Annotated in this window: 163 protein-coding genes, 1 pseudogene and 1 riboswitch; of the genes and pseudogenes, 122 read left to right on the forward strand and 42 right to left on the reverse strand. The window is 59.3% G+C overall.

Going from position 1 to position 171,462, the window contains the following annotated elements; all coding sequences use genetic code 11:
- The 29 genes from BM346_RS16915 to rplQ form a co-directional block, all read left to right on the forward strand.
- Positions 1-93 (forward strand): EF-Tu C-terminal domain-related protein (locus BM346_RS16915; RefSeq protein WP_207545791.1); only part of this gene is annotated, 93 nt, incomplete at its 5' end.
- Between the two features lie 184 nt (positions 94-277).
- Positions 278-589: a 30S ribosomal protein S10 gene (gene rpsJ / locus BM346_RS16920; RefSeq protein ID WP_004580743.1), complete on the forward strand. Its 312-nt coding sequence runs from the start codon at positions 278-280 to the stop codon at positions 587-589.
- Positions 590-665: 76 nt separating this feature from the next.
- Positions 666-1,304, forward strand: coding sequence for a 50S ribosomal protein L3 (rplC, locus tag BM346_RS16925; RefSeq protein WP_092016101.1), 639 nt, complete (start codon positions 666-668; stop codon positions 1,302-1,304).
- An 11-nt stretch (positions 1,305-1,315) separates the two neighbouring features.
- On the forward strand, positions 1,316-1,921 hold the full coding sequence (rplD, locus tag BM346_RS16930; protein WP_092016104.1) for a 50S ribosomal protein L4: 606 nt from the start codon (positions 1,316-1,318) through the stop codon (positions 1,919-1,921).
- Entirely contained in the window at positions 1,918-2,211 is a 294-nt protein-coding gene (gene rplW, locus BM346_RS16935) for a 50S ribosomal protein L23 (RefSeq protein WP_092016107.1), read from the forward strand. The genes rplD and rplW overlap by 4 nt, the downstream gene beginning before the upstream one ends.
- A 17-nt stretch (positions 2,212-2,228) precedes the next feature.
- The gene (gene rplB, locus BM346_RS16940; RefSeq protein WP_092016109.1) at positions 2,229-3,056 is read left to right on the forward strand and encodes a 50S ribosomal protein L2; all 828 of its coding nucleotides are present in this window, start codon (positions 2,229-2,231) and stop codon (positions 3,054-3,056) included.
- A 23-nt stretch (positions 3,057-3,079) separates the two neighbouring features.
- Positions 3,080-3,355, forward strand: coding sequence for a 30S ribosomal protein S19 (rpsS, locus tag BM346_RS16945; protein WP_091854875.1), 276 nt, complete (start codon positions 3,080-3,082; stop codon positions 3,353-3,355).
- A gap of 17 nt (positions 3,356-3,372) precedes the next feature.
- A complete protein-coding gene (gene rplV / locus BM346_RS16950) occupies positions 3,373-3,705 on the forward strand; it encodes a 50S ribosomal protein L22 (protein WP_092016112.1) in 333 nt (110 codons plus the stop codon).
- A gap of 11 nt (positions 3,706-3,716) precedes the next feature.
- Positions 3,717-4,400, forward strand: a complete 684-nt coding sequence (gene rpsC / locus BM346_RS16955; RefSeq protein ID WP_092016115.1) for a 30S ribosomal protein S3 — start codon at positions 3,717-3,719, stop codon at positions 4,398-4,400.
- 12 nt (positions 4,401-4,412) lie between these two features.
- Positions 4,413-4,826: a 50S ribosomal protein L16 gene (rplP, locus tag BM346_RS16960; RefSeq protein ID WP_092016118.1), complete on the forward strand. Its 414-nt coding sequence runs from the start codon at positions 4,413-4,415 to the stop codon at positions 4,824-4,826.
- Positions 4,826-5,017, forward strand: coding sequence for a 50S ribosomal protein L29 (gene rpmC, locus BM346_RS16965; protein WP_092016121.1), 192 nt, complete (start codon positions 4,826-4,828; stop codon positions 5,015-5,017). The genes rplP and rpmC overlap by 1 nt, the downstream gene beginning before the upstream one ends.
- 1 nt (position 5,018) lies before the next feature.
- The gene (gene rpsQ / locus BM346_RS16970; RefSeq protein ID WP_092016123.1) at positions 5,019-5,285 is read left to right on the forward strand and encodes a 30S ribosomal protein S17; all 267 of its coding nucleotides are present in this window, start codon (positions 5,019-5,021) and stop codon (positions 5,283-5,285) included.
- Positions 5,286-5,344: 59 nt separating this feature from the next.
- On the forward strand, positions 5,345-5,713 hold the full coding sequence (rplN, locus tag BM346_RS16975; protein ID WP_092016126.1) for a 50S ribosomal protein L14: 369 nt from the start codon (positions 5,345-5,347) through the stop codon (positions 5,711-5,713).
- Positions 5,714-5,729: 16 nt separating this feature from the next.
- Positions 5,730-6,050, forward strand: a complete 321-nt coding sequence (gene rplX / locus BM346_RS16980) for a 50S ribosomal protein L24 (protein WP_092016129.1) — start codon at positions 5,730-5,732, stop codon at positions 6,048-6,050.
- Positions 6,051-6,064: 14 nt separating this feature from the next.
- Positions 6,065-6,604 (forward strand): 50S ribosomal protein L5, encoded by a 540-nt coding sequence (gene rplE, locus BM346_RS16985; RefSeq protein ID WP_092016132.1) that lies wholly within the window; start codon positions 6,065-6,067, stop codon positions 6,602-6,604.
- A 12-nt stretch (positions 6,605-6,616) separates the two neighbouring features.
- A complete protein-coding gene (gene rpsN, locus BM346_RS16990; RefSeq protein ID WP_092016135.1) occupies positions 6,617-6,922 on the forward strand; it encodes a 30S ribosomal protein S14 in 306 nt (101 codons plus the stop codon).
- Between the two features lie 85 nt (positions 6,923-7,007).
- A complete protein-coding gene (gene rpsH, locus BM346_RS16995) occupies positions 7,008-7,400 on the forward strand; it encodes a 30S ribosomal protein S8 (RefSeq protein WP_092016138.1) in 393 nt (130 codons plus the stop codon).
- 9 nt (positions 7,401-7,409) lie between these two features.
- The gene (gene rplF / locus BM346_RS17000; protein WP_092016141.1) at positions 7,410-7,943 is read left to right on the forward strand and encodes a 50S ribosomal protein L6; all 534 of its coding nucleotides are present in this window, start codon (positions 7,410-7,412) and stop codon (positions 7,941-7,943) included.
- Between the two features lie 9 nt (positions 7,944-7,952).
- A complete protein-coding gene (rplR, locus tag BM346_RS17005) occupies positions 7,953-8,300 on the forward strand; it encodes a 50S ribosomal protein L18 (protein ID WP_092016144.1) in 348 nt (115 codons plus the stop codon).
- A gap of 12 nt (positions 8,301-8,312) precedes the next feature.
- A complete protein-coding gene (rpsE, locus tag BM346_RS17010; RefSeq protein WP_092016147.1) occupies positions 8,313-8,813 on the forward strand; it encodes a 30S ribosomal protein S5 in 501 nt (166 codons plus the stop codon).
- Positions 8,814-8,817: 4 nt separating this feature from the next.
- Positions 8,818-9,003, forward strand: a complete 186-nt coding sequence (rpmD, locus tag BM346_RS17015; RefSeq protein ID WP_092016150.1) for a 50S ribosomal protein L30 — start codon at positions 8,818-8,820, stop codon at positions 9,001-9,003.
- 1 nt (position 9,004) lies between these two features.
- The gene (rplO, locus tag BM346_RS17020; protein WP_092016153.1) at positions 9,005-9,439 is read left to right on the forward strand and encodes a 50S ribosomal protein L15; all 435 of its coding nucleotides are present in this window, start codon (positions 9,005-9,007) and stop codon (positions 9,437-9,439) included.
- 17 nt (positions 9,440-9,456) lie between these two features.
- The gene (gene secY, locus BM346_RS17025) at positions 9,457-10,773 is read left to right on the forward strand and encodes a preprotein translocase subunit SecY (RefSeq protein WP_092016155.1); all 1,317 of its coding nucleotides are present in this window, start codon (positions 9,457-9,459) and stop codon (positions 10,771-10,773) included.
- Between the two features lie 32 nt (positions 10,774-10,805).
- Entirely contained in the window at positions 10,806-10,919 is a 114-nt protein-coding gene (gene rpmJ / locus BM346_RS17030) for a 50S ribosomal protein L36 (RefSeq protein ID WP_008174902.1), read from the forward strand.
- 139 nt (positions 10,920-11,058) lie between these two features.
- Entirely contained in the window at positions 11,059-11,415 is a 357-nt protein-coding gene (gene rpsM, locus BM346_RS17035) for a 30S ribosomal protein S13 (protein WP_092016158.1), read from the forward strand.
- Positions 11,416-11,429: 14 nt separating this feature from the next.
- On the forward strand, positions 11,430-11,819 hold the full coding sequence (rpsK, locus tag BM346_RS17040; RefSeq protein WP_007153992.1) for a 30S ribosomal protein S11: 390 nt from the start codon (positions 11,430-11,432) through the stop codon (positions 11,817-11,819).
- Positions 11,820-11,834: 15 nt separating this feature from the next.
- Positions 11,835-12,455 carry a 30S ribosomal protein S4 gene (gene rpsD / locus BM346_RS17045; RefSeq protein WP_092016161.1) on the forward strand — a complete coding sequence of 207 codons (621 nt, stop codon included), beginning with the start codon at positions 11,835-11,837 and terminating at the stop codon, positions 12,453-12,455.
- A 34-nt stretch (positions 12,456-12,489) separates the two neighbouring features.
- The gene (locus BM346_RS17050) at positions 12,490-13,494 is read left to right on the forward strand and encodes a DNA-directed RNA polymerase subunit alpha (protein ID WP_092016164.1); all 1,005 of its coding nucleotides are present in this window, start codon (positions 12,490-12,492) and stop codon (positions 13,492-13,494) included.
- 33 nt (positions 13,495-13,527) lie between these two features.
- Positions 13,528-13,923 carry a 50S ribosomal protein L17 gene (gene rplQ / locus BM346_RS17055; RefSeq protein ID WP_092016167.1) on the forward strand — a complete coding sequence of 132 codons (396 nt, stop codon included), beginning with the start codon at positions 13,528-13,530 and terminating at the stop codon, positions 13,921-13,923.
- A gap of 462 nt (positions 13,924-14,385) precedes the next feature.
- On the opposite strand, the gene uvrA is transcribed toward rplQ, so the two are convergent.
- Positions 14,386-17,214 (reverse strand): excinuclease ABC subunit UvrA, encoded by a 2,829-nt coding sequence (gene uvrA, locus BM346_RS17060; RefSeq protein ID WP_092016170.1) that lies wholly within the window; start codon positions 17,212-17,214, stop codon positions 14,386-14,388.
- Between the two features lie 375 nt (positions 17,215-17,589).
- Between uvrA and BM346_RS17065 the strand changes: the two genes are divergently transcribed.
- Together BM346_RS17065 and ssb are read left to right on the forward strand one after the other, a co-directional pair.
- A complete protein-coding gene (locus BM346_RS17065) occupies positions 17,590-18,858 on the forward strand; it encodes an MFS transporter (protein ID WP_092016524.1) in 1,269 nt (422 codons plus the stop codon).
- Entirely contained in the window at positions 18,842-19,378 is a 537-nt protein-coding gene (gene ssb / locus BM346_RS17070) for a single-stranded DNA-binding protein (RefSeq protein ID WP_092016173.1), read from the forward strand. Before BM346_RS17065 ends, ssb begins: the two co-directional genes overlap by 17 nt.
- A 95-nt stretch (positions 19,379-19,473) precedes the next feature.
- On the opposite strand, the gene BM346_RS17075 is transcribed toward ssb, so the two are convergent.
- The gene (locus BM346_RS17075; protein ID WP_092016176.1) at positions 19,474-21,039 is read right to left on the reverse strand and encodes a sensor domain-containing diguanylate cyclase; all 1,566 of its coding nucleotides are present in this window, start codon (positions 21,037-21,039) and stop codon (positions 19,474-19,476) included.
- A 252-nt stretch (positions 21,040-21,291) separates the two neighbouring features.
- Here BM346_RS17075 and BM346_RS17080 point away from each other — a divergent pair, with 252 nt between their 5' ends.
- The 18 genes from BM346_RS17080 (at position 21,292) to BM346_RS17165 (ending at position 38,846) form a co-directional block, all read left to right on the forward strand.
- Positions 21,292-22,596 (forward strand): lipopolysaccharide biosynthesis protein, encoded by a 1,305-nt coding sequence (locus BM346_RS17080; protein ID WP_139229953.1) that lies wholly within the window; start codon positions 21,292-21,294, stop codon positions 22,594-22,596.
- Between the two features lie 333 nt (positions 22,597-22,929).
- A complete protein-coding gene (locus BM346_RS17085) occupies positions 22,930-23,850 on the forward strand; it encodes a type IV pilus biogenesis protein PilM (protein WP_227663039.1) in 921 nt (306 codons plus the stop codon).
- Positions 23,847-24,449: a PilN domain-containing protein gene (locus tag BM346_RS17090; RefSeq protein WP_092016185.1), complete on the forward strand. Its 603-nt coding sequence runs from the start codon at positions 23,847-23,849 to the stop codon at positions 24,447-24,449. The genes BM346_RS17085 and BM346_RS17090 overlap by 4 nt, the downstream gene beginning before the upstream one ends.
- Positions 24,446-25,120 carry a type II secretion system protein GspM gene (gspM, locus tag BM346_RS17095; protein WP_092016188.1) on the forward strand — a complete coding sequence of 225 codons (675 nt, stop codon included), beginning with the start codon at positions 24,446-24,448 and terminating at the stop codon, positions 25,118-25,120. The genes BM346_RS17090 and gspM overlap by 4 nt, the downstream gene beginning before the upstream one ends.
- 1 nt (position 25,121) lies before the next feature.
- Positions 25,122-25,451, forward strand: a complete 330-nt coding sequence (locus BM346_RS17100; RefSeq protein WP_092016191.1) for a hypothetical protein — start codon at positions 25,122-25,124, stop codon at positions 25,449-25,451.
- The gene (mshL, locus tag BM346_RS17105; RefSeq protein WP_227663038.1) at positions 25,448-27,193 is read left to right on the forward strand and encodes a pilus (MSHA type) biogenesis protein MshL; all 1,746 of its coding nucleotides are present in this window, start codon (positions 25,448-25,450) and stop codon (positions 27,191-27,193) included. Before BM346_RS17100 ends, mshL begins: the two co-directional genes overlap by 4 nt.
- Position 27,194: 1 nt before the next feature.
- Complete coding sequence (locus BM346_RS17110) at positions 27,195-28,034, forward strand: ExeA family protein (RefSeq protein WP_092016197.1); 840 nt, start codon at positions 27,195-27,197, stop codon at positions 28,032-28,034.
- On the forward strand, positions 28,031-29,221 hold the full coding sequence (locus tag BM346_RS17115; protein ID WP_092016200.1) for a tetratricopeptide repeat protein: 1,191 nt from the start codon (positions 28,031-28,033) through the stop codon (positions 29,219-29,221). Before BM346_RS17110 ends, BM346_RS17115 begins: the two co-directional genes overlap by 4 nt.
- Before the next feature lie 2 nt (positions 29,222-29,223).
- On the forward strand, positions 29,224-31,014 hold the full coding sequence (locus tag BM346_RS17120) for a GspE/PulE family protein (protein WP_092016202.1): 1,791 nt from the start codon (positions 29,224-29,226) through the stop codon (positions 31,012-31,014).
- The gene (locus BM346_RS17125; protein WP_092016205.1) at positions 31,014-32,243 is read left to right on the forward strand and encodes a type II secretion system F family protein; all 1,230 of its coding nucleotides are present in this window, start codon (positions 31,014-31,016) and stop codon (positions 32,241-32,243) included. Before BM346_RS17120 ends, BM346_RS17125 begins: the two co-directional genes overlap by 1 nt.
- Positions 32,244-32,246: 3 nt before the next feature.
- Positions 32,247-32,768, forward strand: a complete 522-nt coding sequence (locus BM346_RS17130; protein WP_092016208.1) for a hypothetical protein — start codon at positions 32,247-32,249, stop codon at positions 32,766-32,768.
- Between the two features lie 60 nt (positions 32,769-32,828).
- Positions 32,829-33,332, forward strand: a complete 504-nt coding sequence (locus BM346_RS17135; RefSeq protein WP_092016211.1) for a prepilin-type N-terminal cleavage/methylation domain-containing protein — start codon at positions 32,829-32,831, stop codon at positions 33,330-33,332.
- 55 nt (positions 33,333-33,387) lie between these two features.
- Positions 33,388-33,885 carry a type II secretion system protein gene (locus BM346_RS18400; RefSeq protein ID WP_092016214.1) on the forward strand — a complete coding sequence of 166 codons (498 nt, stop codon included), beginning with the start codon at positions 33,388-33,390 and terminating at the stop codon, positions 33,883-33,885.
- Between the two features lie 79 nt (positions 33,886-33,964).
- Positions 33,965-34,417 carry a pilus assembly FimT family protein gene (locus BM346_RS17145; protein ID WP_092016217.1) on the forward strand — a complete coding sequence of 151 codons (453 nt, stop codon included), beginning with the start codon at positions 33,965-33,967 and terminating at the stop codon, positions 34,415-34,417.
- A complete protein-coding gene (locus BM346_RS17150) occupies positions 34,414-34,917 on the forward strand; it encodes a type IV pilus modification PilV family protein (protein ID WP_227663037.1) in 504 nt (167 codons plus the stop codon). The genes BM346_RS17145 and BM346_RS17150 overlap by 4 nt, the downstream gene beginning before the upstream one ends.
- Entirely contained in the window at positions 34,917-35,693 is a 777-nt protein-coding gene (locus tag BM346_RS17155) for a PulJ/GspJ family protein (RefSeq protein ID WP_092016220.1), read from the forward strand. Before BM346_RS17150 ends, BM346_RS17155 begins: the two co-directional genes overlap by 1 nt.
- The gene (locus BM346_RS17160; protein ID WP_092016221.1) at positions 35,683-36,093 is read left to right on the forward strand and encodes a hypothetical protein; all 411 of its coding nucleotides are present in this window, start codon (positions 35,683-35,685) and stop codon (positions 36,091-36,093) included. The genes BM346_RS17155 and BM346_RS17160 overlap by 11 nt, the downstream gene beginning before the upstream one ends.
- Positions 36,090-38,846 (forward strand): DUF6701 domain-containing protein, encoded by a 2,757-nt coding sequence (locus tag BM346_RS17165; RefSeq protein ID WP_139229954.1) that lies wholly within the window; start codon positions 36,090-36,092, stop codon positions 38,844-38,846. The genes BM346_RS17160 and BM346_RS17165 overlap by 4 nt, the downstream gene beginning before the upstream one ends.
- A gap of 22 nt (positions 38,847-38,868) precedes the next feature.
- Here BM346_RS17165 and ntrC read toward each other — a convergent pair whose 3' ends face one another.
- The 4 genes from ntrC to glnA form a co-directional block, all read right to left on the reverse strand.
- On the reverse strand, positions 38,869-40,296 hold the full coding sequence (gene ntrC, locus BM346_RS17170) for a nitrogen regulation protein NR(I) (RefSeq protein ID WP_092016225.1): 1,428 nt from the start codon (positions 40,294-40,296) through the stop codon (positions 38,869-38,871).
- A complete protein-coding gene (glnL, locus tag BM346_RS17175) occupies positions 40,293-41,378 on the reverse strand; it encodes a nitrogen regulation protein NR(II) (protein WP_092016227.1) in 1,086 nt (361 codons plus the stop codon). Before glnL ends, ntrC begins: the two co-directional genes overlap by 4 nt.
- A gap of 292 nt (positions 41,379-41,670) precedes the next feature.
- A complete protein-coding gene (locus BM346_RS17180; protein WP_092016231.1) occupies positions 41,671-42,177 on the reverse strand; it encodes a DUF4124 domain-containing protein in 507 nt (168 codons plus the stop codon).
- 187 nt (positions 42,178-42,364) lie between these two features.
- Positions 42,365-43,774: a glutamate--ammonia ligase gene (glnA, locus tag BM346_RS17185; RefSeq protein ID WP_092016234.1), complete on the reverse strand. Its 1,410-nt coding sequence runs from the start codon at positions 43,772-43,774 to the stop codon at positions 42,365-42,367.
- Positions 43,775-44,334: 560 nt separating this feature from the next.
- Here glnA and typA point away from each other — a divergent pair.
- The 5 genes from typA to BM346_RS17210 all read left to right on the forward strand — a co-directional run bounded on the left by typA (position 44,335) and on the right by BM346_RS17210 (position 50,434).
- The gene (gene typA / locus BM346_RS17190) at positions 44,335-46,146 is read left to right on the forward strand and encodes a translational GTPase TypA (protein ID WP_092016237.1); all 1,812 of its coding nucleotides are present in this window, start codon (positions 44,335-44,337) and stop codon (positions 46,144-46,146) included.
- A 275-nt stretch (positions 46,147-46,421) separates the two neighbouring features.
- On the forward strand, positions 46,422-47,384 hold the full coding sequence (pip, locus tag BM346_RS17195) for a prolyl aminopeptidase (protein ID WP_092016240.1): 963 nt from the start codon (positions 46,422-46,424) through the stop codon (positions 47,382-47,384).
- A 117-nt stretch (positions 47,385-47,501) separates the two neighbouring features.
- Positions 47,502-47,945 (forward strand): D-aminoacyl-tRNA deacylase, encoded by a 444-nt coding sequence (gene dtd / locus BM346_RS17200; RefSeq protein ID WP_092016243.1) that lies wholly within the window; start codon positions 47,502-47,504, stop codon positions 47,943-47,945.
- Positions 47,946-48,436: 491 nt separating this feature from the next.
- On the forward strand, positions 48,437-49,468 hold the full coding sequence (locus BM346_RS17205; RefSeq protein ID WP_092016245.1) for a porin: 1,032 nt from the start codon (positions 48,437-48,439) through the stop codon (positions 49,466-49,468).
- A 105-nt stretch (positions 49,469-49,573) separates the two neighbouring features.
- On the forward strand, positions 49,574-50,434 hold the full coding sequence (locus BM346_RS17210) for a CYTH domain-containing protein (protein WP_092016528.1): 861 nt from the start codon (positions 49,574-49,576) through the stop codon (positions 50,432-50,434).
- A gap of 7 nt (positions 50,435-50,441) precedes the next feature.
- Here BM346_RS17210 and mgtE read toward each other — a convergent pair whose 3' ends face one another.
- Both mgtE and BM346_RS17220 read right to left on the reverse strand, forming a co-directional pair.
- Complete coding sequence (gene mgtE, locus BM346_RS17215) at positions 50,442-51,803, reverse strand: magnesium transporter (protein ID WP_227663036.1); 1,362 nt, start codon at positions 51,801-51,803, stop codon at positions 50,442-50,444.
- 30 nt (positions 51,804-51,833) lie between these two features.
- Complete coding sequence (locus tag BM346_RS17220; protein WP_092016248.1) at positions 51,834-53,003, reverse strand: ion channel; 1,170 nt, start codon at positions 53,001-53,003, stop codon at positions 51,834-51,836.
- A 79-nt stretch (positions 53,004-53,082) separates the two neighbouring features.
- Between BM346_RS17220 and glnE the strand changes: the two genes are divergently transcribed.
- The 3 genes from glnE to BM346_RS17235 all read left to right on the forward strand — a co-directional run bounded on the left by glnE (position 53,083) and on the right by BM346_RS17235 (position 57,491).
- Positions 53,083-55,983 (forward strand): bifunctional [glutamate--ammonia ligase]-adenylyl-L-tyrosine phosphorylase/[glutamate--ammonia-ligase] adenylyltransferase, encoded by a 2,901-nt coding sequence (glnE, locus tag BM346_RS17225; RefSeq protein ID WP_092016250.1) that lies wholly within the window; start codon positions 53,083-53,085, stop codon positions 55,981-55,983.
- A 56-nt stretch (positions 55,984-56,039) separates the two neighbouring features.
- A complete protein-coding gene (locus BM346_RS17230) occupies positions 56,040-56,966 on the forward strand; it encodes a branched-chain amino acid transaminase (RefSeq protein ID WP_092016253.1) in 927 nt (308 codons plus the stop codon).
- A gap of 120 nt (positions 56,967-57,086) precedes the next feature.
- On the forward strand, positions 57,087-57,491 hold the full coding sequence (locus BM346_RS17235) for a DUF6165 family protein (RefSeq protein ID WP_092016256.1): 405 nt from the start codon (positions 57,087-57,089) through the stop codon (positions 57,489-57,491).
- A gap of 170 nt (positions 57,492-57,661) precedes the next feature.
- Here the strand turns inward: BM346_RS17235 and BM346_RS17240 are convergent, their stop codons facing one another.
- Entirely contained in the window at positions 57,662-58,741 is a 1,080-nt protein-coding gene (locus BM346_RS17240) for a glycosyltransferase family 9 protein (RefSeq protein WP_092016534.1), read from the reverse strand.
- Between the two features lie 142 nt (positions 58,742-58,883).
- On the opposite strand from BM346_RS17240, the gene BM346_RS17245 reads away from it, so the two are divergent.
- From BM346_RS17245 to pseI, 7 genes are all read left to right on the forward strand, one after another.
- On the forward strand, positions 58,884-59,552 hold the full coding sequence (locus BM346_RS17245) for a 3-deoxy-D-manno-octulosonic acid kinase (RefSeq protein WP_092016259.1): 669 nt from the start codon (positions 58,884-58,886) through the stop codon (positions 59,550-59,552).
- Between the two features lie 340 nt (positions 59,553-59,892).
- Positions 59,893-60,891, forward strand: a complete 999-nt coding sequence (pseB, locus tag BM346_RS17250; protein WP_092016261.1) for a UDP-N-acetylglucosamine 4,6-dehydratase (inverting) — start codon at positions 59,893-59,895, stop codon at positions 60,889-60,891.
- A gap of 2 nt (positions 60,892-60,893) precedes the next feature.
- Positions 60,894-62,054, forward strand: coding sequence for a UDP-4-amino-4,6-dideoxy-N-acetyl-beta-L-altrosamine transaminase (gene pseC, locus BM346_RS17255; RefSeq protein WP_092016264.1), 1,161 nt, complete (start codon positions 60,894-60,896; stop codon positions 62,052-62,054).
- Positions 62,051-62,758 (forward strand): pseudaminic acid cytidylyltransferase, encoded by a 708-nt coding sequence (gene pseF, locus BM346_RS17260; protein WP_092016267.1) that lies wholly within the window; start codon positions 62,051-62,053, stop codon positions 62,756-62,758. The genes pseC and pseF overlap by 4 nt, the downstream gene beginning before the upstream one ends.
- The gene (gene pseG, locus BM346_RS17265) at positions 62,755-63,849 is read left to right on the forward strand and encodes a UDP-2,4-diacetamido-2,4,6-trideoxy-beta-L-altropyranose hydrolase (RefSeq protein ID WP_092016270.1); all 1,095 of its coding nucleotides are present in this window, start codon (positions 62,755-62,757) and stop codon (positions 63,847-63,849) included. The genes pseF and pseG overlap by 4 nt, the downstream gene beginning before the upstream one ends.
- A gap of 1 nt (position 63,850) precedes the next feature.
- Positions 63,851-64,369, forward strand: a complete 519-nt coding sequence (pseH, locus tag BM346_RS17270; RefSeq protein ID WP_227663033.1) for a UDP-4-amino-4,6-dideoxy-N-acetyl-beta-L-altrosamine N-acetyltransferase — start codon at positions 63,851-63,853, stop codon at positions 64,367-64,369.
- Positions 64,366-65,439 carry a pseudaminic acid synthase gene (pseI, locus tag BM346_RS17275; protein ID WP_092016273.1) on the forward strand — a complete coding sequence of 358 codons (1,074 nt, stop codon included), beginning with the start codon at positions 64,366-64,368 and terminating at the stop codon, positions 65,437-65,439. Before pseH ends, pseI begins: the two co-directional genes overlap by 4 nt.
- Positions 65,440-65,515: 76 nt before the next feature.
- On the opposite strand, the gene BM346_RS17280 is transcribed toward pseI, so the two are convergent.
- The 11 genes from BM346_RS17280 to lpxL all read right to left on the reverse strand — a co-directional run bounded on the left by BM346_RS17280 (position 65,516) and on the right by lpxL (position 76,474).
- Positions 65,516-66,250, reverse strand: coding sequence for a lipopolysaccharide core heptose(II) kinase RfaY (locus BM346_RS17280; RefSeq protein ID WP_167812686.1), 735 nt, complete (start codon positions 66,248-66,250; stop codon positions 65,516-65,518).
- 45 nt (positions 66,251-66,295) lie between these two features.
- The gene (locus BM346_RS17285) at positions 66,296-67,207 is read right to left on the reverse strand and encodes a hypothetical protein (protein ID WP_092016279.1); all 912 of its coding nucleotides are present in this window, start codon (positions 67,205-67,207) and stop codon (positions 66,296-66,298) included.
- 12 nt (positions 67,208-67,219) lie between these two features.
- Positions 67,220-68,353, reverse strand: coding sequence for a glycosyltransferase (locus tag BM346_RS17290; RefSeq protein WP_092016282.1), 1,134 nt, complete (start codon positions 68,351-68,353; stop codon positions 67,220-67,222).
- Positions 68,354-68,371: 18 nt separating this feature from the next.
- On the reverse strand, positions 68,372-69,772 hold the full coding sequence (locus tag BM346_RS17295; RefSeq protein WP_139229955.1) for a hypothetical protein: 1,401 nt from the start codon (positions 69,770-69,772) through the stop codon (positions 68,372-68,374).
- Positions 69,773-69,798: 26 nt separating this feature from the next.
- Positions 69,799-70,674, reverse strand: a complete 876-nt coding sequence (locus BM346_RS17300; RefSeq protein WP_092016288.1) for a glycosyltransferase family 2 protein — start codon at positions 70,672-70,674, stop codon at positions 69,799-69,801.
- 100 nt (positions 70,675-70,774) lie between these two features.
- Positions 70,775-71,686, reverse strand: a complete 912-nt coding sequence (locus tag BM346_RS17305) for a lysophospholipid acyltransferase family protein (protein WP_092016290.1) — start codon at positions 71,684-71,686, stop codon at positions 70,775-70,777.
- A gap of 93 nt (positions 71,687-71,779) precedes the next feature.
- On the reverse strand, positions 71,780-72,448 hold the full coding sequence (locus BM346_RS17310) for a YrbL family protein (RefSeq protein ID WP_092016293.1): 669 nt from the start codon (positions 72,446-72,448) through the stop codon (positions 71,780-71,782).
- On the reverse strand, positions 72,445-73,470 hold the full coding sequence (locus BM346_RS17315) for a glycosyltransferase (protein ID WP_139229956.1): 1,026 nt from the start codon (positions 73,468-73,470) through the stop codon (positions 72,445-72,447). The genes BM346_RS17310 and BM346_RS17315 overlap by 4 nt, the downstream gene beginning before the upstream one ends.
- Positions 73,463-74,566 carry a glycosyltransferase family 4 protein gene (locus BM346_RS17320; protein ID WP_092016299.1) on the reverse strand — a complete coding sequence of 368 codons (1,104 nt, stop codon included), beginning with the start codon at positions 74,564-74,566 and terminating at the stop codon, positions 73,463-73,465. Before BM346_RS17320 ends, BM346_RS17315 begins: the two co-directional genes overlap by 8 nt.
- A complete protein-coding gene (locus BM346_RS17325) occupies positions 74,563-75,492 on the reverse strand; it encodes an ELM1/GtrOC1 family putative glycosyltransferase (RefSeq protein WP_092016301.1) in 930 nt (309 codons plus the stop codon). Before BM346_RS17325 ends, BM346_RS17320 begins: the two co-directional genes overlap by 4 nt.
- Positions 75,485-76,474, reverse strand: coding sequence for an LpxL/LpxP family Kdo(2)-lipid IV(A) lauroyl/palmitoleoyl acyltransferase (gene lpxL, locus BM346_RS17330; RefSeq protein ID WP_092016304.1), 990 nt, complete (start codon positions 76,472-76,474; stop codon positions 75,485-75,487). The genes BM346_RS17325 and lpxL overlap by 8 nt, the downstream gene beginning before the upstream one ends.
- A 120-nt stretch (positions 76,475-76,594) precedes the next feature.
- Between lpxL and waaA the strand changes: the two genes are divergently transcribed.
- Positions 76,595-77,881 (forward strand): lipid IV(A) 3-deoxy-D-manno-octulosonic acid transferase, encoded by a 1,287-nt coding sequence (waaA, locus tag BM346_RS17335; RefSeq protein ID WP_092016307.1) that lies wholly within the window; start codon positions 76,595-76,597, stop codon positions 77,879-77,881.
- Here waaA and BM346_RS17340 read toward each other — a convergent pair.
- The gene (locus tag BM346_RS17340; protein WP_092016310.1) at positions 77,878-79,272 is read right to left on the reverse strand and encodes a TolC family outer membrane protein; all 1,395 of its coding nucleotides are present in this window, start codon (positions 79,270-79,272) and stop codon (positions 77,878-77,880) included. The two genes, waaA and BM346_RS17340, sit on opposite strands and share 4 nt — an antisense overlap.
- A gap of 187 nt (positions 79,273-79,459) precedes the next feature.
- A riboswitch (TPP riboswitch) is annotated at positions 79,460-79,575 on the forward strand.
- A gap of 105 nt (positions 79,576-79,680) precedes the next feature.
- Between BM346_RS17340 and thiC the strand changes: the two genes are divergently transcribed.
- From thiC to BM346_RS17375, 7 genes are all read left to right on the forward strand, one after another.
- The gene (gene thiC / locus BM346_RS17345; protein WP_092016313.1) at positions 79,681-81,558 is read left to right on the forward strand and encodes a phosphomethylpyrimidine synthase ThiC; all 1,878 of its coding nucleotides are present in this window, start codon (positions 79,681-79,683) and stop codon (positions 81,556-81,558) included.
- Between the two features lie 338 nt (positions 81,559-81,896).
- The gene (locus tag BM346_RS17350) at positions 81,897-82,526 is read left to right on the forward strand and encodes an NUDIX domain-containing protein (RefSeq protein ID WP_092016316.1); all 630 of its coding nucleotides are present in this window, start codon (positions 81,897-81,899) and stop codon (positions 82,524-82,526) included.
- A gap of 2 nt (positions 82,527-82,528) precedes the next feature.
- Positions 82,529-83,017, forward strand: a complete 489-nt coding sequence (locus tag BM346_RS17355) for a DUF1249 domain-containing protein (protein WP_092016544.1) — start codon at positions 82,529-82,531, stop codon at positions 83,015-83,017.
- A gap of 124 nt (positions 83,018-83,141) precedes the next feature.
- Complete coding sequence (gene cpdA / locus BM346_RS17360) at positions 83,142-83,978, forward strand: 3',5'-cyclic-AMP phosphodiesterase (protein WP_092016319.1); 837 nt, start codon at positions 83,142-83,144, stop codon at positions 83,976-83,978.
- Between the two features lie 17 nt (positions 83,979-83,995).
- Positions 83,996-84,598: a YqiA/YcfP family alpha/beta fold hydrolase gene (locus BM346_RS17365; protein ID WP_092016322.1), complete on the forward strand. Its 603-nt coding sequence runs from the start codon at positions 83,996-83,998 to the stop codon at positions 84,596-84,598.
- A 36-nt stretch (positions 84,599-84,634) separates the two neighbouring features.
- Entirely contained in the window at positions 84,635-85,024 is a 390-nt protein-coding gene (gcvH, locus tag BM346_RS17370; RefSeq protein ID WP_092016548.1) for a glycine cleavage system protein GcvH, read from the forward strand.
- A gap of 12 nt (positions 85,025-85,036) precedes the next feature.
- Positions 85,037-86,233: a class I SAM-dependent rRNA methyltransferase gene (locus tag BM346_RS17375; RefSeq protein WP_092016326.1), complete on the forward strand. Its 1,197-nt coding sequence runs from the start codon at positions 85,037-85,039 to the stop codon at positions 86,231-86,233.
- 3 nt (positions 86,234-86,236) lie between these two features.
- On the opposite strand, the gene BM346_RS17380 is transcribed toward BM346_RS17375, so the two are convergent.
- Entirely contained in the window at positions 86,237-86,893 is a 657-nt protein-coding gene (locus BM346_RS17380; RefSeq protein WP_092016328.1) for a histidinol-phosphatase, read from the reverse strand.
- 165 nt (positions 86,894-87,058) lie between these two features.
- On the opposite strand from BM346_RS17380, the gene BM346_RS17385 reads away from it, so the two are divergent.
- The 3 genes from BM346_RS17385 to BM346_RS17395 all read left to right on the forward strand — a co-directional run bounded on the left by BM346_RS17385 (position 87,059) and on the right by BM346_RS17395 (position 91,270).
- On the forward strand, positions 87,059-87,571 hold the full coding sequence (locus BM346_RS17385; protein WP_092016331.1) for an RNA pyrophosphohydrolase: 513 nt from the start codon (positions 87,059-87,061) through the stop codon (positions 87,569-87,571).
- A 54-nt stretch (positions 87,572-87,625) separates the two neighbouring features.
- Positions 87,626-89,935 (forward strand): phosphoenolpyruvate--protein phosphotransferase, encoded by a 2,310-nt coding sequence (gene ptsP, locus BM346_RS17390; protein ID WP_092016333.1) that lies wholly within the window; start codon positions 87,626-87,628, stop codon positions 89,933-89,935.
- 90 nt (positions 89,936-90,025) lie between these two features.
- Entirely contained in the window at positions 90,026-91,270 is a 1,245-nt protein-coding gene (locus tag BM346_RS17395) for a patatin-like phospholipase family protein (RefSeq protein WP_092016336.1), read from the forward strand.
- 46 nt (positions 91,271-91,316) lie between these two features.
- Here BM346_RS17395 and BM346_RS17400 read toward each other — a convergent pair whose 3' ends face one another.
- The 7 genes from BM346_RS17400 to BM346_RS17430 form a co-directional block, all read right to left on the reverse strand.
- The gene (locus BM346_RS17400; protein WP_092016338.1) at positions 91,317-91,667 is read right to left on the reverse strand and encodes a gamma-butyrobetaine hydroxylase family protein; all 351 of its coding nucleotides are present in this window, start codon (positions 91,665-91,667) and stop codon (positions 91,317-91,319) included.
- Positions 91,668-91,751: 84 nt separating this feature from the next.
- Entirely contained in the window at positions 91,752-93,080 is a 1,329-nt protein-coding gene (hslU, locus tag BM346_RS17405) for an ATP-dependent protease ATPase subunit HslU (protein WP_092016341.1), read from the reverse strand.
- A gap of 13 nt (positions 93,081-93,093) precedes the next feature.
- On the reverse strand, positions 93,094-93,624 hold the full coding sequence (gene hslV, locus BM346_RS17410) for an ATP-dependent protease subunit HslV (RefSeq protein WP_092016344.1): 531 nt from the start codon (positions 93,622-93,624) through the stop codon (positions 93,094-93,096).
- A gap of 90 nt (positions 93,625-93,714) precedes the next feature.
- The gene (locus BM346_RS17415; RefSeq protein ID WP_227663032.1) at positions 93,715-94,230 is read right to left on the reverse strand and encodes an SPOR domain-containing protein; all 516 of its coding nucleotides are present in this window, start codon (positions 94,228-94,230) and stop codon (positions 93,715-93,717) included.
- Between the two features lie 171 nt (positions 94,231-94,401).
- Positions 94,402-96,090, reverse strand: a complete 1,689-nt coding sequence (gene argS, locus BM346_RS17420) for an arginine--tRNA ligase (protein WP_092016349.1) — start codon at positions 96,088-96,090, stop codon at positions 94,402-94,404.
- A 163-nt stretch (positions 96,091-96,253) separates the two neighbouring features.
- Positions 96,254-98,122 carry an Ig-like domain-containing protein gene (locus BM346_RS17425; RefSeq protein WP_092016352.1) on the reverse strand — a complete coding sequence of 623 codons (1,869 nt, stop codon included), beginning with the start codon at positions 98,120-98,122 and terminating at the stop codon, positions 96,254-96,256.
- A gap of 221 nt (positions 98,123-98,343) precedes the next feature.
- Positions 98,344-100,518 carry a primosomal protein N' gene (locus BM346_RS17430; RefSeq protein ID WP_227663031.1) on the reverse strand — a complete coding sequence of 725 codons (2,175 nt, stop codon included), beginning with the start codon at positions 100,516-100,518 and terminating at the stop codon, positions 98,344-98,346.
- 224 nt (positions 100,519-100,742) lie between these two features.
- On the opposite strand from BM346_RS17430, the gene rpmE reads away from it, so the two are divergent.
- Both rpmE and BM346_RS17440 read left to right on the forward strand, forming a co-directional pair.
- Complete coding sequence (gene rpmE / locus BM346_RS17435) at positions 100,743-100,964, forward strand: 50S ribosomal protein L31 (protein WP_092016551.1); 222 nt, start codon at positions 100,743-100,745, stop codon at positions 100,962-100,964.
- Between the two features lie 292 nt (positions 100,965-101,256).
- Positions 101,257-102,522: a malic enzyme-like NAD(P)-binding protein gene (locus BM346_RS17440; protein WP_092016358.1), complete on the forward strand. Its 1,266-nt coding sequence runs from the start codon at positions 101,257-101,259 to the stop codon at positions 102,520-102,522.
- A 105-nt stretch (positions 102,523-102,627) separates the two neighbouring features.
- Here BM346_RS17440 and BM346_RS17445 read toward each other — a convergent pair whose 3' ends face one another.
- Positions 102,628-105,108 carry a penicillin-binding protein 1A gene (locus tag BM346_RS17445; protein WP_406812911.1) on the reverse strand — a complete coding sequence of 827 codons (2,481 nt, stop codon included), beginning with the start codon at positions 105,106-105,108 and terminating at the stop codon, positions 102,628-102,630.
- Between the two features lie 279 nt (positions 105,109-105,387).
- Between BM346_RS17445 and BM346_RS17450 the strand changes: the two genes are divergently transcribed.
- The 12 genes from BM346_RS17450 (at position 105,388) to BM346_RS17510 (ending at position 121,664) form a co-directional block, all read left to right on the forward strand.
- A complete protein-coding gene (locus tag BM346_RS17450; RefSeq protein ID WP_092016366.1) occupies positions 105,388-106,452 on the forward strand; it encodes a pilus assembly protein PilM in 1,065 nt (354 codons plus the stop codon).
- The gene (locus tag BM346_RS17455) at positions 106,452-107,018 is read left to right on the forward strand and encodes a PilN domain-containing protein (protein ID WP_092016369.1); all 567 of its coding nucleotides are present in this window, start codon (positions 106,452-106,454) and stop codon (positions 107,016-107,018) included. The genes BM346_RS17450 and BM346_RS17455 overlap by 1 nt, the downstream gene beginning before the upstream one ends.
- Positions 107,015-107,626, forward strand: a complete 612-nt coding sequence (locus BM346_RS17460) for a type IV pilus inner membrane component PilO (RefSeq protein ID WP_092016372.1) — start codon at positions 107,015-107,017, stop codon at positions 107,624-107,626. Before BM346_RS17455 ends, BM346_RS17460 begins: the two co-directional genes overlap by 4 nt.
- A 2-nt stretch (positions 107,627-107,628) precedes the next feature.
- Positions 107,629-108,174 (forward strand): pilus assembly protein PilP, encoded by a 546-nt coding sequence (locus tag BM346_RS17465; RefSeq protein ID WP_092016375.1) that lies wholly within the window; start codon positions 107,629-107,631, stop codon positions 108,172-108,174.
- A 66-nt stretch (positions 108,175-108,240) separates the two neighbouring features.
- The gene (gene pilQ / locus BM346_RS17470; RefSeq protein ID WP_227663030.1) at positions 108,241-110,331 is read left to right on the forward strand and encodes a type IV pilus secretin PilQ; all 2,091 of its coding nucleotides are present in this window, start codon (positions 108,241-108,243) and stop codon (positions 110,329-110,331) included.
- A gap of 93 nt (positions 110,332-110,424) precedes the next feature.
- Positions 110,425-110,991, forward strand: coding sequence for a shikimate kinase AroK (gene aroK / locus BM346_RS17475; protein ID WP_092016380.1), 567 nt, complete (start codon positions 110,425-110,427; stop codon positions 110,989-110,991).
- Positions 110,984-112,072: a 3-dehydroquinate synthase gene (gene aroB, locus BM346_RS17480; protein WP_092016382.1), complete on the forward strand. Its 1,089-nt coding sequence runs from the start codon at positions 110,984-110,986 to the stop codon at positions 112,070-112,072. The genes aroK and aroB overlap by 8 nt, the downstream gene beginning before the upstream one ends.
- 31 nt (positions 112,073-112,103) lie before the next feature.
- Positions 112,104-113,579: an AAA family ATPase gene (locus BM346_RS17995; RefSeq protein WP_139229957.1), complete on the forward strand. Its 1,476-nt coding sequence runs from the start codon at positions 112,104-112,106 to the stop codon at positions 113,577-113,579.
- Positions 113,580-113,769: 190 nt separating this feature from the next.
- The gene (gene gltB, locus BM346_RS17495; RefSeq protein WP_092016391.1) at positions 113,770-118,221 is read left to right on the forward strand and encodes a glutamate synthase large subunit; all 4,452 of its coding nucleotides are present in this window, start codon (positions 113,770-113,772) and stop codon (positions 118,219-118,221) included.
- An 84-nt stretch (positions 118,222-118,305) separates the two neighbouring features.
- Positions 118,306-119,724, forward strand: a complete 1,419-nt coding sequence (locus tag BM346_RS17500) for an FAD-dependent oxidoreductase (protein WP_092016394.1) — start codon at positions 118,306-118,308, stop codon at positions 119,722-119,724.
- A gap of 175 nt (positions 119,725-119,899) precedes the next feature.
- Positions 119,900-120,955 carry a uroporphyrinogen decarboxylase gene (hemE, locus tag BM346_RS17505; protein WP_092016397.1) on the forward strand — a complete coding sequence of 352 codons (1,056 nt, stop codon included), beginning with the start codon at positions 119,900-119,902 and terminating at the stop codon, positions 120,953-120,955.
- Positions 120,956-121,295: 340 nt separating this feature from the next.
- Positions 121,296-121,664 (forward strand): PilZ domain-containing protein, encoded by a 369-nt coding sequence (locus tag BM346_RS17510; protein ID WP_227663029.1) that lies wholly within the window; start codon positions 121,296-121,298, stop codon positions 121,662-121,664.
- A 164-nt stretch (positions 121,665-121,828) separates the two neighbouring features.
- Here the strand turns inward: BM346_RS17510 and radA are convergent, their stop codons facing one another.
- Both radA and ettA read right to left on the reverse strand, forming a co-directional pair.
- Positions 121,829-123,208 (reverse strand): DNA repair protein RadA, encoded by a 1,380-nt coding sequence (radA, locus tag BM346_RS17515; RefSeq protein WP_092016399.1) that lies wholly within the window; start codon positions 123,206-123,208, stop codon positions 121,829-121,831.
- An 83-nt stretch (positions 123,209-123,291) separates the two neighbouring features.
- On the reverse strand, positions 123,292-124,953 hold the full coding sequence (gene ettA, locus BM346_RS17520) for an energy-dependent translational throttle protein EttA (RefSeq protein WP_092016402.1): 1,662 nt from the start codon (positions 124,951-124,953) through the stop codon (positions 123,292-123,294).
- A 358-nt stretch (positions 124,954-125,311) separates the two neighbouring features.
- Between ettA and glyA the strand changes: the two genes are divergently transcribed.
- The 7 genes from glyA to thiL all read left to right on the forward strand — a co-directional run bounded on the left by glyA (position 125,312) and on the right by thiL (position 131,493).
- Positions 125,312-126,568, forward strand: coding sequence for a serine hydroxymethyltransferase (gene glyA, locus BM346_RS17525; RefSeq protein ID WP_092016405.1), 1,257 nt, complete (start codon positions 125,312-125,314; stop codon positions 126,566-126,568).
- 68 nt (positions 126,569-126,636) lie between these two features.
- Complete coding sequence (nrdR, locus tag BM346_RS17530) at positions 126,637-127,161, forward strand: transcriptional regulator NrdR (RefSeq protein ID WP_092016408.1); 525 nt, start codon at positions 126,637-126,639, stop codon at positions 127,159-127,161.
- A complete protein-coding gene (gene ribD / locus BM346_RS17535) occupies positions 127,158-128,303 on the forward strand; it encodes a bifunctional diaminohydroxyphosphoribosylaminopyrimidine deaminase/5-amino-6-(5-phosphoribosylamino)uracil reductase RibD (RefSeq protein ID WP_092016411.1) in 1,146 nt (381 codons plus the stop codon). Before nrdR ends, ribD begins: the two co-directional genes overlap by 4 nt.
- A 64-nt stretch (positions 128,304-128,367) precedes the next feature.
- Positions 128,368-129,486, forward strand: a complete 1,119-nt coding sequence (gene ribBA / locus BM346_RS17540) for a bifunctional 3,4-dihydroxy-2-butanone-4-phosphate synthase/GTP cyclohydrolase II (protein WP_092016414.1) — start codon at positions 128,368-128,370, stop codon at positions 129,484-129,486.
- 66 nt (positions 129,487-129,552) lie between these two features.
- Positions 129,553-130,029 carry a 6,7-dimethyl-8-ribityllumazine synthase gene (gene ribH / locus BM346_RS17545; RefSeq protein ID WP_092016416.1) on the forward strand — a complete coding sequence of 159 codons (477 nt, stop codon included), beginning with the start codon at positions 129,553-129,555 and terminating at the stop codon, positions 130,027-130,029.
- Complete coding sequence (gene nusB, locus BM346_RS17550) at positions 130,029-130,511, forward strand: transcription antitermination factor NusB (RefSeq protein WP_092016419.1); 483 nt, start codon at positions 130,029-130,031, stop codon at positions 130,509-130,511. The genes ribH and nusB overlap by 1 nt, the downstream gene beginning before the upstream one ends.
- 10 nt (positions 130,512-130,521) lie before the next feature.
- Complete coding sequence (gene thiL, locus BM346_RS17555) at positions 130,522-131,493, forward strand: thiamine-phosphate kinase (RefSeq protein ID WP_092016422.1); 972 nt, start codon at positions 130,522-130,524, stop codon at positions 131,491-131,493.
- Positions 131,494-131,598: 105 nt separating this feature from the next.
- Here thiL and BM346_RS17560 read toward each other — a convergent pair whose 3' ends face one another.
- The gene (locus BM346_RS17560) at positions 131,599-131,811 is read right to left on the reverse strand and encodes a DUF6316 family protein (protein WP_092016425.1); all 213 of its coding nucleotides are present in this window, start codon (positions 131,809-131,811) and stop codon (positions 131,599-131,601) included.
- 297 nt (positions 131,812-132,108) lie between these two features.
- On the opposite strand from BM346_RS17560, the gene BM346_RS17565 reads away from it, so the two are divergent.
- Positions 132,109-132,807 (forward strand): DUF2057 family protein, encoded by a 699-nt coding sequence (locus BM346_RS17565; protein ID WP_092016428.1) that lies wholly within the window; start codon positions 132,109-132,111, stop codon positions 132,805-132,807.
- Here the strand turns inward: BM346_RS17565 and BM346_RS17570 are convergent.
- On the reverse strand, positions 132,804-133,724 hold the full coding sequence (locus BM346_RS17570; RefSeq protein ID WP_092016431.1) for a LysR substrate-binding domain-containing protein: 921 nt from the start codon (positions 133,722-133,724) through the stop codon (positions 132,804-132,806). The genes BM346_RS17565 and BM346_RS17570 overlap by 4 nt on opposite strands.
- 270 nt (positions 133,725-133,994) lie before the next feature.
- Here BM346_RS17570 and BM346_RS17575 point away from each other — a divergent pair, with 270 nt between their 5' ends.
- Positions 133,995-134,981: a glutathione S-transferase family protein gene (locus BM346_RS17575; protein WP_092016434.1), complete on the forward strand. Its 987-nt coding sequence runs from the start codon at positions 133,995-133,997 to the stop codon at positions 134,979-134,981.
- A 69-nt stretch (positions 134,982-135,050) separates the two neighbouring features.
- Here BM346_RS17575 and ispB read toward each other — a convergent pair whose 3' ends face one another.
- Entirely contained in the window at positions 135,051-136,019 is a 969-nt protein-coding gene (ispB, locus tag BM346_RS17580) for an octaprenyl diphosphate synthase (RefSeq protein WP_092016437.1), read from the reverse strand.
- A gap of 233 nt (positions 136,020-136,252) precedes the next feature.
- On the opposite strand from ispB, the gene rplU reads away from it, so the two are divergent.
- The 4 genes from rplU to proB all read left to right on the forward strand — a co-directional run bounded on the left by rplU (position 136,253) and on the right by proB (position 139,383).
- Complete coding sequence (gene rplU, locus BM346_RS17585; protein ID WP_092016440.1) at positions 136,253-136,564, forward strand: 50S ribosomal protein L21; 312 nt, start codon at positions 136,253-136,255, stop codon at positions 136,562-136,564.
- A 36-nt stretch (positions 136,565-136,600) separates the two neighbouring features.
- Positions 136,601-136,861, forward strand: coding sequence for a 50S ribosomal protein L27 (gene rpmA / locus BM346_RS17590; RefSeq protein WP_092016442.1), 261 nt, complete (start codon positions 136,601-136,603; stop codon positions 136,859-136,861).
- Positions 136,862-137,017: 156 nt separating this feature from the next.
- Entirely contained in the window at positions 137,018-138,214 is a 1,197-nt protein-coding gene (gene cgtA / locus BM346_RS17595; RefSeq protein ID WP_092016445.1) for an Obg family GTPase CgtA, read from the forward strand.
- 44 nt (positions 138,215-138,258) lie between these two features.
- Entirely contained in the window at positions 138,259-139,383 is a 1,125-nt protein-coding gene (gene proB / locus BM346_RS17600; RefSeq protein ID WP_092016447.1) for a glutamate 5-kinase, read from the forward strand.
- A gap of 77 nt (positions 139,384-139,460) precedes the next feature.
- On the opposite strand, the gene rpsT is transcribed toward proB, so the two are convergent.
- Positions 139,461-139,727: a 30S ribosomal protein S20 gene (rpsT, locus tag BM346_RS17605; RefSeq protein ID WP_092016450.1), complete on the reverse strand. Its 267-nt coding sequence runs from the start codon at positions 139,725-139,727 to the stop codon at positions 139,461-139,463.
- Between the two features lie 241 nt (positions 139,728-139,968).
- On the opposite strand from rpsT, the gene murJ reads away from it, so the two are divergent.
- The 12 genes from murJ (at position 139,969) to BM346_RS18325 (ending at position 154,553) form a co-directional block, all read left to right on the forward strand.
- A complete protein-coding gene (gene murJ, locus BM346_RS17610) occupies positions 139,969-141,549 on the forward strand; it encodes a murein biosynthesis integral membrane protein MurJ (RefSeq protein WP_092016454.1) in 1,581 nt (526 codons plus the stop codon).
- A 72-nt stretch (positions 141,550-141,621) separates the two neighbouring features.
- Entirely contained in the window at positions 141,622-142,593 is a 972-nt protein-coding gene (gene ribF, locus BM346_RS17615; protein ID WP_092016459.1) for a bifunctional riboflavin kinase/FAD synthetase, read from the forward strand.
- A 10-nt stretch (positions 142,594-142,603) separates the two neighbouring features.
- The gene (gene ileS, locus BM346_RS17620; protein WP_092016461.1) at positions 142,604-145,423 is read left to right on the forward strand and encodes an isoleucine--tRNA ligase; all 2,820 of its coding nucleotides are present in this window, start codon (positions 142,604-142,606) and stop codon (positions 145,421-145,423) included.
- Between the two features lie 13 nt (positions 145,424-145,436).
- Positions 145,437-145,964, forward strand: a complete 528-nt coding sequence (lspA, locus tag BM346_RS17625; protein WP_092016464.1) for a signal peptidase II — start codon at positions 145,437-145,439, stop codon at positions 145,962-145,964.
- Positions 145,961-146,413 (forward strand): FKBP-type peptidyl-prolyl cis-trans isomerase, encoded by a 453-nt coding sequence (gene fkpB, locus BM346_RS17630; RefSeq protein WP_092016467.1) that lies wholly within the window; start codon positions 145,961-145,963, stop codon positions 146,411-146,413. Before lspA ends, fkpB begins: the two co-directional genes overlap by 4 nt.
- Before the next feature lie 178 nt (positions 146,414-146,591).
- Positions 146,592-147,542: a 4-hydroxy-3-methylbut-2-enyl diphosphate reductase gene (gene ispH, locus BM346_RS17635; protein ID WP_092016470.1), complete on the forward strand. Its 951-nt coding sequence runs from the start codon at positions 146,592-146,594 to the stop codon at positions 147,540-147,542.
- Positions 147,543-147,801: 259 nt separating this feature from the next.
- Positions 147,802-148,251, forward strand: coding sequence for a GspH/FimT family pseudopilin (locus BM346_RS17640; RefSeq protein WP_167812689.1), 450 nt, complete (start codon positions 147,802-147,804; stop codon positions 148,249-148,251).
- Between the two features lie 50 nt (positions 148,252-148,301).
- Entirely contained in the window at positions 148,302-148,691 is a 390-nt protein-coding gene (gene pilV, locus BM346_RS17645; RefSeq protein ID WP_167812684.1) for a type IV pilus modification protein PilV, read from the forward strand.
- Positions 148,688-149,755: a PilW family protein gene (locus BM346_RS17650; RefSeq protein WP_092016479.1), complete on the forward strand. Its 1,068-nt coding sequence runs from the start codon at positions 148,688-148,690 to the stop codon at positions 149,753-149,755. The genes pilV and BM346_RS17650 overlap by 4 nt, the downstream gene beginning before the upstream one ends.
- An 11-nt stretch (positions 149,756-149,766) precedes the next feature.
- Positions 149,767-150,294 (forward strand): pilus assembly PilX family protein, encoded by a 528-nt coding sequence (locus tag BM346_RS17655; protein ID WP_092016482.1) that lies wholly within the window; start codon positions 149,767-149,769, stop codon positions 150,292-150,294.
- Between the two features lie 26 nt (positions 150,295-150,320).
- Positions 150,321-154,094 (forward strand): pilus assembly protein, encoded by a 3,774-nt coding sequence (locus tag BM346_RS17660; RefSeq protein WP_167812683.1) that lies wholly within the window; start codon positions 150,321-150,323, stop codon positions 154,092-154,094.
- A 60-nt stretch (positions 154,095-154,154) separates the two neighbouring features.
- The gene (locus BM346_RS18325; protein ID WP_174805188.1) at positions 154,155-154,553 is read left to right on the forward strand and encodes a type IV pilin protein; all 399 of its coding nucleotides are present in this window, start codon (positions 154,155-154,157) and stop codon (positions 154,551-154,553) included.
- Between the two features lie 13 nt (positions 154,554-154,566).
- On the opposite strand, the gene BM346_RS17670 is transcribed toward BM346_RS18325, so the two are convergent.
- From BM346_RS17670 to BM346_RS17680, 3 genes are all read right to left on the reverse strand, one after another.
- Positions 154,567-155,181: a GspH/FimT family pseudopilin gene (locus BM346_RS17670; protein ID WP_092016492.1), complete on the reverse strand. Its 615-nt coding sequence runs from the start codon at positions 155,179-155,181 to the stop codon at positions 154,567-154,569.
- 76 nt (positions 155,182-155,257) lie between these two features.
- Positions 155,258-156,631: a sigma-54-dependent transcriptional regulator gene (locus BM346_RS17675; RefSeq protein WP_092016494.1), complete on the reverse strand. Its 1,374-nt coding sequence runs from the start codon at positions 156,629-156,631 to the stop codon at positions 155,258-155,260.
- Between the two features lie 22 nt (positions 156,632-156,653).
- Complete coding sequence (locus BM346_RS17680; RefSeq protein WP_092016558.1) at positions 156,654-158,261, reverse strand: sensor histidine kinase; 1,608 nt, start codon at positions 158,259-158,261, stop codon at positions 156,654-156,656.
- A gap of 154 nt (positions 158,262-158,415) precedes the next feature.
- Here BM346_RS17680 and BM346_RS17685 point away from each other — a divergent pair.
- Positions 158,416-160,080: pseudogene (locus tag BM346_RS17685) on the forward strand (NAD+ synthase).
- Positions 160,081-160,136: 56 nt separating this feature from the next.
- Here the strand turns inward: BM346_RS17685 and BM346_RS17690 are convergent.
- Positions 160,137-160,970 (reverse strand): outer membrane protein assembly factor BamD, encoded by an 834-nt coding sequence (locus tag BM346_RS17690; RefSeq protein WP_092016497.1) that lies wholly within the window; start codon positions 160,968-160,970, stop codon positions 160,137-160,139.
- A 185-nt stretch (positions 160,971-161,155) separates the two neighbouring features.
- Here BM346_RS17690 and rluD point away from each other — a divergent pair, with 185 nt between their 5' ends.
- The 3 genes from rluD to clpB all read left to right on the forward strand — a co-directional run bounded on the left by rluD (position 161,156) and on the right by clpB (position 165,615).
- Positions 161,156-162,133: a 23S rRNA pseudouridine(1911/1915/1917) synthase RluD gene (rluD, locus tag BM346_RS17695; protein ID WP_092016500.1), complete on the forward strand. Its 978-nt coding sequence runs from the start codon at positions 161,156-161,158 to the stop codon at positions 162,131-162,133.
- Positions 162,123-162,869 carry a peptidoglycan editing factor PgeF gene (gene pgeF / locus BM346_RS17700; RefSeq protein WP_092016503.1) on the forward strand — a complete coding sequence of 249 codons (747 nt, stop codon included), beginning with the start codon at positions 162,123-162,125 and terminating at the stop codon, positions 162,867-162,869. The genes rluD and pgeF overlap by 11 nt, the downstream gene beginning before the upstream one ends.
- Before the next feature lie 169 nt (positions 162,870-163,038).
- Entirely contained in the window at positions 163,039-165,615 is a 2,577-nt protein-coding gene (gene clpB, locus BM346_RS17705) for an ATP-dependent chaperone ClpB (RefSeq protein WP_092016506.1), read from the forward strand.
- Between the two features lie 74 nt (positions 165,616-165,689).
- Here clpB and BM346_RS17710 read toward each other — a convergent pair whose 3' ends face one another.
- Positions 165,690-166,154, reverse strand: a complete 465-nt coding sequence (locus BM346_RS17710; RefSeq protein ID WP_092016509.1) for a DUF4124 domain-containing protein — start codon at positions 166,152-166,154, stop codon at positions 165,690-165,692.
- Between the two features lie 554 nt (positions 166,155-166,708).
- Between BM346_RS17710 and BM346_RS17715 the strand changes: the two genes are divergently transcribed.
- From BM346_RS17715 to pssA, 4 genes are all read left to right on the forward strand, one after another.
- On the forward strand, positions 166,709-168,427 hold the full coding sequence (locus BM346_RS17715; protein WP_092016512.1) for an acetolactate synthase 3 large subunit: 1,719 nt from the start codon (positions 166,709-166,711) through the stop codon (positions 168,425-168,427).
- A 2-nt stretch (positions 168,428-168,429) separates the two neighbouring features.
- A complete protein-coding gene (gene ilvN / locus BM346_RS17720; RefSeq protein ID WP_092016516.1) occupies positions 168,430-168,921 on the forward strand; it encodes an acetolactate synthase small subunit in 492 nt (163 codons plus the stop codon).
- A gap of 60 nt (positions 168,922-168,981) precedes the next feature.
- A complete protein-coding gene (gene ilvC / locus BM346_RS17725) occupies positions 168,982-169,998 on the forward strand; it encodes a ketol-acid reductoisomerase (protein WP_092016519.1) in 1,017 nt (338 codons plus the stop codon).
- A 154-nt stretch (positions 169,999-170,152) separates the two neighbouring features.
- Positions 170,153-170,971: a CDP-diacylglycerol--serine O-phosphatidyltransferase gene (gene pssA / locus BM346_RS17730; protein WP_092016522.1), complete on the forward strand. Its 819-nt coding sequence runs from the start codon at positions 170,153-170,155 to the stop codon at positions 170,969-170,971.
- 300 nt (positions 170,972-171,271) lie between these two features.
- Here pssA and BM346_RS18155 read toward each other — a convergent pair.
- Positions 171,272-171,462 (reverse strand): hypothetical protein (locus tag BM346_RS18155; protein ID WP_217648228.1); only part of this gene is annotated, 191 nt, incomplete at its 5' end.

Genomic DNA, 171,462 nt, shown 5'->3' on the forward strand with positions numbered 1-171,462 from the left:
GCTCCGATCGCCATGGAAGATGGTCTGCGCTTCGCGATTCGCGAAGGCGGCCGTACCGTTGGTGCCGGTGTGGTTTCCAAGATCATCGAGTAATTCGCCGGATGATCCGGAAAAAGGGCTGCTTCGCAGCCCTTTTTTCTGTCCCGCAAGTACGTAACACCAGCAATATCAGTCGGTCAGGCAGCTGCTTGACACTGCTGGGTATTATGCATACAATGCGGCTCCTTTTTTTGAAGGTCGGCTAACAGTAGCTGCTACGAGTGGAGTTTGGTGCATCATGCAAAGCCAAAAGATTCGAATCCGGTTGAAGGCGTTTGATTATCGCCTGATCGACCAGTCCACGCAGGAGATCGTCGATACCGCAAAGCGGACCGGCGCTCAGGTGCGTGGACCAATCCCTCTGCCGACGCGGAAGGAAAAGTACACCGTTCTGATTTCTCCGCACGTCAACAAAGACGCGCGCGATCAGTACGAAATTCGTACGCACAAGCGTCTGCTCGACATTGTTGAGCCGACGGAAAAGACAGTAGATGCTTTGATGAAGCTGGATCTGGCAGCAGGTGTAGACGTTCAGATCAGCCTCGGCTAACACTACCTGGTGTTAGTCAGTGTAACTGTCCTAAGGCCATAGAGGGTGTGAGCCCCGTACACTTAAGAGGTGAAACATGGCAATTGGTGTAGTCGGTCGTAAGGCCGGTATGACCCGTATTTTTACGGAAGACGGGCAGTCTGTGCCCGTAACGGTAATTGAGGTTGAAGCCAACCGCATTACCCAACTGAAAACTCTCGAAAGCGATGGCTACCGTGCGGTCCAGGTGACTGTGGGCAACCGTCGTCCCTCCCGGGTTTCCAAGGCTCAGTCAGGTCACTTCGCAAAGGCTGGTGTTGAGGCTGGTCGCGGTCTGTGGGAATTCCGTCTTGCCGATGGCGAAGGCGATGAGTTCCAGGCTGGCGGCGAGATCACCGTGTCTGTATTCGCGGACGGTCAGGTCGTCGACGCCACTGCCCATTCCAAGGGTAAGGGCTTCCAGGGTGGCGTTAAACGCTGGAACTTCTCCATGCAGGACGCGACTCACGGTAACTCCCTGTCCCATCGTGCGCCGGGTTCCATTGGTCAGAACCAGACCCCGGGCAAGGTGTTCAAGGGCAAGAAGATGGCCGGTCAGATGGGCAACAAACAGGTTACTGTTCAGAACCTGGAAGTTGTTCGTGTTGATGCCGAGCGCAACCTGCTGCTGATCCGTGGCGCTGTTCCCGGTGCTACCGGTGGCAACGTGATCATCAAGCCTGCAGTTAAAGCCTGAGGAGCGGTGCGATGGAATTGACAATTACAGGTAGCGGTCAGGGGATTTCCGTCTCCGACGCCGCGTTCGCCAAAGAGTTTAACGAGTCGCTGGTTCACCAGGTTGTTACCGCCTACATGGCTGGTGGTCGCCAGGGTACCAAGGCTCAGAAGACCCGTTCTGAGGTCAGCGGCGGTGGTAAGAAGCCGTGGCGTCAGAAGGGTACTGGTCGTGCCCGTGCCGGTACTATCCGAAGCCCGATCTGGCGCACTGGTGGCGTTACCTTCGCCGCCAAGCCCCGGAGCTTCGAACAGAAAGTAAACCGGAAGATGTACCGCGCCGCGATGCAGTCCATTTTTTCCGAGCTGGTTCGTCAGGATCGTCTGGTGCTGGTTGATGACATTACCGTCGACAGCCCGAAGACCAAGGCGTTCAGCGAGAAGCTGAAGGGTCTGGGTGTGAGCAACGCCCTGATTCTCGCCGAGAATGTAGAGCAGAACCTTCATCTGGCGTCCCGCAACATTCCGCACGTTGACGTGCGTGACGTTGCGGGCCTTGATCCGGTTAGCCTGGTTGCCTTTGAGAAGGTTGTGATTACCGTTCCGGCTCTTAAGAAGATCGAGGAGATGCTGGGATGAATCAGGAACGTATCTACAAGGTTCTTCTGGGACCGCACGTATCAGAAAAAGCATCTCTGGTAGCGGAGAGCAATCAGGTGGTCTTCCGTGTGGCGCCTGATGCCACCAAGCCGGAGATCAAGAAAGCCGTTGAGCAGCTGTTCAACGTCACCGTCGAAGGTGTTCAGGTTTCGAACCGTAAGGGTAAGCTCAAGCGTACTATCCGCGGGTTCGGCAAGCGTAATGACATTCGCAAGGCTTATGTGAAGCTGGCGGAAGGTCAGGACATCGATTTTCTGGATGTGGAATAAGGTAAAGGGGTCGTAATATGCCGATCGTCAAAACCAAACCAACATCTGCCGGACGCCGTCACGTTGTAAAGCTTTACAACCCGGATCTCCACAAGGGGCGCCCTTACGAGCCGTTGGTAGAAAGTCAAAGCAAGTCGGGTGGTCGTAACCATTTTGGTCGCATCACCACCCGTCACGTTGGTGGTGGCCACAAGCAGCACTACCGCGTAATCGATTTCAAGCGGACCAAGGACGGCATTCCAGCGGTCATTGAGCGCCTGGAATACGATCCGAACCGCTCTGCGCACATCGCACTGCTGAAGTATGCCGATGGCGAGCGTCGCTACATTATCGCTCCCAAAGGTATGCAGGCCGGTGATCCTGTGCGTTCCGGTATCGACGCACCGATCAAGGTGGGTTCCACGCTGCCGCTCCGGAATATTCCGGTCGGTTCCGTAATCCACTGCGTCGAAATCAAGCCTGGCAAAGGTGCACAGCTGGCTCGCTCCGCGGGCGCATCCGTACAGCTGGTAGCAAGGGAAGGGGCATATGCCACCATCCGCCTGCGTTCAGGTGAAATGCGAAAGGTGCTTGTTGACTGTCGCGCGACGTTGGGCGAAGTGTCCAACAGCGAACACAGCCTCAAGCAGCTTGGTAAAGCGGGTGCATCACGTTGGCGCGGCAAACGGCCAACAGTACGTGGTGTTGCTATGAACCCAGTTGACCACCCACATGGTGGTGGTGAAGGGCGTACCTCTGGCGGGCGTCACCCGGTTACTCCGTGGGGTGTTCCGACCAAAGGGCATAAGACTCGTAAGAACAAGCGTACTGACAAGATGATAGTACGTCGTCGTTCGGCCAAGTAAACGACTACATAGAGGTAATTGCTGTGCCACGTTCTTTAAAGAAAGGTCCTTTTATAGACCTGCATCTGTTGAAGAAGGTCGAGACAGCTCTGGAAGCGAACGACAAGCGGCCGATCAAGACCTGGTCCCGTCGTTCCACGATCTTTCCGGAGTTCGTCGGTCTGACCATTGCAGTCCACAACGGCAAGCAACACGTGCCCGTGTACGTGACCGAAGACATGGTCGGTCACAAACTGGGCGAGTTCGCGGCAACGCGGACTTACCGTGGTCATGCAGCCGACAAGAAAGCTAAACGCTGATTGTGAGGGGAAATGAAATGGAAGTAGCAGCCAAGTATAAGGGCGCTCGCCTCTCTGCTCAGAAAGCACGTCTTGTCGCTGACCAGGTTCGTGGCAAGGCGGTTGAGGACGCCCTGAACATTCTGACTTTCAGCCCGAAGAAGGCGGCGGTCGTGATCAAGAAAGCTCTTGAATCCGCCATTGCCAACGCTGAGCACAACGAAGGTCTGGACGTAGATGATCTGCGGGTTTCCACCGTCATGGTGGATGAAGGTCCGACGCTCAAGCGGATCAAAGCTCGAGCCAAGGGGCGCGCTGACCGGATTATGAAGCGCACCTGTCATATCACCGTCAAGGTCGCCGACAAGTAGGAGATGCTCAGATGGGTCAGAAAGTAAATCCGACCGGTATACGGCTGGGTGTGGTCAAAGAGCACAACTCAATCTGGTATGCCGAGAAGAAGGACTACGCGAACAAGCTCCTGAATGATATTCAGGTTCGCGAGTTCCTGGAGAAGCGCCTTGAAAAGGCGTCAGTCAGCAAGATCGTGATCGAGCGCCCGGCTCAGAATGCCCGGATCACGATCCATACCGCCCGTCCCGGTATTGTTATCGGCAAGAAGGGTGAAGATGTTGACCGTCTGCGTCGCGAAGTCAGCGAGAAGATGGGCGTGCCTGTGCACATCAACATCGAGGAAGTCCGCAAGCCGGATCTGGATGCCAAGCTGGTAGCGCAAAACGTTGCCGGTCAGCTCGAGCGTCGTGTAATGTTCCGTCGCGCCATGAAGCGTGCGGTTCAGAATGCCATGCGTCAGGGCGCCAAGGGTATCAAGATCCAGGTTGGCGGTCGTCTCGGGGGCGCCGAAATTGCCCGTTCCGAGTGGTACCGTGAAGGTCGCGTTCCTCTGCACACACTGCGTGCAGACATTGACTACGCCACCTACGAAGCGAAGACCACCTACGGCATCATCGGCGTGAAGGTATGGATCTTCAAGGGTGAGATTCTTGGTGGTATGGATGAGGTCCGTGCTGACAAGAATGCCTCTCGTAAGAAAGGTTCCAAGTAAAGGGGCACTCGTATGCTGCAGCCAAAACGCACCAAATTCCGCAAGGTAATGAAAGGCCGTAACACCGGTCTGGCTCAACGCGCCAACAAGGTGAGCTTCGGTGAATACGGATTGAAGGCGACGACTCGTGGACGTATAACAGCACGCCAGATTGAGGCGGCTCGTCGTACCATGACGCGTCGGATCAAGCGGGGCGGTAAGATCTGGATTCGGATCTTCCCCGACAAGCCGATTACCGGCAAACCGCTTGAAGTACGTATGGGTAAAGGTAAGGGTTCTGTCGAGTACTGGGTAGCCGAAATCCAGCCAGGTCGTATGCTTTACGAGATGGAAGGGGTATCCGAAGAGATTGCACGTGATGCGTTCACTCTTGCGGCGGCCAAACTGCCCGTTCAGACCACCTTTGTAACGAGGACGGTGATGTGATGAAAGCAACAGAGCTGCGTGAGAAGTCAGTCGACGAGCTGAACAAAGAGCTGATCGACCTCCTGAAGGAGCAGTTCAACCTGCGTATGCGCAAGGCGACAGGTCAGCTGAATCAGAGTCACCTTCTCCCGAAGGTGAAGCGCGACATAGCTCGTGTGAAAACAGTAATGAATGAAAAGGCAGGACAGTGACATGACTGAAGCTACCAAAACTGCCAGAACCCTTAACGGCAAGGTCGTGAGCAACAAGATGGAGAAGTCCATTGTTGTTCTGGTCGAGCGCCAGGTGAAACACCCGCTTTACGGTAAGTACGTGAAGCGCTCGACCAAGATTCATGCTCACGACGAACAGAACGAGTGCAACATCGGTGATCTGGTTACGATCAAGGAAACCCGCCCGGTCTCGAAGACCAAAAGCTGGGCCCTGGTTGAAGTCACCGAACGCGCTTCCAAGGTGTAACTCGCCCCGACGGTGAGTCTTGTCGAAACTGCGATAGTGGTTTCTGCTGGAGAATAACCATGATTCAGACTCAAACAATGCTTGAAGTCGCGGACAACAGTGGTGCACGTCAGGTGCAGTGCATCAAGGTCCTGGGCGGTTCACACCGGCGTTATGCCAAGGTGGGAGATATCATCAAGGTGACCGTTAAGGAAGCCATCCCCCGTGGTAAGGTGAAGAAGGGCCAGGTCCTCAATGCTGTTGTCGTGCGTACCCGTAAGGGTGTGCGTCGTCCTGACGGATCACTGATCCGCTTCGACGGCAACGCGGCAGTACTTCTTAACAACCAGAACGCGCCGATCGGCACCCGTATTTTCGGGCCGGTAACCCGCGAGCTGCGTACCGAGAAGTTCATGAAAATTATCTCACTGGCACCCGAAGTACTGTAAGGACTAGAGGCCGGTTATGAAAAAGATCAAACGAGATGACGAAGTAATCGTCACCACGGGTAAAGACAAGGGCAAGCGCGGTAAAGTTCTGAAAGTTCAGGATGACGGCCGGGTTGTGGTTTCTGGCATCAATATGATGAAGAAGCACACCAAGCCGAACCCGATGCTGGGCACCCCAGGTGGCATCGTCGAGAAAGAAGCGCCAATCCAGGCTTCCAACGTGGCAATTTTTAATCCGCAGACCGGCAAGGCCGATCGCGTAGGCTTCCAGATCAAGGAAGACGGCGCAAAAGTGCGGATCTTCAAGTCCACGAACGAAGCTGTCGATAACCAGTAAGGGTGGTGGTTACGATGCTTAATATGAAAGAGCAGTACAGTAAGGAAGTGATTCCCGCCCTGCAGAAAGAGTTCAGCTACAAGAACATAATGCAGGTTCCGCGGATCCAGAAAATCACCCTGAACATGGGTGTCGGCGAAGCGGTTGGCGACAAGAAGCTGATCGAGAACGCTGTTGCGGATCTGGAGCGGCTGGCCGGCCAGAAGGCTGTGGTCACCAAGGCGCGCAGATCCGTTGCCGGCTTCAAGATTCGTGAGGGCTGGCCAATCGGTTGTAAGGTTACCCTGCGCGGCGAGCGCATGTGGGATTTCTTCGACCGGCTGGTACATATTGCCATTCCGCGTGTTCGCGACTTCCGTGGTCTCAACCCGAAGTCCTTCGACGGTCGTGGCAACTACAGCATGGGTGTGCGTGAGCAGATCATTTTTCCGGAGATTGAATACGATCGCGTAGACAAGATCCGTGGTCTGGATATCACCATCACCACCAGTGCTGAAACCGATGACGAAGGCCGCGAACTGCTGAAAGCCTTTGGCTTTCCGTTCAAGAAATAAGGAACGAGTGACATGGCGAAGGTTTCAATGAAGAACCGCGAGCTCAAGCGCGAACAGACGGTTGCGAAATACGCAACCAGACGCGCCGAGCTCAAGGCGATTATCAAGAACCCGAATATCAGCGAAGAGGAACGTTGGGACGCACAGATGAAGCTGCAGAAGCTTCCTCGCGATGCAAGCCCTTCGCGTCTCACCAACCGCTGTCAGATGACTGGCCGTCCCCACGGCGTTCTCCGCAAGTTCAAGCTCTCGCGCATCAAGCTTCGTGAGCAGGGCATGGCGGGTAACGTACCGGGTCTGACCAAGTCAAGCTGGTAAGCGTCACCGCGACTCGTCGCGGTGGCCGTTGGTAAGCGGTGCGGCACGCCGCTGCACAACTAAAAAGATCAGGAGCCTCATACAAATGAGTATGCAAGATACGCTTGCGGATATGTTTACCCGTATCCGTAACGCACAGATGGCACAGAAGGCCGACGTGGTCATGCCGTCTTCCAAAATGAAGATCTCCGTGGCCCAGGTCCTTAAGGACGAAGGTTACGTAGAAGATTTTTCCGTTTCAGCTGACGCCAAGCCGGAACTGACCATTTCCCTCAAGTACTTCGGTGGCAAGCCGGTTATTGAGGAAATCAAACGGGTGAGCCGCCCCAGTCTGCGCCAGTACAAGGGCACAGGCGAACTGCCGAAAGTGGCAGGTGGTCTCGGGGTCGCTATCGTGTCTACGTCCAAGGGCGTTATGACCGACCGCGCTGCACGTGCTGCCGGCGTGGGTGGCGAAGTCATCTGCACCGTATTCTAGGAGAAAGACATGTCCAGGGTTGCCAATAATCCTGTCGTGCTGCCTTCCGGTGTTGAGGTTAAGCTGAACGGACAGGAAATCAATGTGAAGGGCTCCAAGGGAGCGCTTCAGTTCACCATCCACCAGGCGGTTGAAGTCAAGCAGGAAGAAAACGTTCTTCGCTTTGCTCCCCGCGATGGTGCAAAGCAGTCCCGCGCTCTTGCTGGCACCACCCGTGCGCTGGTAAATAACATGGTTACCGGTGTTTCCGCCGGGTTCGAGCGCAGGCTCAACCTGACCGGCGTTGGTTACCGGGCGCAGGCGCAGGGCAAGAAGCTCAACCTGACACTTGGGTTCTCACACCCGGTTGAGTACGAACTGCCCGAGGGGGTCACCGCTGAAACTCCGTCTAATACGGAAGTTGTTATTCGCGGGATCGATAAGCAACAGGTTGGCCAGGTCGCTGCTGAAGTCCGCGCATTCCGTCCGCCAGAGCCTTATAAGGGCAAGGGTGTTCGGTACTCGGATGAGCAGGTCAGACGCAAAGAAGCCAAGAAGAAATAAGGCGGGACTATGAGCGCTAATACAGAAAGATTGCGTCGCGCACGCAAAGTGCGCATGAAGATCCGTAAGCTGGGTACAGACCGCCTGTGCGTTCACCGCACGCCGCGTCATATGTATGCCCAGGTCACCACTGCAGACGGCAGCAAGGTTATCGCTTCTGCCTCCACACTGGACAAGGATCTGCGTCAGGGTGCTACGGGTAACGTGGATGCCGCCAAGAAGGTCGGTCAGCTGATCGCTGAGCGTGCCAAGGCTGCCGGCATTGAGAAAGTGGCGTTTGACCGCTCCGGTTACCGTTATCATGGTCGCGTTCAGGCCCTGGCCGACGCTGCCCGTGAAGCTGGCTTGCAATTCTAAGAGGTGGAGAAGATGAGCGTTAACGAACAGAAGGCGCCTGAGCTCCAGGAAAAGCTGGTTCAGGTAAACCGCGTGGCCAAGGTGGTCAAGGGCGGTCGTATCTTTGCCTTCACCGCACTGACTGTTGTGGGTGATGGCAAGGGCCGTGTTGGTTTTGGTCGTGGTAAGGCCCGGGAAGTACCGGTTGCCATCCAGAAGGCCATGGAAGCCGCACGCAAGAACATGGTGGATGTGCCTCTTGATGGCACCACCCTGCAGTATCCGGTCCGCGCCCAGCATGGCGGCTCCAAGGTCTACATGCAGCCGGCCTCTGAAGGTACCGGTATCATCGCCGGTGGCGCGATGCGTGCGGTACTGGAAGTAGCAGGTGTTCAGAACGTACTTTCCAAGTGTTACGGGTCTACCAACCCGGTCAACGTGGTACGTTCCACCATCAAGGGTCTCCAGGCAATGAAAGCGCCTGAAGATGTTGCAGCCAAGCGCGGCAAGACCGTGGAAGACATTCTGGGTTGAAGTCATGGCGAACAAGACAATCAAGGTTACACTGACCCGCAGCCCAATCAGCTGTCAGCCCAAGCACAAACTGTGCGTGAAGGGCCTGGGTCTTCGCAAAATTGGTCACACCGTGGAAGTGGAAGACACACCTTCCATCCGCGGCATGATCAACCGGGTTAACTACCTGGTAAGGGTTGAGGAGAACTAAGATGCGCCTGAACGAACTGAGTCCGGAACCGGGTTCACGCCCGTCCGCCAAGCGCGTTGGCCGGGGTATCGGCAGCGGCCTGGGCAAGACAGCCGGTCGTGGTCACAAGGGCCTGAAAGCGCGCTCCGGCGGCCGGGTAGCCCCCGGTTTCGAGGGCGGTCAGCAGCCGTTGGCCCGTCGTCTGCCGAAATTCGGTTTCACCTCCCGCCAGCAGCGTTACGTTGCTGAGATCCGGCTGAATGAGCTGGCCAAGGTGGACGGCGACGTCGCTGACCTGGACGCACTGAAAAAAGCGGACATCATTCGTGAGGAAATTCGCGCGGCTCGCGTGATTCTCTCCGGCGAACTGACCCGTCCGGTGACCGTTAAGGGTCTGAAGGTGACCAAGGGCGCCCGTGAGGCAATCTCTGCCGCGGGTGGCAAAGTCGAAGAATAAGGCGAGTCGAGGACTGCATGGCCAAGACATCATCAATGCCCGCGGGCGCAGGAAAAGGACTGGCAGAGCTGCGTTCGCGGCTCTGGTTTGTGGTCCTGGCGCTGCTGATCTACCGGATCGGTGCGCACATTCCTGTTCCCGGGATCAATCCGGATCGCCTGGCGGCACTGTTTGAGCAGAATCAGGGAACCATCCTGAGTCTGTTCAACATGTTCTCCGGTGGTGCGCTTGAGCGGATGAGTATCTTCGCCCTCGGCATCATGCCCTACATCTCGGCGTCCATCATCATGCAGTTGATGACCGCGGTGAGCCCGAAACTTGAGCAGCTCAAGAAGGAAGGCGAGTCCGGACGGCGCAAGATCAGTCAGTACACCCGGTATCTCACGGTTGTGCTGGCCCTGGTCCAGGGCATGGGTATCTCCATGGGACTTGCGTCCCAGGGGGTTACCTTCAACGACAGCTTCAGTTTCCACTTTGTGGCCGTGGTGTCCTTCGTTTCCGGTGCCGTCTTCATGATGTGGCTGGGCGAGCAGATCACCGAGCGAGGTATCGGCAACGGTATTTCACTGCTGATCTTCGCGGGTATCGTCGCGGGACTGCCTGGTGCCATCGGGCAGACTCTTGAGCAGGCCCGTAACGGTGAAATGAGCCTGTTGGTGGTGCTGGGCATTGGTGTGCTGGCGATTGCGGTGGTGGGCTTCGTGGTGTTCATGGAGCGTGGCCAGCGGCGTCTGACCATCAACTATGCCAAGCGGCAGCAGGGCCGACGGGTATTTGCCCAGCAGTCCAGCCATCTGCCCCTGAAAGTGAATATGGCCGGTGTCATCCCGCCCATCTTTGCTTCTTCCATCCTGCTGTTCCCAGCATCACTGGGTCAGTGGTTCGGGCAGGGTGAAGGCATGGAGTGGCTGAGTGACGTGTCCCAGGCACTGGCTCCGAGTCAGCCCCTGTACATCATCCTGTTTGCTGCGGCAGTCGTTTTCTTCTGCTTCTTCTATACGGCGCTGATGTACAACCCGAAGGAAGTCGCGGATAACCTGAAGCGGTCCGGTGCCTTTATCCCCGGCATCCGTCCCGGTGAGCAGACCGCCAAGTATATTGATGGGGTGCTCACCCGGCTGACTCTGTTTGGTGCTATGTACATCGCAGCGGTATCCCTGTTTCCCCAGTTCCTGATGGTGGCAGGTAATGTTCCGTTCTACCTGGGCGGTACGTCGCTGCTGATCGTGGTAGTCGTGGTGATGGATTTCATGGCGCAGGTACAGTCGCACCTGATGTCCCATCAGTACGAATCACTGATGAAAAAGTCCAATCTGAAGGGCTATGGTCGCTGATCCGTCAGCCCCCTTGAAATCTGGAGTCGACAATGAAAGTACGCGCTTCGGTAAAGAAAATTTGCCGTAACTGCAAAGTAATTCGACGCAATGGCTCGGTTCGGGTCATCTGCTCGGAGCCTCGTCACAAGCAGCGCCAGGGCTGATTTCTAACGGAATCGACTCTGGTTACGCCTGGGCCTGATTGATAGCGCTTGACTCCATGCGGGGTCAGGCGCTATTATTTCGCGCCCTTTTCGTGGCGGAAAATTCACACAGCAAAGCTTTGAACGCGGAGTAATCTGAATGGCACGTATAGCCGGTGTCAATATACCCGACAACAAACATGCTGTTATCTCGCTGACCTACATCTTTGGTGTTGGCAAGACGGCAGCCCAGAAGCTTTGCGATGCAGCAGGTGTCCAGCAGGACGCCAAGGTCAAGGACCTGTCTGACGAGCAGCTTGAATCCCTTCGTTCTGAAGTGGGCAAGCTCATCGTTGAAGGTGACCTGCGTCGTGAAGTTCAGATGAACATCAAGCGTTTGAAGGATCTCGGTTGCCACCGTGGTCTGCGTCATCGTCACGGCCTTCCGGTTCGTGGCCAGCGCACCAAGACCAACGCGCGCACCCGTAAAGGTCCTCGCAAACCGATTCGAAAGTAAACAGGTAGGCAAACATGGCAAAGCCAGGTACACGTACCCGTAAAAAGGTGAAAAAGACGGTTGTTGATGGCGTCGCGCATATTCACGCGTCCTTCAACAACACTATCGTGACCATTTCCGACCGTCAGGGCAACGTCCTGTCCTGGGCCACCTCCGGTGGTTCCGGTTTCCGTGGGTCACGCAAGAGCACACCTTTTGCTGCGCAGGTAGCAGCTGAAAGAGCCGGTAATGCGGCTGCTGAATACGGCCTTAAAAACCTGGACGTAGAGGTTAAGGGTCCCGGGCCCGGACGTGAGTCTGCAGTTCGCGCGCTGAACGCGTGTGGCTACAAGATCACCAACATTACTGATGTGACGCCGATTCCCCATAACGGCTGTCGTCCGCCCAAGAAGCGCCGCGTTTAAAGGAGACAGTGAGATATGGCACGTTACATAGGTCCGAAATGTAAGCTGTCTCGCCGTGAGGGGACAGATCTTTTCCTGAAGAGTGGTGTTCGTGCGCTTGATTCCAAGTGCAACATTGAAACACCCCCGGGCATGCACGGCGCGCGTCGTGGTCGTCTGTCCGAGTATGGCGTTCAGCTCCGTGAAAAACAGAAGGTCCGTCGTATTTATGGCGTACTCGAGAAGCAGTTCCGCAATTATTACAAGGAAGCGGCCCGTATCAAGGGCGCGACCGGCGAGAACCTGCTTCAACTGCTGGAAGGGCGTCTGGATAACGTGGTTTACCGCATGGGCTTCGGCTCAACGCGGGCGGAATCACGCCAGCTGGTCTCCCACAAGGCGGTTCTGGTGAACGATAAGCCGGTGAACATCCCGTCCTACCAGGTGCGTCCTGGCGATGTGATCAGTATCCGTGAAAAGGCAAAGAACCAGCTGCGCGTTAAAGGCGCCCTGGAACTCGCTGCCAGCCGTGCCCCGGTAGAGTGGGTTGAGGTTGACGCCAACAAGATGACCGGCACATACAAGTCGGTACCGGAGCGTACCGAGCTGTCGTCGGACATCAACGAGAACCTCATCGTCGAGCTTTACTCCAAGTAAAGTCCATTAGCAACGAGAGCAGATAGGGGCGTCTATGCAGCGTTCAGTACATGAGTTATTGACACCTCGTACCATTGACGTAAAGGAACTGAGCACCACTCGCGCCAGGGTGACTCTTGAGCCGCTCGAGCGTGGCTTTGGTCACACTCTGGGTAGTGCCCTGCGTCGTATCCTTTTGTCCTCAATGCCAGGGTGTGCGATCACCGAAGCGCAGATCGACGGTGTGCTGCACGAATACAGCGCGATTGAGGGTGTCCAGGAAGACGTCATTGAGATTCTCCTGAACCTCAAGGGCGTTGCCCTGAAGATGGGGGGGCGTGACGAAGCCGAGGTCTCCCTCAGCAAGAAAGGCCCGGGTGTCGTAACAGCCGGCGACATCTCGCTTGATCATGATGTCGAGGTCACCAATCCGGATCATGTGATCTGTCACCTGAGTGAAAAGGGTGAAGTGAGCATGCGTCTGAAAGTGGTGCGTGGCCGTGGTTATGAGCCTGCAGATCAGCGTGGTCTTGACGAAGACGAGACCCGCGCGATCGGACGCCTTCAGCTGGACGCGACTTTCAGTCCGGTCCGTCGGGTTGCGTACGCGGTTGAAAGCGCCCGTGTCGAGCAGCGCACTGACCTGGACAAGCTGGTTATTGATCTGGAAACCAATGGCACGATCGATCCGGAAGAAGCAATTCGCCGGGCGGCAACCATTCTCCAGCAGCAGCTGGCGGTATTCGTCGATTTCGATCATGAGAAAGAGCCCGAGCGAGTAGAGGAAGAGGAAGAAATCGATCCGATTCTGCTGCGCCCGGTGGATGATCTGGAACTGACAGTGCGTTCAGCGAACTGCCTCAAAGCAGAGAACATTTACTACATCGGCGATCTTATTCAGCGCACTGAAGTCGAGCTGTTGAAGACGCCTAACCTGGGTAAAAAGTCGCTGACCGAAATCAAGGACGTCCTGGCCTCACGTGGGCTGTCCCTGGGTATGCGTCTTGACAACTGGCCGCCGGCAAGCCTTCGTGGTGATGACCGGGTTCTGGGCGGTTGATCGCCGATTAGTTTGAGTTAAGGAATAAGAGCAATGCGTCATCGTAAGAGTGGTCGTAAGTTCAGCAGGACCAGTGCGCATCGCAAGGCCATGTTTCGTAACATGACTGCGTCACTGGTTGGTCATGAGCTGATCAAAACAACCCTGCCCAAGGCGAAGGAACTTCGCCGGGTAGCGGAGCCGTTGATCACGCTCGCCAAGAATGATTCGGTTGCCAATCGTCGTCTGGCGTTTTCCCGCCTGCGCGACGACGCAGCAGTCGCCAAGCTCTTCGATGAGCTGGGCCCGCGTTACAGCGAGCGCCCGGGTGGCTACCTGCGCATCCTCAAGTGCGGTTTCCGTGCCGGCGACAATGCCCCCATGGCATTCGTCGAGCTGGTCGGCCGTCCGGTGGATCTGGAAGCTGAAGAGATGAGCGACGACGAGTAATACCGTTGGAGTTCACAAAAAGGCCGGGGACTGAGAAGCCCCCGGCCTTTTTGCTTTCAGGCAAAGCCAATTCCGGGCGTAGGAAGCTGTCAGAAGGCGGAGATATAGGCTGGGGAGCCAGGGCAGAGCTAACCGCCCTGTAGGAGCTTGCCAGCAAGCGAAGAGGCAGGCGCTGAAGGTGAAGCCACCCTCCGCCCCAAGTGGACCTCACAACCCTGTAGGAGCTTGCCTGCAAGCGAAGAGGCAGGCGCTGAAGGTGAAGCCTCCTCTCGAGAGCCAATGTCGGCCTCGCAATTCTGTAGGAGCTTGCCTGCAAGCGAAGATGAAAGCTCAGAAACCGAGCGTTTCCTCCTCGCTTGCAGGCAAGCTCCTACAGTGCCCAGCCCCAGCCCCAGCCCCAGTCCCAGGCCCGGCCAGACACCGGTTCCAGTCCGGCCCCAGCCTCCGTCCAGGATCAGCCCGTTACCCTCTGCCCGCGAGCAAAGGCTTCAGGTAACGCCCGGTGTGGGAGTGCTTGCTCTCTGCCACCTCCTCGGGCGTGCCCTCGGCGATGATCATGCCACCCCCCGAACCACCTTCAGGGCCAAGGTCGATGATCCAGTCGGCGGTCTTGATGACGTCCAGATTGTGTTCGATCACCACGATGGTGTTGCCGTGGTCCCGGAGGCGCTGGAGTACGGTCAGCAGTTGCTGGATGTCGTAGAAATGCAGGCCTGTGGTGGGTTCGTCAAGAATGTAGAGGGTCTTGCCCGTATCGCGCTTGGACAGCTCCCGCGCCAGCTTGACCCGCTGGGCTTCACCGCCGGATAGTGTGACAGCGCTCTGGCCCAGGCGGATGTAGGACAGGCCCACGTCCACCAGGGTTTGGAGTTTGCGGGCCAGAAAAGGAACCGCATCAAAGAAAGCGCGCCCTTCCTCCACGGTCATCTGCAGCACTTCATTGATGTTCTTGCCCTTGTAGCGCACTTCCAGGGTTTCCCGGTTGTAGCGTTTGCCCTTGCAGACATCACAGGGGACGTAGATGTCAGGCAGGAAGTGCATCTCCACCTTGATCATCCCGTCCCCCTGGCAGGCCTCGCAGCGGCCGCCCTTGACATTGAAGCTGAAGCGACCGGGCTTGTAACCCCGGCTTCGGGCTTCCTGGGTGCCGGCAAAGAGTTCGCGGATCGGGGTGAAGATCCCGGTGTAGGTAGCCGGGTTCGACCGTGGGGTGCGGCCAATGGGACTCTGGTCGATGTCGATGACCTTGTCCAGATGCTCCAGTCCCTCAAGGCGTTTATAGGGGCCATGGCTGAGGCTGGTCGCCTTGTTCAAACGCGTTGCGGCCACTGGATAGAGCGTGCTGTTGATGAGGGTGGACTTGCCGGACCCGGATACTCCGGTGACACAGGTCATGATGCCCAGCGGCAGCTCCAGGGTGACGTCCCTGAGGTTGTTGCCGCTGGCGCCCTCCAGGACGAGGGTCTTGCCATTGCCGGTATTCCGGACCGCGGGTACTTCGATTCTGCGAGTGCCATTGAGGTACTGACCGGTGAGTGAGTTGTCATTGGTGATAATGTCTTCCGGTGTTCCCTGGGCAACCACATGGCCGCCGTGAACGCCGGCGCCCGGGCCGATATCGAGTACATGATCAGCGGCGCGGATGGCATCCTCATCGTGTTCAACCACAATGACCGTGTTACCTAGATCCCGAAGGTGGGTGAGGGTGGCCAGCAGGCGGTCGTTGTCCCGTTGGTGCAGGCCTATCGAAGGCTCGTCGAGAATGTACATCACCCCCACCAGGCCTGCGCCGATCTGGCTGGCGAGCCGGATACGCTGGGCCTCACCGCCGGAAAGGGTATCGGCACTCCGCTCCAGGGTGAGGTATTCGAGGCCGACATTCACCAGGAACTGGAGCCGCTGCCGGACTTCCTTGAGGATCTTTTCGGCAATCTCCCCTTTCCGTCCCGGCAGGACGAGAGTGTCAAAGTAGCCGTGGGCGTCACCAACCGGCAGGCGGGTAATCTCCGGCAGATTGTGCTCGTCGATGAATACGTGCCGGGCGCTTCGCCGGAGCCGTGAGCCGCCACAGTCCCGGCAGGGTTGCTGGCTCAAGTGACGGGCCAGTTCCTCACGCATGCTCTGGGACTCGGTTTCCCGGTAGCGACGCTCCAGATTGGGCAGCACGCCCTCGAAGGGGTGCTCCTTCTGCATGATGTGGCCCCGGGAGTTAACGTAACGAAAGGCAATGTCTTCATCGCCAGAGCCATGAAGCACCACGTCCTGGAACTCTTTCGGGAGGTCCTCCCATGGAGTGTCCATATCCACGCCATAGTGGTCGGCAACGCTCTTGAGCATCTGGAAGTAGTAGACGGCGCGACGGTCCCAGCCCCTGATGGCGCCTTCAGCGAGGGTGGCGGCGGGGGTGTGGACAACCTTTTCCGGATCGAAGAACTGACGGACGCCAAGTCCGTCGCAGGTGGGGCAGGCGCCGGCGGGGTTGTTGAAGGAGAAGATCCGCGGCTCCAGTTCGCTGAGCGAATACCCGCACTGGGTGCAGGCGTAGCGGGCGGAGAAGGTCTGGTCCTCCTCCTTGCCTTCCATGTCTGCCAACAGGGCGATGCCGTCGGAGAGCTCCAGAGCGGTCTCGAAACTCTCCGCAAGGCGCTGTTCAAGGCCCGGCTTCACTTTGAAACGGTCAACCACCACGTCGATGGCGTGCTTCTTTTTCTTGTCCAGGGGGGGGACGTCGTCGATGTCGTAGACGTAACCGTCCACACGCAAGCGGATGAAGCCCTGGCTGCGCATTGTGTCGATTACCTGCTGGTGCTCTCCCTTGCGATCGCGGATCACCGGCGCGACGATCATCAGCTTGCTGTCCTCCGGCATGGCGAGGACCTGATCCACCATCTGGCTGACGGTCTGGGCCTCCAGCGGCTGGCCGTGGTCGGGACAGCGGGGTTCGCCAGCGCGGGCAAACAGCAGGCGCAGGTAGTCGTAGATCTCGGTGATGGTGCCCACGGTGGAGCGGGGGTTGTGGGACGTGGACTTCTGCTCGATGGAGATGGCCGGGGAAAGTCCCTCGATATGGTCCACATCCGGCTTTTCCATCATCGACAGGAACTGCCGGGCATAGGTGGAGAGGGATTCCACGTACCGTCGTTGTCCCTCGGCATAGAGGGTGTCGAACGCCAGGGAGGATTTGCCTGAGCCGGACAGCCCGGTAATGACAATGAGCTTGTCCCGGGGCAGTTCCACATCGATATTCTTCAGGTTGTGCGTGCGTGCGCCTTTGACCTGGATGGAATCCATAGTGCTCCTCTGGCCGTCAGGGAATAAGAAGGGGAATACGCCAGTATAACCGCTTCAGCCTTGTGGCCAAGTGCTGGAGGCTACCCGCTCAGTGTGCCGCCGGTATTGTTACCAGGGGAACCGGGCTCCGGCAGTATGTCGGGCGGGAGTTCATCCAGTGTGGTAGGGGTTTCCCGAGGGTTGTCGGGCAGGGCCTACGATAGTGCCGTTCATGCCGGGTTGCCGGGGCAATGTCGGCCAGGGGGCTGAGGCGTCCCACTGATCACGCTGTGTCGGACGCGGCCTGGCAAGGTTGTGAAATCCACGGCGAAGATTCCCGGTTGCCTTGCCTCATCTGATAAACTCCCGGCTTTACCCGAGATGCTGCGAATTCTGATGAACGATACTGAACGACGAGCCGTTGCGGCGCTCGCCTCTGTCTACTCAACGCGAATGCTCGGCCTCTTCATGGTCCTGCCGGTATTTGCCCTGCTGGGCCCCGACCTGACCGGCGCGACGCCCGCGCTGATCGGTCTGGCCATCGGGATATACGGCCTGACCCAGGCCTGCCTGCAGGTGCCGTTTGGTTTGCTGTCCGACCGCCTCGGCCGCAAACGGCTCATTTATATCGGTTTGGTGATTTTTGCCGCCGGCAGTGTTCTGGCCGCCGCCTCCGATCATATCTACGGGGTAATTGCGGGCCGGGCCCTGCAGGGGGCCGGTGCCATAGCCAGTGTGCTGATGGCGCTGATCAGCGACCTGACCAGGGCGGAGGAACGCACCAAGGCGATGGCCACCATCGGGATCAGCATAGGCCTGTCGTTTTCCCTGTCGCTTATTCTGGGGCCGCTGCTGGGGGAGATCGCCGGCCTGGCAGGAATTTTTTACCTGACTGCCGTTCTCGCGCTGGTGGCCATGGTCATTGTATGGAGGCTGGTGCCCAACCCCAGTGCCATGATCACCCAGGGTGAGCACCTGCCGGCCCGGTCCATGGTGGGCAAGGTACTTGCCGATCCGCGGCTTCTGCGCCTGGATTTCGGAATCTTCGCTCTGCACCTGGTGCTGACAGCTCTGTTCATCCAGGTGCCCGTCCTGTTATCGGAAACCCTGGCCCTGGCCATTGATTCCCTCTGGTGGTTCTACCTGACTGTGATGGTGACCTCATTTTTTGCCATGGTGCCGTTTATTATCTTCGGAGAGAAAAAACAGCAGATGAAAATCGTGCTGTGCGGCGCGGTCGGCCTCCTGGTGCTGGCCAGTGCCGGGCTGTGGCAGTGGGCAACGTCCCTGACGGCAGCATGGTTTGCGTTGTTTTTCTTTTTCATGGCCTTCAACCTTCTGGAAGCCAGCCTGCCGTCGCTGATCAGCAAGGAGGCCCCGGCCGGCGCCAAGGGCACCGCCATGGGGGTCTATTCCACGGCCCAGTTTTTTGGTGCGTTTCTAGGGGGAGCGGCTGGCGGGGTGCTCTCCGGCTGGGCCGGGGCCGATGGTGTTTATACCTTGATGGTGCTGGTGCTGCTGGTGTGGCTGTTGCTGGCTGTTACCATGCCGTCCCCGAGTTACCGGGATCGATTCGTGATAGAGTTGAATGAAAATGGCGCTGACGAGGGATCGTCCGCAGTGGACAATGAGAGAACAGGGGTGAACCATGGCACGAGGTGTTAACAAAGTCATTCTTATCGGCAACCTGGGGCAGGACCCGGAGACCCGCTACACGCCAAACGGCAACGCGGTGGTCAACCTGAACCTGGCGACCGATGAAAGCTACAAGGACCGCCAGACCGGGCAGCTGGTCCCCAAGACCGAATGGCACCGGATTGTCATGTTCGGCAAGATCGCGGAAGTGGCCGGGCAGTATCTGCGTAAGGGTTCCAAGGTCTATATCGAAGGCAAGCTGCAGACCCGCAAGTGGCAGGGACAGGATGGCCAGGACCGCTACACCACCGAGGTGGTGGTCGATATCAATGGCCAGATGCAGATGCTCGATAGCCGTGGCGAAGGCGGCGGAGCGAGCCAGGGAGCACCCCAGGGGCGCCCCCAGCAATCCTCCCAGCAGGGTAACTACAACGCTCCCGCAGGTCCGCAGGGCGGGCAGCAGGGCGGTTATAGTCAGCCAGCGGGTGGCCAGGGTTCGGGCAGCATGCCGGAGCCGGTGGATGATTTCGATGATGATATTCCGTTCTAGGCTATGGTCTGGAAGCAACTACGCCCAAGTGTGATAAAGGCCCTGCTTACAGGGCCTTTATTATTTCGGATCCTGTCCGCCGCGCTCCGGCAAGTTCATCGAGGCGGGCCCCTTTTTTCAGGGGGATGGGGCTCGTCTGTGTCCTGATTGAAAACATGCACCTTGCTGCGCCCATCCTCCTGCGCAATGTGACGGGCACTGTTGGCGTTGTGTACAGCGTGTTGGGCTGACGGAACGTGGGCATCGACCAGGGCAATCCCGATGCTCATGCCAACCTGATAGGTTTTTCCGTTCCAGGTGAAAGGGGCATTGTATGTGAGGGCCCGCATATCCTCGGCGATGCGGCAGGCGTGTTCTTCCGCGCAGTTCTCCAGAATGGCGGCGAACTCGTGGCCCTCCAGGTGCGCCAGGGTGTCGCGCTGACGTACCTGCACCTGCAGTTTTCCGGCGACCTCCCTGAGCAGTTCGTTGACGGCCGCTGTTCCGCCGGTCTCTTCGACAGGCCGGCATCGGTCCAGGCTCATTAAAAGCAGCGCATGTACCTTTCCGGTTTTCCGGGCACTATCAACAGCCATGGTCAGGCGGTTTTCGAACTCAGTGCGACTGACCAGCCCGGTGAAATCCTTATGGAGAACGCTGGCATACCTGTTGTTTCCTCCCACAGCTGGACTGATGCTGGTTATAAGACCCCGGGAGTCAATGGTGATCGAGGTTTCGACAAGGGGTTTCAGTGTCTTTGGGGACTGGTCCTTCACGGCCTCCGGCGCCCCGGCTCGCTGGGGCATCTGTTTCTCCAGCTTCTCCCGGGCCCACTGTAACGCCCGGGAGGAAGGTCCGTGCCGGGAAATCTTGCGAACGACACCGCACATTGCCTGGTTTTCCCCGGGCTGAACGTCCCATTCGAGCCAGTGATAGCTCCCATCCCGGAGCCTGAACCGGGCATTGGTAGTTACCGGCTGTCCCTGGCTCCGAGCCTTTTTTATATCGTTCTTGAACCTGGTCAGGTCTTTCTGGTGGATCAGATCCAGATAGGGCCGCTCGTAGAGTTCGTCCAGCTTCCAGCCGAAAAGGTCTTCCCAGGCCGGGTTCAGGCGCTGGAAATAACCGTCTGGTGCCATGACAAAAAAAGGTACCGCCGAGAGCTCGAAGAATGCGTCCCGCTCACGGGCGGCGCGCTCCCGCTCCCGCAAATGAGCCTGTGCTTCACGGGTACGCTCTTCCACACTTTGCTCAAGTGACTGAGTCATCCTGCTCAGTTCGTCCTGAGTGTTTTTCAGGCGGGTGATGTCGGTGTAGGTGATTGCCACACCATCAGCCCGCTCTCCCTGGATGCGATAGGGCGCGATCCGGCGTAAATACCAGCTACCGTTGTCTGCAAAGACCTCGCTTTCCGATGGGGCAAGGGTTTTCAGGGACATCGTCACCTCCTTGAGAAGATGGCGGTCGTCGGCCTTCAGGCTGATCTCATTCAGTGTCCGCCCGATATCGGACTCGGCCAGATTGAACAGGCTCTGGCAGCCGGATGTGAAGAGGCGGATACGATGCTCCGGGTCAACAAAGAGCGTTGCCGGAGCGATATCCCATAGCAGCCTGTCCGGATCGCTGCAGGCTCCGGGTGCTGTGCCGGGCTGGGTGTCCTGGTTCCGTTCGGTTTTTCCCATAAGCGACTCGGACCTCCGGAATGCTCCTGGATTGGCGACAAGTTGTTCGCCGTGCCAGCGCCATGCGAAGAAGGCTGGTTAGAACTCCTCCTGCAAGAAAGCATAGCTGAAATATTGCTCCGGGAAGGTCGCGAATGAAGTTCAGGCAGACGAAAAACTGTACTGCTTGCCCACACAAGACAGGAATAAGGGGATCGGAGTACAGTAGCGAAATTCGACCCTTACAGATAAGGACGTCCATTGGAACGGTTGATGAAACTGCGGCGGCGGTTCCTGCCGGCTGACGTAACAGGGAATGTATTCCGCGGCATGGCCACCCTGGCCCTGGGCAGCAGCGTCGGTCGATTTATCGGCATTGCCTCCATGCCGGTACTCACCCGTCTTTATGGGCCGGAGGACTACGGCGTCCTCGCGGTTTTCAGTGCGATGGTGTTCATGCTGGCACCGGTACTGACTCTGCGCTATGTAATGGCTGTTCCTCTGCCCCGTCACGATGGCACAGCCATCAATCTGATGGCGCTTTCCCTGGCTCTCACAGTCGTGATCACCCTGCTGGTAACGGCTCTTCTCTTCGCCTTCGCGGACCCGATCCTGAGCTCCCTGTCCATGACCGAGCTGGCGCCCTGGTGGTGGCTCGTTTTGCTGGCGATGGTGGGTACCAGCGGTTATGAAACCCTCACCGCCTGGGCCACACGCCGCCGGGGCTACCGGACCATTGCCCGGACTCAGGTATCGCAGAATCTGATGGGGGCAGCCATCAAGATTGGTCTGGGCCTGCTTGCCATCAAGCCTGGTGGTCTGCTGATCGGCCAGATGGCCTCCCAGGTGGGAGGCATTGGCACCTATCTCCGGCACTTTCGCCATGATATCCGTGCCAATGCCCGTTTCGTGAGTCTGCGCCGCATGAAACTGGTCGCGGGCCGGTATCGCGGATTCCCAGTGTATCGTCTCCCTTCCAAGTTCCTGCTGGTCTACTCGGTGCAGGCACCGGTGCTCTTTTTTTCGGCCATTTACGGTGCCGGTGCCACCGGGCATCTCGGCCTGGCCCTGGCGGCTATGGCCCTCCCTGTCACTCTGGTCTCCCAGAGCCTCGCGGATGCGTTTTTTGCCGAACTGTCCACTCTTGATCGGCGGGACATTGATACCCAATGGCATATCGTGGTCAGGGTCATCAAGGTGGTGTCCGCCATCTCGGTGCCGGTCTTCCTGTTGCTGTTTTTCTTCGCAAAACCGTTCTCGGTGGTGGTTTTCGGGGAAGACTGGGCCACCACCGGGGTCTTTCTTACCGCCCTTTCGCCCTACATAGTGGTCCAGCTGATCGCCAATCCGGTGACCAAAGTTCTTGCCGTGCACGAAATGCACCGGGTCTTTCTCTGGATCAATATCCAGCGGGCATTATTGATCTCCGCCGTTTTTCTCCTCGCGTTCTGGCTCGACTGGCCCGCAATTATCGCCATTTCGGTCTTTTCGGGCGTCCTCTTTGCCCACTACGTGTTCTGTGTGGTGGTAACCCTGAAACTGCTCAGAAACAAAATGAAAAACAGGTCGACCGGCTAGCCATGGTATGGTTGATACCCGATTGGCCGTGGTGGGGTGAGTCCGGGACGACCGATGCCGCGTATTAGAGGCATGTCCTTCTTCTTCACCACAGCAGCAGCTTTCAGGATCCTCTCGGGCGACGATCTTCCGATGTTAATTCGGATCATTATTCGTCAATAAAATGTCATGCTCAGGGAACCTGTCTATAGAGCCTCCATAAGCGGGGGCTCTTGTGTAACTGGAGTGCAAAAGGATGTGAAATAGTGCGAAAAGTCATATTTTTATGAGTTTTTCTTTAACTAAAATGTAAGATCACGAAGTGTTCAATTCCGATAATCCAGCAGGCTGTGCGTGCCCCTGACCCAGATCTTCCAGAAGTTGCTGAACCGCTCCCGAAGCCACCACCGGATTTCCATGGAAGTCCGTCCGGATGGTATTGCCTGGGCGGTCGGCGGGAACTCTGGTGAGCCGGGTGTCGGGTTCATCGAGTGTACGCCCGCAAAGCGCCTAGGCGCCCTTCAGGACTTTGTGGCACACCGGAAACTGTCCGGGGGGAAGGTGGAACTGGTCCTGCCTCTGGATCAGTACCAGGTTTTCCAGCTGGAGCGCCCCGAGGGGGTGGAAGACACCGAGCTTGCCGATGCCCTCAAGTGGAAGCTCCGGGACGTTCTGGAGTTCAGCCCGTCGGATTCGGTGAGTGATGTGTTTCCCTTTCCCGAGGATGCTGCCCGGGGCCGTGGGGAACTGGTCAACGTAGTGGCGGCCCGCCGCTCGCTGGTGGCCGAACTGGTTGCCCTGGTAACCGATGCCGACCTGGATCTGGTCGGCATCGATATTGCCGAGCTGGCTCTGCGCAACCTCGTGGCCCGGCTCGATGGGTCCGGTCGCGGGGCAGCCCTTGTTCATTTACGGGACCGTTTCGGGCACATGGTGATCTGCAAAGGACCGACGCTCTATCTTTCCCGTCGTCTCGATGTGATTTCCGATGACCTGCGGGACGCGGCCCGGCAGGAGTCGGCAGTGCAGTCTCTGGCGCTGGAGGTGCAGCGTTCACTGGACTACTACGAAAGCCAGCTGGGGCAGGTGCCGCCGCCTGTCGTTAACCTGGTGGCCAGGGACACGCTGCTGCCTTTGACGTCGATGCTGGGAGGGTACCTTGCCGCAACCGCCCGCACCGTGGACTGGTCTGTATTCGGGCTGGACCGTGACCTGGACAGTCGCTGTCTGCTGGCGTGGAGTTCGAGTATCGGGCTGCCGGAGGACCAGCAATGATCCAGCAGGTCAATCTCTACAAGGCCGAGTTTCAGCCGCGGCGGCAAAAGCTGACCGCCTTCACCCTGATATTGCTCTCGGTCGCTGCCCTGGTGGTGGTTCTGGCTGTCGGCGGCTGGTTTCGCTACGAGGCAGGCCATCTTTCGACGCAGGTCGCCGCCGAGCGAGCCGATAACGAAAAGCTGTTGGCAACCATCGACCGATTGGGGCAGGAAGTCCAGGCACGTCGTCCCGACCCCGAACTGGAGGGGGCTCTGGAGCGGGTTACCCAGACCCTGGAGCGACGCCGCCGGTTACTTGAACGGGTCGAGCGGCTCACCGGCGACCGCTCGGATGGGTTTGCCGCGCCCATGGCCGCGCTGGCCAGGCAGGTTCCTGATGAGCTCTGGCTGACCCACGTGCTGTTGAGTGGCAACCGGGTGATGCTGGAGGGGCGTACCCGGGCAGGTCGATTGGTGCCGTTGTATCTCGAGCGACTGGGTGAGGAGCCTGCGTTCACCGGCCAGGGCTTTGGTCGCTTTGAGCTGAGTCGCGGAGAAGATCATCCCTGGATCGATTTCCGGGTGGCCACCCGCCGTGACGGGGAGGATGGTTCATGAGCCCACTGCGTCGCCAACTTGCTCGCGTTACCACCTGGTTCGATGAGCGCCCGATTCGGGAGCGCGGCCTGATCCTGGTGACGGTGCTGGCGCTGATTGCGCTGACGGGCTGGGAGTTGTGGGCAGGGCCAGCCATGGACCGGGTCAGCCGTCTCCAGGGCGAACTGGCCGGTGTCCGTTCGGAACAGGCCAGCCTTCAGTCCCGGGAAGCGGAACTGGAACAGCTATTGCAGCAGGATCCCTCTGCGGAACTCCGGCAGACATTGGCGGCACGACAGCGCCGTCTGGAGCAGCTGGACCGGCAGATTACCGAAACCACCGGCCAACTGATTCCGCCCAGAGCCATGGTGGTAATGCTCCAGGACATGTTGGCCACCGAAGAGGATCTGGAACTGGTGGGTGTCCGGCTGCTGGCGCCGGAGGCCATTTTCGCGGAGGAGGATGACGCCCGCGGTCAGGAAAACCCGGAGGCGCTGATGTATGCCCATGAGGCTGATATTACCGTGCGCGGTGGCTACCTCAAGGTACTGAACTATCTGCAGAGGCTGGAGTCCCTGGATGAGCGCCTGGGATGGGTGCTGCTGGAATACGAGGCCGGGGAATGGCCCAGGGGAACCGCCCGGGTAAGGGTAAGGACCCTGAGCCTGGAACCGGCGTGGTTGGGAGTCTGAAATGCCCCGACTTCAGGTAATCGTGCTGCTCTTTGTCCCCGTCCTGCTGGCGCCACTTCAAGCCCAGGCTCTGCAGGACCCCACCCGGCCGCCGGGGCGGGCGGTGTCCCAGGAGCCCGTGAGGGAGGCGAAAGTGTATGACCTGGCTTCCATCCTGTTCGGTCCTGACAGAAGAGTTGCGGTAATAGACGGCGTGCCCCGGCGCGAAGGGGAGAGCTTCGACGGCGCCCGGGTGCAGCGGATACATCCCGACCGGGTTGAACTGGTGGTTCAGGGCCAGTTACGGCTACTGCGTCTGGCGGCACCGCCCCGGGTGCGGAGTTCCCAATGAACAGACAACGAGCGGCTATGACACCGAAACCACAGCGAGCGGCTATGACGCTGATACGAACAGGCACCCTGGTCTTCCTGACCCTGATACTGGCCGCCTGCGCCAGTAACCCCTCCATGCGGACGGGCAAGGCGACGTCGACGGATGCCGCCGAGGCCATTGATGACAGCCTGGAACAGGCACAGCGGCGGGGGGCGACAGACCCTGTTCCAAGGGACGGCGCCGGCACTGTTCCCGCAGATGTGAGTGCGGCCCTGCTGCCGTCCCTGGAGTCCTCCGCTGAGGCTGAGGACCGTTTTGACGTCAACGCCCGGGATGTGAAGGCCCGGAGTTTCTTTGAGGCCCTGGTGGCGGGTACCGGGTACAACGTGGTTGTGCATCCGGGTGTTGAGGCTACCATAGACCTCCGCCTCACGGATGTGACGGTGCCGGAAGTCATGGACATCGCCCGTGACGTCTATGGTCTGGATATCCAGCGGCAGGGACGCCTGTACCGGGTGGATGCCGACCGGATCCAGACCCGCCTGTTTCCCATCAATTACCTCCACTTCAAGCGCAGCGGCAGTTCCGAGACCCGGGTCAGTTCCGGCCAGGTGAGCAGCACCCGCGGCAATGACAATGGCGGCAGATTCGCTGATGATGCCGGCAATGGCGGCGAAAGCGAGGTCCGTAATGTGATCGGCACCCGTATTTCCACCGATACCGAGTCCGATTTCTGGCAGGACCTCAATCGGGCCCTCTCCATGATCATTGGTGCAGGGGAGGGGCACCAGGTCATCACCAATCCCGGCGCCGGCCTGGTGATGGTTCAGGCCGATGGCCGTACGCTCCGCCTGATCCAGGATTATCTGGAACGCACCGAACTGATCATGCAGCGGCAGGTGGTGCTGGAGGCAAAGGTACTGGAGATTGCCCTCAACCAGCAGTACCAGCAGGGTATCGACTGGTCCGATGTGCAGAGTGCCGCCGGTCGGGCGGATTATTTCACCGCCCAGTCCCTTTCCGGCCAGGTTATCCGGCCCTCTGAAATCGGTGGCCTGTTTTCCGCCACCATCAGTGCCGGGGATTTCACGGCCCTGATCGAGCTGCTGGGCAGGCAGGGCAATGTGCAGACCCTGTCGAGCCCGCGGATCTCCACCGTTAACAACCAGAAAGCGGTCATCAAGGTGGGCACGGATGAGTTCTTCGTCACCGATATCGACTTCAACGATACCGACTCGGCTATCACTCCGACGGAGCGCACCTCCACCTCCGTTGAGCTGACGCCCTTCTTTTCCGGCATCTCCCTGGACGTGACACCGCAGATCGATGAGGACGGCACGGTCATCCTCCATGTCCATCCGTCTGTCAGTGAGGTGAGTGACCAGGAGAAGGTGATTACCGTCGGCAACCAGGACGTGACCCTGCCCCTGGCCCGAAGCACCGTTCGGGAAACCGACAGTGTGATCCGTGCCGAGAGTGGCCAGATCGTAGTCATTGGCGGCCTGATCCAGAACACCAGCGAAGACAATAACGCCGCGGTGCCCTTCTTCAGCGAGATCCCCATTCTGGGCGAGGCGTTCAAGCAGCGCCGGTTCCAGTCCCGCAAGAGTGAGCTGGTGATTCTGTTGCGCCCCGTCGTGGTGGGAGCGGAAAGCATGAATGCGGAGATCGCGGCCAGCCGGGAACGCATGCAGGTCCTCCAACAACTGCTGGAATCCTCCGAGACGGTGAAGCCGGAGCTGGAGCAACCTGCCGACTGACATGTATGAAGCCCACTTCGGACTGCAGGAAGCACCGTTTGCATTGACGCCCAATACCCGCTACTTCCTGCGGGCGCCGAGCCATAACGACGCCCTGGAATTGCTGCTGGTGGCGTTGCGGGAGCGGGAAGGGTTCATCAAGATCACCGGTGAAGTGGGTACCGGCAAGACCCTGCTCTGCCGTTTGCTGCTCAACGCCCTGGACGGTGAGGCGAGCACCGCCTATCTGCCCAACCCCCATCTTTCAGCCGAAGCCCTGTATGAAGCGGTGGCGGAGGAGCTGGGTGTTGAGCCGGTCGCCGGCGCCAACACCCATCAGGTTCTGAAAGCCCTGAATGAGCGCCTGATCTCTCTGGCGATGGACCGGACTCCGGCGGTACTGGTTATCGATGAGGCCCAGGCCATGCCCGAAGCCACCATCGAGGCTCTTCGCCTGTTGACCAATCTGGAGACGGAAAGCACCCGGCTGCTTCAGGTGGTCCTGTTCGGGCAGCCGGAACTGGACGCGCTTCTGAACCGGGACAGCCTGCGTCAGCTCAAGCAACGCATCACCTTCCATTACCGGCTCCTGCCCCTGGACCGGGACTCGGTTGCCCAGTACCTGCGCCATCGGCTGGCCCTTGCCGGCTATAACGGCACGGACCTGTTCCAGCCCACTGCACTCAGGCTGATCACCCGGGCGTCCGGTGGTATTCCCCGCCTGATCAACGTGCTGGCCCACAAGTCCATGCTGGCGGCGTGGGGCCAGGGGGACAGCCGGATTTCCCGGGGTCATGTGCTGCGGGCGGTCCAGGACACGGAAAGCGCACGGGCGCCCGGCCTGTTGGCGAGGTGGCTATGAGCCTGCTGAACGATGCACTCAGGGCGGCGGAAAAACGCCAGGGTCAGTCCCGGGCCCCGGCTGCGTATGTGAGTCAGTCCTCCGGAAAAGTCCGGCGCAGGTCCGTCTGGGTGCCGCTGCTGGTATTGGTGGTGTCGCTGGGGGGCGTTGGTGGTGTCTTTCTGTACCTGAACAAGGGTGACAGGGCACCAGGCCCGTTGCTGGCAGACGGGGAAAAAACCGAGGCGGCCCCGGTTTCCGCCGACGACCATGAGGCCGCGCCGGCCACCACTGAAGAAATCGAGCCACAGGTTGTTGATCAGAATCCGGTAAAGGCGGCGGCAGAGCCTGATGGAGCGGTGCCGGAACCGCCCTCAGCCCAGGCGCAGAAAGCTGCCGTTGCCGCCGTCACCCGGCCTCCGGAGTCAGCGTCGGGTTCCGCTGAATCTCAGGCCCCCGGGCAATCCGAAAGCCCGGGTCGGGCGAGCGCACCAGGGGCGAGTCAGGGCGAGGGTACTTCGGCGACTGCATCCGGGGCGACACCGTCCGCTGCCGATGGGAGCGACTCCCCATCGCGGGTTTCCGGGGAAACCGCTACCGCCCCCGCAACCGATGAAAACATCAAGCGTGCCCGCCAGACCCCGGAGCAGGTGGATCGTGACGCCCGCCGCGATCTGGAGAAACTGCTGTCCCGGGGTGGGATTGAAGAGGCGGAACGTGTCCTGGAGGCGGTAACGGCAAATCAGGACGCGCCCGCCAGCCGCTATGTGGTCGCCCGCTGGTTGCTGGCGAAAGGCAGCGCCGGGCAGGCGCTGGGCTGGGTGCCGGAGGATCTTGCCCGGCGCTATCCGGAACTGCGCCTGATCCGGGCCCGGGCACAACTGGCCAGTGGCGAACTGGACAGGGCCGTGGCAACGCTGGAGACACAGGTTCCGCCAGTGGCCCGGCAGGTGGAATACCGGATAACACTGGCCACCCTGCTCCAGCAGCAGGGGCGCAGTGACAGGGCGGCCCGTCACTGGGCCGAGCTAATCGCCTGGGACGACGGTCAGGCGCCCTGGTGGGTGGGTCTTGCCATCGCCCTGGAGGGGCGCGGCGACCTCCAGGCGGCACGTCGCGCCTACCAGCAGGCCGCGGCACTGCCCGGGTTGGCGCCCTCGCTGGCGGACTATGTTCGCCAGCGCTTACAGTCATTGAGCGCAGGATAGTCATGGCCGAGCCGAAACGAAAAATCCGCATTGGCGACCTGCTGGTCCAGAACGATGTCATCACTGAGGATCAGCTGCAGACCGCCCTGCGGGAACAGAAGAGTACCGGCCGCAAGCTGGGCCGTACCCTGATTGACCTGGGCTACGTGGATGAGGACAGCCTGCTCAATATCCTCTCCCGGCAGCTGGATGTGCCCTTTGTGCAACTGCGCAACTACCAGTTTGACCCTGCCCTGGTAAAGAAACTGCCGGAAGCCATGGCCCGCCGTTTCCGGGCCATTGTGCTGGCGGAGCAGGGCGGCGAGCTGCTGGTGGGCATGGCGGACCCCCTGGACATCTTCGCCTACGACGAGCTGGTGCGGGTGCTAAAGCAGCCTGTGAAGCAGGCCGTGGTGCGGGAGAGCGAGCTGCTCAATACCCTCGACCTAGTCTATCGGCGCACTGAGGAAATCGCGTCGCTGGCGGAAGAGCTGGAAGACGAGCTGGGAGACGATGCCTTCGACCTGGCGGAACTGTCGGCGGAGACCGAGAGCGAAGAGGCACCGGTGGTCAAGCTGCTCAAAACCCTGTTCGAGGATGCCATCCAGGCCCGCAGCTCCGATATCCACATCGAACCGGATGAGACCGTGGTGCGTATCCGCCAGCGGGTGGACGGCGTGCTTCAGGAGCAGGTGATGAAGGAGAAGCGGGTCAACGCCGCCCTGGTTCTCCGCCTCAAGCTGATGGCCGGCCTTAATATCTCAGAGAAACGTCTGCCCCAGGATGGCCGCTTCAACGTGCGGGTCAAGGGTCGCAGCATCGACGTGCGGGTGTCCACCATGCCGGTGCAGTACGGCGAGTCGGTGGTGATGCGTCTGCTGGATCAGAGCGGCGGGACCCTGGAACTGGACAGCACCGGTATGCCGGACAGGCTGTTGCGGAATTTCCGGCGGATGATCAAACGACCCCATGGCATGATTCTCGTCACCGGCCCCACCGGCAGCGGTAAGACCACCACTCTCTATGGCGCCCTCACTGAGCTGAACCAGCCGGAGGTGAAAATCATCACCGCCGAGGACCCGGTGGAATACCGGCTGCCCCGGATCACCCAGGTTCAGGTGAATCCGAAGATCGGTTTGCATTTTGCCAACGTCCTGCGGGCCGCGCTGCGCCAGGACCCGGACATCGTGCTGGTGGGCGAGATGCGGGATGCGGAAACCGTGGAAATCGGGCTCCGCGCCGCCATGACCGGTCACCTGGTGCTCTCGACCCTGCATACAAATGACTCCATCTCCAGCGCTATGCGGCTGATTGACATGGGGGCGGAACCTTTCCTGGTGGCCAGTTCCCTGCTTGGCGTGGTGGCCCAGCGCCTGGTGCGCAAGGTCTGCGATAACTGCCGCCAGCCCTATGAGCCCACCGAGCAGGAACGTGTCTGGCTGAATAATTTCGACCTGGACCCCCTGGACCTGGAAGCCGGATTCGTCCATGGCCGTGGCTGCTACCAGTGCGGCAATACCGGCTACAAGGGGCGTATGGGCGTCTACGAGATGCTGGAGATGAACGAGCCCATGCTCGACGCGCTGCGGCGCCGGGACGTGTCCGGCTTCACCCGGGCGGCACGGGAAAGCTCCCTCTACCGGCCCCTGGGCATGTGCGCCATGGACTACGCCCTGCGTGGCATCACCAGCCTGCAGGAAGTGGCCCGGGTGGCGGCCACGTCGGAAGCGGATGTCTCCCTCGAGGATCAGGAGCCGCCGGTTCTGGCCGAGATGGAAGATGGGCCTGATGGCCAGGATCGGGAGAGCATCTGATGCAGTTCAGCTACCGGGGCAAAGACGGAAAGGGGGGCCTCCAGCAGGGTGTACTGGCGGCACCCACGCCGGATGCCGCCGCCTCGGAACTGCTGCGCCGGGGCATCACGCCCCTGGCCATCGAGGAGAAGCCGGAGACGGTTTCCCTGACGGACCGGTTGAACAATCTTGCCTTGTTCCGTCGCAAGGTCACCCTGGATGAGCTGATCGTCTTCTGCCGCCAGATGCACGCCCTGACCCGGGCGGGGATCCCCCTGATCCGGACCATGCGCGGCCTGGCGGAAACCTCCCGCTCGCCGGTGCTGGCGGAAGTGCTGGACGATGTCACCGACCGGCTGGAAGGCGGCTCCAGCATGGCCACCGCCATGCAGGCCCATCCCTACGTGTTCTCGGATCTGTTCATCGCCATGATCCATGTGGGGGAAAACACCGGCATGCTGGATGACGCCTTCAAGCGATTGTCGGACATTCTTGAACTGGAGCGGGACACCAAGCGGCGTCTCAAGCAGGCGATGCGCTATCCCATGTTCGTGGTGATTGCGCTGTTTGCCGCCCTGATGGTGGTGAACTTCCTGGTGATTCCCAAGTTCGCCTCGGTGTTCAACAAGCTGGGAGCGGACCTGCCGTTCCTGACCCAGGTGCTGGTAGGAACCTCCAACTTCCTGCTGGGCTACTGGTTCGTACTGCTGTTCGGGATTGCGACCGGGGCGGTGCTGGTGCGCCAATGGAAGCAGACCGAGCAGGGCCGGCTGACCTGGGACCGGTACAAGTTAAGGTTGCCGATCATCGGCCCCCTGCTGGAGCTGATTACCCTCAGCCGGTTCTCCCGTAATTTCGCCAGCATGCTGGCGGCAGGCATGCCGGTGACCACGGCCCTGACGGTGTCCGCGGACGCCACCGACAACGCCTGGATCGCCATCCACATCCGGGACATGCGGGCCGGTATCGAGCGGGGGGAGAGCCTGCTTCGCACGGCAGGTAACAGCGGCATGTTCACCCCCCTGATCATCCAGATGATCGCGGTGGGGGAGGAGACCGGTGCCGTGGACGAGATGCTGGTGAACGTCGCTGATTTCTATGACGAGGATGTGGACTACGGCCTCAAGCGGCTGGCGGAATCCATTGAACCCATCCTGATTGTGGCCATGGGGGTACTGGTGCTGATCCTGGCCCTGGGCGTGTTCCTGCCCATCTGGGACCTGGGGGCGGCGGCCATGGGACGTGGCTAGGTCATGGCAGGCCTCGGGCTTATAACCGCCGACAGCCACCGCCGCTTCCGGTGGCTGGTGGTGCTGTGCCTGCTCGGGGTGGCGATGTGGCTGCTGTTGAGCGCGATTGAAGACCAGCTGCACCGGGCGGAAACCATGGCCGCACGCCTGATGCTGAACCAGGTTCGCAGCGCCCTGGTGGTGCGAGGCGCCGAGGCCATGCTGGCCCGGGACGAGACCCTGGAAGAGCTGGCGGGGATGAACCCCTTGCCACTGCTGGATACGAGCTACGCCCCGGGCCTTTGCGGCGAGCAGTCCGGCCCGGAAGAGGGCTGGTGTTTTGATAGCGAGGAGAGCTGGCTTGTGTACGGGCCACGTCAGCCTCTGGCGCTGGAGGGCCGCTACCGGAATACCGGGGAGCCATTCCACTGGCAGGTCAGGGTCGACTACGCCGGAACTGTAAAAAACGGAAAAATCGACGATAAACGGGGTATCGGTCTCAAACTGGTTGAGATTAACCGGTATCAAGTACGCGAAAATGAGTAGAAGGCGCTAGAGTTCAGGCATGAGACAATTACCATCGATTGGCAAATATGAGGAAAGACAATGATCAGCGAACGTAAGAGTATGGGTTTTACCCTTATTGAGCTGGTGGTGGTCATCGCCATCCTGGCGATCCTGGCAGCCTTTGCGTTGCCGAGGTTTGCCCAGCTTTCCGAGCAGGCCCATGAATCCAGCATCCGGGCCACCGCTGGCGCCTTGGCTGCGGGCGTGGCCCTGGCGAAGACCCAATGGGTCTCCAACGGTTTCACCACTGCCACAACCGACGTCATCGGCTTTGGCAACGACAACGTGGATGTCAGTGACGAGGGATGGCCCACGTCCGTAACCTCTGACAATACCTCTCCGAATATGGGGGTGCCGCGCTGCAGGGAAGTCTGGCTGGGCGTTATGCAATCCAATGCCCCCACTGTTACGGGAACCAATCCGGACTACGTAGTAACTGCACCCGGCGGAGATTGCCTCTTTACGTACCAGTTGGACGGCGAAAACAGCACAATCGCCTACGACGCTGACACCGGCTCGGTAACAACCAGCATCAACCCATAGCAAACTAACCAACCTAAAAATCACTGATTAACACAAGCAGTAGCGCGAGGTAGTTATGAACACAATGAACAGCATGGTTGCAGCAAGAAAGCAGGAAGGTTTCACCCTGATCGAACTGGTTATGGTGATTGTGATTCTGGGTATCCTGGCGGCATTTGCTTTGCCGCGGTTTGCGGATCTAGGAGGAGACGCCAGAGAATCTTCCCTGCAAGGCCTGGCCGGTGCAATTAAATCCGCCGCGTCGATTGCGCATTCTGCGCAATTGGCTTCGGGAGCTACTCTTGGGACCTCAGTAACTTTAGAGGGTGATGAGGTTACTATGGTGAATGGATATCCGACCGCAGACGCTGATGGTATCGTCGTGGCCGCAAATATTGATACTGCAAATGATTATACGCCTTCCGGCGGGGGTACAGCGGGCGGTGCTACCATCACCTTCTCGCTACAAACAGATTGCACAGTGCAATATACGGCTGCTACTGCTGAAACCACCGAGAATGTCCCGCCGGTGGCTGATCGCTATTCCGTTACTGTTACAGACAGTGGCTGTTAAGACAGCTTCAGTATAGGTTGTTGATCAATCGCTAAGCTGGATTTTCTTTCACTGGCGGTCGTGTGGTGAGAATGAAGACATGAAGGCACTCTATGCCTCAGAATCGTCTGGCTTCACACTGGTCGAACTGGTAATGGTAATCACGCTGATCGGAGTGCTCTCCGTTCTGGGTATTGGCCTGTTCGCCGGCCACTCGGCCTTCTCCCCCCTGCTGGCCACCCAGCAGTTGTCATCCGCCACGCTGCTTGCCCAACAGGCAGCGCTGGCGGGCAACGAGGCCAGTTCACTGTCGGTCACCCAGGGTACGGATGATTTCGTCTTCACCGTCGGCCCTGGCACGGCCTCCGAGCGGGAATTCCGCATCGGGCGTCACGGCACCGCTTTCTCGGTCAGTGGCGCGACTCTCCCTATTGATTTCGATAACATGGGCCGGCCCGAGACGGGCGGCAATGTACAGTTTGCCTTTTCTGGCGAAAGTACCTTCACGGTGTGCCTGAGCTCCCTCGGCGCCGTCTATGGAGGTGGCTGTTGAGACGGCCAGACGTGGCATCCCAGCAGGGGGCTACCCTGGTGGAGCTGGTGATCACCATTGTGATTATCAGCGTTGCCATCGCCGGGGTGGTAGGGGCTTTCGCCCTCATCAGCGGGCGCAGCGCCGACCCCCTTAACCAGACCCGGGCTGTGGCCTTGTCTCAGCTCTACATGGATGAAATTCTGTCCCGGAGATACGACGAGAGCACGCCCCCAGGCGGTGTCCCGAAGCAGAGCGGCTGCTCGATCACCACGGAAGAGAGCCAGCGGGAAGACTACGACGATGTCGACGATTACAACGCCATCGACAGTGCAGCACCGGCGAATGCGGACGGCGACTCGCTGGGCCCGGCTTATTCCAGCTTTGTGGTCTCGGTGACCGTGACCTGCGCGGGCAGCGAGTTGGGGCTGCCGAATGAGGAGGCCAAGCGCATCGACATCACCATTGTGGATCCGTCCAGTCAGGATTACCTGTTCACCGCCTACCGGGCGAATTTCTGATGCGGCGGGCGGCGGGCTTCACACTGGTGGAACTGGTCATGGTGATCGTGCTGCTGGCCATTGTCGCCACCATCTCGGTGCAGTTCGTCGCCCTTTCTACCCGTGGCGCCATCGACGTGAGCGCTCGCCAACAGCGCGCCTTACAGGGCGTCGTTATCAGCGAGCAGATTACCCGTGAACTGCGGGAGGCGTTTCCGCTCTCCATCCGCACCGCCGGCAACTGCCTGGAGTGGCTGCCCATCCTGGCCGGCACCGCCTACACGAGCCTGCCTCGCGGGGCGAGTTCCGACGAGATCTCCGTTGCTCCGTTCGTGGATGCTCCGCCGGCGGGCACGACGCGAGCCATTGTTTATGGTTACGGTACTTCCACGGATTCGCTTTACGGCGATGCGGACCCGGGCCCGGTGTCACCGCCTATCAGCAGTATCGACAACAGCACCTCACCAGCCGTCATTACCCTGAGCGAGAGTCACCGGTTCCGTGAGCGCTCGCCCCAGCGGCGCCTGTTCGTGGTCGGCCAGCCGGTCAGCCTCTGCCAGAGCGGTCGCTTTCTCTATCGGTACGGTGGTTATGCACCAGGCAGCAGCCAGCCAACGCCCCCAGGCGTTTCCCCCGAGGTGCTGGCGGCGGACCTGACCGGCAATGTCCAGTTCCAGTACACGCCGCCCTCCCTCCGCCGGGCCGCGGTTGTGCAGTTCACCTTTACCCTGAAAGATCCCCAGGGGGATGAGACCACCACGATCAGCCAGGAGGTTCAGATCCGCAATGTACCCTGAGCTTTCTTTACGACACCAGTCCGGCGCCGGCCTGCCCATTGCCCTGTTCATCATCACAGTGCTGGCACTGATCGTGGTGGGCATGGCCCAGCTGCAGGAGGGCAGCGGCCAGGCCGTGAGCCTGCAGATCCAGTCCCAGCGGGCTTTCTTCGCCGCCGAGAGCGGTGCTCAGGTGGCGGTCAGGGATGTGCTGGAGGCGGGAAGCTGCAGCGCTGTGAGCAGTTCGGTCGCTTTCAGTGCATCGGCCCTGCATGGCTGTAACGCGTCGCTGACCTGCGAGTCGGCGGCTGTGAACGTCAGTGTCCCTGGTGGTGACACGATCTTCTCGATCGTCAGTGCAGGGCAGTGTGGTGCCGGGGCCGATCAGGCAACGCGAATGGTTGAGGTGCGTGTCCGATGAAAATTCTCCATAACGCCGCCGGACCGACTACTTTGCGCAAATGGCTCGGGGCGGTCGGTCTTTTTGTCGCTTCGGTTCTGGCGCCTGTCGCCGGTTATGCTGAGTGCTCGGATGACTATCTCGGTCTGGCGACGATCAATGAGGTCTTCAAGCAGTCTGAGGCCGCTGACACATCGATGTTCATCGAAGTCCGTCTACTCAGCCCGCTGCTTGAGGAATCGGACTACAATGGCTGGAAGCTCAGTGCCTGTACGAGTGACGGTTGTACGAGTGATATCAGCCTGGCGGATATGGATGATTCGGGTTCACCCTGGATCATCGCGAATGAGCGTCTCATCGGAAGCCCGGACTACATAGATCTGGGCACTCAGGGAAACCAGCGCGGTAGAGGCATGGATGTCACCCTTGTGGATGCAAAAGGGCACTTGATCGATTATGTGCAGGTTGGTGATTTCCAGCGAAGCGGATTTACGCTCGACTGCACGCTCCCGTATCCGTACCAGGCACCTTCCTCCAACACGAAAAATATCCAGCGGATACCTGATGGCGTAGGGCCCTGGCTACTGGAACCAGGTGGCAGTGGTGGTGAGACTCCGGGGAGCAGCAATGATGGTTTGCCCGCCTTCCCCGGTGCCACACGTCTGGAAATCAGTGCGCCTCCCTCAGCCAGTGTATGTGCTCCCGCAGATGTCACTATCAGTGCCTATGATAGCGATGGCAACCTGGTGACAGATTACGAGGGGCTTATCGATCTATCGACAACGAGCGGACATGGCCTGTGGGAAGTCGGTGACGGCTCCGGCAGTCTGAGTCCTTCCCCGGATAACACCGACGATGGCTCCGCCCAGTACCAGTTTGTCAGTGCTGACGGAGGCGACGTCACGCTGCGGTTTGCTAACGTCCATGCAGACGAACTCTGGATTGAGGTAAGAGACCAGGATACGAACGTCGTGGGTGTGAGCCAGACCGTGGTTTTCCGGGAAAATGTTCTTTTTGTCGAAAACAACGACCCCCTTGGTGATGATCTGATCGCAGGACGTCAGCACCGCTATCAGCTCAGTTTGCTGAAGCGCGATCCGGACGGCGGTGAGTGCGGCGTCGCCCCGGGTTATGAAGGAACCTTCAGTCTCAAGGCCTGGCTGGACCGGGCCGGCGACGATCCGGGCGGCACTGCTCCGGTACTGGCTTCCGGTCAGGGCGCCGTGGCCTTGCCGGACGCCGCGCCAGCAAGCAGCAACCTGGATGTTGCGTTCATCGACGGTCGGGCGGACATTTCTCTGACTCCTTTGGATGTAGGGCGCTATACCCTCAGATTGCTGGACGAAACCAGCGGTTTTGCAACGGACACCGCGGGCTCGCCATTGCCTGTTGTTTCCGCCTCGGCGTCGTCACCCTGGACAGCCCGGCCGTTTGCCATTGCCATCGAGGTGCCCGGTAACCCCGGCAGCGAGGCGGCCGATGGGCCGGTTTTCCAGGCCGCGGGATCGGAATTCTCCCTCCGTGTCGGTGGGGCCCTTTACGAGAGCTCCGACGATGCCGACAGCGACGGCGTTGCAGATGGCGGCGCCAGTCTCATGGACAACGGCTTTGCACCTTCTTTCGGTAACGACGGCGAAACGGTGGATCTTTCCTCAATATTGCGGGCGCCGACCGGCGGTGTTGACCCAGGTCTGGACGGGCCAGCATTGCAGTCCTCCGACTATAGCTCTGGGGTGGCAAACAGGTCCGGCTTTCGGTTTCAGGAAGTGGGAATTATCGACATCGAAGGCGCAGTGACTGACGGCAATTACCTGGGGGCAGGCAGTCTGCGGACAAACAGGCTAACCGGCAACAGTGGACCGGTGGGACGTTTTGTGCCGGATCGTTTCGAGCTTGATGTGGAGGACCAGGGAACCCTGGCGGCATTCTGCAGCGGTCCTGGCGGCTTTACCTACAGTGGCCAGGAGACCGGCTGGATGACCGAGCCTTCCATTGAAGTCACACCCCTGAATACGTCGGGATCGGAGACCCGCAATTATCTGATCGGAGGCTTCATGCGGCTTTTGTCCGGCGGGGTGACCCGGACCTGGCCAGCGGAGGACGACAGTGCTTTGCTGACCGACGACACGCCGTATCCGATAGTGACCGCCAAGCAGATAGGCACCATCGCACCAAGAGTCGATCTGGATCCGGTCGTCTATCGCTATAATGCGAATGACACTGTCACCTATACCAAGTCGCCTGAAGCCGCGGTCGCTCCGTTCACCCCTTCGCTGACCCTGACCATCGACCAGGTTACGGATCAGGACGGCGTTACTGCTGCTGGCAGTGTCCCGCTCTCACTATCACCCACCAGCGATGGAGAGATCTACTACGGCCGGCGGTTTATGGAAAACGTTTATGGTCCGGAAAACGCCAGCCAGTTGACCATGCCGTTTGCCATGGAATACTGGAATGGCTCCGCATTTGTGGTGAACCTGCTGGACAGCTGCACCACCTGGGACGCGGCGGCCAGTCAGCTCAGCGACCCCGAGCAATACCATGAGCTGGTCAGCGAAGGCGATACCGGGGATTTTGCCATGGGTCAGGCAGAGCCGTTAGTGCTTGAGCCCAATGGTACCCGGGGAACCGAAGAGCTCATCTGGTCCGTTCCCGTCTGGCAGCAGGATGATTTTGATGGTGACGGAACCCTGGATCTCCCCTCCGCTTTGGCCACCTTCGGCGTCTACCGCGGCCATGACCGTGTTATTTACTGGCAGGAGGTCCTAAACTGACGGGCCGGAGGTGGGGCGAGCCTCAGGGCTCGTCCACCTCCTCATGATCCATCCCCAGCTCGTTGATCTTTCGGGTCAGGGTGTTGCGGCCCCACCCCAGCAGGACTGACGCGTCCCGGCGCCGGCCACCGGTGTGCTTCAGGGCGGTTTCAATCATGATCTTTTCGAATTCCGGCACCGCGCTTTCCAGAATGCCCTTCTTGCCCCGTCGCAGTTCCTGCTCCGCCCAGTTGCGCAGGCCTTCCTGCCAGGTCTGACCGGTGGCGGGGGTGTCGGCCTGCTGCAGCAGTTCCGGCGGCAGGTCATCGATGTGGATTTCCCGGCCACTGGCCATGACGGTGAGCCAGCGACAGGTGTTCTCCAGCTGGCGTACGTTGCCGGGCCAGGGAAGCGTGGTCAGGTACTCCTCTGCGTCCGGTCGCAGGATCTTGGGCTCGACAGCCAGCTCCTTCGCCGCCCGCTTGAGAAAATGCTGCATCAGGCGGGGGATGTCCTCCCGACGCTCCGCCAGCTTCGGCAGGTGCACGCGAATCACGTTCAGGCGATGGAACAGGTCTTCCCGAAAAGTTCCGGCCTGGACCAGTTTCTCCAGGTCCTGGTGGGTGGCGGCGATGATCCGCACATCGACCCTGATGGAGGTTGTACCTCCCACCCGGTAGAACTCGCCATCGGCCAGCACCCGGAGCAGCCGCGTCTGGGTGTCAGCGGGCATGTCGCCGATCTCGTCCAGGAACAGGGTGCCGCCGTTGGCCTGCTCGAAGCGACCCTGACGGGCCGCCGCCGCGCCAGTGAAGGCGCCCTTTTCATGGCCAAACAGCTCCGACTCGATCAGGTCCTTGGGAATGGCTGCCATGTTCAGGGCAACGAATGGGTGATTCGCCCGTGGGCTGTGATTGTGCAGGGCCTGGGCCACCAGCTCCTTACCGGTACCGCTTTCGCCGTTGATGAGCACGGTGATGTTGGAGTGGGAGAGCCGCCCGATGGCCCGGAAAACCTCCTGCATTGCCGGGGCTTCGCCGATAATCTCGGCACTGCGGTGGGCAGGTTCCGTGACCGGCTCGGACGTGGCTCGGCGCTCATGGCTGTGGGCAACGGCCCGCTTCACCAGGCCGACGGCATCATCCACATCGAAAGGTTTGGGCAGATATTCGAAGGCGCCGGTCTGGTAACTGGTGACCGCGCTTTCCAGGTCGGAATGGGCGGTCATGATGATTACGGGCACATCGGGGTTGCTCTCGACAATGCGGGAAAGCAGGGAAATACCGTCAATACCGGGCATGCGAATGTCACTGATGATCGCATCCGGCTCCTCGTGCTCGAGCCGCACCATGACCCCATCGCCATTCTCGAAAACCCGGGGGCGCATTCCGGCCTGGGTAAGGGCGCGTTCCAGCACCCAGCGAATGCTGCGGTCGTCGTCTATGATCCAGACGTTTGCCGGTTGACTCATTTTGCGGACTCCTCCAGCGGCAGAAAGATTATAAAGTCGGTCTTGCCGGGTTCACTTTCGCATTCCACCAGTCCATGGTGCTGGCCGATGATGCTCTGGGTAATGGACAGCCCCAGACCGGTGCCGTTGGCCCGGCCACTGATCATGGGGTAAAAGATATTCTGAAGCAGGTCCGGGGGGATGCCCGGGCCGTTATCCATGATGTCGACACGGCACACCAGTCGGTGACGCTTCTGGCCAATGGTGAACTGGCGCAGTACCCGCGTACGGAAAACAATGGTTGGCGGTTCCGGGCTGCAGGGCCTGTCCCGATACTCGAAAGCCGCTTCCATGGCGTTCCGGGCGATGTTGAGGAAAGCCTGGATCAGCTGTTCCTTGTCGCCCGGAAACTCCGGCAGGCTGATATCGTAGTCCCTCTGGAACCGGAGCCGGCCCCGGCTCTCGGCTTCCAGCAGGGTGCGTACCCGTTCGAGTACCTCGTGGATATTGGTAGGGGCAAGCCTGAGGGCGCGGTTGGGGCCGAGCATGCGGTCCACGAGGCTGCGCAGTCGGTCCGCCTCGTCAATAATGACCTGGGTGTATTCCTTCTGGCTGTCGTCGGTGAGTTCCCGGTCCAGCAACTGGGCCGCGCCCCGTATTCCCCCGAGGGGGTTCTTGATTTCGTGAGCCATCCCCCGCACCAGGATGCGGGTGGTCTCCTGCTGCACCAGCATGTCTTCCTCGCGGCTGATGCGCATCAGGCGGTCCCGCGGCTGGATTTCCATCATCAGTTCCCCCGAGTCATTCCCGAAAGGGCTTACTGAATAGTCCACCGTAAACCTGTTGCCGGTGGCGAGCAGAAACTCGGCCTCCCGGCGGGTGTAGGCCTGACCGGTTTCAACCGCGGCCCGAAGGGTATCCAGGGACTGATTGGTTTCCAGGAGCAGGCTTGCGAGCCTGACCCTGCGCACCCGCAAAAGGCTGGTTTCCAGCATGCTCTCCGCAGCCGGGTTCAGGTACTGAATCCGCAGACTCCTGTCGACGACCACCACGGCGGTGGTCAGGCTTTCGAGAATACTCTTGTAGTCCGTAACGGCTGCCATGGATCTCCCCCAGTTTCTGCATTGGGAACTGCAAAAAACGATCCAGATTTGAGATGGTGTCGCAGTTTTTGCTTTCGCTGCGCTGTTTGCGGGCAAAGTGGCGAATTTACTGGCAGGGCAGCGATACGCTTTGGTGCGAATCCGATACAAGGGCATTCGATGCCCTGGGGAATGCCCCTTGCCTGAACAGAGTATGGACGTTTTTTGGTGCGAGCGCACCAGAATGGTGCAATGATGGCGGCAGGGCAGGCTGATCGGGGTCTGGCAGGCGTGCCAGACCCCGTGTTTCAGGTCAGTTAAGGACGGAGGGGCGGTGGACGGTGAATTCGATCTGCTGCCCGGTGTAGATGCGCTCACCAGCTTCGTTGATAACATGGACACCGGCACTGTGAGTGCCGCGGAAGACATTCTGGACGCTCACAGAACCGGAGCGGGTCTGACCAACGGGCTGGCCGTCCAGGGTTATCTCGAAACGGTGCCCCTCACGCAGGGCTGGCTCACTGGTCACCCGAAGCTCGATATTGCCACTGCCGCTGTAGAAAGCTTCCTCGTCCACAGGGGACACAAAGGTGGCCGATTCGTAAGCGCTCTGGTCGCCGATTTCCTCGTCTTCCTCCACCTGCCTCAGGACCGTCTCCGGTTTGGGCATGGTAATGGTGGTGACCGGCTTGACCTGAATTCTCTCCGCGCCTTCTGTGGGCTCGTCGGTGAAGGTGACATTGCCATCCTTGTCCACCTGGCGGTATACCTCCGCACTGACCGGAAGGGACAGGAACGCCGTGGCGAGTGAGCAGAGCATTAACCGCGTTATTCTCATAGCCAGAACCTTTTAATGGACCCAGACAGAATTATCGGCAGAGGGCCAGGCCAATGCAATGCGCCACACGTAGCCAGAAGTTACGGTGAGGTAACAGTCACAAAAAAAGCCCCGCCGGGGCGGGGCTTTAGGGAGCGGCCGACAGCACCGCCCCGATTCACTTCCGGAATCAGCAGGAGTAGTACAGCTCGAACTCAACCGGATGGGTGGTCATGTTCAGACGCTGAACTTCCGCACGCTTCAGGTCGAGATAGCCTGCGATCATGTCCTCGGTGAATACGCCACCACGGGTCAGGAACTCGTGGTCCTTCTCCAGGTACTCCAGGGCTTCCTCGAACGTTCCGGCCACGGTCGGAATGTTCAGGGCCTCTTCCTTCGGCAGGTCATACAGGTCCTTGTCCATGGCATCGCCAGGGTGGATCTTGTTCTGGATGCCGTCCAGGCCGGCCATCATCAGGGCGGCGAAGGCCAGGTAGGGGTTGGAGCCCGGGTCAGGGAACCGAACCTCGATACGGCGGGCCTTGGGGCTGCTTACGTACGGGATACGGATGGAAGCGGAGCGGTTACGGGCGGAGTAGGCCAGCATGACCGGCGCTTCGAAGCCAGGTACCAGACGCTTGTAGCTGTTGGTGGTGCTGTTGGTGAAGGCGTTGATGGTCCTTGCGTGCTTGATGATGCCGCCGATGTAGTACAGGGCCATCTCGCTCAGGCCGGCATAGCCGTCACCCGCAAAGAGGTTCTTGCCGTCCTTGTTCAGGGACATGTGAACGTGCATGCCGGAACCGTTGTCACCCACCACCGGCTTGGGCATGAAGGTGGCTGTCTTGCCGTAGGCGTGGGCCACGTTGTGCACGCAGTACTTCAGAATCTGTACTTCGTCCGCCTTGCGGGTCAGGGTATTGGGGCCAACACCGATTTCACACTGGCCGGCAGTCCCCACTTCGTGGTGATGCACTTCGATAACCAGACCCATGGACTCCATGGCGGCACACATCGCGCCACGCAGGTCGTGCAGGCTGTCCACTGGCGGAACCGGGAAGTAGCCACCCTTGACGCCGGGACGGTGACCGATGTTGTTGCGCTCGAAATCTTCGCCGGAGACCCAGGCAGCTTCTTCCGAGTACAGCTCGTACATGGCGCCCTTCATGTCGATGGACCACTTGGCGGAGTCAAAAATGAAGAACTCCGGCTCCGGGCCGAACAGGGCACCGTCAGCAATGCCGGTGGACTTCAGGTACTCTTCGGCACGACGGGCAACGGAGCGGGGATCACGCTCGTAACCCTGCATGGTGGTAGGCTCCACGATGTCGCAGGTGATGTTGACCGTGGTTTCCTCGGTGAACGGGTCCAGCACGGAGGTTTCATCGTCCGGCATCAGGATCATGTCGGACTCGTTGATGCCCTTCCAGCCAGCAATTGAAGAGCCATCGAACATTTTGCCGTCGGTGAAGAAATCCTCGTCCACCTCGGTGGCCGGCAGGGTAACATGCTGCTCTTTGCCACGGCTGTCGGTGAATCGCAGGTCGACCCATTTGACTTCGTGTTCTTTGATCAGATCAATCGTCTTCGTCTTCGACATTGTGCTTTACTCCGTAAGTTAACCCGCAGCGCGGGTGATTTCGGTGTTCGGTGTGCCGGATCGTTCAGCGCCTGGCTGAGCTCCGATCATTCTTCTGGTGCGGGCAGCTTATCAGAAGATTGCCGTCAGTCACCTTGAAAATCGGCTGTAACAGCTGAAGCAATCGGCTTGCCAGTTTTTGATGCATGGCGTGAAATCGCCCAACCATGCGCTTTGCAGGCAATTTTGTCGTTCCCATGTGAACCCGCTCTTCATGTGTGCACCCAAATAGTGCACCATTATCGTGCGCATTACCCTGTTTGTGTTCGGTAATGGTGCATGAGGGTCTTTTGTGCACCGAAACAGAATAGGCGTTTTTCTTCATATTAACGCCATCGGGTTTCCGATATACTTCGCGCGCTTGAATGTCCGGCAGGATTCGCATCTGCCAGGACCCGGGCGCCCGCCCGGACAACGCCATTCATTTATTTCGGATTTGAGACGGCATGTGAACGCCCCGGGAGCAGGGTCTGCGTCCCTGAACCCTCTCAGGTCATCGGGACATGCCGCAGGAACCTCTTGTGATTGATAAGCTTAGAAATGTAGCCATTATTGCCCACGTTGACCATGGAAAGACCACCCTGGTGGACCAGCTGTTGCGCCAGTCCGGCACCCTGGACCGAAAAGAGCTCGAGAGCGAGCGGGTCATGGACTCCAATGACCAGGAAAAGGAGCGTGGTATCACCATTCTGGCCAAGAACACGGCCCTGAAATGGCACGACTACGCCATTAACATTGTGGACACCCCGGGTCACGCCGACTTCGGTGGTGAGGTTGAACGTGTCATGAGCATGGTGGACTGCGTGCTGCTGGTGGTGGATTCCATCGACGGCCCCATGCCGCAAACCCGCTTCGTGACCCAGAAGGCATTCGCTGCCGGCCTCCGTCCCATCGTGGTGGTCAACAAGATTGACCGTCCGGGCGCGCGCCCGGACTGGGTGGTGGATCAGGTTTTTGATCTTTTCGACAACCTCGGCGCCACCGACGAGCAGCTCGATTTCCCCATTGTCTATGCCAGCGCCCTGAACGGTATCGCCGGCATGGATCACGAGGCCATGGACGACAACATGGACGCTGTCTTCCAGGCGATTGTCGACCATGTTCCGGCGCCTGCGGTTGATCCGGACGGGACTTTCCAGATGCAGATTTCCCAGCTGGATTACAGCAGCTTTCTGGGCGTCATCGGCATTGGCCGCATCATGCGGGGCAAGGTGAAGACCAATACACCGGTGGCAGCCATCGGTGCCGACGGCAAAAAGCGCAGCGGTCGTATCCTCAAGATCATGGGGCATTCCGGTCTCCACCGGGTGGAAGTGGAAGAAGCACAGGCCGGTGACATCGTCTGCGTCAGCGGTCTCGACCAGCTGCACATCTCTGACACCCTGTGTGATCCCAATGCCGTGGAGGCACTGCCGCCGCTGACCGTGGACGAGCCCACGGTATCCATGACCTTCCAGGTCAACGACTCGCCGTTCGCCGGCAAGGAAGGCAAGTACGTCACCAGCCGCAACATCAAGGAGCGACTGGAGAAGGAGTTGCTGCACAACGTCGCCCTGCGGGTAGAGGAAGGTGAATCCGCCGACAAGTTCAAGGTTTCCGGACGTGGTGAACTGCACCTGTCGGTGCTGATCGAAAACATGCGCCGTGAAAACTTCGAGCTGGCGGTGGGACGGCCTGAAGTGGTTATCCGCGAGATTGACGGCGTAAAGCAGGAGCCCTACGAGAATGTGATCGTCGACATCGAGGAGCAGCACCAGGGCCCTGTCATGGAACAGATGGGTCTTCGCAAGGGTGACCTGACCAACATGATTCCCGATGGCAAGGGCCGCATGCGGCTGGAATACACGATTCCCGCCCGCGGGCTGATCGGCTTCCGGAATGCGTTCCTGACCATGACCTCCGGTACCGGTATCCTGACCTCTACCTTCAGCCACTACGGGCCGATCAAGGAGGGCGCCATGGGCAGCCGCCAGAACGGTGTGCTGGTCTCCATGGCCAACGGCACCGCGCTGACGTACTCCCTGGAAACACTTCAGAGCCGGGGCAAGCTGTTCCTGGACCCGGGCCAGGAAGTCTACGAGGGTCAGTTGTGCGGTATCCACAGCCGGGATAACGACATTGTGATCAACCCCACCAAGGGCAAAAAGCTGGACAACATGCGTGCCTCCGGTAAGGACGAGGTGATCGGCCTGGTGCCGCCCATCAAGTTCACCCTGGAGCAGGCGCTGGAGTTCATCGACGAAGATGAACTGGTGGAAGTGACTCCCAAGTCGATCCGGCTGCGCAAGAAGCTGCTGACCGAAAACGAGCGCAAGCGCGCCGGCAAGAAGTAAGGACTTTTAGCCACGGAAACCACGGAAGGCACGGAAAGTAAAGACCAAAGATAGCCACGGACAACACGGACACACACGGACGAAAAGATTAGTAAGTTAAAAATCTTTCTGTCTTAGTCCTTGAGTGTCCGTGGCTAAAGATTCTTTTTCCGTGTCCTTCCGTGGTTTCCGTGGCTAATCCTGTTTTTCCGCGTACTTCGCGGATTCCGCGGCAAAACATGATTTCCCCCGCCAATGTCAGCTAGACTCCTGAAATCCCCAAAACGGAGTTTGTGATGCTGAGTCTCTATCCTGAAATCCAGCCCTACGCCCGCCACCGCCTTGCCGTGGATCCTCCCCATGAGCTGTACCTGGAAGAGTCCGGTAACCCTGACGGGATTCCGGTAATCGTCATTCATGGCGGCCCGGGTGGTGGTTGCGAGGAGTGGTATCGGAGATTCTTCGATGCCGAGCGGTTCCGGATCATCCTGCTGGACCAGCGCGGGGCAGGGCGCTCGACCCCCCTGGCCGAGCTCAGGGGTAATACCACGCAGGCGCTGGTGGAGGATCTGGAGCGGGCGCGACAGTTCCTGGGTATTGATCGCTGGATACTCTTTGGTGGCAGCTGGGGCTCGACACTAAGTCTGGCTTACGCCCAGGAATGGCCCGGGCATGTTCTGGGACTGGTGTTAAGAGGGATATTCCTGTGTCGTCCTGAAGATATCCGCTGGTTCTATCAGGATGGCGCCGGTCGCGTTTTTCCGGATTACTGGCAGGACTACCTGGCGCCGATTCCTGCTGTGGAACGTGGAGACATGGTCAGCGCTTACTATCGCCGCCTCACCAGCTCCAACGAGCTCGAGCAGATTCAGGCCGCCAAGGCCTGGTCCATATGGGAGGGGCGGTGCGCCACTTTGCATCCCAATCCCCGGGTAGTGGAGCACTTTGCCCACCCCCATACCGCGATCGCCCTGGCGCGGATCGAATGCCACTACTTCATGAATAATGCTTTCCTGGAACCGGGGCAACTGCTGGCCAACGCAGGACGGCTGGCGGAAATACCCGGCGTCATTGTCCATGGCCGTTACGACATGGTCTGCCCGCTGGATAATGCCTTTGCCCTCAGTGAGGCCTGGCCCCAGGCTGAGCTGCAGATAATCCGCGACGCGGGGCACTCGGCCTCTGAACCCTCGCTGATCGATGCGTTGATGCGTGCTGTGGAGACCGTGGCCCGGGAGTCCGAGCCAAGGCCGGCGTGAAACATTGATCAGCGGGCAGTCTCACGCTGTCCAGCGCCGGCGTGCTCGACTTGCTTTGCGGTTCCGTCGCCGATAGAATCCCATCGCTTTCGAAACCAACTTGGCTTCAGGATTGCCATGAAGGGATTGATCCAGAGGGTGACTCAGGCAAGCGTATCAGTGGATGGCGAGGTGATTGCCAGCATTGACGGGGGCCTGCTTTTGCTGCTGGGAGTGGAGCGCAGGGACAGTGTCGCCCAGGCCGACGCGCTGGTTGGCAAAATTATCCGTTATCGGATTTTTCCCGATGACCAGGGCCGCATGAACCGCAGTGTTGAAGATAGTGGCGGCTCCCTTCTGATCGTACCCCAGTTCACCCTTGCTGCCGATACCGGTTCCGGTACCCGTCCGGGTTTTTCCAATGCCGCTGAGCCGAAAACCGCTCGCGAGCTTGTGGATTACTTTGGTCATGAGGCGAAAAAAGTTCTTGGCGAGGAACGGGTCGAATTCGGAAGATTCGGTGCTGACATGAAAGTGGCATTGGTCAATGACGGGCCGGTGACTTTCCTGTTGAATGCCTGACATTGTTATCGGACAGGACAATAGGTAAAGTTTCGCGACCTGTCGGTTATGGCGCATTTTTGTGCGTCCGCGGTTCTGTCTCTGAGGGAGTGCCCCCGACTGGTGCGAGGCGCGGGCTACCTGAGCTGCGTAGAAGGTGGTATTCATCAATAATATTTTGTTTTTAAAGGTTTTTCAGGGTTCTGGCTCTGTTTTTGAACGCTGACTTAAAGCTTTTGGTTATATTCAGCCCCGAAGCGGGTCGTAATCTGCTAAAAAATTCAGGCGGATTGTTTGCAAAATCGATTGCTGTGTATTAAAAAGGTTTTTCAAGGCGCAGCTTTAACAAAGCTGTGTAAGTGATTGACTGTGAAGGGCTCCGAAAAAAGAAGTCTGACGTCATCACCCCATCAGTCATGGCCTCCAGGCCAGGAGCATGGGCGTATTGAGACTGATAGGCGGGCCAGATCCGTCGCTAAAAAACCTGAGTTAACTCAAAAGGAAGACGCAAAATGAAAAAGACTCTTATCGCATCTGCGATCGCTGCTGTTTCTTTCTCTGGCACTGCTGTCGCGCAGACCGGTTCTGAGACCACTGAACTGACCCCGACCGCTTCCGAGCTGGCTGCCAAGCTGGACTCCATGCCGGAAATTTACGGCAACATCCAGCTGGCCGTGACTCACGACAACTACGACGGCGGTCCGTCCGAAACCAATCATTTTGACAACGGTTCAACCATCGGCGTTCTGCACGATCACGAACTCGCGCCGGGCGTGGAAGGCTTCTTCAAGGCCGAGTTCCACTTCGATGCGGATGATAACAATGGCACGAACGACGGTATCTACGAGATCGACGAAGCCTACGTCGGTGTTCGCGGCGACAATTTCGGTCAGATCTGGGTCGGTAAGGACGACGACACCTATGAGCGCGCCGTTACTGTGGTTTCCGAGTACTACGAGGCAGCTGTTCTGAGCCAGGGCGTTTCCTACACCACTGGTGAGGGCGACCTGATCCAGTACATGTCTCCGTCCTTCGGTGGCCTGTCTATCTTGGGTGCAGTCCAGTACAACGGCGACAGCGACACCAAGGGCAAGGGTGAGAAATCCTACCCGTGGCAGCTGGCTGCTGTCTACGAAATGGGCGGGCTGGAACTGGCTGCAGCTATTGACTCCAACGATGGCGCCGGCAGCAACGAAAACACTTATGGTCTGCGTGCAACCTACAGTCTCGAAAGCCTGGATCTGACCGCTGAGTACCACACTCGCGAAGACGTTCAGGACAACTACGCGGTTCAGGGCGTGTACACTATGGGCGCGAACCGGTTCGCGGCATCATACGAGCGCACAGACCTTGAAGACGGAAGCGATCTGAGCCGTGATGTAATCACCCTGCAGGCCCTGCACAACCTGTCTGACCACATGTACGTTTGGGTCGAAGGCTATCTGGGTGGTGGTGACGATGTTTGGAGCTGGGATGATTCCAATCCCACAGCTGTAACTGACGAGCGCTCTGTCGCCGCAGTTGGCGCAGTTTACTACTTCTGATCAGCTAGCCAGCTGAAACACGAAGCGGTATAGAAACCGGCAGCCTTCGGGCTGCCGGTTTTTTCGTTTATGGTGTCTGAAATCAACAGTCAGAGGGAGGCTTTCATGGCTGAAGAGCTGGAGATCAAGCTCAGCCTGACACCGGGTGCGCTGAGCCAGGCCCGGCAGTGGCTGTCGGCCCGGGAGAACGTAACCGCAGCAGGGGATAAAACCCTGGTGAACCGCTATTACGATACCCCGGATGGCGAGCTGAACCGGCAGAAGGCGGCCCTGCGGGTCCGCCAGGCCGGTGACCGGTATATCCAGACCCTGAAAACCCAGGGAGAGTTCGTGGAAGGAGCCCATCGCCGCGAAGAATGGGAGTGGCCCCTGGCAGGGACTGGGCTGAACATAGGTCTGATTGCCGACACACCGGTGGGAGACAACATCAACCTGGCGGAGCTCGAGCCGGTATTCGAGACCAATTTTGAGCGAACCCTGTTGATGATCAGGACTGAGGACGGGGTCATCGAATGTGCGTTGGATCGGGGCAGTATCAGTGCCGGGGGTCGCGTCCGGGACCTTTGCGAGCTGGAGCTTGAACTTAAAGAGGGCAGTGACGAGGCTCTGTTGCCCTGGGCCCGGCAGCTTTCCGTGCAGGTCCCGGTGTTTCTGAATCTGATCAGCAAGGCGGAACAGGGCTATGAGCTGGCCGGACTCCATGATCCGCAGCCACTTCCGGACCAGGAACCGCTGGTGAACCGGGTGCTGCACGGCCTTTCCCGGGCCTGGCTGTCCGGCACGGCCGACCGGAGTCTGAAGGAGGATCTGGCGCGTCTGAGCGAGCGCCACGACCTGGGCGAAACGCTGGCTGGGGACCTGGCCTGGCTGGAGAAGGAAATGCAGAAGCAGCCGATGGCCGATCTGGCGGCTTCGTCAACACGGCTGGGCCAGTTCCAGCTGGCGCTCCTGGAGCTTGGTCACTGAATGCGTATCAGCCCAGTCCGAGAACCGCAGTTGCTATACTGAAATAGATCAGCACACCGCTGACATCCGCTATGGTGGTGATCAGTGGCGTGCTGGCGGTCGCCGGGTCGAATTTCAGCTTGTCCAGCAGGAAAGGCAGCAGCATGCCTATGACGCTGCCCATCAGCACTACCGTCACCATGGTGATGGACACAACCATTGCGATGGCCGGGCTGGCCCGGAACAGCCCTATGACCATGACAGCCAGGGCCATGGTCAGGCCCAGGCCGGTGGCGACCAGAATGTCCTTGCCCAGCAGCATGCCCCAGTCACGGGTGGTGACATCGCCGGTGGCCATGCCCCGTATCATCAGGGTAGCGGACTGGGCTCCGGCATTGCCCGCGCTTGCCACCAGCAGAGGCATGAAAAAAAGCAGGGCAATGTGTGCCGATATGGTCTGTTCAAAGTAGGCGATACCCGCGCCGGTAAAGATGTTGCCGAACACCAGTATCACCAGCCACTGCACCCTGGACCGGTAGAGGGAGAAGGGAGAGGCGGTCTTGAAGCTGGTGTCCAGGCGGCCTACGGTCGCGCCCTTGTGCATGTCTTCCGTGGCTTCGGCTTCGGCCACGTCCATGGCATCGTCGTAGGTGACGATGCCCACCAGGCGTTCATCGTCGTCGACGATTGGCAGCGCCAGCAGGTCGTAGCGGGAGATCAGCCGGGCCACTTCTTCCTGCTCGGTATCGGTGCGGGTGAAAACGAGGCCTGTGGCCATCAGCGAGTCCACCAGGGCGCCCGGGGCACTGATGATCAGGTTGCGTAGGGAGATGGCCCCCAGCAGCTTGTGGCTTTTGTCCACTACGTAAGCCTGGTAAATGGTCTCCTTGTCCGGGGCGGTGTTGCGCAGTAAGGACAGCGCCGAGGCGACGGTCATGCCAGAGCTGACAACCGCATAGTCCGAGGTCATGATGGCGCCAGCGGTGCCTTCCTCGAAGCTTGCCAGGCGAAGCAGGTCCTCCCGCTCCCGGCTGGCAAGGGACTGGAACAGGGCGTGCTGCTGGTTTTCATCCAGGAGGTTGAAGAAGTCGGCTCGCTCGTCGGCGGACATGTCGGTGACAATACCCGCCAGGGCACCTTTCGGAATCAGCCTGGCCAGGATCTTCTGCATGTCCGGCTCGATGTAGCCAAACACCTTGGCCTGCTGATCGGCGGGCAGGCTCTGCAGAAGCGCCAGTCCCTTGGCGTCATCCTCGGCACCGGTATACTCAATGAAATCCGCCAGGTCCGCTGCATTGTAGGAAGATGCGGCGGTCTGGATTTCGTCCGGATGGCCGGACTCCAGGGCTTCGTAAAGAGGCTGGAAAAACTCTGAATCAAGGAATGACACCAAACTTGCCCCTCGTTACTGTCGCCCCGGCTATCCGCCGGCCGCGCTCAGGTCAGCGTCTTTCTCTGGCGTGCCCTGAATGGAGCGCACCTTTTCCATGAACCGCTGGTGTCGCTCCAGCGCTTCCTCAACCACGGACACTTCTGGTGTTTCGCTGGACTTCACCAGGACGAAAAGGCCTTTTCCTGCCACTTTGACGGCGGGTGCAGGGTGGCAAATGATCTCGTCATCCTTATCGACGTAGGCGAGCGCCGTGCCGATGCCGTGACGGATGAGCGCCGTGACTATATCAGACCAGGTCAGATCATCCAGTGCCAGGTTGTACCTATGTGGATGATCCTGCTCGTAATTGAACATGTCTTCGAGGACCTTTTCGCTCCCGGGAGAGACCACCGCCCGGACCATGATTTCGGGATAGGTGCGCACCGGCCGCAGGATAGAGCGGATTCCAATGGCTTTGAACCGTTGCCTGTTCTTGTCGCTGACACATTCTGCCGTGGTCTTGCCCGCCAGGCTAAGCTCACTGAGGCGGTGGGCCACATCGAAGGTATAGCTGTCAGAGGCGGGGTCCGCTTCGTCCTGGGCCAGCAGCAGGATGTTCCTGGCCTGGCCGACATGGGCGGATTTCAGGTCCTCTTCGTTGGCGCCGGTGCCATGGTAGTGTACCAGGCCTATATCCCGGAGCTCCGGCGGCAGGCCAGAGGGGTACTGTTGCGTGAGCAGCAGGATGGGGACATTTTCGTACCCCGGGACCGCCCTCAACTGAGTGGCGATACGCAGGAAGTACTGTTCGCCCCCCCGGCTTGGCGTGTTGATGATCACGACATGGTTTTTCATCTTGTAGATCCAGCGTCCGGTTATAATTCTTTCCCGGCGATAGAACCGGTACTCGATGTAGTCACTGACGATCAGCGTCAGGAGGGTGATCGCGGTGAGAAACATAACCGCGATGGTACTCAGGCGGCCGATGAGAGTCTGCGGGGCGTAGTCACCGTAACCAACGGTCACCAGCGTGGTCATGGTGAGCCATAATGACTCGAACAGTGACAGCTCTTCGGCCCACCAGATGACGAGTACCTGAAAACACAGCAGGCCGGCGAGAATCAGGAAAAGCCGCTTGACCCGGGTCTTGATGATTCCGGACATCGGCAGGTGGGTCATCTGATGTTCCGGGTTCAGCGGTTTCCGGTATTTTTGCATCGACGGCTCTGAAGGTTCAGTCGGGTCAGGGTTCGGTATACAGTAGTGAAAATATAACAGAGATACAGGGGTTTGTATTATGTCAGAGCCATGGCGCGGGCTGCCGGAGATACTGGCTGAGGATGTTTCACAGGCCTGGCCGGGACTCTTTCCCGAGGGTGTGCCTGGATGGGCAACAGACGATGTCGGTATGGGGCAGGTGGCCATTGCCCAGGCGGTTGCCCGTAGTCTGTTCCTCAGGGAAACCCTTGAGCGTCATCCCGGGCAGGTTCGGGAAATGGCTGAGGTCCGCTCTCTGGCAGAGCCGACAACGCCAGAGTTTCTCCGGCACCGGTGGCAGGACTTCCTGGCAACGGTGACGGATGAAGCATCTCTTCATCGGGCCCTGCGGCGGTTTCGTCGGGAAAGCCAGTTCCGCATGATCTGGCGGGACAGCATGGCGCTGGCCGACTTCCACGAAACCGTGGCCGCCGCCAGCGAGTTTGCCGATACCTGTATCCAGGGCGCGCTGGACTGGCTGTATGAACAGGCCTGCGAGCAATACGGCACCCCCTACGGCCGGGACCCGGTGACCGGGAAGGAGGCCGCCCAGCCCATGATCGTTCTGGGCATGGGCAAACTTGGCGGTCGGGAGCTGAACATCTCCTCGGACATCGACCTGATCTTTGCATTCCCCGGCAAGGGCGAAACCCTCGGCGGGCGTCGTTCCCTGGATAACCAGCAATTCTTTATCCGTCTGGGTCAGAAGCTGATTCAGGCGCTGGACCAGATCACCGCCGACGGCTTTGTTTTCAGGGTGGATATGCGTCTGCGCCCCTATGGCCAGAGCGGCGCCCTGGCTTTGAGCTTTCCCGCGCTGGAAACCTATTACCAGGACCAGGGCCGGGAATGGGAGCGCTATGCCATGGTCAAGGCCCGGGTTGTGGCTGGCGACCAGGAGGCCGGCCGCGTGCTCATGGAAAGCCTGCGTCCCTTTGTCTATCGCAAGTACATTGATTTCAGCGCCTTTGAGTCGCTTCGCTCCATGAAGGCCATGATCAATCGTGAGGTCAGGCGAAAGGGCCTTGAGAACAACATCAAGCTGGGCAGTGGCGGGATCCGCGAGATCGAGTTTGTGGTGCAGGCCTTCCAGTTGATTCGCGGCGGACGTGACCGGGAACTTCAGCAGCGGGAACTTCTGAACATTCTACAGGAGCTGGAAGCGCTGGAACTGCTCCCGCCGGTCGTGGTGAAAGAACTCAGGGAGGCGTACATTTTCCTGCGCAACATGGAGCACGCTCTGCAGGGCATTGAAGACAAGCAGACCCAGTTATTGCCAGACGACGAACCGGGACAGGCCCGGGTGGCCCTGATCATGGGCTATGACAGCTGGCAGGCCTGTATCGGGACGCTCAACGAACATCGGGAAAAGGTCGCCCGGCACTTCGCTGACATTATTACGCTGGAGGATGAAGACGAGGAGTCCACGGACCTGGATGAAGCCTGGCAGGAACTGTGGCTGGCGGAAATGGACGACGAGACCGCGGCTGGCTGGCTCCGGGAACAGGGTTTTGAGGAGCCGGAAGCGAGCCTTGGGCTGCTCAAGGAGCTTCGTGACAGTCGCACCATCCAGGTCATGCAGACCCAGGGCCGACACAGACTGAACCAGTTCATGCCAGTTTTGCTGGAAGCCCTGAGTCATGTCGAGCAACCTTCAGAGACCCTGTCCCGTGTGCTTCAACTGGTGGAGGCGATTCTTCGCCGCACCGCTTACATGGTGCTGCTGCTGGAAAATCCCGGAGCCCGGAGCCAGCTGGTCAGGCTTTGCAATGAAAGCCCCTGGATCGCCCGCCAGCTGGCGGAGACGCCGTTACTGCTGGATGAGCTGCTCAATGCGGAGAGCCTCTACCACCCCCCCGCCAAGGCGGAGCTCCAGGACGATCTGCGCCAGCAGATGCTGCGGATACCCTACGAGGACCTTGAGGAGCAGATGGAATCCCTGCGCCATTTCAAGAAGGCCCATATTCTGCGGGTTGCCGCATCTGAGTTGCGGGGTACGCTTCCATTGATGAAGGTAAGCGACTACCTGACCTGGATTGCCGAGGTGGTGCTGGACCATGTGGTGGATGTGGCGTTTTCCAATCTTGTAAGCCGTCACGGCTACCCCCGGCGCACCGATGGCTCGGCCTGTGATACCGATTTTGCCATCGTGGGCTACGGCAAACTCGGTGGTCTGGAGCTGGGCTACACCTCGGACCTGGACCTGGTGTTCATTCATGATGCGGACCCGGAGCAGTCCACGGACGGGGACAAACCGATCGACAACGCCGTGTTCTACACCCGTCTCGGACAGCGGATCGTGCATATCCTGAGTACCCAGACACCGTCGGGGCAGCTCTACGAGGTGGATATGCGGTTGAGGCCATCCGGAAGCTCCGGCCTGCTTGTCAGCACCCTGCCGGCTTTTGAGAAATACCAGCGTAACGACGCCTGGACCTGGGAGCATCAGGCACTTGCCCGGGCGCGAGGTGTTGCCGGCAGTGAAGCGACCCTGGAAAAGTTCGAGGCCCTGCGCCACGACATCCTCTGCCAGCATCGCGACCCGGCAAAGCTCCGTAAGGAGGTGATGGAAATGCGCGAGAAGATGCGTGACAGTCTCGGTACGCCAGAGGCAAAGCGACAGGAGACGTTCCACGTCAAGCACGACACCGGCGGCCTGATTGATATCGAGTTCCTGGTTCAGTACCTGATGCTGGCCAATTCGGAGAAGCATCCCGAGCTGACCCAGTGGTCCGACAATATCCGCCAGCTCGAGGAACTGGGCCGGGCCGGTGTAATGCCGGTAGAGGACACCGAAAAGCTGCGGGAAACCTATATCACCCTGCGTTCCACCATCCATCGGCGGGCCCTGCAGAACCTCAACAGTCAGGTCAGCGGCGATGCCTTCCCGGAGGAGCGTGAGTATGTCCGGCGGATGTGGAAAAGCGTGATGATTGATTAGCGTTTTTCCTGCTAAACTGCCGGCTTTCCGAAAACCGCTTTCTAGGAGCAGATACGATGTCAATGGCTGATCGCGATGGCCTGATCTGGATGGATGGTGAAATGGTTCCCTGGCGGGAAGCCAAAACCCACGTCCTGACCCATACCCTGCACTACGGCCTGGGATGTTTTGAGGGTGTGCGGGCTTATAACACTGAGAAGGGTCCGGCCATTTTCCGCCTGAAGGAGCATACCGACCGTCTGTTCCGGTCCGCCCATATCCTGAACATGAAGATGCCCTTTACCAAAGAGCAGCTCAACGATGCCCAGTGCCGGTCGGTCCGGGAAAACAACCTGGACGAGGCCTACCTGCGTCCCATGGTATTCCTGGGGTCCGAAGGCATGGGCCTGCGGGCGGATAACCTGAAGGTGCACGTTATGGTTGCCGCCTGGAGCTGGCCTTCCTACATGTCGCCGGAAGCCAAGGAGCTGGGCATCAAGGTTCGCACCTCCTCCTACACCCGGCACCATGTAAACATCACCATGTGCAAGGCGAAGGCCAATGGCAACTACATCAACTCCATGCTGGCTCTGAATGAGGCCATTGCCTGTGGTTGTGAGGAAGCCCTTCTCCTTGACAACGAAGGTTACGTGGCGGAAGGCTCCGGTGAAAACATCTTTATCTTCCGTGACGGCGTTCTGCACACGCCTGAGCTCACCTCCTGCCTGGAGGGAATCACCCGGCAGACCATCATGGATTTCTGTAAGGAAGAGGGTATCCCGGTTCGCGAGCGCCGCATCACACGTGATGAGGTCTACATTGCGGAAGAGGCCTTCTTCACCGGTACCGCCGCCGAGGTGCTTCCCATCCGTGAGCTGGATGGTCGTGTGATCGGTGAAGGCAAGCGGGGCCCGCTGACGGAGAAACTGCAGGCCAAGTACTTTGACGCTGTCAAAGGCAGGTTGGCTAACCGGAGCGAGTGGCTGACCCCGGTCAGCGGCTGATTAACGCTGGTTTCACAGGCCGCCGTGTGCTGTTCGCCAGCGCGGCGGCCTTATCATTTGAGGAGCCGGGTGCCCGTTGGGCTCGCCCGGACACCGTGAATCAACAAGCAGGAAAACATCATGGCAGACGTCATCAGGGTTCCCGTCTCTTTTGGTGAGGTGCTGGACAAGATCACCATCCTGGAAATCAAGTCGGAGCGTATCAAGGACGATGCCAAGCTGAAGAATGTCCGGCTTGAGCTGGACGAACTGACCGCCACCTGGAACGAGGCGGTACCCGACCAGAAACGCATTGCCGACCTGCGCAGTCAGCTCAAGGCGGTGAATGAAGAGCTGTGGGAAATCGAAGACGATATTCGCGACCAGGAAGCGGAGCAGGACTTCGGATCACGGTTTATCGAGCTGGCCCGGTCAGTCTACATCACCAACGACAGGCGTGCGGCGATCAAGAAAGACGTAAACCTGGCGCTGGGATCCCGCTTCGTGGAAGAGAAGTCCTACCAGGATTACACCGCCAAAAAGTGAGCTTTGGCCGCTGAATAACGCGGAAAAAAGAATGATTAGCCACGGAAGACACGGAAAAACACGGAAGAAGAAAAATGGGCCACGGACCCTCACGGACAAAAGATTCGATACTTAAATAAATTTTCTGTCTTTGTCCGTGCAAGTCCGTGAGTGTCCGTGTCTAATCTTCTTTAAGTCTTTTTATTTCCGTGTCCTTCCGTGGATTCCGTGGCCAAATCCCGATCTTTTTCAGCAATCCAGCGGTCCAGCATGTCCGTGGCGTCGTTTACGGTTACCATTTTCATGGCACCCTCGAACTCGGCCTTGGCTCCCCAGCGGGCCTGGTCCAGGGTCTGGCCGGTGAATTTCTCAAGGGCTTCGGGATAACGGTTCACGCACCACTGCAGGGAATTGTAGGGACCTGAGCGATCAGGATTGCTGGCGGCGAACAGGCCCAGGACATCCGTGCCCATGGCGCTGGCGATATGGGCCGGGCCGGTGTCTGGAGCCACAACGAGATCCGTGTGGTAGAGCAGGGCCGCCAGTTGCTTGAGGGTGTCCTTTCCGCAGATGTTGTGGGCCGGCTCCTCCATGACCTCTTCGATCGCTGCGCAGTATTCCACTTCAAATGGAGCCGGACTGCCCACCAGGATTACCTTCATGCCATGCTCACCCGCCGCGTGATCCGCCAATCGGGCATAGCGTTCCGCAGGCCAGTTTCGAAGGGTATGGCTGGCACACGGGCTGATCACCAGGTTTTTTCTGTCTTCGGCCAGCTGCTTCCGGGCGAAGGCATGGTCGCCGTCGCTCAGGGGGATGGTCCAGCGCGGCGGCGCAGGCTCCAGGCCGAGGGGTTCCAGAAAACTGGCGAGACAGTCCCGAACGTGTTGCCGTACAGCCGGCGCAATGCGCCGATTGATGAACAGGCCGTGCAGGTCCTTGCTGCGGTCCCGGTCATAACCGACCTTGATCCTGGCGGGGATCATTGCGGCGGCAAGATTTGCCCTCAAAGCCACCTGCATATGCAGAAGCGCGTCGAACTGACGGTCTCTGAGGATTCTGCGGAGCTCCAGATAACCTTTCCAGCCGGATTTCTTGTCGAAAACGATGAACTCTACCCCGGGCAGGTCGCCAATGAGCTTTGCCTCGATCTTGCCAATCACCCAGGTGATCTTTGCATCGGGGAGCTGTTCCTGAAGGCTCAGGACAACCGGAACGACGTGGGTGACATCGCCGATGGCGGAGAGGCGGAGTATGCAGATGGAGTTGATCAAGGATCTGTCCGTCAATTTCTGAACCATGTTGTAGAGCCACTGGCCCTGCGCTTGCTAAACTGGCGCCATTCTAGCCTACTCTTCGCCCCGTCGTCCTCTCCGGGGCCAGGGTCAGGCGGTCCGACCGAAGGGTGCCTTGATGCTGGTTGTCAGTCCCGGATACGAGCAGGTGACAGAAGCCTGGTTTGAGCCGGAATTCTGGGGAGATCGCGCCAGCGCGGTATCTTCAGGGGGGCGCGGTAGCGCCTGGTTTGTTCATTCGGAAGTGGGAGACCTGGTCCTGCGTCATTATCGGCGCGGCGGGCTCATGGCTCGCATGTCGGACCGGAGTTATGTGTATACCGGAATGGAACGCACCCGCTCTCTACGGGAGTTCCGGCTGCTTTCCACGCTGTATGAGAGAGGGCTCCCCGTTCCCGAGCCCGTTGCGGCCTGGTCCGGCCATTACCATGGACTGTGGTACCATTCCGCAATTCTTCTTGCCCGCATCGCCAATGCCATTACGTTGCCAGAGGTTCCGGATCTTACGGATCGGTCTCTCTGGAGCAACGTGGGAAAAACCATCCGTCGATTTCACGATCAGGGTCTGGATCATGTGGACCTCAACTGCGATAACCTGTTAATTGCGGATGGAAAGGTCTACCTGATTGATTTCGACCGATGCCGGCTGCGCTCCACTTCGGGCGGCCAGAATTGGAAATCCCGCAACCTCAATCGGCTAAAACGCTCGGTCGACAAACGGTGTTCCCGATTACCTGAGCAGCAGCGAGAAAGTCTGTGGCAGGATCTGCTAAAATCCTATGGCTGAATGTATCTGTTTCATAACCGGTCCCGCCCACTACGTTGAGCGGCTCGCCATGTACTTTTGCAGCGGCCCTTTGCCAAACCCATCTGCAAACCTGGTCGCAAAGTGGCAGGTGCGTCCCCCTGCTTAACCTCAGTACATTCCGCAGGCCTGTGTCCAGGGGCGGAACTATGGTGATTGTTACGATCAAATGACCGGGTCCGGGTCCGGGAGCGTTTTTTTCGAAGCGAGCAGGCACCTGGAACCATATTTACAATCCGGGGTTCAGCGACCAGCTTGTTCCCCCCAGGAGGGCCACGAGGCGTCGTGGTCCTCAGAAATAGCTAACGCGGAAGACATCACTATGTTGCAAGGTAAAACAATCCTGGTCACAGGCGGCACCGGATCCTTCGGTCACAAGTTCATTCCCATGACCCTGGAAAAGTACAACCCGAAGAAAATCATCGTTTTTTCCAGGGACGAGATGAAACAGTGGGAAATGGCCAAGCTTTTCCAGGGAGATGACCGCCTGCGGTTCTTCATCGGTGATGTGCGCGATCGGGACAGGCTGTACCGGGCACTGGATGGTGTCGATTATGTTGTCCACGCAGCGGCCACCAAGATTGTTCCCACGGCGGAGTACAATCCGTTCGAGTGCGTGAAGACCAACATCCACGGTGCCATGAACCTTATCGATGCCGCCATCGACAAGGGCGTGAAAGGCGTGGTCGCCCTGTCCACGGACAAGGCCAGCAGCCCGATCAATCTGTACGGTGCCACCAAGCTTGCCTCTGACAAGCTGTTCGTGGCCGGCAACTCCTATTCCGGTGGACATGAGACCCGCTTCTCCGTGGTGCGGTATGGCAACGTCATGGGCTCCCGCGGCTCTGTCATCCCGTTCTTCATGTCTATTCGCGACCGTGGCGTGCTGCCGATCACCGACCCTCGCATGACCCGCTTCATGATTTCACTGGAGCAGGGTGTGGAGCTTGTCTGGCACGCATTCGAGGACATGGAAGGCGGTGAAATCTACGTCAAGAAGATCCCCTCCATGAACGTGACCGACCTGGCCCGGGTAGTGGCACCGGATGCAAAGCAGGAAGTGGTGGGCATCCGCCCGGGCGAAAAACTCCACGAGCAGATGATCGGTGCGGAGGACGCCTATTACACCTACGAGTATCCCGAGCACTACAAGATCCTGCCGGTGATCAACAACTGGGACCAGGACGTCAATCGCATCAAGGACGGCAAAAAGGTGGAAGAGGGCTTTATCTATTCCAGCGACAACAACACCGAGTGGATGGCAGACGAAGAGCTGAAGGCCTGGATTGACACCCACTACAGCGAAATCGGAAAGATCTGATCATGATTCCCTATGGCAAGCAGGACATCAGCCAGGCGGATATAGACGCGGTGGTGGCGGTACTGGAGTCGGATTTCCTGACCCAGGGGCCCATGGTCCCGCGTTTCGAGCAAGTGGTGGCGGACCATGTGGGCGCCCGCCACGCCGTCGCAGTCAACAGTGCCACCTCCGCTCTGCACATTGCCTGTCTTGCCCTGGATCTCGGGCCCGGCGACTGGCTGTGGACGTCACCGGTGACCTTTGTGGCATCCGCCAACTGTGGTCTTTACTGCGGCGCCAGTGTGGACTTCGTGGACATCGATCCTGCCACCTATAACCTGTGCCCGAAGGCCCTCAGGACCAAGCTGGAACAGGCCAGGGTCGAGGGGCGGCTACCCAAGGTGGTGGTCGCGGTACATCTGTGCGGCCAGCCCTGTGACATGGCTGCTATCGGTGAGCTGGCACAGGAGTATGGGTTCAGGGTGATCGAGGATGCCTCCCATGCCATAGGAGGGAAGTATCAGGGCGAATTCATTGGCAACGGACGTCACAGCGACATCACGGTGTTCAGTTTTCATCCGGTGAAAATCGTCACCACCGCCGAAGGCGGAATGGCGCTGACCAATGACGACCAGCTGGCCAACCGCCTGAACCTGCTGCGCAGCCATGGCATCACCCGGGATCCGGCTCTGATGACCCACGAGCCCGATGGTCCCTGGTACTACCAGCAGGTGGACCTGGGCTTCAATTACCGGATGACGGAGCTACAGGGGGCCCTCGGCGTGAGCCAGATGAGCCGGCTTGATCAGTATGTGGCCCGACGCCACGAGCTTGCCCGCCGTTACGATGATTTGTTGGCCCACCTGCCCGTGACCACCCCTTGGCAGCACTCCGACAGCTACTCAGGCCTGCATCTTTACGTCGTTCGGCTGCAGCTCGACAAGATCAGCGCGAGTCACCGGCAGGTGTTTGAGCGGCTTCGAGACGGGGGTATCGGCGTCAACCTCCACTATATTCCGGTCCATCTGCAGCCCTGGTACCGCCAACTGGGGTTCCGGGCGGGGCAGTTCCCCGAGGCGGAGCGTTATTACGCCGAGGCCATCAGCCTGCCTTTGTTCCCCACCATGACCACTGAAGAGCAACACGAAGTGGTGCAGGCCCTGGAAGAGGCCCTGGAACAATGAAGCTGGCCGTCATTCCCGCCCGGGGCGGCAGCAAGCGCATTCCCCGAAAGAACATCAGGGAGTTCTGCGGCCGGCCGATGATTGCCTGGTCAATTCAGGCAGCCCTCGATAGCGGATGTTTTGACCGGGTCATTGTCTCCACGGACGACGAGGAAATTGCCGCCGTAGCCAGGGCCCACGGTGCGGAGGTTCCCTTCCTGCGCCCGCCGGAGTTGTCGGACGACCATACCGGAACGATTCCGGTTATTGCCCACGCCATCGGAGAGCTGTCGAAAAGCCAGCGGCCGGACCTGACCTGCTGCCTCTATGCCACAGCGCCCTTTGTCACGCCGGACGATCTTCGGCGGGGCGAGCAGCTTATGGCAGAGTCGGGCGCGGACTACGCCTTTACGGTGACCAGCTTCGCGTTTCCGATCCAGCGGGCCCTGCGGATAACGGAGAAGGGACGCGTTGAGATGTTCTGGCCGGAGCAGTTTGCCGTCCGTTCCCAGGACCTGGAGGAGGCCTGGCACGATGCCGGCCAGTTCTACTGGGGCCGCTCGGCCGCCTGGCTGGAGGCCCGGCCGCTGTTCGCCGCCGGCTCGATTCCCATCGCGCTGCCCCGTTACCGCGTACAGGATATCGATACGCCGGAGGACTGGGAGCGGGCCGAGTGGCTGTTCCGGGCGATGCTCGAATCCCCCAGGTCCGGGTCGGCTGGATGATTGTTGCATTTCGTGCCGATGCGTCTGTCGATATTGGTTCCGGGCATGTCATGCGATGCCTGACGCTGGCGGACGAGCTGAAGCGTCAGGGGGCCGACTGTCATTTTATCATGCGCCCCCTCCCTGGTGCCCTGACGGCACTGGTGGAGTCCCGTGGCCATCGGGTAGAGCGACTTCCGGAACTGGATGATCGGTTGGCTCCTGAACCCTCGGATGCCGAAGGCCCGGCCCACAGTCATTGGCTTGCCGGAAGCTGGCGGCAGGACGCGGCTGACACCGGCACGGTCGTGGAACGCCTGAAGCCGGACTGGCTGGTGGTGGACCACTATGGCATCGAAGCTCGCTGGGAACGTGTCCTGAAAGCCGGTTGTGCCCGGCTAATGGCTATTGATGACCTGGCGGATCGGGCCCATGACTGCGACCTGTTGCTGGACCAGAATCTGGGACGTGAGCCGGAGGATTATCGGCGGTGGGTGCCCGCCAATTGCCAGCTGATGACGGGCCCCTCCTTCGCCCTGTTAAGACCGGAATTTCGCGCCTGGCGCGACCGCAGTCTGGCTCGCAGGCGAGGATCGTCGGAACCGCTGGAACTGCTGATCAATCTGGGTGGCGTGGACCGGGAAAATCTCACCGGGCATCTCCTGGCCCGACTGTCGACCTGCCCAATTCCGGCGCATACCCGGATTACGGTAGTGATGGGCCAGAGCGCCCCCCGGGTTGATGAGGTGAAAAGCCGTGCACGGCAGATGCCATGGATAACCGACGTCAGGGTCGGCGTGAGCAACATGGCGGAGATCATGGCGCACTCCGACCTTGCCATTGGCGCCGCTGGCGGCACGTCCTGGGAGCGGTGCTGCCTGGGCCTGCCCGCCCTGCTGGTGGTCATGGCGGATAACCAGAGGGCCGGCGCGAATGCCCTGGCAGAGCGGGGGGCGGCCCTCCTTCTGGGTGACTCTTGGGCTGATGCCACGTTACTCTGCAGGGGCCTTGGCCAGGCCCTGGAGCAGGCCGAAACCCTGTCAAGCCGGGCGGCGTCAGTGTGCGACGGTGCTGGCGCCCAACGAGTCGTCAAAAAGATGATGGAGCTTTAAGGTGAGCGGTAGTCTCCGCACCATGACCGAGGACGATCTGGAGAGGGTTCGCCGTTGGCGCAATCATCCGGATGTCCGCCGGTACATGTACACGACCCATGAGATCGACCCGGCGGAGCACAGGGCATGGTTTGAACGCACCCGGGACTCGGACCGATCGGAGCTGATGATCTACGAGGACGAGGGCCTGCCCCTTGGTTTTGTCAACCTCGCCCGGGGGCGGAGTCGCCAGGTGGCGGACTGGGGGTTCTATCTCGCCCCCGAGGCCGCCCGGGGTACCGGCAAGGCGCTCGGCAGGGCCGCACTCCGCCACGCGTTTGAAGGTCTCGAGCTGCATAAAGTATGCGGCCAGGCCCTCGGTTTCAACGACCGGTCCATTAAGTTCCACCGGTCCCTGGGGTTTGTCCAGGAAGGTTGTCTGAGGGATCAGCACTATGATGGCCAGGCCTACCACGATGTGGTTTGCTTTGGCCTGTTACGTCAGGAATGGAAGAACTCACTCGGGAGCGATGAACCATGACCCACCCGGAGATCCTTATTGACGGCCGCCGTATTGCACGGGACGAGCCGCCGTACATCATCGCGGAACTTTCAGCCAACCATAACGGCAGACTCGAGACCGCGATTAAAATTATCGACGAAGCCAAGAAAGCCGGTGCCGATGCGGTCAAACTGCAGACTTACCGACCGGACACCATCACCCTGGATTCCGATGGGGAGGACTTCCGGATAAAAGGCGGGCTTTGGGATGGACGTAGCCTGTATGAGCTCTACCAGGAGGCACACATGCCCTGGGAGTGGCACAAACCGCTGTTTGATCATGCCAGGAAGCTGGGCATCACCATCTTCAGTTCTCCCTTCGACACCACGGCGGTGGACCTGCTGGAGGATCTCAACGCGCCGGCCTACAAGATTGCGTCGTTCGAGGCGGTGGACCTGCCACTGATCGAATATGTGGCCAGTACCGGAAAGCCGATGATCATTTCCACCGGCATGGCCGATGCCGAGGAGATCCAGGAGGCGATCGATGCGGCCCGGAGCGCGGGATGCAAGCAGTTGGCCATACTTCACTGCGTCAGCGGTTACCCGGCCCCTGCGGAAGACTACAACCTGAGGACGGTTCCCGACATGATGGAACGCTTCGGTGTGGTGACCGGCCTTTCCGACCATACCCTGGACAACACCACTGCCATCGCCAGCGTGGTGTTGGGTGCCTCACTGATCGAAAAGCACTTTACACTGGATCGTAAAGGCGGTGGCCCGGATGACAGCTTCTCCCTTGAACCGGCGGATCTGACTGCGCTTTGCCGCGACAGCAAGACGGCCTGGCGGGCTCTGGGCAACGTGGACTACGGTCGGAAATCCAGCGAGCAGGGGAATGCACAGTTCCGGCGGTCGCTGTATTTTGTCGAAAATCTCAACAAGGGCGATATTATTCGTCCCGAATCCATCCGCAGTGTTCGTCCGGGCTTTGGCCTTGCCCCAAAGTACTATCATCGGTTGATTGGCAAGAGGGTGAAAGCCGATGTGGCTAGGCTGACTGCCGTGACGGAAGATGTTGTGGACGGGTTTAGATCTTCGGGCGACTGAAAAGGAAGGCAGCTTTCCGCTTTGTGCTGCGGCTGAATATTCGACCTCCGGTTTCGGTCCTGGTCAGGGCTGCAAGTTACCGCGTAAGCCGCCTTTTCAAGGCTCTTCGTTGCTCGCGGAATTGGTGAATCCGTCTTTCAAGCCATTCAGCCCTTCTGAACGATGCCGAGCGCATTTTTGCTTGGGGGAGATGGTGCCTCGCCGCCGGAAAGACTCTCAGGAACTTCGCCAGCTCCAAGTCTGTCCTGAGCGACCCCAGAATTCTTGGTATTTTTAGCCGGAAGTCGATAAAAATCACCCGATCATCGGAGATCAGAAAATTTGCTGGTTGGGGGTCGGTCCTGATGGCACCCAGGCTGTGTAACTCTCTTAGTGCCTCAAGTACTTGAGGCGCGTCCTCGTCCGCAGCCGGCCGGCCTTCCGCAAACTCGTAGCAAACCAGGCTGTCGGTAACCATGCCGAAGCGTCTTTTTTCCGCCGCCAGCACAGGCGTGGGTGCAAAAAAGCCCAGTTGCCGAATTCGCTTGAGGTTTTGGAACGTCCGTAGCCCCTCACTGCTTCGAAATAGAGTGAGCATCCGTTCCCAGCCCCTTCGGTTACGGGCCCGCGGTACCTTCAGCAGCAAATCTTTTTGGTCGAAGTCTACCCTGACACTGAGTGTACGGGCGTGGTCTTTGAATACCCGTTGGTATTCGATGGTGTTATCGAGGATGTCGTCCAACAGTCTTCGGCCATTGTCCGCCCCGAGTTCCGAGTTGATGCGAAGATGATAACCACGATGGCTGAGATCTATGTCATCTTGACGATTCATGGTCAATGTCAGCTTTCTTTCAGAAGTTTTCGGCATAACGGTGGATTAGGCATAATTCATCACAGAGACGATTCTTTGGTTGTCCTTCCCCTGTGGAAATCCTCGATGGGCGCCCCCCTGGTCCGAAATGACCAGCGACCCCTTGGAGGCAAGAACAGGGATAATGTCGCGAAGCGGGACAACAGGGAACTCCGTTTTATTGGGAAGGTGTCCAGAGAGAACCTTGTTTACGCGCCTGAAGGACGAACCGATGTGGCTCCCGCGCACGTAGGTATAGGGGCCGTCGTCCAGGCAGCTGACGTCAGTGAGATAGATGAAAGATTTCAACTGCTTTTTGTAGGCATCAACGTGGAAGCCACGCGTCTTCTGAACGGCTGAGTTGAGGTAAAGATTCAGGTTTTTGGGGCCAAACTCGGCTGATGTTGGCGACATGAATCTGGCCAACTCTCCACTCTCGTAGGTCGGCCTGATCTGGTCCCGGAATTCCGGGAAAAGGTGATCGATGTTGAAAATATCCACCATTCCCTTGTCCTGCCCCTGGCGTATCTGAATCACTGTCTTCGGGTAGTTGGCCAGGACTTTGTACCCGGCGACCTTGGCTCCACCTTTCTGGATCAGGAATCCATCACTCTCGTACACGCTTTCGCCGGATTCCTGAAAATCCCGGATCATTGTCCTCGCTTCTGTCATGGCAGTCTCAGCTGCCAGAATTTTTTCCGGAGCCAGGAAGTCGGGAATAATCACAATGCCGTGGGTCTCAAGCGTGCGAGTTATAGCCGCGGTGTCTGAGATATAGTGTTGGATAACCGTTGATAGACGTGACTCCAGTTCTGGCTGCGGCAGGTTTCGTATGTAGTCGAGTGCCTCTTCATTGACCGCGTCAATATCCGCCAATTCCAGAGGAATGGCTTCACGTCGCGCCGTAATATTGAGACCCAGCAAGGAAAAATTCGCCACGATGGATAGCCCTTATACCTTAAGTTCCTGATAGAAATCCCGAAGCATTTGATGGTTGACGATATCGGTCGTCTTGAATCTGAACTCCGGGGCGCTGGCCCAGGATATGGATTCATCGAAAAAATGGGCGGGAAGGCGGCGATTAAGGTTATCAGTATTAATAAGATCTCCATCGAAAGTGCTTCCATGGGCTCGGTAAAGCTCCCCAAGGTATTGATGGAGACTCTCGAGACTGGACTCTTCCCCGATCTGGGCCTCTATGGCCGCGTAATCAACGTTGAAATCCTGGTAATTCTCGACCGCTTCGATCAGAGTCTTATAGGCTTCATCGTAAGTTTCGAATAACAATGAGTTGTCACTGTTGAGGTAGTCGCGACCGCCGCCCTGCATGTCGTTCTTTACAACCACGGGGAGACCGCAGAGTTGCGCCTCTTTGATGACCTTACACACGCCTTCCTTCTGGGAGAAAATAGTAAAGACCTTCGACTGATTATACAGGTGTGACAGGAAGGTATAGGAAAACCCCTGAAAGCCGAGATCCGGGTCCGTCTTGATAATAGTGAAGCGCTCTCGCTCCTGTGCCGAAAACATTGAAAAGTAATCATCCAGAATGGATGAGTAATAGGACTTTTCTGGTTCATCCCTGTTGGAGGCTATAACGAATAACACATTGTACTTGTAGCCCTGATCATAGATTTTCCGGATCTGCTGCATAAGTTCGGGATATTTCTTTTTGTGGTCGCTTTTCGCAACGCAGATAATGTCCCAGTACTTTGGAAGGTCCCTGTTTTTCATTACCACAGGGGTGAAACTGGCGGAGCTCAGGGGGATGATGAACGGGGAACCGTCGAAGTTGCAGGTGCCTGGAGATGCCAGGTGGAAGTCCACCCATGGAGGGGTTCTCACATAGTCAAAAAAGAACCCCCAGTGGATACCGATGAAATATTGGCTGCGGACCTTCTCCATCATGCGGGCTGTCTCCCTGGAGCGAACAAGCCATTTCATTTTTGTTTTCAAGGAGCGATGGGCATCTTTCTTGCTGAACTTCGGGAGTCCCATCCGGGAGTTCAGAAAGCCCATTTCTTTATGGGTGAAGGTGATAATGCCCTTTCCCTCTGACGAGGGGTGCTTGAAAATATGAGCCATAAAAATCCTTAAAAACAATCAGTAGTCGGACGCTTGGGACGCTTTAAATTCATTGGGGATGCGTTTTGAGCGTGTGGCCCCAGCCGATAAAAGGCATTCCGCCACAAGCTCACCCTCGCGCCCTTCCCATTCGGTAGCAAATGTCGCGCTGTATTGGCGGACAGCCTCCGGGTCCAGCTCTGGCGGCCGCGGAGAGGTGAGCAATGCGATCAGTTCGGCCTCCGAACTGGCTTGCACTGCGAGACCCTGACGAACATAACCGTAATAGTCCGGTTTGTCAGTTGCAGAAAACTCGTAGTAGAACGGCGTGATACCTTTAATGGCTGCTTCCAGGTGAATGCTGCTATTGCCGGCGATCAGGTATTTGAGCTTTCCCAGAAAGCTGTCAACCGATTCGCTGGCAGGGTCGCTGAAATGGACCTTCTGGCGGCCACCCAGTGTTTTTTTCAGGGTTGCAACATCCCTCCGGCTCTGCCGTGGGTGCCACCGTAAGCTCACGTCCTTTCCTTCACTGGCGATCAGACTGATCAGGGATGCCACAGGCTCGATTCGGTCCAGCTTGTTGATTGCGATACCAATGGTTTCCGAGTCAGGGGCTGCACGACCCGAAAGGTGTTTCTTCTGGCCAGAGTAAATGATGCAAGGGGCGCTCAGGCCCTCAAGCCCCGGCGGACGATTTTCCTCACACTGGCGATAGGTTTCAGCAGCAATGGGTCCGTCCAGAAACGCGAAGTCGAAGGTCAACGCAGGAAATGCCGGACTCACAGAAGCGTGCTGCAAATAGGCGGTTTTGACCCCCAGCTGACGTGCGACTGCCAGCATGCAACGGTTCATGGCGCTATGGTCGTTGCTGGTGATCACACATTCCGGTTCTGTTTTTCGAATGATCCTGTAGAAGTACGCCAGGTAGAGATACACCTTGGCCACTTCAGGTAACAGTGCCGGGCCTGCGGCCGGGTTTCTGCTCCGGAGAGAACCGGACAGTGAGCGGCCAAAATGAACGAACCCCTGACTGGCCCGAAGAATATCCATCAAGCTATACCGGAGGGGTTGGTATCGCTTTCGGTCGGCGGGGTTTCTCAAGCGCTTATGCTTGGCAATTGCCAGGACGCTCTGTTCTCTTGAGCGCAATGCATCGAGTGTGCCCGAAAGAGCTTCCATCTGATTCCTGGACAGAGCCAGGGCGAGGAATCGGACACTACGTTTGTTTCCAGCGGTAAGCGTCTCTTTGGGTGAGATCTTTCCGGCCAAATAAAAAAAGTATGCCAGCGCTCTGAACCAAAATGCGACATGGCTGAGATGGAAGGGGGAGGTGCCCTTCCGTACAGGTGGTCGGTGGAGTCGGGCCCCCGCCTGATAATCGAGCCACGTTTCCGGTTCCTGTTTGAGGATGGCTTCCAGGTGGCGATGCCAGTTCATGGGGGAACTCTCTCTTATCACGGGCGCTATTTACCTGCGCTCGACCAGCCATCGGTGGATGATGCCTTCTTCTCAATCCCGTTTTCCGCCCAGAAGGTCCTGTTTTCCTTCACGGCCTTGCGGATGGCCCGATTCTTCGCCCAGATCTCCGGTTTGGAGTAGCCACGGGCATGATCCAGATGCAGGCACACGGTACTGTAGCGGATCTGCTTGGACTTATGACCAAAGTTCCACAGGCGTTCGCCCAGTTCCCGGTCCAGGCCGCCATACTGCATGTCTTCATTGAAACCATTCACCGCAATCAGGTCCCTGGTCCAGGTGGAGCTGTTCATGCCGTTCCAGCTCGCGGCCGCGGGGGTGACGGCGTTCAGCACCTTCCGGAGCAGGGTCGACCGCGACAGCTTCCAGAGCTTGTGGGATTTGGGCTGCCCATTGGCCACCAGCCACTCGGGATCAAAGATGACGCCGGTGCGGATATCCTCGTCGGATATTTTCTCGGAGACCGGCAGGGTGAGCTTGATGTAGCCACCTGACAGGAAGTATCCCGGCTCGGCCAGATGCCGGTGAGTCGCGATAAAATCCGGCTCGGGAATGCAGTCGCCGTCGGTAAAGATCAGGTAATCACATTCGGTTTGCCGGATGGCCTTGTTGAGTATCTCGCACTTGCGGAAGCCCTTGTCCTCGTGCCATACGTGGTCTAAAGGCACAATGCCCCGCTTCCTGAACTGTTCGATCACTTCACGGGTATCATCGGTGGAGCCATCGTCCGCAACAATAACGCGGAAATCCTTGTCGGTCTGGTTCTCATAGCCCGTCAGCACCTTGTCGAGCCAGGCAGGGGAGTTGTAGGTGGTAATCACCACCCCTATGGACCGGGGCTGCTGGGTATCATTCGAAGGCATAGATTTCCGGACGGGTCTGCGTGACTTGGGACAGGGTCATAGTATACACGTGGGTCCTGTTTGATGCGTGTCAGGGAATTCGCGGAGGGCGGGTCTCACCTTATTTACAGAGTTTGTCCGGATTGTAGGGGTTTACTTCCCCGGGCGAACGATGCCGGAAGCGTTTGTACTCCCACTGGTACTGTTCCGGAATCTCCCGCACACAATTTTCGACCGAAAGGTTCAGGGCGGTCACAGCCTCCACCGGGTCGGCGCTGTCGATTCCCGGCTCGGTGGATCGAATCACGATGCGGAACCCCTCACCGTCTTTCAGCCGCTCGGCAAAGGTGGTGAAGGAAGCCGCCCCCGACTTGGCGATCATTTTCGATGCCAGGGTCATGGTGCGGACATTGATGCCGAAGAAAGGCCCGAAGGCATAGCCGCTCTTCTTGTCCGGGCTCTGGTCCGGAAGGATGCCAGCCACGTGCCCCTCTTTGAGCAGCTTGACCATTCGCGCCAGCCCACGGCGATCCCCCCGGACCAGCACGGAGCCGGCACGTTCCCGTGCCTGGATCATGTAGTCCTCGAAGTCGGGCAGATTCGGTGGGCTGTACAGGGCGGCCATCCGGTAGCGAGAGGAAAAATAGATCCCCGCCAGCTCCCAGTTGCCCAGATGAGGAGCAAGCAGAACGACACCCTTGCCGGCGGCAAGGGCATCATCAATCAACTCCAGACCTTTTACCTCGCGAACGAGGTCGAGACACCGCTCCACAGGCCATTCCCACATCAGGGGGATTTCCAGAAACGTCTGACCGGTATGGCGAAGGCTGGAGCGAATGAGCCTTTGGCGCTGGTCTTCGGTCAGCTCAGGGAAGCACAGGCTGATATTGGCGGTTGTAACCTGTTTGGAGCGGGAAGGGAGCCACCAGCTGAGCGAGCCCAGGATGCGGCCAAGTCGTTGCGCCATATGAAGGGAAAGTTTGCCGGCCCAGCGCAGGGCGAACACGGCGAACGAGGTCTTGGTAAGCGCCATAGGAAATCAGAATCCGATACCGGTAACAGGCTGAGGGGAAACTATCACCAATGCGGAGGGTGGGCAAGTCCCGGAGCGCTCGCTTAGCTGTCATCAAAGGTGTTGCTCTTTTTCCCAGGCGGTTTGGCGTCCCGTCACCTCCCACTGGATGCGCTTGCGAAAACGTCGGATTCTGCGATCAGTGTAACGGTTGCGCCACTGGGGAATGGCCGCGAGCCGACTGGGCACAGCGGGCGCTCCCAACCCATCCACAAGAATCAGCTCCGGAGAACCACCGCGCCGCGTGACGACGAGATTATGGGGCAGCAGATTGCGGGTAAGGATGCCGGTGGTTCTCAGCCAGTCACAGAAACGCTCGATGGCGGGCTGTATCGTCGGAGTGACGCCCTGCATGATCAGCCAGCTTTCAAGGGTCGCTGCTGGCATTCCATCCTCTTCCAGTATCAGCTCGCTTTCGTTGGCAAGGCCAAGCGTCGTGGGAACCTGACCGTAGAACCGGGGCAGATGTTGCCAGGCAAGATCCGCCTGTCCACTTGACAGCAGCCGGCGTATGGCGGTTTGCTGATGAGCCAGGATTTCCTGTCGGTTGTCATCCAGCCGTTGCCTGCCAAGCGCTTTCTTCCAGGCGGGCTGGCGCCGGAACCGTGCCTCGATGTTTTCCGGGCGGATCACCTTCAGGCACCGGTCTGGCTGGTCCGGGTGGCGGTAGCAGTGCCGGTTGGACCCGGAGGCAAATGGCACATGCCCGCGGAGGTCGATCACGACATGAGCTCCCTGTAGAGAGCCAGGCTCTGGTCCGCCATGGCGTCGAGGGTCAGTTGTTCCCTGGCTCGTGCTCGTGGAATCTCCAGTAGATGAAGATTGTCATCCAGCCGGTTCATTGTCATAGCGAGCGCTTCGGGGGCCTCAGTAGGGGCGATCAGTTCAGGGGGAAGAAACTCGTTGGCCACGGGCACATCGGTGGCGACCAACGGGATGCCCGCCAACATCGCTTCGGCAAAGACATAGGAGAATCCCTCCCTGCGGGAGGAGATCACCAGGCGATCACACCGGGCCATCAGGGTAGCTACCTGGTCACTGTGGCCCAGGAGTCGGATCCGTTCCTGCTGACCTGTTTCCTCGATCAGCCGGGTCAGCTGTGGTCGCTGCGGGCCCTCACCGGCAATCCAGAGGGTGCCGGGAACATTCTTGAAGGCTCTGACCAGGATGTCGAAGCCCTTGGCCGGCACCAGCCGACCCACGGCGAGCCAAAGTGGCGGATTTCCAATGGCCGGTAAGCGATCGCCCAGGGCGGGTGTTGGCGCAGGCAGAATGCCGTTATAGATCACCCTGGTATTGACGTAGCCAATATCCCTTGCAAGGGCATGGCTGACGGCAATTACCGTCTTGAAAGGCCCCGGGCCGGGGTATCGTGATTTGAATCCGTGCAGGGTGGCGACATAATGTGGGCGGCGGGCAAAAGGTGCAATCGCAGCGATCAGCTGGGCGGCCTTGGTGCCCTGGGCATGGACGATGTCGTAATCGCGATGGGCAATAAGTCTCAGCAGCCGCCAGAGGAGGCGAGGGCTTCGCCGGGACGCTGCCGCGGGGATGGCTTCCCGGCCAACCTTGTCAGGCAGGTGCGAGTGATAGGCGGGGTCCGATGCCAGGCAGATGTCCAGTCCCCGCTCGGACAGCGCCGACGCCAGTTCCACGGTATGCTTTTCCATGCCACCGAATTCGCCGGTCCCTGTGGCCATCACCATCAGGACCCGCAACCGGTTTTTGGCTGGCGTCCTAGTCACGTTTCAGGACCCACTGGTAGACATTCAGGGTTGCGTCGACCTGAGCCTTCAGATGGAACCGCTCTGGCAGCACGATAGGGTGCTCGGTTTCAGTCAGCAGTTCCATCACTCGTCGGGCGAACTCACTGGTATCGTCGGGAGTCACCAGACCCTTTGGAAAGCATGCCTGCAGGGTCTCGGCGGCTCCGCCCCGGTTGAAGGCCGCCACGGGCGTACCGGACGCCAGCGCTTCGGTTACGGTGCGGCCAAAGGGTTCGGGCTTGGTGGACATGTGGCACACCACGTCAGCGATCAGGTAAAGGTCGGCCATGTCGTTGCGCTGCCCCGCAAAGGTGACGTGATCGTCCAGTCCGAGCCGGTGGCGGTGCTGTTCCAGCTCCCGCAGGAAGTGCTCCTTGCCCGGCTCGGCGCCGCCGACAATCAGGCCGTGACATTCAGGATGGTGGCGGATGATTTCGGCCATCGCCTCCAGGAACAGAGTCTGACCCTTCCACCGGGAAATCCGGCCCGGCATCATGATCAGGCGCTTGCCACGAAGAGCCGGGAAATCATGGTAAAACCCGTTTATCCGGTCTGCGTCGGGTTCGCGCTCCCGGAAGGTATTCACGTCAACCCCACGCTGGATGACCGTCAGGCGCTCCGGCTCCACTGCAAAATTTGCCAGCACATAGTCACGAACGCATTCGGAAATGGCAATGACGTGGTCAGCCCGGGCCATGACGGCACTGTAGGGGTTGACGGAGTACATGCCATGGAAAGTCGAGACCAGGGCAGGCCGCTGATCTTTCGGAAGGCCTTTCCAGGCCAGACGGGTAATCCAGGCGGGCATGCGCGAGCGCACATGGACCACGTCTGGCTCTATCTCCCGAAGCAGGCGGCGCATTGGCAGAATCTGGCCAAAGGAAGCCAGTGATTTCCGGTGTACGGGGAGGGTGACGTGGGTACTGCCCTGGGCTTCCAGCTCGCGAATCTTGGGTCCCCCCTGGGAGACTACAAAGGACTCGTGACCTCGGCGTACCAGTTCCGCGGCAAACTCGACGGTGCCCCGCTCCACGCCCCCGCTGTATAAGGCTGGCAATACCTGGAGGACTCTCATGTCCGGCCTCGCACCAGGCCCCGTTCCATCAACCAGCGGGCCGCCCGGTCGGCTTCCCAGAGTTTTGGCTGTGGCGGATTGGTTTCCGTCATCATGGCGAGCCCTCCCTTGTAGCTGTGAACCAGGTCCTTCTCCAGAAACCGGCGAACTCCCAAGGCGACCCTGCTGCCCTTGTTCGGTGGAAGTTCCAGCAGGGCGGTGGGAACGCCGGCGGTTAGGGTTTCGCTCAGCATTGAGCTGGAATCCGGCGTGACCCAGGCCATGCGTGACGTTGCCAGCTGGTGGCTCAGCCAGTCTTCATGGGTGCGGGTGTGGTCTACCACCTTTATTTTTTGACTCTCAAGCCCTTCCAGTTGCGTCGTCAGACTGGCCGGTGTGCGGCGGGAGTTGCTGATGGTCCAGGACCAGTCCGGATGGCGTGCCACGAGTTGTCTCAGCTGTGACATCACTGCTGCAGCCTGCCAGTCAAAATGAGGAGAAGGGCCGCCGATCAGCACCAGCGCCTCCTTTTTCAGGGTCAACCGGGCCAGTGGCACCATCCGGTTGAGTGTGCCCTCAGTTGCGAGCACCCGTTGGTGCTCCGGCAGTCCATCGTGGATTGGCGCGATCACCGCATCCACAAGAAAGCGTGGAAAATTCGGCCTCATCAGTACAACGGTGCGGCCCCTGCGCCTCAGGGATAAAAGGAGCCTGTGAGTGCGGGAGCCAGCGGCAATAATCAGGTCCGGTTCCGGCAACTGGTTCGTCATGGGAGCAGCCCATCCGAACAGAGACCTGAAAAGCCCCGTTCTCTCAGACCCGGCTTCCACCCAGTGGGTCGAAGCGCCTGCCAATACCCGGAGCCGATTGGCCAGGCCGCGGAGCTGATTGAGATGGCCCGGCTTGTTGTCTGTCAGCAGCCATATAACGGGGCTCTGCTCAGTCATGATGGGTGTGCTTCTTCTGGCTACCGCCGGTTTTGCCGTACTTACCATAGAAATCAGGATCGTCCTGATTGGGACGGGTCTTGAAACGGCGATGCATCCAGAGGTACTGATCGGGGTGGCGTCGGATTTCCTGCTCGATGGTCTGGTTGACCCGGGTTGCATCTTCCAGGTCATCGCCGGTGGGAAAATCGTCCAGAGCAGGGTGAAAGTAAACGTCGTATCCCAAGCTGTTTTCCCGACGGAAGTGGCTAAAAGGCATGACCGCGCACCCACTGCGCTCCGCAATTCGGGACGTCGCAGTGATGCTGCCCGTGGGAATATTGAAGAAAGGAGCAAAAACGATGCCCTTGCGGCCGTAGTCCTGATCGGTGGCATACCAGACGGTGCGATTCATTTTCAGACGCTTCAGCAGGCCCCTGAGGTCCTTCGAATCAAGCACCACACCGTAGTGCCGTTGCCTGGCCCGGGTCATTACCGCGTTCATCAGGGGGTTGTTGTGGTCACGCTGCATGACATCCGCCTCCATGAGTTGCGTTGCCAGACAGCCACCCATGTCCAGGGTGCTGTAGTGGCCGCCGATCAGGAGTATGCCCTTGCCCCTGGCCAGTGCCTGTTCGTGGTGCTCCAGCCCATGAACTGTAGTGATGTCCATCAGGACGCCCGGATCCCGAAACCAGGCCAGGCCGATTTCCATCATGCCAATGCCATTGGCATGGAAACTCTTGCGGACAAGACGCTTCTGTTCCGGCTCCGACAATTCGGGAAAGCAAAGCCGTATATTGACCTCGGTAATGTGCCGGCGCTTGGGGATGCAGCGCCAGGCCATCTCGCCTATCAGTTTACCAAGCCCCCATTGCCAGCGAAGGGGAAGGTGGGCCAACAGCCACATCATGCCGAGCCCCAGCCAGGTGGGCCACCAGCGGGGATGGAGGTAATGGCTGTAATCCAGGTCCCGTTCCTGTTTCCGGTGTTTATGTTTCACTTTGCTGCAGGTCCTGCCAGTATCTGAATCCGCGAGTTTATCAGGGCTTGTTTGGCAGTGTCAGTGGCACTGTCGCTCCTATTGGTTAGAATGGCCGTCGAAATCCATCGCGGAGCCCGCATGCTGCACTTTCTCTATTCACAATGTTTCCGGCTGATCCTGCCCTTTGTCCTGTTGCGGCTCTGGTGGCAATCGCGCCGCAATGGTGGCGCTGCAAACGGCTGGCGACAGCGTCTGGGCTTCGTGCCTGCGATGTCGGAGCCGGTCATCTGGGTTCACGCCGTGTCAGTGGGAGAGACCATAGCAGCGGGGCCCCTGGTCAAGGCCCTGTTGGAACGGCGGCCGGACATTCCCATCCTCATGACCGCCATGACCGCGACCGGCTCGGGCCAGGCCAGGGCGATGTTCGGAGACCGGGTGCTTTATGCGTATTCGCCCTACGACACGCCGGGCTCGGTCAGGCGTTTTGTTCGCCGCGTGCACCCCTGCGCGCTGGCGATCATGGAAACGGAGCTCTGGCCCAATCTGATCCGGGAAGTGAGTCAGCGTCGGTGCCCGGTGTTCCTGGTCAATGCGCGACTGTCCGCGCGCTCAGCGAAGGGATATCGACGGGTCGGGTCCTGGGTCAAGACCATATTGGGACGCCTGGACTGGATTGCGGCACAGGCGGATGAAGACGCACGCCGGTTTCTGACGATCGGTGCCCGGGAAGAGGCGGTATCCGTGACCGGAAGCATAAAGTTTGACGTGGATATCACCCCTGACGTCCGTCGCCGCGCAGCGGATCTTCGCCAGTGGATCGGTGGCCGGCCTGTCTGGATCGCGGCAAGTACCCACGATGGAGAGGATGAGCAGTTACTGGCCGCCCATGCCAGGGTGCTCCAGTCCACCCCTGGGGCCCTGCTGATCATCGTGCCCCGTCACCCGGAGCGGTTTGATGCAGTGGCGGATCTGACCCGGAAGAAGGGATTTACCCTCGCCCGCAGGAGCGCCGATGAGGCGGTGGCGGGAGCCCAGGTTTACCTGGGCGATACCATGGGAGAGCTGCTGGTGATGTACGGGGCGGCGAATGTGGCGTTCGTGGGCGGGTCGTTGATAGAGCGGGGGGGGCATAATCCCCTGGAGCCGGCGGGTTGGGGGATCCCGGTGATTTCCGGCCCCCACGTCTTCAACTTTGAGACGATCTATCGCCAGCTGGACAGGGGCCAGGGCCTGGTTCGAATATCTCAGGAGCAGGAGCTGGCAAACGAGGTTATCCGGTTGCTGGTGAATCCGGAGGAGGCAGAAGCCGTCGGTCGGGCCGCCCTGGCGGTGGTTGAAGCCAATCGCGGCGCCCTTGATCGTGTGGTGGAAGGCATCCTCAGCCGCCTGAAAACGGCTGAGGCTCAAAACGATTTGCGTCGTTAGGGTGTCGTCGGGTCTTCGATGGTGTCGGATTCATTGGCCAGGGCCTCTATGCCCGGCGCACTCTCGCTGAGCCATCTGTTCAGTTCCATCAGATCCTGGGGGCTGAGTGTCCCGGCGGCCTGCTTCAGGCCGAGGGTGTTCACCACATAGTCGTAACGGGCATTGGCGTAATCCCGGAGGGCAACGTAGTAGGCCCGCTGGGCATCCAGCACTTCGACTATGTTACGGGTGCCCACATCGTAGCCGGCAAGGGTTGCATCCAGGGCGCTGCGGCGGGAAACAATGGTCTGATCCAGTGCTGATGCGGCTTCAATATTGGTATTCACTGTCCGGTAAAGGCTGCGGGTGTTCACCCGCACATCCCGCCGCGTGGTGTTGAGGTTCTGCTCCTGAACATCCACCGAGGCCCGTTGCTGGCGCACACCGGCCTGAATGCCTCCCCCGGCATAGAGCGGCACGTTCAGACTCAGTCCGATCCGTCCCTCGGTCGTAGTGCCATCAAACTGGCTCGTGCCGATGGCACCCCCGGGCGCGCGGCTATCCAGACCGTCGATCCGCTGGCGGCCGTAGGATGCGTTCAGGTCAAGGGTCGGGTAGTGGCCTGCCCTGGCCTCGTCGAGATTGGCCTTGCTGGCCTGGAGGCGTTTGATGGCGGTCTGGATCTGCCAGTTCTGGCTGGTTGCTGTCTGCTCCCATTCGTTGGGGTTTGCGGGGACCGGCTGAATAAGCGGAAAGTCCTGCTTCAGGTTCTCCAGTTCTTCCGTGTATTCGCCGGTCAGGCGGGCAAGTCGCTCCCGGGCGATGTCCAGTTCGTTCTCGGCGGCAATGCGTCTGGCTGTGGCGTCATCGTAACTTGCCCGCGCCTCGTACACCTCCGTGATGGCGATCAGGCCCACGTCAAAGCGCTCCTGGGCCTGATCGTACTGGCGCTGGATGGCGTTCTCGGTGGCCCGGGCGGTGGTGAGGGCATCGGCTGCCCGCAATACATCAAAATAAGCGGTGGCAACGTCCAGGATCAGCTGCTGCTGGGCCAGATTGTACTCGGCACGGGCCGCCTCGGTCTGGAGCTGGGCGGCGTCGTAGGCAAACCATGCCTCGGCCCGGAACAGGGGCTGGGTCAACTGGACGCCATAGCCATAGGATTGATAGGAGACATCCTGATTCGGTCCGTCGCTGTCAATATGATTGGCGTCCCCGTAGGCACTTATCTGTGGCAGCAGGGCGCTCCGGCTGATATCGGCCGTGGCTTCCTGGGCTCTGAGAGACGCGCGGGCAGCAGCGATACCGGAGTCGTAGGACAAGGCCTTTTCGTAGGTTTCCATAAGGTCCATGGCCAACGCGCCGTGCGCCGAGAACAGACCGATCAGTCCACACAACAGTTGCTTTTTCATGTTTTCTCCCAGGTTGGCTTACACATCAACCGTGACGGGCCCCGCTTCGCGATGGCAGAAGGCGTGGAGGGCAGAGGCGCCGGACTTGCCAAGCTTGCTAATCTCATCGGTTCGCCATTATGGACAATAAATCATCGGATCTCTAGACTTGCAGGGTGCACGACTTTGTGTGCAAAACCATAGATTACGCGTCTTGACGGGGTGCTGGTTTCAACCTGGCAGGTTGGACAGCTGAGATTGCATTGCAGAACCCGCGAACCTGATCCGGCTAGTACCGGCGTAGGGATCCAGGACAGCTCTGATTCGCTGTAGGCAGCAACCGTGTGTCAATCGGTTCGTCTCCCGGCAGCATGCAGCGCCAACGTCATACGCGGCCCACGCAATACTACGGCTATAGGGGTCCGCACCATGTCCAATGTTCCAACCTATCTGAGTGAATCCGCTCGCGTCGATGTAGCAGCGATAGAACCATTGCCCGCATCACGGAAAATCTACGTGCAGGGGAGTCGTCCAGACCTGCGCGTACCCATGCGGGAGATCGCGCTCACCGACACACCGACAGACCTGGGCGGCGAAAGGAATCCGCCTGTGACAGTCTACGACACCTCCGGGCCCTACACTGACCCGGAAGCCACGATCGACCTGCGCAAGGGCCTGAAGCCGGTGCGTTCTGCCTGGATCTCCGAGCGAGGTGACACCGAGCAGCTGGCGGACTATTCCTCAGAATATACCCGCCGGAGAATGAAGGACCCGCAGCTGGATCCGTTACGGTTCATGGACGAGCGCAGGCCCCTGCGGGCGAAGGCCGGCTGCAACGTGAGCCAGATGCATTATGCCCGCAGGGGCATAATCACTCCTGAGATGGAATTTGTAGCCATCCGGGAGAATATGAAACTCCAGGAAGCGAAAGACCAGGGCCTGGTTGACGGGCAGCATCCCGGGCAGTCGTTCGGAGCCAGCCTGCCGCACGAGATCACGCCGGAATTTGTCCGTGAGGAAGTCGCCCGCGGCCGTGCCATCATTCCCGCCAATATCAACCACCCGGAATCCGAACCGATGATCATCGGACGTAATTTCCTGGTGAAGATCAACGGCAACCTGGGCAACTCCGCGGTCAGTTCATCCATTGAAGAGGAAGTGGAGAAGCTCACCTGGGGCATTCGCTGGGGGTCGGACACGGTCATGGACCTGTCCACTGGCAAGAACATCCATGAAACCCGCGAGTGGATTATCCGCAATTCGCCGGTGCCCATTGGCACCGTGCCCATCTACCAGGCCCTGGAAAAAGTCGGTGGCGTGGCCGAGGACCTGACCTGGGAGATTTTCCGGGACACCCTGATCGAGCAGGCGGAGCAGGGCGTGGATTACTTCACGATTCATGCCGGCGTGAGACTGCATCATGTGCCTCTGACCGCGAAACGGACGACGGGTATCGTGTCACGTGGGGGCTCGATCATGGCCAAGTGGTGTCTGGCTCACCACCGTGAGAGCTTCCTCTACGAGCATTTCGAGGATATCTGCGAAATCATGAAGGCCTACGACGTTGCGTTCAGCCTCGGTGATGGCCTGCGTCCGGGTTCGATTGCCGACGCCAACGACGCGGCCCAGTTCGGTGAGCTGGAAACCCTTGGTGAGCTGACAAAGATTGCCTGGAAACACGACGTGCAGTGCATGATCGAGGGACCAGGTCACGTGCCCATGCACTTGATCAAGGAGAATATGGACAAGCAGCTTGAATGCTGTGACGAGGCGCCCTTCTACACGTTGGGGCCCCTTACCACGGACATCGCACCCGGTTATGACCACATCACCTCCGGCATAGGCGCGGCGATGATCGGCTGGTTCGGCTGCGCCATGCTCTGCTATGTGACCCCGAAGGAGCATCTGGGGCTGCCCAACAAGGATGATGTGAAAACCGGCATCATTACGTATAAGATCGCTGCCCATGCGGCAGACCTGGCGAAAGGTCATCCGGGAGCCCAGATTCGCGACAACGCCCTGTCCAAGGCCCGTTTCGAGTTCCGCTGGGAGGACCAGTTCAACCTCGGCCTCGACCCCGACACGGCCCGCAAATTCCACGACGAGACCCTGCCCAAGGAATCCGCCAAGGTGGCTCACTTCTGCTCAATGTGCGGTCCCAAATTCTGTTCCATGCAGATCTCCCAGGAGGTCCGGGACTATGCCAGGGAACATGGACTGGATGAGGTTCAGGCGGTGGATGCCGGCATGAAGGAGAAGTCGGAGGAGTTTCTGGCGTCTGGTAGCAAGCTTTATGACCGCGTTTGATACTTCAAAAGTAGACTGCTGGTCAGGGCGCCTTGGGTGACAGGACGATAACACTTTTCCGGACACGCCCGGCAGGTATGTCCATGTAGGGCTCGACGAGCGCCATCCCTGGCGCTCGACGGTCCGGAAAAGTGTTCTCAACCTGTCCCCTGTCAGAGTATCCAGGTAACGCTAGAGATAAAAAACGGTGGCGTTAACGGGATACTCGATGGAGGCAGATTGAGAACGTGTTTTCGGAGCGTCTGCAGCCAGGGATCAATAACTGCAACTTGCAATCCCCCAACTCAAACGGCTATCGTTCAGCATCACGCCAAATCACCGGAAAGCCCGAAATCACCATGACCGAGAAGAAGCCGGAACCGTTTCAGTTCAAGGCCAGCGATGTAGATATTCGAGAGCGGGAAACCGTTTTCGATGGCTTCTTTCGCATGGAAAAACTGACGCTGACCCATCCCCGGTTTGACGGCACCTCGATGCCGGAATTCACCCGTGAGCTGTTCGTCAGGGGTGATGCGACCTGCGTATTGCCCTATGATCCCGGGCGGGACGAAGTGGTTCTGCTGGAACAGTTCCGTCCGGGTGCCATCGGTCGGAACCAGTCCCCCTGGCTGCTTGAACTCGTGGCCGGCATGAATGAGGACGGGGAGGACCCGGAAGAAGTGGCCGAGCGCGAAGCGGGTGAAGAGGCCGGGCTCAGCTTCAGCAAGCTGGAGAGAATCTGTGATTACCTGGTTTCCCCCGGGGGCACCACGGAAATGGTTTACCTGTTTGCTGGCCAGATCAGTACGGAGAGTGCCGGCGGCCTTTACGGCCTCGAGCACGAACACGAGGACATCCGGGCCCACGTGTTCAGTGCCGATGAAGCGTTCGCTATGATTCGGGACGGCCGCATCAACAATGCCGCTGCCCTTATCGCCATTCAGTGGCTGCAGTTGAACCGGGACCGCTTGCGGTCGGAATGGCGCTGAAGATGGTCGCATCCACTCTCCGCCAACGGCGCTATGTGCCGGATCTGCAGCGTCTCGGTGCCCTTTGCGAGGGTAATTACCAGCGCCTGCGCCGCCTGCGTCAACTGGAAACCGACGACCAGGACGTACTGCAGTTCGATCTCTATCGCCAGGCCCACTATCTGGGAAGGGTCAGTATTTCCGTGCTACAGCAGACCCGGTATACCGAGACGCTGTTGCTGGAGCAGATACACAACAGTGGTCGCTGGCTCAATAATCCGGAACTGACCGTCCGGGTCTATCACGACGCCAGCATGGCGGAAGTGATCAGTTTCTATGGCAATCGCCAGATTGCCGCCGTCAATGACTACCCCAATCGCTTCATGCATCACCCGGACGAGAAGGTTCAGCTGAACGGCTTTGTCGCGGACTGGCTGGACTACTGTCTCAGGTTCGGCCATGTGACCCCCGAGCGCAGTGCCTGGCGTCACTCCGACGGCGTTGAAGGGTAGCGCCCCCACTGTGAACATTTGTAAAAGGTGCCTCCATCTCGCATCCGACTTGTGACTGATGTTGGAGTTGTACGCGTAAAATCCGTCTAAAATTTGTGTATCAGCCGACGGATGAACCCAAACAATGCCAGTACGTGAGCACAGGTCACCCATCACCCTCAGCCCCGCCAGTGGCCGGGCGGCCCGCTTGCTTCAGATTACCGATCCCCATTTGATGGCGGATGCATCGGGTTCACTGCTGGGCGTGAAAACGCGGGACAGCCTGGATGCCGTGGTGCGGTGCGCCAAGGCGACCGTCGATTCTCCCGACCTGCTGCTGGCGACCGGGGACCTTGCCCAGGACGCATCCGAGGCCGCCTACCATGAGTTCGCCCGCCAGGTATCGGTCTTCGACTGCGCCCAGAGCTGGGTCGCCGGCAACCACGATGACAGCCATACCCTGACGGCGGTCGCTGAAAACTACCAGGCCGCCGGCCGCCATATGCTCATCGGATCCTGGCAGGTGATCATGCTGGACTCGTCCGTGTCGGGGCAGGTGTATGGCCACCTGGAGGAGGACGAGCTGGCATTCCTGCAGGCCGCCCTTGCGGCCTACCCGGACCGTCCTGCCCTGGTCAGCCTGCATCATCATCCCGTCGATATCGATACGGAATGGATGAACAGTATCGGCCTTCAGAACCGGGAGGCGTTCTGGGGTGTGATTGACCGTTTTCCCCAGGTCAGAGCCGTGCTCTGGGGGCATATCCATCAGGAGCTTGACATGCAGCGGGGCGATATCCGGCTTCTGGCCACGCCGTCCACCTGCATACAGTTCGAGGCGGGTTCCACCGAATTCTCCGTTGAGGCCCTGTCGCCGGGATTCCGCTGGCTGGCCCTGAACGACAATGGCTCCATTGATACCGGGGTTGTGCGAGCCAGCGACTTTGCCTACGATCTGGACACCAACAGCAACGGCTACTGAGCCAAAGGTGTCCCGCCATGGCTTCCGATGTCACTTCTCCCGTGCTGGTCTACCTGCATGGCTTCAACAGTTCGCCCCGGTCCCAGAAGGTTTCCGAACTGCGGACCTTGCTGCCGATGATCGCACCCGGTATCGACCTGGTGGCACCGAACCTGGGCTTCGATCCGGAAACCGCTCTGGCGCGGGCCGCTGAGGCTGTGTCTTCCGCCGCGGGGCGGCCGGTCGGAATCATTGGCAGTTCCATGGGGGGATTTTACGCGAGCGTGGTATCGGCCCGGTTCGGTGTTCCCGCTGCGCTCGTCAATCCTGCCGCCTGGCCCTACCAACTGCTTCGCGGTCACCTCGGGCCCCAGCACAATCCTTACACCGGCGAAGATTACGAACTTACGACAGATCATATGGCCACACTGGAGGCCATGGAACCTGGCGATACCGTTGACCCCGAGAAACTGTTCATCCTGGTGCAGACCTGTGACGAAACTCTGGATTATCGGGAGATATTGGCGAAGCATCCCCGGGCCCGGGCCTGGGTGCAGCCAGGGGGGGACCACCGTTTCCAGAATTTCAGCGTCGTGGCACCGGCCATCCTGGCGTTCCTGTTCGGCCGGTGTTTCCGGTAAACTGCCGCAAATTCTCCAGCAATGGTAGACATGGATATGAGCGAAATACCAGCAGACCTTAAGTACCTTGAGACTCACCAGTGGGTCCGGGTGTCGGATGATGGCACGGCAACGGTTGGCGTTACCGATTATGCCCAGGAGCAACTGGGTGATGTGGTCTATATAGGCTTGCCGGAAGTGGGTGACTCGGTCACTGGTGGCGAGGAAGCGGGTGTGGCCGAGTCAGTGAAGTCGGCATCCGATGTGTTCAGCCCGGTGACCGGAGAGGTCATCGAAGTCAATGAAGCCCTGGAGGAAGAACCGGAAAAGGTCAATGAGGACCCCTACGGCGAGGGCTGGCTGTTCCGCGTCAAGCTGGTGGACAAGGGCGAGCTGGACGGTCTTATGGACGCTGCCGCCTATGGCGACCTGCTGGCTGACGGGTAAAGGCGACTGTTGATGGAATTTCCCGTGCTTTACCTGCGCAAGGGCGCCGAACGTCGTCTGAAGGCCGGACATCTGTGGGTTTACAGCAACGAAGTCGATATTCGCCGGTCGCCCCTCACCGATTTCGAGGCGGGTACCCAGGCGCAGCTCCGGGCGGCAAATGACAAGCCCCTGGGTACCCTTTTCGTCAATCCTCACGCGCTGATCTGTGGCCGCCTGATCAGCCGCAACCCCAGCGCAGGCATGACACCCCAGCGCCTGACCGATCGGCTTGAGACCGCGCTTACCCTGCGCGATCGCATTTTTCCCGAGCCTTGGTACCGCTGGGTGTATGGCGATGGCGACGGCCTTTCGGGACTGGTTATTGACCGGTTCGGCGACGTGGTCGTGGTGCAGATCTCATCCGCGGGCATGGAAGCCATGAAGGAGGCCATTATCCGTGGCGTCCAGCGCCTGGCCCATCCTCGGGCCATCATCCTCAAGAATGACGGCAAGATGCGCTCGGTGGAAGGTCTTTCGTCTTACGTGGAGCAGGTAACAGGCGAAACGGTCGAGACCCTGGAAGTCCGGGAAAACGGCGTCCGGTTCGAGGTACCCCTGACCGGTGGCCAGAAAACCGGGTGGTTCTACGACCATCGCATGAATCGTGCCCGTCTGCAGCAGTACAGCAAAGATTGCCGGGTGCTGGATGTCTTCAGTTACGCCGGTGGCTGGGGACTGCAGGCGGCCGCCGGTGGCGCTCGGTCGGTGACCTGTCTCGACAGCTCGCGCCAGGCACTGGAGGCGGTTCGAAAGAATGCCGATATTAACGGGTTCCAGGGTGTGGATACCCTGGAGGGCGATGCCTTCGAGGCCCTGAAGGGTCTTTGCGACGAGCGTCAGAAGTTCGACATTGTGGTACTCGATCCGCCGGCCCTGATTCCCCGTCGCAGGGACCTGAAGGCTGGCGAGCAGGCCTACGCCCGACTCAACCAGCTGGCCCTTCGCCTTCTGGAGCGCGACGGTCTGCTGGTTTCCGCGTCCTGCTCCATGCACCTGTCCCGGGACAGGCTGGTGGACATCATCCGTGGCAGCGCCCGCAAGGTGGACCGCTTCGTGCAATTGCTGGAGCAGGGCTACCAGGGACCGGACCATCCCATGGTGCCCGGCATCCCGGAAACGGATTATCTCAAGGCCTGCTTTGTCCGGTCCCTGACCGAGTTCCTCTGACCGTCAGTCCCTCAGGGAGATCACCGGCCAGCCATTCTCCCGGGCCCGCGCTTCCAGTGTCGGGTCCGGATCGACGGCGACCGGGTGGTCCACCAGCCGAAGCAGGGGCAGATCATTGTGGGAGTCGCTGTAGAACCAGGCTCCCTCAAGCGTTTCCTGGTGGTCCTTCAGCCATTCCCTAAGCCTCAGCACCTTGCCTTCCTGGAAGCTGGGAACCCCCGAGACCTCCCCCGTGTAGTAGCCGTCGCACAGTTCCGGCTCCGTGGCGATAAGGTGCTCTATGCCAAGCTCCTCGGCAATGGGGCCCGTCACAAAGCGATTGGTGGCAGTGATGATCATCAGGATATGGCCCCGGCGTCGGTGATGGTCCAGCAGGTCGGAGGCTTTTTGCTGGTACATCGGCCGGGCTCTGGAGGCCATGAACGCCTCCCGCCAGGCATCCAGTTTCTGCATGTCGTGGCCGATCAGGGGGGCCAGGGCAAAACGCTGGTAGCGCATTACGTCCAGCTCGCCGTTCAGGTAATCCTGATAGAACTGATCGTTCTGTTTGCGGTGGGACTCCGGGTCGACAAGCTCGGCGTCCACCAGGAACTCGCCCCATGCGTGATCGCTGTCGCCGGCCAGCAAAGTGTTGTCCAGGTCGAAAATGGCCAGGGTCAAGATTTTCTCCTCAAATTCTGCTTTTAAGGGCCATTCTAACATGCTGAAAAGAGTGCCGGCTTCGTTTGCCGAGCGGTAGGCTTTCTGTAAGAATGGAGTCAATTTGGAATAAAAGTCCCTGAATCCAGGGAATCATTTTTAAACAAATTTAGACAGGACTGTGCCGTGATCGATTCAGACGGTTTCAGACCCAACGTCGGAATCATTCTGGCCAACCACAAAGGCGAGGTTTTGTGGGCAAGACGGATCGGGCAGGACTCCTGGCAGTTTCCACAGGGTGGCATCAATCACAATGAGTCACCGGAACAGGCTCTGTACCGGGAGCTCGCCGAGGAAGTCGGACTGGGCGCATCGGATGTGGAAATCATCAGCTGCACCCGTGGGTGGTTGCGTTACCGCCTGCCACGGCGCATGGTGCGACAGAACTCACATCCCGTCTGCGTCGGCCAGAAACAGAAGTGGTTCCTTCTGAGGATGCTTTCACCGGACGAGTCAGTGCGGGTTGACCGTACCGACTCTCCGGAATTCGATGGCTGGCAATGGGTCAGCTATTGGTACCCGCTGGGTCAGGTGGTGTCCTTCAAGCGTGAGGTTTACCGTCGTGCCCTGAGGGAACTCGCGCCGAGATTGTTCAGCACTGTCGATCAGTGGCAGCGTGCCGAGGAAGTGCGGCGATAGTGTCCCGAAGGGGACACCGGCAGGACCAACAACAATGACGGATTGATACCCGATATGCTCGGTACCTTGCGAAGTATTGTTCAGGAAGTGAATAGCGCCCGCGATCTGCCCGAGGCCCTGGGCATTATTGTTTCGCGGGTACAGGACGCCATGAACACCGAGGTGTGCTCGGTCTATCTGCTGGACCCGGTATCCAACCGCTATATCCTGATGGCCACGGAAGGTCTGCACAAGAAAGCCGTAGGCAAGGTCAGCCTGGCCCATTCCGAGGGCCTGGTTGGCCTGGTGGGTTCCAGGGAGGAGCCCATCAACCTGGAAGATGCCCCGTCCCACCCCCGTTATCGCTATTTTCCGGAAACGGGAGAAGAGCGTTTCCGTTCCTTTCTCGGCGTACCGATTATTCACCACCGACGCGTTCTCGGGGTCCTGGTGGTGCAGCAGCGCCAGGCTGCCCGTAATTTTGATGAGGGTGAGGAAGCCTTCCTCGTTACGGTCTCGGCCCAGCTGGCGGGAGTGATCGCCCATAGCGAGGCAACGGGAGCTATCAGCGGCCTGTCCCTTACCGGTGAGGAGGCCCGGGATGTTTCCTTCAGCGGTGTTCCGGGTGCCCCCGGCGTCGCCATAGGGTCGGGCGTGGTTGTGTTTCCCCCCGCCGATCTGGATGCGGTTCCGGAAAAGCCCACTGATGATCCCGACAATGAACTGGCTGCCTTCAACGAAGCGGTAACGGCTGTCCGAGAGGACATCCAGAAGGTGGCAGAGCGTCTTTCCGACAAGCTGCGCCCGGAAGAACAGGCTCTGTTTGATGTTTATCTCAGAATGCTGGGTGAGGATGCCCTTCCGGGTGAAGTGGCAAACCGTATTCGGGGCGAGGGGCAGTGGGCCCAGGGCGCCCTGAAGCAGGTGGTCAACCAGTACGTGCGGCATTTCGAGATGATGGATGACCATTATCTTCGCGAACGCGCGGTGGATATCCGGGATCTTGGCCGGCGGATTCTCTCGCACCTGCAGGAGGGGGATACCCGGGAGGTGAATTTTCCGGAGCGCACGGTGCTGGTCAGCGAGGAAATTACACCCGCCATGCTTGGTGAAGTGCCACGGGGGCGCCTGGTAGGGTTGGTGTCCGTGCGCGGCTCCAGTAACTCTCATGTGGCGATCCTCGCACGGGCCATGGGCGTGCCCACGGTGATGGGGCTGGTGGACATACCGGTGAACCAGCTTGATGGCAAGGATCTCATCGTTGATGGTTTCGAAGGCCAGATCTTTGCCTCGCCGTCGCCGGAACTCCGCGCCTTCTACCAGGAGATCTGCGACGAAGAGGCTGAGCTGTTCCGGGGTCTTGAGGCGCTTCGGGACAAGCCCAGCATTACTACCGATGGTCACCGGGTGTCGCTGCTGGTGAATACCGGCCTGATGACCGACGTTGTCCGCTCCCTGAGCCATGGTGCCGAGGGTATCGGCCTCTACCGGACCGAAGTGCCGTTCATGATCAAGGAGCGCTTCCCGTCCGAGCAGGAACAGCGGGAATACTACCGCGAACAACTGGAAGCCTTTGCTCCCAACCCGGTGACCATGCGGACACTGGACATCGGCGGCGACAAGGCTCTGAGTTATTTCCCGATCAACGAAGAGAACCCGTTCCTGGGCTGGCGCGGTATCCGGATCAGCCTCGACCATCCGGAAATTTTTCTCGTGCAGGTGCGGGCCATGCTCAAGGCCAGCGAGGGGTTCAACAACCTGCAGATCATGCTTCCCATGATCAGCAATATCTCCGAGGTGGAAGAGTCACTCCACCTGATCTACCGGGTATACCACGAGGTCCGGGAAGAGGGCTATCAGATCAACATGCCCCGGGTCGGGGTGATGATCGAGGTACCGGCGGCGGTTTACCAGGTGCGGGAGCTGGCGGAGCGGGTCGACTTTCTTTCGGTCGGCTCCAATGACCTGACCCAGTATCTGCTGGCAGTTGACCGGAACAATCCCCGTGTAGCCCAGCTTTACCATTCCTACCACCCGGCGGTCCTGCAGGCGCTGGTGCGTATTGCCCAGGATGCTCATTCGGTGGGCAAGCCGGTCACCATCTGCGGTGAGTTGGCCGGAGATCCGGGCGGTGCCCTGCTGCTGATGGCCATGGGGTACGATGCCCTGTCGATGAATGCCGCCAGCCTGCCCAAGGTGAAGTCGGTGATTCGCAGCGTCAGTCGGGAATGGGCCGCCCAATTACTGGAGGATGTTCTGCTCCTGGACTCTCCCCATGTGATCAAGAGCTGCGTGGACCTGGCCCTGAGGAATGCCGGCTTCGCACGCTACCTTCGTCCGGGCCGGACGACGGTGCCGGTCACCACGTTCGAGAGTTCCCAATAGGATCGATTCATTTGGGCAGATACATGGAATTGGGGTGAGTATTCTAATCTGAGCTGGTAGCTTGTGATGTAAAGCCTTCCGGAGCGCACTATGACCACCGAACCTACTCAGCTTCGCCCCGCACCCCGCATTGGTCTGGCCCTTGGTGGCGGTGGCCCGTTGGGCGGCATTTACCAGATTGGTGCATTGCGTGCCCTGGATGAGGCCCTTGAGGGACTCAACTTCAATAACCTGGAAGTCTATGTCGGCGTTAACGCCGGGGCGTTTGTGGCCGCTAACCTGGCCAACCAGTTGACCACCGCCCAGCTTTGCCGGATCTTCGTTCGCCATGAATCCGAGGTTCATCCTTTTCACCCAGAGGTCTTCTACCGGCCTGCCCTTAAAGAGATGAGCCGCAGGCTTCTGGCGGTACCGGGTCTGCTGACCAGCGCCGTGACCCGTTTCCTCCGAAATCCCCATGACCAGAGCTTCCTGGAAGCCCTGACCATCCTGGCTCAGGCGGCTCCGTCTGGCCTGTTCGACAATTCTGCCCTGGAGGAGTACCTGGCCCGCGCCTTTACCACCTCGGGTCGGACCAACGATTTCCGCAAGCTACGACGGCGGCTGTTTGTGATTGCCGCTGACGTTGAAACCACGGAGTCGGTCTGTTTCGGAGATGAGGGCCTGGATCATATTCCGGTATCGAAGGCGATCCAGGCCAGCATGGCTTCTCCGGGACTCTACATGCCCGTCGAGGTGGAAGGTCGCTACTGCGTGGACGGCACCTTGCGAAAGGGGTTACATGCCTCGGTAGCCTTCGATCATGGCGCGGATCTGGTGCTGGCGATCAATCCCCAGGTACCGATTGATGCCCGGGCAGCGGAATCAGCGGGAACAATGGATGCCGGAGAGCTCACGGGTTCCGGGATGCCGAACCTCCTGTCCCAGATGTATCGGGCCATGGTCTATTCCCGCATGCAGAATGGCATTGCCCAGTATGCGAAGGAGTATCCGGGTCGACACGTGCTCCTGTTCGAGCCCACCCGGGACGACGCCAAGCTGTTCTTCTCCAACGTTTTCAGTTTCCAGTCGCGCCGCATGGTCTGTGAGCACGCCTACCAGATGACCCGCCGCGACCTGCTACGCCGGGCAGATCAGCTCGAACCCCTGCTGGCGAAACATGGAATCCGGTTGAACCGGGAGGTACTTGAGGACCCCGAGCGCAGAATAAGCACGGCGCTCTACGGGGAGATGCTGCCCCTTTATGTCGCAAAGAAGCGCAAACGCAGGGAAAGTCGTGGAGTGTTCGGGCGAGGGCTGGGAACGGTCAGCCAGATCTTTCAGAAAGCCCAGTAGGTCAGCGAATTAACCGGACAAGGCACCCGAGGGCCGGGTCTGATGGTCAGCGGCTTCCACCTTCCTGCTCCAGACGGTCCAGATACCTGCGCCAGTAAGCCTCCTGCTGTTGCGCCAGGTCCCAGAGGTATTCCCAGGTAAAAAGACCCGAATCGTGGCCATCGCTGAAGGTGAGTTTCAGCGCATAATTACCCACTGTTTCAGCTCCTGTCACCAGCACCTCCCGCTTTCCGGTCTGCAGGGTGCCCGGTCCCGTGCCGTGGCCACGTACCTCCGCAGAGGGCGACCAGACTCTTAACAGCTCAAAGGGCAGGTTCCAACGGGTGCCGTCAGGGTAGTCAAGCTGCAGAATCCGGCTTTGCTTCCGGATGCGGATGTCGGATGGGCGCAGGCTCATGTCTGGTATTCCGTCTGGTTGTTTCATTAACCTACTGCCTGCCACTGCGGGCCAAGGCGCCGGTAGGCCCGGCGCCCGGCAGGATCAGAGAATGTAGCGGCTCAGATCTTCGTCCTCGGCCAGATCACCAAGTTTTTCATCCACGTAATCGGCGGTCACTTCGAACTCGGTGGTGACCTTGTCCCCGGCATCGAAGGACAGGCTCTCCAGCAGGCGTTCAAGTACGGTGTGGAGGCGGCGGGCGCCGATATTTTCAGTGGTTTCGTTAACCTTGTAGGCCACTTCCGCCAGGCGCGAAATGGCGTCATCGCTGAAGGTGAGACGAACGCCTTCCGTTCCCATCAGTGCTTCGTACTGCTGCACGAGGGAGGCATCCGGTTCAGTCAGAATGCGACGGAAATCCTCCGGCGTCAGGGCCTGCAGCTCGACGCGAATGGGCAACCGGCCCTGGAGCTCCGGGATCAGGTCCGAGGGCTTGGAGAGGTGGAAGGCGCCCGACGCGATAAACAGGATGTGATCGGTACGGACTGAGCCGTACTTGGTGCTCACCGTGCTGCCTTCAATCAGAGGCAGAAGATCACGCTGAACGCCCTCCCGGGAGACATCGGACGAGGTGTTCTCGGAGCGTTTGGCAACCTTGTCGATCTCATCGATGAACACGATACCGTTCTGCTCGACGGCCTCAATGGCCTTCTGCTTGATCTCCTCCTCATTCACCAGCTTGGCCGCTTCCTCTTCCTTCACCTGGCGCAGTGCATCCGCCACCTTCATCTTGCGGGTCTTGCGACGGTCCTGGGAAAGGTTCGAGAACATGTTCTGGAGCTGGCTGGTCATTTCCTCCATGCCGGGAGGTGCCATGATCTCTACGCCCATTCCGGTATTTCTGAGCTCGATCTCGATTTCCTTGTCGTCGAGCTGGCCCTCCCGCAGCTTCTTGCGGAACAGCTGGCGGGTGGACGAATCCTCCCTTGGCTCGCTGTCTTCCCGGAGGTTGCGGGGCGGCGGCAGCAGTGCGTCTAGAATGCGTTCTTCGGCGGCATCCAGTGCCCGGTTCTCGTGCCGTTTCATTTCTTTTTCCCGGAGCATCTTGATGGCCATGTCCGCCAGATCACGGATGATGGACTCCACGTCCCGGCCAACGTAACCCACCTCGGTGAACTTGGTGGCTTCCACCTTCAGGAAAGGCGCGTCAGCCAGCTTGGCCAGGCGACGGGCAATCTCGGTCTTGCCAACCCCCGTGGGACCGATCATCAGAATGTTCTTGGGGGTGATTTCATCCCGCAGGGTGCTGTCCAGCTGCATCCGGCGCCAGCGGTTTCGCAGGGCAATGGCGACGGCACGCTTGGCTTCCTGCTGGCCAACGATGTGTTTATTCAGCTCGTGAACGATTTCACGGGGAGTCATTGCAGACATGGTAGCTCCGGTCTCAGTCGTTGGCTGACAGCACTTCTAGCGTGCGGTTGTGGTTGGTGTAGATACAGATGTCCGCGGCGATATCGAGACCCTTCTCGACAATCTGGTGGGCGCTGAGCTCGGTATTTTCCAGAAGGGCCCTTGCGGAAGCCTGAGCGAAGGGGCCACCGGACCCGATGGCGATCATGCCCTGTTCAGGTTCGATGACGTCGCCATTACCGGTGATGATCAGAGAAGCGGTCCTGTCGGCCACTGCCAGCAGAGCCTCGAGCCGCCTTAACGCACGGTCTGTTCGCCACTCCTTGGCCAGCTCGACCGCTGCCCTTGTAAGGTTGCCCTGGTGCTTCTCCAGTTGCGCCTCGAAGCGCTCGAAAAGAGTGAAGGCGTCGGCGGTGCCGCCGGCGAAGCCTGCCAGGACCTTGCCGTCATACAGGCGGCGAACCTTGCGGGCGTTGCCCTTCATAACGGTGTTGCCGAGGGAAACCTGACCGTCGCCGCCCATGGCGACCTCGTCATCGCGGCGAACTGAAAGGATCGTGGTCATTTGGGCTCCATCACTGAAAAACGAGTTGATTTCCGGATATATGGCGCCGGTGGAGCGGATTTCAAGGTGCGGAAATCAGCCCTTGTGGAATCAGTTGGTGGTGGTCTCCCTGGGGATTTTCCGTACCAGCGGCTGGATATTGATCGCCACCAGTTTGTCCACCGCTGAATTCATCTGACTGCGGGTATCGAAAGGCCCGACATTGACCCGGTACCAGGTGTTACCCTGCTCGATATCGATGCGGGAAACCTGGGCCCGCAATCCCTGGAAGGCAATCTGTGCCCTCTGGCGCTCAGCGTCTTCAGCGCCACGAAAGGAGCCCGCCTGGACAACATAACGGAAATTCTGGGTGGCAGGGGAAGGCTTATATTCCTCAACCGTGGGCGGTACCACCTCTGAGTCCGGCAGGATATTGTAGAACCTGAACTTCGGTTCCTCCCCCTCGGTCTGGGACTGCCTGCCGGGTTTGGGGCCCGCTGGAGCTGTCACAGCGGGCGCTTCCTGCCGGGGCCCGGTGGCGGGTGCACCAGTGGGGTCCAGGGTGTTCAGATAGATGATGAATCCGATGAAACCGCCCACAGCGGCCAGTGACAGGATCCAGCGCACAGACAGACCTCCGCTTTGGGTTCGAGCCCCGGCAGAGGGTTGCTGCCGGGGTTTTCTGACTTTGTTGGCCCGGTCCCCGGATTTCCGCGCTGGTGGTCCTTGATGAACCGCCCCCTTTCCGGAAGACTGCTTGCGGGCGTAATCCCTGGACACGTCGCTTCTCCTGCCGAACTACATTTCTTCCGGCGCGCTGATTCCCAGAAGATCCAGGCCGTTGGCAATCACCTGCCGCACCGCGAGGTATAATGTCACCCTCGCATCCCGAAGCTCTGCATCGTCCACAAGGACCTTGTGGGCGTTGTAGTAAGTATGAAGCTGTCCCGCCAGGTCCCGCAAATAGTGGGTGAGATGGTGAGGCTCCCGCTGCGCAACGGCATTACGCAACAGATCCGGATACCTGGCCAGCTGGTTCGCCAGCTCCTTCTCTTCGTCAAGGGTCAGCCGGGCCAGATCTCCCGCCACTTCGTTATACTCCCGAACGATACCGTGTTCCTCGGCGAGCTTGCGGAGCACACTGCAGATTCGGGCGTGGGCGTACTGGATGTAGTAAACCGGGTTTTCGTTGGTCTGGGAGCGGGCCAGGTCAATGTCGAACGTCAGCTGGGAGTCCACCCGCCGGGCGGCCAGGAAAAACCGCGTTGCGTCACGGCCCACCTCATCGATCAGATCCCGAACCGTGACGTAACTGCCGGCCCGCTTTGAAAGCTTCACTTCCTGGCCGGAGCGGGTCACCATGACCATCTGGTGCAGAACATAGTCGGGCCAGCCTTCAGGAATTCCCGCCCTGAGCGCCTGCAGGCCGGCCCGGACCCGGGTCACCGTGGAATGATGGTCGGCACCCTGTTCATTGATGACAGTACCAAAGCCGCGCTGCCACTTGTCCAGGTGATAGGCCACGTCTGGCAGGAAATAGGTGTAGCCACCGTCTTTCTTGCGCATGACCCGGTCCTTGTCATCTCCGAATTCCGTGGTCCGCAGCCACATTGCCCCGTCCTGTTCGTAGGTGTAGCCGTTTTCCTGCAGACGCCTGACCGTTGCCTCCACCTTGCCTTCGAGGTAGAGGGAGGACTCAAGGAAATAGACGTCAAATTCGACGCCGAAGGCCCTGAGGTCCAGATCCTGTTCCCGGCGCAGATAGGCAACAGCGAAGTCACGGATGGCGTTGAGGTCTTCCGGGTCGCCGGTTGCCGTGACTTTGCGGTCATCCGCAGCCACGGTCTCGCCCTTCAGGTAGGCCTCGGCCACGTCCCTGATGTACTCACCCCGGTAGCCATCTCCCGGCCAGCTGGCATCGTCCGGTCCCAGGCCTTTTACCCGGGCCTGTACGGAACGGGCGAGATTGTCGATCTGGGCGCCGGCGTCGTTGTAATAGAACTCCCGGGTAACATCGTAGCCACTTGCTTCCAGCAGCCGGCAGAGACAGTCACCGATGGCGGCACCACGACCATGGCCCACATGCAGAGGCCCTGTGGGATTAGCGGAAACGAATTCCACCTGAACCTTTTTACCCTGGCCGTCGTTGTTCCGACCGAACGCTTTACCCTGGCTGAGGATTTCCTCGGCAATGCCGACAGCACTCTCGGCGGTCATGAAGAAGTTGATGAAACCGGGGCCGGCAATCTCCACCTTCGCCACGGCCGGACTCTCGGGCAGATTCGCCACCAGGGTCTCAGCCAGCTTCCGGGGCGGACAGCCAGCGGCCTTTGACGCCACCAGGGCGATATTGCAGGCATAGTCGCCGTGGCTCTTGTCCTTGGTGTTACCCACCTGGGGGGTGAAAGTCTGGTCCGCGGGCAGCGTGCCTTCGGATTGTAAGGCGGCCAATGCCGCGCCGAGGAGTTCGGTGACGGTGTCTTTCATGCTGTGCTGGTTGCCCTTGGTCGGGGAGTGGCGACTTTGGAATATCGAGGGACCGGGCCTGACGGCCCTGTCCCAGAGGTGGGGTATTATCGCGGAAAGGTACCCGGGACTCAAACAGTGCTCGGGGCTAAAGAAAAAGCCCCGGCAAAGGCCGGGGCAGAAATCATTCCAGGTTTGCGCAGGTCTGCTGGCTTCCCAACAGACCTTCTGTTCCTCCCGGTGGCTCAATATCGGGGTCGCTGAGATCATCAGCGGAGCATGAGAGGAAAAAGGTGGAGCTCTCCACGCTCTCAGTACCATCGACTTCTATGGTTCCGGTCAACTCGACACCAATCCAGGCGCAATGGCTTTGCGGATAGATCAGGTCAAATCCAGCTGACCCATCACTGCTCGTGGTGACGGTTGGGCTGCTGGTTGTTGCAGAGTTGGTGGGCTCTAGTTCGTTGTTGGAGTTGCGGTCTTCGCCCTGATCAAGGACGCCGTTACCGTTGGTATCCTCCGTCGCACAGAAGATAGGCTGACTCGGTGAGATAGCCCAGTAGTCTTCGTTAACCACGATCCACTGTCCCTTCCTGTAGCCCGTGGGCAGAACGCTCAATTCAACGATGGCGTTTTCGACCGGTGCACCGTTGGAGTCGGTGACAATGGCTACAAACGGTTTCCGGTAACGGGCATCATCTGGTTCAAAAATGGTGTTGCCGGTGCCTATCGCCAGGCGAAGAGCCTGTCGTGCCACTGTGAGGAAAAGGGTGTCCTCGATCGTGCCCGCAACACTGGCGCGAATTTCAACGCCATTTCTTCCACTGCCAGCATTGCCCGCGTTGTAGGTGGTTTTCGCTTTGCCTGAAGAATCGGTGATGGCGGTGCTGCGGGAGAGGGAGCCACCGCTTCCGTCTTCAATAATGTTGAAGGTGACTTCCTGGTTCTTGACCAGATTATTGTTGGCGTCTCGGACCGTAGCGACGATTTCGGTTGGTTCGCCGAGGTCCAGCTGGGTTTGTTCAGCCTGTAGTGTGAGATCGTCCGGAATCGTTGCCACGAACTCAACCTGCAGATCTGTTTCGAGACCGGAGCTAGGATCCCGGGCGGTAATGGTTGCCGGACCAGCGTTAGTTGATGAAACCAGAATGGAGGCGGTGCCGCCGGAGGTCGAGGCGTTTCCATCGGCAGGGTCAAGGATTCCGCGAGTAGTGGAAAAGCTGACGGGCGTACCATCGGCGACGGCCTGGTTTTCCACCAGCCACTCGAGTGTAATTTCTGTCGGTGTGTTCAGGTTGATTTCGGGACCATTCACGGGCTCAAGTAAAGTGAAGCTGTCCGCCGCGATAGTCACTTCTTTTGAGGCAGACACTTCGCTCTGTCCGCTATAGGCAGAGGCAGTCACGATCTCGGTGCCAGCACGGCTCGAGGCGGAAAGCGCGACCTCAATGACGCCGTTGGTGCCTGTCTGGACATCACCTGACTGAAGATTGCCGAGGCTTGAGCTCACGGAGATGATCTGGTCGGGTATGCCATTGCCTTCCGAGTCAGTCAGAGAAATTCGGTATTGGGCCGTATCACCGAAGGAAACCGACGATGGACCAGCAATGCTGATCCCGGTTCCGCTAAAGCTGATGCTGACCTCATCTGTCACTCCGCCAGCTGTCACAGAAACCAGAGCAGATCGATTACGGGCATCGCCCGGTGTTACTCGCGCAAAAGCAAGCCCCGCCGCGTCAGTAACAGCCTGATCAATACGAAGAGACGCATTGCTGTCGACAGAGAAATCCACTGAAACGCCCTCGAGCAAGACGCCATTGCTGTCCTTGACCACAACCGTAAGCTCGGATTCAGAAGCGCTAGAGGTTCCGGTTTGTGTCGGGCTCGCAAGCAGATCAACTGTGCCGACCTGGACCTCTTCGTCGCCGCCTCCGGTACTACCGCCATCTCCCTGTTGCCCCGAAAGTGGCGTGCTGCCATCGCCACCCCCACAAGCTACCAAAAACAGCGCCAACGACATCGCGAGAGCGCGCGCAAGGAATTTCCCTGACATTTTTATTTCTCCAGTCTCAGTTTCAGCACTATGCACAACGCCTCGCAGACCTTACTTGCAAATCATAAAGTTACGGGGCTTTCATTAAATTGGTTTCTAACTCGCTGGAATCATAGCATAGCGATGGCGATTGCTATTGTGGAACGGCTCCAATTATTTAAAGAAATGTAATGGTGTGCCGTGGATCAACTTTTGCGGCGGTGTACTGGAGGTGGGCTGGATCAACTCGTTTCCAGCGGGTCAATATCGATGATCCAGCGTAATGACGTGGGCAGTCGCCTTGAGTCCAGATCTGCGCACAGCCGGGAAACAACCCGGTTAAGGTGACCCCGCCGGTCCGCCTGCAGGATCAGCTGGGCCCGGTGGCGGTCGGCCTTGCGGGCCAGTGCAGCAGGGAGCGGCCCCCATATCTCTACCGCATCATCGGTCAGTTGCTGGCGGATCTGGTCGAGAAAACCAAGGGCCTCTTCCATCGATGGTGCCTCGGCTCGGACAATGGCCATGGCCCGGAACGGGGGAAGGGCGGACTCCTGTCTTTCAGTCAGCAGCTGTTTCGCCATGGCCAGATAGTTCCCCCCCGCCAGCGATTGCAACAGTGGATGGTCACTGTGGCAGGTCTGGATCAGTACTTTGCCCGGCAGGCTGCCTCGGCCGGCGCGTCCACTCACCTGGAGCAGGGTTTGCACCATTTGTTCCGGTGCCCGGAAGTCAACGCTGAACAGGCCGCCATCAGCATTGATAACCACTACCAGGGTGATATTGTGAAAGTCGTGCCCCTTGGCCACCATCTGAGTGCCCACCAGGATGCAGGGGTTGCCCTCGTTGACCTGTGAGATGATGCTCTGGATGCTGCCCTTGCGCTGTGTGCTGTCCCGGTCAATCCTGAGCACCGGCGTTGCGGGAAAGGCGGTCGCGAGGACCTCCTCCGCCCGTTCGGTGCCCTGGCCAACCGGGTGACAGGCCTCGCTGTCGCACTTCGGGCAGTGGCGGAACGCCGGTTGCTGGTAATCGCAATGGTGGCAGCGCAGGGCCCGGTCCCGGCGGTGGTAAGTGAGACGGGTATCGCAATGGGGGCATTCAGCGATGTGCCCACAGTCGAAACACATGAGCACGGGAGAGTAACCACGCCGGTTGATATAGATCAGGACCTGCTGCCTCGCTTCCAGGGCCGCGCCAATGGCCTGTATCGCCGGCCTGGAGAGGCCTCCTTCCAATGGGCGACTGCGGATATCGAGCAGGCTGATAGTCGGCTCGGTCGCATTGCCGGCCCTTTCCGTCAGGTCCACCCTTGTGTACTTACCGGTCCGGGCGTTATGCAGAGATTCAAGCGAAGGCGTGGCAGAGCCCAGAATCACCGGGCAGTGGTTGCGCTGTGCACGGAACACCGCCATGTCCCGGGCGGAATACCGGAATCCCTCTCCCTGCTTATAGGAGCTGTCATGCTCCTCGTCCACGATGATGGCCTGCAACCGGGTGAACGGCAGCAATACCGCTGAACGGGTTCCGATCAGAATGACCGGCTCGCCGTTTCTGACCCTGAGCCAGGTCTCCAGTCGCTCCCGATCGTTAAGGGCGGAGTGCCAGACCACAATACGTCCGCCGAAGTACCGGCGGAAGCGGGCAACCGTCTGGGGCGTAAGATTGATTTCCGGTACCAGGACCAGTGCCTGGCCGGCGTCTTCGAGACGGTCCTGTAAATAATGAAGGTAGAGTTCGGTTTTGCCGCTTCCCGTAATTCCATAAAGTAGTGTGGCTGAAAAGCCGCATTCTTGGGGGAGGGCACGGAACGCTTCCTGCTGGGCGCCGGTCAGCGGCGGCAGGTTGCTTTCGGTTGTTGATGGCAACTGGTTGACGGCCGGCTTTTCAGCTGCCCGAACCAGTCCTTTTTGTCCGAGGCTGTGGAGTTGCGCCTTTGTGTAGCCCTGCTGTCGGAGTTGGCTCCACGGCACTGGACCTTCCGCCAACCGCAATTGCTCCATGAGTTCGCGTTGTCTGTGGGCGTTGGCCGGAAGGTTGGTGGAGCCGGAAACATCAATCAGCTGCCAGAAGCTTTCGGGAGCCGTGAGTTCTGCGGGTTGGCCGCGACGCAGGGCCGGAGGCAGCGCCATGAACAGACATTCGCCCAGAGGATGTTGGTAATAGCTCGCGGCCCAGCTGAGGAGTTCCAGAGTTTCCGGCGGCAGGGCCGGCCAGTTCTCCAGGGCAGCGCCCGCTGGTTTGAGTTCAAGCCCTGGCGGTGGCGTGACCCCGGTTTCAACGACGAGGCCAATAGCGGAGCGGGGGCCAAAGGGGACCCGCAATCGTTGACCCGGGCAGAGCTGCCTGCCCTCCGGCACCCAGTAGTCGAACAGTCGCCGGATAGGACGGTTTAAGGCAACGCGGACAGTCTGGCTCACGATGGCTCCGGGCCTGATGGGCAAGTGTTTCGGGCGACGCGTATCTTGCGAAAAAGGCGATTTGCCAGTAAGATGCGCGGTCTGTTTGAGGCGGGGTTGATTGTGCCCTGTCTGTCCACTGGATTCAAACATGCGGTGCCCGGCATCAAGGCCCTGAAATGCGTCGAAAAACGGCTTTCAGGACTGGATGACCGGGTGGCGGCATGACCCGGAAGAGGTTCGCCATGAAAGAAGGTATTCACCCGAAGTACGAAGAAATCACCGCAACCTGCAGCTGCGGTAATGTAATCAAGACCCGTTCCACTGTGGGCCAGAACCTGCAACTGGACGTGTGCTCCCAGTGTCACCCCTTTTATACCGGTAAGCAGAAGGTGATGGACACTGGTGGTCGGATCGATCGCTTCCAGAAGCGCTTCGGTGGCCGCATTGGTGGCAAGAAGAGCTGATTCCGGACTGCCGGCGTTACGCCGGCAGGGCGATATCGAAAAGCACCCCTCGGGGTGCTTTTTTTTGTGGGCCTTTGGCGGAACCGTGTAGCGGGTAATACGTATTCAGGCCCTTGTTTGATAGCATGCTTCGGGTCATAATGGCGCGCTAATTTCGCATCGGGCCGAGGAATACGGCCTTCTGCGGACAATGAAGAAGGGAGATGCGGATAATGGCCGGCAGAACTGCCGATCGGATGTCTGCAGCAACGTATCTCCATCCCTTTTTAACGTGACAAACGGAACAGTGGCAATGTCTCAAGATCTGAAAGAAGCAGCCCTTGAATATCACGCCCAGCCGCGGCCGGGTAAGCTGAGTGTTGAAATCACCAAGCCGACCCAGACTTCCCGCGATCTCTCTCTGGCGTACAGCCCCGGGGTTGCCGAACCGGTCCGCGAGATCGCAAAGGACCCCGAGAATGCATACAAGTACACCGGCAAGGGCAACCTTGTTGCGGTGATCTCCGATGGCACCGCTATCCTGGGCCTCGGCAATCTCGGCCCGCTGGCCAGCAAGCCGGTGATGGAAGGGAAAGGCGTACTGTTCAAGCGCTTTGCCGGTATCGACGTGTTCGACATTGAGGTGAACTCCGAAAGTCCTCAGGCGTTCATTGAAACCGTGGAGCGGATTGCTGACACCTTTGGCGGCATCAATCTCGAAGACATCAAGGCACCCGAATGCTTCGAGATCGAGCGTGCCCTGATTGAAAAGTGCAGCGTGCCCATCTTCCACGATGATCAGCATGGAACCGCCATCGTAACCGCGGCGGGCATGCTGAATGCCCTGGAGCTGCAGGGCAAGAAGATCGAGGAAGCCAAAGTCGTCTGCCTGGGTGCCGGTGCAGCTGCCATTGCCTGCATGAAGCTGCTGGTAAGCTGTGGTGTTCGCTCCGAGAACATCTTCATGCTGGATCGCAAGGGTGTGATCCATGCGGGCCGCGATGATCTTAACCAGTACAAGGCGATGTTCGCCAACGACACCGATCGTCGTACTCTCGACGACGCCATCGAAGGCGCGGATGTGTTCCTGGGGCTGTCCGGCCCCGACCTGTTCTCTGTTGAGCAGTTGAACAAGATGGCACCGAATCCGATCATATTTGCGTGCTCCAATCCGGATCCGGAAATCAAGCCGGAGCTGGCCCTGGCGGCGCGTAGTGATCTGATCATGGCGACCGGGCGTTCCGACTATCCGAACCAGGTGAACAACGTGCTTGGCTTCCCGTTCATCTTCCGTGGTGCCCTGGATGTCCGCGCCACGGCGATCAATGAAGAGATGAAGGTCGCTGCGGTACACGCCATCCGTGAACTGGCCAAGGAGCCGGTTCCTGCTGAAATCTGCGAGGCCTATGGTGTGGACAAATTCGAGTTCGGTAAGCAGTACATCATTCCCAAGCCGATGGATGTCCGGCTGCTGGATGTAGTGCCGGCGGCAGTCGCCCGTGCGGCCGTGGACTCGGGAGTGGCTCGCAAAGGCTATCCCGAGCACTACCCGCTCAAGTCCATGGATGACATTCGCTGATATTCAGCGTGTCATTCCATAAAAAAACCGACGGTTTTCACCGTCGGTTTTTTTATGCCCGCTCCCCTGGGGGCGATGTCTTGGGCCTGGTTCCGCCGCTGTGTATCAGAACAGGTTGCGGGGCAGGTTGGCGTCCTCGCTGTCGCCGCTAAGCCCGTTGCTGGCCCTTTCCTCTGGCTGATTCTCCTCGCGGAAAATTTCGAAAACGGCATTTTCCTGCCCAGGACTTGCCCGCTCGCCGGTATTGGGGTCGATGCGCACGCGAACGATTCCGGGAGGTTGCTCCATGTTGGCTGCAGGCATGTCCTCGAGGGCGACGCGCATGTAGTCGATCCAGACAGGTAGGGCCGCCGTGCTGCCGAATTCCCGGGCACCCAGAGTGGCGGGCTGGTCGAAGCCGACCCACGTGGTGGTGGCGAGTTCATGATTGAAGCCGGAGAACCAGGCATCCTTTTGTTCATTTGTGGTGCCGGTTTTGCCAGCAAGATCGTCCCTCTCCAATACCTGGGCCGCGGTTCCGGTACCCTGCTTGATGACATCTTTCAGCATGGAATGGAGAATATAGACGGCCCGTGCATTGGCCAGACGCTCCGCTACCCGAATTGCCGGAAAGCCCACCTCGACAGTTGGCGTGCTTTCCCGAAGCTGATCGCAGTCACTGTCGCAGAGGATCGCCGGTGGGGCCTCAAAAAGCAGCCGGCCTTCGCTGTCTTCGATGGACTGTATCAGGTATGGGTGTACGTCGTAGCCTCCATTGGCAACCACGGCGAATGCCCGGGCCATGTCCATAGGGGTCATTGAGCCGCTCCCCAGGGCCAGGGAAAGATCCCGGTTCAGATGGTCCGTGGGGATGTCGAGCTGGCGTAGATAGTCGATAGTAGTGCCGATGCCAAGATCCTGGAGCAATCGGATGGATACCAGATTGCGGGACCGATAAAGTGCTTCCCGTAAACGGGTCGGGCCCCGGAACTCGCCGCCGGCGTTCTTCGGGCGCCATCCTGGCTCCATGCTTTCTGTTTCCTGGACGATAGGGGCATCATTATAGATGGTGGCTGGTGTCATGCCCTGCTCAAGGGCGGCCAGGTAAATGAAGGGCTTGAAGATTGATCCGGGCTGGCGCATGGCCTGCGTTGCCCGATTGTATTTAGTCTGGCTGAAGCTGTAGCCGCCGGAGAGAGCCAGAATGGCGCCGTTTCTGGCATCCAGGGAGACCAGGGCGCCCTGGACATCCGGGATCTGGCTCAGGGACATGGCGACCGGCTTGATGACAGGTACGGGTTCTGCTGCCAGGCTGTCGGTGACTGACTCACCGTCTTCCGTTAACGGGGCGGCTTCAGTCGCAGTCGGCTCCCGTCGGGCGTACACAATATCGCCGACGGAAAGGACATCCGAGACCTTGCTTGGCTCGGGGCCCACACTGTTGACGCTCCGATATGGACGAGCCCAGGTCATGGCTTCAAAAGGTATGAATCCTTCGCCCAGATGCCTGGAATACACCTTGGCGTTCTGTTCGTCTTCGTCTATCGAAATGACGAGAACCGGATAGAGTTCTTCCACCTTGGGGTGGTTGTCCAGGGCCTCCCGGTAAGCGTCTTCGTCCGCGGGTACGACGTCTGAGGTGTCCACGGGGCCGCGGTAGCCATGGCGGCGGTCGTATGCTTCAAGGCCTGCCTGCAGCGCTGATGTGGCTGCTGTCTGGTTCTCGCTCTTGACGGTGAGTGTTACCCGGAAACCGTCGTTATAGGCAGCCTCTCCATAGCGAGCGACCATTTCGGAACGGGCCATTTCCGCGACATAGTCCCCGCTTACTTCGGTTTTGGGAGCGTTATAGTGCGCGGTCAGCGGTGCGTTTATGGCCGTCTCGTAGTCATCGGGTTGAATGTACCCGAGGTCGAGCATCCGCCCGATGATCCAGTTGCGCCGGGTTAGGGCCCGCTCCGGGTTGGCCAGGGGATTGAAGGCGGAGGGGGCCTTGGGCAGGCCGGCGAGCATGGCCATTTGTGCCAGGTCAAGATCCTCCACCGACTTGCCATAGTAGACTTGGGCTGCTGCCGCCAGACCATAGGCACGGTTACCAAGGTAAATCTTGTTCAGGTACAGCTGAAGAATCTGTTGCTTGGTGAGTTCCTGTTCGATCTGGAGGGCCAGGAGAATCTCGTTGAATTTGCGGGCGAAAGTCCGGTCACGGGTGAGAAAATAGTTCTTGGCAACCTGCATGGTGATGGTGCTGCCACCGGATTGGATTTCACCGGTGGAGGCCAGCTCCACGGCGGCCCGGGTCAGGCCGATGATGTCCACGCCGAAATGCTCGTAGAAGCGTGAGTCTTCTGCCGCGAGGAAGGCCTGGAGCTGGCGTTCGGGGATTTGGTCGATTGTGACAGGCGTCCTTCTCTTTTCCCCGAATTCTGCTATTAATGCGTCATCTGAAGTGTAGATCCTCAGTGGCGTCTGCAGGCGGGTATCGAGTAACTGGTGCACCGGTGGAAGGCCGGGCCGAAGGTGGAGATAGAAGCCAGCGGCAATGAGCATGGCGCAACTGACCCCCAGAATGGCCAGCCAGAGAAAGAAGCGTGATGCTGTAATCAGTCGGGACATTTTTTTCTGACAACTATTGGATATATGGCTATCATTTGAGAAATCGCTTTAGGTGTGAGACTGATTCGGCAGCCTGAAGTTCGCAACCTCTCAAAAACAATGAGAGGGCATTGTAGACACAAAAAGACAGAAATTCTCTTACATAAAAATTATATACAGGGAACTGCTACGCAGTACTGGAAGAATCAGGGCGTAATAGCAGTCAGGCCAGGGTTTTGGCTGGAGTCTGGCGTCGTCAGGCGAAAGGTTGTCCAGGTATAGGGTGAGCGCGTGTTCGGATTACCAGGAAAAAAATCCAGTACGGTTCTGGGTGTGGACATCAGTTCAAGCTCGGTCAAGTTACTGGAACTCTCTAAGCAAGGCAGTCGGTTCAAGGTTGAAAGTCATGCCGTGGAGCCGCTGCCGGCAAACGCTGTGGTTGAAAAGAATGTTACCGACGTCGAAGCGGTTGGCGACGCCATTAAACGTGTCGTCGGCAAGGCCCGTACTGGTGTAAAGCAGGCCGCGGTTGCGGTTTCCGGGTCGGCTGTCATTACCAAGGTCATTCAGATGAATTCCGGTCTCAACGAGTTTGAGATGGAAGACCAGATAGCGCTTGAGGCCGATCAATACATTCCCTATCCGCTTGATGAGGTCGCCATCGACTTCGAGGTTCAGGGACCCTCCGATTCCAACCCCGATCAGGTCGATGTTCTGCTTGCTGCCTGCCGTAAGGAGAACGTCGACATTCGCGAGGATGCGCTGGAAATTGCCGGCCTGACAGCCAAGATCGTGGACGTTGAGGCCTATGCGCTGGAACGCGCCTATTCGCTTATCGAACCGCAGTTGGACTCTCATGGCGAGGAACTCGTCGTGGCCATCGTTGATATAGGCGCCACCATGACGACCCTCAGTGTGCTGGCGGGGGGCAAGACCGTGTACACCCGGGAGCAGATCTTCGGCGGCAAGCAACTGACCGAGGAAATCCAGCGCCGTTATGGTCTGTCAGTGGAAGAGGCCGGTCTCGCCAAGAAGCAGGGAGGCTTGCCTGACGACTACGAGGCGGAAGTGCTTGAGCCCTTCCGTGAGGCAGTGGTGCAGCAGGTCGCCCGGGCGCTCCAGTTCTTTTTCGGAGCGAGCCAGTACAACGCGGTGGATTACGTTCTCCTCGCCGGCGGTACAGCCTCGATACAGGGGCTGGCGGAAATGGTGGAGGAGAAGGCGGCGACCACGACGATTGTCGCCAATCCTTTTTCTGAGATGGCAGTAGGCTCCCGGGTCAACGCATCGGCTCTGGCCAATGACGCACCCTCACTGATGATTGCCTGCGGACTGGCAATGAGGAGCTTCGACTGATGGCAAAAATCAACCTCAGACCCTGGCGGGAAGAGCTCAGGGCAGAGAAGCAGAAACGTTTCGTTGCGACCCTGCTGGGCGCAGCCATTGTGGCCGCGGGGCTGGTCTTTCTGTGGAAGACCGACATGGACAACCGCATCGCCTACCAGGAATCCCGCAACAGTTATATCGAGGCAGCCTCGAAACAACTGGACAGCCAGATCCGGGAAATCGAGGAGCTGCGCAAGCGGCGCGAAGAACTGCTGGCCCGCATGGAGGTGATCCAGGATTTGCAGGGCAAGCGACCGGTCATCGTGCGGGTATTTGATGAATTGGTGCGAACCCTGCCGGAAGGCCTGTTTTACAAGGATCTGGGCAAAAAAGGAGAAACGCTGAGTATTGTCGGTATGGCGGAATCCAACAGCCGTATCTCTACGTTGATGCGGAACTTCGAGGGATCCGACTGGTTCAGTAATCCCAATCTGAACAATGTGGCCGCCGCGGACAGTCAGCGGGCCGGCTACAGCGAATTTAACATGTCGGTGAGTCAGACCACACCGGAGCCGGAAGAGGAGAGCAACCAGTGAGCCTGTCGGACTCTCTCAAAAGCCTGAATGAATTCGACATCAATGACCTTGATGTCAACAATGCCGGTATCTGGCCGGCACCCGTCAAGTTTATCGTGGTGTTGATCGTCGTTGGCCTGATTGTGGGTGGCGGATACTGGTTCTTTATCAAGGACCAGTATGCCCAGCTTGAGCGGGTCGAGCGCCAGGAGGCCGAGTTGCGCCAGGAATATGAGCGCAAGGCTTATCAGGTGGCGAACCTGGAAGTCTTCAAGCAGCAGATGGCGGAAATGGAAGAGACCTTCGGCGCTCTGGTGCGCCAGTTGCCCAGCGACACAGAGGTGCCGGGCCTGCTGGAGGATATCACCAACACCGCCCTGGGAAGTGGTTTGTCATTGCAGGAAATCCAGTTGCAGAGTGAGCAGCGCCGCGATTTTTACGTGGAGTTGCCCATCAATATCCAGGTAAGTGGCTCCTACCATGAGCTGGCTTCGTTCGTCAGCAGCGTTGCCGGCCTTCCGCGGATTGTGACGCTGCATGATTTTTCCATCAAACCACGCAGCGATAATGCGGATCAGCTCGATATGCAGGTCGTCGCAAAAACCTACCGCTACCGGGATGGAGAGTGATCATGGCACGACAGCATGCATTCAAAGCCTCTCTGGCAGCCTTCCTGGTTTCCGCTCTGGCTGGCTGCACCCAGGACACCGGTTTTTCGGATCTGGACCGTTTCATGGAGGAAACACGGGCCAAGCCCCGGGGACATGTGGAACCCTTGCCCGAGTTCAAGGCTTATGAGGCTTTCACCTACTCGGCGGCGGACCGTCGGTCGCCCTTCGAGCCCCCGATTGATGTCCAGTTGACCATGGTCGACCAGGCCCCGGAAAGCACCGTTGAGCCGGACCTTGATCGCCCCCGCGAGGTGCTTGAAAACTACGGGTTGACCGAACTTGAGATGGTCGGGACACTCGCCAGCGCCGAAGGCAACCTGTTTGCCCTGATCGAAGACCCGGATGGGGGAATCCATCGAGTGCGTCGAGGCAACTACATGGGCAATAACTATGGCCGCATCATTGGAATCAGTGAGACCAGGGTGGAACTGCTGGAAATTGTACCCAACGGCCAGGGGGGATGGGTTGAGAGGCCCCGAACCCTGTCCCTGGAAGAAGAAGGCTAGGGAGCGGCAGGCATGAACAAACACAGAAACGCGCAAGTACAACAAGTTTTGGGGTCGAGGCTAGCGATGTTCAGAAAATTCACGGTATGGATGAGCGCGGCGACACTGGCAATGACAGCCAGTCTGGCCAATGCGGCAACGCTTCAGGACGTGGAGTTCTCCTCGCTCTCTGGCGACCGCACCGAAGTAGTGCTGAGTTTCGATGGCGTACCTCCAGAGCCCACGGGCTACACCATTGAAAGGCCCGCCCGGATTGCGATTGACCTGAGGGATACAGACAGTGCCCTCGACAGTCGCAATATGTCTCTGGGCGGTGGCAACACCCAGAGCATGACAGTGGTCGAAACCAAGGACAGAACCCGGCTTATCTTTAATCTGGTGGAATTGGCCCAGTACGAAACCCGGCGCGAAGGAAATCAGCTGGTGATCACCATTGGTGACGGGGATGCCAGCGTGGCTGATGTGTCCTCAGCCTCTGGCAGGTCCGCGACTTCTGGCTCTTCCCGCTCTGGCGCAGCCTCTTCCTCATCGGTTTCCGGCGATGCCATCGCAGGCATCGATTTCCGCCGTGGGACCGATGGCGAAGGCCGAATCATCATCGACCTGTCCAATAGCCGTGTACCGGTGGCGTTGAGTGAACTCGGGGGTCGCATCCGCCTGGTAATGGACGACACCCAGGTGCCATCCGAGCTTCGTCGTCGATTGGATGTGACTGATTTCGCGACGCCGGTAACCCGCATCGATACCTACACGGAGGGCGGTGACGCAATTGTCGAGATTCATCCCGAGGGTGCCTATGACTACCTGGCGTACCAGGCCGGAGATCAGTTTACCGTCAGTGTAGAGCCGCTGACTGAAGAGGAGGCTGAGCGCCGCCGCGAGGAGAAGTTCCCCTACACCGGCGACAAGCTGTCTCTGAACTTCCAGGATATTGAAGTCCGCTCCGTTCTTCAGCTGATTGCCGATTTTACCGGTCTGAACCTGGTGGCCAGTGACACCGTATCCGGCAGCATCACCTTGCGCCTGCAGAACGTTCCCTGGGATCAGGCCCTCGACCTGATTCTCAAGACCAAGGGCCTGGACAAGCGCCAGATCGGTAACGTTCTGCTGGTGGCTCCCGCCGAGGAAATCGCTGCCCGGGAGCGCCTCGAGCTCGAAACCAGCAAGCAGATCGCCGAGCTTGCGCCGGTTCGCCTGGAAATTATCCAGGTCAACTACGCGAAAGCGTCAGATATCGTCGAGCTGATCCGGGCGGACGAGGAACTGATATCCGACCGTGGATTTATTTCGTCCGACGATCGCACCAACACCATCAGTGTTCGTGAAACCTCTGAGAAGCTGGAAGAGATCCGTCGTCTGGTCAATACCTGGGATATTGCGGTGCGCCAGGTGTCCATCGAGGCCCGGATTGTGCGTGCCCAGACCAATGTGGCGGAAAGTCTCGGCATTCGCTGGGGTGGCGCCGCCTACGACGTCAGCGGTGACGATGTTTTCACCGTGGGTGGCAGTCTTGGAACCCTTCAGGAGGCCCGTGATGCGGCGGCCGGAGGCAGTGGTGTCATCAATTTCCCGGACGCACTATCGGTGGATCTGGGCGTAACCGGTGACGGCGCATCATCCTTTGCCATCGGCTGGGGCAGCTCCGACTTCCTGGTGGACCTGGAGCTGTCCGCCCTGGAAAGCGATGGCAAGGCGGAGCTTGTGTCGCAACCACGTGTTGTCACGGCCGACCGGCAAACCGCCACCATCAAGTCCGGTGAGGAAATCCCGTATCAGGAGGCGTCCTCCAGTGGTGCCACCTCGGTCTCTTTCAAGGAAGCGGTCCTGTCTCTGGAAGTTACCCCCCAGATTACGCCGGACAACAAGATCATCATGGATCTGCGCGTGAGCCAGGATTCCCGTGGTCAGGAAACCGCTGGTATCCCGAGCATCAACACCAACGAAGTGACTACCCAGGTACTGGTGGGCAATGGAGAAACCGTGGTACTCGGCGGCATCTTCCAGTCGGAGGTCTCCACGACCATTACAAAGACTCCCTTCCTGGGTGACATCCCGTACGTGGGCGCACTGTTCCGTCGCACCAACAATATCGACGAGCGCAGTGAACTGCTGATTTTCATCACACCGAAGATCATGCGGGGGGATCTGGTCAACTGACCCGGTTCCAAGCTGAAAAAGCCGCCGCGTGACACCGGCGGCTTTTTTGCGTTTGTGGTATCCTCAGCGGCCTGTAGAGTCGGGAGCGTAACAATGCCGTTACCAAAACGAATTGTGCTGGTTGGCCCCATGGGAGCCGGGAAAAGCACTATCGGACGCCATCTTGCCAGGGAGCTCGGATACCGTTTTCTGGATACGGATCGTATGATCGAGGAGCGTTGCGGGGCGGACATTCCCTGGATTTTTGACGTTGAGGGTGAAGAGGGCTTTCGTCAGCGGGAGTCGGCAATGATCCGGGAGCTGGCGGACACGGGTGCCTCGGTGCTGGCAACTGGTGGCGGTGCGGTGATGAAGCAGGAGAACCTGCCCTGGCTGAAACACGATGCCATAGTGGTCTACCTCAAAGCCTCCCTGGAGCAGCAGATCGAACGTACACGCAAAGACCGCAATCGGCCGCTGCTTCAGAACGAGGATCCCGAGGGTGTGTTACGTCGGCTGTTCGAGTTACGGGACCCCATCTATACCGAACTGGCCGACGTAGTAATGCAGACAGACCGGAAGAGCCCGAGGCTGGTGGTACGCCAGATCATAAACCGTCTGAACCCCCGAACACCAAGGCAGCGTCGCAAAGTGAACAAAGAGGATAGAAATCATGCCTGAAGTGTTTCGGGAACTCCGGGTGGAGTTGGAAGAGCGCGCCTATCCCATTCTTATTGGCAAGGGATTACTTGGGCACCGCGATCTGACACCGTTCGTTTCCGGCAGGCAGATCATGATCGTCACCAACACGACGGTGGCGCCCCTGTACCTGGAAAGCGCCAAGCAGAGTTTTCCCGGCTGCCAGGTAGATGAGGTCATATTGCCGGACGGCGAGGTCCACAAGAACTGGGAGGTCCTGAACCGGATTTTCGATGCGTTGCTCGAAAAACGGCATTCACGAAAGACTACGCTGGTGGCGTTGGGCGGGGGCGTGGTCGGCGATATGACCGGTTTTGCGGCTGCCTGTTATCAGCGGGGGGTTGGTTTTATCCAGATCCCCACCACGTTACTGGCCCAGGTGGATTCTTCAGTGGGGGGCAAGACCGGCATCAATCATCCGCTCGGCAAGAACATGATCGGGGCCTTCCATCAGCCAGGTTGCGTTCTCATTGATACCGACACCCTGAAGACCCTCCCGGCTCGTGAAGTCTCCGCGGGCCTTGCGGAAGTCATCAAATACGGATTTATCCAGGACCGGGAGTTTATTGGCTGGCTGGAAGAGAACATTGGCGCATTGAAAGCGCTCGATGCGAGAGCGCTGACCGAGGCCATCTATCGCTCCTGCCGCTGTAAAGCCGATGTGGTGGCCAAGGACGAACGGGAAGGGGGGCTGCGTGCAATTCTCAACCTTGGCCATACCTTTGGCCACGCCATTGAGACCCATGCGGGCTACGGTAACTGGCTTCATGGCGAAGCCGTTGGCGCAGGTATGGTGATGGCAGCCCACCTTTCCCTTCGACTGGGCACCCTCACCGAGGAGGAATACCGTCGGGTGGAGTCCATTGTGGCCGCTGCGGAGTTACCTATGCGGGCCCCTGAGGGCATGACGCCCCGGAATTTTCTGGATTTGATGGCGGTGGATAAGAAGAATGTGGATGGCAATCTTCGCCTGGTGCTCCTGCGTTCCCTCGGTGATGCCGAGGTAACAGCGGATTTCCCTCAGTCAGAATTGATGTCAACACTGGAAGCGTTCTGTAAGTGAGGTTGTTCCGGCACAGGAGACGGGCGAGGGAATGACTGACAGTATCAACAGCCTGGAAGGGGGTGGATTGTTTCTCCGCCTGCAGGAGCGCTTTGGCCTGCGGGAAGACCCACTGGCCATGGAGTCGCCTTTCTATCCCGGAGCCCAGCGTCAGCATGTTCTGGAAACGCTCAGGCACCTATGCGGGTTTGGTGATCTGGCGTTGCTGATGACGGGCGGTCGTGGGGCTGGCAAGACCCGACTTCTCGGTGAGTTGGTTCGCAGTGAAGGTTCAAGACTGGAGTTCCATCGACTCGCGGCGGGACGTATCGAATCGCCGGAGGCGTTGGTTCGGTCGCTGTTTCAGAGCCTTGGTCGGCAGGCGCCGGAGGGCGTTTCGCCCCGAGAGGCGTTGAAACGTTTTTTCGCTCGTTCCGAGGAAGCAACCCGTAAGGGGCGGCGGCAGATTCTGCTGATTGACGATGCGGGCCAGGCGGCACCTGGAGCCCTGCGCCTGCTATTGGAAACCTTCCAGGACAGTGACCGTGGAGCGGCCGCAGTCCCGGTTCTGGCGGGAACTGAGGACTTGCCGGAATACCTTGGCGGCGAGGCGTTCGAAGAAAGGCTGGTCTGTCTGCACAGGCTGTCGCTCCCGCCGCTGGGGCGCGATGACATCCGTCAGTACCTGGAACCCCGGCTGGCCCGGGCTGGCGGAAAAGCGGACGAGCTTCTGTCCGCCCGTCGACTTGAGCAGTTGGCGGCCACAAGCCAGGGCAGTATCGGTCGGCTGCAACGGATCGCTCCGGCGGTGTGGCTGGGCATGTCGTCCTCGCCGGCCAGCAGGAGCAGGGCAAATACCGGTTTCCCCTTCGGTTATCTGCGATGGGCCGGGCTCGCGGTTGTGTTGCTCGGCGCCTCCTGGTGGCTGGTGTCATCTCAGTACGACCGGACCGTGGAGAAGGAGAGCGTCCGATCAGAAGAGGCTCCCCAGCGCACTCGCGCCATCATCTCCATCGGACCTGAAACGGAGGCGGAACCAAATCAGCAGGATGCGGTCGAACCGGAGGGAATTAACGGGTACTCTGCGCCGGATCCGGCTGACACACTCCCGGGTGGCCCTGATACAGGGGAGTCGCCTGTTGACGGAAGGAGTGAGGATCCTTTCACTGCCCCAGAGCCAGAGCCAGAGCCAGAGCCAGAGCCAGAGCCAGAGCCAGAGCCAGAGCCAGAGCCATTCGAACCGGCGATGCCTGAGCGGTTCGTGACCAGAGAGGTCGTCAACAGGCAGCCCGGGTATACGGCGCAGTTGGTGGCCGGCTATGAGGAGAACACGGCGATCCAGTTCCTCCGTCGGTATTCCGACCTGGAAAGCCTGCGTTACACCCGCAGTCAACGGAATGGACGGGACTGGTTTGTGGTCTACCTTGGTCAGTATGATTCCATGGAATCGCTACGGTCGTCTCTGGAGAAACTGCCGTCGTCGATTCGGTCTCAACAGCCCTGGGTCAGGGCTTTGAACGATATCTAGGCGACGTCTGAGGCGTCTGCTTTGGCCCTCTCACAACAGCCAGCGAGGGCTGGTTGCACCATCTTAAATTTGTGTACGTATTTTCACGTGTGTAAAATAGCCAGCCCTTTTTTTCAGTGTTGGCGAATTTGTGCACTGTGAAGGTGCGCGCATCGCCGATTGAAAAGCATTTCCACGCGAGAGAACGCTTATGATGACAGGTTTGTATCATCCCGATGAATTCAGGGACAACTGTGGCTTTGGCCTGATCGCGCACATGAAAGGCGAGGCGAGCCACAAGTTGTTGCAAACTGCCATCGAGTCGCTGACCTGCATGACCCACCGAGGTGGTATCGCTGCAGACGGTAAGACCGGCGATGGTTGTGGTCTCCTGATCCAGAGCCCCGATGGTTTTCTGCGCAAGGCAGCCGAGGCCGCTTTCGGCAAGAAGCCGGGGGACCTCTTTGCGGTGGGTCAGATTTTCCTGAGCCCTGATAGTGCCAAGGCGGAAGCCGGACGGAAGGCGATTGAGCAGAACCTGAGCGACCGGGGACTTGAAGTCCTGGGTTGGCGGGAGGTGCCGACCGACCCCTCCTGCCTTGGCCCCATGGCCAAGGATTGCCTGCCGCTGATAGAGCAGTTTTTTGTTGGACCCGGCAAGTCCGTGGATGAGCGGCAGTTTGCCATCGACCTGTTCGTTGGCCGCAGGCTCGTGGAAAGAGACATGGCGGAGGACGAGGAATTCTATATTTGCAGTCTTTCCCATAAGACCCTTTCCTATAAAGGTCTGATGATGCCGGCGGACCTGACCCGGTTCTATCCGGATCTGGGTGATCCGGACCTGGAGACCGCCATCTGTGTTTTCCACCAGCGGTTCTCCACCAATACCATGCCCAAGTGGCCCCTGGCGCAACCGTTCCGCTATCTGGCGCACAATGGCGAAATCAATACCATTTCCGGTAACCGTAACTGGGCCCTTGCCCGGGCGGCAAAGTTCGAGGCTCCGGACCTGCCAGACCTGAAGACCCTCCAGCCCCTGGTCAACCTGACCGGGTCCGATTCCTCCAGCATGGACAACATGCTGGAAGTTCTGCTGGCCGGCGGTGTCGACCTGTTCCGGGCGGTCCGGATGATGATCCCGCCGGCGTGGCAGAACGTCGACACCATGGACTCGGAACTGCGGGCCTTTTACGAATATAACTCCATGCACATGGAGCCCTGGGACGGGCCGGCTGGCCTGGTGCTGTCGGATGGTCGCTACGCAGTCTGCATGCTGGACCGTAACGGTCTCCGGCCTGCCCGCTGGGTGGTGACCAAGGATGATTTCATTACCCTGGCCTCCGAGATCGGCACCTACGGCTACAAGCCGGAAGATGTGGTGGCCAAAGGCCGGGTCGGTCCGGGCCAGATGCTTGCCATTGACACTGAGAGCGGTGAGGTGCTCCATACCCAGGACGTCGACAAGCGCCTCAAGAGCGCCCAGCCCTACAAGAAGTGGTTGCGGGAAAATGCCCTGAGGGTGGAGTCCACGCTGAACACCGCCACGCCCCAGTTCACGCTTATGGACAACGATGAGCTCCAGGTACACCAGAAAATGTTCATGGTGACCTACGAGGAGCGGGACCAGGTCCTGCGGCCGCTGGCGGAAAATGGCCAGGAGGCGGTCGGCTCCATGGGTGACGATACGCCAATGGCGGTTCTCTCCAGCAAGGTGCGCCATGTGGCGGACTATTTCCGTCAGAAGTTTGCCCAGGTCACCAACCCGGCCATTGACCCCCTGCGGGAGGCCGTGGTGATGTCACTGGAGACCTGCCTGGGCGCCGAGCAGAACGTGTTCCAGGAGACTGCGGAACACGCCAATCGTCTTATCCTCACCACGCCAGTGCTTTCGCCGGCCAAATTCCTTCGCATTGAAGGCAACGAGCGGCCGGGGTTCGAAGTGGCCAAGATCCGCCTTGGCTACAGTCCTGAGCGGGGTCTCGAAAAGGCGATCGAGGATATCTGCGAAGCGTCCGAGAAAGCGGTCCGCAGCGGCAAGGTGTTGCTGATCCTGTCGGACAAGGACCTGAAGGAAGGGGACCTGCCGGTGAGTTCCCTGATGGCCACCGGCGCCGTCCATCACCATCTGGTCCGTGAGGGGCTGCGGTGTGATTCCAATATCATTGTGGAAACCGGCTGGGCGCGTGATCCGCACCACTTCGCGGTGCTGTTCGGGTTTGGTGCCACAGCGGTCTACCCCTATCTGGCCTATCAGGTCATCAACGATCTTATTCGTACCGGCGAGATGCTGATCGATCCGATCGATGCCAAGAACAACTACCGCAAGGGCATCAACAAAGGCCTGCTGAAGATCCTGTCCAAGATGGGTATCTCGACGATTACCTCCTATCGAGGAGCCCAGCTTTTCGAAGCCGTCGGCATTGCTGATGAGGTGGTGGATCTGTGTTTCAAGGGTGTACCAAGCCGGATTCAGGGTGCAACCTTCTTCGACTTCCAGCAGGATCAGGAACAGCTGGCCGCCACAGCCTGGAAGCGCCGCAAGACCATCACCCAGGGCGGCCTGCTCAAATACGTTCATGGCCAGGAGTATCACGCATTTAACCCCGATGTGGTGGGTACGCTGCAGCAGGCTGTCAGCAGTGGCGACTACGGCCAGTATCAGGAGTACGCCGGACTGGTGAATTCCCGGCCCGTGGCAACGCTCCGCGACCTTCTGGTATTCCGCGGGGACATCAAGGCGATCGACCTGTCGGAAGTTGAGCCCGTGGAAAATATCTTCCCGCGCTTCGACTCCGCTGCCATGTCACTGGGTGCGCTGTCGCCGGAAGCTCATGAAGCCCTGGCCGTGGCCATGAACACACTTGGCGGGCGCTCCAATTCGGGCGAGGGCGGGGAGGATCCGGCCCGTTACGGCACCGAGAAACGCTCCAAGATCAAGCAGGTGGCCTCCGGCCGTTTTGGCGTGACCGCCGAGTATCTGCGCAGTGCCGATGTCATGCAGATCAAGGTGGCCCAGGGTGCCAAGCCCGGGGAAGGCGGTCAGCTGCCGGGTGGTAAGGTGAACGCGCTGATCGCGCGGCTGCGGTATTCCGTGCCCGGCGTGACCCTGATCTCTCCGCCACCGCACCACGATATCTATTCCATCGAGGATCTGGCGCAGCTGATTTTCGACCTCAAGCAGGTCAACCCGAAGGCCCTGGTCTCCGTCAAACTGGTTTCCGAACCGGGCGTGGGGACCATCGCCGCCGGTGTGGCCAAGGCCTACGCGGACCTGATTACCGTCTCAGGTTACGATGGCGGAACCGCTGCCAGCCCTCTGACATCAATCCGCTACGCCGGTTCTCCCTGGGAGCTGGGCCTGGCCGAGACCCAGCAGGCACTGCGTGCCAATGATCTTCGTGGCAAGATTCGTCTGCAGACCGATGGTGGCATCAAGACCGGCCTGGACGTGGTAAAGGCTGCGATTCTCGGCGCAGAAAGCTTTGGCTTTGGCACCACACCGATGGTGGCGCTGGGCTGCAAGTACCTGCGAATCTGTCATCTCAATAACTGCGCAACCGGTGTTGCCACCCAGGACGAGTATCTGCGCGAGGAGCACTTCAAGGGTACCGTGGAAATGGCCATGAACTTCTTCCGCTTTGTGGCGGAAGAAACCCGGGAGTGGATGGCGAAGCTGGGTGTTCGTAACCTGGAAGAGCTGGTCGGCCGCATTGACCTGCTGGAGCGGCTGCCAGGACAGACCGAGCGTCAGAAGCGACTCGACCTCAGCCACCTGTTGCATAACGATCATATTCCGGCGGACAAGCCTCACACCTGCCAGGTGGAGAGAAACCAGCCGTTCGATGAGGGCGCTCTGGCGGAAAGGATGGTGAAGGATACCGCCGGCGCCATTGCCAATCAGTCCGGTGGAACCTGGGAGTACACGGTCACCAATTGCGACCGCTCCATTGGTGCCCGCCTGTCGGGTGAGATTGCCCAGGCCCATGGTAATCAGGGCATGGCAGGAAATCCCATTGTGCTGAACCTGACCGGCACCGCAGGCCAGAGTTTCGGCGTCTGGAACGTGGGCGGTCTTCACATGCACCTTGAGGGAGATGCCAACGACTACGTGGGCAAGGGCATGACCGGCGGCAAACTGGTGGTCCGTCCGCCGGCCGTCAGTACGTTCAAGTCCCAGGAAACCGCTATTGTCGGTAACACCTGCCTCTATGGCGCCACCGGTGGCAAGCTGTTCGCCGCGGGTACCGCTGGCGAGCGCTTCGGTGTCCGTAATTCCGGGGCCCATGCGGTCGTCGAGGGTGCGGGCGACCACTGCTGCGAATACATGACCGGTGGCCTTGTTGCGGTACTTGGCAGTTGCGGCCACAACTTCGGGGCCGGCATGACGGGCGGTTTCGCCTATGTGCTGGATCAGAACAACACCTTCGTGGACAAGTACAACCACGAGTTGGTGGAGATTCAGCGGATTTCCAGTGAGGATATGGAGCCTTACCGTAACCACCTGCGCAGCGTTATCCGCGAACACGTGGATGAGACCGGCAGCGAGTGGGCAGGCCATATCCTTGATAATTTCGACGACTTTTTGGGCCGGTTCTGGCTGGTCAAGCCCAAGGCCGCAAGTCTTAAGAGTCTGTTGGCCACTACCCGGGCGCGTCCGGAATAAAACGGAGCCCGGCAGCAGGTCTTCAAGGCCGGACCCGGCATCCGTGGTCCGGCCCGTCGAAATTAAGATGATGAGAGCGTCAGCATGAAAGAAAGACTGAACAACGATTTCCAGTTTGTGCAGGTAGGTCGTGTCGACCCGAAGAAGGTTCCGGCCAAGAAACGCCGCAAGAATTTCGGCGAGATCTACCACCAGTATGAGCCGGCGCAGGCATCCAGCCAGGCCCACCGGTGCCTGGAGTGTGGTAATCCCTATTGCGAATGGAAGTGCCCGGTACATAACTACATACCGAACTGGCTGAAGCTGGTATCCGAAGGCAATATCATGCGGGCGGTGGAGCTATGCCACCAGACTAATACCTTGCCGGAAGTGTGTGGCAGGGTATGTCCGCAGGATCGGTTGTGCGAAGGCGCCTGTACCCTGAACGATGGCTACGGCGCGGTCACGATCGGGTCGGTGGAAAAGTACATCACTGATACCGCCTTCGCATTAGGCTGGAAGCCGGACCTGTCGGACGTCAAGTGGACCGATAAAAAAGTTGCCGTGATTGGTGCAGGCCCGGCAGGCCTCGGCTGTGCCGACATCCTGGTCCGCAATGGCGTCAGGCCAGTGGTGTTTGACCGGTATCCGGAAATCGGCGGTCTGCTGACCTTCGGGATTCCCGAGTTCAAACTCGAAAAAACCGTCATGACCAGGCGCCGGAAGGTGTTCGAGGAAATGGGTGTGGAGTTCCGCCTCGAAACAGAGGTGGGTAAGGACGTCCAGATGCAGGACATCATGGAGGAATTTGATGCGGTCTTCATGGGCATGGGCACCTACACCTATATGAAGGGCGGCTTCCCGGGTGAGGACCTTCCCGGCGTATACGACGCGCTGCCATTCCTGGTATCCAACGTCAACCGGCGGCTGGGGTTCGAGAAGGACGCCGGTGAGTTCATCGACATGAAGGACAAGCGAGTCGTTGTTCTTGGTGGTGGTGATACGGCCATGGACTGCAACCGCACCTCCATCCGGCAGCAGGCCGCCAGTGTGACCTGTGCCTATCGCCGTGACGAAGCGAATATGCCCGGCTCCCGTCGCGAGGTATCCAATGCCAAGGAGGAGGGCGTCAAGTTCCTCTTCAATCGTCAGCCCATCGCCATCATCGGGGAAGACCGGGTCGAAGGCGTCAAGGTCGTGCAGACCAAGCTGGGCGAGCCCGACGAGAACGGACGTCGCCGTCCGGAGGTGGTGCCCGGCAGCGAGGAAGTGATTCCCGCGGATGCTGTACTGGTGGCGTTCGGCTTCCGACCGAGCCCGGCCGACTGGTTCGATAAGATGGAGGTCGGCACGGACGACTCCGGTCGTGTAAACGCGCCGGAGGGCTCGGAGTTTGCTTTCCAGACCAGCAATCCGAAGATCTTCGCCGGTGGTGACATGGTTCGTGGTTCTGACCTGGTGGTGACCGCCATCTGGGAGGGGCGTCAGGCGGCTGAAGGTATCCTTGATTATCTGGATGTGTGATCCGGATTTCATCTGAGGGGTATCAGGAAGGGCGGCTCTGAACACAGGGTCGCCTTTTTTATCGTCTCAAACGCGTTATCATTGCGGGCCTGACTGAACCGACTCCAGAGCCCGGGGCCCCTGTCCTCCTGCAGCAGGACGGTCCGGGCTTTCACTATGCCGATCAGGAATTCTTATGAGCGAACTGAAAAACGACCGCTTCCTCCGCGCCCTGATGCGCCAGCCTGTGGACCGTACGCCAGTGTGGATGATGCGCCAGGCCGGCCGTTACCTTCCGGAGTACCGCGCCACTCGCGCCAAGGCAGGGGATTTTTTGAGCCTGTGCAAGAACACTCCCCTGGCCTGCGAGGTGACGATGCAGCCCCTGGAGCGCTATCCGCTGGATGCGGCCATTCTGTTTTCGGACATCCTGACGATTCCCGATGCTCTGGGGCTTGGTCTTTATTTCGAAACAGGCGAAGGTCCCAAGTTCAGGAACGTGATTCGTTCCGAGGCCGATGTGGCGGCTTTGCCGACCTTGAAGGCGGAGGTGGATCTGGACTATGTAATGAATGCGGTGTCCACCATTCGCCGCGAACTGAACGGTCGTGTCCCTCTGATCGGCTTTTCAGGAAGCCCCTGGACCCTGGCCACCTATATGGTCGAGGGCAGCTCGTCAAAGGACTTCCGTGAAGCCAAGAAACTGATGTATGGCCAGCCCGAGGTGATGCATCGCTTGCTGGACCACCTCGCCGACTCGGTCATCGACTATCTTAACGGCCAGATCAGGGCGGGCGCCCAGGCCGTGCAGATCTTCGATACCTGGGGTGGAGTGCTGAGCAGCTGGGCCTATCAGGAGTTCTCCCTGGCCTATATGAAGAAGATCGCGAATGGCCTGATCCGAGAAAACGATGGCCGCCGGGTACCGTTGATCATCTTCACCAAGAACGGCGGCCAGTGGCTGGAGTCGATGGCGGAGTCCGGCGCGGACGCCCTGGGTCTGGACTGGACTACCGATATCGGCAATGCCCGGGCACGGGTCGGTGACCGGGTGGCCCTGCAGGGCAATATGGATCCGGCGATGCTTTACGCTCCGAAGGAACGTATTCGCGAAGAGGTGGCGGACATTCTGAAGCGCTACGGTACAGGTCCCGGTCATATCTTCAATCTGGGGCATGGTATTACGCCAGATGTGGATCCTGAGCATGCCGGGGCGTTTATTGAGGCGGTTGTTGAATTGAGTGGGGAGTAAGTACCACCGCTAGACTCCAAATCGTCAGGCTTGGCGCCAGTGGCCATGAGGTCTATAACACTTTTCCAGACACCCTCCGTAAGTACCTCCCTGGCCGGTTTTTGCTCCTGCAAAACCGGCATTTCCGTCTTCCATGGCGGTCATGGATCCCGACGAGCGCCGTCCCTGGCGCTCGTCGGTCTGAAAAACAATTCTCAACCTGATGACCGTCCCATTTTTTCCAAGAGCGGTAGCTTGTTGCTCGGTCCATCATCTCGTGCTGATCCGTAATGTGATGGAATCGAAACTCCGAGAGGTCTATAGTCGGGAAAAGACTAAAGATCGACCCGGGAGCAAGGACGTGGAAGAAAAAAAACCCGAGAAACGCCGCTTTCAGCGAATCCAGTTTGATGCACCCTGTGAGCTTTACTGTCGGGAAGATATGCAGACAGCAGAGGTCCTCGACATTTCTCTCAAGGGCGTACTGGTTAGTCGACCCGCTGGCTGGGTGGCCTCACAGGGTGACTCCTGTGAACTGACAATTCACCTGAATGACCACGAAAGCGCCATTGTCGTGGCCGCGACTCTGCGTCACCTGGAATCGGACCGGTTGGGCTTCAAGATCGATTACATTGACCTGGAAAGCGCCTCTCACCTGAAACGGTTGGTGGAGCTCAATCTGGGAGATGCGGAGCTTCTGGAGCGAGAGCTTTTGCATTTGCTCAGATAGGCTTTGTGAGTTAACCCGCAAGTTAGACAAGGAGGTAAGTTGAGAACGTTTTTCCGGACCGTCGAGCCCTGCACGGATGTACTTGCGGGGCGTGTCCGGGAAAACGTTATCGACTTGACTCCGACCGGCACGCTACCTGAAGTCTTTTTGCGGTGGCCAGACAACTACACCTCCTCCAGGGCCGCCAACGCCTCACTTAATTTGGTCACCGGAATCACTTTCATCCCCTCGATGGCCTTGCGAGGCGCGTTGGCCTTGGGCACCAGGGCGCGAGTGAACCCGTGTTTGGCCGCCTCGTAAATGCGTTCCTGTCCGGAAGGCACCGGACGAATCTCCCCTGACAGACCCACCTCCCCGAAGATCACCAGATCCTGGGGCAGGGCGCGATCCCGAAAGGATGAGACAATGGCAGCCAGAAGTGCCAGGTCAGCACTGGTTTCCGCTACCTTGACGCCTCCCACCACATTCACGAACACATCCTGATCCGCCACATGCATGCCGCCATGGCGGTGCAGCACCGCCAGCAGCATGGCGAGCCGGTTCTGGTCGAGGCCCACCGCAACCCGACGAGGGTAGCTGCCCTGGGCCATGTCCACCAGCGCCTGAATCTCCACCAGCATTGGCCGCGTGCCCTCCCACACCACCATCACCACGCTGCCGGGAGCCGCTTCCTCGCCCCGGTTCAGGAAGATGGCGCTGGGGTTCTTTACCTCCTTCAGGCCTTGCTCCAGCATGGCGAATACGCCCAGTTCATTGACGGCGCCAAAGCGGTTCTTGATGCCCCGGAGGGTGCGGTACCGGCTATCGCTGGAGCCTTCCAGCAGAATGGAACAGTCGATCATGTGCTCCAGGACCTTGGGGCCGGCCAGGCTGCCGTCCTTGGTGACATGACCGACGAGGAACAGGATGGTGCCGGTCTGCTTGGCGAACCGGGTCAGGTAGGCGGCGCTTTCCCGCACCTGGGAGACCGAGCCTGGAGCTGATTCGATATCCGCCACATGCATGACCTGGATACTGTCCACCACCAGGATTTTTGGTTTCTCGGACTCCGCCACCTGCATAAGCCGTTCCACGCTGGTCTCGGACAGCATTTTGAGGTCGCTGGTGGGCAGGCCCAGGCGCTTGGCACGCATGGCCACCTGCTGCAGCGATTCTTCGCCGGTGCAATAGAGTGCCGAGGTATTCGTGGCCAGGTGACAGACTGCCTGCAGCAGCAACGTGCTTTTGCCCGCGCCCGGGTGCCCACCCATCAGGACCGCCGAGCCCTCCACCAGGCCCCCGCCCAGGACGCGGTCGAACTCCTGCATGCCGGTGCTGATGCGGGGCTGCTCCTGCAGGCTCACATCATCCAGGCTCTGGACTGCCGAAAGGCTGCCGGCAAAGCCCTCGAAGCGGGCCCCCCTGGCGCCCTTGGCGCTGGCCCCGCCAACACCCCGCACCTCGCTGATGGTGTTCCAGGCCTGGCAGGCGGTGCACTGGCCCTGCCATTTTGAATAGTCGGCGCCGCATTCGGTGCAGACAAAGGCGGTTTTCGCTTTGGCCATCGGGTGTCCTGCCGGGATCGATTGAGGTTGTCCTTTCTCAGCCCCCTCTCCGATCAGGAGAGAGGGCTGACAGGAGCGGGGACTTACGCCAGTTTTCTGTGTTTCACGCGCTGGGGCACCATGGCGGAGTCGCCCTTGCGTTTCTTGAGGTCCTCATCGTACTCGCTGAAGTTCCCCTCGAAGTAGACCACTTCGCCATCATCCTCGAAGGCAAGTACATGAGTCGCCACGCGGTCCAGGAACCAGCGGTCGTGGGAGATCACCAGTGCCGAGCCGGGGAAGTTCAGCAGTGCTTCTTCCAGGGCACGCAGGGTCTCGACGTCAAGGTCATTGGTGGGTTCGTCCAGCAGCAGGACGTTGCCGCCCTGTTTCAGCAGCTTGGCCAGGTGCAGGCGGTTACGCTCACCGCCGGACAGGTCGCCGACCCGCTTCTGCTGATCGCTGCCCTTGAAGTTGAACCGGCCAACGTAGGCCCGGGAAGGGGTCTCGTAGTTGCCCACCTTGATGATGTCGTTGCCGTCGGAAAGCTCCTCCCAAACGGTCTTGCTGCCATCCAGATCGCGCATCTGGTCGACGTAGGCGATTTCAACGGTTTCGCCGATAACGATCTCTCCGGAATCCGGCTTGTCGTAGCCGGCGATCATCCGGAACAAGGTGGACTTGCCTGCGCCGTTGCCGCCGATAATGCCCACAATCGCGCCGGGCGCGACACGGAACGACACGTCTTCATAAAGCACGCGGTTTTCAAACGACTTGCTGACACTGTCCACTTCGATGACTTTGTCACCCAGGCGCGGCCCTGGCGGAATGTAGAGCTCGTTGGTTTCATTCCGTTTCTGGAATTCCTGGGAAGTCATTTCCTCAAAGCGGGCCAGGCGGGCCTTGCTCTTGGACTGGCGACCCTTGGCGTTGCTCCGCACCCATTCCAGTTCGTGCTTGACGGCTTTCTGGTGGGCGGCCTCCTGCTTGGACTCCATTTCCAGACGCTTTTCCTTGTTCTCGAGCCACTGGCTGTAGTTGCCCTCGAACGGGATGCCGTGGCCGCGGTCCAGTTCCAGAATCCAGCCTGCGACGTTGTCCAGAAAGTACCGGTCGTGGGTGATGGCTACCACGGTGCCATTGAAATCGTGAAGGAACCGCTCGAGCCAGGCCACCGACTCTGCGTCGAGGTGGTTGGTGGGCTCGTCCAGCAGCAGCATGTCCGGGCTTGAGAGCAGTAACCGGCACAAGGCAACACGCCGACGCTCGCCCCCGGAAAGATTTGCCACTTTCTGGTCCCAGGGGGGCAGTCGCAGAGCGCCGGCCGCCACTTCCATCTTGCGTTCGATGTCGTGGCCATCGGTGGCCTGGATATAAGCTTCCAGCTCGCCCTGCTTCTTGGCGAGGGCGTCAAAATCGGCGTCGGGCTCGGCGTAGGCGGCATAAACCCGGTCCAGCTCTGCCAGGGCATCGTGAACTCCCGCCACCGCTTCGTCGACGATAGCCTTGACGGTTTTGTCGTCGTCCAGTTCCGGCTCCTGGGGCAGGTAGCCTACGTTGATGCCAGGCTGCGGGCGCGCCTCGCCAATGTAATCCTGGTCCACGCCAGCCATAATACGGAGCAGGGTGGACTTACCGGAGCCGTTGAGGCCGAGCACGCCGATTTTGGCGCCCGGGAAGAAACTCAGGGAGATGTCCTTGAGTATTTCACGCTTGGGGGGAACCACCTTGCCCACGCGGTTCATGGTATATACGTACTGGGCCATACAGGCTGTGTCCTCTGTTTTGGTGACGGATGCTCCGGAACCCTGGTGGCCGCTTGTTCAAGGGGTCAGGGGAAGCCCTGGTGTCGTACTCAGACATGAGGCCCGACAGAAGCGGGGAGGGCATTCGTCGCTGCTGGAAAGTCGGCTATTGAATCAAGCACAGTAAGGTAACGAAACCGGGCCGCTAAGGCAATTGCCGGGCCGGCCAGTGGCGGTTTCTACGGAACATCAAAGGATGATTTTTGACCCCCGAATGAGCTAGAATAGCGGCCCGATTTTTTAAGGGGCCGCCGGGTAGGGATTCCGATTCCGAAATTCCGAGTCTGGTTAGTGCCAGCCAATCACACAGGGGCAGCGCATGTTTAATCGTGATATGAAAATTGCCGGCTTTGATGACGAGCTCTGGAACGCCATGCAGGCGGAAACCGAGCGTCAGGAAGCCCACATCGAACTGATTGCATCGGAGAATTACACCAGCCCGCGCGTGATGGAGGCCCAGGGCAGCGTGCTGACCAACAAGTACGCGGAAGGCTACCCCGGCAAGCGCTATTACGGTGGCTGTGAGTTTGTGGACATCGCCGAGGACCTGGCCATCAACCGCGCCAGGGAACTGTTTGGTGCCGCTTATGCCAACGTCCAGCCCCACTCCGGCTCCCAGGCCAACTCCGCGGTCTTCATGGCCCTCCTCAAGCCGGGGGATACCGTGCTGGGCATGAGTCTGGCCCACGGCGGCCACCTGACCCATGGTGCGACTGTCAACTTCTCCGGCAAGATCTACAACGCCGTTCAGTATGGTATCAACAACGAAACCGGCCTGATCGATTACGACGAGGTGGAAGCTCTGGCCGTCGAGCACAAGCCGAAGATGATCATCGCCGGTTTCTCCGCCTATTCCCAGAAACTGGATTTTGCCCGTTTCCGTGAGATTGCCGACAAGGTGGGCGCCTATCTGTTTGTGGATATGGCCCACGTGGCGGGGCTGGTGGCCGCCGGTGTCTATCCGGATCCGGTACCCCATGCCCATGTTGTCGCGACCACCACCCACAAGACCCTTCGTGGCCCCCGTGGGGGCCTGATACTGGCCTGTGACGACGCGGACCTGAAAAAAAAGCTGAATTCCGCGGTCTTCCCCGGTGGCCAGGGTGGTCCCCTGATGCACGTCATCGCCGCCAAGGCTGTCTGCTTCAAGGAAGCCATGAGCGATGACTTCAAGGCTTACCAGAAGCAGGTCGTCAAGAACGCCTCTGCCATGGCAGAAGTGTTCATTGAGCGGGGTTTCGACGTGGTCTCCGGTGGGACCGTGAATCACCTGTTCCTGGTCAGCCTGATCAAGCAGGACATTACCGGTAAGGATGCGGATGCCGCCCTCGGCCGAGCCCACATCACCGTGAACAAGAACGCCGTGCCCAACGACCCGCGTTCTCCTTTTGTGACGTCCGGTCTTCGGATTGGCACGCCGGCTGTCACCACCCGGGGTTTCGGAGAGGCCGAGTGCCGTGACCTGGCGGGCTGGATGTGCGACATTCTTGACAACCTGGAAGATGAGGCCGTGAACGAGCGGGTGCGTGGACAGGTGGAAGCCCTGTGCGCGCGCTTCCCGGTCTACGTCGCCTGATCTTCAGGTCATACCCGTGAAGATCGCCCCCTGGCGGGGCGGTCTGTTCCCCATCGGAGCCTCTCACTATGCACTGTCCTTTCTGCGGTGAAGCCGATACCAAAGTGATTGACTCCCGGCTGGTGGCCGAGGGCGATCAGGTGCGCCGTCGACGGGAGTGCCTGTCCTGCCGCGAGCGGTTCACGACCTTTGAAAGTGCCGAGCTGGTCATGCCCCGGGTGGTCAAGCAGGACGGTACCCGCCAGCCTTTCGACGAGGAAAAGCTCCGGGCAGGCCTCATGAAGGCCCTTGAAAAACGCCCTGTCAGCATCGAGCAGATCGATGCCGCACTTAACCGGATCAAATACCGTTTGCGCGCGGCGGGGGAGCGGGAGGTCAAGTCAATGACCCTGGGCGAGGAGGTCATGACCGAGCTTCGCCAGCTGGATAAAGTGGCATACGTTCGGTTCGCTTCGGTTTATCGGAGCTTTCAGGACATCAATGAATTCAAGGAGGAAATAGAGCGCCTCTCCCACGGTAACAATGACAGTGCCGATGCAGCGGACGTTGCCAGGGCACTGGCTGATCGCGATTCATCCAAAGGATCATCATGACGACGACCCAGGACGTGGCGATGATGGCCAGGGCCGTCCAGCTGGCCTGGCGTGGGCGCTATTCGACTCACCCCAATCCCAGGGTTGGTTGTGTCATCGCCCGTGGCGACCTGGTTCTGGGTGAGGGCTGGCATGAGCGGGCCGGTGAGGCCCACGCGGAAGTGCGGGCTCTCAGTCAGGCCGGCCCGGAAGCCCGGGGTGCGACCGCCTACGTGACGCTGGAGCCCTGCAGTCATTTCGGGCGTACACCACCGTGCTCCCGGGCCCTGATTGATGCCGGTGTTGCCCGCGTGGTGGTAGCGAGCGAGGATCCGAACCCCAGCGTCTCCGGTCGCGGTCTGCAGCAGTTGCGGGACGCCGGGATCCGTGTGACGGAGGGGGTGCTGAAGGATGAGGCGGCAAGGCTGAATCCCGGTTTTCTGAAGCGCATGCGCACGGGACGTCCCTGGGTGCGCCTGAAGATTGCTGCGAGCCTGGATGGCCGCACCGCAATGGCATCCGGAGAGAGCAAGTGGATCACCGGCCCTGAGTCCCGCGGTGACGTTCAGCGTTTGCGAGCCATGAGCGATGCCATCCTCACCGGCGTCAACACGGTGCTGGTGGATGACCCGTCTTTGACGATACGCCGTAATGAGCTGGGAGATATCGGCCAGGCAACCGAACCCTCCCGTCAGCCCCTGAGGGTGATCGCGGACCGGGATGCCCGCACACCACCGACGGCAAAGATCCTGCAGGGCGGGGACGTCCAGCTGTTCTGCTCGTGCGAAGCCATGGCCACTGCGCCGGCACAGGATCTTGCCGCCCTGGGGGTTACCCTTAATGGCGTCGGTTGGCAGGACAGCGGGGTGAACCTGGAGCAGCTGCTGGACCGCCTGGGTGAGCTGGGTGTCAACGAGCTGCTGGTGGAAGCCGGCCCCACCCTGGCCGGCGGTTTTATTTTTGAGGGACTGGTTGACGAGCTCTGGCTCTACCAGGCGCCGGTGTTCCTGGGAAGCGAGGGTCGACCGACGGCCCGCCTGCCCTTCGATGAGATGCGCGAGAAAATCGAATGGCTGGTCACCGACAGGCGTCAGTTCGGTGTTGACACGCGTATGATCCTGACACCAAGGGTGTTGACGCCGAACACGTCCGCCGGAGGCTGAGCCCCCGGCAAATGTATTTTCACCAAGGGGGCGCGGTGCGCTGACCCGGAGGTTGCTTAAGACTATGGCACTGAATACTGTTGAAGAGATCATCGAGGATATCCGCCAGGGCAAGATGGTCATCCTGATGGATGACGAGGACCGTGAGAACGAGGGTGACCTTGTCATGGCGGCGGAACATTGCACGGCCGAGTCCATCAATTTCATGGCCCGGTTTGGCAGGGGTCTCATCTGCATGCCGATGACCCGGGACCGTTGTGATCAGCTGGGCCTGTCGCTTATGGTGCAGAGCAACCATTCCGGCTTTGGCACCAAGTTTACCCTGTCCATCGAGGCCGCCGAGGGCGTGACCACGGGTATCTCCGCGGCCGACCGGGCCAGGACGGTTCAGGCGGCGGTAGCTCGCAACGCCCGGGCTTCGGACCTGGTTCAGCCCGGTCACATCTTTCCTTTAATGGCGGACCCCGGAGGCGTTCTGAGCAGGGCCGGTCACACGGAAGCCTCCTGTGATCTGGCCGGGCTGGCCGGCTGCGAGCCTGCCGGGGTGATCTGCGAAATCATGAACGATGACGGATCCATGGCCCGCCGGCCGGATCTCGAAAAGTTCGCGGAACAGCATGACCTCAAGATCGGCACGATTGCCGACCTGATTCACTATCGCACCCTGAACGAACGCACTATTGATTGCGTCGAACAGTATGATCTTGACACCGAATATGGTGTGTTCAATCTCCGCACCTACAAGGACAGTATCCAGGGTGGCACCCATCTGGCGCTGGTCATGGGGGAGATAAAAACCGACCAGCCGACGCTGGTCAGGGTGCACGTAACCGATACCCTCCGGGACCTGCTCGGCGCCCGTCGCAAGGACTCCCACAGCTGGCCGCTGCATCATGCCCTGGAGACAGTGGCGGAGGAAGGTAAGGGAGTCGTGGTGTTGCTCAACAGCGCCGAGGACAGCTACAACCTGGAAGACCGCATTCACGAGTTCTTCGGGGAAGGCCCCGCCAAGGCTGGTAAGGGGGGCAGCTCCGGAGTCTACTTTACCGTGGGCACCGGCTCCCAGATCCTGCGGGACTGCGGCGTGGGCAAAATGCGCCTGCTCAGCGCGCCGATCAAGTTTTCAGCCATTTCGGGGTTCGATCTGGAAGTGGTGGAGTATGTACCCTATACCGGTGACTGACGCCAACGTCGTTACCAAAGCGGAATTCAACAGACACTCAGGCCCTGGGGCCCAATGGGAAAAAGAATGAAAGACATCAAGGTTATTGAAGGAGACTTTCGACAGTGCAGCGGCCGTTACGCCCTGGTAGTCGGACGTTTTAACGGTTTTGTGGTGGAGAGCCTGGTGGAAGGCGCCATTGACACCCTGCGCCGTCACGGGATTGCCGATGACGACATTACCCTGGTGCGGGTACCCGGAGCCTATGAAATGCCACTGGCGGTCAAGCGTGTCGCGGAGACGGGCAATTTCGACGCCATCATTGCCCTGGGAGCTGTGATCCGTGGCGGCACCCCCCATTTTGAATACGTCGCCGGTGAAGCGTCCAGTGGTCTGGGTGCGGTGAGCCTGGAAACCGATGTTCCGGTAACGTTCGGTGTGCTGACCGTGGATTCCATCGAGCAGGCCATCGAACGCTCCGGTACCAAGGCCGGCAACAAGGGCGCGGAAGCCGCCATCACCGCGCTGGAAATGGTCAGCCTGTTCAACAAGCTGGGTGGGTGATGAGCGAGCAGGACACCACAATTCCCGGCCCTGCAACGCCAGGCCAGCCGAAAGCCGGTGACCGTCGACGGGCCCGGATTCTGGCGCTGCAGGCCCTCTACCACCGGCATTTCAGCAAGAGCCCGATCAATGATATCGAGGCAGAGTTCATGGTTGATAATGACATGAGCAAGGTTGATACAGCCTTCTTCCGCGACCTGATCCGTGGTGTTCACCGGGAACAGCGCGACCTTGATAAACTGATCGAACCGCTGCTGGACCGTCCCCTGGACGAGGTGGACCCCATTGAACTGGCCATTGTCCGCCTGGGGACCTACGAGCTGAAACACCGGATTGATGTCCCGTACCGTGTGGTCATCAATGAAGGTATTGAGCTTGCCAAACGTTTCGGCGGTACTGAAGGGCACAAGTTCGTCAACAGCCTGCTGGACAAGCTGAGCCAGCGCCTGCGCATGGCTGAAACCCGTCATCGCCAGGGGTGACAGTATCCCGATGGGTGAGTTTGAGCTGATTGAGAGGCTGTTCCGCCCCCTGGCAGAAGATACATGGCGCGAAGGAGTTCAGCTTGGCCCCGGCGACGACTGCGCCATTCAGCGGGTGCCGGAGGGTCACGATCTGGTCTTCTCGGTGGATACCCTGGTCGAGGGCATTCACTTTCCCACCGCATACGATCCGGCCAGGTTGGGGTGGCGAGCGCTGGCGGTTGCTGTCAGTGACCTCGCGGCAATGGGTGCGGATCCAGTCTGCTATACCCTGGCAATGACACTCCCCGAAGCCGACGAGAGCTGGGCAAGAGGGCTTGTTTCGGGACTCGCGGAGGCTTCCCGGTCGTTTGGTGTCGCCCTGGCAGGGGGCGATATAACCCGGGGCCCATTGACGTTAACACTTCAGGTTCACGGCACGGTGCCTCGGGATCAGGCAATCCGGCGCAGTGGGGCGCGGCCCGGGGACCTGGTGGCGGTCAGCGGGCCCCTGGGGGGAGCGGCCGCGGCACTGCCCTGGCTTGATCAGGTTCATCCGCCGGCATCTGCGGCGCCCTCCCTGATCTGTTACCACCGCCCGCGGCCCCGTTGCGATCTGGGACATGGATTGCGAGGGTTGGCCAGTGCCGCCATCGATATATCCGACGGGCTGGTTGCGGATCTTGGTCATATTCTGAAGGCATCCGGAGTCGGTGCCAGACTCGAGCTGGACCGGATTCCCTTGGCGCCGGCTCCCGAAGGCACGGATACCCGGGCGATGCGGGCCCACGCACTCTACGGTGGGGATGATTACGAGCTTTGCGTGACTCTGTCCCCGTCCGCTCTCACTGGTCTGTCCAAGGATATTGCAGGGACACTGACGGTTATCGGAACTATTACGGCGGTGACGGAGTACAGGCTCCTCCATCCGGATGGCTCCGAGGAGGCCGTCCGGGGCGCGGGTGGCTATGATCATTTCGGCGCGGGGCAGGGGTCTCTGTAAAAGTCCCCGAAACAGGAAGGTGCCCTTAAGGCGCCAGGTTGAGAGCAGGGCAAGAGCCGCTTCCAGTCATTGGTCCCTTGTGGACCGGTTATCGGGTCGATACCGTCAATGCACCCGGGTATCCCGGGTTTCGTGGGGCAGCAGCCTGGTAACGTGCAGAAAACGCTTGAGGCCGATTTCGGCCCGCTCTCGGGTTGCGAATGGGCCGCTGTCAAATCCTTCCCTCGTGGTGAAATACCACTTCCCACCTACGCAGAAAAAGCGACTGCTACGGAAAGGCGTCGGACGGGTCTCGCCGGCGCGGGCACTGGGATTCATCATTACCTCCTACTACCTGACTGTGGGCTCATGGGGCTGCGCCTGATGTGACGGCCTGTTTGTGACCGGGTTGGCTGACAATTGCGGAAAAAGCAGGTCAGAGGCGTATGGGTTAAAAATAATACAATTTCGGCCAAATTCAACACTTTTTTACATTTGCCTGGGTGGCTGTTTGCCCCCGGAAGACTTGCGTGGTCCGCGGGCAGTCGTCAGAATGCGGTCTGGCCGGCCCCCGGAGCCTCCCTGAAGCTCTCGTGGCCCTGTGCACATTATCCGCCGCCTATGGAGAGTGACCAAATGCGAGCAAGCAACATAAAGGCCCCCCGACTGCTTCTGGCCGCCCTGGCCCTGGTGTTTGTGGCCGGGTGCAGCAGCAACGGTTTGACCCGCATCAAGACATGGGACGGGGAGGCAGTGGCTGAGCCTGCGGTGCTGAAAGCGCCGTCAACCATCAAGGTCAAGCAGGTAAACGGCAAGCGTACCGGTAACTTCCTGGTTGAGGATCTGGCGCTTGATTACGAGTTGCGACCCGGCCCGAACACGGTCGTCTTTACCTACAAGACCATCTGGGCCAAGTCCGGCGTGATTCGGGCAGGCGAGTCGAGCGTCCATGTGGTGGAGACCCGACCCCAGCAGGTGGTATTCGATGCGCAGCCGGGCGAGGTATACCGTTTTGACCTGCCTGAGTTGCGCAAGCGCAGCGAAGCGACGGAATTCGCCGAGAACTTTTCCGCTGCCGTGGTGGCGGATGATGGCGAGCGGGTAGCAAGATCGGAGCCTTATCGTGGCCAATCCGAGAATACGGCCACGGTATCCCGTTCTCCGTCATCGTCGGACCAGGAGCAGTCTTCCGTTGCGCCGGCAGCACAGGCGCCCGGTGTTTCCACTGGTGAAAGTCCTGGCTCCCGGGTCGACACCCTGGAAGCGCTCAAAGTTCTGTGGGAGCGAGCCAGTGGAGATGAAAAGCGGGAATTTCTGCGCTGGGCGTTTGATTAGGCGTCTTCGATATCCAGCCAGTCCTGAAAGAGTTCGGGCTGGCTGAGCCTTTCCCAGAACCACAGCAAAGCCTTGCCCTGATCTTCACTGTGACGGGCAAGGTGAACCGCCATGGGCTCTCTTGGAGTATCAACACCCAGTTCCACCAGCTGGCCCTTCTCCAGCTGATGTCGGATCCGGTGCCTGGGCAGCCAGCCCACCCCCAGGCCAGCTTCCTGAAGAGCGATTTTCTGGGCCATGCCGGACACAGTGAGGGTCTGCTGGCGTCGGAATATGCCGGCGCTTCCCGCAGGCAGACGTCTGGAACTATCCGCCGCGACGGCGGCAGGGTAGCGGGCAATGTCCTGTTCAGTCAGCAAATGATCGCACCGGGTGAGGGGGTGATCGGGGCTGACCGCAAATGCCCAGACCACCTTGCCAAGCTTCCTGGTTGAGAATGAGCCCGCCGGCCGGCTGATCTGGTCCGCTCCCACCGCCAGATCGACCCGCCGGCTCTGAAGCGCGTCCCAGGTCCCCGCAAACACTTCCTCCACAAGTTGCACCTCTACCGGAATGCCCAGTTCGTAGAACTGCCGGATGGCCGGGAACATTACCTCCGCCGGTAATAACGAATTGAAGCCGATCTTCAGGCGGGTTTCCCATCCCTGGGCTACCTGTCGGGTGGTGTGGGCCAGGGCCTCGGTGGCCTCCAGCAACGCCCGCCCCTCCTTGAGCAAGTATCGACCAGCTGGTGTCAGAGTGGCCCGGTGACCGCTGCGGTCAAAGATCTCGACCCCAAGGTCTTCTTCCAGCTTCTGGATGGTGTAGCTGATAGCGGAGGGCACCCGGAACAGCTCACTTGCCGCTCCGGCGAAGCTGCCCCTGCGCTCGATGGCATCCAGAACCTTTAACGCGTCGACGGTAATGGCTGTGTGCATGTTCGAATTATCTGAAGGTGATGGCCAGAATTGATTGCTTGTGAGGTTAGCAGCCGGCTGGGTAGTCTGTCCTCAGGGTAGAACATTTATTTGCCACGGAATCCACGGAAGGACACGGAAAAGAAAACTGAAAACCACTGGCGGCGGACAAGCACGAACAAAAAGACAGAAAGATCTTTTTTATTTGTCCGTGCCTTCCGTGGCTGGTCGTTTGGCTTTATTTTTTTCCGTGTCCTTCCGTGGATTCCGTGGCTAGAAAAGGAGTCAACGATGGGCCTTCTGATCGACGGCAAATGGCACGACCAGTGGTATGACACCGACAGGACCGGCGGCAGGTTCGAGCGGGAATCGGCGCGGTTTCGTAACTGGGTGACCACTGACGGCTCCCCCGGGCCGGATGGGGATGGGGGCTTTGAAGCTGAGTCCGGGCGTTATCATCTGTATGTGTCCAAGGCCTGCCCGTGGGCGCACCGGACTCTTGTTTTTCGCAAACTCAAAGGGTTGGAGGAGCACGTATCCGTATCGGTGGTGCATCCGGATATGCTGGATAATGGCTGGGAATTTCGGCCCGACGATGAGCAGCACCGTGACCATGTGAACAACGCACGTTTCCTGCACGAAATCTATACCCGGGCCGCACCGGATTATACGGGGAGGGTGACGGTGCCCACGTTGTGGGACAAGAAGCGGGAGACTATTGTCAGCAACGAATCGGCGGAAATTATCCGCATGTTCAACTCGGCGTTTAACACTCTCGAAGGCGTACGGAGCGATCTTGATTTCTACCCCGAACCACTCCGTGATGAGATCGACGAGGTAAATGAGCGGGTGTACCACACGGTAAATAACGGCGTCTATAAGTCCGGTTTTGCCACTGCCCAGGACAAGTATGAAGAGGCCTACAGCGCTCTGTTTGATTCGCTGGATTGGCTGGAGGAGCGGCTCGCGGGCCAGCGTTACCTGGTGGGCGGCCAGCTGACCGAAGCCGATTGGCGGCTTTTTACAACCCTGGTCCGTTTCGACGCCGTGTATTTCAGCCACTTCAAATGCAATCGCCAGCGTATCGAGGATTTTCCGCGCCTGTCGGGGTATGTGCGGGATCTGTATCAGGTGCCGGGCGTGGCGGAGACCGTGGATATTGGTCAGATCAAGCGTCATTACTACGTCAGTCAGACTACGATCAATCCGACACAGATCGTTCCTGTAGGGCCGGTGCTGGACTTTGATCGGGCTCATGGGCGCGAACGATTGGGTTAGATGTTGCTTGCCGCAGCCTTGTTGCCTTGCGGGCTGACTGCGGGGTGGGGTTGGTTTCTCCGCCGCGATTCAACTAACCCGCTCTACAGCGATTTCAGTCAGCATTTCAAGTGCAGACGCGTGAGGTGAAGAGGGGAGAGTTTTCAGGCAATCACTTGCCAGCGCTGCCTGCTCCCGGGCCTTCGCCATCGTGTATTCAAGTGCTCCGGATTCGTTGACAACCCTGAGGATCGCCGGAAGGTCATCCAGGCCACCCTTGCGAATGGCGCTGCGGATCAACTGGCGGTTTTCCTCCGAGCTGTTGGCCATTGCGTGAATAAGGGGAAGGGTGGGCTTGCCTTCGGCCAGGTCATCGCCCACATTCTTCCCCATGGCGTCCGCGTCGCCGGTGTAATCCAGGGCGTCGTCCACCAGCTGGAAAGCAAGGCCAAGATGCTTGCCGTAGTTCTTGAGTGCCTGCTCCTGCTCGGTGCTGGCCCCGGCGAGCAGGGCGCCCGTATGGGAGGCGGCCTCGAACAGCATGGCGGTTTTGTTGTGGATGACCTCCATATACTGGTCCTCGCCCACATCCGGATTCTTCACGTTCATCAACTGCTGAACCTCGCCCTCGGCAATAACCGCTGTCGCGCGGGAGAGTACTTCCATGATCGGCAGGCTGTTCAGTTCAACCATCATTTCAAAAGCGCGGGCATAGAGGAAATCACCTACCAGCACGCTCGGTGCGTTGCCCCAGCGGGCGTTGGCGGTACTGCGCCCCCGGCGAAGGTCGGATGTATCCACCACGTCATCGTGGAGCAGGGTGGCCGTGTGCAGGAACTCGATTACCGCGGCCAGCTTCAGGTGATCGTCACGGTCGTAACCGATTGCCTGGCTGGAGAGGAGAACCAGCAATGGTCTCAGTCGCTTACCACCGCTCTCGATGATGTATTGGGCGATCTTTTCCACCAGTGGAACGTCTGAGGACAGCCGCTCGATGATCAGGTCGTTGACGCGGGCGAAGTCTTCCGCGACGGTATCTTGTATGCGCTGGGCAGTCATGCGGCTGTCCGGTCCCCTGAGTGTGGTGTCGCTGGTAAAGAAGGAAGGTCGCGGCAATGCTAGGTATTGCTGCGACCAGTGTCAACTTGGCTTGTAAAGGCTGGCAGGTTTTCGTACAATCACGCGCCCTAACTCATCCCAACCTGCGCTCCCTGCTATAGGGTTGCCAGAGCGCTTCCCTTAGAACCAGGTGGATAAGAGCAGGGATGGGTCAATCGCGGAGAAGAGTACCTATGTACGCAGTTATTGTTAGCGGTGGCAAGCAGCACCGTGTGAAGGAAGGCGAAACGCTGAAGCTGGAAAAGCTGGAAGTTGAAACCGGCGGTACCGTTGAGTTCGATCGCGTTCTGCTGCTTGGCAACGGCGATGACATCAAGGTGGGTGCACCGGTTGTGGATGGCGCCAAGGTGACTGCGGAAGTGGTCAGTCACGGCCGTCACGACAAGATTCAGATCATCAAATTCCGTCGTCGCAAGCATTCCATGAAGCGTCAGGGCCACCGTCAGTGGTTTACTGAAGTAAAGATCACGGGTATCAAGGGCTGAGGCCTTTGAATCACCCCTTAATTAAGGAGGCTGGTAATGGCTCATAAAAAGGCAGCAGGTAGTACCCGTAACGGTCGCGATTCCGAGTCGAAACGACTTGGTGTGAAGCGCTTCGGTGGTGAAACTGTTTCTGCAGGCAGCATCATCGTTCGTCAGCGCGGTACCCGTTTCCACCCCGGTTCGAACGTTGGTCTGGGCAAGGACCATACCCTGTTTGCAACTGCAAACGGTCAGGTCAAGTTCGAGACCAAGGGTCCCGAAAACCGTAAGTTCGTGAGCATCGTACCAGCGGCATAACTCGCGGCGATGTCCGGTTCTGATATCATTTGATATCAGGACCAGCAGAAGCCCCGCATAGCTTCGAGGTTGTCTGCCCGGCTGAAGAGTCAGCCAGGCAGCCGCCAGAGCCTGCGGGGTTTTTTCGTTTATGCGCAGGGCGCAGAAGGTTGAAGCATGAAATTTGTAGATGAAGCCACCATTATTGTGGAAGCGGGCAAGGGCGGCCATGGCTGCCTGAGTTTCCGAAGGGAAAAGTACGTTCCCAAGGGCGGTCCCGATGGTGGTGATGGTGGTGACGGTGGCTCTGTGTATCTTGAGGCTGATGATGCTCTTAATACCCTGATCGACTACCGCTTCCAGCGTAAGCACAAGGCCGAGAACGGGCAGCCTGGATCTGGTCGTAACTGTACCGGTACCAAAGGCGATGACCTGGTATTGCCTGTGCCCGTGGGAACCACCGTCGTTGATATGGATACCCACGAGGTGCTGGGGGATCTCACTCATGCTGGTGATCGCCTGAAAGTTGCCCAGGGTGGGTTCCATGGTCTGGGTAACACCCGCTTCAAGTCCTCGGTCAATCGGGCGCCCCGGCAGACCACCAAAGGCTCCGAAGGCGAAACCCGAAATCTCAGGCTGGAGCTCAAGGTGCTGGCGGATGTGGGGTTGCTCGGCATGCCCAATGCCGGAAAGTCCACCTTTATCCGGTCAGTATCCGCTGCCCGGCCCAAGGTGGCTGATTATCCATTTACCACGCTGGTGCCGAACCTGGGTGTGGTGAAGGTTCAGGCTCACCAGAGCTTCGTAATTGCCGATATTCCCGGTCTTATTGAGGGTGCGGCAGAGGGTGCCGGCCTGGGCATCCGTTTCCTCAAGCATCTGGTGCGTACCCGGTTGCTGCTGCACCTTGTGGATGTGGCGCCCTACGACGAGTCCTCTCCTGCCGATGCCGTCCGCGCTATCGAGCATGAGCTTGAAAAGTTCAGTGAGACGCTGGCCAACCGCGACCGCTGGCTGGTCCTGAACAAGGTCGACATGGTGGCCGAGGAGGAGAGGGAGGCTCATTGCCAGGCCATCATCGACGATTTGGGGTGGCAGGGGCCGGTCTTCCGCATTTCCGCCATTAGCGGCGAGGGTACAAAAGATCTGACCCAGGCGATAATGCGCTGGATTGAAGAACGGGCCCGAGAGGAGAAGGATAATCCGGAACTGGCCGAGAAGGAGGCGGAGCGCCGTCGCCAGATGGATGAAGAGGCCCGTGAGCGGATTCAGGAGGAGCGTGATGCCCGCCGCGCCGCCAGGCAGAACGAGGACGATGATGATGACTTCGATGATGATGATTACGATGTCGAGGTTGTTTACGCTCCGGAATAATCCCCAGCCCCGGTAAGGGGCGCAGCAGGACAGATGCGCAGACGATGAGTGAACGCTTGCAGGTGCGCCGGGCCCGGCGACTGGTGATCAAGATTGGCAGTGCTCTTTTGACCAACGATGGCCGGGGGCTGGATGTGCCTGCTTTGGCGGGCTGGGTCGATCAGATGGCTGAACTGATCCGCGCCGGCGTGGAGCTGGTGGTGGTATCGTCGGGCTCCGTAGCGGAGGGTATGACCCGGCTGGGCTGGAGTCGCCGGCCCGAACACCTGCACGAGCTGCAGGCGGCAGCAGCAGTGGGGCAGATGGGGTTGGTGCAGACCTGGGAGGCGCAGTTCCGGCGCCACGATATCCACGCCGCACAGATTCTGCTTACCCATGACGACCTCTCTGATCGCAAGCGTTACCTTAACGCCCGCAGCACCCTGCGCACCCTGCTGGATTTTGGCGTTATTCCCATTGTGAATGAGAACGACACCGTCGTTACCGACGAAATCCGGTTTGGTGACAACGACACCCTCGGGGCCCTGGTGAGCAACCTGATTGAAGCGGACGGCCTGATCATTCTCACGGACCAGGATGGCCTGTTCAACAAGGATCCCCGCAAAAGCGCCGATGCTGCCTTGATTACCGAGCGCAAGGCAGGCGATCCCGAGCTTGACGTCATGGCCGGGGGCGGGGCCGGTGTGCTCGGTCGGGGAGGTATGCAGACCAAGCTTCGGGCAGCGCGGCTGGCGGCCCGGTCAGGCGCGTTTACCGTTATTGTGGGTGGTCGGATCGACCAGGTGGTTATTCGGTTGCGTACCGGAGAGGCTCTCGGGACGTTGCTGCTGCCTGAGCAGGGTCGGATTGCGGCACGCAAGCAATGGCTGGCCAGTCACCTCCAGACCCGGGGTCGGCTCACGGTCGATGCCGGGGCCGTTCATGTCCTGTGCAGGGGTGGGCGCAGTCTGTTGCCGGTCGGTGTGAGGGACGTGGCGGGTCAGTTCCGTCGCGGCGAGATGGTGTCCTGTGTGGACGAGTCGGGCAGGGAGGTTGCCCGCGGACTGGTGAATTACGACGCTGAGGAGGCTCGCGCCATTGCGGGGCACGCCAGCGACCGGATTGTGGAAGTGCTGGGCTACGTGTCCGACGAGGAAATGATTCATCGGGACAATCTGGTGCTGGTCTGACTGTCGCGCAAGCGCAGTTCCGGCAATAAAAAACCCCGCTCTCAGGCGGGGTTTTTAGTGTCGCTGACGGCCGGGATTCAGGCCTTAAGGGACTTGATCTTGGCGGTCAGGCGGCTCTTATGGCGTGCCACCTTGTTCTTGGCGAAGATGCCCTTGTTGACCATGCTGTCCAGAACCGGCTGAGCCTGCTTGAATGCAGCCTGGGCTTCTTCATAGTTGCCGGATTCAATCTTGGACTGAACCTTTTTCATGTAAGTGCGTGCCATGGAACGCAGGCTGGCGTTGTGCTTGCGGTTCTTCTCGTTCTGACGTGCGCGCTTCTTGGCTTGCGGGGTATTTGCCACCGTGTAACTCCTGAAAAAAACTGAATGAAAATCTGGGTTCGTTGAGGGCTGCCTTCCCCGACTGTTTTCCCGGAGTACGGACCCTGCGATCGTAGCCGCGCCTACTGCTCTCGGCGCGTCAAAATAAATGACGCGGAATGATGCCCTCAACGGGCCTCGATGTCAAGTCTGAGGCCGGCTTCACCGCGGCCCGGAGGGCTGTGATAAACTCCCGCGACACTCGCCACAGGAAGCGGTCCGAATGAGCCAGCCGGAAAACCGGGAAGCCCCAGAAAAAGCGTTGCCCAAAGCGCCGGGTCTGCTGCGCTCATCCGGTCTTGTCGGAATGATGACCATGCTGTCCCGGGTGCTTGGCCTGGTGCGGGACATGGTGATTGCCCGGTATTTTGGCGCCGGCGCCGGCGCCGATGCCTTTTTCGTGGCCTTCAAGATCCCCAATTTTCTGCGCCGATTATTCGCCGAGGGGGCCTTTGCCCAGGCTTTTGTTCCGGTGCTTTCGTCTTATCGCCAGCAGGGCGACCTTAAAAGCGTCCAGGGCCTGGTTAATGCAGTCGCCGGCTCCCTGGGGGTGATTCTGCTGGCGGTCACCCTGGTGGCAATGGCCGGGTCGCCGGTGCTGACTGCGGTATTCGCGCCAGGCTTCGTTGATGACGAGGTCAAATTCGGCCTCGCCAGCGAGATGCTGCGGATCACCTTTCCTTATCTTCTGCTGATCTCACTGACCGCCTTTGCGGGCGGAATTCTCAACAGCTACGACCGCTTTGCGGTGCCGGCCTTCACCCCGGTACTGCTTAACCTGACCCTGATCAGTGCGGCCATTTTCATGACACCCCTGATGGAGGAGCCTGTCATGGCCCTGGCCTGGGGCGTGTTTATCGCCGGTGCCCTGCAGCTGTTCTTTCAGCTGCCGTTTCTGATGAGGCTGGGATTGCTGCCGCGGCCCCGGGTGGATTACCGTCACGAAGGGGTCAAGCGAATCCTGGCTTTGATGGCGCCAGCGCTGTTCGGGGTCTCGGTGAGTCAGATCAACCTGCTGCTGGATACGGTACTGGCCTCCTTTCTCCAGACCGGCAGCGTATCCTGGCTCTACTATTCAGACCGGCTGGCGGAGCTGCCCCTTGGCGTATTCGGTATCGCCATTGGCACGGTGATCCTGCCCAACCTTTCCCGTAAGCATGCGGCAGCGTCGAAAGAGGAGTTCGCGACCACGATCGACTGGGCCATCCGGCTGGTGATGCTGATCGGTGTGCCTGCCGCCCTTGCCCTGTCGTTGCTGGCCGAACCGCTGATCGCCACGCTGTTCCATTATGGTGAAGTAACCGACCGGGACGTGGTCATGGCTGGCCAGAGCCTTCGCGCCTATTCCGCTGGCTTGCTGGCCTTCATGCTGATCAAGGTGCTGGCACCGGGGTATTTCGCGAGGGAGGATACCCGCACCCCGGTCAAGATCGGGATCATCGCGATGGTCGCCAACATGGTCATGAACCTTGCGCTCATTCTGCCACTTGCCCATGCGGGGCTGGCCCTGGCTACCTCGCTGTCGGCCTGGCTCAACGCCATGTTGCTGTGGCGGGGGCTGGCAAAGGACGGTGCCTGGAAGGCCCAGGCCGGCACGTTGCGCTTCTATCTCCAACTGCTGGTGGCCAATGGGGCGCTGGCAGGAGTGATCATCTTGCTCAGCAACCCGGCCGGTGCCTGGCTGGAGGCAGGTGGCATGACCCGCGCTGCTGATATGGCAACCCTGGTTCTCGCCGGGGTGGTGGTTTATTTCCTGGCGCTGGCCCTGGTAGGGGTGAGGGTAAGACATTTCCGCCGCCAATAGGTTATAATCGCGCGTTTTCTCACCGGCGACCTGGGTTGCTGGCAAGCTGTCAACAGAGGGTTCGCAGTACACATGCGTCTGATCCGGGGGCTGACCAACCTCAAGCTGCTGTCCCAGCAGAAAAATTCCGTTCTTTCCCGGGGTTGTGTGGCAACTGTGGGTAATTTTGACGGTGTTCACCTGGGGCATCAGACCATCCTTGAGCAAGTAAAGGAAAAAGCCCGGGAACTGGACCTGCCTTCGGTGGTCATGGTTTTCGAGCCTCAGCCGCGGGAGTTTTTCCAGGGGGACGAAGCGCCCCCCCGCCTGACCGGCTTTCGCCAGAAATTCGAGACCCTGCTGGCCAACGGCGTGGACCTGGTGTTGTGCCTGAAATTCGATGAAACCTTTCGCAGTTATTCCGGCATGGGGTTTATCGACGACGTGCTGATCGATGGCCTGAACGTTCGTCACCTGGTGGTGGGGGATGATTTCCGTTTTGGCTGTGACCGGGCCGGTGATTTCCGGTTGCTGGAGCAGGTCGGGGGGCAGTCAGGGTTTACGGTTGAAAACACCCGTACCGTCGCCGTCGACGGCGAACGGGTCAGCAGTACCCGGGTCCGCAAGGCACTGATGGACAATCAGCTGGAGCTCGCCGAGCGTCTGCTGGGGCGACCCTATGCCATCCGCGGCCGGGTTGTGCACGGCCGTGAGCTGGGGCGTCAGATCGGTGCCCGCACCGCCAATATCCTGCTGGGACGGCTTGCTCCGTTGCGGGGCGTCTACGTGGTGGCAGTGACGCTGCCCGACGGGGAGCGCCGGGACGGAGTAGCCAATATCGGCCTCAGGCCTACGGTGGACGGGCGTCAGCCATCCCTGGAAGTGCACCTGTTTGACTTTGCTGGCACACTTTATGGCCAGCGCATTGAGGTCGTGTTCCGTCACCCGCTGCGGGACGAGATCAAGTTTGATTCCATTGAAGAACTCAAAGACCAGATTGCCCGGGACTTCCGTGATGCCCGGGCATGGATTGCCGACCACGGCACGGTCGCCAACCAACACTGACCGAGAGACTATGAGCGACTACAAGCACACCCTGAATCTGCCTGAAACCGCCTTTCCCATGCGCGGTAACCTGGCCAAGCGCGAGCCGGACATGCTCGCCCGCTGGCAGGAGATGGACGTCTACGGCAACCTGCGGAAGCAGCGTGAGGGCCGGGACAAGTTCATTCTTCACGATGGCCCTCCCTACGCCAACGGCAGCATTCACATCGGTCATGCGGTCAACAAGATTCTCAAGGACATGATCGTCAAGTCCCGCAGCTTCATGGGCTACGACGCGCCTTATGTTCCCGGGTGGGACTGCCATGGCCTGCCCATCGAGCACAAGGTGGAACAGGAAATCGGCAAGGCGGGCGTCAAGGTGGACTACAAGACTTTCCGCCAGGCCTGCCGCGACTATGCCACCAAGCAGATCGAAGGTCAGAAAACCGACTTCATCCGTCTTGGGGTCATGGGTGAGTGGGAAAAGCCCTACCTGACCATGGATCCGAAGGTGGAAGCGGGTATCGTCCGTGCCCTGGGCAAGATCGTTGCCAAGGGACACCTGGTGCGGGGCTACAAGCCGGTCTACTGGAGTGTGGTCGGGCAGTCCGCCCTGGCCGAGGCCGAGGTGGAGTACCAGGACAAGACCTCCACCCAGATCGACGTGCGCTTCACCGCCGTGGACCAGGACAAGGCCCTCGCCGCTTTTGGAGCGGAGCAGGGCGAAGGCGATGTCTCGGTGGTGATCTGGACCACCACCCCCTGGACCATCCCCGCCAACCAGGCTGTCTCTCTCCATGGCGATCTGGCATACGCGCTGGTACAGACCAACGTGGGCCGGGGCCCGGAGCGGATGATCCTGGCAGCGGATATGGTGGACGGTATCATGAGCCGGTGGGGCGTGGACCAGTACGAGGTGCTGGGCACATGTGCCGGTGCCGATCTGGAGCGCCTTCAGCTACATCATCCGGTTTATGACCGGCAGGTGCCGGTCATTCTCGGTGAGCACGTCTCCACAGACGCCGGTACCGGTGCGGTGCACACCGCTCCGGACCACGGCATGGAAGATTTCGAAGTGGGCAAGGCCTACGGTATCGGCACCATCAATCTGGTTCAGGCCGACGGCACCTACACCCAGGCCGCAGGCGAATTTGCCGGCATTCACGTCTACAAGGCGGACGAGCCAATCTGCGCCGCTCTCGAGCGGGAAGGCAAGCTGGTGCGCTCGGAAAAATTTCAGCACAGCTATCCCCATTGCTGGCGGACCAAGACCCCGTTGATCTACCGGGCGACACCGCAATGGTTCATCAGCATGGAGAAAGAGAACCTCCGCACCGACGCCCTCGAAGCCATCAAGGGCGTGCGCTGGGTGCCGGCCTGGGGCCAGAACCGTATCGAGGCCATGTTCCAGCAGAGTCCGGACTGGTGTATCTCCCGCCAGCGGACCTGGGGCGTGCCCATCACACTGTTCATCCACAAGGAAACCCAGGACCTGCACCCGGATACCCAGGCGCTGATCGAAAAGGTTGCCCAGGCGGTCGAGAAGGGCGGCATAGATGCGTGGTACGAAATCGAGACCGCAGAGCTGCTGGGTGATGACGCGGACAACTACGACAAAGTGACCGACACCCTGGACGTATGGTTCGACTCGGGCGTCACCCATGAGTCCGTATTGCGCCCGCGGCCGGAGCTGGGGCAGTTTCCGGCGGATCTGTACCTGGAGGGATCAGACCAGCACCGCGGCTGGTTCCAGTCCTCCCTCAAGACCTCCATCGCCATGAACGGCGTGGCGCCGTACCGCCAGGTGCTGACCCACGGCTTCACTGTGGACGGCAAGGGCCGCAAGATGTCCAAGTCCCTGGGCAACGTGATTGCGCCCCAGGAAGTGATGAACGAGCTGGGTGCGGATATCCTGCGGCTGTGGGTATCCGCCACCGATTACAGCGGCGAGATGACGGTGTCCAAGGACATCCTCAAGCAGACTGCCGACGGCTACCGCCGGATCCGCAATACCGCCCGTTTTCTGCTCAGCAACCTGACCGGGTTCGAGCCGGACCAGCACACGGTGGCGCCCGAGGATATGATCGCCCTGGATCGCTGGATGGTGGACCGTACCCTGCAGCTGCAACAGGAGCTGAATGAGGACTACGGCAACTACGCCTTCCTGAGGATCTACCAGAAGGTCTATAACTTCTGTGAAGCGACACTGGGTGGCTTCTACCTGGATATCATCAAGGATCGTCAGTACACCACGCCGGCGGACAGCCTGGCCCGGCGTTCCTGCCAGACCGCGCTCTTTCATGTCGCAGAAGCGCTGGTCCGCTGGATCGCGCCGATTCTCAGCTTCACCGCGGACGAAATCTGGCAGCACCTGCCAGGCAAGCGCAGCGATACGGTATTCTACGAGACCTGGTACGACGGCCTGACCGCGCTTCCGGAGGACTCGGAGCTGGGTCGCGAATACTGGCGGGAGATCTACAGCGTTAAGGAAGCGGTTAACAAGCGTCTGGAAGAGGCCCGGGGCCGTGGGGAGATCAAGGGCTCCCTCAGCGCCGAAGTCACGCTTTACTGCGAAGGTGCGCTGGCCGAGAAACTGCAGCACCTTGGAGATGAGCTCCGCTTTGTGCTGATCACCTCCGAAGCCACTGTGAAGCCGGTCAGCGAGGCGGATGGCGCCGAGCAGACGGCCCATGAGGGCCTGATGGTGAAGGTTACGCCTGCGGTCCATGACAAGTGCGAGCGCTGCTGGCACCACCGGGCCGATGTGGGTCAGCACGAAAAATACAGTGACCTTTGCGGCCGCTGCGTGACCAACGTGGAAGGGCCGGGCGAAACCCGGGCCTTCGCCTGAGGAACCCGGCGGGATGGATGCACTCATGACCCGTGAGCAAACCGGAACCAAGCTCAAGTGGCTCTGGCTGACGGCGCTGGTGATCGCCCTGGACCTGGGCAGCAAGGCAATGGCAACCGCCATGCTGAACTATGGTGAGCCGGTGCCGGTCATGCCGATGTTCAACCTGACCATGCTCCATAACAAGGGTGCCGCCTTCAGTTTCCTGGCGGATGCGGCGGGATGGCAGCGCTGGTTTTTCGTGGCCCTCGCCGTGGTGGTCAGCGTTGTTCTGGTTTACTGGCTCAGGGGTCTGAAACGCCATGAAACCTGGATCGCCGTTGCCATCGCGCTGATTCTCGGTGGCGCTCTCGGGAATGTCTATGACCGGGTGGTGCATGGCTACGTCGTGGATTTCCTTCACTTCTACTGGGGGGACTGGCACTTTCCGGCCTTTAACCTCGCCGATACCGCCATTACCATAGGTGCTGGCATGATGATTCTGGATATGTTCCGCAAGCCTCCTGTCGAGGCTGGGGACGGGAGCGATGAACGCCAATGAACGATTTGCCGATTGACCAGGGAACACGGGTTACCCTGAACTTCGCCCTCAAGTTCGACAGCGGCGAAGTGATCGACTCCACCTTCGAGAAGGCCCCCGCGACCCTTGAGATCGGTGACGAGAACCTGCCGGAGAACTTCGAGGCTTACCTGATGGGGCTCAAGGCGGGCGACCGCAAAAGCTTCCAGGTACCGCCGGAGAAGGGATTTGGCCAGCACAATCCGAGCAATGTCCAGACCTTCAAGCGCCACGAGTTCAGCGCCGATATGGTGCTGGAACCGGGTGTTATGATCTCCTTTGCTGACGCCCGTCAGAGCGAACTGCCCGGCGTGGTGAGCCGCGTCGAAGGCGACCAGGTGGATGTGGACTTCAACCATCCGCTGGCGGGGCGTACACTGACGTTTGAAGTGGAAATCATCGACGTGGAGCCGGTTGCCACGGCGCATTGAGCCGACGCCAGCACTGAAGCCGGGGGGCGCCGATGTGGGGTACCTCTCACCGGGACCTTCAAAAACAGGGATGTTTTTGTCGAGCGCACATGGATGTGTTCACCGCGTGTCCCGGAGAGAGGTACCCCGCAGCGGCGCCTTACTCCAAAAGTCTGAAGGCCCGAGTGAACCAAGCAACATGCAAATCCGACTAGCAAACCCCCGTGGCTTCTGCGCCGGGGTAGACAGAGCCATCGAAATCGTCAACCGGGCCCTGGAGGTCTTCGGGGCCCCCATCTACGTGCGCCACGAAGTGGTCCACAACAAGTACGTGGTAGACGACCTTCGCAACCGCGGGGCGGTTTTCGTGGACGAACTGGACGAAGTGCCGGACGATACCCTGGTCATCTTCAGTGCCCACGGCGTGTCCCAGGCCGTACAGAACGAAGCGGCCCGCCGGGGCCTGAAAGTCTTCGACGCCACCTGTCCGCTGGTCACCAAGGTGCATCTGGAGGTCATGCGCTACAGCCGTGATGGCCGTGAATGCGTGCTCATCGGTCACCATGGCCACCCCGAAGTGGAAGGGACCATGGGCCAGTATGATCACAGCAACGGTGGAAACATCTACCTGGTGGAGAGCGAGCAGGATGTCGCCAGGCTGGAGGTCAAAGACCCGGGCCGGCTGTCCTATGTGACCCAGACTACGCTCTCCATGGACGACACCGCACGGGTCATTGACGCCCTGCGGGCGAAATTCCCCAAGATCGAAGGTCCCCGTAAAGACGACATCTGCTACGCCACTCAGAACCGGCAGGATGCCGTGAAGCAGCTGGCCAGCGACTGTGACCTGATGCTGGTCGTAGGCTCCCCCAACAGCTCCAACTCCAACCGCCTGCGAGAGCTGGCGGAGCGCATGGGCACTCCGGCCTACCTCATCGACGAAGCGGGCCAGATCGAGCCCCGGTGGCTGGAAGGCCGCAAGGTCGTTGGCGTTACAGCGGGCGCTTCAGCCCCGGAAATCCTTGTTAATGACGTAATCAGGCGCCTGCAGGAGCTGGGGGGGGAAGTGCCTCAGGAAATCGCAGGTCGGGAGGAGAATATCGTGTTCTCCATGCCCAAAGAGCTGCGGATCGATGTGGTGAATATTTAGCAGTCAGGTTCCAGTCTTATGTCCCCTTAGGGCTTTTCCGTGATTTTCCCCTGTCCCTGGCAATAAACGATGACGTGCCGGGACAGGCAACGGCCTTACCTCTCCCTTCCATTTTCTCGTTTTTACAGCATGTGATCGATGTCACGCTGCGGTGCACGCGCTTGCCACTTATCTGTCTATACAAACCGCTTGTCGTTTTTCAATAGATGGCATAATGCTCCAGAATTACTCTTGTGTCAGATTCAAGTGGAAGCGAGTTATGTCAGTGGTAGACAAGCAGTCCGGCTTTACGCTTATCGAACTTGTTGTAGTGGTGGCCCTGATCGCCATTGTTGCAGGTGTTGCGATTCCCCAGTTCTCTCAGCTGGTTGAGAATCAGCGGGTAGTGTCCGCCACGAATTCTTCCGTTGGCCTGCTGAGCTTCGCTCGTAATGAGGCAATCCGGAGAGGACAGACCGTCACCGTGACTTCCGCCGGCAACACCATGACTGCAACCCTTGCTGATGGCACCGTTGTGCGCCAGAACGAACCGGCAGAGGGTAATCTCACAATATCCGCCGGGCAGGTGCGATACCGAGCCAACGGCCTGACTACCATGGCCCTGGGTGGGCAGGTGAGGTTTGACATCTGTGCGGGTTCCGGCCCCGGTCAGCAGGTGACGGTCGGTGCTGGCGGCCGCAGCTCATCCACAGACATCAACTGCCCATGATGCCCTCCGGAACGAATCAATGAATGGCCTTTATCCAGGGACAGCCACCTATGCCTAAAGCCCCTATCAATACCCGCCGCGAGACGGGTTTCACGCTGATTGAAGTGCTTGTCGCGATGCTCATCCTGATGGTTGGCCTCCTTGGTGTTGCCGCGACCCAGTTGTTGGCGTTGCAACAGGTCAACAACGCCAATCTCCGCTCCCAGGTCAATAGCCATGCCATGGAAATGGCGGAGCTGGTTCGTGTCAATGATGGAGCTGTACCGGCGGCTGTCGAGGGCCTCTGGGAAGCATCCCTGCTGCGTACGGTTCCCGGTGCCACCACAAATATTGCCGTTGCCGGCAATACCGCCACGATCACGATCAACTGGAGGGAACGGGAATATGGAAGTTCAGATTCCGCCAAGACCTTCACCTACACGGCGAGGATAGATCAATGACGACGGTGATTCAGAGGCCAATGGGCCTGCAGCGTGGCCTCTCCCTTATTGAAATCATGGTTGCCCTGACGCTGGGTCTGATCCTGACCCTCGGACTTACCCAGATTTTTGTGGCCAATAGCCAGAGCTTCCGGCTTGCCGAAGCCTCATCCCGGGTCCAGGAGTCGGGCCGGATCGGGACTAGCGTGCTGTCACGGGAAATCAGGAATGCTGATTATTGGGGTTGTTTAAGGGACCTCAGCGAGCTGACAAGTATCCTCAACGACAGTGCGGCCTTTGATGTTGAGGCGTTGCTGAGGGGCATAGATGCTGAGGACGGCGTGGGTCCCGGTAACTCCGACCGACTTTATCTTGGTGGTGTGGCAGGCAATGCAGAGGCTTCCATTGTTTTCCAGCCAGCCTTGCCCGCGGCGACCATGCAGGTTGACGATCCCTCCACCATTTTCCAGGACGACATCCTTATAGTGACGAACTGCCTCTCAGGTGACATCTTCCAGGTTACCAATGATCCTGCCAACAATAACTCTGTTCAGGTGAACCACAACACCGGTAACGCGGCGCCTGGCAATGCCACTCAGGCTCTATCGATGGATTACAACGAGGATCCCAACGGGGGCTCCATCTTTCGGCCGCGCCAACAGCGTTTCTATCTTCGCGACAACGGGGCGGGCATACGTGAATTAGTGATTGACGGTGTCAACGTGAATGGCGTCAGTGGAAACACCGGAGTATTTTCAGCTCCCACGGCGATCATCGAGCATGTAAGAGACTTCCAGCTCCAGTTGGGCCTGGATACTACGGGCAATGGCCAGGTAAACAACTGGATAGACCCACCCGGCCTTGCCGCTGCTGGCCAGGTTCAGGCCGACAGTGCTCTTGCGGTGAGGTTCAGTTTCCTGATCCGGTCTCCTGAAGATGGGGTTACTGATGGTGGCCAGTCGTACTGTTACCCCGGCTGGTTGGATTGTGCGGCCAATCCGGGGAGCGAGACCACTGTGGCCGCTAACGACACCTTCTTTTACCGGGTTTACACGACGACTGCGTCGCTCAGGAACAGGATTTAGGGAGCTAACCAATGACACAAAGGTTGAATGACCAGAGTGGAGCGGCACTGATCCTGTCCCTCCTCCTGTTGCTCGTGATGTCCCTGCTGGCGATTTCCAGCATGCAGGGCACGGTCATGCAGGAGCGGATGGTGTCCGCGGAGCGGGAAGGGATGGTGTCACTGGAAGTCGCCGAATCCGCCATAAGGGATGCAGAGATATTTATCGATGGGCTCACTACCCTGACCGGCTTCAACGGCAATAATGGGCTGTTTGGCATGGGCAACGCCACCCCCGATCCGATTGCCAATGCGACGTGGGTGGGAGGTAACGTGCGTGATGCCACCGTCGTGGTGGTCAACGGCACGAACGTGACTCCGCGGTTCTTTGTGGAGCACGTTGGCGATGCCGAGAATCAGGAGAACCTCATGGAAGGGCAAGGCTATAGCGGACCCGTGGCAACAGAGGCACAGGCATTCCGGATCGTTGCGTGGAGCCCGGGCGTCACAGGTTCTTCGCAACGTGTGATCGAGTCCTTCTATACCCGTCAAGGGTTTTGATCAGGGACGCAATGGAGATTACGAAGATGAAGAAACTGCTGCATAAAATCCGGGTTTCGGGCACGACAGTGCTCCTGCTTTTGCCAACGGCGGGATTCAGCGCGCCGGGCGATCTCGCCGACGAGCCACTTTTCCTTGGTGGCGGTGGTGTGCCGGGGAACATGGTTCTCACTCCATCCGTGGAGTACCCCAGCATCAACAGTGTGGCCAATCTCGGGCGGTACAGCAGTTCCACTGAGTTTGTGGGTTATTTCGACCCTGACAAGTGTTACACCTACCGTGTCGGCAGCGTCGACTCGACAACGGGTCTTGACCTGGATGCTTCCGACAATCATTTCGAACCCACCAGCATCGCGTCCAGCCGCCAGTGTTCCGGCGACGCTGAATGGAGCGGCAACTATCTGAACTGGGCTACGACCCAGACCATCGATCCCTTCCGCAAGGCCCTGACAGGGGGGTATCGATATAAGGATACCGCCACCGAGACCTGGCTCGAGAAAGCCCGTCACAGCGGCGAAGGTGGTACAAATCTGTTTCCCAACCGGACCGTTACCGATGCCGTTGAAGTCGCAGGAGCGACGCCTTTCTCCACCAGCATCACCACGCGAATCTCTGGTCTTGGTGTCAAGATGCGTTTCCGGCTGGATGGCGGAGATATGGGCGTTTCATCGTCGCCGTTCTCACCTCAGGGCAATGTCGTTGACGGAACTAATTGGATAACGGGGGCCTACGATCTGGAAGTTCGCGTTGCGGTTTGCGTTGGCAACGAGGCGGGCGGCCTGCTGGAAGACAACTGTAAAGAGTATGACTCTGCCTGGAAACCGGAAGGTTTGATCCAGGCCAATGCGGAAAACATCCGTTTCAGTGTCTTCGGCTACCTGAACGACAGCAGCGTCAGCCGCGATGGGGGCGTGCTCAGGGCCAGGCAGAAATTCGTGGGTGAGCGGGAGTACACCCAAAGCAATGGTTATACGACGAATGCCTCGCCCGAATGGGACACGAGCACCGGTGTTCTGCACCTGAACCCCGATTCTGCCGATGCCACGGCCACGGATGCCAGCATCCAGAACAGTGGGGTGATCAACTACCTCAACAAGTTTGGCCAGCTTAACAGCGGCGACCATAAATCGATCGACCCCGTCAGTGAGCTTTATTACGCGGCGACACGGTACCTCAAGAACCAGGGTAATGTGTCCGCGTACAGTTCCGTCTCTGGCGGTACGGCAGCGGAGCAGGAAAAATGGCGGGATGGTTTTCCGGTGATCGAGAACTGGAGTGATCCGATCCAGTACGAATGCCAGACCAACGTGATCCTTGGCATCGGCGATGCCAATACTCACCGCGACAAGAATCTGCCCGGCAATACATCGTATCGGGCAGATGAGCCAGCCATGCCGTCCGAGGTTTCCAGTGATACCACAGTGGACGTAGTTGCCCGGACAAACCGTGTGGGGGCACTTGAAGGGCTTGGTGACATCGGGAACACCAACAGCTTCAGCGGACGCAATAACTCCGCTTACATTGCCGGCCTTGCCTTTGACAATCACACCACGGATATCCGGACCGATCTCGACGGAGACCAGCACGTTTCCACTTACTGGGTCGATGTTCTGGAAGCGCAGGTCCTGGAAGAGCCTGCAGACAATCAGTATTACCTTGCCACCAAGTACGGCGGCTTCGATAAGCCCGATGGGTTTGACCCGGACACCTTCAGCGGCATTTTCGAGGAGTCCTGGTGGCACACCAATGGCGAGACCCTGACTCCAAATAGTGGCAGCGCATTCAAGCGACCGGATAACTACTATGTCGCCGGGAATGCGGCGAAGATGATTGAAAGTCTCACTTCGGCGTTCAGCAATGCGGGCTCGGATATTACCGGTACTTCCGCAAGCATCAGTTTCAACTCCACTTCCCTGGAGACAGACAGCTTGCTTTTCGGGGCGCGATTTGACGCGGGAGACTGGAGTGGGGAGTTTTTCGCCCGCGAACTGGTGGAAGATGCTCAGGGCGTGCCGTCCGTGGCCACCAGCGATCTGTGGGAGGCCGGTGCAATTCTTGATGCTCGGGAGCTGGCCACGGATCCGAGGCAGATCATTACCTACAACGGCTCAGGAGGGGTAGCCTTCACCACAGCTCAGTTTGACGCCAATCAGCTGAGCGCCAACCAGATAGCTGATCTGTCCGCGGGTGGGGCCACCACAGACGTGGCAAAAGAACGGTTGGCTTTCCTGCGTGGTGAAGCTGTCAGTGGCATGCGGGCAAGGGGCAGCCGTCTGGGCGACATTGTCAACTCTTCGCCCGTCTACGTGGGTAAGCCCGCGTTGAACTGGCCTAACGGTTCGCCTTTTGGATCCAGCAGCTACGCCTCTTTCAAGAATAGCAACGCCAGCAGGGACCCTGTTGTCTATGTGGGAGCAAATGACGGGATGCTGCACGCTTTTTCAGCGGAAATTGCTGTTGCCGATGGCGGCGGGCGTGAACTTTTTGCCTATATCCCGGAATTCCTTTCGTCCACCCAGGCTGATGCCGGCCTGCATTATCTGGCGGACCCAGACTATGTTCATCGCTATTACGTCGACCTGACTCCAAATGTAACGGATGTCTCGATCCAGGGGCCGGGAGGCTCGGCGGAAGCCTGGAGATCGGTGCTTATCGGAGGTGCCCGTGCGGGTGGGCGTGGATTGTTTGCTCTTGACGTAACTGACCCAGGCAATTTCTCTGAAGGCAATGCTGAAGACATCGCGCTGTGGGAGTTCACCGCAGCTGACGATAGCCGGCTGGGTTACCTGACCGAACCTCCCCTGGTGGTAATGGCGCCCTGGGGCAGCAACGACTATCGCTGGACCGTAATGTTCGGTAATGGCTACAACTCCGGCTCGGGGAGCACCGGCGTTTTCATGCTTGATATGGAAGGGGGCCTTGATGGCACCTGGACCTCGGGTACGGACTATCAGTATATCGAGTTTGAGAGCGCCTCAGCCCATGGTCTTTCTGCCGTGACCGCCGTCGATATGAGTGGAGACCGGATCGTGGATCGCGTATACGCCGGTGATCTCGATGGGAATTTGTGGGTCGCGGCGGCAGCCAGCAACGGAAGCTGGGACACCGCCTACAAGCAGGGCAGTACGCCGGAACCCCTGTTCACTGCTGAATCAGGCGGTGTTGCGCAACCTATTACGGCAGCCCCGGCTGTGGTGAGAAGTCCTCAGCCCGGCAATGACCCCAATCTCCTGGTTTTGTTTGGCACGGGACAGTACCTGACCGATAACGATACTTCCAGCACCGCTGTCCAATCCTACTATGGTATCACCGACCGGGGAGTGAAGAATCTCACCCGTGCGTCCCTGCTGGAGCGTACATTGACGGATACCACCGTGGTGGTGGACGGGGATTCCTACTCTGTGCGGGGGGCCACTGGCGATGAGTGGGCCACCGAGCCGGGGTGGTACGTGGATTTCCTGAGCGAGTCGGGTGAGCGTATCGTGCAGCGCACCCAGATCCGGGGTAACTATGCGTTCGTCAACTCGACGATTCCTTCCCAGGATCCCTGCGCGGCGGGTGGCGACGGCTGGGTGATGGCTTTTGGCCTGGACGGGCGTACGCCGGACCTTGCTGTATTTGTGCGGTTTGAAGATGCGGTTGTAGGCTATAAAACCGAAGGTGGCATGCCCAACCTCAGTGGCTTTATCGGCGACTACATGGTCACTCCGTTATCCGACAATACTTTCCTGGAAGATGAGCTTGACCTGGGACCCTCAGGTGCAAAGGGTCGGGTAAGCTGGCAGGAACTCTACGAGTAAACTGAAACGGTTGGCAGCAAGCCGGGGCGAGAGCCCCGGCTACCAAAAGAGATGGGTGTTATGGTGAAAAGCAGTAGGCAGAAGGGCTTTACCCTGATTGAACTGATGATCGTTGTGGCGATCATAGGCATCCTGGCGGCCATCGCGTTGCCGGCATATAACCAATACGTAGAGGATGCGCGCAGGGCAGACGCCCAGGGGGCGCTAATGTCCCTGGCCAACGCCATGGAGCGATTCCACACCCAGAACAGCACCTACGCCGGGGCCACGGTGGGCAATGCGGCTGCGGATATCTTTCCGGCTGAGGCACCGCTTGACAGTGGACAAAAGTGGTACGACCTGGTGATTGTCGCTCAGGACGCCACGTCCTACCGGATAGAGGCCCGGCCCAAGAACGGACAGGGAGGCCTTATGCTTGCGCTTCTTTCCACCGGACAACGGGTTAATTGGGACCAGTAGTTCAGCGTCCAGCTCAGGGGCAGATGACCGGTGAGCCGCCTGCATCTTCAACTACTCCGTCACCGTCGTGATCACGGGCGACCCTGACTCTTCCACCCCAATTGACAACCACCTGTGCGGCTTGACTTGCGTCACCTTCCGCGGGGCACCATAGAATATTGCCGATATGGGAGCCCGCGCGGCCGGTGGCCTCGAATGCCAGATAATTGAAGATTCCGGTAGAGCCGATCCGGCTACCCGCCGAGGCATCCGGAAGTACATGAATTACCTGGGAGGGAACTGTCATTTTACGAGTGCGGTGAGGATCACGAAACGCGGTAATGGTTCCGCTCCAGTTGCGGGTACAGGTTCCCGCCGGGTTCAAAGGGCAGACGGTAACAAGGGTCCGCTCTGAAATGGCAGTGCTTCTGGCCGTGTTAAGGAGTCTCACCAGGTCTGCGGCAGCGCCGTGGCGTTGCTGGGAACGAAGTAAATTGCCGAATGAGGGCAGGGCGAGCGAGGCAACGATGCCGACGATTGTCACTACCACGACCAATTCAATCAGAGTCAGTCCCGCATCCTTGCGATAGATAGTCATGGGCAGAAAGGCCAGGCTCCAAAGAAATGTCCGATCACCTAATGCTGGCATCTCCTCATCTCAGCCGGTAGAGGAAGTTGCCCCTGGCCGCTGTGGGTATAAACTGACACGTTTGGGTGACACGTCGTCACTCCATCCCCAATTTTTTCAATCGATACCGTAACGCCCGAAAACTGATCCCCAGCCGTTTTGCCGCAGCGGTTTTGTTCCAGCGGGTGGCTTCCAGTGCTTTTTCGATGGCCTGGCGCTCGATGTTCTCCAGGAAGTCTTCCAGATTCATTTCTCCGTCGGGGACCGCCGTTCCGGTATTCGCGTCCTGTCCGCCTCTTTCAGCGGGCAGATCGACCGGGGCGGTGCCAATGTGAAGATCGTCAGTGTCGATCACTTCCGAGTCACAGAGAGTGAAGGCCCGCTCCAGAATATTCTCTAGCTCCCGGACATTGCCCGGAAAACCGTAACCTTTCAGATAGGCGAGGGCTCCCGGACTGAGACGGGCAGGGGGACAGTCGTACTCCCGTGCAATGCGCTCGAGAATATGGGACGCGAGTATCGGGATATCTTCGATTCGCTCCCGCAGCGGGGGCACCGAAAGCTCAATAACGTTGATCCGGTAGAACAGATCCTGCCGGAAACTGCCCTCTTTCACCAGTTCGGGCAGGTTTTTGTGGGTGGCACTGAGAATGCGGATATCGACGGGAATTTCACGTGACTCGCCCACAGGGCGTACCGCCTTCTCCTGAATGGCCCGCAGCAGCTTCACCTGCATGGCCAGTGGCAAATCGGCGACCTCATCCAGGAACAGGGTGCCGCCATCAGCGCTCCGGAAAAGACCTTCCTTATTTTCGGTTGCGCCGGTAAAGCTGCCCTTGCGATGTCCGAAGAACTCGCTTTCCATCAGCTCGGAAGGAATGGCGCCACAGTTTACCGCCACGAAAGGTGCGCCGCTGCGGGGTCCCTGCAGGTGAATCATGCGAGCCACGAGTTCCTTGCCGCTGCCGGATTCACCGCTGATGAATACCGGCGCCTGGCTGCGGGCCAGTTTACGGGTCTGGCTTCTGAGGCGCCGGATCTCCTCCGATTTGCCGAGTAGAAGCCCGGGGTCGTCGGTTTGCTGGCTTTCCTGGTGTTCCGGCTCTGAGAGCCTCAGGGCACTGCTCACCAGTTCCCGCAGACGGGTCAGTTCCACGGGCTTGGAAACAAAATCGAAAGCTCCGGCCTTGAGGGCCTCAATGGCGGTGTCCATGTTGCCGTAGGCCGTGATGACCGCCACCGGTGTTTCCGGGCGGTGTTCCTGAATCCACGATACCAGATCAATGCCGTTACCATCCGGCAGGTTCATGTCGGTGAGGCAAAGGTGCGCAGGCTCTGCTTCGAGCAGCTCCCGGGCGGTGGTCAGATCCGGGGCAGAGCGTGTGGCAATGCCCATCCGTACCAGGGTGATCTCCAGCAGCTCCCGGATATCCGGTTCATCGTCGACGATCAGCGCGGTGTGGGTTGTCATGGGTTTGCTTCCTTGGAATGCCTTATATCAATCGGCCTGAGGGGGCAAAGGTTATCCGAAAACAGCAGCCGCTTTCTGTGTTGTCGAGCAAGGCAAGGTGAGCCTGGTTCGCCTCGCACAACTCACGGGCGAGATAGAGCCCCAGCCCGGTCCCCCCCTTGTCGGTGGTGAAAAACGGCTCGAAAACGGAGGAGCGGTGCTCCTGGGGGATGCCGTGGCCAAAATCCCGGACATCCACGTAGGCACGTTCGCCGTCGGCAGTGGCTCCGGCCAGGATCACCAGTTTCGCTTCGTTGGTCTTTTCTTGGCTATATCGGGCACCATTGTCGCACAGGTTGGTCAGCACCTGTTCCATCTGGCTGGTATCGAAGCGGGCTGGTGGCAGCGAGGTGGCAAGCTCCAGAGTGATGTCCACAGGCCGGCCATTGTGATTGCTCGCCTGGATGTAATCCTCCCTGAAGCCGGCAAGCCAGTCCCGAAGGTTCACCAGTTCCGCCCTGGCCTGGCGACGGCGTGACAGATCGAGGACGTTCTCGATGATGCCGTTGACCCTGCGGGAATGACGCTGGATGATCTGCAGCATGCGCTGATCCGCCTCGGCAATGTCGCCGGACTCCTCCATAAGCTGCGCGGCGTGGCTGATGGCGCCCAGCGGATTGCGAATCTCATGGGCAATGCCGGCGGTGAGGCGTCCCAGTGAAGCCAGCTTCATCTGCTGAGCCTGCTGGGTCACTTTGCTGAGATCTTCAATGAACACGAGTACCAGGTCACTGTTGTCTTCATCGAGCCTGGTGAAGCTGGCCTGGATCATTGGCGATGTCTGCTGAACCTGACAGGGCTCCGGCCGCTTGGTGGGGTCCGCTTTCCACGCGGCAAGCCCCTCCAGCAGAGCAACGGGAAGGACCCGGCTATGATGGCTCTGGTGGCCGGTCCGGCCGAAAAGCAGCTCCTCGGCGGCTCCGTTCGCAAGGCGAATGTGGCCATCCTGGTCGGTGACCACAATGCCCGTTCTCATGCGCTGGATGATCTGCTGGTTTATCTTCTCCAGCTCGATGATGCTGCGCGCGCGGGAATCCGCCAGGGCTTCGCTGCGCTGCATGCGACGGGTGACGGACTGCAGGATCAGGGCAGCGCCAAAGTAGAGAATGCCGAGAGAGCCTGCTCTTACCACGTTGTCCACGTTCTCACCGAGCACCATCACGCCCCAGCCCGCGATGGAAAGCGAGCAGATCGCCGCCAGAGCCGCGTAGAAGATACCCACCCGGCTTGGGGTGAGGATATTGCCGGCCGCCACCGAAATGATTATGAGGTTGGCCAGGCCATTGGTGATGCCCGTGCTGGTGGCCAGAAGAAAGTGGATGAACAGGATATCGGTCAGCAAAGAAAGCGTAATGCGTCGCTTGCCGGGACGGTGCCCCCCCATCAGAAACAGGGCAATGAGTATGTTAATGGCCAGGTAAGCCAGCACGCCGGCTTGGTAGTAGGCGGGCAGTCGCATGGGGTGTTCCAGCTGAACAGGATCGACGAACAGCAATCCTGCCAGCACCAGACTGATCACGATGCGGTAATGATTGTAGATCTGGAATAACCGATAACCCTGTACCGGAGAAGAGGTATGGCTGCTCGTCATGGTGCTCGCGCCCGGGTCGGTCGATATGGGGTTCAAACTGTCTTCCCGCTGGTTAATGAGGACATTCTCTGGAAGCAAACTCATCGGCGGCAGAAATCCGCTCCGCAGACCGCTATAATAGCCTTTTAAACGCAACGGTTTACAGGAGCGGAGCATGTCTCAGCAGCCAGATGCAGCGGAAATGACCGGACCTGGGCAAAAGCTCAGGGTCGTAATAGCCCAGATGGATTTTCTGGTCGGCGATATTCCCGGCAACGCCCAACTGGTGATCGACTCCGTACGCCGTGCGGAAAGTGAGATGAACGCCGATATCGTGATTTTTCCGGAACTTTGCCTCACGGGTTACCCACCGGAAGACCTGCTGCTGAGGCCAAGCATGGACCTGAGAGTCTCGGAGGCGCTGGACACGCTCTGTAAGGCGGATCTCTCGGCGGCCTTCGTGATCGGCGCGCCCATCCGTGAAGGGGGCCTGCTATTCAATTCCGCCGTGCTGATCGAGCAGGGTGAAGTCCGCGCTACCTATTTCAAGCAGTTTCCCCCGAACTATCAGGTTTTTGACGAAAAGCGTTATTTCGCCTCCGGTGATGACACCTGTGTGGTGAATGTCCGCGGCGTACCGGTAGGCCTGACGGTGTGCGAGGACATCTGGCGGGACGGGCCGGTAGAGCGGTCCGCCGAGGCAGGCGCCCGCCTTGTGATCAACATCAACGCCTCTCCCTATGACGGAGGCAAACAGGCAAAGCGCAAGGCCCTGCTGGAGCGCAAGTCCGCGGAAAGCTCGGTCAGCATCGTTTAGGCCAATCTGGTCGGTGGGCAGGACGAACTGGTGTTCGATGGTGGCTCGCTGGTATATGACCATTCCGGTGAGCTGGCCCTTGAGGTCCCCCAGTTCGCGGAAGGGCTTTTTCCCGTTGATTTTACCTGTGACCAGCGTTGCCAGCCCATTTCCCAGTCCCCCGTGCCGGAGCCATCCTATGAGGAGAACGTATACCGGGCGCTGGTGGTGGGCGTTCGCGACTACGTCAACAAGAACGGCTTCAGAACCGTTGTACTCGGGCTTTCAGGCGGCATCGATTCAGCCCTGACCCTGGCGGTGGCCGTGGATGCACTGGGCCCTGACCGGGTGTGGGCCGTCATGATGCCGTTTCGCTACACTGCCGAAATGAGTCTTGAAGATGCCGAGGCTGAGGCTGAGGCACTGGGTGTCCGCTACGATGTCTTCCCCATCGAACCCATGTACGATGCCTTCATGGGGGTCCTGGAAAAACCCTTTGCGGGCAGGGCGGCTGACACCACCGAGGAAAACATGCAGGCCCGGATCCGTGGCGTCATCCTCATGTCGTTGTCCAACAAGTTCGATGCCATGGTGCTTACCACCGGTAACAAGAGCGAAATGGCAGTGGGCTACTCCACGCTCTACGGTGATATGGCCGGAGGCTTTGATGCACTCAAGGACGTACCCAAGACACTGGTTTACCGGCTGGCCAGGTATCGGAACACCCTCTCCGAGGTGATCCCGGAGCGGGTGATCACCCGGCCGCCGTCTGCTGAGCTTGCGCCGGACCAGAAAGACCAGGACAGCCTGCCGGATTACGACATCATGGACCGTATTCTCAATCTCTACGTCGAACGGGACTTCAGTGCGGAGGCTATCATCGCGGAAGGGTTCGAGCGCAGGGACGTGGAGAGGGTGGTCCGGCTGGTGGACAGGAACGAATACAAACGCCGGCAGGCGCCCATCGGCATCCGGATTTCAGAACGGGGCTTTGGCAAGGACCGGCGCTACCCCATAACCAACGGCTGGAAGATAGGACACTAGGAAAGGCAGGAGCCCGGGAAGGGCTCCGCTATCGCCGGGGTTATGATGCTCCTGAGTCAGTCGCGTCCCAGCAGGCCAAACGTTATCGCATTCAGAAGAGACCGGTTCTCCGGGGTCAGGTCACGCCCCTGAAATTCCATTCGGCTGTTGAAGGCTTTGCTCTCCGGATAATTCACGGCAAGTAGCCGGACCGCATCCTTCGCGGCGTCATCCAGTTCAAGCACCCGATAGGTTTCCGCCATAAGGATCAGGGCTTCCTCGGTTGAGGGGGTTGAGGGAAAGTTCTCCACCACATAGCGGGCCCGATTGTTTGCGGCTACATAGGCCTGGCGCCGAATGTAGTAATTGGCGGCATGCAGTTCCAGTTCCGCCAGGCGGTTCCGGATCGCGATCATACGCTGACGGGCGTCGGGGGCGTACTCGCTGTCGGGATAGCGACTCAGCAGTTCTGAAAAATCTCGGAACGCCTGGCGCTGTTCTCCAGGGTCGCGGTCCGTCGGGTCGACCCCCAGGTATCTCGTCGCGAGCCCCACATCAAGGTTGTAGGACGCAAGGCCTCGCATATACAGGGCGTAATCGGCATGTTCACTCTGGGGATGCAGGCGCAGAAAGCGGTCCGCCGCGGTCCGCGCGCCCTCCAGGTCCAGGTTCTGGTAACGGGCATAGATCAGGTCCAGCTGGGCCTGTTCGGCATAGCGGCCGAAAGGGTAGTAGGTTTCCAGCAGGTCCAGGTTACGTTCGGCCACGTTGAAGTTCCCAGAACTCATTGCAGAGCGGGCCTTGTCGTAATAAGCCTCTTCCGGTTGTACTTCCTGCTCATTGGGGGCAGATACGCAAGCTCCCAGAGCCAGGGTGGCGGCCAGCAACAAAAAACGAAAACCTGATCTCATGCGTGAATCCCGTATAATGACAACAGTGCCGGATTGATCAGCTACCATCCGGAAGCGGCCATTGTAACGGCCCAGCCTGCTGTTGTGCAGTGGGTTACCTGACATTCACAGAGGGCGCCCCGAAAAAGCCCGGATATCCGCTGGATTATCCGGACCGGGGTCCCGCAAACCGGCCCGGGGCCTGTATGACCGAAACGAACCGTATCCATGCGTCTTTCGACGTTCCCCACCAGCTGAGCGACCGCCGCCTTGATCAGGCCGTGGCGGAACTGATGCCGGAGCACTCCCGTTCACGCCTCCAGGGCTGGATCAGGGATGGGGTTCTGACTGTCAATGGCAAGAGCCGGAAACCCCGTGACAAGGTCATGATGGGGGACAGGATCGAGCTTGATGCCGAGCCGGAAGCCCAGGTTGAATGGCAGGCCGAGCGCATTGACCTGGATATCGTCTACGAGGATGAACATCTCATTGTCATCAACAAACCCGCCGGGCTGGTGGTCCACCCGGCTGCCGGCCATATGGATGGCACCCTGGTCAACGCCCTGCTGAATCACGCCCCGGAAGTGGAGAACCTGCCCCGGGCAGGCATCGTCCACCGCCTGGACAAGGACACGTCGGGCATCATGGTGGTGGCCCGTAGCCTGATTGCCCATACGTCCCTGGTGGATCAGCTTCAGACACGGGCCATGGGTCGGGAGTATGAAGCCGTGGTCGTGGGAACCCTGACCGGTGGCGCCACGGTTGATGCGCCTATCGGTCGCCATCCCCGGGAGCGCAAGAAGATGGCTGTGGTTCCGACAGGCAAGCCCGCCGTCACCCATTACCGGCTGGTGGAACGGTTTGCCGCCCATACCCACGTCCGCTGCAAACTCGAAAGCGGTCGTACCCATCAGATTCGGGTGCACATGGCCCATGTCCGACACCCCCTGGTGGGTGACCCGCAATACGGCGGCCGCCTGCGCCTGCCCAAGGGCACGACGGAAGAGCTGCGAGAAGTGCTGGCGAACTTCCATCGCCAGGCCCTGCACGCCCGCCAACTGACCCTGGAGCACCCCCAGACGCGGGAAATGATGACCTGGGAGGTGCCCCTGGCGGAGGATTTCGAGGGACTGTTGGAGGCGCTGCGCAAGCACGCCCGGGAACTGGCCGCCAATGAGCGCTGAGCTGCCAGTGCTCCACCCGGACTGGCCCGCGCCAGCGAGCGTTCAGACCCTTTGCACCACTCGCGAAGGCGGCGTAAGCAGCGCACCGTGGGATACGCTTAATCTGGGAACCCATGTCGGCGACAATCACGGCGACGTGCTGGAAAACCGGCGCCGGTTGGCGGTTTGGACCCGTCAGGAGCCGGAGAACTTCGGCTGGCTGCAGCAGGTTCACGGCACCACGGTGGCCGAGCTGCCGGTCGCCGGCGTTCCGTCGGCCGATGGTGCCGTCACTCAAGCAGCGAATACCGTCTGCGCCATACTCACAGCGGACTGTCTCCCGGTGCTGTTCTGTGATCAGGGTGGCCGCCGGGTGGGCGCGGCCCATGCAGGCTGGCGGGGTCTGGCGGACGGAGTGCTTGAGCAGGTGGCTGGCTGGTTTCCCCGGCCCTCGGAGGTGCTGGCCTGGCTGGGTCCGGCCATTGGCCCGGCTCGATTCGAGGTCGGGCCGGAGGTTCGCCGGCGGTTTCTGGAACATTGTGACGAGGCCGATGTATGCTTCACGCCCGCACCCCATAGGCCGGACCACTACCTGGCGGACATCTATGGGCTTGCCCGGTTGCGCCTCACCCGTGCCGGAGTTACGCGGATTTATGGCGGTGACTTCTGCACCATGACAGATGACCAGCGCTTTTTCTCCTATCGTCGTGATGGCGAGACCGGCCGGATGGCCTCCTGTATCTGGTTGACTTCCTGACCTCTTTTTAGGCCCGCCTGACGCCCGTCAATTTTCTGACACTTTTTCCGCCTTCACGCTTGAAGTCCCCTCAATTGCCCCTACATTGATTGACAAAGTAATGCGGATAGCCGCTGCCCTACCTCAGCATCGCGGCGGCATCCGGTAACCGAATCGGGGACAATTGACTATGAGAATCGACAAACTGACCAGCCGGCTGCAGACCGCCCTCGCGGATGCGCAGTCCATAGCGGTCGGCAAGGACCACAACTTTATTGAGCCGGTTCACCTGATGCAGGCGCTGCTGGATCAGGACGCCACCTCCATAAAGCCCTTGCTCAAACAGGCTGGCGCGGAGCCCGGACGGGTTCGCCAGGCAATTTCTCGGGAGATTGAAAACCTGCCGGAAGTCAGGGGTTCGGCCGGGGACGTCTCCATGTCCAACGACATGGGACGCCTGTTCAATATCGCCGACAAACTGGCGCAGAAGCGAAAGGACCAGTTTATTTCCAGCGAACTGATGCTGCTGGCGGCACTGGATGACCGGGGTACCCTGGGCCGTGTCCTGAAAGAGCAGGGAGTGAGCCGGGAAGCCCTGGAAAAGGCCATTGACGAGATCCGAGGCGGTGAATCCGTGAACGAGGCCGGCGCCGAGGAAAATCGCCAGGCCCTGACGAAATACACCATCGACCTGACCGAGCGGGCCGAAGAAGGAAAGCTGGACCCGGTGATCGGCCGTGATGACGAGATCCGGCGTACCATCCAGGTCCTTCAGCGTCGTCGCAAGAATAACCCGGTACTCATCGGTGAGCCGGGCGTGGGGAAGACTGCGATTGTCGAGGGACTGGCCCAGCGCATCGTCAACGGCGAGGTGCCGGATGGCCTGAAAGACAAGAAAGTCCTTTCCCTTGACATGGGTGCGCTCATCGCGGGCGCCAAGTTCCGGGGGGAGTTCGAGGAGCGACTGAAGGCCTTGCTTAACGAATTGTCCAAGCAGGAAGGTCAGATCATTCTGTTTATCGACGAGATTCACACCATGGTGGGTGCCGGTAAGGCCGAAGGCTCCATGGATGCCGGGAATATGCTCAAGCCGGCACTGGCAAGGGGCGAGCTGCACTGCGTGGGCGCCACAACGCTGGACGAATACCGCGAGAATATCGAGAAGGACGCAGCCCTGGAGCGCCGCTTCCAGAAAGTACTCGTCAGTGAACCAAGCGAGGAGGACACCATTGCCATCCTCCGGGGCCTGAAAGAACGCTATGAGGTTCACCACGGTGTCGAGGTAACCGACGGCGCGATCATTGCAGCCGCCAAGCTGTCTCATCGCTATATCGCCGACCGGCAATTGCCGGACAAGGCCATTGACCTTGTGGACGAAGCGGCGAGTCAGATCCGCATGGAGATGGATTCCAAGCCCGAAGCCCTGGACCGCCTCGAACGCCGCCTGATCCAGCTCAAGATCGAGAGGGAGGCCCTCAAGAAGGAAAGCGACGCGGCCTCGAAAAAACGGCTGGAAGAACTTTCCAGTGTGATCTCCGCGGTTGAGCACGAGTACGCTGACCTGGAGGAAGTATGGAACACCGAGAAGGCGGCTCTGCATGGTTCCCAGAAGATCAAGAGCCGGCTCGAGCAGGCCCGCATTGACCTGGAGAACGCCCGGCGCGCGGGGGATCTGGGCAAGATGTCCGAGCTGCAGTATGGCACCATTCCCGAGCTGGAGCGGCAGCTTGATATGGCCAGCCAGGCCGAGATGATGGAAATGAAGCTGCTTCGCAACCGGGTTACCGACGAGGAAATCGCCGAGGTGGTCTCCAAGTGGACCGGTATTCCGGTGTCCAAGATGCTGGAGGGAGAGCGGGACAAGCTGATGCGCATGGAGGAAGCACTCCATGACCGGGTTATCGGCCAGGATGAAGCTGTTGAAGCGGTGGCCAACGCGGTACGTCGCTCAAGGGCCGGTCTCTCCGATCCGAGTCGTCCCAACGGTTCGTTTCTGTTCCTGGGCCCCACCGGTGTTGGCAAGACCGAGCTGTGCAAGTCACTGGCCGCGTTCCTGTTCGACACTGAAGAGGCCATGGTGCGCATCGATATGTCGGAGTTCATGGAAAAGCATTCCGTGGCCCGGCTGATTGGCGCACCCCCCGGATACGTGGGTTATGAGGAGGGCGGTTACCTGACCGAGGCGGTTCGCCGCCGGCCCTACTCGGTACTCTTGCTGGACGAGGTGGAGAAGGCGCATCCGGATGTGTTCAATATCCTGCTGCAGGTCCTGGAGGATGGCCGCCTGACGGATGGTCAGGGTCGCACTGTGGACTTCCGCAACACGGTGATTGTCATGACCTCCAACCTGGGCTCCGATATCATTCAGCAGCGTGCGGGGGAGGACAACTACGAAGCCATGAAGAATGCCGTCATGGAAGTTGTCGGCACTCACTTCCGGCCGGAGTTCATCAACCGGGTGGATGAAGTGGTGGTGTTCCACCCGCTGGCGGAGAGCCAGATTCGTGGTATTGCCAGCATCCAGATCGAAGGGCTCAGCAACCGCCTGAAAGAACAGGACATGAAGCTGGAGCTGGATGATGCCGCCATGGATCTGCTGGCGGAGGTTGGCTACGACCCGGTGTACGGGGCCCGGCCTCTGAAACGGGCGATTCAGCGTATGATCGAGAACCCCCTGGCTCAAAAGCTGCTTCAGGGCGAGTTCGTGTCCGGGGATGTTATTCATGCCACGGTTGAGGATCATCACCTGACATTCACCAAGGGCTGAGCAGGTTCAGCCAAAGCAAAAACGGGAACCCTGAAGTTCCCGTTTTTGTGTCGATGTCTGAAGCAGACCAGTAATCAGTCTTCCGAGGCGGCCGGCCCACAGTTTTCTTCAGCAACCTGCTTGTATTTTTCCTTCTGCTCCTCGATTTCCTCCGGGGTGAGGTAGCGTTGCTCACCATTCTCCTCGACCCGGATCCGGGCGTTACTCCGGATGATCTGAAGGTTGGCTTCCGCAGCCTGGCAATTGGCTTCCCGCTGTTTGCGGCGCGCTTCCTCAACCGCAGACTCGTTTTCACGGCGGGTGCGCTCGGCCTCGTTCTTTTCCATAGCCTCTACCTGGGCCTGGGGCGAAGCCCGCTCCTCGCTGCTGCGGGAGGTTCCGCTTTTAACGCTGACCTTTTCCGCAGAACGGCCGGAAGGCTCGCGGTCCCCATAATGGACAACCCCGTTCTCATCGGTCCAGCGGTAGACGGAAGCCGCCGCGACCAAGGACGGTAGCATCAGGCCAAACAGCACCAGCAAAATCAGGTGTCGGAACATAACTACAGGATCTCCCGAAAGGATAACAACCTGGAAGCATCGGCCGTCACTTTGTCCGGCGCACGGCCGGAATCACAGCAGGCGCTTCCTGAATCAGGGTTAATCATGCCATGAGTGGAAAAGGTTTTCCTGTACTGGTGGCAAATCTGTGAACAAGGACGAAAATCGTGTCACAGGCCCACTTCGTACCTTTGTCAGGCCGCTTTCTATTGACAGATTCTCTCCCGCTGTCAGAATTACGGATTGCCTGAAAACAGGGGTCAATACGGCAGGCAATCCCGAGCAGTAACCCCCGTTAAATACCACACTGTGCTTCCTGTGCCTTGGGCGCAGGCGGTTGCTAATTGCATCAGCTTCTCGCTCTTTACGATAGCAACCCGATGACTGGCCCCGTTCCGGAACCCTCAGGAGCCGGGCTGTCCAGGAGACAACCTCTGTCAGAAATAGTGTGGCGGAACGCCCATGCCGGCCTTCAAAAGAGGCGGAGGCTCCGGGCATCCAGGCAATTCGGGAAGGTTCCCGTAACATTCACTCGTTTGTAGAGGGTAAATCTCGTGGAGTTATTGTCTGGTGCCGATATGCTCATCCGCTCCCTGCAGGATGAGGGTATAGAGTACATTTATGGATACCCTGGTGGGGCGGCGCTTCATATCTATGATGCGCTGTTCAGGCAGGACAGTGTCAAGCACATTCTCGTGCGGCATGAACAGGCTGCGGTCCACATGGCGGATGGTTACGCCAGGGCCTCGGGAAAGCCGGGTACAGTGCTGGTAACCTCAGGCCCCGGTGCAACCAATACCATTACCGGTATTGCCACCGCCTTCATGGACTCGATTCCCATGGTGGTCCTCTGTGGCCAGGTGGCATCCACCCTGATTGGCGAGGACGCCTTCCAGGAAACCGACATGATCGGGGTTTCCCGCCCGGTGGTTAAGCATAACCTGTCTGTTCGTCATCCGGAGGAGATTCCGGAGATCATCAAGAAGGCCTACTACATAGCGTCCACCGGTCGCCCCGGACCGGTCGTGGTGGATATCCCCAAGGATATGACCACGCCCAACGAACGCTATGAATACGTCTATCCGAAAAAGATCAAACTCCGGTCCTACAATCCGGCGGTTCGGGGCCATACCGGCCAGATCCGCAAGGCGGTAGACATGCTGCTGGCGGCCAAGCGTCCGATGATCTACGCCGGTGGTGGCGTCATTCTCGGCAAGGCCAGTGATCAGATGACCGAGTTCACCCGCCTCCTCGGCTATCCCATTACCAACACCCTGATGGGCATCGGCTGCTATCCCGCGTCGGACAAGCAGCATCTGGGCTGGCTGGGCATGCACGGGACCTATGAGTCCAACATGGCCATGCACCATGCAGACCTGATCCTTTGTGTCGGTGCGCGCTTCGACGACCGGGTGACCAACGCCACCGAGAAGTTCTGTCCGGGTGCGCGGATCATTCACATCGATATTGACCCGGCTTCGATTTCCAAGACCGTTGAGGCGGATGTGCCAATCGTTGGTCCAGTGGACGCCGTTCTTCGTGAGATGATCGGCCTGATAAAGGAGTCCAGCGAGAAGCCGGATGCCGACGCCCTCAAGGCCTGGTGGAAACAGATTGACGACTGGCGTGCGTTCCATGGAATGCGCTATGAAACCAGCCCTGACGTTATCAAGCCCCAGGAAGTTGTCGAAATGCTGCACCGGCTGACCAACGGTGACGCCTTTGTAACCACCGATGTTGGTCAGCATCAGATGTTCGCGGCCCAGTACTACAAGTTCGACAGGCCCAACCGCTGGATCAATTCCGGCGGTCTGGGCACCATGGGCTTTGGTTTGCCGGCAGCCATGGGTGTGAAGCTCAACTACCCGGAGGACGAGGTGCTGTGCATCACCGGTGAAGGCAGTATCCAGATGAACATCCAGGAGCTCTCCACCTGCAGCCAGTACAACCTGCCGGTGAAAATCATAAACCTGAACAACCAGGCCCTGGGCATGGTGAAGCAGTGGCAGGACATGAACTACGAGTCCCGTCATTCCCAGTCCTACATGGAGTCCCTGCCGGACTTCATCAAGCTGGCGGAGGCATACGGTCATGTGGGCATCCGTATCGATCGCAAGGAAGACCTGGAGCCCAAGCTGAAAGAGGCCCTGGCCATGAAAGACAGGCTGGTTTTCCTGGATATTCATGTTGATCGTTTCGAGCACGTCTATCCGATGCAGGTGGCCCGTGGCGCCATGAAAGACATGTGGCTCAGCAAGACGGAGAGGGTCTGATCATGCGTCGAATCATTTCTGTTCTGCTTGAGAACGAGCCCGGCGCCCTGTCCCGGGTGGTAGGGCTGTTTTCCCAGCGGAACTACAATATCGAGACCCTAACCGTGGCGCCGACAGAGGACGAGACCCTGTCCCGTTTGACGGTCACCACCACCGGCTCCGACAAGGTCATTGAACAGATCACCAAGCAGCTCAACAAGCTGATCGAGGTGGTCAAGCTGGTGGACCTGACGGAAGGCTCTCACATCGAGCGGGAACTGATGCTGGTCAAGCTCAAGGCAACCGGCGCCCAACGGGCCGAGATCAAGCGCACCGTCGATATCTTTCGGGGTCAGATCGTGGATGTGACCAGCACCGTCTATACCGTCCAGCTGGCGGGTAACAGCGACAAGCTTGATGCCTTCATACAGGCGGTGGGTACCGCCGGTGTGCTGGAGGTGGTTCGCTCCGGTGTCTCGGGTATTGCCCGCGGCGAGAAGGTTCTCAGCCTTTAAAACTGTTCGTTTTTCCATTTAGGGCCCCTGCGGGGGCCAAACCATGACAGAGGTTTTTTTATGCAGGTCTATTACGATAAGGATTGTGATCTTTCCATCATCCAGGGCAAGAAAGTTGCCATTCTTGGTTTCGGCTCCCAGGGCCATGCCCATGCGTGCAACCTGAAGGAATCCGGTGTTGACGTGACCGTGGGTCTGCGTCCGGGCTCGTCCTCCATCCCCAAGGCAGAGGCCTATGGCCTCAAGACCAGTGACGTGCCTTCCGCCGTTGCCGGCGCCGACGTGGTGATGGTGCTGACTCCGGACGAGTTCCAGGCCCAGCTTTACCAGGCCGAGATCGAGCCCAACCTCAAGCAGGGTGCCACACTCGCCTTTGCCCATGGCTTCGCGATCCACTACAACCAGATCGTGCCCCGGAAAGACCTCGACGTCATCATGGTTGCACCAAAGGCCCCCGGTCACACCGTGCGCACCGAGTTCACCCGAGGCGGTGGTATTCCCGATCTGATCGCCATCTTCCAGGACGCATCCGGCAATGCCAAGAACCTGGCCCTGTCCTATGCCAGCGGCATTGGTGGCGGTCGTACCGGAATCATCGAGACCTCCTTCAAGGATGAGACCGAGACGGACCTGTTTGGTGAGCAGGCGGTTCTGTGCGGTGGCACCGTTGAGCTGGTGAAGGCCGGTTTCGAAACCCTGGTGGAAGCGGGTTATGCTCCCGAAATGGCCTATTTCGAGTGTCTGCACGAGCTCAAGCTCATCGTCGACCTGATGTATGAGGGCGGTATCGCCAACATGAACTACTCCATCTCCAATAATGCGGAGTACGGGGAGTATGTGACCGGCCCCGAGATCATCAACGACCAGTCGCGGGAGGCCATGCGTAACGCCCTCAAGCGTATCCAGAGTGGCGAATACGCAAAGATGTTCATCTCCGAGGGGAGCCTGAACTATCCGTCCATGACGGCCCGCCGTCGCCAGAACGCCGCCCACCAGATCGAAACCGTGGGTGAACAGTTGCGCTCGATGATGCCGTGGATCACTGCCAACAAGATCGTGGACAAGGACAAGAACTGATCCCGTCAGGGAACGGTTTACAGGAAACGCGGCTCCTCGGGGTCGCGTTTTTTTATGCTCGTTTCAAGGATATCTTTTTTTGCCTCCCCCTCGTTTTTAGCAGATCGCTCCCGGGGGTTATACTTACCCAACATTCTGACTGGAACTCGATTTCATGGCTGATCAGAAGCAATCTCCAAAAACAGAGCAGACCGAAGAGCCGACCCTCCCGGGCGAGGTGGTAGAAGAGGAAGAGATAGAGGGGGCCCGAGTACGACGGCGTGGTATCTACCTTCTACCCAATTCCCTCACAACCGCGTCGCTGTTCTCCGGCTTTTACGCCATTGTGGCTGCCGCCAATGGCATGTTCGACAATGCGGCCATTGCCATCTTCGTATCCATGATTCTTGATGGTCTCGATGGTCGGGTCGCCCGGATGACAAACACCCAGAGTAAGTTTGGCGAGGAATATGACAGTCTCGCCGATATGGTCGCGTTTGGCGTGGCCCCGGGGCTGGTTGCATTCTTCTGGTCCCTGAACAGCCTTGACCAGGTGGGCTGGGCGATTACGTTTATCTACCTTGCCGGTGCGGCGCTGCGGCTGGCCCGTTTCAATACCCAGATCGGTTCCGTGGACAAGAAGTACTTTGTCGGCTTGCCGAGTCCGTCGGCCGCCGCGGTGGTGGCCGGACTGGTCTGGTGTTTTCATGAGTATGAGCCGGCCACCTGGCTGACGCTGATGACGATCATTGTGGTCGGCGGGGCCGGCGTCCTCATGGTCTCCAATATTCTCTACAACAGCTTCAAGGACTTCGACATGAGGGGGCGCGTCCCTTTTGCCACGATCCTGGTCGTCGTTCTGATGTTCGTGGTGGTTGCCCTGGATCCTGCTACGGTCCTCTTCGTGGCATTCCTGTTGTACGTCCTCTCCGGGCCGGTGAGGGCTCTTTTTCGTCGTGGCCGGAAGGCTTCGGCTGAGTCGTCTGGCAGCTGAGGCCAGATAGTGCGGGATTGGGGAAGCCAGGGATCGGCCCGCGCACTGGCTTCCTCGAGGACTCTCGTCAGAATTCGGGCAGATAACACACAGTTTGTTGATTGTTTGAGCGACCGCATAGCTGCAAACCGAAATACCCGAAAAAAGTGAGGCGAGGTCGTTGACAGGAACCCGGAACGCTGTAGAATGCGCCCCACTTCGACAGGGAACGCCGGTGACGGCGGGAACGGGAGTCGGGGTAAGCGGTTGTGATTATTGAGTTTTTCGGGTTTGAGCTTCGGGAGAAGCGGAAAGAAAAAGTCAAAAATAACCGTTGACAAGGTAGCGATCTGATGTAGAATACGCGGCCTTGATTGAGCTTCTGCTCAAACGCTCTTTAACAAGTTGACCAAGTAATTCGTGTGGGCGCTGGCCGAGACTATCTGGCGACAGATAATCGAGGCAAGCGACTCGTCGAGAATGAGTTTTTGTCTTGAGCAAGATTAGAGATC

Origin of the sequence: Marinobacter daqiaonensis (genome assembly GCF_900115285.1) — a bacterium.
GTDB classification, from domain to species: Bacteria; Pseudomonadota; Gammaproteobacteria; order Pseudomonadales; family Oleiphilaceae; genus Marinobacter; species Marinobacter daqiaonensis.

Excerpts from the sequence above, each read along its gene's own strand:
- BM346_RS17365 (WP_092016322.1), top strand. The coding sequence starts at position 83,996 with ATGGCTTCCGATGTCACTTCTCCCGTGCTGGTCTACCTGCATGGCTTC.
- gcvH (WP_092016548.1), top strand. The coding sequence starts at position 84,635 with ATGAGCGAAATACCAGCAGACCTTAAGTACCTTGAGACTCACCAGTGG.
- rpsJ (WP_004580743.1), top strand. The coding sequence starts at position 278 with ATGCAAAGCCAAAAGATTCGAATCCGGTTGAAGGCGTTTGATTATCGC.
- fkpB (WP_092016467.1), top strand. The coding sequence starts at position 145,961 with ATGAACGATTTGCCGATTGACCAGGGAACACGGGTTACCCTGAACTTC.
- ispB (WP_092016437.1), bottom strand. The coding sequence starts at position 136,019 with ATGACTGCCCAGCGCATACAAGATACCGTCGCGGAAGACTTCGCCCGC.
- pseF (WP_092016267.1), top strand. The coding sequence starts at position 62,051 with ATGAAGCTGGCCGTCATTCCCGCCCGGGGCGGCAGCAAGCGCATTCCC.
- aroK (WP_092016380.1), top strand. The coding sequence starts at position 110,425 with ATGCCGTTACCAAAACGAATTGTGCTGGTTGGCCCCATGGGAGCCGGG.
- BM346_RS17400 (WP_092016338.1), bottom strand. The coding sequence starts at position 91,667 with ATGAGCCTGCGCCCATCCGACATCCGCATCCGGAAGCAAAGCCGGATT.
- pseB (WP_092016261.1), top strand. The coding sequence starts at position 59,893 with ATGTTGCAAGGTAAAACAATCCTGGTCACAGGCGGCACCGGATCCTTC.
- BM346_RS17680 (WP_092016558.1), bottom strand. The coding sequence starts at position 158,261 with ATGACGAGCAGCCATACCTCTTCTCCGGTACAGGGTTATCGGTTATTC.
- ribD (WP_092016411.1), top strand. The coding sequence starts at position 127,158 with ATGACGACGACCCAGGACGTGGCGATGATGGCCAGGGCCGTCCAGCTG.
- rpsD (WP_092016161.1), top strand. The coding sequence starts at position 11,835 with ATGGCACGTTACATAGGTCCGAAATGTAAGCTGTCTCGCCGTGAGGGG.
- radA (WP_092016399.1), bottom strand. The coding sequence starts at position 123,208 with ATGGCCAAAGCGAAAACCGCCTTTGTCTGCACCGAATGCGGCGCCGAC.
- pip (WP_092016240.1), top strand. The coding sequence starts at position 46,422 with ATGCTGAGTCTCTATCCTGAAATCCAGCCCTACGCCCGCCACCGCCTT.
- BM346_RS17660 (WP_167812683.1), top strand. The coding sequence starts at position 150,321 with ATGAAGAAACTGCTGCATAAAATCCGGGTTTCGGGCACGACAGTGCTC.
- ileS (WP_092016461.1), top strand. The coding sequence starts at position 142,604 with ATGAGCGACTACAAGCACACCCTGAATCTGCCTGAAACCGCCTTTCCC.
- BM346_RS17080 (WP_139229953.1), top strand. The coding sequence starts at position 21,292 with ATGAAACTGCGGCGGCGGTTCCTGCCGGCTGACGTAACAGGGAATGTA.
- BM346_RS17560 (WP_092016425.1), bottom strand. The coding sequence starts at position 131,811 with ATGAATCCCAGTGCCCGCGCCGGCGAGACCCGTCCGACGCCTTTCCGT.
- BM346_RS17160 (WP_092016221.1), top strand. The coding sequence starts at position 35,683 with ATGTACCCTGAGCTTTCTTTACGACACCAGTCCGGCGCCGGCCTGCCC.
- BM346_RS17500 (WP_092016394.1), top strand. The coding sequence starts at position 118,306 with ATGAAAGAAAGACTGAACAACGATTTCCAGTTTGTGCAGGTAGGTCGT.
- BM346_RS17340 (WP_092016310.1), bottom strand. The coding sequence starts at position 79,272 with ATGAAAAAGCAACTGTTGTGTGGACTGATCGGTCTGTTCTCGGCGCAC.
- rpsN (WP_092016135.1), top strand. The coding sequence starts at position 6,617 with ATGGCGAAGGTTTCAATGAAGAACCGCGAGCTCAAGCGCGAACAGACG.
- cpdA (WP_092016319.1), top strand. The coding sequence starts at position 83,142 with ATGCCAGTACGTGAGCACAGGTCACCCATCACCCTCAGCCCCGCCAGT.
- nusB (WP_092016419.1), top strand. The coding sequence starts at position 130,029 with ATGAGCGAGCAGGACACCACAATTCCCGGCCCTGCAACGCCAGGCCAG.
- hslV (WP_092016344.1), bottom strand. The coding sequence starts at position 93,624 with ATGACCACGATCCTTTCAGTTCGCCGCGATGACGAGGTCGCCATGGGC.
- clpB (WP_092016506.1), top strand. The coding sequence starts at position 163,039 with ATGAGAATCGACAAACTGACCAGCCGGCTGCAGACCGCCCTCGCGGAT.
- waaA (WP_092016307.1), top strand. The coding sequence starts at position 76,595 with ATGCTGCACTTTCTCTATTCACAATGTTTCCGGCTGATCCTGCCCTTT.
- pilV (WP_167812684.1), top strand. The coding sequence starts at position 148,302 with ATGCCTAAAGCCCCTATCAATACCCGCCGCGAGACGGGTTTCACGCTG.
- ettA (WP_092016402.1), bottom strand. The coding sequence starts at position 124,953 with ATGGCCCAGTACGTATATACCATGAACCGCGTGGGCAAGGTGGTTCCC.
- BM346_RS17290 (WP_092016282.1), bottom strand. The coding sequence starts at position 68,353 with ATGGCTCATATTTTCAAGCACCCCTCGTCAGAGGGAAAGGGCATTATC.
- hslU (WP_092016341.1), bottom strand. The coding sequence starts at position 93,080 with ATGTCTGCAATGACTCCCCGTGAAATCGTTCACGAGCTGAATAAACAC.
- glnL (WP_092016227.1), bottom strand. The coding sequence starts at position 41,378 with ATGGCAGCCGTTACGGACTACAAGAGTATTCTCGAAAGCCTGACCACC.
- rplU (WP_092016440.1), top strand. The coding sequence starts at position 136,253 with ATGTACGCAGTTATTGTTAGCGGTGGCAAGCAGCACCGTGTGAAGGAA.
- BM346_RS17465 (WP_092016375.1), top strand. The coding sequence starts at position 107,629 with ATGGCACGACAGCATGCATTCAAAGCCTCTCTGGCAGCCTTCCTGGTT.
- secY (WP_092016155.1), top strand. The coding sequence starts at position 9,457 with ATGGCCAAGACATCATCAATGCCCGCGGGCGCAGGAAAAGGACTGGCA.
- BM346_RS17100 (WP_092016191.1), top strand. The coding sequence starts at position 25,122 with ATGCCCCGACTTCAGGTAATCGTGCTGCTCTTTGTCCCCGTCCTGCTG.
- BM346_RS17075 (WP_092016176.1), bottom strand. The coding sequence starts at position 21,039 with ATGGGAAAAACCGAACGGAACCAGGACACCCAGCCCGGCACAGCACCC.
- rplW (WP_092016107.1), top strand. The coding sequence starts at position 1,918 with ATGAATCAGGAACGTATCTACAAGGTTCTTCTGGGACCGCACGTATCA.
- pilQ (WP_227663030.1), top strand. The coding sequence starts at position 108,241 with ATGTTCAGAAAATTCACGGTATGGATGAGCGCGGCGACACTGGCAATG.
- BM346_RS17655 (WP_092016482.1), top strand. The coding sequence starts at position 149,767 with ATGACACAAAGGTTGAATGACCAGAGTGGAGCGGCACTGATCCTGTCC.
- BM346_RS17245 (WP_092016259.1), top strand. The coding sequence starts at position 58,884 with ATGCTGGTTGTCAGTCCCGGATACGAGCAGGTGACAGAAGCCTGGTTT.
- ntrC (WP_092016225.1), bottom strand. The coding sequence starts at position 40,296 with ATGAGTCAACCGGCAAACGTCTGGATCATAGACGACGACCGCAGCATT.
- BM346_RS17130 (WP_092016208.1), top strand. The coding sequence starts at position 32,247 with ATGGCAGGCCTCGGGCTTATAACCGCCGACAGCCACCGCCGCTTCCGG.
- BM346_RS17235 (WP_092016256.1), top strand. The coding sequence starts at position 57,087 with ATGGCAGACGTCATCAGGGTTCCCGTCTCTTTTGGTGAGGTGCTGGAC.
- uvrA (WP_092016170.1), bottom strand. The coding sequence starts at position 17,214 with ATGGATTCCATCCAGGTCAAAGGCGCACGCACGCACAACCTGAAGAAT.
- BM346_RS17350 (WP_092016316.1), top strand. The coding sequence starts at position 81,897 with ATGACCGAGAAGAAGCCGGAACCGTTTCAGTTCAAGGCCAGCGATGTA.
- BM346_RS17120 (WP_092016202.1), top strand. The coding sequence starts at position 29,224 with ATGGCCGAGCCGAAACGAAAAATCCGCATTGGCGACCTGCTGGTCCAG.
- BM346_RS17670 (WP_092016492.1), bottom strand. The coding sequence starts at position 155,181 with ATGCCAGCATTAGGTGATCGGACATTTCTTTGGAGCCTGGCCTTTCTG.
- BM346_RS17065 (WP_092016524.1), top strand. The coding sequence starts at position 17,590 with ATGAACGATACTGAACGACGAGCCGTTGCGGCGCTCGCCTCTGTCTAC.
- BM346_RS17395 (WP_092016336.1), top strand. The coding sequence starts at position 90,026 with ATGACCACCGAACCTACTCAGCTTCGCCCCGCACCCCGCATTGGTCTG.
- ptsP (WP_092016333.1), top strand. The coding sequence starts at position 87,626 with ATGCTCGGTACCTTGCGAAGTATTGTTCAGGAAGTGAATAGCGCCCGC.
- BM346_RS17675 (WP_092016494.1), bottom strand. The coding sequence starts at position 156,631 with ATGACAACCCACACCGCGCTGATCGTCGACGATGAACCGGATATCCGG.
- rpmA (WP_092016442.1), top strand. The coding sequence starts at position 136,601 with ATGGCTCATAAAAAGGCAGCAGGTAGTACCCGTAACGGTCGCGATTCC.
- rpmE (WP_092016551.1), top strand. The coding sequence starts at position 100,743 with ATGAAAGAAGGTATTCACCCGAAGTACGAAGAAATCACCGCAACCTGC.
- pseC (WP_092016264.1), top strand. The coding sequence starts at position 60,894 with ATGATTCCCTATGGCAAGCAGGACATCAGCCAGGCGGATATAGACGCG.
- BM346_RS17180 (WP_092016231.1), bottom strand. The coding sequence starts at position 42,177 with ATGCTCTGCTCACTCGCCACGGCGTTCCTGTCCCTTCCGGTCAGTGCG.
- rpmJ (WP_008174902.1), top strand. The coding sequence starts at position 10,806 with ATGAAAGTACGCGCTTCGGTAAAGAAAATTTGCCGTAACTGCAAAGTA.
- pseG (WP_092016270.1), top strand. The coding sequence starts at position 62,755 with ATGATTGTTGCATTTCGTGCCGATGCGTCTGTCGATATTGGTTCCGGG.
- ilvC (WP_092016519.1), top strand. The coding sequence starts at position 168,982 with ATGCAGGTCTATTACGATAAGGATTGTGATCTTTCCATCATCCAGGGC.
- rpsK (WP_007153992.1), top strand. The coding sequence starts at position 11,430 with ATGGCAAAGCCAGGTACACGTACCCGTAAAAAGGTGAAAAAGACGGTT.
- rplE (WP_092016132.1), top strand. The coding sequence starts at position 6,065 with ATGCTTAATATGAAAGAGCAGTACAGTAAGGAAGTGATTCCCGCCCTG.
- rpsC (WP_092016115.1), top strand. The coding sequence starts at position 3,717 with ATGGGTCAGAAAGTAAATCCGACCGGTATACGGCTGGGTGTGGTCAAA.
- BM346_RS18400 (WP_092016214.1), top strand. The coding sequence starts at position 33,388 with ATGAACACAATGAACAGCATGGTTGCAGCAAGAAAGCAGGAAGGTTTC.
- rplQ (WP_092016167.1), top strand. The coding sequence starts at position 13,528 with ATGCGTCATCGTAAGAGTGGTCGTAAGTTCAGCAGGACCAGTGCGCAT.
- rplD (WP_092016104.1), top strand. The coding sequence starts at position 1,316 with ATGGAATTGACAATTACAGGTAGCGGTCAGGGGATTTCCGTCTCCGAC.
- BM346_RS17110 (WP_092016197.1), top strand. The coding sequence starts at position 27,195 with ATGTATGAAGCCCACTTCGGACTGCAGGAAGCACCGTTTGCATTGACG.
- BM346_RS17210 (WP_092016528.1), top strand. The coding sequence starts at position 49,574 with ATGGCTGAAGAGCTGGAGATCAAGCTCAGCCTGACACCGGGTGCGCTG.
- rplF (WP_092016141.1), top strand. The coding sequence starts at position 7,410 with ATGTCCAGGGTTGCCAATAATCCTGTCGTGCTGCCTTCCGGTGTTGAG.
- ssb (WP_092016173.1), top strand. The coding sequence starts at position 18,842 with ATGGCACGAGGTGTTAACAAAGTCATTCTTATCGGCAACCTGGGGCAG.
- pseI (WP_092016273.1), top strand. The coding sequence starts at position 64,366 with ATGACCCACCCGGAGATCCTTATTGACGGCCGCCGTATTGCACGGGAC.
- gspM (WP_092016188.1), top strand. The coding sequence starts at position 24,446 with ATGAGCCCACTGCGTCGCCAACTTGCTCGCGTTACCACCTGGTTCGAT.
- BM346_RS17355 (WP_092016544.1), top strand. The coding sequence starts at position 82,529 with ATGGTCGCATCCACTCTCCGCCAACGGCGCTATGTGCCGGATCTGCAG.
- thiC (WP_092016313.1), top strand. The coding sequence starts at position 79,681 with ATGTCCAATGTTCCAACCTATCTGAGTGAATCCGCTCGCGTCGATGTA.
- murJ (WP_092016454.1), top strand. The coding sequence starts at position 139,969 with ATGAGCCAGCCGGAAAACCGGGAAGCCCCAGAAAAAGCGTTGCCCAAA.
- rpmD (WP_092016150.1), top strand. The coding sequence starts at position 8,818 with ATGGCGAACAAGACAATCAAGGTTACACTGACCCGCAGCCCAATCAGC.
- BM346_RS18325 (WP_174805188.1), top strand. The coding sequence starts at position 154,155 with ATGGTGAAAAGCAGTAGGCAGAAGGGCTTTACCCTGATTGAACTGATG.
- glnA (WP_092016234.1), bottom strand. The coding sequence starts at position 43,774 with ATGTCGAAGACGAAGACGATTGATCTGATCAAAGAACACGAAGTCAAA.
- pgeF (WP_092016503.1), top strand. The coding sequence starts at position 162,123 with ATGAGCGCTGAGCTGCCAGTGCTCCACCCGGACTGGCCCGCGCCAGCG.
- BM346_RS17220 (WP_092016248.1), bottom strand. The coding sequence starts at position 53,003 with ATGCAAAAATACCGGAAACCGCTGAACCCGGAACATCAGATGACCCAC.
- BM346_RS17320 (WP_092016299.1), bottom strand. The coding sequence starts at position 74,566 with ATGAGAGTCCTCCAGGTATTGCCAGCCTTATACAGCGGGGGCGTGGAG.
- BM346_RS17280 (WP_167812686.1), bottom strand. The coding sequence starts at position 66,250 with ATGAATCGTCAAGATGACATAGATCTCAGCCATCGTGGTTATCATCTT.
- BM346_RS17325 (WP_092016301.1), bottom strand. The coding sequence starts at position 75,492 with ATGACTGAGCAGAGCCCCGTTATATGGCTGCTGACAGACAACAAGCCG.
- BM346_RS17305 (WP_092016290.1), bottom strand. The coding sequence starts at position 71,686 with ATGGCGCTTACCAAGACCTCGTTCGCCGTGTTCGCCCTGCGCTGGGCC.
- BM346_RS17295 (WP_139229955.1), bottom strand. The coding sequence starts at position 69,772 with ATGAACTGGCATCGCCACCTGGAAGCCATCCTCAAACAGGAACCGGAA.
- lspA (WP_092016464.1), top strand. The coding sequence starts at position 145,437 with ATGGATGCACTCATGACCCGTGAGCAAACCGGAACCAAGCTCAAGTGG.
- BM346_RS17640 (WP_167812689.1), top strand. The coding sequence starts at position 147,802 with ATGTCAGTGGTAGACAAGCAGTCCGGCTTTACGCTTATCGAACTTGTT.
- BM346_RS17090 (WP_092016185.1), top strand. The coding sequence starts at position 23,847 with ATGATCCAGCAGGTCAATCTCTACAAGGCCGAGTTTCAGCCGCGGCGG.
- argS (WP_092016349.1), bottom strand. The coding sequence starts at position 96,090 with ATGAAAGACACCGTCACCGAACTCCTCGGCGCGGCATTGGCCGCCTTA.
- BM346_RS17145 (WP_092016217.1), top strand. The coding sequence starts at position 33,965 with ATGAAGGCACTCTATGCCTCAGAATCGTCTGGCTTCACACTGGTCGAA.
- ispH (WP_092016470.1), top strand. The coding sequence starts at position 146,592 with ATGCAAATCCGACTAGCAAACCCCCGTGGCTTCTGCGCCGGGGTAGAC.
- rplP (WP_092016118.1), top strand. The coding sequence starts at position 4,413 with ATGCTGCAGCCAAAACGCACCAAATTCCGCAAGGTAATGAAAGGCCGT.
- BM346_RS17690 (WP_092016497.1), bottom strand. The coding sequence starts at position 160,970 with ATGAGATCAGGTTTTCGTTTTTTGTTGCTGGCCGCCACCCTGGCTCTG.
- rluD (WP_092016500.1), top strand. The coding sequence starts at position 161,156 with ATGACCGAAACGAACCGTATCCATGCGTCTTTCGACGTTCCCCACCAG.
- rplO (WP_092016153.1), top strand. The coding sequence starts at position 9,005 with ATGCGCCTGAACGAACTGAGTCCGGAACCGGGTTCACGCCCGTCCGCC.
- BM346_RS17425 (WP_092016352.1), bottom strand. The coding sequence starts at position 98,122 with ATGTCAGGGAAATTCCTTGCGCGCGCTCTCGCGATGTCGTTGGCGCTG.
- ribBA (WP_092016414.1), top strand. The coding sequence starts at position 128,368 with ATGGCACTGAATACTGTTGAAGAGATCATCGAGGATATCCGCCAGGGC.
- rpmC (WP_092016121.1), top strand. The coding sequence starts at position 4,826 with ATGAAAGCAACAGAGCTGCGTGAGAAGTCAGTCGACGAGCTGAACAAA.
- BM346_RS17650 (WP_092016479.1), top strand. The coding sequence starts at position 148,688 with ATGACGACGGTGATTCAGAGGCCAATGGGCCTGCAGCGTGGCCTCTCC.
- glnE (WP_092016250.1), top strand. The coding sequence starts at position 53,083 with ATGTCAGAGCCATGGCGCGGGCTGCCGGAGATACTGGCTGAGGATGTT.
- rplX (WP_092016129.1), top strand. The coding sequence starts at position 5,730 with ATGAAAAAGATCAAACGAGATGACGAAGTAATCGTCACCACGGGTAAA.
- nrdR (WP_092016408.1), top strand. The coding sequence starts at position 126,637 with ATGCACTGTCCTTTCTGCGGTGAAGCCGATACCAAAGTGATTGACTCC.
- ilvN (WP_092016516.1), top strand. The coding sequence starts at position 168,430 with ATGCGTCGAATCATTTCTGTTCTGCTTGAGAACGAGCCCGGCGCCCTG.
- ribH (WP_092016416.1), top strand. The coding sequence starts at position 129,553 with ATGAAAGACATCAAGGTTATTGAAGGAGACTTTCGACAGTGCAGCGGC.
- BM346_RS17570 (WP_092016431.1), bottom strand. The coding sequence starts at position 133,724 with ATGCACACAGCCATTACCGTCGACGCGTTAAAGGTTCTGGATGCCATC.
- thiL (WP_092016422.1), top strand. The coding sequence starts at position 130,522 with ATGGGTGAGTTTGAGCTGATTGAGAGGCTGTTCCGCCCCCTGGCAGAA.
- BM346_RS17375 (WP_092016326.1), top strand. The coding sequence starts at position 85,037 with ATGGAATTTCCCGTGCTTTACCTGCGCAAGGGCGCCGAACGTCGTCTG.
- BM346_RS17125 (WP_092016205.1), top strand. The coding sequence starts at position 31,014 with ATGCAGTTCAGCTACCGGGGCAAAGACGGAAAGGGGGGCCTCCAGCAG.
- cgtA (WP_092016445.1), top strand. The coding sequence starts at position 137,018 with ATGAAATTTGTAGATGAAGCCACCATTATTGTGGAAGCGGGCAAGGGC.
- proB (WP_092016447.1), top strand. The coding sequence starts at position 138,259 with ATGAGTGAACGCTTGCAGGTGCGCCGGGCCCGGCGACTGGTGATCAAG.
- BM346_RS17565 (WP_092016428.1), top strand. The coding sequence starts at position 132,109 with ATGCGAGCAAGCAACATAAAGGCCCCCCGACTGCTTCTGGCCGCCCTG.
- BM346_RS17300 (WP_092016288.1), bottom strand. The coding sequence starts at position 70,674 with ATGCCTTCGAATGATACCCAGCAGCCCCGGTCCATAGGGGTGGTGATT.
- BM346_RS17135 (WP_092016211.1), top strand. The coding sequence starts at position 32,829 with ATGATCAGCGAACGTAAGAGTATGGGTTTTACCCTTATTGAGCTGGTG.
- BM346_RS17230 (WP_092016253.1), top strand. The coding sequence starts at position 56,040 with ATGTCAATGGCTGATCGCGATGGCCTGATCTGGATGGATGGTGAAATG.
- BM346_RS17050 (WP_092016164.1), top strand. The coding sequence starts at position 12,490 with ATGCAGCGTTCAGTACATGAGTTATTGACACCTCGTACCATTGACGTA.
- BM346_RS17165 (WP_139229954.1), top strand. The coding sequence starts at position 36,090 with ATGAAAATTCTCCATAACGCCGCCGGACCGACTACTTTGCGCAAATGG.
- rpsQ (WP_092016123.1), top strand. The coding sequence starts at position 5,019 with ATGACTGAAGCTACCAAAACTGCCAGAACCCTTAACGGCAAGGTCGTG.
- pssA (WP_092016522.1), top strand. The coding sequence starts at position 170,153 with ATGGCTGATCAGAAGCAATCTCCAAAAACAGAGCAGACCGAAGAGCCG.
- gltB (WP_092016391.1), top strand. The coding sequence starts at position 113,770 with ATGATGACAGGTTTGTATCATCCCGATGAATTCAGGGACAACTGTGGC.
- glyA (WP_092016405.1), top strand. The coding sequence starts at position 125,312 with ATGTTTAATCGTGATATGAAAATTGCCGGCTTTGATGACGAGCTCTGG.
- BM346_RS17115 (WP_092016200.1), top strand. The coding sequence starts at position 28,031 with ATGAGCCTGCTGAACGATGCACTCAGGGCGGCGGAAAAACGCCAGGGT.
- dtd (WP_092016243.1), top strand. The coding sequence starts at position 47,502 with ATGAAGGGATTGATCCAGAGGGTGACTCAGGCAAGCGTATCAGTGGAT.
- BM346_RS17440 (WP_092016358.1), top strand. The coding sequence starts at position 101,257 with ATGTCTCAAGATCTGAAAGAAGCAGCCCTTGAATATCACGCCCAGCCG.
- rplB (WP_092016109.1), top strand. The coding sequence starts at position 2,229 with ATGCCGATCGTCAAAACCAAACCAACATCTGCCGGACGCCGTCACGTT.
- ribF (WP_092016459.1), top strand. The coding sequence starts at position 141,622 with ATGCGTCTGATCCGGGGGCTGACCAACCTCAAGCTGCTGTCCCAGCAG.
- aroB (WP_092016382.1), top strand. The coding sequence starts at position 110,984 with ATGCCTGAAGTGTTTCGGGAACTCCGGGTGGAGTTGGAAGAGCGCGCC.
- rplR (WP_092016144.1), top strand. The coding sequence starts at position 7,953 with ATGAGCGCTAATACAGAAAGATTGCGTCGCGCACGCAAAGTGCGCATG.
- rpsH (WP_092016138.1), top strand. The coding sequence starts at position 7,008 with ATGAGTATGCAAGATACGCTTGCGGATATGTTTACCCGTATCCGTAAC.
- rplN (WP_092016126.1), top strand. The coding sequence starts at position 5,345 with ATGATTCAGACTCAAACAATGCTTGAAGTCGCGGACAACAGTGGTGCA.
- BM346_RS17205 (WP_092016245.1), top strand. The coding sequence starts at position 48,437 with ATGAAAAAGACTCTTATCGCATCTGCGATCGCTGCTGTTTCTTTCTCT.
- BM346_RS17710 (WP_092016509.1), bottom strand. The coding sequence starts at position 166,154 with ATGTTCCGACACCTGATTTTGCTGGTGCTGTTTGGCCTGATGCTACCG.
- BM346_RS17995 (WP_139229957.1), top strand. The coding sequence starts at position 112,104 with ATGACTGACAGTATCAACAGCCTGGAAGGGGGTGGATTGTTTCTCCGC.
- rpsM (WP_092016158.1), top strand. The coding sequence starts at position 11,059 with ATGGCACGTATAGCCGGTGTCAATATACCCGACAACAAACATGCTGTT.
- mshL (WP_227663038.1), top strand. The coding sequence starts at position 25,448 with ATGAACAGACAACGAGCGGCTATGACACCGAAACCACAGCGAGCGGCT.
- rplV (WP_092016112.1), top strand. The coding sequence starts at position 3,373 with ATGGAAGTAGCAGCCAAGTATAAGGGCGCTCGCCTCTCTGCTCAGAAA.
- BM346_RS17455 (WP_092016369.1), top strand. The coding sequence starts at position 106,452 with ATGGCAAAAATCAACCTCAGACCCTGGCGGGAAGAGCTCAGGGCAGAG.
- rpsE (WP_092016147.1), top strand. The coding sequence starts at position 8,313 with ATGAGCGTTAACGAACAGAAGGCGCCTGAGCTCCAGGAAAAGCTGGTT.
- hemE (WP_092016397.1), top strand. The coding sequence starts at position 119,900 with ATGAGCGAACTGAAAAACGACCGCTTCCTCCGCGCCCTGATGCGCCAG.
- BM346_RS17155 (WP_092016220.1), top strand. The coding sequence starts at position 34,917 with ATGCGGCGGGCGGCGGGCTTCACACTGGTGGAACTGGTCATGGTGATC.
- rplC (WP_092016101.1), top strand. The coding sequence starts at position 666 with ATGGCAATTGGTGTAGTCGGTCGTAAGGCCGGTATGACCCGTATTTTT.
- BM346_RS17575 (WP_092016434.1), top strand. The coding sequence starts at position 133,995 with ATGGGCCTTCTGATCGACGGCAAATGGCACGACCAGTGGTATGACACC.